Annotated in this window: 176 protein-coding genes and 2 tRNA genes (1 of these 178 cut by a window edge); 100 read left to right on the top strand and 78 right to left on the bottom strand. The window is 56.8% G+C overall.

Translation table 11 applies throughout. From position 1 onward, the window contains the following. Window positions 1-38: 38 nt before the first annotated feature. Window positions 39-112: transfer RNA gene (locus tag FAES_RS11720), tRNA-Asp, on the bottom strand. A 274-nt stretch (window positions 113-386) separates the two neighbouring features. Here FAES_RS11720 and FAES_RS11725 point away from each other — a divergent pair. The 4 genes from FAES_RS11725 (at window position 387) to FAES_RS11740 (ending at window position 4,756) form a co-directional block, all read left to right on the top strand. Then, window positions 387-929, top strand: coding sequence for a PAS domain-containing protein (locus FAES_RS11725; protein ID WP_015331423.1), 543 nt, complete (start codon window positions 387-389; stop codon window positions 927-929). A gap of 102 nt (window positions 930-1,031) precedes the next feature. Further along, window positions 1,032-1,307: a 30S ribosomal protein S15 gene (rpsO, locus tag FAES_RS11730; RefSeq protein WP_015331424.1), complete on the top strand. Its 276-nt coding sequence runs from the start codon at window positions 1,032-1,034 to the stop codon at window positions 1,305-1,307. Window positions 1,308-1,689: 382 nt separating this feature from the next. Next, window positions 1,690-3,825 carry a polyribonucleotide nucleotidyltransferase gene (pnp, locus tag FAES_RS11735; protein WP_015331425.1) on the top strand — a complete coding sequence of 712 codons (2,136 nt, stop codon included), beginning with the start codon at window positions 1,690-1,692 and terminating at the stop codon, window positions 3,823-3,825. 67 nt (window positions 3,826-3,892) lie between these two features. Beyond that, on the top strand, window positions 3,893-4,756 hold the full coding sequence (locus FAES_RS11740) for a sigma-70 family RNA polymerase sigma factor (protein ID WP_015331426.1): 864 nt from the start codon (window positions 3,893-3,895) through the stop codon (window positions 4,754-4,756). A gap of 104 nt (window positions 4,757-4,860) precedes the next feature. Here the strand turns inward: FAES_RS11740 and FAES_RS11745 are convergent, their stop codons facing one another. From FAES_RS11745 to FAES_RS11940, 40 genes are all read right to left on the bottom strand, one after another. After that, window positions 4,861-5,439: a hypothetical protein gene (locus FAES_RS11745; protein ID WP_015331427.1), complete on the bottom strand. Its 579-nt coding sequence runs from the start codon at window positions 5,437-5,439 to the stop codon at window positions 4,861-4,863. Window positions 5,440-5,464: 25 nt separating this feature from the next. Then, on the bottom strand, window positions 5,465-6,973 hold the full coding sequence (locus tag FAES_RS11750; protein WP_148289348.1) for a zinc-dependent metalloprotease family protein: 1,509 nt from the start codon (window positions 6,971-6,973) through the stop codon (window positions 5,465-5,467). A 259-nt stretch (window positions 6,974-7,232) separates the two neighbouring features. Continuing rightward, window positions 7,233-10,229, bottom strand: coding sequence for a TonB-dependent receptor domain-containing protein (locus tag FAES_RS11755; protein ID WP_015331429.1), 2,997 nt, complete (start codon window positions 10,227-10,229; stop codon window positions 7,233-7,235). 53 nt (window positions 10,230-10,282) lie between these two features. Further along, window positions 10,283-10,669: a hypothetical protein gene (locus FAES_RS11760; protein ID WP_015331430.1), complete on the bottom strand. Its 387-nt coding sequence runs from the start codon at window positions 10,667-10,669 to the stop codon at window positions 10,283-10,285. A gap of 77 nt (window positions 10,670-10,746) precedes the next feature. Continuing rightward, the gene (locus FAES_RS11765; RefSeq protein ID WP_148289349.1) at window positions 10,747-11,211 is read right to left on the bottom strand and encodes a Spy/CpxP family protein refolding chaperone; all 465 of its coding nucleotides are present in this window, start codon (window positions 11,209-11,211) and stop codon (window positions 10,747-10,749) included. After that, on the bottom strand, window positions 11,204-11,560 hold the full coding sequence (locus FAES_RS30605) for a hypothetical protein (RefSeq protein ID WP_229364466.1): 357 nt from the start codon (window positions 11,558-11,560) through the stop codon (window positions 11,204-11,206). The genes FAES_RS11765 and FAES_RS30605 overlap by 8 nt, the downstream gene beginning before the upstream one ends. Continuing rightward, a complete protein-coding gene (locus tag FAES_RS11775) occupies window positions 11,557-12,132 on the bottom strand; it encodes an RNA polymerase sigma factor (RefSeq protein WP_015331432.1) in 576 nt (191 codons plus the stop codon). Before FAES_RS11775 ends, FAES_RS30605 begins: the two co-directional genes overlap by 4 nt. Window positions 12,133-12,354: 222 nt before the next feature. Then, on the bottom strand, window positions 12,355-14,280 hold the full coding sequence (locus tag FAES_RS11780; RefSeq protein WP_015331434.1) for a sialate O-acetylesterase: 1,926 nt from the start codon (window positions 14,278-14,280) through the stop codon (window positions 12,355-12,357). Window positions 14,281-14,377: 97 nt separating this feature from the next. Continuing rightward, complete coding sequence (locus FAES_RS11785) at window positions 14,378-15,478, bottom strand: endo-1,4-beta-xylanase (RefSeq protein ID WP_015331435.1); 1,101 nt, start codon at window positions 15,476-15,478, stop codon at window positions 14,378-14,380. Window positions 15,479-15,641: 163 nt separating this feature from the next. Further along, a complete protein-coding gene (locus FAES_RS11790; protein WP_041257801.1) occupies window positions 15,642-15,977 on the bottom strand; it encodes a hypothetical protein in 336 nt (111 codons plus the stop codon). Window positions 15,978-16,006: 29 nt separating this feature from the next. After that, window positions 16,007-17,929 carry an alpha/beta hydrolase-fold protein gene (locus FAES_RS11795; protein WP_041257802.1) on the bottom strand — a complete coding sequence of 641 codons (1,923 nt, stop codon included), beginning with the start codon at window positions 17,927-17,929 and terminating at the stop codon, window positions 16,007-16,009. Window positions 17,930-18,087: 158 nt separating this feature from the next. Beyond that, window positions 18,088-19,227 carry an alpha/beta hydrolase-fold protein gene (locus FAES_RS11800; RefSeq protein WP_041257804.1) on the bottom strand — a complete coding sequence of 380 codons (1,140 nt, stop codon included), beginning with the start codon at window positions 19,225-19,227 and terminating at the stop codon, window positions 18,088-18,090. 153 nt (window positions 19,228-19,380) lie between these two features. Next, entirely contained in the window at window positions 19,381-20,640 is a 1,260-nt protein-coding gene (locus tag FAES_RS11805) for a family 8 glycosyl hydrolase (protein WP_015331438.1), read from the bottom strand. A gap of 156 nt (window positions 20,641-20,796) precedes the next feature. Then, the gene (locus FAES_RS11810) at window positions 20,797-21,915 is read right to left on the bottom strand and encodes an alpha/beta hydrolase-fold protein (protein ID WP_015331439.1); all 1,119 of its coding nucleotides are present in this window, start codon (window positions 21,913-21,915) and stop codon (window positions 20,797-20,799) included. Window positions 21,916-22,103: 188 nt separating this feature from the next. Continuing rightward, the gene (locus FAES_RS11815) at window positions 22,104-23,177 is read right to left on the bottom strand and encodes an alpha/beta hydrolase (RefSeq protein WP_015331440.1); all 1,074 of its coding nucleotides are present in this window, start codon (window positions 23,175-23,177) and stop codon (window positions 22,104-22,106) included. Window positions 23,178-23,189: 12 nt separating this feature from the next. Beyond that, on the bottom strand, window positions 23,190-24,353 hold the full coding sequence (locus FAES_RS11820; protein WP_015331441.1) for an esterase: 1,164 nt from the start codon (window positions 24,351-24,353) through the stop codon (window positions 23,190-23,192). A gap of 74 nt (window positions 24,354-24,427) precedes the next feature. Next, window positions 24,428-26,515 (bottom strand): discoidin domain-containing protein, encoded by a 2,088-nt coding sequence (locus FAES_RS11825; RefSeq protein WP_015331442.1) that lies wholly within the window; start codon window positions 26,513-26,515, stop codon window positions 24,428-24,430. 19 nt (window positions 26,516-26,534) lie between these two features. Next, a complete protein-coding gene (locus FAES_RS11830; protein WP_015331443.1) occupies window positions 26,535-28,208 on the bottom strand; it encodes a GH39 family glycosyl hydrolase in 1,674 nt (557 codons plus the stop codon). A gap of 51 nt (window positions 28,209-28,259) precedes the next feature. Continuing rightward, the gene (locus tag FAES_RS11835; protein ID WP_041257806.1) at window positions 28,260-29,180 is read right to left on the bottom strand and encodes an alpha/beta hydrolase; all 921 of its coding nucleotides are present in this window, start codon (window positions 29,178-29,180) and stop codon (window positions 28,260-28,262) included. 111 nt (window positions 29,181-29,291) lie between these two features. After that, a complete protein-coding gene (locus FAES_RS11840) occupies window positions 29,292-30,146 on the bottom strand; it encodes a sialate O-acetylesterase (RefSeq protein ID WP_015331445.1) in 855 nt (284 codons plus the stop codon). Window positions 30,147-30,203: 57 nt separating this feature from the next. Continuing rightward, window positions 30,204-32,171 (bottom strand): family 43 glycosylhydrolase, encoded by a 1,968-nt coding sequence (locus tag FAES_RS11845; protein ID WP_015331446.1) that lies wholly within the window; start codon window positions 32,169-32,171, stop codon window positions 30,204-30,206. Between the two features lie 68 nt (window positions 32,172-32,239). After that, on the bottom strand, window positions 32,240-34,192 hold the full coding sequence (locus tag FAES_RS11850) for a glycoside hydrolase family 97 protein (protein ID WP_015331447.1): 1,953 nt from the start codon (window positions 34,190-34,192) through the stop codon (window positions 32,240-32,242). Window positions 34,193-34,203: 11 nt separating this feature from the next. After that, window positions 34,204-36,741, bottom strand: a complete 2,538-nt coding sequence (locus FAES_RS11855; protein WP_015331448.1) for a glycoside hydrolase family 9 protein — start codon at window positions 36,739-36,741, stop codon at window positions 34,204-34,206. Window positions 36,742-36,783: 42 nt separating this feature from the next. Further along, window positions 36,784-38,358: a glycoside hydrolase family 43 protein gene (locus FAES_RS11860; protein ID WP_015331449.1), complete on the bottom strand. Its 1,575-nt coding sequence runs from the start codon at window positions 38,356-38,358 to the stop codon at window positions 36,784-36,786. A 22-nt stretch (window positions 38,359-38,380) separates the two neighbouring features. Next, window positions 38,381-38,902, bottom strand: coding sequence for a VOC family protein (locus FAES_RS11865; protein ID WP_015331450.1), 522 nt, complete (start codon window positions 38,900-38,902; stop codon window positions 38,381-38,383). Between the two features lie 276 nt (window positions 38,903-39,178). Then, window positions 39,179-41,398 (bottom strand): glycoside hydrolase family 127 protein, encoded by a 2,220-nt coding sequence (locus FAES_RS11870; RefSeq protein ID WP_374755362.1) that lies wholly within the window; start codon window positions 41,396-41,398, stop codon window positions 39,179-39,181. 165 nt (window positions 41,399-41,563) lie between these two features. Beyond that, the gene (locus tag FAES_RS11875) at window positions 41,564-43,240 is read right to left on the bottom strand and encodes a glycoside hydrolase family 43 protein (protein WP_041257807.1); all 1,677 of its coding nucleotides are present in this window, start codon (window positions 43,238-43,240) and stop codon (window positions 41,564-41,566) included. Between the two features lie 46 nt (window positions 43,241-43,286). Beyond that, window positions 43,287-45,752, bottom strand: a complete 2,466-nt coding sequence (locus FAES_RS11880; protein WP_015331453.1) for a glycosyl hydrolase family 95 catalytic domain-containing protein — start codon at window positions 45,750-45,752, stop codon at window positions 43,287-43,289. A 195-nt stretch (window positions 45,753-45,947) separates the two neighbouring features. Further along, the gene (locus FAES_RS11885) at window positions 45,948-49,988 is read right to left on the bottom strand and encodes a hybrid sensor histidine kinase/response regulator transcription factor (protein ID WP_015331454.1); all 4,041 of its coding nucleotides are present in this window, start codon (window positions 49,986-49,988) and stop codon (window positions 45,948-45,950) included. Between the two features lie 234 nt (window positions 49,989-50,222). Further along, the gene (locus FAES_RS11890; RefSeq protein WP_015331455.1) at window positions 50,223-51,899 is read right to left on the bottom strand and encodes an endo-1,4-beta-xylanase; all 1,677 of its coding nucleotides are present in this window, start codon (window positions 51,897-51,899) and stop codon (window positions 50,223-50,225) included. 25 nt (window positions 51,900-51,924) lie between these two features. Next, entirely contained in the window at window positions 51,925-52,956 is a 1,032-nt protein-coding gene (locus tag FAES_RS11895; protein WP_015331456.1) for a DUF5627 domain-containing protein, read from the bottom strand. A 28-nt stretch (window positions 52,957-52,984) separates the two neighbouring features. Then, window positions 52,985-54,730: a RagB/SusD family nutrient uptake outer membrane protein gene (locus tag FAES_RS11900; protein ID WP_015331457.1), complete on the bottom strand. Its 1,746-nt coding sequence runs from the start codon at window positions 54,728-54,730 to the stop codon at window positions 52,985-52,987. Window positions 54,731-54,763: 33 nt separating this feature from the next. Further along, window positions 54,764-57,793: a SusC/RagA family TonB-linked outer membrane protein gene (locus tag FAES_RS11905; RefSeq protein WP_015331458.1), complete on the bottom strand. Its 3,030-nt coding sequence runs from the start codon at window positions 57,791-57,793 to the stop codon at window positions 54,764-54,766. Window positions 57,794-57,962: 169 nt separating this feature from the next. After that, window positions 57,963-59,816 carry a RagB/SusD family nutrient uptake outer membrane protein gene (locus FAES_RS11910; protein WP_015331459.1) on the bottom strand — a complete coding sequence of 618 codons (1,854 nt, stop codon included), beginning with the start codon at window positions 59,814-59,816 and terminating at the stop codon, window positions 57,963-57,965. A gap of 14 nt (window positions 59,817-59,830) precedes the next feature. Further along, window positions 59,831-62,992, bottom strand: a complete 3,162-nt coding sequence (locus FAES_RS11915) for a SusC/RagA family TonB-linked outer membrane protein (protein WP_015331460.1) — start codon at window positions 62,990-62,992, stop codon at window positions 59,831-59,833. 1,503 nt (window positions 62,993-64,495) lie between these two features. Then, entirely contained in the window at window positions 64,496-66,310 is a 1,815-nt protein-coding gene (locus FAES_RS11920; RefSeq protein WP_015331461.1) for a RagB/SusD family nutrient uptake outer membrane protein, read from the bottom strand. Between the two features lie 13 nt (window positions 66,311-66,323). Beyond that, on the bottom strand, window positions 66,324-69,836 hold the full coding sequence (locus tag FAES_RS11925; protein ID WP_015331462.1) for a TonB-dependent receptor: 3,513 nt from the start codon (window positions 69,834-69,836) through the stop codon (window positions 66,324-66,326). Window positions 69,837-70,039: 203 nt separating this feature from the next. Next, entirely contained in the window at window positions 70,040-71,104 is a 1,065-nt protein-coding gene (locus tag FAES_RS11930) for a FecR family protein (RefSeq protein ID WP_015331463.1), read from the bottom strand. 72 nt (window positions 71,105-71,176) lie between these two features. After that, complete coding sequence (locus FAES_RS11935; RefSeq protein WP_015331464.1) at window positions 71,177-71,755, bottom strand: RNA polymerase sigma factor; 579 nt, start codon at window positions 71,753-71,755, stop codon at window positions 71,177-71,179. 291 nt (window positions 71,756-72,046) lie between these two features. Then, a complete protein-coding gene (locus FAES_RS11940; protein WP_015331465.1) occupies window positions 72,047-72,757 on the bottom strand; it encodes an NUDIX hydrolase in 711 nt (236 codons plus the stop codon). Window positions 72,758-73,099: 342 nt separating this feature from the next. Between FAES_RS11940 and FAES_RS11945 the strand changes: the two genes are divergently transcribed. The 7 genes from FAES_RS11945 (at window position 73,100) to FAES_RS11975 (ending at window position 85,657) form a co-directional block, all read left to right on the top strand. Beyond that, window positions 73,100-73,690: an RNA polymerase sigma factor gene (locus FAES_RS11945; RefSeq protein WP_015331466.1), complete on the top strand. Its 591-nt coding sequence runs from the start codon at window positions 73,100-73,102 to the stop codon at window positions 73,688-73,690. 105 nt (window positions 73,691-73,795) lie between these two features. Continuing rightward, on the top strand, window positions 73,796-74,833 hold the full coding sequence (locus tag FAES_RS28980) for a FecR family protein (RefSeq protein WP_015331467.1): 1,038 nt from the start codon (window positions 73,796-73,798) through the stop codon (window positions 74,831-74,833). Window positions 74,834-74,978: 145 nt separating this feature from the next. Next, window positions 74,979-78,446, top strand: a complete 3,468-nt coding sequence (locus tag FAES_RS11955; protein WP_015331468.1) for a SusC/RagA family TonB-linked outer membrane protein — start codon at window positions 74,979-74,981, stop codon at window positions 78,444-78,446. 18 nt (window positions 78,447-78,464) lie between these two features. After that, a complete protein-coding gene (locus FAES_RS11960) occupies window positions 78,465-79,898 on the top strand; it encodes a SusD/RagB family nutrient-binding outer membrane lipoprotein (protein WP_051054091.1) in 1,434 nt (477 codons plus the stop codon). Window positions 79,899-79,905: 7 nt separating this feature from the next. After that, window positions 79,906-81,387, top strand: a complete 1,482-nt coding sequence (locus FAES_RS11965) for a calcineurin-like phosphoesterase C-terminal domain-containing protein (protein WP_015331470.1) — start codon at window positions 79,906-79,908, stop codon at window positions 81,385-81,387. Window positions 81,388-81,684: 297 nt separating this feature from the next. Next, window positions 81,685-82,266, top strand: a complete 582-nt coding sequence (locus FAES_RS11970) for a Crp/Fnr family transcriptional regulator (protein WP_015331471.1) — start codon at window positions 81,685-81,687, stop codon at window positions 82,264-82,266. A gap of 151 nt (window positions 82,267-82,417) precedes the next feature. Then, window positions 82,418-85,657: a TonB-dependent receptor gene (locus FAES_RS11975; RefSeq protein ID WP_015331473.1), complete on the top strand. Its 3,240-nt coding sequence runs from the start codon at window positions 82,418-82,420 to the stop codon at window positions 85,655-85,657. Between the two features lie 235 nt (window positions 85,658-85,892). Here FAES_RS11975 and FAES_RS11980 read toward each other — a convergent pair whose 3' ends face one another. Continuing rightward, complete coding sequence (locus FAES_RS11980; RefSeq protein ID WP_158408774.1) at window positions 85,893-87,068, bottom strand: TlpA disulfide reductase family protein; 1,176 nt, start codon at window positions 87,066-87,068, stop codon at window positions 85,893-85,895. A 751-nt stretch (window positions 87,069-87,819) separates the two neighbouring features. Here FAES_RS11980 and FAES_RS11985 point away from each other — a divergent pair. The 4 genes from FAES_RS11985 to FAES_RS12000 are packed head-to-tail and all read left to right on the top strand — an operon-like array spanning window position 87,820 to window position 93,311. Further along, on the top strand, window positions 87,820-90,486 hold the full coding sequence (locus FAES_RS11985; protein WP_015331475.1) for a glycosyl hydrolase-related protein: 2,667 nt from the start codon (window positions 87,820-87,822) through the stop codon (window positions 90,484-90,486). Between the two features lie 7 nt (window positions 90,487-90,493). Then, a complete protein-coding gene (locus FAES_RS11990; protein ID WP_015331476.1) occupies window positions 90,494-91,444 on the top strand; it encodes an ROK family protein in 951 nt (316 codons plus the stop codon). Continuing rightward, window positions 91,434-92,381: a DMT family transporter gene (locus tag FAES_RS11995; RefSeq protein ID WP_015331477.1), complete on the top strand. Its 948-nt coding sequence runs from the start codon at window positions 91,434-91,436 to the stop codon at window positions 92,379-92,381. The genes FAES_RS11990 and FAES_RS11995 overlap by 11 nt, the downstream gene beginning before the upstream one ends. 12 nt (window positions 92,382-92,393) lie before the next feature. Further along, window positions 92,394-93,311 carry an SIS domain-containing protein gene (locus FAES_RS12000; RefSeq protein ID WP_015331478.1) on the top strand — a complete coding sequence of 306 codons (918 nt, stop codon included), beginning with the start codon at window positions 92,394-92,396 and terminating at the stop codon, window positions 93,309-93,311. Window positions 93,312-93,314: 3 nt separating this feature from the next. On the opposite strand, the gene FAES_RS12005 is transcribed toward FAES_RS12000, so the two are convergent. Continuing rightward, window positions 93,315-94,064 carry a GntR family transcriptional regulator gene (locus FAES_RS12005; protein ID WP_015331479.1) on the bottom strand — a complete coding sequence of 250 codons (750 nt, stop codon included), beginning with the start codon at window positions 94,062-94,064 and terminating at the stop codon, window positions 93,315-93,317. A 182-nt stretch (window positions 94,065-94,246) separates the two neighbouring features. On the opposite strand from FAES_RS12005, the gene FAES_RS12010 reads away from it, so the two are divergent. The 11 genes from FAES_RS12010 to FAES_RS12060 all read left to right on the top strand — a co-directional run bounded on the left by FAES_RS12010 (window position 94,247) and on the right by FAES_RS12060 (window position 106,864). Further along, on the top strand, window positions 94,247-95,035 hold the full coding sequence (locus tag FAES_RS12010) for an SDR family NAD(P)-dependent oxidoreductase (RefSeq protein ID WP_015331480.1): 789 nt from the start codon (window positions 94,247-94,249) through the stop codon (window positions 95,033-95,035). A 58-nt stretch (window positions 95,036-95,093) separates the two neighbouring features. Beyond that, window positions 95,094-95,990 carry an ROK family protein gene (locus FAES_RS12015; protein WP_015331481.1) on the top strand — a complete coding sequence of 299 codons (897 nt, stop codon included), beginning with the start codon at window positions 95,094-95,096 and terminating at the stop codon, window positions 95,988-95,990. Then, window positions 95,987-96,814 carry a sugar isomerase domain-containing protein gene (locus tag FAES_RS12020; protein WP_015331482.1) on the top strand — a complete coding sequence of 276 codons (828 nt, stop codon included), beginning with the start codon at window positions 95,987-95,989 and terminating at the stop codon, window positions 96,812-96,814. Before FAES_RS12015 ends, FAES_RS12020 begins: the two co-directional genes overlap by 4 nt. Beyond that, complete coding sequence (locus tag FAES_RS12025; protein ID WP_148289527.1) at window positions 96,814-97,707, top strand: sugar phosphate isomerase/epimerase family protein; 894 nt, start codon at window positions 96,814-96,816, stop codon at window positions 97,705-97,707. Before FAES_RS12020 ends, FAES_RS12025 begins: the two co-directional genes overlap by 1 nt. A 1-nt stretch (window position 97,708) precedes the next feature. After that, window positions 97,709-99,106 carry an FAD-dependent oxidoreductase gene (locus FAES_RS12030; RefSeq protein WP_015331484.1) on the top strand — a complete coding sequence of 466 codons (1,398 nt, stop codon included), beginning with the start codon at window positions 97,709-97,711 and terminating at the stop codon, window positions 99,104-99,106. A gap of 11 nt (window positions 99,107-99,117) precedes the next feature. Continuing rightward, window positions 99,118-100,074: a phosphotriesterase family protein gene (locus FAES_RS12035; protein WP_015331485.1), complete on the top strand. Its 957-nt coding sequence runs from the start codon at window positions 99,118-99,120 to the stop codon at window positions 100,072-100,074. Window positions 100,075-100,102: 28 nt separating this feature from the next. Next, on the top strand, window positions 100,103-101,521 hold the full coding sequence (locus tag FAES_RS12040) for a Gfo/Idh/MocA family protein (protein WP_015331486.1): 1,419 nt from the start codon (window positions 100,103-100,105) through the stop codon (window positions 101,519-101,521). A 1-nt stretch (window position 101,522) separates the two neighbouring features. After that, a complete protein-coding gene (locus FAES_RS12045) occupies window positions 101,523-102,722 on the top strand; it encodes a Gfo/Idh/MocA family protein (RefSeq protein ID WP_015331487.1) in 1,200 nt (399 codons plus the stop codon). Window positions 102,723-102,808: 86 nt separating this feature from the next. Then, window positions 102,809-104,278 carry an endo-1,4-beta-xylanase gene (locus tag FAES_RS12050; RefSeq protein WP_015331488.1) on the top strand — a complete coding sequence of 490 codons (1,470 nt, stop codon included), beginning with the start codon at window positions 102,809-102,811 and terminating at the stop codon, window positions 104,276-104,278. A 66-nt stretch (window positions 104,279-104,344) separates the two neighbouring features. After that, window positions 104,345-106,051 carry a GMC oxidoreductase gene (locus FAES_RS12055; protein ID WP_015331489.1) on the top strand — a complete coding sequence of 569 codons (1,707 nt, stop codon included), beginning with the start codon at window positions 104,345-104,347 and terminating at the stop codon, window positions 106,049-106,051. A 6-nt stretch (window positions 106,052-106,057) separates the two neighbouring features. Further along, on the top strand, window positions 106,058-106,864 hold the full coding sequence (locus FAES_RS12060) for a sugar phosphate isomerase/epimerase family protein (RefSeq protein ID WP_015331490.1): 807 nt from the start codon (window positions 106,058-106,060) through the stop codon (window positions 106,862-106,864). Window positions 106,865-106,870: 6 nt separating this feature from the next. Here the strand turns inward: FAES_RS12060 and FAES_RS12065 are convergent, their stop codons facing one another. Continuing rightward, window positions 106,871-107,779 (bottom strand): AraC family transcriptional regulator, encoded by a 909-nt coding sequence (locus FAES_RS12065; RefSeq protein WP_015331491.1) that lies wholly within the window; start codon window positions 107,777-107,779, stop codon window positions 106,871-106,873. A gap of 158 nt (window positions 107,780-107,937) precedes the next feature. Between FAES_RS12065 and FAES_RS12070 the strand changes: the two genes are divergently transcribed. From FAES_RS12070 to FAES_RS12105, 8 genes are all read left to right on the top strand, one after another. After that, window positions 107,938-110,091, top strand: coding sequence for an alpha-galactosidase (locus FAES_RS12070; RefSeq protein ID WP_015331492.1), 2,154 nt, complete (start codon window positions 107,938-107,940; stop codon window positions 110,089-110,091). A gap of 35 nt (window positions 110,092-110,126) precedes the next feature. Then, on the top strand, window positions 110,127-110,975 hold the full coding sequence (locus FAES_RS12075) for a phytanoyl-CoA dioxygenase family protein (protein WP_015331493.1): 849 nt from the start codon (window positions 110,127-110,129) through the stop codon (window positions 110,973-110,975). Between the two features lie 8 nt (window positions 110,976-110,983). Next, window positions 110,984-111,601: an RNA polymerase sigma factor gene (locus FAES_RS12080; protein WP_015331494.1), complete on the top strand. Its 618-nt coding sequence runs from the start codon at window positions 110,984-110,986 to the stop codon at window positions 111,599-111,601. Between the two features lie 116 nt (window positions 111,602-111,717). Continuing rightward, window positions 111,718-113,172 (top strand): glycoside hydrolase family 28 protein, encoded by a 1,455-nt coding sequence (locus FAES_RS12085; protein WP_158408775.1) that lies wholly within the window; start codon window positions 111,718-111,720, stop codon window positions 113,170-113,172. A gap of 83 nt (window positions 113,173-113,255) precedes the next feature. Next, a complete protein-coding gene (locus FAES_RS12090) occupies window positions 113,256-114,557 on the top strand; it encodes a polysaccharide pyruvyl transferase family protein (RefSeq protein ID WP_015331496.1) in 1,302 nt (433 codons plus the stop codon). Window positions 114,558-114,648: 91 nt separating this feature from the next. Then, window positions 114,649-116,016, top strand: coding sequence for a right-handed parallel beta-helix repeat-containing protein (locus tag FAES_RS30610; RefSeq protein WP_015331497.1), 1,368 nt, complete (start codon window positions 114,649-114,651; stop codon window positions 116,014-116,016). 267 nt (window positions 116,017-116,283) lie between these two features. Then, window positions 116,284-117,066, top strand: a complete 783-nt coding sequence (locus tag FAES_RS28985) for a helix-turn-helix transcriptional regulator (protein ID WP_229364468.1) — start codon at window positions 116,284-116,286, stop codon at window positions 117,064-117,066. 41 nt (window positions 117,067-117,107) lie between these two features. Continuing rightward, window positions 117,108-118,136, top strand: coding sequence for an N-acyl homoserine lactonase family protein (locus FAES_RS12105; protein ID WP_015331499.1), 1,029 nt, complete (start codon window positions 117,108-117,110; stop codon window positions 118,134-118,136). A 150-nt stretch (window positions 118,137-118,286) separates the two neighbouring features. Here the strand turns inward: FAES_RS12105 and FAES_RS12110 are convergent, their stop codons facing one another. Continuing rightward, the gene (locus FAES_RS12110) at window positions 118,287-119,822 is read right to left on the bottom strand and encodes a hypothetical protein (RefSeq protein ID WP_015331500.1); all 1,536 of its coding nucleotides are present in this window, start codon (window positions 119,820-119,822) and stop codon (window positions 118,287-118,289) included. Between the two features lie 162 nt (window positions 119,823-119,984). Here FAES_RS12110 and rbsK point away from each other — a divergent pair, with 162 nt between their 5' ends. From rbsK to FAES_RS12185, 15 genes are all read left to right on the top strand, one after another. Further along, window positions 119,985-120,959 carry a ribokinase gene (rbsK, locus tag FAES_RS12115; RefSeq protein ID WP_015331501.1) on the top strand — a complete coding sequence of 325 codons (975 nt, stop codon included), beginning with the start codon at window positions 119,985-119,987 and terminating at the stop codon, window positions 120,957-120,959. A gap of 23 nt (window positions 120,960-120,982) precedes the next feature. Next, on the top strand, window positions 120,983-122,614 hold the full coding sequence (locus tag FAES_RS12120) for an ADP-ribosylglycohydrolase family protein (protein ID WP_015331502.1): 1,632 nt from the start codon (window positions 120,983-120,985) through the stop codon (window positions 122,612-122,614). 247 nt (window positions 122,615-122,861) lie between these two features. Next, a complete protein-coding gene (locus FAES_RS12125) occupies window positions 122,862-123,872 on the top strand; it encodes a GRP family sugar transporter (protein ID WP_015331503.1) in 1,011 nt (336 codons plus the stop codon). Between the two features lie 74 nt (window positions 123,873-123,946). Beyond that, window positions 123,947-124,573, top strand: a complete 627-nt coding sequence (locus tag FAES_RS12130) for an RNA polymerase sigma factor (protein ID WP_015331504.1) — start codon at window positions 123,947-123,949, stop codon at window positions 124,571-124,573. Between the two features lie 66 nt (window positions 124,574-124,639). Then, window positions 124,640-125,611 (top strand): FecR family protein, encoded by a 972-nt coding sequence (locus FAES_RS12135; protein ID WP_015331505.1) that lies wholly within the window; start codon window positions 124,640-124,642, stop codon window positions 125,609-125,611. Window positions 125,612-125,739: 128 nt separating this feature from the next. Next, entirely contained in the window at window positions 125,740-129,228 is a 3,489-nt protein-coding gene (locus FAES_RS12140) for a SusC/RagA family TonB-linked outer membrane protein (protein ID WP_015331506.1), read from the top strand. A 6-nt stretch (window positions 129,229-129,234) separates the two neighbouring features. After that, window positions 129,235-130,983 (top strand): RagB/SusD family nutrient uptake outer membrane protein, encoded by a 1,749-nt coding sequence (locus FAES_RS12145; protein ID WP_015331507.1) that lies wholly within the window; start codon window positions 129,235-129,237, stop codon window positions 130,981-130,983. Between the two features lie 20 nt (window positions 130,984-131,003). After that, entirely contained in the window at window positions 131,004-133,850 is a 2,847-nt protein-coding gene (locus FAES_RS12150) for a SusC/RagA family TonB-linked outer membrane protein (RefSeq protein ID WP_015331508.1), read from the top strand. A gap of 26 nt (window positions 133,851-133,876) precedes the next feature. Beyond that, window positions 133,877-135,595, top strand: a complete 1,719-nt coding sequence (locus tag FAES_RS12155) for a RagB/SusD family nutrient uptake outer membrane protein (RefSeq protein ID WP_041257808.1) — start codon at window positions 133,877-133,879, stop codon at window positions 135,593-135,595. Between the two features lie 47 nt (window positions 135,596-135,642). Beyond that, window positions 135,643-136,437: a PKD domain-containing protein gene (locus FAES_RS12160; protein WP_015331510.1), complete on the top strand. Its 795-nt coding sequence runs from the start codon at window positions 135,643-135,645 to the stop codon at window positions 136,435-136,437. 95 nt (window positions 136,438-136,532) lie between these two features. Continuing rightward, window positions 136,533-136,943 (top strand): sugar 3,4-ketoisomerase, encoded by a 411-nt coding sequence (locus FAES_RS12165; RefSeq protein WP_015331511.1) that lies wholly within the window; start codon window positions 136,533-136,535, stop codon window positions 136,941-136,943. Window positions 136,944-136,953: 10 nt separating this feature from the next. After that, complete coding sequence (locus FAES_RS12170; protein WP_015331512.1) at window positions 136,954-138,867, top strand: heparinase II/III domain-containing protein; 1,914 nt, start codon at window positions 136,954-136,956, stop codon at window positions 138,865-138,867. A 5-nt stretch (window positions 138,868-138,872) separates the two neighbouring features. Further along, on the top strand, window positions 138,873-140,417 hold the full coding sequence (locus FAES_RS12175; protein WP_015331513.1) for a beta-galactosidase: 1,545 nt from the start codon (window positions 138,873-138,875) through the stop codon (window positions 140,415-140,417). A gap of 39 nt (window positions 140,418-140,456) precedes the next feature. Next, window positions 140,457-141,737, top strand: coding sequence for a polysaccharide pyruvyl transferase family protein (locus FAES_RS12180; protein ID WP_015331514.1), 1,281 nt, complete (start codon window positions 140,457-140,459; stop codon window positions 141,735-141,737). A 164-nt stretch (window positions 141,738-141,901) separates the two neighbouring features. Then, on the top strand, window positions 141,902-143,506 hold the full coding sequence (locus tag FAES_RS12185) for a choice-of-anchor Q domain-containing protein (protein WP_158408776.1): 1,605 nt from the start codon (window positions 141,902-141,904) through the stop codon (window positions 143,504-143,506). A 5-nt stretch (window positions 143,507-143,511) separates the two neighbouring features. Here the strand turns inward: FAES_RS12185 and FAES_RS12190 are convergent, their stop codons facing one another. The 3 genes from FAES_RS12190 to FAES_RS12200 form a co-directional block, all read right to left on the bottom strand. Beyond that, window positions 143,512-144,093, bottom strand: coding sequence for an RNA polymerase sigma factor (locus FAES_RS12190; protein WP_015331516.1), 582 nt, complete (start codon window positions 144,091-144,093; stop codon window positions 143,512-143,514). Window positions 144,094-144,631: 538 nt separating this feature from the next. Beyond that, on the bottom strand, window positions 144,632-145,375 hold the full coding sequence (locus FAES_RS12195; RefSeq protein ID WP_041257809.1) for an IclR family transcriptional regulator: 744 nt from the start codon (window positions 145,373-145,375) through the stop codon (window positions 144,632-144,634). Window positions 145,376-145,478: 103 nt separating this feature from the next. Then, window positions 145,479-146,249: an SDR family oxidoreductase gene (locus FAES_RS12200; RefSeq protein WP_041257810.1), complete on the bottom strand. Its 771-nt coding sequence runs from the start codon at window positions 146,247-146,249 to the stop codon at window positions 145,479-145,481. 280 nt (window positions 146,250-146,529) lie between these two features. On the opposite strand from FAES_RS12200, the gene FAES_RS12205 reads away from it, so the two are divergent. The 10 genes from FAES_RS12205 to FAES_RS12250 all read left to right on the top strand — a co-directional run bounded on the left by FAES_RS12205 (window position 146,530) and on the right by FAES_RS12250 (window position 162,123). Next, a complete protein-coding gene (locus tag FAES_RS12205; protein ID WP_015331519.1) occupies window positions 146,530-149,601 on the top strand; it encodes a SusC/RagA family TonB-linked outer membrane protein in 3,072 nt (1,023 codons plus the stop codon). A 14-nt stretch (window positions 149,602-149,615) separates the two neighbouring features. Beyond that, window positions 149,616-151,322, top strand: a complete 1,707-nt coding sequence (locus FAES_RS12210; RefSeq protein ID WP_015331520.1) for a RagB/SusD family nutrient uptake outer membrane protein — start codon at window positions 149,616-149,618, stop codon at window positions 151,320-151,322. 231 nt (window positions 151,323-151,553) lie between these two features. Beyond that, window positions 151,554-153,035 (top strand): GH39 family glycosyl hydrolase, encoded by a 1,482-nt coding sequence (locus FAES_RS12215; RefSeq protein WP_015331521.1) that lies wholly within the window; start codon window positions 151,554-151,556, stop codon window positions 153,033-153,035. A 7-nt stretch (window positions 153,036-153,042) separates the two neighbouring features. Further along, on the top strand, window positions 153,043-155,304 hold the full coding sequence (locus FAES_RS12220) for a GH36-type glycosyl hydrolase domain-containing protein (protein ID WP_041257811.1): 2,262 nt from the start codon (window positions 153,043-153,045) through the stop codon (window positions 155,302-155,304). 74 nt (window positions 155,305-155,378) lie between these two features. Next, on the top strand, window positions 155,379-157,073 hold the full coding sequence (locus FAES_RS12225; protein ID WP_015331523.1) for a sodium:solute symporter family protein: 1,695 nt from the start codon (window positions 155,379-155,381) through the stop codon (window positions 157,071-157,073). 21 nt (window positions 157,074-157,094) lie between these two features. After that, a complete protein-coding gene (locus tag FAES_RS12230; protein ID WP_015331524.1) occupies window positions 157,095-157,826 on the top strand; it encodes an SDR family oxidoreductase in 732 nt (243 codons plus the stop codon). A gap of 17 nt (window positions 157,827-157,843) precedes the next feature. Further along, window positions 157,844-158,536, top strand: coding sequence for an RraA family protein (locus tag FAES_RS12235; protein ID WP_041257812.1), 693 nt, complete (start codon window positions 157,844-157,846; stop codon window positions 158,534-158,536). Window positions 158,537-158,538: 2 nt separating this feature from the next. Then, complete coding sequence (locus FAES_RS12240; protein WP_015331526.1) at window positions 158,539-160,644, top strand: heparinase II/III domain-containing protein; 2,106 nt, start codon at window positions 158,539-158,541, stop codon at window positions 160,642-160,644. After that, complete coding sequence (locus FAES_RS12245) at window positions 160,637-161,029, top strand: VOC family protein (RefSeq protein WP_015331527.1); 393 nt, start codon at window positions 160,637-160,639, stop codon at window positions 161,027-161,029. The genes FAES_RS12240 and FAES_RS12245 overlap by 8 nt, the downstream gene beginning before the upstream one ends. 80 nt (window positions 161,030-161,109) lie before the next feature. After that, window positions 161,110-162,123, top strand: coding sequence for a zinc-dependent alcohol dehydrogenase (locus FAES_RS12250; protein WP_015331528.1), 1,014 nt, complete (start codon window positions 161,110-161,112; stop codon window positions 162,121-162,123). Window positions 162,124-162,436: 313 nt separating this feature from the next. On the opposite strand, the gene FAES_RS12255 is transcribed toward FAES_RS12250, so the two are convergent. The 3 genes from FAES_RS12255 to FAES_RS12265 all read right to left on the bottom strand — a co-directional run bounded on the left by FAES_RS12255 (window position 162,437) and on the right by FAES_RS12265 (window position 164,630). After that, window positions 162,437-162,510, bottom strand: a tRNA-Arg gene (locus FAES_RS12255). Between the two features lie 67 nt (window positions 162,511-162,577). Continuing rightward, window positions 162,578-163,375, bottom strand: a complete 798-nt coding sequence (locus FAES_RS12260; protein WP_015331529.1) for an enoyl-CoA hydratase/isomerase family protein — start codon at window positions 163,373-163,375, stop codon at window positions 162,578-162,580. Window positions 163,376-163,625: 250 nt separating this feature from the next. Next, window positions 163,626-164,630, bottom strand: a complete 1,005-nt coding sequence (locus tag FAES_RS12265; RefSeq protein WP_015331530.1) for a glycosyltransferase family 2 protein — start codon at window positions 164,628-164,630, stop codon at window positions 163,626-163,628. A 227-nt stretch (window positions 164,631-164,857) separates the two neighbouring features. Here FAES_RS12265 and FAES_RS12270 point away from each other — a divergent pair, with 227 nt between their 5' ends. From FAES_RS12270 to FAES_RS12315, 10 genes are all read left to right on the top strand, one after another. Next, the gene (locus FAES_RS12270) at window positions 164,858-166,069 is read left to right on the top strand and encodes an ATP-grasp domain-containing protein (RefSeq protein ID WP_015331531.1); all 1,212 of its coding nucleotides are present in this window, start codon (window positions 164,858-164,860) and stop codon (window positions 166,067-166,069) included. Window positions 166,070-166,752: 683 nt separating this feature from the next. After that, a complete protein-coding gene (locus FAES_RS28990; RefSeq protein ID WP_015331532.1) occupies window positions 166,753-170,016 on the top strand; it encodes an Ig-like domain-containing protein in 3,264 nt (1,087 codons plus the stop codon). Window positions 170,017-170,228: 212 nt separating this feature from the next. Then, window positions 170,229-170,987 (top strand): Fe-S cluster assembly ATPase SufC, encoded by a 759-nt coding sequence (gene sufC / locus FAES_RS12280; RefSeq protein ID WP_015331533.1) that lies wholly within the window; start codon window positions 170,229-170,231, stop codon window positions 170,985-170,987. Window positions 170,988-171,101: 114 nt separating this feature from the next. Continuing rightward, window positions 171,102-172,421, top strand: a complete 1,320-nt coding sequence (sufD, locus tag FAES_RS12285) for a Fe-S cluster assembly protein SufD (protein ID WP_015331534.1) — start codon at window positions 171,102-171,104, stop codon at window positions 172,419-172,421. A 14-nt stretch (window positions 172,422-172,435) separates the two neighbouring features. Next, window positions 172,436-172,792, top strand: coding sequence for a hypothetical protein (locus FAES_RS12290; protein ID WP_015331535.1), 357 nt, complete (start codon window positions 172,436-172,438; stop codon window positions 172,790-172,792). 347 nt (window positions 172,793-173,139) lie between these two features. Next, window positions 173,140-173,511: a hypothetical protein gene (locus tag FAES_RS12295; protein ID WP_015331536.1), complete on the top strand. Its 372-nt coding sequence runs from the start codon at window positions 173,140-173,142 to the stop codon at window positions 173,509-173,511. Window positions 173,512-173,574: 63 nt separating this feature from the next. Further along, on the top strand, window positions 173,575-174,105 hold the full coding sequence (locus FAES_RS28995; RefSeq protein ID WP_015331537.1) for a hypothetical protein: 531 nt from the start codon (window positions 173,575-173,577) through the stop codon (window positions 174,103-174,105). A 138-nt stretch (window positions 174,106-174,243) separates the two neighbouring features. After that, window positions 174,244-174,606, top strand: coding sequence for a hypothetical protein (locus tag FAES_RS12305; protein ID WP_015331538.1), 363 nt, complete (start codon window positions 174,244-174,246; stop codon window positions 174,604-174,606). A 126-nt stretch (window positions 174,607-174,732) separates the two neighbouring features. After that, window positions 174,733-175,080, top strand: coding sequence for a hypothetical protein (locus FAES_RS30040; protein WP_041257813.1), 348 nt, complete (start codon window positions 174,733-174,735; stop codon window positions 175,078-175,080). A 7-nt stretch (window positions 175,081-175,087) separates the two neighbouring features. Then, window positions 175,088-175,438 (top strand): hypothetical protein, encoded by a 351-nt coding sequence (locus tag FAES_RS12315; RefSeq protein WP_041257814.1) that lies wholly within the window; start codon window positions 175,088-175,090, stop codon window positions 175,436-175,438. A 96-nt stretch (window positions 175,439-175,534) separates the two neighbouring features. Here FAES_RS12315 and FAES_RS12320 read toward each other — a convergent pair whose 3' ends face one another. The 3 genes from FAES_RS12320 to FAES_RS12330 are packed head-to-tail and all read right to left on the bottom strand — an operon-like array spanning window position 175,535 to window position 177,920. Then, complete coding sequence (locus tag FAES_RS12320; protein ID WP_015331540.1) at window positions 175,535-176,371, bottom strand: MBL fold metallo-hydrolase; 837 nt, start codon at window positions 176,369-176,371, stop codon at window positions 175,535-175,537. Between the two features lie 17 nt (window positions 176,372-176,388). Beyond that, window positions 176,389-177,639 carry an aminotransferase class V-fold PLP-dependent enzyme gene (locus tag FAES_RS12325; RefSeq protein WP_015331541.1) on the bottom strand — a complete coding sequence of 417 codons (1,251 nt, stop codon included), beginning with the start codon at window positions 177,637-177,639 and terminating at the stop codon, window positions 176,389-176,391. Continuing rightward, a complete protein-coding gene (locus tag FAES_RS12330; protein ID WP_015331542.1) occupies window positions 177,636-177,920 on the bottom strand; it encodes a putative quinol monooxygenase in 285 nt (94 codons plus the stop codon). Before FAES_RS12330 ends, FAES_RS12325 begins: the two co-directional genes overlap by 4 nt. Window positions 177,921-178,032: 112 nt before the next feature. Between FAES_RS12330 and FAES_RS12335 the strand changes: the two genes are divergently transcribed. Continuing rightward, window positions 178,033-179,004: an aldo/keto reductase gene (locus FAES_RS12335; RefSeq protein WP_015331543.1), complete on the top strand. Its 972-nt coding sequence runs from the start codon at window positions 178,033-178,035 to the stop codon at window positions 179,002-179,004. Window positions 179,005-179,330: 326 nt separating this feature from the next. Here the strand turns inward: FAES_RS12335 and FAES_RS12340 are convergent, their stop codons facing one another. The 3 genes from FAES_RS12340 to FAES_RS12350 form a co-directional block, all read right to left on the bottom strand. Continuing rightward, window positions 179,331-179,867, bottom strand: coding sequence for a DUF4199 domain-containing protein (locus FAES_RS12340; protein ID WP_015331544.1), 537 nt, complete (start codon window positions 179,865-179,867; stop codon window positions 179,331-179,333). A gap of 135 nt (window positions 179,868-180,002) precedes the next feature. Then, window positions 180,003-180,395, bottom strand: a complete 393-nt coding sequence (locus FAES_RS12345; RefSeq protein WP_015331545.1) for a helix-turn-helix transcriptional regulator — start codon at window positions 180,393-180,395, stop codon at window positions 180,003-180,005. A gap of 15 nt (window positions 180,396-180,410) precedes the next feature. Further along, window positions 180,411-181,130, bottom strand: a complete 720-nt coding sequence (locus FAES_RS12350; RefSeq protein ID WP_015331546.1) for an SDR family oxidoreductase — start codon at window positions 181,128-181,130, stop codon at window positions 180,411-180,413. A 93-nt stretch (window positions 181,131-181,223) separates the two neighbouring features. On the opposite strand from FAES_RS12350, the gene FAES_RS12355 reads away from it, so the two are divergent. Both FAES_RS12355 and FAES_RS12360 read left to right on the top strand, forming a co-directional pair. After that, entirely contained in the window at window positions 181,224-182,033 is an 810-nt protein-coding gene (locus FAES_RS12355) for a hypothetical protein (protein ID WP_015331547.1), read from the top strand. A gap of 29 nt (window positions 182,034-182,062) precedes the next feature. Further along, window positions 182,063-182,995, top strand: coding sequence for a hypothetical protein (locus tag FAES_RS12360; protein WP_015331548.1), 933 nt, complete (start codon window positions 182,063-182,065; stop codon window positions 182,993-182,995). 110 nt (window positions 182,996-183,105) lie between these two features. On the opposite strand, the gene FAES_RS12365 is transcribed toward FAES_RS12360, so the two are convergent. Continuing rightward, a complete protein-coding gene (locus FAES_RS12365; protein WP_015331549.1) occupies window positions 183,106-183,705 on the bottom strand; it encodes a hypothetical protein in 600 nt (199 codons plus the stop codon). 274 nt (window positions 183,706-183,979) lie between these two features. On the opposite strand from FAES_RS12365, the gene FAES_RS12370 reads away from it, so the two are divergent. Further along, entirely contained in the window at window positions 183,980-185,080 is a 1,101-nt protein-coding gene (locus FAES_RS12370) for a hypothetical protein (RefSeq protein WP_015331550.1), read from the top strand. 75 nt (window positions 185,081-185,155) lie between these two features. Here the strand turns inward: FAES_RS12370 and FAES_RS12375 are convergent, their stop codons facing one another. Beyond that, window positions 185,156-185,845: a TetR/AcrR family transcriptional regulator gene (locus FAES_RS12375; protein WP_041257816.1), complete on the bottom strand. Its 690-nt coding sequence runs from the start codon at window positions 185,843-185,845 to the stop codon at window positions 185,156-185,158. 238 nt (window positions 185,846-186,083) lie between these two features. Here FAES_RS12375 and FAES_RS12380 point away from each other — a divergent pair, with 238 nt between their 5' ends. The 3 genes from FAES_RS12380 (at window position 186,084) to FAES_RS12390 (ending at window position 190,089) form a co-directional block, all read left to right on the top strand. After that, window positions 186,084-187,103, top strand: a complete 1,020-nt coding sequence (locus FAES_RS12380) for an ABC transporter transmembrane domain-containing protein (protein ID WP_041258881.1) — start codon at window positions 186,084-186,086, stop codon at window positions 187,101-187,103. A 26-nt stretch (window positions 187,104-187,129) separates the two neighbouring features. Continuing rightward, entirely contained in the window at window positions 187,130-188,491 is a 1,362-nt protein-coding gene (locus FAES_RS12385) for an HlyD family secretion protein (protein WP_041257818.1), read from the top strand. 125 nt (window positions 188,492-188,616) lie between these two features. Further along, on the top strand, window positions 188,617-190,089 hold the full coding sequence (locus FAES_RS12390) for a TolC family protein (protein WP_015331554.1): 1,473 nt from the start codon (window positions 188,617-188,619) through the stop codon (window positions 190,087-190,089). Between the two features lie 14 nt (window positions 190,090-190,103). On the opposite strand, the gene FAES_RS12395 is transcribed toward FAES_RS12390, so the two are convergent. Both FAES_RS12395 and FAES_RS12400 read right to left on the bottom strand, forming a co-directional pair. Further along, a complete protein-coding gene (locus FAES_RS12395) occupies window positions 190,104-192,854 on the bottom strand; it encodes a non-ribosomal peptide synthetase (RefSeq protein WP_310589921.1) in 2,751 nt (916 codons plus the stop codon). Between the two features lie 433 nt (window positions 192,855-193,287). Continuing rightward, on the bottom strand, window positions 193,288-193,770 hold the full coding sequence (locus FAES_RS12400; RefSeq protein ID WP_015331556.1) for a GNAT family N-acetyltransferase: 483 nt from the start codon (window positions 193,768-193,770) through the stop codon (window positions 193,288-193,290). Window positions 193,771-194,086: 316 nt separating this feature from the next. Here FAES_RS12400 and FAES_RS12405 point away from each other — a divergent pair, with 316 nt between their 5' ends. From FAES_RS12405 to FAES_RS12430, 6 genes are all read left to right on the top strand, one after another. Continuing rightward, a complete protein-coding gene (locus FAES_RS12405; protein ID WP_015331557.1) occupies window positions 194,087-195,325 on the top strand; it encodes a cysteine desulfurase in 1,239 nt (412 codons plus the stop codon). 23 nt (window positions 195,326-195,348) lie between these two features. Continuing rightward, window positions 195,349-195,582: a hypothetical protein gene (locus FAES_RS12410; RefSeq protein ID WP_015331558.1), complete on the top strand. Its 234-nt coding sequence runs from the start codon at window positions 195,349-195,351 to the stop codon at window positions 195,580-195,582. Further along, on the top strand, window positions 195,579-195,863 hold the full coding sequence (locus FAES_RS12415) for a type II toxin-antitoxin system RelE/ParE family toxin (protein ID WP_015331559.1): 285 nt from the start codon (window positions 195,579-195,581) through the stop codon (window positions 195,861-195,863). The genes FAES_RS12410 and FAES_RS12415 overlap by 4 nt, the downstream gene beginning before the upstream one ends. 2 nt (window positions 195,864-195,865) lie before the next feature. Further along, window positions 195,866-196,294 carry a SufE family protein gene (locus FAES_RS12420; protein ID WP_015331560.1) on the top strand — a complete coding sequence of 143 codons (429 nt, stop codon included), beginning with the start codon at window positions 195,866-195,868 and terminating at the stop codon, window positions 196,292-196,294. Between the two features lie 76 nt (window positions 196,295-196,370). Continuing rightward, window positions 196,371-196,682 (top strand): SUF system Fe-S cluster assembly protein, encoded by a 312-nt coding sequence (locus FAES_RS12425; protein WP_041258884.1) that lies wholly within the window; start codon window positions 196,371-196,373, stop codon window positions 196,680-196,682. 138 nt (window positions 196,683-196,820) lie between these two features. After that, on the top strand, window positions 196,821-197,246 hold the full coding sequence (locus FAES_RS12430) for a BrxA/BrxB family bacilliredoxin (RefSeq protein WP_015331562.1): 426 nt from the start codon (window positions 196,821-196,823) through the stop codon (window positions 197,244-197,246). Window positions 197,247-197,358: 112 nt separating this feature from the next. Here the strand turns inward: FAES_RS12430 and FAES_RS12435 are convergent, their stop codons facing one another. Beyond that, on the bottom strand, window positions 197,359-198,279 hold the full coding sequence (locus tag FAES_RS12435) for a TIM barrel protein (protein ID WP_041257819.1): 921 nt from the start codon (window positions 198,277-198,279) through the stop codon (window positions 197,359-197,361). Between the two features lie 407 nt (window positions 198,280-198,686). Then, on the bottom strand, window positions 198,687-199,679 hold the full coding sequence (locus FAES_RS12440) for a cation diffusion facilitator family transporter (RefSeq protein WP_015331564.1): 993 nt from the start codon (window positions 199,677-199,679) through the stop codon (window positions 198,687-198,689). Between the two features lie 131 nt (window positions 199,680-199,810). Between FAES_RS12440 and FAES_RS12445 the strand changes: the two genes are divergently transcribed. Continuing rightward, window positions 199,811-200,359: an NUDIX domain-containing protein gene (locus FAES_RS12445; RefSeq protein ID WP_015331565.1), complete on the top strand. Its 549-nt coding sequence runs from the start codon at window positions 199,811-199,813 to the stop codon at window positions 200,357-200,359. 84 nt (window positions 200,360-200,443) lie between these two features. Further along, window positions 200,444-201,058: a LysE family translocator gene (locus FAES_RS12450; RefSeq protein ID WP_015331566.1), complete on the top strand. Its 615-nt coding sequence runs from the start codon at window positions 200,444-200,446 to the stop codon at window positions 201,056-201,058. Between the two features lie 108 nt (window positions 201,059-201,166). On the opposite strand, the gene FAES_RS30385 is transcribed toward FAES_RS12450, so the two are convergent. Both FAES_RS30385 and FAES_RS12455 read right to left on the bottom strand, forming a co-directional pair. Beyond that, a complete protein-coding gene (locus FAES_RS30385) occupies window positions 201,167-201,337 on the bottom strand; it encodes a hypothetical protein (protein ID WP_015331567.1) in 171 nt (56 codons plus the stop codon). Window positions 201,338-201,462: 125 nt separating this feature from the next. After that, the gene (locus FAES_RS12455; protein ID WP_041257820.1) at window positions 201,463-201,684 is read right to left on the bottom strand and encodes a hypothetical protein; all 222 of its coding nucleotides are present in this window, start codon (window positions 201,682-201,684) and stop codon (window positions 201,463-201,465) included. Between the two features lie 97 nt (window positions 201,685-201,781). On the opposite strand from FAES_RS12455, the gene FAES_RS12460 reads away from it, so the two are divergent. Then, the gene (locus tag FAES_RS12460) at window positions 201,782-202,804 is read left to right on the top strand and encodes a glycoside hydrolase family 130 protein (protein WP_015331569.1); all 1,023 of its coding nucleotides are present in this window, start codon (window positions 201,782-201,784) and stop codon (window positions 202,802-202,804) included. A gap of 8 nt (window positions 202,805-202,812) precedes the next feature. On the opposite strand, the gene FAES_RS12465 is transcribed toward FAES_RS12460, so the two are convergent. Beyond that, a complete protein-coding gene (locus FAES_RS12465; protein ID WP_041257821.1) occupies window positions 202,813-203,190 on the bottom strand; it encodes a hypothetical protein in 378 nt (125 codons plus the stop codon). A 49-nt stretch (window positions 203,191-203,239) separates the two neighbouring features. Next, window positions 203,240-203,749, bottom strand: a complete 510-nt coding sequence (locus FAES_RS12470; RefSeq protein ID WP_051054108.1) for a nuclear transport factor 2 family protein — start codon at window positions 203,747-203,749, stop codon at window positions 203,240-203,242. A gap of 116 nt (window positions 203,750-203,865) precedes the next feature. Here FAES_RS12470 and FAES_RS12475 point away from each other — a divergent pair, with 116 nt between their 5' ends. Continuing rightward, window positions 203,866-204,870: an AraC family transcriptional regulator gene (locus FAES_RS12475; RefSeq protein WP_041257822.1), complete on the top strand. Its 1,005-nt coding sequence runs from the start codon at window positions 203,866-203,868 to the stop codon at window positions 204,868-204,870. A 21-nt stretch (window positions 204,871-204,891) separates the two neighbouring features. Here the strand turns inward: FAES_RS12475 and FAES_RS12480 are convergent, their stop codons facing one another. Further along, window positions 204,892-205,986, bottom strand: a complete 1,095-nt coding sequence (locus FAES_RS12480) for a hypothetical protein (RefSeq protein ID WP_015331572.1) — start codon at window positions 205,984-205,986, stop codon at window positions 204,892-204,894. Window positions 205,987-206,261: 275 nt separating this feature from the next. On the opposite strand from FAES_RS12480, the gene FAES_RS12485 reads away from it, so the two are divergent. Next, window positions 206,262-207,089, top strand: a complete 828-nt coding sequence (locus tag FAES_RS12485; RefSeq protein ID WP_051054114.1) for an OmpA family protein — start codon at window positions 206,262-206,264, stop codon at window positions 207,087-207,089. A gap of 22 nt (window positions 207,090-207,111) precedes the next feature. Here the strand turns inward: FAES_RS12485 and FAES_RS12490 are convergent, their stop codons facing one another. From FAES_RS12490 to nadE, 3 genes are all read right to left on the bottom strand, one after another. Next, window positions 207,112-207,930 carry a DMT family transporter gene (locus FAES_RS12490; protein ID WP_015331574.1) on the bottom strand — a complete coding sequence of 273 codons (819 nt, stop codon included), beginning with the start codon at window positions 207,928-207,930 and terminating at the stop codon, window positions 207,112-207,114. A 198-nt stretch (window positions 207,931-208,128) separates the two neighbouring features. Continuing rightward, window positions 208,129-208,419: a hypothetical protein gene (locus tag FAES_RS12495; RefSeq protein WP_229364469.1), complete on the bottom strand. Its 291-nt coding sequence runs from the start codon at window positions 208,417-208,419 to the stop codon at window positions 208,129-208,131. A 68-nt stretch (window positions 208,420-208,487) separates the two neighbouring features. Next, window positions 208,488-210,551: an NAD(+) synthase gene (gene nadE / locus FAES_RS12500; protein ID WP_015331577.1), complete on the bottom strand. Its 2,064-nt coding sequence runs from the start codon at window positions 210,549-210,551 to the stop codon at window positions 208,488-208,490. 315 nt (window positions 210,552-210,866) lie between these two features. Between nadE and FAES_RS12505 the strand changes: the two genes are divergently transcribed. The 8 genes from FAES_RS12505 (at window position 210,867) to FAES_RS12540 (ending at window position 218,264) form a co-directional block, all read left to right on the top strand. Continuing rightward, complete coding sequence (locus FAES_RS12505; RefSeq protein ID WP_015331578.1) at window positions 210,867-212,960, top strand: TonB-dependent receptor plug domain-containing protein; 2,094 nt, start codon at window positions 210,867-210,869, stop codon at window positions 212,958-212,960. A 17-nt stretch (window positions 212,961-212,977) separates the two neighbouring features. Next, complete coding sequence (locus tag FAES_RS12510) at window positions 212,978-213,613, top strand: HmuY family protein (protein WP_015331579.1); 636 nt, start codon at window positions 212,978-212,980, stop codon at window positions 213,611-213,613. A 124-nt stretch (window positions 213,614-213,737) separates the two neighbouring features. Continuing rightward, on the top strand, window positions 213,738-214,076 hold the full coding sequence (locus FAES_RS12515) for a DUF6686 family protein (RefSeq protein ID WP_015331580.1): 339 nt from the start codon (window positions 213,738-213,740) through the stop codon (window positions 214,074-214,076). Window positions 214,077-214,085: 9 nt separating this feature from the next. Further along, a complete protein-coding gene (locus FAES_RS12520; RefSeq protein WP_015331581.1) occupies window positions 214,086-214,436 on the top strand; it encodes a hypothetical protein in 351 nt (116 codons plus the stop codon). 25 nt (window positions 214,437-214,461) lie between these two features. Then, window positions 214,462-215,322 carry a heme/hemin ABC transporter substrate-binding protein gene (locus FAES_RS12525; protein WP_015331582.1) on the top strand — a complete coding sequence of 287 codons (861 nt, stop codon included), beginning with the start codon at window positions 214,462-214,464 and terminating at the stop codon, window positions 215,320-215,322. A gap of 2 nt (window positions 215,323-215,324) precedes the next feature. After that, window positions 215,325-216,413 (top strand): FecCD family ABC transporter permease, encoded by a 1,089-nt coding sequence (locus FAES_RS12530; protein ID WP_015331583.1) that lies wholly within the window; start codon window positions 215,325-215,327, stop codon window positions 216,411-216,413. A 3-nt stretch (window positions 216,414-216,416) separates the two neighbouring features. Further along, window positions 216,417-217,214 (top strand): heme ABC transporter ATP-binding protein, encoded by a 798-nt coding sequence (locus FAES_RS12535; RefSeq protein WP_015331584.1) that lies wholly within the window; start codon window positions 216,417-216,419, stop codon window positions 217,212-217,214. A 15-nt stretch (window positions 217,215-217,229) separates the two neighbouring features. Continuing rightward, window positions 217,230-218,264 (top strand): hemin-degrading factor, encoded by a 1,035-nt coding sequence (locus FAES_RS12540; protein WP_015331585.1) that lies wholly within the window; start codon window positions 217,230-217,232, stop codon window positions 218,262-218,264. A 281-nt stretch (window positions 218,265-218,545) separates the two neighbouring features. Here FAES_RS12540 and FAES_RS12545 read toward each other — a convergent pair whose 3' ends face one another. From FAES_RS12545 to FAES_RS30390, 5 genes are all read right to left on the bottom strand, one after another. Continuing rightward, window positions 218,546-219,148, bottom strand: coding sequence for a type II toxin-antitoxin system VapC family toxin (locus FAES_RS12545; RefSeq protein ID WP_041257823.1), 603 nt, complete (start codon window positions 219,146-219,148; stop codon window positions 218,546-218,548). Continuing rightward, entirely contained in the window at window positions 219,148-219,486 is a 339-nt protein-coding gene (locus tag FAES_RS12550; protein WP_015331587.1) for an STAS-like domain-containing protein, read from the bottom strand. The genes FAES_RS12545 and FAES_RS12550 overlap by 1 nt, the downstream gene beginning before the upstream one ends. A gap of 104 nt (window positions 219,487-219,590) precedes the next feature. After that, window positions 219,591-220,475, bottom strand: coding sequence for a hypothetical protein (locus FAES_RS12555; RefSeq protein ID WP_148289352.1), 885 nt, complete (start codon window positions 220,473-220,475; stop codon window positions 219,591-219,593). 295 nt (window positions 220,476-220,770) lie between these two features. Beyond that, a complete protein-coding gene (locus FAES_RS12560) occupies window positions 220,771-221,487 on the bottom strand; it encodes an HAD family hydrolase (protein WP_015331589.1) in 717 nt (238 codons plus the stop codon). After that, complete coding sequence (locus FAES_RS30390; RefSeq protein ID WP_015331590.1) at window positions 221,488-221,655, bottom strand: hypothetical protein; 168 nt, start codon at window positions 221,653-221,655, stop codon at window positions 221,488-221,490. It abuts the gene before it with no gap. A gap of 186 nt (window positions 221,656-221,841) precedes the next feature. On the opposite strand from FAES_RS30390, the gene FAES_RS12565 reads away from it, so the two are divergent. Beyond that, window positions 221,842-222,747 carry an alpha/beta fold hydrolase gene (locus FAES_RS12565; RefSeq protein ID WP_015331592.1) on the top strand — a complete coding sequence of 302 codons (906 nt, stop codon included), beginning with the start codon at window positions 221,842-221,844 and terminating at the stop codon, window positions 222,745-222,747. A 5-nt stretch (window positions 222,748-222,752) separates the two neighbouring features. Here FAES_RS12565 and FAES_RS12570 read toward each other — a convergent pair whose 3' ends face one another. Beyond that, window positions 222,753-224,669: a PAS domain-containing protein gene (locus FAES_RS12570; protein WP_015331593.1), complete on the bottom strand. Its 1,917-nt coding sequence runs from the start codon at window positions 224,667-224,669 to the stop codon at window positions 222,753-222,755. A 135-nt stretch (window positions 224,670-224,804) separates the two neighbouring features. On the opposite strand from FAES_RS12570, the gene FAES_RS12575 reads away from it, so the two are divergent. The 3 genes from FAES_RS12575 (at window position 224,805) to FAES_RS12585 (ending at window position 229,468) form a co-directional block, all read left to right on the top strand. After that, the gene (locus FAES_RS12575; protein ID WP_015331594.1) at window positions 224,805-225,377 is read left to right on the top strand and encodes a YcxB family protein; all 573 of its coding nucleotides are present in this window, start codon (window positions 224,805-224,807) and stop codon (window positions 225,375-225,377) included. Window positions 225,378-225,497: 120 nt separating this feature from the next. Further along, window positions 225,498-227,483, top strand: a complete 1,986-nt coding sequence (locus FAES_RS12580; protein WP_015331595.1) for an acetoacetate--CoA ligase — start codon at window positions 225,498-225,500, stop codon at window positions 227,481-227,483. Window positions 227,484-227,749: 266 nt separating this feature from the next. Then, complete coding sequence (locus FAES_RS12585; protein ID WP_015331596.1) at window positions 227,750-229,468, top strand: S41 family peptidase; 1,719 nt, start codon at window positions 227,750-227,752, stop codon at window positions 229,466-229,468. Window positions 229,469-229,557: 89 nt separating this feature from the next. Here the strand turns inward: FAES_RS12585 and FAES_RS12590 are convergent, their stop codons facing one another. After that, complete coding sequence (locus tag FAES_RS12590; RefSeq protein WP_148289353.1) at window positions 229,558-229,869, bottom strand: hypothetical protein; 312 nt, start codon at window positions 229,867-229,869, stop codon at window positions 229,558-229,560. 219 nt (window positions 229,870-230,088) lie between these two features. Here FAES_RS12590 and ffh point away from each other — a divergent pair, with 219 nt between their 5' ends. After that, a protein-coding gene (gene ffh / locus FAES_RS12595; protein WP_015331598.1) for a signal recognition particle protein crosses the window boundary here: on the top strand, window positions 230,089-230,686 show its start. It continues 722 nt past the right edge of the window; 598 of the gene's 1,320 nt are visible here — the first part of the coding sequence; its start codon is at window positions 230,089-230,091; its stop codon lies beyond the right edge, outside the window.

Consider the following 230,686-nt stretch of genomic DNA (forward strand, 5'->3'; position numbering starts at 1 on the left):
CCTCAGCGCGTTGCTGAGGGCGTTTTTGGGAACTTCTGCGGACTGGACGGGACTCGAACCCGCGACCTCCGCCGTGACAGGGCGGCATTCTAACCAACTGAACTACCAATCCTTTTACTCTTGACTTCGTCTCTTCGCTGCTGCGTTGTTCCGTTATCGTGGTGCAAAAGTAGAGCGTTAAAACACGTTGCGCAAGCCCTTGCCCGAAAAAAATGTGGCTTCTACTGCGATTAGATCGCTTTTGGCTTGGTTCTCAATCGACTAGCTCGTAAAATTTTTTTTGCGTTGGCGGCTGTCCCGTAGCCTCATTATCGACGAATAGATTTGATGATGACGCGGGCCTTTAGTATCTTTCAAGTTGATTTTCACCTTTCTCTTCTTTAATCATGGTTTTTTCACAAGCTTATACCGAAATGATTAACCGGGCCAACAGTCGATGCAACCTCGACGGGCAGCGGTCCTATCCGCTTCCCTGCCTGGAGATTTTTCTGCTGGATCAGGCCGAGAAAAAAGCGAAGGTTAAAGAAGCCACGGTGTTTGGCCAACTTATCGACATCTTCGACTGGAAGCTAACCCGGAAGCAGCGGAAGACGTACCTGAAGGCCCTTAGCCTGGGGATGACCCTGGTGCTGACTGACCTGTCGAAAACCATTCTGTGGGCCAGTCACAGCTTTCTAAGCATGACTGGCTATACTACCGCTGAGGCTGTGGGCCGGACGCCTAAGTTCTTGCAGGGTGCCGACACCAGCCACTCAGAACTCTCGCGGATTCGGAAACACCTGCGGCAGGCGACCTCTATCGAGGCCAGTCTGGTCAATTACCGGAAAGGCGGTGAGCCCTACCAGTGCCAGGTGTCTATCGATCCGCTGCGCAATAGTCAGGGCGAACTGACCCACTTCATTGCCATCGAGTCAGAGGTGATGATGTAGGCGGGTGCGTAGCAGCTAGGGACAAGCTATGACTTCCCACTTTTATTCCCTACCTTTGCAGCCTGTTAAAAAAATCAAGTGTAAACAAAAAGCTGTCTGACGATGTATTTATCATCTGAAAAGAAACAGGAAATTTTCGCTTCGCACGGTGTTCAGAAGGCTTCGGCTGATACCGGCTCGGCAGAATCTCAGATTGCGTTGTTTACGTACCGGATCAATCACCTGACTGAGCACCTCAAGGCTCACAAGCATGATTATAGCACCCGTCAGGGACTGCTTAAACTGGTAGGTAAGCGTCGCCACATGCTGGACTACCTCCAGCGTAAAGATATCAGCCGCTACCGGGCCATTATTGCGGAACTCGGTATCCGTAAGTAATCGGATCGGTTGCGTCGAACAGGGAACTCTCTAGCGGGTTCCCTGTTTGCATATATGGACATTTCTAAGTAATCATTAGGTGCTGAAAAAAGGACGTTATATGCCATTCATCGGTATTTTCGTGCGCCTCATCTAATAGTTGCCTTCTTTTTCTGAATAATCCGTAGCCCGAAAAGTGACTTTTCGGCTAGGCTTGATTCATAAAGCGAAGTTCCCAAATCCCGGTTATCGCAGGCGGCGTTTGGCCGCATGAGGACCCCGATTCCTCCGATTCAACAGACCGGCGTTGAGCGACCTTCTATTTTGTGGTGCAAGCGGTAGGGTAGAGTCTCTAATTTTTGATGTTTTTAAAGCTGTTGTAGCGCGAAGTAAAACTGTCTGTATGTTTCAAGTCACCACACAAACGGTCGCCCTCCCCGATGGACGGGAGATCACGATTGAAACCGGTAAGCTGGCCCGTCAGGCCGACGGAGCCGTTGTCGTTCGATTGGGCGATACGATGTTGTTAGCCACCGTCGTGGCCAGTAAGGAAGCCCGCGAAGGGATCGACTTCCTGCCGCTGTCGGTCGATTACCAGGAAAAATTTGCGTCTGCCGGTCGGATTCCCGGTAGCTTCCAGCGCCGCGAAGGTCGGCTGTCGGATTACGAAATCCTGATCAGCCGCCTCGTTGACCGGGCGCTGCGCCCCACCTTCCCCGAAAATTACCACGCCGACGTGCAGGTGATGATCACCATGATCTCGGCCGACCCCGAAGTACAGCCCGATCAGCTGGCCGCCTTGGCTGCTTCATCGGCCCTGGCCGTATCCGACATTCCGTTTGGTGGCCCGATTTCGGAAGTACGCGTTGCCAAAATCAACGGCGAATACAAAATCAATCCCTTGACGTCTGAGTTGCAGAACGCCACCCTCGACCTGATTGTCGCTGCCAACGAGCGCGACATCAACATGGTGGAAGGCGAACTGGACGAGGCGCAGGAAAATGAGGTGGTTGAAGCGCTGAAAGTGGCTCACGATGCCATCAAAGCGCAGATTGCCGCCCAGAAAGAACTCGAGGCAAAGGTTGGCAAAACCGAAAAGCGCGAGTACAACCACGAAACGCACGATGAGGAGTTGCGCGCTGCCGTTCGGGCGTTCTGTTACGACAAGATTTACGAGGTAGCGAAGAAAGGGCAGGCCAGCAAGAAGGCCCGCTCGGAAGGCTTCAAAGCCGTTCGCGACGAATATATGGCATCGCTGCCTGAAGGGGCCGAGGTTAACGAAAGCCTGATCAAGACGTATTTCCACGACTTGGTTTGGGAAGCCTCGCGTAACCTGGTACTGAACGAGCGCTACCGCCTCGACAGCCGCAAACTCGACGAGATCCGGCCCATTCAGTGCGAAGTCGATTACCTGCCCCGTGCGCACGGTTCAGCCATCTTCACCCGTGGCGAGACCCAGTCGATGACCACCGTAACGCTCGGCACTAAGCTGGACGAGCAGATCGTTGATCAGCCGCTGACGCAGGGCTACAACAAATTCATGTTGCACTACAACTTCCCTGGCTTCTCAACGGGCGAAGTAAAACCCAACCGGGGTGCCAGCCGCCGCGAAGTTGGCCACGGTAACCTGGCCCACCGCGCCCTCAAAGGCATGCTGCCCGAAGGTCAGGATAACCCGTACACCATCCGTATCGTATCCGACATTCTGGAGTCGAACGGATCGTCGTCGATGGCGACGGTGTGTGCCGGTACGTTGGCGCTGATGGACGCCGGTATCAAAATCAAAGCGCCCATTGCCGGGATCGCGATGGGGTTGATCACCGACGAAGCCACCGGTAAATACGCCGTACTGTCAGACATTCTGGGTGATGAAGATCACCTGGGTGATATGGACTTCAAAGTGACGGGTTCGGAGAAAGGCATCACCGCGGTTCAGATGGACATGAAGGTGAACGGCCTGTCGTACGAAATCCTGACCGAAGCACTGATGCAGGCCCGCGCTGGTCGGCTGCACATTCTGGGCGAGATGAAGAAAGCGCTCGACGCCGTGAAGCCTGACCTGAAATCGTTTGCGCCGCGTGCCTACGTGATCAAGATCGCGCAGGATCAGATCGGTGCCGTGATCGGGCCCGGTGGTAAAGTGGTACAGGAGATTCAGCGTGAATCTGGGGCCACTGTCAACATCGAAGAGCGGGAAGGCGCTGGTTTCGTCAGCATTTTCGCGACCAATAAAGAAAGCATGGACAAAGCCGTTGGCCGCGTTAAAGGCATCACGGCAACGGCTGAAGTAGGCGAAATCTACGACGGTAAGGTGAAAACCATCCAGCCGTTTGGGGCCTTCGTTGAGTTCCTGCCGGGTAAAGACGGGCTTCTCCACATTTCAGAGGTTAAATGGGAGCGCCTGGAAACTATGGACGGCGTCTTTAAAGTAGGGGATGAGGTTCGGGTAAAATTGGTTGAGATTGACAAGAAAACGGGTAAATACCGTTTATCTCGTAAAGCTCTGCTACCGCGCCCGGAGAACAATACGAAAGCCTGAATTGTTGATTAAAAAGGGTAGTAGCGTCTTTTTGAGGGTGTTACTGCCCTACCTACCTCAATAAGCCATGAGACAGCTAAAAATTTCAAAACAGATTACCAACCGCGAGAGCCAATCCCTGGATAAATACCTTCAGGAAATTGGTAAAGTGGACCTGCTCACGCCCGACGAAGAGGTGACCCTCGCCCAGAAGATTCGGGAAGGGGACCAGCTCTCGCTCGAACGCCTGACCAAGGCCAACCTGCGTTTCGTGGTGTCGGTAGCCAAGCAATACCAGAACCAGGGGTTGTCGCTGGGTGACCTGATCAACGAGGGGAACCTCGGCCTGATCAAAGCCGCTCAACGCTTCGACGAAACCCGTGGTTTTAAGTTTATTTCATACGCCGTTTGGTGGATTCGTCAGTCTATTCTGCAGGCCCTGGCCGAGCAGTCGCGGATTGTGCGCCTTCCGCTGAACCGGGTGGGTTCGCTGAACAAAATTTCGAAGACGTTCTCGGATCTGGAGCAGAAATTCGAGCGCGAGCCATCGCCCGAAGAACTGGCTGCGGTACTCGATATCTCGCCGGCTGAAGTGGTTGATACCCTGAAAATTTCGGGTCGTCACGTGTCGATGGATGCGCCGTTTGTGCAGGGTGAAGAAAACAGCCTGCTCGACGTGCTCGAAAACGATGGCGAAGACAAGCCCGATTCAGGCCTGATCAACGATTCGCTCCGTAAAGAAGTGCAACGCGCCCTGTCGACGCTGACCCAGCGCGAAGCCGACGTAATCACGCTCTACTTCGGGCTGAACGGCGAACACGCCATGACGCTGGAAGAGATCGGTGAGAAATTCAACCTCACCCGCGAGCGCGTTCGGCAGATCAAAGAGAAAGCCATCCGCCGCCTGCGCCACACGTCACGCTCGAAAGCGCTGAAGACGTACCTGGGTTAGGCTATACAGCGAACTGGAATGCCCCAAAGATATTTCCGGTTCAGCTAAATTCATTGAAAAACCCCGGCCAGTACTGGCCGGGGTTTTTTGCTGGTAACGCGTGATCACGACCTCGTCTTTGCCGGGCGGTCTGCCTTAGGGGCGGTTGGTGACGTGCGTTTGGGCTGCTCCTGGGTCAGTTGCTGGCGAAGGGACTGATTCTTCTTAAGTGATAAAACCTGTTGCGCCAGGGCCCGTTCGTCGGCCTGCTCCGATGCACTCAGGAGCCGGAGAATGAACGGTGCCAGCATCGAGGGACCGTTGGCCAGGAGGTTCTGCATGACGATCAGGCCAACGGCCGGGGCCAGGCGATGCGTGGCCTGGATGGCTTCCAGCCGGATCGTTTCCTCTTCGTGCGTGGCGTTGGCCAGCCGCACCAGTTCATCGAGCGCATCGACGTGTCTCTGGTAGCCCAACGCCCGAACAGCCTGCTTGCGCAGGTGGGTATGGTGCGTAAACCGTTCGGTCGCGATCACGCGCAGCACCTGCTGTTCGTCGTCGGTGAAGGAAAGGGCAATGGGTTTATCAAATCCGCAGGAACCGGCCAGTAACTGCTGGTTCAACTGGATTCGGAGTTGAATCGCCTTGGTCGGTAGGGTATCGAGCAGGCGTGAGGGGCGACTGAATGAATCGGGAGTTTCCATGATTCGGGATAACGAGTGTGGGTGGTTAGATGAAGACCATGTAGCCGTGGGGGAGCATGGTGCGGTACTGGTTATAGTCGAGGTTGGGTCCACGAACGCCCGTGTTCGAGCGCATCAGGTTGTTGGTATCTTCCAGATGCTGAAGGCCCAGATAATGGCCCACTTCATGCCCAATCAGTTGGCTCAGGACGGCGGTGTTTAGCCGACGTACCCCCGAGGCATCCGTGAAGCCGGTTTTGTCGACGGCGATGCCATCCTTATTGCCCGTTTTGCTGGTCGGTCCGGGAATATCGCCCGCGTAGCCGTTGAACGTACTCCAGTTGAAGGCCTGACACACATACACATCGACGAAATCGTTTTGTACCGACCAGCCAGACAGCAGGTTCCGAAATTCGGTTTCGCTATCCAGCACCGTAAAGCCGCCCGCCTGCGCGTTGTTGATGATGTACCGCTGTACGCCCCGGAGCGTAATGTCGCGCCGTTCGTAGATCTGCCGCATCTGGTCGACCGCCGTGTAGAGATCGTTGTGCTCCTGCGCGCCGAAATCGCCCACTTTGATGATGTTAACGCCATAGGCCAGCATCACCCGCGCGGTAATCTGGCCACTCACAACCCGGCCTGCGGCTGATTCCATGCGGATCTCGATGGCCAGGTCTTCCTTGGCTTTGTATTTATTGTGAATACCGCTCCCGGCCGGTGAACTGAACCAGAAAGACGCCTGCCAGGTCGAAAAAGCCGGGACGACGGGCGCGCTGCCCAGGTCGAAGCCGCCCGACTCGACAAGCGTACCACTCCCGACGGGACCATCCCAAAAACTCCAGTTGACCCGCCGTTTCATGGTGACGGGCACAGCATCGCCGTTGGCTACGGTCACCAGGCACTCGGTCAGGAATGTGTTGGTGGCGGGTTGAAAGGCCCCCCGAACGCTCCACGTACCGGTGACGGTGGCCCCGGCCGGCGCTACCTGTAGAGAAAGCGGATTGGCGGGCAACACATAAAACGACTTGACGAAAGAAGCCTGGCTGCCATCGCCCCGGAACAGATCGACGGTAAATTCGGCCAGGCCAACCGGCAATGTGCGGGTTGAATCAAAGGCCACGGCCACCTGCCCTTTGCGTTGCTCGCCGGGCTGAATCACCTGCTGCACCGTGAAGGGTTCACCCGCCCAGGCAACGTTGATCGACAGGAATTCGACGGGCGGTTCGCCCTGATTGAGGAAGTGAATCAGCAGCGTAAACGTGCGGTTACTCAGCAGGTACGTTGGTTCGGCCGTTACGTTGGTAACGATGAACTTGGGCAGTGCCCTGAAGGCAATATGACGACTGAGCAGCTCAGCTGTGGCACGTTTAAGACCCGTTGGTTTAAGGGCCTTACTGGCATCGTAGCGTCGTAGCCAGGGTTGTAGCTTCTTGGCTTCGGACATGGACAGGCCCAGCGTCTGGCTGATTTCGTCCGGTGAGGCCTTCGCAAAATCGAGTTCGACGTAAGGCGTTGTGTCGGTTTTAGAAAAGGCGTTCCCGGGGGCAGTTCGCAAAAAAGCGTTCCGGGTGGTTGTTTGTGGCGACTCCATTGGCGTTGCGTGGATTAAATGAATACCAATGGCAAGGTAGGCGGGATTTAAGGGGGCTGCTAGCGCTAATCTACTGAGCTTATAGAGGTATAAGTACCTGATTGACAAAGCGGTCGTGTTGCGGTAGTTTACCTGGAAGCCAAGTAAGTTTCCTGTGCTTCATTAACGTCAGGCAATCCTATACGCGGCGACAAGCTCTGGGTGGTTGGCCACCTGCTGGTTGCTACGACCGGAACTGACGCAGGTTGTAGGTGAAGGTCAGCATGAAATACTGGCGCAGCACGAGCGAACGGTTGTCCTCGACGTAGGTCTCCGAGATGGAGCGCCCCACGCTGGTGTTCTGATTCAGCAGGTCGAATACCGATAGCTTCAACTCGCCGTTCTGGTTGCGGAGAAACCGTTGCGCAAGGCTGGCGTTCCAGAGCGTAAACTGCTGATTGAATCCGTCGGACAGCCCACCATAACGCTGGTGGCTGACGTCGGAGCGTACCACCAACCCTTTCCAGACATTCCAGACCACGCTACCCCCGGCCGACTGGGTCGTGAAGGCCGTGTTTAACTGGGGTTGAAGCGTGTTGACCACCCGGTTGAAGCCGTAGTTGTACGAGAGCGTGAAGTCCAGTTTTTCGCCCATGTTGCTGCTCAGTACCACGCCCTGGCTCAGGCCGTAAGTGTTGGCCCGGTTGACCAGCCCGTTGATGACACTCGGCGTTTTGTTGTAGATGAGCGAGGTGTTCAGGTTGAGGTTGCTCTTGATGAACGTCAGCGGGGTGCCGTAGGAGAAAAAGCCGCGCGTGCTTAGCGCTGATTCGGTGTTGATGGGGCGGGTCAGTTGTGTGCCCGGTTGAAGAAACACGCCTTCGCCCGTTGAGGAGACGACACCCGGCACAAACCCGGCGCTGTCGGCGATAAACAATGATGAGCCAATGGGGTCCTGCGTGTAGTTGAGGCTCAGGAGCGCCACCAGACTGCTGGCTTTCTGCACCGACGTTTTAGTGAAACGGGTCGAGAGAGCGTGGGTGTAGCTCTGTTTCAGGTCGGGGTTACCGATAGTCTGTAGGAGCGGGTTGGTGTTGTTGAGTACATTCTGCAACTGCGTGATGCTGGGGGCGTCGGTGCTGGTGCGGTACGTGAACCGGAACCGCAGGTCATCGGCAAAGCGGTAATCGACGGTGGCGGTGGGCAGCAGGTTGGTAAACGCGCGGTTGACCTGCCCCACGCGCGGAAACAACTGATCGCTTTGCAGGTCGGCATATTGCAGGTTCAGGGCGGTCGAGAGGCGCAGCTTGCGGGTGTTCAGGTTGTAGCCGACGCCCGCCCGCTGGGTCAGGTAGTCGTTGTCGAAACGGTTGCTGAGCAGCGAATCGAGCTGATCGAACTGATCCGACAACGGGTTGAAGCGGTACGTGAATCGGTCGGAATTGCTGGTGTTGAGCCCGGCATTGTACGAAAACTGCATAATGCCCTTGCCCACCGGCTCGGTGTAGGTGAGGTTGGCCGACAGCTGATAGCCAGCCGAGGCGGTCTGGGTACGTTGCTGGATAAGCTGGCGGGTGGTATCGCCCTCGAAAAAGTCGTTCAGCGATGAGAGGTTGCTCAAACCGGTTCGGTTGGTAAACGTCGTGCCGATGTTGAGCGACAGGGTACGTCCCCGCAGGGCAAAGCGGTGCCGGTACAGCAGGTTATTCCCGAACGTATAGCCATTGTTAGTAGCCGAATAGGTATTGTTGGCCTGATTGAGCAGTGCGTCGCCCAGCCGGGTATCGCTGTTGGCGAATGAATTCGACTGGTTGGTTTGCAGGCTCAGCCGGGGCGTCATCAGCAGCGAGTTGTTGGGGTCGAAGGTGTATTCCAGCCGGAAATTAAGCCGGTGGTTCAGGTTCGAGCCGTTGTCGGTCGATTGCTCGCGGTAGGTACGTGCCGAGTCGTTGGTGTCCTGAAAATAGGTACGTTGCAGGGCGCTTTCGTTGCGGTTCTGGCTCTGGTTGAGGAAGTAGCTACCCCGAACGGTCAGCTTCTCGCCCCAGTTGTCGGAGTAATTGACACCCAGTGAGTTGGTGGTGTTGATGCCGCTTTGCTGACCCACCAGGAAGTTGTCGGTGTTGGTGGCGCCACCGCCCCCATTACCACCACCGCCTGCGCCGCCGCCCCGGCCCCCGCGTCCGCCACCTGCCCGGCCGCCGGTTCGCCGGCCATTGCCGCCGTTGCTACCGCCCAGCACGCCGAGCAGATCCTGGCTCGAGAAGTTCTGCTGATTAACGTTGTTGCTCTGGCCGATGATGGAGATGCGCCGGTCGCCTTTGAAGAGGTTGACGCTGCCGCCCGCCGCGTAGGTGCCTTCTGTGCCGATACCGCCATACACCTTGCCGAACTGCCCGTTGCGCTTGTCGGGCCGGGTAATGATGTTGATGGTCTTGGTGGTGTTGCCGTCGTCGACGCCCGTGAAACGGGATTGGTCGCTTTGCCGGTCGAACACCTCAATTTTGTCGATCACTTCGGCAGGCAGGTTGCGCAGCGCAATGGCCGGGTCGTCGCCGAAGAACGGCTTGCCATCGACCAGAATTTCGCGCACGTCTTCGCCCTGCACTTTTATGCCATTACTCAAGTCAACGCCCGGCATCTTCTTGAGCAAATCTTCGGCCTGGGCATCGCGGTTGACCTTGAAGGCGTTGGCGTTGAACTGAAGCGTATCGCCTAACTGCTGGGCCGTCGACGTCTTCCCCCGAACAATCACCTCGTTGAGCTGCCGGGCCGTTTCGCCCATCCGAATCGATACCGGTTGCTGCCCGCTCGAATCCAGCCGCACGATGTCGGTCACGTTCATGTACCCCACATACGACGCCTGGAGCCGGTACTGCCCAAGAGGTAATTTATCGAAGGCAAACTGGCCGGCTACATCGGTCACCATACCGCGCCGGAGGCTACTGTCGGGCAGGCTGGTGAGCCGGACGGTAACGCCAATGAGCGTGTCGCCTTTGATGTCGGTCACGGTGCCCCGCAACGCAGCCGTGGTGGGGGTGTTGACAGCGGCAATAGTAGACACGACTGGCGCACTGACCAGCGCCGTATCAGGCCGGGTCGTGTCCCGAACGATACCCGGCAGGGTGTCGGCGGGTGGGGTGGGCACACGCAGCGTATCGGGTTGCTGGGCAAGGCCAACAGTGGTGGTGAGACCCAGCAGCAGGCCGCTCAGGAGGCAGAGGGTGGATAGGCGCTTCATGACGTTGAGAGAAAAAGGGGCGGAGCCAACAGGCCCCGCCCGGTTACGCTACACTAGTTGGTTTCGGGCTGGCTGTTGCCGCCCTGACCCCGTCCCCGGCGGCCCATGTTGGCGGGCATGTCGCGGGTCTGGAGGATATCGCCGGTGCTGCTGGTAACGAGCACCTTACGCGCTTTGTTGGCATCGACCAGCACAACGTAAAACTTGCCCTCTTTGTCTTTGGCCACGCGCCGCACCTCGGCGTTTGGGTACGTTGCCTTGATGTAGGGCAGCACGCTGGTGGGCAGGTCGGTTTGGGCCACCTGCTCCATCTGCCTGAACCGAGGCCCCGCCTGCGCCGTCGTGTCGGTTTGGGCGCGGTTGCCCCGCCGATTCTGCGCGTTGGCGTTGGTGACGAACAGGGCAAACAGGAGTGCAGTGGCAATGAGTGTCTTTTGCATGGGTATTATTTGTTTTGTTGTTTACTGACTTAGGTCCCACGTGGCGCGCTGCCTTGCGGTCGACCGGTACTTTTTTTTCACCGACTGGCCCGGCGGAAAGTACGGCGGGGCATGTCGGTGAGGAGTTTACCCAGCAACTGGCGCTGCGGTGGGGTGCAAAGGGCCGCCACGTTGTCGAAATGGGCCAATGTAATGGAGTCCAACTCGGCCGATTTCTGGTAGAACGCCAGCCGCTGGGTACGTCGTTGTTCGGCGCTGAACGTGGCGTCGACCAGCCGGAAGTAGGCCTTACGGTCGTTGCGTAGCTGCCGGAACCGGGGGCGGATTTCGCCGAAGTAGCGTTTTTGCAGGCTATCCAGTTGCTGCCGCTGACCGGCATCGAATTTCAGCGTATCGGCCAGAAACGTGGGGTTAGTGAGCCGGTTTCGCCCAAACGCAGCCCGACCCGGTTTGAGCCACAGCCAGCTTAAGAGGCCGATGTTGAGGGCGGCCAACGCAATGACCAGCCCAATGAGCAGACGGAGACGGCGGGGGTTATTCATAAGCGAGGGTGAAATCGTCGATGGGGTCATCGACGGGGTCATTGACGAGGTAATTATCCTGTAAGGTGGTGATGGCGGGAGCCGCGTCGTTAGTAGGCGCATCGGAGCCCGTCAGGCCCACGACAGCGCCCAGATTCAGCAGCACCAGCAGCCCAAGGGCGGCATAAGCGTAGGCAGGCCGGCGTAGCCACCAGGGCAGCCAGGTCGCCGCCTCGACCGACTGGTTGAGGCGGGCTTGCAGACGGGTGTAAAAAAACGGACGGAGCTCGGGTTGCGGGCGTTTTCCCCACCGCCGGAATTCGTTTTCCCACCGGTCCGATTCGTTGGGTACGTTGCTTGAGTCGTTCATAGGTGTACTGGGCTTACTTTTTTGCGTAACGATTGGCGAGCGCGAAACAGCAGCGATTCGACTGCTGCTACTGAGGTTTCCAGAATGGAGGCTACCTCGGCGTACGAAAGTTCTTCCTGATAATGCAGCGTAAAAGCGATCCGCTGGGTTTCGGGCAGCGTCGCTACGGCCCGGTGGATAAGCTGGGTACGTTCATCGCGTTCCAGCGTGGTCTGAGGCGTCTGATGATCGGGTGGGTCATGGCGGAGCGTGTCGGTGTCATCGAAGAGGGTCGTCAGAAAAGCGAAGCGTTTTTTACGTTTTCGGTCGCGTTCTTTTTTCAGCGCCCGCGACGTCGTAATCCGGTATAGCCACGTGGCCAGACTGGCGTCGCCGCGAAAGGCCCCGACGGTTTTGAATACCTCCTCAAACACCTCCTGTGCCACATCTTCGGCGTCTTCGGCCGAGTCGACAATAGCCAAGGCGGTTCGGAACACGCGCTGCTGATACGTCTCGACCAGCCAGCGAAACGTGGGTTCGTGGCCTTGCCGGAGGCGTTCCAGGTACGTTATGTCATCAGCGGGTATGTCCATACCGGGTAGCTCCCGTGTGGGTTAGTTAATGAGTTAGGTCCCTATTGGCGGGCAAACTTGCGGTGTCCGCTTCTTTTTTTTCGGCCAGTGCAAACTGGTGCTTTAACAACCGCAAAACGCGCAGGCTGCTCGGGGAGGGGCAATAAAAAACCACTTACGGGTTGATTCGTAAGTGGTTTGTGGGTACGTGTACAACTGCACGACACGGCTGGAGCACTGGGCTTATTTATCCGTTCGGAAGGGCGAGGCGGGCAGGCCTTCTTTGTTGTACAGGTTGGCATGAACGGGGTTGTCGGCCCAGGCATAGCGCACGTATTGCGGCGACGGCACTTCATCGCTGCTCACCACGACGGTGTTGCCGACGATGCTTGCTTTGGCCCAGACGAATTTCTTGTCGGCGCCTGCAATGGCGAAATCGCCCAGTTCCTCGCCGTCGTTGGCCATTAACCCGCCCCCAACGTTCGTAAAGCTGACCACGACTTTGTTGCCCTCGACCGTCGCTGACTGGTACAACGGCCCCGAATACACCAGATTCTCGTTGTAGGCCAGTTTCTGAGCCGCCAGCGCCAGCCGTTCGCCCACGCTTTTTTTATTGTCGGGGTGGATGTCGTTCCATTCGCCCAGGTCAATGGCGACGGCCATGGCCGTGTTAGGCGTGGATAAGGCGTTGAGCTGGGCTTCCCGCAACAGCGCCCAGCCACTTTCGGAAGGCTGATAGTTGTAGTCCATGAAGCCCGGCAGTTGCACGTATAGAAACGGCAATGGTCCCTGGTTCCAGCGGTTGCGCCAGTCGTTGATCAGCGCGGTTTGCAGCGTTTGATACTCCTGTGGCCGCCCCGCGTTGCTTTCGCCCTGATACCAGCAGAACCCTTTGATGGCATACTGGATTTCGGGGGCGACCATGGCGTTGTAGAGCGCCGTTGGCTGGTTTTGGGCGTTAATGCCCCCGCCAAAACCACCACCCGCGAAGGGCCGATAGGCGGTGCCTACTTTATACTGCCAGGTGCCTTTGAGGTCAACGGTATCGGCACCGGCGAAGATGCAGTAGGGTTTATCGGGCACGAAACCGCCTTTTCCCGCTGTGTTGGTCACCCGCACGACGAACGTGTTCTTGCCCGCTTTCAGCAAGTCGGCAGGTACGTTGTAGCGGCGCTGGGGGTACATGTAGGTGGTTCGGCCCACCGGCTTGCCGTTGATGTAGAGTTCATCGGCATCGACGATCCGGCCCAGAAAGACTTTGGCGGCTTTGCCCGTCATACTGGCCGGTAAGTCGATCTCGCGCCGGTACCAGACTACGCCATTGAGGTCTTTGATACCCTGATCTTCCCAATAGCCCGGCATGTTGATCGGGCGCCAGCCTTTCTGGGTGTAGCTGGTTTCATACCATTTGGCGGGCCCGTTCATACCCAGATCGACGGGTGGCGCGGGCCGGGTGGCGGGGGCGCGGCGGGTCAGGCTGTTGATGTATGTGGTGTCCTTATTTTTTTCGATGGTTGCTTTCTGCGTCGGCAGTTCGCTGAAGCCGGCTTCGCTGATCCAAGCTTCGATGGGGGTGCCGCCCACGCTGGCGTTGATGATGCCGATGGGGACTTTGTAGTACTGGTGCAGCTTTTTGGCCATGAAATACGCCACAGCCGAAAAGGGCCGTACGTCGTCGCCCACGGCTTTTTTCCATTGTCCGTTGGGTACGTCGGTTTGGGGGCCTTGCAGGTTGGTGAGCGTAGGCACCCAGAACTGCCGTATCTGCGGGTAGTTGGCCTGTGCGATTTCGCTGGCGTAGGTTACGTCGTGGATATTAAGCTGGTGCACCATGTTGCTTTGCCCACTGCAAAACCACACATCACCCAGTAGGATATCCTTGACCGTTAGTTGCGTATTGCCGATAACATCCATCGTGAACGGCCCACCCGCTGGCATCGCTGGCAGGGTCACCCGCCATGTGCCGCCCGCATCCGTGGTGGCTTTGTAGCTTTTCCGGTTGAAGCGCACGCTGATTTTCTCCCCGGCTTTGGCCCATCCCCAGATGGTCAGGGGCTTGTCGCGTTGCAGGACCATGCCATCGCTGATCAGGCTGGGTAACCGAAGCTGCGCCTGCGCACCGACACTGAGCAGAAAAAAGAACCAAACGAATCCGATCGTTTTCATCATTGAGGTTGTCGTAGGCGGTTCGCCTGTCTAAAAAACGGGCGTCACAAAAACACCGCTGACACGTGGACAGCGGTGTTTTTGTGACGTTGGTAAAAGGCTATTTCTTTAGCGCAATTACTTTGTCGAAAGCGGGTTTTGGCTGGTTTTTTCGGTCGAAGAGGAGCGGGTAGTTGGTCCGGCCCCGGATGGGCCAGCCATTCAGCCAGCTATCGCCATCGTTGACGCCCCAGAACGTGACGCGGGTGACCTTGTCTTTGTGCTTGAGGAACAGCTTGAACAGATTCTCGTAATCAGAAGCCAGTTGTTGTTGCACACTGTCGGGCAAGGCATCGGGGTAGGGGTTCGACTGGGCGTTGGCCGTCATGCGCTGCCCTACGTCGGCACCCTGAAAATTGCGGGGCAACACCTCAATGTCCAGCTCGGTAAACATCACTTTCACGCCTAACGCGGCGTATTGCAGGATGCTTTCTTCGATGTCTTTGAACGGTACTTTGCCCACGTGCCAGTGCCCCTGAATACCCACACCGTCGATACGAACGCCAGCGGCTTTGATCTTTTTCACAAGCTCAATACAGCCCGCCCGCTTTTTGGGTTGTTCGTTGTTGTAGTCGTTGTAGTACAGTTCCGTTTTAGGCGAAGCCTGCTGCGCCAGCCGGAACGCTTCCGTCACGAAATCATCGCCCAGGTATTGCAGGAACACGGACTTCCGCATGGTCCCGTCTTCGTTCAGCGCTTCATTGACCACATCCCACGAGTAAACCTTACCGCTGTAATGACCCGCCACCGTTTTGATGTGATCGGTAAAGAACGTCCGGATCGAATCGGCACTTTTAATACCCCGAATGAACGACGGCAGTTGACTATGCCAGATCAAGGTATGGCCGTTGATCTTGATGTTGTGCTTCTTGCCGAATTCAATCAGTTTGTCGCCCATCGTAAAATCGTAGGTGTCCCACTTCGGATGCAGCAGCGCCGATTTCATGATGTTTTCGGGCGTGGCCATGTTGAACTGGCTTGCAATGAAGGCCGTCGTGGCCGGGTCGCGTTCCTCGATCTGCGCGTTGTTGAGGCAGGTGCCGATGCCGAAATCCTTTTTGTACGCGTCTTTTAAGGATGGAATGGATTGAGAAAATCCAGCCACCGTCCCCATCATGAACATGGCCGTACTTACAGCCACGTAGTTTCTTTTTAAAATCATTGAGATATACTTTTTTGATGGACTACTTAACTTATAACGACGAAGCCTCAAACAAGTCGTGACGCCAAATTGGGCTACGGGCGCCTGCTAAAAAAAAGTATGTAAAAACAGAATTGTGTCATTCAATCGAAAAAATAAAGGTTCGATTGAATGACACAATTTTTTATTGCTTGGCGAGTTTCATTTCGCCGCGCTCACTTTTTACAACTAGTTCTTTGTCAGAGACTAATTCGCCAGTATACGTCATTTTTCGGTCGTTAAATGAGATGGTGTACGAAATCTTTTTGCCATCAACAGTGCCTTCCTGTAGTGGAGACTCTCCGAATTGAGTCTTCCAGGTTCCGGTTAATTTGTTTCCCTCTACCTTGAAAGTATAGTTTACCTCAAAGGTACCGTTTGGGGTTTCGCGGCTGCCTTTCCAGCTGCCGTCAATTGGGTTCTGTGCGAATGCCACAATAGTGACAAGCGATAAGAATAAAGAAAAAAACAACGTTTTCATGGTAAAAAACTGGGGTTTTGGTTAACTAATTAGTTGAAAAGCACTTGTGAAAATTGAAACAGATCGTGCCGCCAGACGGGCCAGGTGTGGCCACCGGCGTATTCGCTGTAGCTGTATTTGACGCCCAGCTCATCGAACTTCTTCATCATGAGCTGGCAATTCTGGTAGGCGATGTCTTCTTTGCCACCCATCGAAATCCACAGGTGCTGAAGGTTGCTGTTGATGGTGCTGGCGTTGTCTTTCATGAAGGCATACTGCGGATCGGTCAGCTTGGGGTTGTTGGCAAACCAGCCCGAACTGAACACGCCCAGATTCGAGAACAGGTTGGTGTTCTTGATGCCCGCATACAACGTCTGTAATCCACCCATCGACAAGCCCGCGAGTGCCCGGTTCTTGGCGTCGGTCTCGACCCGGAAGTTGCTTTCCACGAAGGGAATAGCGGCCAGCTTTAATTCGTTTTCAAACGCCTTCAGCACGTTCTCGTTGAAACCGGCCAGGCCACCCGCGCTCACGTTGCCGTCGAGCATGGCGATGATCATCGGTTTGGCTTTGCCTTCAGCGATCAGGTTGTCGAGGATCATATCCGTTTTGCCCTGTGTCGCCCAACCGCGCTGATCTTCGCCACCGCCGTGGAGCAGGTACAGCACCGGATATTTGTTGGTCGATTTGTCATAGCCTGGTGGCGTGTAGACGTACATTTCGCGCCAACTGTTGGCGGCTTTGGAGAGGTACCGCTTGATACGGATGTCGCCGTGGGGTACGTCTTTCATGGCATAAAAGGCCCCGTCTTTGTCGGGTATCTCGATACCACTCGCCTGCCGACCCATACCGTAAAACGTTTCGCTGGCCGGGTCGACCACGGCAACTCCGTCGATCAGAACGGAATAGTAATGAAAGCCCCGGCTGATCGAATCGGTGGTGGCAGTCCAGAACCCGGCGGTGTCTTTCACCATGTCGTACTTCTTACCCAGATCGACCTGCACCTTTTGGGCATCGGGTGCTTTCACGCGGAACACAACGCGGTTGTCGGGCAGAATTTGCGGGTATTTGGCGTTACGAATGTTGGTCGCAGCGGGTGTGCCCAACACGCTGTATTTGGTCAGCGATGAGTTGTCTACCGGCTTGAACAGGAACTGGGAGAACATGTACAGGCCGTTTTTCCAGACTTTGAAATCGTGCCCGCCTGCTTCGACATAGTAGATGTGCGGTACGCTGTTCTGGTACAGGTAGTCGTGGGTACGTTTGCTGAACGTGATCAGCCCATCGGCGTCTCCGCACGAAATCCAGAGGAGCTTGAGTTTCTGTTTGGCGTCGACAGGATTCGGCACGAGCTCCTGCGGGGTTTTTGTGTTGGGGGCCGACGAAAAGCCACCCACCCAGGCAAACTTGTCCAGGTTACCCAGCCCGAAATTCAGCGACTGCCCGCCCCCCATCGAGAGGCCCGCAATGGCGCGGTGTTCGCGGTCGGTCAGGGTCGGGTACTTCTTCTCGACAAACGGAATGAGGTCGGTCAGCAGGTCTTTCTCGAACGTGGCGAAGGCTTCGACCTTGTCTTTATCGAAGACGTTTCCAACGGCCCGGTCGTCTTTCATGGCGCGGCCGTTGGGCATCACCACGATCATGGGCTGGAGCTTGTTCTCGGCGTAGAGATTGTCCAGAATGACCTGTGGATTACCACCTTTCAGCCATTCTTTTTCATCGCCCCCAATGCCGTGCAGCAGGTACAGCACGGGGTATTTCGTCTTTTTGGAATAGCCCGGTGGCGTGTACACCAGCGCCTTACGGGTGGTGCCTACGGTTTTCGACGGGTAACTGATCGAATCCAGTTTACCCGTGGCGATGCCCGAACGTACCTGATCGAAGCCTTTCGGCATTTCCTTGTCGGCGGGTTGGGCGTGACTGGTACCACCGAGCACGCAGATTGCTGTCGCTAGTAAGAGGAGTCGTTTCATTGATAGCATATTAAGTGATTGCAATTGGTTTTTTTGTCATCCCGACGACAGGAGGGATCTTCGGGTAAGGCTAAAAACCTCCGGCTACCGAAGATCCCTCGTGCCTCGGGATGACAAAGACCCAGGATGACAAAAGGCAGAAGGATGACAAAAAAGGCTTACTTCTTAAAAATTAAGCTGGCATACTGCCGTAGCGACCGGCGCCAGGTTTGCCACTCGTGCAACGTACCCGGCGACTCGTAATACACGTGTTTGATACCCGCTTTGTCGAGCGCCTCATGGAAGCCTTTGACGCCCGCGTACATGCGCTCCGGCTCCTTCGTGCCGATGCTCACATACACCAGCTTCATCTTCTTGTTGAAGGCATCGGCATCGGCCCAGGCACCGTCATACAACTGTTTGATATCAGCTCCCGGCTGCAAACGCCCCGCTCCGCTGAAACCGCCGATGTAGGCAAACTTGTCGAGGTTGGTCATGGTAGTCTGGAACGTCTGGAAACCGCCCATCGACAGGCCTGCCATGGCCCGGTTCTCACGGTCGGTCAGCGTGCGGAACGACTTGTCAATCATCGGGATCACCTCTTTTACCAGTAGCTCAGGAAAGACATTGGCGTTCATACCACCAGGTCCGGTTGTGCTAACGGGGCGCGTTGGATCGGTGGCGTAACCGCGCTCCATCACCACGATCATCGGTGTGGCTTTTCCTTCGGCGATCAGGTTGTCGAGAATCATGTCCATCTTACCCTGCGTTGGCCAGCCGGTTTCGTCTTCGCCTGAGCCGTGTTGCAGGTACAGCACGGGGTAGCGCTTCTTCGGATTTTCGTCGTACCCGGCAGGCGTGTACACATTGGCCCGGCGCCAGGCCTTGGTCATGTCGGAGTAGTAATTGACCGAACGTACCTGACCATGCGGCACATTTTTGGGCTGGTAATAGGCCATGTCCTTATCGGGAATATCGATGCCGCTGGCCATGCGCCCCATGCCGTAAAACGTCTGGCTCGCCGGATCGCAGATGGCGATCCCGTCGGCGATGAGCGAGTAGTAGTGAAAGCCTTCGCCGACGGGTTCCGTCGTTACGGTCCAGAAGCCGCTGGTGTCTTTCACCATGTCGTACTTCTTCATCAGGTCAATTTGCAGTTTGCGGGCGTCGGGCGCTTTCACGCGGAACACCACCCGATTATCGGGCAGTATTTGCGGGTACTTCTGCCCCGGGATATTGGTCGAGGCCGGTACGCCAGCCGTTTGGGCCTGTACCGTCAGGGTCATAACCCCGATGAGTAGTGTAAGTAACGTTTTCATTGTAAAGGGTTTAGGAAGATTAATTGTCGTTGAGTGGTCATTGTGCTTCGCGGTCATTAAATGGTCATTCGTAGTCAGGCGCTCAGCTGATTCCGCGCTACAATGAATGACCACCTGATGACGCCGGAGGCTAATGACAGCGAAGCATTATGACTATTTCCCCCGTGGCGTGATCATCTGGTACTTACCGCTCAAATGCATGAGGCTGAACACGTAGAGCAGCCCATCATAATACGGGTCGAAATAGCCATCCTCGAATGGCTCCAGTTTGGCATTCCAGAGGGCATCCACAAAATCGCGGCTGTTCTTTTCTTTGTTGATCAGCGACAGCGTAGCGGCCGTGGACACCAGCCCAAGCGAGTGCCGGAGCTTTTTCACCGGTCCGGCCTGAAGAATTGTCTCGGGTCTCGACCCATCCAGGTTAAACTGGTCTTCGTAGGAGTCCATGCCCTTCGAGCGCAGAAAGTTCTGGAAGCGTTTGGCATAATCTTCCTGCCAGGCTTTGTCTTTGCCCGACCAGGTGTAATCCATCGCAATGTTCATGGGCACCCGCCACGAATCGTACCGGAAGGCCGAAACTGACCAACGGGTGTCGTGCGGTTTGCCACTAAACTCCGTGTAGTCGGCGTTCAGACCCGTTACGGGGTGGCAGGCACGGTGCAGAAATACCCGCGACGTGTCAGCACATTCCTTATAAAAGGCTTCATGGCCGTCTTTGGCGTACAGTACCCAGGCGTCGTAAAACGCGGGCAGGTGGTACGACGGGTCGGTCCATTTGTAGTTGCTGCCTTCGGGCACGAACGAAATCTGCTTGGCGTCGGTGTTGATCAAGTTGTAGATGTTGCCGGTGCCGTCTTTCTTCCACATCGCATCCAAAATCCGCCGGGCTTCGCCGTAGTAGTTGATGCCCGTGTTATTGCCCCATTTGTTGGCCGCAAACAGCAGACTGGTGATGTAGTACAACTCGCCGTCAGACGCTGACCCTTCCGAGTTTTTCTTCATCGTCTGCGGGTTGATGCTCCACGCAAAATAGGCTTCGCGTGGGCCGCTCTGGTGTTGCAGGTACTTCTTCGACCACCGCCAGATTCGGTCGAACACGTCTTTTTTGTCCAGCTGAACGGCCACCATCATGCCATACGATAGCCCTTCGGTTCGCGCATCTTTGTTCTTCACGTCCGACACATACGCCATCGTATCACCGACTTCAAAGTAAACCTTGTTTGGGCCTTCGAAGACGTCGTAATACGCCTTCGCCAGTTTCGCGTCGATGTCCGCCTGTTTGTAGCCCGCTTCCCGAAACAGGTTTCGGTAGTTCGGCTTGCCTGTGTTTTTGCTTTGCCCCAGGACGACACCCTGGCCGCTGCATAACACCGCCAAGATCAGCCAAAAACTGACCTTGTAAATCCCGTTCATTCGTATTGGTTGAAACACAGAGGAGGTTGAGTAGTATGCTGACTATAAGTTTATTCTGGATTTTTGTCATCCCGAAGAATGAGGGATCTTCGGGTGAGGCTGAAAACCTCCGACGACCGAAGATCCCTCATTCTTCGGGATGACAAAAAATGCCCGTTACTTAAACAGCAACGGAGCCATCTCGTGCAGGCTCCGGCGCCAGGTCAGGAATTCGTGGGCTGTCTTGTCCGACACGTACGAAACCGCATTGTAACCAGCCGCTTTCAGGTCGGTGGCGGATTTGTTCACGCCATCGGGTCGCTCTTTACTGCCGCAGCTGATGAACACGAGCTTCGGTTTTGCCTTGTCCTTGAGATCTTCGGGCGCGTAGACGCCACCGCTCAGCAGGCCGTAGTAGCCAAATACCTCCGGCTTGTTCAGCGTAATCGCTTTGGTTTCCATACCGCCCATCGACAAGCCCGCCATCGCCCGGTTATCCCGGTTGGCCATCGTGCGGAAATTAGCATCGACGTAAGGAATCAGTTCGTCGACGAGCACCGTCTGGAAGCCATCAATCTTGAAATCGCGGATTTTGCCCCACTTCACTTCGTTGGTCATGCCGTAGGTCATCACGATGATGAACGGTTTGGTTTTACCTTCAGCGATCAGGTTGTCCATGATCAGGTTGGCGTGTCCCTGATTGCTCCAGGCCGTTTCGTCTTCGCCCCAGCCATGTTGAAGGTACAGCACCGGATACTTCTTCGACTTCTCTTTCTCATAGCCCGGTGGGGTGTACACAAACGCCCGGCGGGGGGTACCGGTGCTTTTCGAGGGGAACAGAATCTGCTGGACATTGCCGTGGGGTACGTCTTTCAGCGCGTAAAAATCCTGATCGTGGGCTGTGATCTCGATACCACTTTCCCAACGCACGGAGCCGTAGTAGTTCTTGGCACCGGGATCGTTGAATTTTCCGCCGTCGATGGTCACGTTGTAGTAGTGAAAGCCTTCATCCATTGGTCCTTCCGTGGTGCCCGTCCAGTAGCCGTCGGCTCCCTTTTTCAGGATGGTGCCACCCCGCCCGCCGAGGCCCAGGCTTACCTTGACGCTGTCGGCTTTGGGCGCAAAGATGCGGAACCGGGCGTAGCCCTGCGAGTTCACCTGCGGGTATTCCTGCCCTGGCTGATTCAACGAGGAGGGTTTGAAATCCTCCGCTACAGCCGTGGGGCTGCTCTGCGAAAAACTGCTGATGCTGATCGTCGTGGCTACCACGAATGCAGCTATTGATTTGATAGTCATTTGGTTATTGGTTTGGGAAAATGAATTAGAACTTATGTGCAGTCACTTTAGAGTCGGTGTTTTTTGTCATTCCGAGGAACGAGGCATCTGCTGAAGCCGGAGGTATTCGTAACCTCACCCGAGGATCCCTCGTGCCTCGGGATGACAAGTTTTCGGAATGACAAAAAGGGGATGACAACAGCTAATCATCACCGAAACAGCTGTGGTAACGTATTCGCCAAATACAGTTTGCAGTTCATCCAGGTATGGCCACCCGGCACGATGAGGGGTTTGACGTTGATCTTCTTCTCGGTGAACATGGCGATGTTCTGCTTCACCGGTTCATACAGAAAGTCGTCCGTGCCGACGCTGATGGTGAACAGTTTCAACTGGCTGTTGAGCTTATTGGCGTCCGGTGTCCAGTTCGTAAAGTTTGCCTTAAACTCGTCGGTGGCCGTGTAAGGGGCGTATGAGCAGACGTAGGCGAAGGTGGAGGGATTGGTGAGGCCGATGTTGAGCGTCTGTCCGCCACCCACCGAAAAGCCTGCCACCGCCCGGCCGTTGCTTTCCTCGATAACGGGGTAATTGGCTTCCACAAACGGCACGATGTCGTTCACCATGTCTTTGGTAAAATCCGGCATTGGGGCCGGGCGCACGTTGCCGTAGGGCATCACGATCAGCATGGGCTTGGCTTTTCCCTGCGCGATCAGGTTATCGGCAATCAGGTTGGCGCGGCCCACTTTGGTCCAGGTTTCTTCGGTATCGGAGCCGCCGTGAATTAGGTACAGCACCGGGTATTTGGTCTTGCCGTTGGGGTTGAAGCCGGGCGGGGTGTAGACCAGCAGCTGACGAGTGGTGCCCAACGTACCTGACTTGTAATAGCGGTAGCTGATTTTGCCGTGGGGTACGTTCTGGAGCGAATGCACCAGCGGCTGATCGCCGGGTACGTCGACAATGCTGCGTTTGAAGCGCTCGTTGGCGAAAATGTACGTGTTGCTGGGATCGGCAATCTGGACACTGTCGACCGTGAAGCTATACGGATAAATATCGGGCTTCACCGGCGGTACCGTTACGCTCCAGATGCCCGACGTGTCTTTGGTCATGGCGACCGGTGCCGATAGAAACTCGCCGGAAACCATCACTTTTTTTGCATTCCGGGAAAAGAACCGGAACGTGATGCTATGGTCTTTGTGCACATCGGGCGAACTGATGGCGGGTGGGCGTTGCTGGGCTACGGCCGAAAGCCCTGAGACAACCAGCAGAATAGATAAAATGCGGTTCATGGTTGGTAGGGTTTAGGGTTGAAACAGCAGTGGTGTGGTGGCGGCAACGTACGTTTTTACATTCATCCACGTATGCCCGCCGTCGGTGATCAGGCTTTTGTAGTTCACCTTTTTCGCCTTCAGGTAGTCCATAAATTCGACTGTACCCTTATACAGGAAATCGTCGCTGCCGACACTCACCCACAGCAGCTTGAGTTGCTTATTGGTCTGCTCAGGTTTGTTCACGATAGGGCTGAAATTACCGTCCATCTCTTGGGGCGACAGGTACGAACTGTAGGCGCACACGTACGCAAACTTGTCCATGTTGCTGAAGGCCGCCCGGAGTGTTTGGCCGCCCCCGCGCGAGAAGCCGCCAATAGCCCGATTCTCGCGGTTGGCGATGGCCCGGTAGTTCTTCTCGATGTACGGAATGACATTACTCACCAGATCGGTCGTGAAATCGTTGGCCCGTTTTACCGCATCGGCTCCATCGCGAACGGTTGGGTCGGCGGGTTTGGAGCCGCCTTTTTGCTCGGCTACCCGAGCCGCGATGTTGCCGTAGGGCATCACGATGATCATCGGTTTCACTTTGCCTTCGGCCAGCAGATTATCCAGAATCAGGTTGGTTTTGCCGACTTTAAAAAAGGTTTCTTCCGTATCCGTCGTCCCGCTGATGAGGTAGTAGACCGGATACTTCTTCGACGGCGACTGATCGTAACCCGGTGGCGTATACACGACGACCGAGCCGGTTGTCCCTTCCATCGAGGGATAATACTCGTAGTTGATCGACCCGTGGGGTACGTCGCGCATGGCGTGGATCAGGGGCTGATCGCCGGGTACGTCGACGAGGCTGGCCTTGAATCGCTCATTGGGAAAGAACGCGACGTTGGCGGGGTCCATCACGGATACGCCATCCACCCGAAAGTTGTAGGGGTAAATGTCCGGTTTGACGGGGCCGACCGTTACGCTCCAGATACCCTGGGCATCTTTGGTCATGGCAACGGGTGCTTTCTCAAACTGCGCGCTCAGTTCCACCGCTTTAGCCTGCGGAGCCTGGTAGCGGAAGGTAACGGTCTTGTCGGCGTTTACCTGCGGCGACACCACCAGCGGGCCACGGGGCGGTTGGGCCAGTGCCCCGGCGTACAGGCTAATCAGGGCTACCAGCAGCCCTAATTGGCGGAGTAATCGGTTGTTCATAAGGAGCTAAGGTTTAGGATTTGTTTTTCATTAGGAGCTTCTGTCATCCCTCGTGCCTCGGGATGACAAAAAACTCACTGCGTAATCACATCCACGTCCGCGTAGCCCGACGCTGAGCCCTCCTGCGTGTTTTTCAGGGCGCGGAGTTTGATGTATCGGGCTTTGATTGGGTCAAACGATTTGGTTTGCCAGACCGGACTGTTTTTAATGTTCGAAAACTCGCCTTCACTAACTCGCTTCCAGGTCGCGTTATCGGTGGATACGTCAAACTGATAGTGGGTGATGATGCTGGCTTCTTCCCACCAGTTCTGGGCGGGCAGATACCGGAAACCGACCAAACGTTCTTCCTTACCTAGGTCAATGACCAAGTCCGCAGGCATCGCCTGACTCTTAGGCTGCTGCCACGACGTGCCGGGGTTGCCATCCAAAGCCTGATACGCCGATTTGGCATCGGTATTCAGCACTTTCCAGGCCGAGCGGGCGATGTCGAATTTTTCGTCGCTGGGTACGCTGCTCTGTTTTGTGAACCGGTTGTAGGCGATGGCCTTGACGTCCACTTTGCCGGTGCCGGTTTTGACGGGCGCCGTGTATTTACTGGATGAGGCCGTTGGCGTGCTGCCGTCGAGGGTGTAGTATACGTCCGATTCGGTGTCCCCCGGCTTTATGGCGATCTCGCCCGTCTGATTGCGGGTGATGACGGGGGGCGACAGGATCAGGGGGGCATTATATACGGCCAGATTCGAGATCAACGGGCTGCCTTTGGCGTCCAGAATGGTGAGGCGCAGTTGCGTAGCTTCAACGGTCGGAAAGCGGAGGATGCGTTTATAGCCAATGGTCGTTTGTTTGTCAATCTCTTTCCAGCTGCCATCAACCATAGCCTCGAGTTTGAATGATTTGACCCGTTGCCCCAGTCGGATGGGCTCCTGCACCAGAAACCGATTAAACGCCGTGGGTTTGTTGAAATTCAACGTCAGCGACGCCTTACGGGCGTTATCATCCGTGGCCCAATAGCTGTCCAGGTCGGCATCAATGGCTTTGCTGGCGTCGTAAGTTGCGCTTTTCCCGCGAACCTCGGAGGCCGTTGCTTTCGCGGTTTTCGCCAGATTCACCGCAAAGGCTTCTTTCCGGGCTTTGGCGAAGGCCTGCACGGCTTTTTCGTCCAACTCGTGAATCAGACCGTTGGGCATGATCGGAAAGTTGAGCAGTAGCGTTCCGTTTCGGCCGATGGAATTGTAATAGGTGTCCATTAACTGGGGCAGCGTTTTTACCTTCCGATCTTCGCGTTCGTGGTAAAACCATTCGGGGCGGATAGAGGTGTTGACTTCGCCTGGTACCCAGGCATTCCCGTTTTCGACACCATGCCGTAACATCTCTTCTGGTACGTCGCCGGTGGCATTCAACAGGCTCCAGTTAGTTTCGCCGACGTATCCAGCTTCGGTGCCTACCCAGCGCAGGTCGGCCCGGTCGCCCCCGTCATTCCAGATCACGATGTTGGGCTGAAGCTTCCGCACCAGTTTGTAGGTGTTCGGCCAGTCGTAGTACGTTTTCGCGTCGATCTTGCGCGTCTCGTTGGCCCCGCCATAGTAGCCCGACCCGCCGTTGGCGCCGTCGTACCAGACTTCGAAAATGTCGCCGTAGTTGGTCAGCAGTTCGGTTAGCTGGTTGCGGAAGTAGGTGATGTAGTCGGGCTTGCCATAGTCGGCGTGGTTCCGGTCCCAGGGCGACAGGTACACGCCGAACTTCAGGCCGTATTCTTTGCAGGCATCGGCCAGCTCGCGCACCACATCGCCTTTCCCATTCTTCCAGGGTGCTTTTTCAACTGAATAATCCGTGTATTTCGACGGCCACAGGCAGAAGCCGCTGTGGTGTTTGGCGGTAAAAATGATGCCTGTCATCCCGGCCTCTTTGCAGATCCGGGCCCATTGCCGACAATCGAGCTTGGTCGGGTTAAACAGCTTCGGGTCTTCGTTGCCGAGACCCCAGGCCATGTCGGTGTAGGTGTTGATCGAAAAATGGATGAAGGCATAGTACTCCATTTTCTGCCAGCGCAGCTGATTGGCGCTGGGCAGCGGGCCAACGGGCTTGGGTGCGGTTGGCTGAGCCAATCCGGCAAGACCCGTCAGCAAACAAAGCATCAGCAGCGTGAAAAAAGACTTAAGCATAGGAAGCAATAGCAAAGAATTACCAGGTCAATTGAACGAAGGATACACCCTGCCGGGGCAGGTCGAAGGTTAGCGTCGTCGTACCGTTAGCGATCGCTTTTGAGGTTGGGGGCGTCAGCTCCTGTAGCTGTCCGGCTTTTTCGAGCGCCTTATACTGATCGGCCGACACCTGCTGCGGACCACCCAGCGACTTCCAGGCCTCAAACGAATTGCTGTGCTGGTCATCGACCCGGTAATGGCGAACCTGCACCTTGTTTTTGCCCAGGCCGCTCACGGTCAGTTCGACCGGGGCCGCCGCGCCAGGTACGTTGTCGTCGTGGTAATTCCAGACCATCACACAGACCGAGTTCGGGCTTTTGCTGGCGATCGCGTTCACGTCGTTACCGGTCCTGACGCCGTTGGCAATGATGTCGGTCGCCTTCAGTCCGTTACCGGTTTGGACCGAAAGCCGTTGACCGTTCATCTTGCCGAACATCCGGAATACGTTCAGCACGGGTTTATCGACGCCGTGCGTGGCCAGGTCGCGGAAACCGGCGAACCACGGCTGATCCTCAAACTCGAACGACCAACTCACGGCCCCGCGTAGGTTTACCTTGTACTGATCCATCAGCTCGTAGATGCGGGCGAATGACGACGCCGTGTAACTTGAATACATCGTCCCGTTGCGGTAGCCGTATTTGGGGTCACGCGTGGCCGAGCAGGCGGCACAACCTTCAGGATCGCATTCGCCGATGATGATGGGTATGTTTTTGAGTTCGGAAAACGAATTGACCGCTTCAAACGCACGCTGTACATCCTTCAGTTGCACGCCCATGTTCATACGAATGTGGCCATCGACAATCTCGGGATTTCCTTTGGCGTGAAAGCCGATGTATTGCAGCGGTGTCCCGACTTTGCCCGTTGCGTAGTTCTGGCCCCGCAGGCAATGCTCAATGAACCGGGTTAGGTACGAGTACGCTTTGTCGCTGCGTGGGCTAGTGGTGTGCGGCCCGCCGATGGTGCATTCGGGGCAGGCGCGTTTCAGGCCGTCGGCGGCATAGTCGTAGGTTTTACAGTATTCGTCGAACGTACCTGACCAGTAGCCAATGTCCGGCTCGTTCCAGACTTCCCAAAGCCACGAGGTCACTTCCTTTTTTCCGTAGCGGTCAATGGAGTGCTTCGCCCATTGGTACACCAGTTCACGCCATTTGTCGTAGTCTTTCGGTGGGTACGTCCAGCCCGTCCAGATGGTACCGTTCTTGCTCCAGGTATGGGCGTACGGTTCGGGTTTCGACGATAGGTCTTTGGGCATAAACCCGATTTCCATCAGCGGCTTCATACCCCGTTTGATGTACGTATCCACAATGCTGTCGACCGTCACCCAGTTGTAAACGGGCTTGCCGTTGGCGTCTTCTTTGTAGGCATCGGTGAATCCCCATTTCAGATCAGGGCCGGGACTTTCACCTTTGGATGTCAGCAGATTGTGCGCCCGAACATAGACCGGCACGGGACTCAACTGCTGTAGTTCACTCAGCAGTTTCTGGCCGTCGTTCCGGGTGGTGTAATTGGGTTCGTCATAGCCGAAAAAGGCCCAGAACGGCTTCATCTCGCCCACGGGTTTGCCCGCATCCACCCGAATGGACACCGGCGTCTGTTGCGCAGGAGCAACCCGACAACACAGCAGCAAAAAAGAAAGGAGGATGATACGGTTCATGGGTAAGTGATCAAGGAATGAGCGTTTTTATTCAGTCCTATAAAGATAAAATCAATTGGCAGTCAGCCAGTTGTTGGCCTTCATCCAGGCAAATAGCGGCTCCATCCAGCCGGGGTGTCGGAAAATAAAACCGTGGTCGCCTTTGGGGTACACGTGCATTTCGACGGGCACTTTCTGGCGGCGCAGCGTTTCAAAGTAAGCGATGCTGTTATCGACATCGACCAGCTTATCGTCGGCCGCGTGGGTCAGGTACGTCGGGGGCGTGTTGGCACGTACCTGAAGTTCGTTCGAAAAGAGGTCGATGTCGGCCCGCGACGGGTTTTTACCCAACAGGGCGTCGTGCGAACCGCCGTGCGTCAGACTGTCGCGCATGCTAATCACGGGATAAACCAGGATCTGGAAATCGGGACGAAGGCTGGTGTTGCTGGCATTGTCGACATACGCTTTCTCGAAATGCGTGGCGGCTGTCGAGGCCAGATGCCCCCCCGCCGAAAAGCCCATGATGCCTATTTTGCCGGGGTCGAGGCCCCATTTGGCCGCATTCTCTCGAACCAGTTTGATGGCCTGTTGCGCATCCTGCAACGGACCGATTTTCTTATCGGCCATGATGGCGTCGCTGGGCAGGCGGTACTTCAGCACGAAGGCGGCAATGCCTTTTTCGGCCAGTGCTTTCGCCGTGCCGACGCCCTCGCCATTATACACCACCACGCTATAACCGCCACCGGGAATGATAATCACTGCCGCCCCCGATGCCTTGTCAGCCGCTGGTTTAAAGTATTCCAGCGTGGGCTTGGTAACCCCTCTGAACATACCCCTCTCCGCCGACTCCTGCACGTCCGACGCTTTTGAGTTAGGAACGGCTGCGGTATACAGCGGAATGATTTCCTGGGCGTTGGCAACTGGCGAGGCTAGTAGCAGTCCGCTTACCAGCGCGGACGTGATGTATGGATATTTAAAACTAAAGCGTTTCATAGTGTTAAGGTCCAGTATCATTTTGAGCTTTTGTCATCCCGTTGTTTTTTGTCATCCCTCCTGCGCCGGGATGACAAAAAACAACGGGATGACAAAAGCCCATATTCTTCCCTAATTCGTCGCCGTCGGTTTATAGCCTAGCAGCGACAGCATCTGCGCGGCATACCGTTTTCCCAGTTCCCGATAGCCGGCAGCATTGAAGTGCAGGTCGTCGGCCGAATCCGTGCAGCCTGCCGACGAAATCACGTGGGCATTTTTGATCGTTTGCGGCAGCGTGGCGATGATTCTGTTCATACTGGCACATTTGCCATTCTGATCAGCGTTGACCGTCTCACCGGCTAGCAGCGGCACTTTTCTGGGTTTCAGATCCAGGTCGTTCATCAGGTTATCATACACCACTTTCACTTTTTGGGTCCAGAGCGTATCGCCCGTGTTCGACTCGCCCTGATGCAGCAGAATGCCTTTGATCACCCCGTCTTTCTGCGCCAGCTTCGCCATTTCGACCAGTCGGCCGTACGGGTTTCCGCCGTATTCCCCGATGAAGTTTTTCATCCAGCCGGGTATGTTGGTCGTGTAGGAGGTGTATTGATCTTTGTCGAACAACTCGATCCTGCAGCCACCCACGGCTACGTTGATGACACCCACCCGGACCTTTTCGGGCAGGTTCGCCACCAGTTCCCGACCAAAATAATCGGCGGGTGTAAGCCCCGTGCGGCACCGGCAGAGGGGCGGTTTGGCGGTGTACCAATTCCCTTTGCTTCGGTTGATGGCCGGGCAGTCGACCGCTTCCATTACCTGAAAACGGGGGTTTACATCGACGGTATCCTGCGCTTCGATTCGGGCGTTCCCCTCCATGTTCGATTGCCCGAAACAGAGGAAGATGTAAAAGTTTTTGTCCTGTGCGACAGCGTTCAAGCTCAGCAGAACGAGCCCGATCAACAGGAAGTTACCAGTTCGCTTCTTCATGGGAGTTAGTCGGTTTAGGAGGTTTATCGTTTCTGCCAAGATGCTGATTAGGAACGACTATTTTTGAAACTGAAGGGCTTTAATGGTAGCCACGTTGGCCTGGCCGGCGGGAAATTTCACAAACACATCGTGATGGCCCGAGACACCTTTGATGGATTGACGTACCGTTTTCCAGTCTGTCTTACCACCGGTTGATTTGAACGGGATACTGGCCATCTTTTTCCCGCTGGTCAGATCGTCGAGCCACAGTTCCAACGTACCTGACGTGCTGGCTGATAGCTGGACCTGAATCTGTTTGGCTGCCTCGTTTCCGCTGCCCAGATCAACCCCCGACAGCATGAACCAGCCGCCCTGATCGGAGTCGTTGGTAACGCCCGCCTCCGCCGCCTCGCCCACCTTTTCGACACCGTAGTAGTTGCTGTAACCAACGGCTGGTAAGCTGGAGAAACCGTCTTTGCAGACGAAGAAGTCGAAGTCGGCGGGTTTACCCTCGGCAAACAGCCCCAGACTGGTGCCCACCCACGAGTTGAAGTTCGGCTGGGATTTGTCGAGGTTCTCCGCACTGATGGGCGCCCCGATGGATGACCACTTCCTACCGTCACCGCTGTAATAGCCGGATAACTGATGCTCATTCCGCTCCACTTTCAGCCAGACCACATTCCCGATCGAATTGGGTACCATGCGCACGGCCGTATCGAGTTTGAAGACGAGTGTCTTGCCGGTATCGAAGCCGCTGTAGAGTTGCACAAACACCCGCTGGTTCCCGTTGGTCAGGTACAGGCCAGCTTTCGTAGCGGCATCCCCGGCATTGAGGTCGACGCGGGTGACAGCGGAATAATAGTGGTCTGTTTCCTTCTGCATCAGGTGCACACGCGCCGTGTCGGGCGAGAGACGTACCCAGCCTTTCCGGGCCGACAGCGAATAGCGATTGGCGGCCCGTTTGGTCAAGAAATGCCAGTTCATCGACAGCGTTTCGCTATCGAACTGGTCAGACTGTGCGCTCCGCCACCGAATGCCTGATTTGGGCAGGTTGGGCTTTGGTACGGGTTTGGTAGTAGGTGCCAGCCCCCACGGCCGGTCACCTTCCCAGATCACCTGATACAGGCTGGTCTGCCGGCCCATGCCCGACCAGTCGGCCCCTTGTAGCGGCTTTTCGTAGCTCTGGCCAATCGTCCACCAGGTCCCATCCGCCAACTGAATCGGTGCCGAAATGTGGTTCGGCCGACGGAAGCCCGTTTTGGGATCGGTGATGGGTTTGAAGAAATCACCCAGGCGTTCCCACTGGGTCGAGTCGGCGGTGAGGGCTTTGCCGCGCATGGCGTACTGCCCCCCCGACACGTCGCCCGCTGGAAAATAATAGTAGTAGCCGTTGCGCTTGCACATCACCGGCCCTTCGGCCCAGCTGTACTGGAGTTTGGCGTTGACCCAGTCGAGATCAATGACCGACGAAGTGAGCTGCCCGTCCCGGCCCAGTTCCTGAATCCGGTTGGTCTTCTGGCCATTCTTGATGACCATATACGGCTTGCCATCATCGTCCACAAAGATCGAATTGTCGTAACCGAGTGGTCCCGTTTTGGGGTCGCCCTTCACCCGCACCGGCTCCGACCACGGTCCTTTGGGGTCGCTGGCTTTGGAGAACCACTGCCCGTTGGCCGAGAAGTAGATCCAGTACGAGCCGTAGAAGTAGGTGATCGCTCCCTGCCAGATACCCGCCGAGGGCCGGTCGGTGACGAAACTGGCCGTGGGTGGCACCACGCGGCTGATCACCTCCCAGTGTACCATGTCTTTAGAGTGGTAGATGGGCAGGTAGGGCGTGAAGTGGAAACTGGACCCGCAATGGTAAAAATCGTCGCCCACGCGCAGCATCGTCGGGTCGGGGTGGTCGCCGGGCAAAACGGGGTTGACGTACGTTTTTACCTCGTTATAAACCGATTTGTCGCCCGCGCTACGCTGGGCCAACAGGGTACCGTAGGTTAGGAAAAGGGCCAGGATGACCAGCCGTGTATCTATTTTTTTGGGTTTCATTCAACTACCATTTTTCGGTACGTAGTTCACATCGGGTCTCAAGGAACGAGAGCCGTACTCATTTTCCATCAGTTCACTAAAAGCGCGGCCCCGTTCGTCGGGATCACCCAGTTCACTTCCCCATTTTTGGGCAGTTTGGCCGTGGTCACCTTGCCCGTCAATTGCGCATCGTCGCTGTAGAGCTTGTACTCGGCACCGGCGGCGATCATGGGCAATTTCAATGTCAGCTTAACGGGTTCTTTTTGGGCATTCACCCCGGCTACGTACCATTTCGTGCCCTGCCGGCGCGCCAGCACCACGTATCGGCCCGGATAGCCGTCGATGTAGCGAACTTCGTCCCAGGTGGTGGGTACGGTTTTCATGAAGTCGATGGCCCAGGCTGGGGCGTCGGTGAGGTTGTTGGGCGCCAGGGCAAAGTGCTGAACGCCACTCTGAAACAGGACTGCCGTGGCCAAGGCGTACACGTCGGACGTAACGCGTTTTGAGCCCCGGTTCGGTGTGTTATTGGCGTTGTAAAATTTGTTCAGCGCGCTACCACCAAAGTCCATGCTGCCCACCGTGTTGCGGATGAACGGGTGGATGGTGGCGTTAAAGGCTTCCCTGTCATTACTTCCTTGCGAAAAAGCCAGGTTTTCGCTGGCCAGCACGGCTTCGCTGGCTGCGTAATTAGGGTACATCCGTTCCCAGCCGCGGGGAAGCGTCGAGCCGTGAAAAATGCACAGGATACCGAAGTCGTTGGCGTCGTACAGAATGTCTTCGTACAGCTTCATCGTCTCCTGCTTGTCGCCGCCAAAAAAGTCGACTTTGATGCCCTTTACGCCGATCTTCTTCATCCAGGCCATTTCCTTCCGGCGGGCAATGGTGTTATCCATAATGCCGCGTGGCCCTTGTGGGGCGTCGTTCCAGTAGCCGTTGGAGTTGTACCACAAATACAGGCTAACGCCCTTGCTGGCTCCGTATTTGGCCAGTTCGGCTATTTTTTCGCGGCCGATCTGCGTGTCCCACAGCGCATCGACCAACACGGTTTTGTAGCCCATGGCCGCGCTGAAATCGATGTAGCGAACCTGCTCGTCATACACTGTGCGGCCATCCATGCCGATGATCCAGCTCCAGCTTCCCTTGGTGTACTCGTATGGCTGAGACCCCTCATAACGCGGTTCAACGACATCGAACGGCACGGTGGTCTCAACGATGGGAGCCAGCGTTTCGCCGACGGTAATGGTACGCCAGGGCGTTTCGCCGGGTAGCGGAATGCCGGGTGCTGAGGTGCCGATGCCGTTGTTTTCGTCGGGCATCGGGAAGCCGATGGTATACAAGCCGTCGGTATGGCCAATCAGGCGGCTGCCGCAGTAGCGGCTGTCGACGCCCGTCTCGGAAACCAGTACCCAGCCGTTGGTATTGACTTTGAACAGGCAAGGAAAGGTGTAGCCATTGCCCCGGCCGTTTTTGCCCAGCGTGTCGTCGACCGTATACGGAATCTCGTAGCTGGGCATGGTTCGGGCAAAACCCACCATCGCTTTGCTTTGCGCCGACAGAAACGTGGTGGTACCGGCTGGAAACGCAAAGCCCGATGCTTCTTCGTTGATCACGCAGGAGCGCGACGCCTTTTGCGGGTACACTTTGTAGCGGAACGCCACGTCGTTATTACTCACCCGGAACGTAATGTCGATGGCGGGCCTGTTCTCTTTGGTGTAAGACAGTACGCCTTCGTTGGCCACATAATGCACCTTACGTTGCTTGATGTTCGGCAACTCGTAGGTGTTGTCAAGCTTGGTGATCGCCAGCGCTTTGCCCATCGCCAGCCCTTCGGTGAAATCGCCCACATTGGTTTTCAACCCCAGCGGTGATTTCATGACGAACGGTTTGCCATTCAGCGACACACTATAAGTTGGCTTCCCACTGTCCAGCGATAGCGTCACCAGCAATTTCCCGTCAGGGCTACTTATGACCGGATTTGTTGTCTGCGCTTGGCTCACATACGCGCTACAGCACAGGCACAGTGAGAGAATAAGGTATTTCATAAATCGTTGCGTTACTTTTTGACTAATTCATTGGCCGCGCCAGCCAGCATGATGTAAGCCGAGCAGATGTCGATGATGACTTCGTTCTCGCCCCACAGGAACGGCCAGTCTTCGCGGTTTTCGGGGAAGTCGGGCTTCAGGACCATGATGCCCGGCACCACCCCACCGGCGATGTAGCTGAAATCGGCGCGGTTGCTGCCGTAGGTGATCTTCTTGGAGCGCGTACCCACCGCCGACACAAACGAGAGGTTATGGTACGGGTGGCACCCGAAAAGGTAGTTCAGCCCTCTGAAGACGTACTCCGGGCTGATGATGTCCGGGAAATGCCTGTTGGCGTGGTAGTTCGTAATGGCCCAGCTGATCACCTGCTGGTTGCTGCCCCAGCCGCCCCGTGTACCCGCCGGCACGCCGTACGGATTCTGTTTGGTAAGCTCATCATTCGAGGCCTTGAACTTGACCACGTAGTCTTTCAGCTTCGTCTGGTAAGCCTTATTCATAAACGGGTACGCTTGCAGGGCAGCCGTCAGAACCTGGCCAACGTTCCGGTCAAGGGCGGGCCAGATGGCGTCGGTGAATTTTTTGGCGTAGCGGTCGTCTTTCGTTGTGATGTACAGTTGCAGGGCCGCGGCCATTTCGGTGTTCCGGCGGAACAGGGCAAAACGAGACGTATCGGTGTTGGGCTTGCCGTCGTTTTCGTCCCACAGCTTCTTGGCGTACGTCAGTGCCTGCGTCGATAAGGTATCGTTGAAACCGTTCAGCGCCCGGCTGGCGGCGGCCAAAGCGGCGGCTGTGTTGTAATCCAGAAACGCCGAACGGGTGGTGAAGGCCCAGCGGTCGTCCAGGGTGCCGCTCGATTTACCGTCCGATTCGTAGGGCTTCAGGTTCGGATTGTAGGGCAGGTTGTCGGTTTCGGTATTCGCGTCGCCTAGGTGGTGATACTGGTGCAGATTTGGCACGATAATGCCCCGCACCGGATGCCCGATGTTTTTAACCTGTGCCACCAGATTCAGCGTGCCGTGCTCAATCTGCTGCAACAGATCCGGTTTGCCATCGGGCCGGTGAATATCCACGTACTGCCGCCCCTGATCGATGCGCGTTTCGTCGCGGTTGAGTTTCAGCTTTTCCCAGGCATCCACGAAGTTCAGGATCGTGGTGTTATGCGAGCCAGTCTGAATGTCGAAATCACCCGCATCGAACCAGCCGCCCACGCCCAGACCCGGAATACGTTCCAGCGGCTTGTACTTCGTGTCGGTTTTGTCGCCCATTGAATACCCGTCGAAATGCTGCTGGTTGAGCGGCGCCTGCAAGGCATCGTCTTTGAACGGCGCCCCGTGCCATACGCGGTAGGCTTCGTTTACCGTCATGTGGTCCATCTGCACCGGAAACCAGACGTCGAGCGTTGGGTGCCAGGTCTTTTCGTACACATCGGCCGAGATGGGGAAAATATTGGTTTTCTGGTCGCCGTACTGGATGAAATAAATGCCCGGCTCTTTCACCGAACTGAAATCGAATTTGGCGTAGTTGTAGCGCAGGAATTTCCCCCAGTTTGTAACGGGCCCTTTCAGCTTCTCGATCTGTTTGCCATCGGCCATCACCTGAATCAGCGACGCCGTTTTCAGGGCCTGATCGGCCTGGTCCAACTCGATCACCGCTACTTTTTCCTGCCCCGGATTGTAACCCACTTGCGAGAATTCGAGTACGGGCGCGCGTTTCCAGTTGGGGATTACATTGGGTTCCAGGTACCAGGTGAGCACCTTGCCGGTTTTCCCGGCGGGCAGCAGACTCCGCACAATGAACCAGCCGTTCTGAGCCAGATTCCGCCCGTCGAATAGCATCAGCTCCGTTTCCGATTGAATCCTGACCATGTGTTCGGCATCGTCGGGGGCCAGCACCATGGTTTTGCCCGACGTCAGCGGGGCCGGTACGATAAACTCGGGTTTACCCCGCTCCTCGAAGGTGTTGTGGATGCCAAACTGCTGAATCTTCTCCGAGAGGGGCTCCGTTTTGGTGTTGCTGGCCGGATACAGCGGGAACGTACCTGGCTTGCCGTCAGCTAGATACGACTTCTCGAAATAAGCAGAGGGCACGAACTCCAGGTTGAAACCAGCTTTGCCAACCACTTTTGCGGGGAGTGGTTTGTCGAGGTAGACGTTGATTTCGAAGCCGTTGCCTTTGGCGCTGACGACCACCCGCGAGTCGAAATCGACTTCCTGATACCGGAGCCCAACCTCAATGCTGTTGGTCGCCTTGTCTACTTTGCGCGAGGTCATCTTCGGCACCAGGTCCCACTGTTCGGGCGTGTGCTGCAAGCGTACCGCACCGCCCGTCGAGGTACGTACCCCGTGGTGAATCAGCTCGATACCGGCCGTTTTTTCATCGAAGAACATGCCGTTGTACTGGCTGCTGAAAACCAGTACGTTGAGCCCCGGTATCTCGAAATACTCCGAGTCGTTCAGCTTAACTTTCTGGCAAAAGGCGGTTGTCGTGGCCAGGAGCAGCAGGAACAAACCCGTTGCCCGAGAACCCCGATACATCAATGTCGTTTTCATAAAAAGAGGAAGGGTTTAGTTCGGCAGGAGGGAGGCACCAGACTAGTTCGCCTGGGCTAGTTTGTCGCTGATTCGGAAGTAATCGAAATCGGCAAAACCACCCGTCTGTGAGGTGGCGTAAGTGAACAGGCCAAAGCGGTAGCCCATAAAGTGCGGGATGGTGTACGGCATTTTCAGCGGGTCGCCAATGGCGGTCCAGCTTTTACCGTCGAGGCTGTAGAAGAAATGGGCCGTGTCTTTGCGGTCGCGGAAATCGCACTCCGCTTTCAGGTAGACCGTTTTCTGGCTCAGCGGCACGCGCTGCACCTCCACCGGCTTGCCCGAACTGGCATTGACCATCACGATCGACGTCGCGCCGTTTTCCCTCTTTACACCCACCAGCCCGTAGTTTTTTTGCAGCAGGCTCAGCCCGGCAAAATCGCCGTCTTTCAGCTTCGACGCATCCAGCATCGTCGACCCGGCCGATTCGGAACCGATGGTCCGCTGGGTGAGCGTGTTGCGGGCCATCACGAACGAGGTATCCGTGCGGCCGGTTTTCAGGCGCAGAAACCCTTTCCGTTCCGACACCGACCAGAGGCTATTATCGGGATTGTGGTTCCACTGCCACACCAGCGGCAGGGCAGGGTCGCCTTTCTTGCGGGTAAACTCGTCGGAGTTCACGATGCCGGGAATCAGGCCTTTGCTGGCGGGGAGATTGAGCGTTTGGGGCACTTTGCCGTTTTCGCCCAGTACCGGCCAGCCATCTTTCCACTCGACGGGCACCAGATACGGGATGCGGCCCACCCCACCAAAATCGCGGAACAGGTACGAATACCACTTGCCGTCGGGCGTGTCGATCAATCCACCTTGGGCTACACCCAGATCCTGCAACGCCACGCGCCCTTCCCACGGCCCGGTGATCTTGTCGGCGCGGTGGATGACCACCGTCCGCATGCCCCCGCGCGGCCAGGTAATGTTGAACAGGTAATACTTGCCATTTACCTTGAACAACTGCGACCCTTCGGCGGGCAGGCCCCCACCCGTACCCGATGGCGTGCTGGCGTTCTCGATAATGACCTGCTCAGTCGTGCCGGGTTTCACGCCCGACGCATCGGCCGTCAGCTCGACCAGCCGGAGTTTGCCCGCGCCGTAGATCAGGTACGTTCGGCCGTCATCGTCGAAAAACAGGCTGTGGTCGTGGTACGACGGTTTGAACGATACTTCTTTCCAGGGCCCTTTTTCGATGTTTTTAGTGGTGTAGACGTGAGTCCGGCCGCTGGTCTGGGCGAAGGTGGTCGCGTAGTACAGCCCGTTGTGGTAGCGCAGGCTGCTGGCCCACGACCCGCGCCCGTAGGTGCTTTTGCCGTTATTCAGGCTCATCGCGTCGGCCGTCGTCAGCGTGTCGTAAGCGTAGCCCACCAGTTGCCAGTTGATCAGGTCGTTCGACTTCATAATGGGCAGTCCCGGACTTAGGTGCATGGTGGTGCTGCTCATGTAGTAGGTATTGCCCACCCGAATCATGGCCATGTCAGGTACGTCGGCAAAAATGACCGGATTCCGGGCCGTCTGGGCGTCGGCAACGTACCTGAACAGGAGTAGGCAGGCAAGAAAAAGAAGTCGGTAGCGGGTAGGTTTCATACAGAACGTCGGGATGCGATGATTACTGAAGTGGGCCGATTAGTTCGATGAAGTTGCCGTCGGGGTCCTGCACAAAAAGGAAATGGGCTTTGGCGTTTAGGGGAGTGGGGGTGCTGCCCAGAAACTTCACCTTCATCTGCGTCAGGCGGTCGATGATGGGTTGCAGGGCTTTCACCTGAAGGGTGATGTATTGCATGCCTGTATCGTCCTGAATGTAAGTGGGCTTCGGGTGCGACGCCTTTTTACCGAAGCTCATCAGCTTCCAGTCGGTGGCGTCGGGGCTGTTTTCGAGCTTCAGGATGGTGACGTTCGTGGCTACGCCATTGGTCAGACCGGAGCGTTTGCCGAAGTCTTCGTTGATGGTGAAGCTACCGGTTTTGATCATGCCGATGCCGTTGACGTAGAAGTCGACTGAGCGGTCGATGTCGGCCACCACGACGCCCACGCCGATGGTTTTACTCGTGAAATTGGATTGCGCCTGTACAACGCCGCTGATGAGCAGTGCGAACGACAGCAGAAAAGAACGTATACCTGAGTTTTTCATGTGGTTGGGGTAAAGGGTTGACTAAGAGGCTGTTGTCTGACTGGATAAACGCGCTTGTTCGGTTAGGGCTGCTCCGTAGAGCGTACCTTTCTGTAAGATCATAGCGGGGTGTCAGCGCACCTATTTTGAGTTGATAATGAGATTATTAATGGATTGAGCAAGCCCCTGGTTTGATGAGCCATATGCGACCGACCCAACCATCAGATTGAATTGTGTAATTTTGACACATTTACGGCCATAAGAAAGCAAACAGCCGATAGCGGCGACAATCATGCGTTAGTTCGTAACAAGTCTGACTTGATGGAATCGGGGCGTGCTTAGGCCAGGTGAAGCCGTAATCGTTAGAGAAATCACGGGCTGACCGTCTGCTCGTAGCCGGACCGTTTTCCCATCTGACGATAGAATCGCGGCTGGCTTGTCGTTAATTAGAAAGCGTACGTTGTCCAGTTTAATATCGTCTAAAGCCTTAATGGCAATAGACTTACCCGCCCCGTTTTTATTCTGTAACTGGTACGAGATAAACGAGCGTGTTCGTCGCCAGAACTGCTCGTCATCGTAGCCCGAATCGCTCTTTTCACCTTTATACTGATGATCGACTTCGGGCTGCTGTTCACCGCAATTGACCTTGTCGACCGTGATGGCTTCCAGCGCCAGCGCCGTTGCCTCCTGCTGCTTCAGGCGGGCCCGCTGTTCGGCAAAAGCCGCGTTGGAAAAGGTCTGGAAATACAGCTGGTAGCGGGCGTCGTGCACCTCGTAAAACGGCTGCAACGTCAGCGAGTCCAGCCGGAAACGCAGCCGGTCGGCGGGTTTGAGTCGGCTCAGGTACGTTGCCGGTTCACCCACAAGCGCGTAGGCATCGGTGAGTGGATACAATTTACCCTTCGTTTCGTGCCCCATCCGGCTATCATCGGCAAAAAGGCCCGTCAGATCAGCGGTTGAGGTTTTAGCAGCCAGCACGATGGGGCCATGTACGAAAGCCGACCAGTTGGAGCCATCGGGCAGTTGCTCCAGCCGCGTCGAGGTATTGAACCGAACGGTTACTTTATCGCCCGCTCTCCATTTTCGTGCAACGGCAACGTACCCAGCGGGGGCGTCGGCAACGGCCTGTGCCTTGCCGTTCACCAGAACGACCAGGTTCTCGGCCCATTTCGGGTAGCGGATATTCAGCGAAAATTCCTGTGGTTTTGTTGTCTCGATGACCAGATCGGACTCGTTCTTGTAGGGAAATTCCGTGCGTTGTGTCAGCTTGACGTTCTTGTCTGCCCAGTTAACCGTCGACGGGATAAACAGGTTGACAAACAGGTCGTTAGCCGAGTGGCTATAGATCAGTTCACCGTACTTGGTGTGGTTTTCGATGCCCGATCCTACGCAACACCACATGCTGGTTTCGGGCTGCGAATACACCCGGTAATGGTTAGGCCGAATGGGTGTGAAATAGACAAACCCGCCTTTCTCCGGGTGCTGGCTCGACAGGATGTGGTTGTAGAGCGCCCGTTCGTAGAAGTCAAGGTAGGTTACGTCGCTTTTATCGAGAAACAAGGCTTTGCTCAGGCGCAGCATGTTGAACGAGTTGCAGGTCTCCGGCCCCTGATTCGACCGCAGCACCTGGCTAAAATCCGTTGTCGGGTTGAAATGCTCGCGCACGCTGTTGCCGCCGAAGGCCACGCTGCGGTGTTGCGACACGTTTTGCCAGAAATACGTGGCGGCGTCCGACCAGTCTGGTTTGCCCGCCAGCATGGCAATTTTCTCAAACCCGATCACCTTTGGAATCTGCGTGTTGGCGTGCAGGCCGGTTAGTTTGTCCTGTTTCGCCAGCAGCGGTTCCAGAATGGCCCGGTGCGAAATCCGCTGCGCTGTTTCGAGGTATTTTTTGTCGTTCGTCAGGATATACAGATCGGCGAAAGTTTCGTTAATGCCCCCGTGTTCGGTGCGCAACACCTGCTGAATCTGCTCGTCGGATAAGGGCTTGATCAGCTCAACAAACCAGTCGCCCAAACCGATCAGTACCTGTTTGGCCTGCTGGTTGCCGGCGTACTCATACGCATCGCGCAGGCCCGCAAATAGTTTGTGGATGTTGTAGAGCGGCACCCAGGTGTTGTTCAGCCCAAAGCTGCTGCCGTCGATATCGCCTTTGTGGATGCGCTCCCAGAATACCTTGCCCTGCGGAATGCCACCCACGTACCCATTGCCATTTTTCGCCTGACACTGCGCCAACTGATCGACCATGTAATCGAGCCGTTTTTTCAGCTCGGCATCCCCGGTCGAAGCATATAGCATGGCCAGCGCCGACAGGTAATGCCCACCGATGTGCCCGTCAAGCCCCGAGCTTTCCCAGTTACCATAGCGTGGTGCTTTTACCGGCAGTCCGGCATCGATCAAATACGGAGCCAGCAGTTTATCCGGGTTCAGAGCCAGAATATATCGCTGGTCAACGTCCTGCGCATTCTTGAATGGTCCCCCCGTCAGCTTCACATCCTGCAAAGCAAACGGCTGCATCTGCGCCAGTGCTGAAACGCTAGTCAGAAAGAGGAGGGCGATAGGGAGTATGAGCTTTTTCAAGGGTAACGTTGTGTGTTTTTGTCACCCCGACGCAGGAGGGATCTTCGGTAGCCGGAGGTTTTTCGCCTCACCCGAAGATCCCTCACGCGTCGGGATGACAAACTACTTCTTATACATCGGGTCGTCGCCTTTGTATGTCAGGTATTTGAACGAGGCCGAATTTGCGGATTTTTCGCCCGATGACGTCGCATACAGGCCATACACGCAGCCTATGAAACTGTTAGCCGCTTTTGTGCTCAAAAACTTGCCGTCAACCTGGTCTTTTAACAAGGTCCAGTTTTTGCCATCAGTCGAATAATAGAAACTGTACAAGGGCCCTTCCGACTGTATTTTGAAATTTACTTTCGCAGCGGATGAATTCAGAGGGACTTCAGTTACCAGTTCCAGCATTTTGTCTTTGCTCTTGAACAATTGAATCACGTCTTTACCTTCTTTTTTCGATTTGGCCGCGAAGTAAAAATGGCGTTCGTCCTGAAAAATCACCAAGCCTGCTTTTTCATTATCCGATTTTGGTGAAAAGCTCAGTTCGGTTTCGGCCGTGCTGTACAAGTGTTGCTGCCGCTTACCCACAAACGACGGATTGCCGGCTTCTGAGATTGTTTCGGGTTTGAGTGTAAGCGTGAGCCCGTTAGCCTTTGACGTTTTAAACGAACTGCTATCCACCGTTCTCAAAAAAAGCATCGACAGATCAAGTCCTTTGTCGAACGTCATCGTATACCCGAAGTTGCCGCTTTGCGGTAAAGCGCCTTTCTGTTTTACTTCTTTGATGTTGGTCTTGTATTGGTATTCAATGGCTTTTTCGCCGTGTTCGATCATCGGCCAATCGTTTACCCACGTCATCGGCGCAATGAACATTTCGCGGCCTGTGTTATAATAATCGCCTTCGTAGGGACGTACCGCCAGGAAAATCGAATACCAGTTGCCATCGGGGCCTTCGATGAATTGAGCGTGCCCCGCCGACGTGATCGGGTTGGGGCGGTCGGCTGGTAAGTTTCGTTGTGTCAGCACCGGATTGCCTTCAAACGGAACATAAGGCCCCCAAACATCTTTGCTGCGTAGGGCCACCTGCGAGTGGTTGACGGAGGTGCCGCCTTCAGCCGCGTACAGAATGTACCAACCGTTGTGTTTTAAGATGTGGGGCCCTTCGATCCAAACCGGTTTTTTCGAGAGATCCACTCCACCATTCACTAACTGTTTTTCTTCGCCGACCACCGTCAACTTCTTATAATCGAATTCGTACATCTGGATGGTGCGGTGGCCCGAATACAGCGGTTTGCGGTCGGGTGCATCGCTGTTGTAAATGATGTAGGCTTTGTCGGTTTCTTCATCGAAATAAATGGAGGGGTCAATGCCTTTTACCTGCGGAATTTTTACCGGATTGCTGTAAGGGCCCGCCGGATTTTTGGCTGTTACGACAAAGTTTCCATCATGGTCAATATCCGTACACGTCACGTAGTATGTCCCTTTATAATACGCAATGGCCGGGGCAAACAGCCCGCGCGTCATTCGCTCACCCATGAACTCCATTTGCGAAGGGCGATTGATCACATTGCCGATTTGCTTCCAGTTTTTCAGGTCACGGCTGTGCATGATGGGCAATCCCGGGAAATACGAAAACGTAGAATGCACCGAATAATAATCAGGCCCCACCCGAACAATGCTCGGATCGGGATAAAAACCAGTCAGGACGGGGTTGGTTAGCGTGGTTTGCGCGAAACTTGTGTGAACCAGGAGCTGGCTAAGGGTTGCGAAAAGAGCCGTGAAAAGGCGGTTTCTCATGGGAGTTTTTGTTAGATACGTCAATTTGGTAGCGGTTTTTGGCCTGTTACTGCGCCAGCAGCGTGTATACTTTACCCGGCTGCGTGGCCAGGTCATACAGCTTGGTTTCTGTCAGCGCGGGCGCCGTCAGGCTGGCTTTGGCGGAGATAATCGGGGTGGGCGTGGTCTCGGTTGTGTAAAACGGGTTGGTGTTGGGGCCGGAGGCCACTGTCAGGGCGGGGCCTTTCAGGGCGGTGGCCGTTCGCAGCCGGAGGTTACCGCCGAGGTTCGATTTGATGGCGACCTTCGTCAGTTTGCCGTCTTTCCACGCCATATTCACCACCTCAAAGCCACCGATGGCCCGCAGGCCACCAATGCTACCGGCCGACCAGACATCGGGCAGGGCGGGCAGCAGGTGGATGGCCCCATCGGCGCTTTGCATGAGCATTTCGGTAATGCCCGACGTGCAGCCGAAGTTACCGTCGATCTGAAACGGCGGGTGAGCATCGAACAGGTTGTTATACGTGCCGCCGCCTTCCTTGGTGACGCCAAGTGGTGTCAACTGATTCTGAATCAGCGTGTAGGCGTGATTGCCGTCCTGTAGCCGCGCCCACCAGTTCACTTTCCAGCCCATGCTCCAGCCTGTCGATACATCGCCCCGATGCGTCAGGGTCGTGCGGGCCGCGTTGAACAGCTCCGGGGTTCGATAGGGGGATATCTGCACCGCCGGGAATAGGCCGTACAGATGCGACACGTGCCGGTGGTGATCGTTCGGATCGTCGACATCATCCAGCCACTCCTGCAACTGCCCGTATTGCCCCACGTGCATGGGCGGCAGTTTGCTGCGCAGTTGCTTCAGCGTATCGGCAAAGGCGGCGTCTGTCTTCAGGATGTCGGCGGCGCGGATGGTGGTGGTGAATACGTCGAACGCAATCTGATTGTCCATCGTCGTGCCGGCATCCAGCGAAGAGCCGCCGTGGGCTTTCGGGGCATTTTCGGGTGAGCTGCCGGGGTTGGCCACCAGCCAGTGGTAGGTGGGGTGCTCTACCAGAAAATCGGCGTAGAACAGGGCGGCTCCTTTCAGAATCGGGTACACCGAAGCCAGGTACGTCTTGTCGCCGCTGTAGAGGTAGTGCTCCCACAGGTGTTGGCTGGTCCAGCCGCCACCGGCAATCCACATACCCCAGAAAGCCCCGTCGATAGCGCCCGTGGCCCGCCAGATGTCGGTGTTGTGGTGCGCCATCCAGCCGCGGGCGCCGTACATGACCCGCGCCGTCTCCTGCCCCGTTTCCGACAGGTCGCGGACCATCTGCAAGAATGGTTCGTGTAGCTCAGCCAGATTCGTTTTTTCGGCGGGCCAGTAGTTCATCTGGGCGTTGATGTTGATGGTATACTTGCTGTCCCAGGGTGGCCGCATTTTGTTGTTCCAGATACCCTGCAAGTTGGCTGGCTGCCCCATCACGCCGTCGCGCCCCGGTTGCGACGATGAAATCAGCAGGTAGCGGCCATATTGGTAATAGAGCGTAACCAACTGCGGATCGTTGGCCGTCCGGAAATTCTTCAGCCGTTCGTCGGTCGGCAGGTTGGCGGCTTCAGTCGACCCTAGATCGAACGAAACCCGCTTGAAATAGCGCTGGTAAGCCGCTACGTGTGGGGTCAGGATCGCCGCGTAGGTTTTCGGAAAGGCGTTGTTCAGGTACGTGGCTGCCCGCGCGTTTTCGTCGCCGCTGACGTCGTTGTACTTGATGAAATTCGTGGCGACAGACAGGTAAATCGTGGCTGTGGTGGCGCCCTTCACTGTGAGCGTCGAATCGTCGGCCGACACGCTACCGCCCTGGGTTTTGATCCGGGCAATGCCTTTGTATCGCACCAGACCTTTCACCCCGTCATGATCCGAGGCTGTGCCGGCAATCGTCAGTTCGTTGGTCGAATTGGTTTTGATCACCGGTTTGGCCTGCGGCGTTGCGTACGACGCCCGAAACGCCAGCCTGCCGGGCTTACTGGCCGTTAGCTGCATTACCAGCACCTGATCGGGCAACGACGCCAGAATTTCGCGGGTGTAGGTCACGCCGTCGACCGTGTAGGTTGTTTTCGCCACGGCGCGCTCGATGTCCAGTTCCCGGTAATAGTTGGTGTAGTTCTCGTGGCCGTCGAAGGTCAGGTGCAGACTGCCAACTGGCTGGAACATCTGCCCGTGCGATTTTTTGGTGATGATCGTTTTATTGGCCAGGGCTTCGGCTTCTTTCTGTTTGTTGGTGAAGATCAGCTGCCGGATTTCGGGCAACGACGCCAGCGCCTCGGGGTTATCGTTGCGGTTGGGCCCGCCCGACCAGAGCGTGTGTTCGTTCAGCTGAATCGTCTCTCTGGGTACGTTGCCATACACCATGGCCCCCAGCCGCCCATTACCGATCGGCAGGGCGTTTTCCCAGGTTTGTCCGGACGGCGTGTTGTACCAGAGTTTCAGGGATGGTTTGCTTTGCGAGAAGCCGACCGTTGTGATGGCGAGAAGAGAAAGGAAGAGGAGTTGTCTCATGGACTGTTCCCGGCTGTGCGGAATAAGAAAAATCAGTTGTCTGTGCTGAATGGGGCCTCACTAAAAGCCGATCCCCGGCAGGGCATGCATGACCGAAGGTCGCCACGCCCGTACCGGGTAGATAAGCCATTTGCCAGCGAGTTCTAACCTGCCTGTTTCGTATTGTTCATACTGAGGGCCTGGCTAACGTAGAGGTCAGTGCTTGATCAGCTGCTGTTCAGCATAATGGGCCGGTGATACGCCGTATAATTCTTTAAACGAAACGGAAAAATTGTTGACATTGGCGAAGCCGGTAGCGAAGGCAACTTCCGACACCGTCAGGCCTTTCGCCGCCAGGAGTTCGGCTGCCTGCCGCAGTCGGATTGTTCGAATCAAATCCCTCGTGGTCGAATTGGTCAATTCTTTCAGTTTTCGGTGCAGGTGAACGCGGCTGATACCAATTTCATTGGCGATCATTTCAACACTTAATTCTGGGTTGGCTATGTTTTTATTGATTAGTAAGTGTACTTTTTCCAGTAGTTTCGTGTCCGACGATTTGATATTTATTTTCTGAATAAACTCCTCCTGATAGTGTTGTTCGTGTTCATTATTTCGAATAATCTGCCGATTCCGAATCAGGCTTTTGATCGTCCTGGACAGGATGTCTATATTGAATGGTTTGGTGATGTATGCATCGGCACCTAATTCAAGGCCCAGTGCGTTGCTCGACTCTTCTGTTTTGGCCGTCAGCAGAATAATGGGGATGTGGTTGACCAGCGGATTGGCCCGCAGCCGCCGGCACAGGGTCATGCCATCCATCACCGGCATCATCACGTCACTAACCACCAGGTCGGGCTTTTCTTTCAGAATGCCTTTGTAGGCATCTTCTCCGTTGGCGTAGGCGAACACCGTATACTCATCCGACAACTCTTCGGTGAGGTAAGTACAGATTTCGCTGTCATCGTCGGCCACGACGACCCGCCGGGCCTTCCGCCGGGGTTTGGTGCCCGTCGGCTCGTCGTCGGCGGGGGCAAGCCGTTGAGGCTGACCGGTGGGTAGCTCAGGTAGTGGGGTAAGCGACTCATACACAACGGATTCTATCGGCAGCGTGATCAGGAAACGGCACCCGATCGGGTCCATGTTTTCGGCCCTGATGCGGCCACCGTGTAGCTCGACCAACTGCTTGACCAGGTGCAGGCCAATCCCCGTGCCCTGCGGATTGTAGCCCCGGTGGTCTTCCGACTGGTAGAAGCAATCGAAGATCCGCTCGGTCTCCTGCTCATTGATGCACTGCCCCGAATCGTCGATGGCGATGAGCAACTCGGCTTGGTCGTCTGTCCGTTTTACCTCCAGAACAACCCGGATCTGTCCACCGGCCGGGGTGAATTTGAAGGCGTTGGACAGCACGTTGATCAACACTTTATCGAAATTATGGGGATCGACGCGGGCATAAATTGGCTCGGCCGGTACGTCGAGCCGAAACTGAATTTGTTTGGCCTGAATCTGCTCGTCAAAAAGCTGACAAATTTCGTTGGTAAACCCGCTCATTTCTACACGACTGAGCTGTAAGGTCATTTGCCCTTTTTCAATTTTACGAATATCCATCAACTGATTGACCAGATCCAGAATTCGCTTTGTGTTACGCCCCATGATGGTGTAGAGGTGGCTGCGTTCTTCATGCTGATCACTGTTGATGAGTTTTTGCAGCGGACTAACCACCAAGGTCAATGGGGTGCGTATTTCGTGGGCAATATTGATGAAAAACTGGAGTTTGGCTTCGTTGATTTCTTCCTGCCGCAGGTGCGCCATAAGCTCGGCTTTTACCCGCCGTCGGTGCCTGCTGGTTCGGGCCATATAAAGGCCAAATAAACCAATTAGCAGGGCGTAAAAAAGTAAAGACCAATCGGATAAATACCATACGGGATGAACAATAACCGTTGCCTGGCGGATTTCAGATAGATCGTTGTTGAATTTTGCCCGTAACCGAAATTTATACTGGCCCGGCGACAGGTTGTCGAAGGTTAAGCGGTTTGATCCCGGCCGTAATGCTTCCCACACGTTTCCGTTGATGGAATACTGGTAGGCCACCCGCTCGGCATCGATGAAATCCAGCGTCGAAAACTCGAGCGTAAACGAATTGTCGTGGTGCGCCAGATTGAATTCGGTGGCGTCCGTAACGGTTGTATCGACGACCTGAAACCGGCCCGACTGCGTGCCTTTTTTGACGGGTTTGTCACGAATAAACAGATCGACAATCTGCACCGTCAGGCGTTTGTTGGCCACGCGGATCTCGTCGGGCTTGAAGTAGGAAATACCATTGACGCCCCCAAAGTATAACTCGCCGCTGCTACTGATCAGCGACGCCCCCCGGCTGAATTCGTTGCCCTGGAGGCCATCCGACGAATAGAAGTTGGTGAAGGTGTTGGTCTTCCCATCCATCTTCGACAGCCCCCGGTTGGTGCTGAGCCAGAGGTCGCCCATTTTATCCCCCCGGATGGCCCAGATTCGGTTGCTGGGCAGCCCATGATCGGTGTCGAACGACGTCATGGCCTTCGTGGCGCGGTTCATCTTTTTCAGACCCTGCGACGTCCCGATCCACAGGTTGCCCTTGTTGTCTTCGAAGAGCGAGTACACGACGATACCCGCCAGCAGTCGGTTGGTGCCGAGTGTCGATACGAAGTTCTCTGTGTCGAGGTCGAGGCAACCGAGCCCGTCGAAGGTGCCGATAAACAGTTTGTGGTCTTTGGTAACCAGCAGGCAATTGACCCAGCTGTTGGGAATGTAATTGTATTCGGGCCGGTAGAGGTTGCCCGGCAGGGCGTCGTAGTTTTTGACGGCACCCGACCGCAGGTCCATCCGGAAAATGCCGGAGCCCATCGTGCCGATCCACAACCGCTGCCGGGTATCTTCCTGAATGCTGAACACGCGCTGCACGTTGTCGCCGCGTTTGTCGACCAGTTTAGTGATGTAGGTGCTTTGGCCGGTGTTCCGATCAAACCGCGAAAGGCCGCTGAGGTAGGATCCCAGCCAGAGCGTTTGCTGGGAGTCTTCGTGAATCGCCAGGATGTTGGACGGCGCCGTGCCGCCCTCCTTGTCGGTGCGGTAATGCACGCTGGCGCTCCCGGCGGGAGGGAGGGCATACAGGCCGTCGCTGTCGGTACCAACCCACACGGTGCCCCGGCTGTCCTGGGTGAGGGCCATGACGGCGCTCGACCCGATGGCTTTCCGGCTGACGGATTTGTAGCCGATGTAGCCAAACCGGTTGGTGTTGCCGGCCAGCAGCAGCAACCCTTTCTGGTAGATGCCGATCCAGATGTTGCCGGCCCGATCTTCGAGCATGGTGTTGACCTTGGAGCGCGAAAAATCAAAGCTGGTGACACCTGCCTCGAGGTCCAGAATGGTGTTGGAAACCGGATCGAAATACTTCATCCCTTTACCGCTGGTGGCCACCACGATCTGGTTGTTCTGATTGACGAGCAGATCCACGACCGGCAGGTCGGTGTGGCCGTTGTAGGGGATCGCCACGAACGTCTGGCGGGCCGGGTCGTAGCGGTACAGGCCACTGCTCATATTCCCCACAAACAGCCGTCCGTAGCTGTCCTGGCAGATGCTGCTGATGACGTTGTTCTGCGACTTTTTCGAGACGAAGTAAGAGCTGACCGACTGCTTGCTGAATCGGTATAGCCCTTTGTCTTCGGTAGACACCCAGAGGTTCTGCTCGTTGTCTTCCAGTAGCTTGAGAATCAGTTCACTGGGGGCGTTGGTCTGGATTTTCTGACCCGCCAGCCGGTTGCCCGTGCGGCTGAGGCGGAACGTGCCGTGGCCCGACGTACCCACCAGCACATCCCCATTCTTGCGCTGGCAGATCGTCGATACGTTGGCACTGACGGCCCGGCCATTGGGCAGAATGAGCGGTATGTTGTGAAAGCGGTCGGTGGCCGGGTCGTAGTACTGTAGCCCTTCGATTGAGCCGACGTACATACGGCCACTTCTGTCGGCAAAGAGCGCGTGTATCTGATTGTTCAACAGACTGGACGTGTCTTTCTTATCGTGCCGGTAGACGGTGAACTTGATGCCGTCGAAGCGGTTAAGGCCATCTTCGGTGGCTACCCAGATGAACCCGTGCTGATCCTGATGGATGTCGGTGACGAGGCTGCCCGACAAGCCCGTCTCGACCGTGAAAAGCTTGCCCGACTGGCTCAAGGCGAGACCCGGCCACCACAGGCAAAGAAGAAGGAACAAGCGTTTACCAATCATGTACGTTACGTCGAGTGTCTTCGGCTGGGGTGCCGCCTGAGCGGATTGCCTGGCCCGCCTGCCAGTCTACCCAAAGGGTGCCCGCCTGTATATGCCATTTAGTCGATTTTATACCTTACCCCAACCGGATAAATCGGTCGTGATGGGGTAAAACGACGTTTTTCGTCACCCCGCCAACAAGGCAGAATGACGAAAAACGGCAAGCATTTGCCTGTACGCCAGGTACGTTGGCGCTTATTTGAACTCAACGCTGACATCGCGGCCCGCCAGCCCATTGGCGAAACCACCGTAGGCCTGTTTGCGGCTGTAGTCGCGTCTCCAGAGGCCAATGGGCTCACCCGCCCGCCACGCAGCCCCGTCGGCGCTGTCCATCGGGCTCCACATCGTGATGCCGTAGCGCTGTTTGGCCGGTACCAGCTCCATGTATTTTTTGATCACGTACTCATACAGGTCGGCCTGTGCCTTGTACTGAGCCGGGGTAGTAGCCGCCGTTTTGATGCCGTTGCCGATGCTGATGTCCATTTCGGAAATCTTGATCAGCTTGCCGGTGGCCGCCAGCAGCTTGAACATCTGGTCGATGTTTTCCCGTTTGGTGTCCAGGCTCATGTGCAGCTGCGTGCCGATCCCGTCGACGGTGGCGCCCTTGCTTTCGATGTAGTTCACGTACTCGATCAGGCCCCGGCACTTGTCGAGGTCATATTCGAGGTTGTAGTCGTTGATGAACAGCACATCATTGGGGTTGCCCGACTGCCGCGCCTGCTTGAAAGCGCGTACGGCGTAGTCTTTGCCCAAATAATCCTGCCAGAAAAACTCATCGGTGGCGATTTTGGCGCGGCCCGCTGCGGTTTTCAGCGTGTTGGGTTTGGCGTCGTCCATCGGCTCGTTGACGACGTTCCAGGCTTTCACGTACGATTTGGTCTGGGTGACCATCTCCGAAATCCACTTGTCGAGCGCGCCCCCGATAATGCGGGCTTTTTCATCCGCGTTCAACTGGAGAATGACGGGTTTTTTGTAGAGCGTCGACTTGGGGTTCAGCCGCACTTCGTCGAGGTAATACGTACCGGGCGTGGTGCCCATATCGTAGCGAAGCGCCGAAAGGGTACCGGCTGATTTGATGTCCCATTCAACATACTGCCAGGTCGTCGAGGTGATCACGTCGGGCTGATACTGCACGTCGGAGCCCGTACCCACCGTTGAGCAGCGGAATTTACCCGGCGCATCGGACCGGACAAAAAACGACAGCGTGTAGTCGCCTACGGGGATGGGAGCGGGGCTGAAATCCAGGGCAATCTGCGCGTCCCAGGCGTTGGCCTTCGACGTGTGCGTGAACCGGAGGCTCTTGGTGCCGACCAGCCCCGTGTTGATGACGTCGCGGGTGCTGTTGCCGCCCCACGAGTTCCAGCCGGTCTGATTCTGCTCAAACGAGCCGTTAGCGTAGTTGACACGCTTGTCAGTCGGGTCAAAGTCGACGCCGGTCAGCAGCAGGCTGTTGAGGTAAGCCGCGTTCTGGTTGGCGTGCCAGGCGAGCGTATGCCCATACACGCTGACGCCCGCCGCCTGCGCCGCCTTCAGCAGGTTGGTCACGTTGGTCAGGTCGAGCTTACCGTCGGCCTTTACAACGGCCCCGTGCTTCATCTCATACCCGAGCGTGATGTCGTTGAAATTGCTGTTGATCATGCGGTACGCCACGCCCTGCGCCAGGTAGTCAGAAAGAGCCACGCCCGCGCCCAGCTTGAAGTTGGGGGTGTTGGCCGGGTTCAGGTACGTCTTCAGGGCCGCGTACTTGTTGACCACCTCCTGGGTGGCTACGCTTTCGGGCTTTGCCAGCACAAACTCGCTTGTATCGGGCCGACAGGCTGCCGACAGCGCGGTGAGGAGCGTCAGCAGGGTGATCGTTTTCAAGGATGTCATTCGGTTTAACGAGGTTGAGGGTGGTTTACTGGTAGACCGGAATAAACGTTTCGGCAACGACGCCCCGGTTGCGCACCACCAGGGTGTCGGTGGTGGTGAGGTGGGCGTTGTTGAAGTCGACCTCGTAGTTGAGGTACAGCACGTCGCGGTCCTGATTGCCCCAGCTTTTGAGGTCGCCCCGCTTCACAAACTGCCCGGTTCCCTTGACGGTATAGTTGGTGGCATCGGTCGTGATGGTGCAATGGTTGACCTCGTCGAACTTCATGATGAGCCGAAAGGGCATGTCTGTTCCATCGGTGCCTTTGATGGCATTCGTAAAGACCACCTGTTGCAGCGAGCGGGTGGTCAGGTTGCAGACTTCCCCGTTTTCGATGTAAGCCCCGCGGCGCACCAGCGTCTTGTTGATGGCCGTGTTGCCGCCTTTCCCGGTGATCACATCCTTACCCCGGCGCAGGTACGTGGCATGCCAGGGGTTCACATACTTCACCGCGTAGAGGATGTAGTCTTTGGGGGTAATGTCCCAGTCGCTGCCCACCGTGCGGCGGGGTGAGGCCAGCGTGGTTTTTCCGCGCAGCAGCGAGTCGGCGTTCTGCACCTTGCTCATTACCACCGGGATCACGTAGGTGTTTTTGATGGCGGCCGGGTCGGCGAAAAAGGCGTCGGTCAGCTGCACTTCCACCCCGCCGGTGATGCTGCCTTTGGGGATGACGATCTGGTTGGCCGCCAGGCTGTAGTAGTTGGCGGGCATGGGCAACACCTTCTGGCCATTAGCCCCAAACGACAGCCGGTCGCACAGGGAATTATCGACGTTGATATCGACGGTGATGTCGGTTTTGTTGGTGTAGGCCCCGCCTTTGGTAGCCATGATTTTGCACTTGCGGGCGTTGTCGAGTGAGGTATCGTAGAGGTCTTCGCCCAGCGTGATCGTGCGCACGGGTGACTGATACGCGAAATAGACCGTGGTATACTCGAAGTCTGGGAAAACCCATTCATCGTTCTTGCAGGACCCCAGAAATGCCGTGGCTGCCAGTAATAAGAGCGTATGTAGTTTCTTCACCTTCTTGATTGATTAGTTGTTGGGTACGTTACCAGCCTTTGTTCTGAACGAGGGCTTTCCATTTCAGCATCTCGCCGTAGGGAATCGGGCCGTGGTTCATGTGCGCGGCAAACGCTCGGGTTTCGACCGGCACGACCACGTAGTTGCCCGTGGTGATCTGGATGCCGTTGGCTGGCTCGGTCAGCTTTTCGCTCCAGCGGCGCAGGTCCCAGAACCGGAACCCCTCGAAACACAGCTCCAGCCGACGTTCGTTGCGGATCAGCTGCCGCATATCGGCCTGGCTCTGGATGGTGTTCAGGTACGTGTCGCCGTTGGTGGCGCCGATACCCGCCCGTTGGCGGATCGCCTTGATCACGTCGCGCGCGGAAAACCCAAACGATCCCTGCCCGTCGGGGCCCCAGGCTTCGTTGGCCGCTTCGGCGTAGATCAGGAAGAGCTCCGTGTACCGGATGCGGGCGGTGTAGTGCCGCTGTTCGTTAATGCCGATGGGGTTGAGGTTCACGTCTGCCCGGAGCAATTTGCGCAGGTAATAGCCGGTGCGGGTCGAGGTTTCGATCTGGTTGACGGCGTCGTTGCCGCTACCCGTTTCGGTCCGGACCACCGAATTGGATGGCCCCATGGTGCTGCCGTTGGTGATGATGTAGCGTTGCAGGCGCGGGTCGCGACCCGTGTAAGGTGCCTGCGGATTGTAGCCGCTCATCGACGACGTAATGGGGTAGCCGTTGGCCATCGGAAAGGCGTCGACCAAGTTCTGCGTGGGGTTGATCCGCCCCCGGCCAAAGAGCGAAGGCGGGTAGTTGTCTTCCTCGAGGTTGCGGCTGTTGGCGGCGTCGCCCCGCCACAGAATCTCGGGTGGGTTGATACCCGCGCCCAGGCCGTTGATCTCGGTGCGGTTGTCGTACCAGGTGCCGCCGTTGGCCGCCAGCCGGGACGGGCCGCCCATCAGTTTCAGCACTTCGCCCGCGTAATTGGCGGCATCGGTCCAGGTCGTCGTCGTGCCGCCCTTGTAGGCAGGGCTCGCGGCCAGCAGGGCGGCCTGCGCCCGGATGGCTTTGGCAATGCGGGCCGTCATCCGAAGTCGCGAATACTGCCCGAAGACCCGGGTGTATTCTTCGGCCGTGATGCCCGTGTATTTGGTCGGCACCTGCGCCTGGGTCGACACGTCTTCGTAGTCGAGTGGCAGCAGGTCTTCGGCCTGTTTGATGTCGCTGTAAAACTGCTTCATGCAGGCTTCAAACGTGGCCCGGGGCTGGTTGAAGTCGGAGTTCATATCCTGGGGTTGGGTCAGGATGGGCACCCCCAGCAATTCGCCCCCGTTGGACCAGCCGCCGTGGGCACGCAGCAACTGGAACATGTAGAACGCCCGCAGGCCGTAGGCTTCACCCTTGATACGATCCCGGAACATCTGGGCGGCCTTGGGGTCGGTGGCCCAGGTCACTTTGTCGACCTCGGCCAGCATGGTGTTGAGGTACTGGATGGCCGCCTGGCTGTTAACCCACTGGTCGGTTGGGTTGTAGTTGGCCGTCCACTGGCCGGTGGCGATTTTGAGGTAGGCGTTGTTTTTGTCGTTGCTGACGGCGTCGTCGGTGGCCACGTCGTTGAACGACAGGCCCGGCAGGCGAGTGTACCCGTTGAGCAGGAAGCCCTGGGCAAACGTCACCTCTTTATACATGGCCTCTTTACCGGGCAGGTTCTCCACCTCAGGCTCCAGCAGATCGGCGCAGCCCATCAGCGACAGGCTCGCGGCGATCAGGGCAGGTAAGTATCGTTTCATAAATATTGAGCTAGCCAGGTGGCTGAAAGCTGGTTAGAACGCTGCGTTTAGGCCCAGGTTGATGAATCGGGTCTGGGGTGCCCCGCCGATGTTAGTTTCCATGATCTGCCGCTCTTTGGCGATGGTAAGCAGGTCGGACCCGCTCGCGTAGACACTCAGGTCGCGAATGAACTTGCCCGTCAGGATGCGGCTGGGCAGCGTGTAGGTAAGCTGCACTTTCGCCAGATTGAGCCGGTTGTTGCGGTACAGCCAGAAGTCAGACGTGCGGATGTTGTTGTCGTTGTTCAGGCTGGTGAGCCGTGGGTACGTTGCCGTAGCGGCGGTTTCGGGCGTCCAGCGGTTGCGGACGGCCGCCGAGTACTTGTCGTCGCCCCGAATCCAGAAATAGGCGCTGTTTTTCTGGGAGTAGGCCCCTTCGTTGCCTGTGGCGATGGTGAAGAACGTCCAGTTTTTCCACCGGGCCGTTACGTGTACGCCAAACGTAAACGGCGAGCCATTCCAGCCAGCCCGGCCCAGGTAGACCTCATCCCGGCTGTCGATGAGCTTATCGCCATTCTGGTCGACGTATTTGATATCGCCGGGCTTCACCTGCCCATACGACTGGGTGGCGCTGGCGGCGATGTCGCTTTCATTGGCAAACAGGCCATTGCTTTGCAGACCGAAAATGGCGTCTATGGGCTTGCCCACGCGGTTCTGGTAAGCGTTTTCGTAGTTCTCGGCGCGCTGGATGACTTTCGAATTATACACCGTGCCCGTCACGCCGACCGTCCAGGCCACCTGCCCGATCTGCTTGTTGAGGCTCAGGTTGAAATCCAGGCCGCTCCGCTGATCGTTGTTGTAGTTGATATACGGAATGAACGAACTCTGGGGAAACCCGGTCACGAAGTAGCTGGGGTAGATGGTAGCGGCCTGCGTGATGATGCCGTCCATCCGGCTGATGAAATAATTGGCATCCAGTGAAATCAGGCGCTGGAAGAACGAGGCCTCGACACCCACGTTGATGTCTTTCCGCTGGGCGAAGAAGAGGTTGTTGTTCTCGCCCCGCCGCGAGTCGGTAGTGCGTGTCAGGCTGCCGTCGCGCCAGCTATACCAGGTGCCGTCGGCGTGCGTGAAGATGCCCTTGTAGAGGTAGTAGCCAGGGATGTCGAGGTCGGTATGCAGGATGCCCGCCGAGGCCGTCAGCTTCAGGTTGCTGACCACGGACGAGCCCGCCAGAAACGCTTCTTCGCTGATGCGCCAGCCCGCCGACAGGGTAGGGGAGAACGCCTGCCGGTTGCCCGGTGGCAGTTTGGCCGAATGCAGCAACGCGCCGCTGAAATCCAGGTAATACTTCTGCCGGTAGTTGTAGGCGAGTTGCAGCCCCAGGTTGACGTGGCTTTGGGTGGCGTGGTATACGCCGGTTTCGGACCGCTGATGCCCCGTACCGATCAGCATCGCGTGGATGTTGTGCACGTTGTTGATCCGGTTGACGTAGTTGAACTGACCCGAGAAGAACAGGGTCTGCTGACGCCAGCTGTTACTCACATTCTGGGCGCCGTTTTTGCGGTCTTCGCCAAACTTTTGCAGGCTGCTGACCAGGTCGGTGCCCGCGTAGTTGTTCCAGGTCGGGGCGTAGATCGCGTACTGATTGTTGAACGCCAGGTTATACGACGTCGAGTAGTCAACACCGATGCGGGTACCGAACGACAACCCCGGCAACGTCTTGCGCAGGTCTACGTTGATCGTGTTGGTGAACTGAAACTGCCGGGTCGTGCTCTTGTTGTAGCCCGCCGCGTAGATGTCGGCAAACGGGTTGGTCAGGTCTTGCTGGGTGCCGCCGAGCAGGTACTTGCCGTCGATGAGGTAGTTGCTGTTCTGCACCTGCAACTGCGAGGCCTGGTCGGTTTCCTCGATCATGCTGATCGGGATCAGCGGCGAGAAACGGTAGGGGCGCAGCGTGGCGGCATTGCTCCAGTAATTACCGTGCGCAAAGCGGTTGTCGCTGAAGATGGCCGTTGCATCAACCGACGTCGTGATGTAATCGTTGAGCCGCACATCCACGTTGCCCCGCACGTTCAGCCGGGTGTTGTTGTCGTTTTTGGCTTCGCCGAAGTTCAGCAGCGAGTTGGCATGCGCGAAGCCGATGTTGGTGTAAAACCGGGCTCTGGAGTTACCCCCCGAGATTTCGGCGATACCATCGGTTCGGTTCGACACCTTCCGCAGGTAGTCGGGCGAGTAGTAATCAACGTTGGGGTACCGATACGGATCGGTGCCGGCGTGGTGGTTCCAGATGGTTTCCTGGCTATAGAGCGGGGCAAGGCCATCGTTGCGGCGGGCTTCGTTGTACAGCGTCATGTACTCGGCCGAGCCCAGGTAGTCTGGGTACCCCTTGGGCAGGTGCACCCCCGTATTGACCCGGACGTTGATCCGCTTTTCGTTGGCGACGCCCCGTTTGGTCGTAATCTGGATGACCCCTTTGGCGGCCCGGCTTCCGTACAGTACCAGCGCGGCGGCGCCTTTCAGCACCGTAATCTGCTCGATCTCGGTGGGATGGATGTCGGCGGTCGCGCTGCGGGGCACCCCATCGATCAGGACCAGGTAGTCGCCCATGCCCCAGATGTTGCCGTTGAAGCCACCCACGAACGCACTGAGGTTATCCAGCGCGCCGGTCGTGTAGTTCTTCTGCAACAGGCCCGGTACGTTAACGACGGATACCCCGCCGAGCAGGTCTTTTCGGGGCACGGTCCGGAAGGCCACATTCACCAGATCCGCCGTATTGTCGAGTTCGGCCAGCACGATCTCCGGCATGGTGGTGTCGGCCAGCGTGACGTGAGCTTGGTAGCCATCGGCGGATACCTGCACGACCGACCGGGGGGCAACGGCCAGCGAGAAGGCTCCCAGGCTGTCGGTAGTGGTTTGTACTTGTCCGGCATCGGCGCTGACAAGGGCGTTGGGCAGCGGTTTCCCCTCTGCATTCCGAACAATCGACCTGACCTCGACTTTCGGACTGGTCTGCGCTTTCAACCCCAGCGAGGCCAGGGTCAGGAGGCTGCATACCGTTGTGGTCACTATAAATTGGTTCATGATTCTGATTGGCTAACCCGACCGAAAAGTCCGGCTGGTTGGGCTGTGCGGCCCTGTTTGGGGCATGGCACGGCCCGGGATGCACCCGTTGGCGGGGCATGCAGCAGACAGTCGGCGGTTCAGTACGGCTTGGAAAAGTGTTGCGTCAAGCAGGCGTTGGGCCTGCGGTTTACCAGCCTGGGTTTTGCGGAAACGCCAGATACATGCTTACGTCAACGACCTTCAGGGGCAGCCAGTAGTGCTTGCTGTTGAAGCGCCGTTCCAGAATGACCCGCTCTTTCAGGTTGGCTACCTTGCCGTTGGGCGCCCGATCGAAATCGTGGGCCGTTTTCAGCGTGTAGGGGCGCTCGGTCAGCAGGAGCCAGCGGCGCAGGTCGTTGAAGCGGTGCCCCTCGAAGGCCAGCTCGACGGCCCGCTCCCGGATCAGCTCACCCATGAAAGCTTCTTTCGAGCCCAGAAACTTGGCGTGAACGTCGGCTACCCCGGCCCGGCGGCGGATTTTATTGACCGCTTCTTCGGCCGTGATGTAGCCCGGATGGCTGCCCGACGGCGACCCGTAGCCGTGCAGGGCGGCTTCGGCATACATCAGGTAGACATCGGCGAGGCGCATGAAACTCAGGTGAATGAAATGCGACTGGTTGTGGCCGTTATCGTCGTAGTTGGTCGTGCGGGGAATGAACTTGCCATTGAGGTATCCTGTGCGGCTGCCGTTGTTTTCGTCGCGGTAGCTGCCTTTGGTGTACAGGTTGGCGTAGCGGTGCGCTTCGCGGGTGGCCGAAATCCCCTGGATCATCTTTACGCCGTCATAAATGATGTCTTTGTAAAAACGGGGGTCGCGCCCTTTCCAGGGGTTGGTGGGGTCGTAGCCCGAGGCGGCGTCGGGCTTTTCGGCATCCGGGATGGGCAAGCCGTTGGCCATCCCGTAGTAGTTCACGTAGTTGGCCGTGGGCGAAAAACAGGTGCTGCCACCGTTGAACAGCACACCCGCAACGTATTGCTCGTTGAGGCCCCAGCGCGTGGCACCGCCATCGTAGGCGGGCGACTGCATGATCGCTTCGGGATAGCCGGGGATTTTATAGCCCTGGTTCAGCGTGTAGTAGACGCTCGACATCTCCGAGAAGTTGGCCAGCTTATGCCAGGTTTTGCCGCTCTCGCTCATCTGGAGCAGGGTGGCGAATGCTTCGGCTGCTTTTTTGCTCAACTCGACGTCATACGTTTTGCTGCCCGTCGACGACCAGTTCATCAGTGGGCTGGCCGCGTAGAGGTAGTTTTTACCCAGGAAGCCATAGGCCATTGCCTTGTTGGCACGCAGCTGATTCTTGCCCAGCGTCCGTTTGCCCGCGTCGGTATCGTCCCAGTTGGCGGGCAGCAGGTCGGCGGCGGCTTTGAAATCCTCGGCGGCCCGCAGCGCGGCCTGCTGGTAGGTGAGGCGGGGGAGATCCAGCTTCTGATCGGCCGGCAGGACCTTGTCGATGTAGGGAAGGCCACCAAAGTAGGTCATGAGCTGGAAGTGAAACCAGGCCCGGAAATACAGCAGTTGCCCTTTGATCAGGTTCTTCTCTTCGGGGGTTGCGTCGGTGAGCCGGTCGAGGTTTTCGAGGCCCATGTTGGCTTTCCGGATGCCATACCAGGCCAGGGGCCAGAACCGTTTGTTGAAGCGGTTGGTGCGGTCGAGGGTGTTGCCGGGGCCGTCCATCCAGCCCGAGCCCCAGCCGTCGTTTTCGCGCTGCCAGCCCCAGAAATCGCCGTTGTCGATCTTGTAGCCGTAAAACCAGGTAGCACCCGCGACGATGATCTCATCTTCGCCCCAGTTGAACGACCCCTGCCAGTAGAACTTCGAGTTTTCGGGAATGCAGTAGTACAGTTCCTCCACGAAGCCCTGAAAATTGACAAAGTTTTTGAAGGCGTCGGTCGGCGACACCGTCGATTGGTTCTCCCTATCCAGGTAGTCTTTACAGGAAGGCAACACAAACAGCATGGCCAGCATCCCAAACCAGCCAATCGTTCTTGTAAATCGTTTCATGTCTCAGCGGAGTGTTACAGGGTAATGTTTAGTCCGAAGTTGTACCGTTTGACGGTGGGGTAGGCGCCCTGCGCTGCCCAGCCGGTACCCGCGAAGTTTGATTCACGGTCGTCGGGCATTTTGGTCCAGAGCCACAGGTTGTTGCCGTTGGCGTAGATGCGCAGCGTGCGGATGCCAAACCGCTCGACCCAGCCCCGGTTGAAGGTGTAGGCCACTTCGGCGTTTTTCAGGCGCACGTAGGAGCCGTCGTACATATAGAAATTGCCGTACGTCGAGGGGTCGGTGGCCGTCATCAGGCGGGGTAGGGGCGAGTTGGCTGTCGGGTTGTCTTTGCTCCAGTAGGTACCCTGGTTGTAGACGGTGTTCATCCGGGAGCCGAAGCTGGTAAACACTACTTGGCGCGTTACGTTGTTGACGCCGTAGAACTGCGCAAAGGCGCTGAACCCTTTCCACTCGAACCCGACCGTACCGTTGTAGGTGTTCTGCGGCCGCTCGGGGAAGCCATACGGGATGTTGTCGTAGGTGTCAATACGGCCATCGCCGTTGTAATCGACGATCTGGAAGTTGCCGGGTAGCTTCTGCCGGTCGTTGGTGTTCTGCTCCGTGCTGGCATAGAGCTCGTCCCAGTTGTTGTAGTAGCCGTGGCTGACGTACGAATAGGTCTGCCCGATCTGCTTGCCCTCGCTCTTGCGGTAGTCGGGCAGCAGGCTGGGGTTATCCGCTTCGATGATCCGGTCTTTGGCGTGGGTCATGTTGGCGTTGGCCCAGAGGCGCAGGCCGTTGGGCAACTGATGGTTCACTTTAAGCTCCACTTCGTAGCCTTTCACCCGTACTTTGCCCAGGTTGGCCACGGGGGCATTTGTGCCGTAGTACGACGGGATGGCCCGTGAGCCACCAGCGATGAGGATGTCGGTGCGGTAGTCGTTGAAGTAATCGACGCTGCCCGACACCGCCCCGTTGAAGAACGAGAAGTCGGCCCCCAGGTTGGTTTTCGTGACCGACTCCCAGTGCACTGACGGGTTCCCCACCGACGATTCCCGGTACCAGACATAGGGGCTAAGGTCCGAGTTGTTCTCCCCGATTTTGGCCTGACCGGTGTAGGCCCACTGAGTCATGTAGAGCCAGCGCTGGTTGATGTTATCGTCCCCGATTTTGCCGTACGATACTCGCAGTTTGAGCAGATCCAGGAATTTGGCCCGCTTGAAGAAGGCCTCTTCCGACAAGAGCCAGCCTACGGCTCCCGATGAGAAAAAGTGGAAGCGATTGTCGGCCCCAAACTTCTCGGAGCCGTTGTAAGCCCCGTTTACCTCGGCAAAGTATTTACCGGCGTAATCGTAGGTGGTCCGGAATACCCAGTCTTCCCGGTAGTTGGCAATCTCGCTGCCCGCTGCCCGGTCTTCGCGGCTGAACAGGCCCATCGCCGAGCCATTGTGCTTACCCCAGGTCTTGTTGTAGTTCAGTTTGAGTTGGTAAAACAACCGCCGGTACGTAGCCCCGTTGTCCATGATACCGGGCTGAGGCGCCCAGCGAATCGCCTCCTGAAAGTCGAACATGTTGGCGGCATCATAGGTGAACCGGTAGCGCGACTCGCCCGAGGCGGGGTCGATCCACTTCGTCTGCGGATCGTTGTAGAGGTCGTTGATGCCCCGTTGGCTTTCCACGAAGCTGTTGTCCCACGAGACCGTGCCCGCCGTGCTCAGGCCGGGCAGCACCATTTTCAGGTCCTGATTCAGCGTGAAATCCGTGGTGATGCGGCTGGTTGTCCGCTTCATAATGCCGCTGCGGGCCAGATTCAGAATGGAGTTGGTCGCCGCCACGGGGTCCTGGGCGTAGTAGCCCCAGGTACCGTCTGAGTAGCGGGGCAGCATCGCGTCGGGGGCAACGCCATAGGCGCCCTGCCACATGTCGTATTCGCCGCCCGTAGCGCCCCAGGGGCTTTTCTTCACCCCGTTCGAGCTCGACAGGTTCGTAACCAGCAGGGTAGTGGGCGTGAGCTGGAAATCCAGGTTTGTCCGCACGTTGACGCGGTTGAACCCGTATCCGGCCTGATACCCCCGGTTGTTGTCCCATTCCTTGAAAATGTCGCCATCCATCAGGAAATCCGCCGACGCGAAGTACTTCACGAACGACGTACCCCCCGATACGTTGAGGTTGGCGCTGTAGGACCGGGTAACCGGCTTGAACATCTCTTTGGCCCAGTCTACGTTGGGGTAGCGCTCCGCCTCGGCCAGGCTCGCCGGGTTGCGGTATTTCGTCAGAATATCGTAGGGGGTGTAGGTCGCCCAGCCCGCCGATTCGAGGCCCAACTCGTTTTCGATCACCCGGTTACGGATGCTTCTGGCGTCGTAGGAATCATACTTATTCGGCAACGTCGACGGGGCTTTCAGTGTGTAGTCGGCCCGCACGTTGATGTTGGCTTTGCCTTCCTTGCCCCGTTTGGTCGTGATCAGGATCACGCCGTTAGCCCCTTTCACCCCGAACACCGCCGTGGCCGACGCGTCTTTCAACACCGAAATGGTCTCGATTGACGAGATGTCCACGCTGTTCATGGGCCGTTCGATGCCGTCGACCAGAATCAGCGGCGAGCTGTTGTTCCAGGAGCTCAACCCCCGGATCAGGATGCGGGGATCTTCTTCGCCGGGCATCCCCGTACTCGACGTTGTGATCACGCCAGGTACGTTGCCGGTCAGTGCTGACCCGACGCTATACACGCCGCCCGCCCGTTCGAGGACCTTTCCGGTAGTCTGTGAGATCGCCCCAACCACGCTTTGTTTCTTCTGCTGCGCGTACCCCACAACGACCGTTTCGGCCAGGGTAATGTCGCTTCCGGAAAGCACCACTTTGATGCTGCCCCCCTGTTCGACGATCACCTCCTGCGGCTTCGAGCCGAGGTAAGAGACCGTCAGCGTTTGCTTGCCAGTCGGAATCCGGAGCGTAAACTCTCCATTGACATCCGACGTGGTCCCGACGGTCGTGTTCTTGAGGATGACATACGCCCCAAACAGGGGCTTTTGGTTCTCATCCAGCACGACCCCTTTTACCGTTTGTTTGTCCTGTGCAAAAAGGAATTGGGCGCTTAACAACAGGCATACCCACGCCAGGCAAAATCCCCTGGTTCGGGAAAAACGTAGTCTGCTTTTTATAAACTGGCCTAAGCCGGGTATAATTTTAGTCATTTCACTTATGTTGAGTTACAGGTGCATTAAAAACTCACAAAGTTGATCGGCCTATTCGCCAGGCCTGCGATTTGTATTACGATTACAGAGTAATTGATTGGTTCTTTTCATGCAGTAGTTTGGGTTTAGAAATGAGCGAGGAGACGGATTAGGATTGCTGTTGTTATTGCTAAAAAATGCTATTGACTAACGACATTATTAGAAGGTAATTAAGAAGATTAGGCAGGCGAAACGGCAAAAATAATGTTGACGTTAACGAGCTATTTTATCGGATTTAGATCTGGGTTGACTTGTAGAAATCAACATGAATTAGCTGGTTTTCCTACGTAGGTTGTAGCCGGTTTTCCAGGCGGTGTACAAACTTTTTTGCTGCTATATTGGCTGGGTACGTTCGGGGATTGTTACTACAGCGAATGGATAAGGTAATGGGTACGAAACGCCCCAGGTTTGGCCCAGGGGCGAATGAATGTGAAGTGCTTTTGTTTAATAAAATCTTACTATTAGCTTATCTGACATAGAACTGATTCTGCCGCTTAGCTACAGAGGTCAAAAGTATATTAGTATAGTGCAAAAAGGCCCCGTAGCGTGTTACAGATACAATTGGCTATGTTACATGATCATAAAATGCATCGTATGGGGCGCATTTTCCGGGGGATTTGGCAGGTCTTTGTGCCGCATGTTCGGTTTGATCGTGCGTCAGTCTTGTTACAAGCCTAAACTGGTTTAACAAATCGGCCTTTTGCTTACCTGTTAGTCAGTCAGACGTTTGTTTAAGAATATCGGTGGTCTGCTTAGACAAAGCATCGCATTGGCGCTGCGGATGCGTGCCTATTATGCGGGCTATTAACGACGATAGGAGGCCGTGCTTTTTTACTTCGGTTGCTGTAATTGAGAATAGTTAAAAGCTAGTTAAGCCTGCTTAACGTGTATTTGCTGCTTAATTTATTGGGCAGCGAGTCACTTAAATTAAGGCAAACTATACTTTGTGGGAAGCGCTGAAAAAGCTACTAGTATCCTCTGTAAAGCGGCTGAAAACGGGTATGCTTTTTGTCATGGTGTGCATTTTAATCGTTTGCGGCTCGCGCTAATAGAATCGTATTTTGGATGTATGTTATGTTATAGCTATAATGATTAGGGTGCTTTGTGAAGCGCCCTTTTTTAGTAGGTAATGTCTGTCTAAGCGCTTATCCTGTTTGGCTATTGATAAGCAGTTATTAACAGGGACGATGCCTGGCTATTGCCTGATATAATTGGTTCGTCGTAGAGTGCGGTGCGGGACTAGCTACCAGCCGGAATTGAGTTCAGGTACGTTGCCGTTTTTACGGTGGACCATGTGATGCCTCATTAACGTGCCAGCCGGTAGTTACCGCCTCAGGTACGTTCCTAAAGCTGGATGATGAAGAAAAGAGGTGGGTTATTTTCGCTCTCCTTTAAGCAAAAAAAATCGGGGTGAGCACGTCAATGATTCTGACGTGCTCACCCCGATTGTACGTACGAAGTTGGTTAGTACCCTGGGTTCTGCGGGAACTTAGGCCCGTCCACTACCCGGTCGATCTGGGTTTGAGGAATGGGGCGCAGCATGTGGTAGTCCTTGACATAGGGGGCTGCCTCCGGGTTCCAGGCCTGCACACGACGCACAAGCGAACGGGTACGAACCAGGTCATGCCAACGCTGCCACTCACCGAACAACTCGCGGCTCCGCTCGTCCAGAATGAAGTCGACTGTAACGTCGGCCGGGGTGATGGTCATGGCTGTTACCGCAGCGGCGTTCTGAGCAGCCGTGTTGGTCTTTTTGAAGGCTGCCCGTTGCCGGATGACGTTTAGCAGCGCGGCGGCCCGGGTCGGATCGCCCGCTTTCAGGTATGCTTCGGCGCCAGTCAGGTATACGTCCGCAAACCGGTATAGCACAACAGGCCGGGTCGACGGGTCGTTGAAGTTGGCACCACGGCTCGGGTCCATAAACTTCTTCAGCGACGGGAAGATCCCGTTGTTCCACAGGCTGGGCGGTACGACGATGCCTTTGAAGGGCCGTGTTCCGACAAACTGCGGTGCACCAGCTACCTCAAAATCGGGCAGCCAGACGGCGGTATCGGCCCCAACGACGGTAGTGTAACCAATGCCCCGCTTGTTATTGGCCGCCGTAGCGGTGTTGGTCACAGACGTATTGGCGATGTACACCGTCGTGAACGAGTTGGCATAGCGCGAGTCGACGTTCCGGTTGGTAAAGGCCTGATCGAGGAAATAGCTCTTGCCCGCGTTGGGACCCGTTTTCTGCTTGTCGCTGTTGGGACGCATCCGGACGTAGGGGCGGCCATACTGCGAATCCCGGATCATACCTGACGTACCGCTGTTAACCAGCGTGCCCGACGCATTGACAAACGAGTTGACACCGCTGTTGTTGGGGTAGTTCCAGGTCGTAAACCAGGGCGTCAGGTTCTGGGCCGCACCGCCACTGGCGCCGCCACCCACCGTGTAGTAACCAAATTTGGGGTCGTTTACGTGATCGCTCACAAACATGGTCTCTTTGCCGTAGTCGTTGGCCGGCAAGAACGCATCGCCGTAATCGGCCCACAGGTCGAGGCCATAGGTGCCTTTGTTGGCAATGATATCGGCACAGATAGCGGCCGCCTGCGTGAAGTCGGCGGCGGTGTTGTTGAGCCAGCCGCGGGTCAGGTACGCCTTGGCCAGCAGCAGTTGCGCTACGGGTTTGGTGGCGGCTTTACCCAGGAACGGAGCCGTTGGCGTATTGGGCAGGTCGGCGGCTGCCTCGGTCAGGTCTTTGATAACCTGGGCATACACGTCGGCGGCTGGCTGGCGCGAGGCCGCCTGCGAAGGAACGGTGATGAACGAGGTGCTCAGCGGTACGTCGCCCCAGGTTTGCACCAGATAGAAATACCAGAACCCCCGCAGAAACTTGGCCTGCGCCAGGTATTGCTTCCGGGTCGCTTCGGGCAAATCGATGGTAGCGCCATACTGCAGTACGCCATTCAGGGTGTTGATATCCTGGAAAGCGGTGCCCCATGCCGAACCGAAGTTGCTGCCGTTGAGCCCGTTGTAGGTGTAGGCAGGCCCACCGCCTGAACTGGCACCCTGCACGAAATCATCGGTACCGGCCTGCATTTCGACGGTGAAGCCCTCGGTGCCCCACTGAGATCGAATATCGTTGTAGACACCGGCGATACCCCCCAATACGCCCGCCGGGCTATTGAAGTAGGAAGGCACAATCTGAGATTGTGGTTTTTCTTCCAGGATATTCTCGCAGCCTGACCCCAAAAAAGCCGCAAGGCTAATGGTCAACCAAACTTTTATCGTCTTCATGTTGTGTCGAAAATTAGAATTTGAGATTAACGCCGAACGTGAATTGCCGAACTGGCGGGTTGTTCAGGTTGACGGCGATCTGGCGCTCGGGAGTTCCCCGTTCGCTGGCACCCTGCGGGTTCAGCGTGGCCGAACCGGAGGCGTAACCGTTGCCCTCTGGGTCGATAGCCAGGTTCTGGCTCACCAGCGGTGAATACAGGATAAGCGGGTTTGTGGCGTTGAAATACACCCGGGCCGAACTGGCACCGATCTTTCTGACCAGTTCATTGCTGAACGTGTAGCCCAGGTTGATACTTCTGATCTTAACGAACGAGCCATCATAATAGCCCAGGGTTGAGCCAAACCACTGCACCGCGCCACCCGCATCAGGTGCCGGGAAGGCATTGGTTGGGTTGGTTTCGGTCCAGTAGTCGGTTTTTACCTGGTTCACCCGACCCTGGTTGTAGAAGGCAAACCCGCCCGATCCGGTCGAGTTACCCGTGAGGTAAGGCACCACCACTTTCATACCCATCCGGGCGAAGGTGACGATCGACGCGTCGAAGTTCTTAAAGGTGAATCGGTTGGTGAGGCCACCTTCCCACTTCGGCTGGAAATTGCCCAGGATCTGCCGATCGGCGGGGTCAATTTTACCGTCGCCATTCACGTCCTGCACGCGGATCTGGCCGGGGTACTGCAAGGGTGCAGTTTGTCGGGCGATGTCGGCCTGATCGGATGTCTGCCAGATGCCGATTTTGTTGTAGTCGTAGATGACCGATAGCGGTTGGCCAACAAACCAGCCGGCGCCGATGTTCGACTTCTCTTCGGGGGTGGTGAGCTGCGTGATTTTTTCCCGGTTAAAGAAGTAGATCACGTCGGCACTCCAGTTGAAGCCACCAGGCTTTCTGAAGATATCGAACGTCAGCGAGGTTTCCAGACCTCGACCTTCCGTCCGGCCCAGGTTCTTCAGCGTCGACCCGGCACCGTTGCTCGGCGGCAGCGGCACCGACAGCAGGATGTCTTTGGTTTGTTGCAGGTACCAATCGACCGTACCCGTAATCCGGTTGTTCAGGAAGCCAAAGTCGACACCGATGTCAACCTGCGACGTCGACTGCCAGCCCAGATTGGAAGCGGGCAGGCTGGTTACCGTGTAGGCCAGCTGTTGCCCGGCCGTACCGAGCCCGAAGTTGTAATAACCCGCCGATAAGGCACCCAGGGTGGCGTAGGCGCCTACGTTCCGGTTGCCCGAGATCCCCCAGCCACCGCGCAGTTTCAAGTTAGACACCACCGGAATGCTCTTCATGAACGGCTCGTCGATGACGTTCCAGCCAGCACCCACGGCGGGGTAGTTGAAGTAGCGATTGGCCGGCGACAGCGTCGATGAGCCATCCCGGCGCAGGGTGAGGGTCAGCAGGTAGCGGTCGTTGAAGCTATAGTTGACGCGGCCCATGTACGACAGCAAACCCGTTTCGGCGAAGGAGTTACCGAAGTCGGAGTTGGCCACGGGCTGCCCCGACGCCAGCGAGAAATTCGACGTCTTGATGTAATCGGCCGGCACCCCCGTCACCGTAAAGCGGCTTTCCAGACGATGGTTCTGGGTGACTTCATATAGCCCCGTAAAGCCCAGTTTGTGCTTACCAAACGTTTTGTCGTAATACAACAGGTGCTGGAGGTTGATATCCCAGAATTCGGCGTTGCTGATTTCGGCATTCGACGACGACTGAACGGTTGCGTTGTTGAAATACGTGAGCGGACCGCCGTAGCCATTGTAGTTCGACTGGCTGAAGTTCAGACCGGCATTGAACCGGTAGCGCAGGCCGGGCAGAATGGTGAGTTCGCCATACAGGCTGTTGAACGTTCGTATCGACCGGGTACGTCCCAGATACGCGTCTTTCTTCGTGATGATGGTCAGTGGGCTGATACCGGCGGCGTCGATCGATCCTTCCGAGGGGAACAGGTTCACCGAGCCATCGGCGTTGTAGGGTGCTGCCAGCGGCGTCAGCCGTACCAAACCACCCGGGACCCCGCCACCACCGGGCGTATTCGTGTAGGTAAGCGTGTTGAGGGTGTTCAACCCCACGCGGATGCTTTTGCCGATGCGCTGGTCGATGGTAGCCCGGATGGTATACCGCTCGAATTTCTGGCTGGGGATGATACCCGTTTCGTTGAAGTAACCAAGGCCCATCGAGTACTGCGTGTTTTCAGTACCGCCCTGCATGCCCAACTGATGGTTGGTGTTGAAGCCGGGTTTGTAGATCAAGCCCTGCCAGTCGGTTGAGACGCCATTAGTCAAGGCTTCCTGCTCTTTGATCGTCAGCGGGTAGGCGGTGGTGCCGGGCGCCGTCCGGTTATACTTGGCGGCGTCCAGCTTGAACTGCGCATACTCGGGACCATTCATGACATTGTATTTGCCCATGATGGACGTGATGCCGTGGTAGCCGTCGTAGGTAAAGACGGGTTTGCCCACTTTGCCGCGCTTGGTCGTGATCAGGATAACCCCGCCCGCCCCGCGCGACCCGTAGATCGCCGTGGCCGACGCATCTTTCAGGATTTCCAGGTTGGCAATGTCGTCCGGGTTGATGTCATTCAGGCCGCCGTAGGGGATACCATCTACCACGACCAGGGGACCATCCGCGCCATCGCTCGCCGATCCCTGACCGCTGGTAAGCGTACGGTTACCACGGATACGAATCTGGCCCTGCGAACCCGGCGTCGAGCCGTTACTCACGATCGTTACCCCGGCCGCCCGGCCTTTCAGCTGGTTGATCAGGTTGGGAGCGGGTACTTCTTTCAGGGTCGCTTCGTTCACCGACACCACCGAACCGGTAACGTCCCGCTTGCGCTGAACGCCATAACCAACCACCACGACCTCATTGAGGGTTTTGTTGTCGGCCGCCAGGGTGATGTTGATGGTTGTCTGGTTACCAACCGCCACTTCCTGCGACACGTAGCCGATAAACGAGAACACCAGCACGGTGCCGGGTTGCTCCGGTACCGTCAGGCGGTAGTTGCCGTTGGCGTCGGTGGTTGTCCCGCGCACAGTCGATTTGATCTGGATACTCACGCCCGGCAGGCCTTCGCCGTTTTCGCCCACGACCCGGCCTGTCAGTTGAATGTCGCGTGCCTGATCGATGCCAGCCCCGGTCTCGACAGACGTCGTCGGCTGGGGTGCTACCGGGAGCGCGGTCACGTTCCGTTTCAGCACGATCTGCTGCCCAACTACTTCGTAGCTTAGGTTCAGCGGGGTCAGCAGCTGAGTCAGCACGACGTGCAACTGTTCGTTTTTGGCCTGATAGCTTACTTTCCGTTTCGACTGGATGATCTCCCGGCTGAAAAGAAACTGCACGTTGGCCTGCTCCTGCAGTCGTTTGATGATTCGTTCAATGTCCTGGTTCTGGACCGAGATCGTCACCCGCCGGTCGAGCAATTCCTGGGCCTTGCCATCAAAGGCGAGGCCGATATTTACGATACAGAGGGCAAATACGAGCAACAGGCTGGAAATCTTGAGGATCCTGGCCCAGGAGCTGCCTGCTAATAGAGGGGAATGCATATGTTTGTACGTTTTGTTGTTTTTCTTGAGAAGAAAATGACAAAAGAATCCCGCTCCCTGTCTGGCAGGGAATGTGTTGTGAGAGGCACAGTCGTCGGGAGATTTACGGGCGATGGTGTTGGTAGCACTGTTGCCCGTTTTTTGTAGTCTTAGATAGAGATCAAGTCATCGCATCGTGTCGTGGTTACAGGTTAACAAAACGATTAATTACAACCCTGGCTCTGAATGACCACCTGATGATCGGTCACGTCAAATGTTGACTCAATCGTTAAGCAGATTAATCGAATTTTTTCCCGAAAAGGCACGTCGTCAAGTTGGCCGGTGAACGTGCAGTTTTTCAGCAAGTCGCGATCGTATTCAATGGGAATGTGATAGCTCGTTTCCAGTTGATCGAATACTGTCGAAACAGGTACGTAGTCGTACGAAAACTGGCGCGTCGTTATTGTAGAAATTTCTTCGTCAGATGAACGGTTTTTTTGGGTGATAGCGGGTTTGTTGGTGGGTTTAAGCGTAAGTTCTTGGTTTACGGTTAACGAGACTGGTTTGTCGGGGGCGGCTACGGACGCTACCATAACTTTGCCTGTTTTTACTTTCACAAACGCGGTAGATTCTTTCTCGAAGGAACGTACCTGAAAACTGGTGCCGACAACTTTCGTGACGACGTTGCTGGTGTAAACAATGAAGGGTTTCGACGGATTTTTGGCTACTTCGAAAAAGCCGTCGCCCTGAAAGTAGACCTCCCGAACGGCGGCGTTTGGCCGCTTTCGGTAACGCAACGTGCTGCCTTCTGCCAGCAGCACCGACGACCCGTCTGGAAGCAGGCTGACCAACGGCTCGCTCGTTTCGTTCGTAACGATCAGCCATTCGTCGTCGGGTGCCTGTAGGCCTTGCCGCATGGTTCGGGTCGCCAGCGACCTAAGGTCTGGTAACTGCCACCACGCCAGACAACCTGCCAGCGCTGCCACCGCCGCCCAGCGGGCCCATTGCCGGTGCCATAGCGGGCGGATGACCGTGGGCGTATCGAACCGGTTGACGATGGCGTCGGCCTTGGCCTTTACGTCGCTATCGGTTAAGGTAACGGGCTGTCCCTGAAGTACTAAGAACGTGGCGACAGCCTGCTCATAAACGTCTCGTTTATCGGGGTGGCGTGTCAGCCAGCTGAGCCATCGTTCCCGGTCGTCGGGCCTACGTTCGAGCATCCAGACCCGGAAGGCTTCGTCACGTAAAAAATCCTCAACGGTGGAAAGCTCTTCGGATGGGAAGCTCATTGAACTTTGCTACTATTTTCCTAGATAGTATGAAGATAGTAGCCGGGCATACCCTCTCGGGCGCAACTTTTTTCAAAAAAAGTGCAAATCCTCGGTATTCTGGACCGACCAGCTCTTACGGAGCTTGCCCAGCGCTTTCTGTAAGAAATTGGAGACCGATTGCCGGTTGATATTCATGACCTCGGCAATCTCAGGGATCGACAGATTATCATAGAAACGCAGGTATAGCGCTTCGCGCTCCCGGGTGGGTAGCGAAGCCAGTTGGGTCCTGATCGTGCGCGTCACCGAGACCAGCGATTCGTGCCGGATCAACAAGGTTTCTGAGTCGGTTACTTCATCGACAGCGTTGTCCCAATCGATCGCTTCGTTGGTGAATCGTTTCTGCTGCCGTAAATGCTGTAGTATATGATGCCTGAGGGCCTTTAATAAATAATGTTTAACCGATTCGGTCGGGTTGATATGGAAGCGATTTTGCCAGAGTTGCAGGAACAATTCCTGTATACAATCGTCGATAACGGCTTCGTCGACCATGAATTTAGTACCATAGTGCCTTAGCATGCGATAATAGCGTTCGGCCAACGAGCCCAATGCCTGTTTATCGCCCGCCCGATATGCTTGCCATAACGTTTGGTCCTGTGGTTGAAAATTCATGACTATTCGTAGAAATAATAGCAGCGAAAATAACTGAAATTCTTGATTTTAACGGCTATAGCGTCGGGTTTGCCTGCACTGTAGCTGCATAGCCGAACCGGGTGGTTTTACGTAGTGTGATTTGTCGCATTTCAACGCAAAAAAAGTACTAGGGTGTCGTCACTTTTTTGCATTATGACGCTGCCTTTATGCAGCGCTATACAAGGCTGAACCTGAGGCGTCAGCGGGGGAGGCTGAATGCGTTCAGGGGTACGTTGCAACGTACCTGAGTCGTGGGCGTTGTTTAGGCAGCTAGGAGAGGGTGAGTTCAGTGAATTCGGGCAGGAAAGACTGGTAGCCGGTCAGGTAATCGTGGTACTTCTGTTCATTCAGGCGATAGAGCTGCCCCTTTTTGGTAACGGACGACGGGTCCTTCTCCCCTGTACCCAGTAAGAGTTCAGTCGATAGGATACGCCGACTGAAATTGCGCCGGTCGAGCTTTACGTTGTAGATGGCTTCGTAGAGCTTCTGCAACTGAGGAACCGTGAACTTCTCGGGTAGCAACTCGAACCCGACCGGATACAACGCCGCCTTGTAGCGCAGTTGCCGCAGGGCCGCCTCAACCATCTGATCGTGGTCAAAAATGAGTTCGGGCCGGTTAGCCAGGTCAATCCAGGAGGCATTGTGGGCTCTGAGGGCGGCCGGATCCTGATCGTCGATATTGACCAGTGAGTAATAAACAACAGACAAGGTGCGCTCGACCGGGTCGCGGTTAACGGCGCCAAAGGCCTGAAGCTGCTCCAGGTAGTTGGTGTGCAGCCCGGTCAGGGTAAACAGGATGCGGGTAGCGGCATCGTGGAGGTCTTCGTTCTTGTTGAGGAACCCACCCATCAGCGACCACCGACCAAATTCGGGTTCAAAATTCCGCTTGATGAGCAGCAACTTCAGGGTCTCACCATCAAAACCGAAGATAATACAGTCCAAAGCAACCAGGATGCGACTACTGTGGTAATAAGCTTCCATAAGCCTTCTAAGCGTTCACTACCGCCTCAACGAGCAGAAATATGTGTCAAACATACACAATTAAAAAGATATGGCAAAACCAGCAATAAATTTCATTTTTTAGGGCGATGGCTTGCGTTGGCAACAACTGGTAAAGTCTTGCTAGTGAGGATAGAAGGTGCCCGTTTGCCCACGCAGGCCCGGCTGGCGGAGCCGCTGGCTGACAATGGGTTTACCGCTGCCTTAACCGGTTGCGTTGACGTCTGCCGATGGCCAAAGACTTAATCGTAAGGTAACAACACGGTAATCTTGACGTGATACTGCCCCGCTAGTTTTGCCGCTCCATTAGGTTACCCAGCGGTTATGAAAAGGGAATTTCTTCCGACAGACGTCAACCTGATCGTTGCTATTCAGTCGGGCGACACGGCGGCTTTTCAGACGCTCTACCGAACATACTGGCGTCCGCTGTTCAACTTTGCCTGCCAGGCCACACGCGATGTCGACGAGGCCAAAGACCTGCTTCAGGACCTTTTTGCTGACATCTGGCAGAATCGGGCCACCATCCGGGCCGATACATTCTCGTCGGCTTATCTCTACGCGACCCTGCGCCACAAACTGCTTGATCGAATCCGGAGAGGGTCGGTGCGCTTCGAGTACGCGCAGCACATTGCCGCCACCACCAACGACGCAGACCATTCGACCGAGGCCACCATACTGGCCAGCGATTTTTCGGAGCGTCTTCAGCACGAACTGAACGAACTACCCGACCGGTGCCGACTCATTTTCCAGTTGAGCCGGTTCGACGATCAATCGGTTGACGAGATTGCCAGCCACCTTAGCCTGTCTCCGCAGACCGTCAAAAACCAACTGACCACCGCACTACGTCGGTTGCGCACCGGCCTTTACGAATACGCTACGTTTGTGAGCCTGTTGATAGTCAGCGCGTTGGCTTGAATGTTTCTTTTTTTTGAAAAAGTTTTGTGTTCGGCATAGTACCAATCGGTCGTTGGTGCGAATACCAGTCAGACAAGGCCCGGAAGGTCTGGTCGTGACGAACGAATGAACCAACAGGAGCGAGAGGCGCACCTCCGCGCGTACTTGAGTGGAAAAGAGACTGCCGACGGCAAAGCCCTGTTCGACAAATGGGCCGATCGGCTCATGCAGGATCAGCTCTTTCTCGATTCACTGAGTCCTGAACAGCTCAGTCGGTTCGAGGCCGAGATCTGGTCGGGGATCACCCAACGGACCGGCATCAGCAACGAGCCGCTGGCAGCCCCTGCTCCGTTCAGCCGTCAGCCTGCCGACGACCAGCCACTGCGCGCCCTCGGCCCGCGCTTTTCGTACCGTTACGGCATGGCGGCAGCGGTTGTCTTGCTGCTACTGGCTGGGTACGTGCTGTGGTGGATGGCAGGGGCCGAGAACCATCGGTCAGACATCGCTTACCGAACTGTATCGGTTCCTGTTGGTGGGCGAATGATGGTCACCCTGGCCGATGGCTCGCGGATTACGCTCAACGCTAAAAGTACGCTGCGGTACCCTGAACGGCTGACGGGCTCAACCCGGCAGGTGTTCCTGACAGGTGAGGGTTTCTTTGAGGTAACGCCCGATCCCGCTCATCCCTTCATCGTAACAACCCGCACACTCACGACGACGGTAAAGGGCACTTCGTTTAACGTGAATGCCTACGCCGACGACCCCACCGCCGAAGTGACGGTGGTCACCGGGAAAGTAGCCGTGGCGCCGAGCAAAGGCAGGCACAGAGCCCGGCTGCTGACACCGGGGCAGGCGGTGGCTTACCGGGCCGATATCGATGTATTCACACCGACTGTGCCGATCCGCCCAACTGATGCAACCGCCTGGCAACGGGGCACCCTGCTTTTCCAACGTACCCCGCTCAGCGCTGTTGTTCGACAGTTGGAGCGGCAGTTCGACGTGCATATACGGCTGGAAAACAACCAATTGGCCCGTTGTACGCTTGTCGGTGAGTTTGGCCGCCTGCCGCTCGCCGATATACTGACCGCCTTGTGTCAATCAATCGGAGCAACCTACAACATGAACGGAACGGAGATCCGGATTCGCGGCAACGGGTGCCGATGAGCGCTCCGCCATAAAAAAGGCCAGATGTGGTACCAGCACACCTGACCCCAAAGAAAACAATCCTCAGACAAAGCATACCCCGGCGATGTGAAGCCCGGCGGGGTACGTAGTTGACCATTTTCTTCTTTTTACTCCTCGCAAACCTATGCAAAATTTCGTGCGTACTAGCGGCCGGCCCCAACGAATCCGGCACGGTGCGTCTCTCGTTCTGCTCTGCCTGCTCGCCACCCTGACGTTGGCAGGCCACTGCTTCGGCCAGCAAACGCTGCAAACCCGCGTATCACTATCCGCGCAAAACAGCCGCCTTGACGACGTGCTGACGCAACTCGGCACGCAAGCGCAACTCCGCTTTGTGTATTCAGGCAACACGATTGCGGCCGACGACCGGGTGTCGCTTTCGGTTCAGAACCAGCCGCTGAACCAGGTGCTCGATCGCCTGCTGAGCCCCCGCAAACTGGCCTATGCGCTCGTCGGGCAAAATCAAGTTGTCATCCGGCAGGCTGAGGAACGTACCCAACGCCCGGCCGCTACCGTGACCGGCCGGGTCACCGACGCCAAAACCGGCGACGGGATTCCGGGGGTGAACGTGCTGGTGCGGGGTACCCAGCAAGGGACAACGACCGACGTGGACGGCCGGTATTCGCTCAACGTACCCAGCGACCGCAGCGAACTCAGTTTCTCGTTTGTGGGCTACCTCCCGCAGACCATCCCGATTGGCAACCGCTCGACGATCAACGTGCTGCTGGCCGAAGATGCGCGCAGCCTGAACGAAGTGGTCGTAACGGCCCTGGGCATCAAACGGGAAGAAAAAGCGTTGGGCTATGCCACGCAGAAACTCGACGGCAATGCTGTGACCGACGCGCCCGCTAACAGCGTGGTCAATGCGCTATCGGGGAAAGTGGCGGGCCTGAACCTGACTAAAACCGACGGGCCGATGGGCAGCAGCCGCGTGACGCTGCGGGGCGAAAGTATTCTGGACCTAAACTCGCCGGGTGCCCTGATCGTGGTGGATGGCGAGCCCATCAGCACGGGGTTTCAGGGGGTAGGCCACGGCGCGTATCTGGGCGGCGACTCGCCCGTTGACTTTGGCAGCGCCCTGACCGACATCGACCCGAACAACATCGAATCGATCAACGTGCTGAAGGGACCGGCCGCCTCGGCCCTCTATGGCTCGCGGGCGGGTAGCGGGGCCATCATCATCACCACCAAAAGCGGCAAACGCGACCAGAAAGGCATCGGCGTGACGCTGAATTCGTACATCAGCGTCGACGATGTGAACCGCTGGCCTGATTACCAGTATGAATATGGACAAGGAACCGCCGGGCAGAACTACTATTCGTACGGGACGACCGCCGATGGCCCCGGCACGCATAACACCAGCTCGGCCTGGGGACCACGCTTCGACGGGCAGTCGTTTTTCCAATACGACTCACCCCGCGATGCCAACGGACTACCCACGGCCCGCACACCCTGGGTGCCCTACAAGGACAACCGCAAAGACTTTTTCCGGAAAGGTATCACGCTGAACAACAACATCTCGATCAGCAACAACGGCGACAAAGGCACGACCCGCCTTAGCCTGTCGCACCTGAAAAACGACTGGATTCTGCCGAATACGGGCTATCAGCGCATCAGCGTTGGCTTCTCCAACCAGTCGCAGATTTCGACGAACCTGTCGACCAACGTCAAGCTGAATTACTACAACAAGTTCAGCGACAACCTGCCCACGACCGGCTACAACAACCAGTCGATCATGTACTTCCTGGCCTTCCAGAATCCGAACATCAATCTGGACTGGTACAAGCCTTACTGGGTGCCGGGTCGTGAGGGGATCGAGCAGAGCCACCCGTTCAGTTCACTCATCGACAACCCGTACCTGATCGTGAACGAGATGCTGAACAAATCGAATCGGCACAACATCACGGGCAATGTATCGGCTACGTATACCCTTCTGAAAGGACTGGATCTGACCCTGCACGGCGGCCTCGACGCGGGCTACGAGTTCCGCTCGCAACAGCGGCCCATGAACACCCAGAAGTTTCAGGCGGGGATGTACCGGCAGCAGAACGTATTTAACGTCGAGACGAACACCGATTTCCTGCTGCGCTACCAGCTAAAACCTAGCGCCGATTTTCAGGTAACGGCCAACGCGGGCGGCAACGTGCTGATTCAGTCGCAGAAATTCACGAACCAACTGGCCGACCGGCTGGTGATTCCGGGCGTGTATAACCTGGCCAACAGTGAGCAACTGCCCCTTACCCGTAGCGACCGGGCCGACAAGCAGATCAACAGCCTGTATGGCTTCGTCAACCTGGCCTATAAGAACGTGGCCTTCTTCGACATCACGGGCCGGAACGACTGGAGCAGCACGCTACCCCGCCAGAACAATTCATTTTTCTACCCGTCTACCACGCTCAGCCTGATCGTGTCGGATATCGTGAAGCTGCCAAGTTGGGTGAGTTATGCCAAGGTACGTGGGGCCTACGCCAGCGTGGGCTACGATGCCCGGCTGGGTACGTATAACCTCGAAAAAGTGTACGAACCGGGCGTGTTTCCGGGCGAACTGGAAAATCCGAACATCATCGCCAACCCCAACCTGCGCCCGCAACGCAACAACTCGTGGGAGGCCGGGACCGAGTGGCGGCTGTTCAAGAACCGACTCTCTTTCGATCTGACGGTGTATCGCCAGCTCACCATCGACCAGATTCTGTATGCCCCCGTCGAATACGCCTCGGGCTACAACTCATCGCTTATCAACATGGGCCGGGTCGTGAACCGGGGGATCGAGCTGACCCTGACCGGAAGCCCCATCAAGAACGCGCGGGGGTTCAACTGGGACGCCACGCTGAACTGGGCCATGAACCGCAACATGGTTGAAGAACTGAACAACGGTACCGGCAGTGTGGTGCTGGCCCGCTACGTCGGCAGCCGTGTCACGCTGGAAGCCCGCGAAGGGCGACCCCTGGGTGAACTCTACGGGTTGGGTTTCAAGCGGTCGCCGGATGGGCAGATTGTCTATGACAAAACCGGCTACCCCTTGCTGACCGACCAGTTCATCAACCTGGGCACTGCCACGCCCAAATGGCGCGGTGGCCTGGCCAATACGTTCCGGTATCGGGGCCTGAGCCTGTCGGTGCTGATCGATCATCAGCAGGGTGGTCGGGTGTATTCGCTGACCAATTCAGTACTGGGCGAGCAGGGTAAAATCACCGCCACGCTACCGGGCCGCTACGATGGGCTAATCGGGCCGGGCGTGACCCAGAACGCCGACGGCACCTACGTACCCAACACCACAAAAGCCGCCAACATCGTTACGTACTACAGCCGCCTCTATGGCCGCGACAACGTAGAGGCCAACACCTTCGACGCCACCTTCACCAAACTGCGCGAAGTGCGGCTTGCCTATACGCTGCCCCCGTCGGTGCTGGGCAAAACGTTCCTGCGCGGCGCCACCATCGGTATCTACGGCCGTGACCTCTACAACTGGACCAAATTCCCCGGCTTCGATCCCGAAACCTCGACACTCGACAACTCAACCATTACGCCCGGTCTGGAAATCGCGCAGTTCCCGTCGACTCGTACCATGGGTGCCAATCTGACCGTATCGTTCTAGGCTATTTCGCCATTGATCATGAAAATAAACAAACTACTGGTAGTGAGCGCCTGCCTGCTGATGGCACTCGGGTGCACCCAATCGATGGATGACCTGCTGCACGACCCGGAAGCCGTAACGACGGCCACCTCGGGCAGCTTTCTGAACACGGCCATCCTTAACGGCGTCAACGTAGGGCTGAGCCGCAGCCACCGCCTCAACCACGAACTGATGCAGGTGACGGTCTCACTGACCGATGGACAGTTTCACCGCTACGTGCTGATTCCCAGCGAGTCGGATTACCTCTGGAACAACTACTACCTCACGCTCACCAACGTGCAGGATATGTACGACCGTGCCCGGGCGACAAACAACCGCAACCACATGGCGGTGGCCATGACGGTGCGGGCCTGGCTCTTTCAAAACCTGACCGACACCTACGGCGATGTGCCTTATTTCCAGGCCCTAAAAGGCTACCCCGAGTACCAGATCACGCCGAAGTTCGATCCGCAGGCGCAGATTTACGCCGATCTGGTGGCGAAGCTCGACACGGCCAACGCGCTCTACGACATCACGAAACCGTTTTCGCCCGGCACCGACGCCCTCTTTGCGGCCGAGCAGAGCACGACCAACATGGCCAAGTGGAAGCGGTTCACCAACTCACTGCGGCTGCGGCTGCTGATGCGAGGTGAGGCCAAATCGCCCGAGTTTCAGCAACAGATCCGGACCATGCTGGCCGACCCGACCCGGTATCCGCTGATGACGGCTGTCGACCAGAGTGCCGCTCTGAAATTTACGGCCGTTACGCCCCTGCTCAATCCCTTCGCCGACGACCGTGACTATGACTTCAACGGCTCAAATGCCTTCGCTGAGTATTTCATCAATACCCTCAACAGCTGGCAGGACCCGCGCCTGGCCGTCTGGGCAACGAGCGTGAGCGGCAAGTTTGTGGGCGTACCGAGTGGCTATTCGCTGGGTGATTCGCCGAAGGTGAGTGCCATCGCGTCGTCGCGGCTCAACAAGACGCTGAAAACGTCGCCGCTGCTGGGCACCATCATGCAATACGCCGAAACCGAGTTTCTGCTGGCCGAAGCCGCCCTGAAAGGCTACTCGTCGGATTCACCGAAAGACCACTACGAAAAAGGCATCCGGGCGTCGATGGCCTACTGGGGTGCGACCATGCCGACCGATTTCCTGACGCGTAAGGGTGTCGCCTACAGCGGCACGCTGGAACAGCTCATCACGCAGAAGTACATCAGCCTGTTTTTTACCGAAATGCAACAGTGGGCCGAATACCGCCGGACGGGCTTCCCGGTGCTTCCCAAGGGCCCCGGCCTCGAGAACAACGGCCAGCTACCAATGCGCCTGACGTACCCGCTGTCGGTACAATCGCTCAACAAACAAAGCTACGACGAGGCCACTGCCCGGATCGGGGGCGACAACATCAACGCCAAAATCTGGTGGGCCAAGTAATAAAACCATGCTCAATCGACGTACTTTCTTAAAGCAGATCGGCTGGTCCGGGGCGGCACTCTCGTCGGCCCCGGTCGCCATCGCCCAACCCAACGTACCGGCCGAAGCCGGCACCCGCCTGACCGGTCGGGTGGTATCGGCCGGTAAAGGCCTCGCCAACGTCGCCGTGACGGATGGCTACACCGTGACGAAAACCGACAAGAACGGGGCGTATCAACTGACCGCCGCGACCGGTGCCGAGTTTGTCTACATCAGCCTGCCCTCGGGCTACGCATTCCCGCACGACAACGGCACGGCGCGTTTTTTTCAGCCCATCACGGCCAAAACCGGAACTGTCACCGCCAATTTTACGCTGGACAAACTCCCGGTCGACGATACCCGGCATCAGTTTGTGGTCTGGGCTGACACCCAGATGATTTCCAAAAAAGACGCCGAACAGCTCAAGGCGGAGTCGGCCCCCGATCTGCACGAACTGGTGGCAACGTACCCAGCGGGATCGCTCTTTCACGGCATTGGCTGCGGCGACCTCGTCTGGGATCATTTTGACCTGTATGCCGACTACAAGGAAGCCATCGGCTCGACCGGGATTCCATTTTTCAACGTCATTGGGAACCACGATCTTGATCTAGACGCCCGCACCGACGACTACTCAGCCCGGACCTTCAAGCAGCAGTTTGGCCCGACGTATTATTCCTTCAACCGGGGGCAGGTGCACTATGTGATGCTCGACGACGTGTTCTTCATCGGCACGGCGAAAAAGTACATTGGCTACCTCACCGAAAACCAACTGCACTGGCTCGAACAGGACCTGGCTCTGGTAAAACCCGGCTCGACGGTGGTCGTTAGCCTGCACATTCCGACGCAGACGGGTCATGCCCGGCGCAATAAGTTGAAAGATGATGAACTGGGCGGGTCGGTGTCGAATCGGAACCAGCTGTATCAGTTGCTGAAGCCGTTTAAGACGCACATCATGTCGGGCCACACCCACGTCAACGAGAAGTGGGAGGCCGACAACGTCATCGAGCACGTGCACGGTACGGTTTGCGGCGCCTGGTGGACGGGCCCCATTTGCAGCGATGGCACGCCCAGCGGCTACGGCGTCTATGAAGTAGATGGGGGCGACATTCGCTGGTATTACAAATCGACGGGGAAGCCGCGTACGCATCAGGTACGTATCTACGAAAAAGGGCGAGTGAAAGAAGCGCCCGATCAACTGGCCGTGAACGTTTGGAACTGGGATCCCAAATGGAAAATTGAATGGCTGGAAGATGGCGTACTCAAAGGCCAGTTGGCGCCGCAGGTGGCGCTCGACCCCTGGGCCGTGGAGTTGTACGCCGGGCCGCAACTACCCAAAAAACACAAGTTTGTCGATCCGACGCTGACCGATCACCTGTTCTTCATCAGCCCGTCGGCCAACGCCCGGGAAATCACCGTTCGGGCGACCGACCGCTTCGGTACAGTGTACACGGAACGGATGCCACTGGTGTAAGAGCCGTACTGTACTGACGCACAACCCAGGGTCAGCCGAGGTGATGATATCTATCGCCCTGGCTGACCCTGTTTCCGTTTCATAGGGATGCCACTTGACCCCATGGTATGGCTCTCGGTGGTGCCGCGACCCTGCGCGCCATGAACTGCCGACGCCGGAGCCGCAGCGGTAGGGCCGCTTCACGATTTGATAACAACGCATCGTTGCCGGATCGCCCCGGTAGAACGAATTTTGGTGGTTACCCGGTGCCTTCAACGGGAATTCACGACTCAACAGATACAGTTCGTTCCTCAACGTATGCACGCTATCATTGACCACCTGATCGAACTGTGTCCACAGGCCTGGACCCGCCAACTGCTCGACATGGGGAGCTACGTGTACCAGCCCGCTGACGCCGACGCGCGCCTCTACCTGATCGAGAAAGGCCTGGTTAAGATCGGTAGCCTGGGGGCGTCGGGTGAACGAATCCTCTACGACCTGCTGCAACCGGGCGAGCTGTTCGGCGATCTGGATTACATCGACGATGCCGAGTTTTTTGAGTTTGCCCAGGCCGCTACGCCGCTGTCGGTGCTGGCGATCGACCGCACCGCGTTCCGGCGGGCCGTTCGCCTGGACCCCGTGCTGGCCGACTGGTTTCAGCAAACGCTCGTCCGGCGCTGGCATCGGGCCGAAACGAGGCTGCTGCATCGAAGCAGCGTACCCGTCGATGGGCGCATTCGTTTCCTGGAAGAGCAGTACTCGGCCCGAGTTACCGATGCCCACTATCACCTGCACCGCCCCTTCGATCTGCTCTCGTTGCAGGAGGTGGGTGATCTTGTTGGGGCCACGCGGCAAACCGTTTCGCGCAAGCTGAAGCACCGACTGGTGCTGGCGATGTGACGAAAATCGTGGCGGTGCTGTTACCCCAAGTTTACCAACAGGCCGCCCTTTTTTACTGCTTTATTAAGAATGGCCGGGGTGTTAAAATGTAACAGCTGCGGCGAGGAGGGCAGGGGGAGATTTGTGGCTTCAGTACATCCGATTCCATGTCATGAACCAACAGTCTCCTTTCTTTTTTACCTCCGTCAGGTACGTTGCCGCCCTGTTTGCGCTGCTGCTGACAAGCATCGCCTGGGGGCAGGCAACCGACGCCACCGTGACGGGTACCGTCCGCGATAAGGCCGGCCAAGTACTACCGGGCGTTACGGTGCAGCTTCGCAACGAAGCGACCGGGTTTAAAACCGGCACAGCGACGGGTGCCGACGGCCGGTTCTCGATGCAGCAGCTGCCGCTGGGCGGGCCGTATACGATCACGTTTTCGTACGTCGGCTACACGCCCCAGAGTCAGACCGGTTACCAGCTCAATCAAGCCGACCGCGTCACCGTCAACGCGACGATGAGCGAAACCGACCAGCAATTGCAGGAAGTGGTCGTGGCAGCCAGCAGCCTGAAAAACCGGACCGACCGGCTGGGGGCTTCGACCGCCATTACCGCCGACAACATCGCCAAGCTGCCCGTATTCAACCGCAGCTTCACCAACCTGCTGGCTCTGTCGCCGCTGAGCAACGGCACCAGCATTGGCGGGCAACTCGCCTCCTCCACCAACTTCCTTATCGACGGAGCCAGTGCGCGGAATAACCTGACGAGCGGGGCGCTGGGCAGCGGGCCTTTTTCGCTCTCGCTCGAAGCCATCCGCGAGTTTGAGATCGTCGCCAATGAGTACGACGTTACGAAAGGGCGGCAAGGCGGCGGTACGGTCAGCGCGGTGACCAAATCGGGCACCAACACCGTGACCGGCACCGCTTTTACGTATTATAATGCCGACGGCCTGTCGAGCCCGCGCGATATTCGGGGCAATGTCCGTACGGCCAATTTTACCCGCTTTCAGTACGGGTTTTCGTTGGGCGGACCGATCATCAAAGACAAACTGCACTACTTCGTGGCGCTCGACCGGCAAACCGAATCGGCTCCGTTTTACATCGCCGATATCCGCACCGACGCTGATGCCAACGCGCTGGGTATCAGCAAGGCGGTGCTCGACAGTGTGATTACGATTGGTCGCCAAAAATACGGCCTGAGCAACACGCAGCAGGTGGGCGAATTCAGCCGCGAGACGGTGGCCAATACGCTGTTTACTCGCCTCGACTGGCAGTTGAATGCCAAGCACACGCTGACGCTGCGCAACAATTTCAGCAACTGGAACAACCCCAACAGCAACAACGACAACTCGTCGATCAACCTGTTTGAGGTGTATGGCGGGTTCAAATCGCTGGAAAACAGCACGCTGCTCTCGCTTCGGTCCACGTTTAAGCCAACGCTGATCAACGAACTGAAGGTGCAGTATCAGACCGCGACGCGCAACTACGAGGCCAACAGCCAGCTTCCCTCGGCCAACATTCCCCGGGCTATTGTCACGGTCAACTCGATACTGCCAAACGGGCGCAACTCGAGTACGTCGGTGCAGTTGGGCGGGCAGCGGTTCACGCCGGAGCGCAACCTCGAAAACCAGCTTCAACTGGTCAACACACTATATCTGAACAAGGACCGCTACAACGTTACGTTTGGTACCGATAACACGCTAACGTACCTGGATACGTACATTTCCAACGAGCAGAACGGTCGGTTTATCTTCAACAACATGCGCGATTTTGCCAACCTGAACCCCTCGCGCTACGCCCGCGAAGTGCCCATCAACGGCATTCCGTCGGTGCAGCAGTACGTGCTGAACGCGTCGCTGTTTGGGCAGGTCCAGTTTAAACCTCGGGCCGACATGGACCTACAGGCGGGTCTGCGCTGGGACCTGACGAGCTACCTGACCAAAGGCGACTACAACTCGGTTGTTGAGCGCGAGCTTGGCCTGCGTACCGACGCCAACCCGACCGACTGGAACAACATTCAGCCTCGCGTGCAATTGACCTGGAACCCCGGCAACAAAAACCGCGACATCATCCGGGTAGGGGCGGGGGCATTCTCGGCCTATGTCATCAACTACGCGCAGGTGAACAACATCCAGAACAGCGGCACCAAAGTAGCGTCGATCGACGTGACGCGCCCGACTAACGCCAGCCAGCCGAATCTGGTGCCGCGGCCGGATTTTGTGTCGTACCGCAACGACCCCAGCACGGCACCGGGTATTCCCGCCGGAGCCAGCTATGTGTCGACGATCAACCTGAACGATCCGAACTTCCAGGTGCCGACGATCTACAAAGCCAACGTGTCGTACAACCACTTCTTCAGCGACAACGTGCGGATCGGGGCCAACCTGCTCTACGCGAAAACGGTCAACAACTACGTCTATCTTGATCGGAATCTGGTCGATCAGCCGTATTTCACGCTGGCCAACGAAGCCAACCGGGGCGTATTCGTACCGGCCAATACGATTGCCACCAACAGCGGGCAGACCAACAACGTGCTGGGCCGTAAGACGCAGGCCGTGGGCCGGACGCTGATGCTCACCAACGGCGCGAAACTACAAACGCTGACGTTTGTGCTCGACGGGGAAATTCGCCTGCCGCGCAATGGGTCGCTGGCCTTCAGCTATACCTGGAACGACGCCCGCGATAATACGTCGTACAACGGCAACGTGGCCAATACGTCGACGTTCCGGCCCATCAAGAGCGACCCGCGCGACCTGTCTGACATCAACTATTCTGACAATCAGTTCCGGCATAAGCTGGTCGCCTTCGGGTCGTCACCGTCGGTAGCGGGGATCGTGCTGAGCGTGCGGTTTACGGGTATGGGTGGTTCGCGCTACTCGCTGGTGGTTGACGGCGATATCAACGGCGATTTTGTGGGTGGCCCCGGTACCGACAACGACCTCGCCTTTGTATTCGACCCCAACAACCCCGAAGTGCCGCAAAGCATCCGGACGTCGATGCAGAAGGTGCTCGACAACCCCGACAACCTGGCTGCTGGCGCGATCCGCAACAGCATCGGCAAAATCTTCGACCGGAACGGCGGCGAAAACGGCTTCTACGGCACCTTCGATGTGCGGCTGGCCAAGACGTTCCGTACGTTCAACAAACAGCAACTGGCCCTCAGTGTCGACGTGTTCAATTTCGCCAACCTGCTCGGTCAGGTACTCGACGGGGTTACCACCCGCGGTGCCGAAGCGACCTCACGGCGCAACTGGGGCGGCAACTTTAACCTGGTCAACCAGACGCTGCTGACGCCCACGGGCTTCAACGCCACCACGCGGCAGTACACTTACCGCGTCAACGAAAACGTGGGTACTACCCAGAAACAGGGCACGCCCTATTCGGTACAGCTAGGGGCCCGGTATTCGTTCTAGTGAATACGTAAAGGTATGGCCCAACGGCCGCTACGGAATAAGCTTATTCCGTAGCGGCCGTTTGTGTTTGTTGCTAAGAAGTAGACGAAGGGCATTGCATAACCCACACAAGTGGTCTGGTGATGACCAACAGAGGGGGGCGATGGTAAAGACCCTCTTAAAGAGTTATAGTAGAAAGGTTGGTCCGGAACAAGCTAAAGTTGACGGCCTGATAAGCTCAATTAAATCACAGCGATCAGTTGCCTAAAACGTCTTTGAGCTTCTCATCCAACTGACTGTCGTTTCCACCATTGTACCGACCAACGATAACTCCTTTGGGGTCGATTAAGACCTTAGTCGGAAACGAATCGACGGCATACTTTCTGGCAATGCTCTTCTGACTACCAACCACCCTGTCTCCTTTCATCTCTGTATCCAGAATGTGTTTCCAAACGCCAATGCTATCTTTTTCAATGGCTGTTCGCCAGGCTACAGGCTTATCCTCGCAGGCAATACCAATAAACTCGATTCCTTTCTGGCGATAGGCCTGATACAGCTTCCGCAAATGCGGGTTGCCAGCCCGGCAGGGAGCGCACCAGCTACCCCAAAAATCCAGTAATACGTAGCGGCCTTTGTAATCAGCTAGCCGGATTGGGTGTCCACTTGCGTCGATGGCCGAAAAATCAGCCGCTATGGTTCCAACGGCCGTATTGGCTTGGTCAAGCATGGTGATTTTTTCCGCGATACGCTGTCCAATAAGGCTCTCCTGAATGTTGGGATTCAAACGACCATAGAGCCGACGAACGGAATCAACGGGCCAGGTCGATTTAAAAAAGTCCAGTTCATAAGCGCTGGCCCAGGAATTAGGATTATCCTCTATAAAACGATAACTGACCAACCGCTTGGCCACAGCGTTGGCTACAATTGCCTGATTGATCGAATCTTGCTGGCTCTGTCGGCTATCGCCATCGCCGGTTTGGGGACTCTGCTTGGCCAGTTGGGCTGAACGTTCCCGAAGCGAAAAGTACTGTTTCAGGTATGGCGCGTGAAGTGCAGTTAACCGATTGAACTCATCGTGGGTTTTCGACCCCTTCAGGGTGAGGCTTCTAAATTGATTGTGGACTGCCTTTACCTGCATGGTGGTCGGCTCCAGGAAAATCAGGGCAATATTCAGATTCTCTTCATCAGGAATGATCGTCCGATTGGTCTTGATAAGAGCTTTGGTGGGTTGGCTCAGTTGTCCTGTGAATATAAAGGCGCCTTGGGTGATCTGAGCGCTATCGAGCTTTTCTTCACCAGTACGGTCGACGTACTTCAGATAGATCCATTTAGCCGGTGACTGATCGAGCCGCCCGTGAAGGACAAATGGGGTCGTTTGCGCTGAGGCACTTAGCGTCAAGAGAAGCAACCCAACTCCAATACTCTTTTTCATCATGGCAGGTAGTAAGGTTGATCAGGGAGTTTGAGCCGAGCGTGCCGAAAAGATGCCCCCCCCCCAATATGTAAGTCGTCTATTTTGTTTTAAAAGCAAACAGACTTGTTTATTTAACTTGTATCGACATGGCTTTGCGGTGCGAGGTCAACCAAGTTATTCTTATGCACGGCAGTTGCTCCATGATTAAATTAGAACCCCGTCGTTGTATTGCATAGCTATATAGGCTAAAGGTGACAACAAAAACCCTTGCTGAGTAAGTGGTTTGAGCCCAGTAGCAGATGGGTATTGCGTTGGAGAAGTATATAGATCGGGCGGAAAAGGAATTTACGTGAAAGTAGCCGCCCACTTCGTTTTCATCACGTTCTATTTTGTGGCGTGATGCCACTTACGATTTGCTCCTCAAGCGAACAGCAGGCAGCCGTCAACGCAGCCGGAGGTGCCCAGTAAGCCGCGGGGGCGTACAAGAATGCAACAGACTGAGCTAAGCCAGCTGTAGCGCCCCGCTCAGCTGCAAACTGTTATCACGGCAACAATGACCGATATGTGCCGAGGCTACCTTGGTCCCCAGTTGCAGGATATCAAGCAGTCGAGCGAAAACGGAATTACTCTGATACATACAAGAAGTTAAGCTTGCCAAACAGGGAAAAAGTAGAAACTGCCCTGTTTTACAAACGCATACCTAGGGCGGGTAACGCTGAGATAGTATTCGATCCGAAATCTGCAAACAGCTACAGCTCCAGTGAACTTCATGAAAAAAAGGTACCTGTTTCTTCTGTTAATGGTGGCTTGTTCAGCATTAGAGGCTCAGCCTGTCAACCGTCTATACATCGCCAACGACGACCATACCGATTACATGTGGACGGCGAATGAAGCCACGTATGACTCGGCGTTTGTGCACATGCTCGACTTCTACCTGCACCAGATCGACTCGACCCGCAATAGCCCCGCCGACTTTCAGGCGCGCTTCAACTGCGACGGGAGCTACTGGCTGCGGGCATACCAGAAGTTCCGCTCGCCAGCCCAGTTCGGTCGGCTGATCGCTGCCATCAAATCAGGGCATATCAGCAGCCCGCTCAATACGCTGGTAAACACCTACGGCGCACAACCGACGGAAGCCGTACTGCGCGGGATGTATTACGCCGGTAGTCTGGAACGTACCCATAGCCTTCGGTTCAGACTGGCGCAGACGATGGAAAACAACACCATCCCGCTGGGTCTGAGCGCACTCTGGGCAGGGTCGGGCGCTAAATACAGCTATAAGGGCATTGGTGGTTACGGCAGTCAGATGACCTACGAATACCGCGACAACCGCCGCCACCAACTCTACCGCTACGCCGGTCTCGACGGGTCGGGCGTGCTGATGAAATGGTATACGTACAACGAAAAAACAGCCGCCCCGCTCGGGGGCTATGCCGAATGCCGACTGTTTCCGAAAAAGAGGCCTGCGGGTGTCAGTCAGACCGAAGAAATCAGCCGGGTTATTGCCAAACTGGATGCCTTGTGCGACACGGTCTCCCCCACATCAACGTACCCGTTCAGGGTAGCGGGGGCGTTTGGCTACGGCTGGGACGATCTGGAAACGTACGTCTCAAACCCGTTTATCCAGGCCGCCCGCAACGCCACCAACGCCACTCGAAAAGTACGGGTATCGAACGAAGAAGATTTCTTTGACGACGTAGCCCGCAGCTACCCCAACCTCGCGGCCGAATCGGTAAGCTACGGCAACGAATGGGACCTGTACTGTGCGTCGATGAACGAAACCACCGCGCGGGTACGTCGGTCGACCGAGAAGCTGCGGGCGGCAGAGGCGCTTGCCTCACTGGTGGCGCTAAAGAACCCCGGTTTCGCCCGTCAGCTTACCCCCGCCCGAGACCTGGCCTGGGAGTCATTTGGGATGTACTGGGAACACAACTGGACCGCCGACGGGCCCGTGAAACAGCCGGTCCGGGCCACCTGGCAAAACAAGATTCAGCGACAGATCACCAGCTACGTCGATTCACTGTTCAGGCGCTCCGTCGACGCGTTGGGTGCTCAACTCAAACGAGCAGCGAATCCACGATTCTTCGTCTTCAACCCCCTTGGCTGGACCCGTACCGACGTTGCCGATCTGGCTTACACAGGTACGTACCCGGTTCGGATCATCGATGCGTCGACGAAGCAGGAAGTAGCCAGTCAGCTAATCACCAAAGGCGGGCGTCGGTTTTTGCGCATCTGGGCCGAAAACATCCCGTCGGTTGGCTACAAAGTGTTTGAGCTAACGCCCGGAACGCCCGCCACCCGGCCTGTCGCCGCGACGGTTTCGGGCGAGTACATCACCAACAGCGATTACCGACTGCGGCTCAGCCCATCGGGCGCTATTACGGACATTCAGGATCGTAAGGCCAACGGGCGACAACTGGTAAAGCCCCTCGACGGCAAATACGCGAACGATCTGGGCGTGGGGGACGTCAACGCGGGCAGTCCCGTCGTTGCCGAAAACGTGGGGCCGGTGTCGGTCACGCTGAAAGCGGTTTCGCCGCTTCCCATACCCCACACGGTGCGGGTAACCCTGTTTGTCAGCGGCCGCAACGCCGGAGCGGGTCCGTCCCGCATCGAGATCGAAGACAGCCTTCAGGCCAATTTCAAAGACGTAAAAACGTGGACCTTTTCGTTCAGCCTGACCAACCCGACAACGCACCACGAAGAGCTGGGCGCTATTCTGACGGCCAAAAAGGAGACGCAGGGGGGGCACTACGCCGCCCAGAACGCCCGACTCGACTGGCAAACGTTCAACCACTTTGCTGACCTGAGCGAACCTACGTACGGTCGGGCCGCGTACGGTCGGGCCGCGTACGGGATTACGCTCTCCAACGTCGATTGCAGCTTCTTCAAGCTTGGCCAGAGCACTATCGATTCCCTGTGGGGTAGCTCGCCACAACTTCATGCACTGGCCGGGGGGCAGGTCGATACCAAGCGCGAAGACAAAGGCGCGTTGGGTATTCGGGGACAAAACGGCGAAACGGGCTTTCTGTACCAATTCGCACTCACTACCCATGCAAGCAGTTTTGACCCGGTCAACGCGTTGAGATTTTCGCTCGAACATCAGAACCCACTCGTGACCGGGCTCGTCACCGGCACGGCAGACACGTACCCAGCCCTAACGTTTTCGCTGTTAAAAATCAGCGACCCCAAAGTGCTACTCTGGGGCGTAAAACCCAGCGAAGACGGCATCGGGCAGGGGCTGATTACCCGCCTCTGGAACGTACCCGGACAGGCCACCACCGCCCGGCTGACGGCATCCAGCCCGATCGGTAAGGCCTGGCAAACGTCGCATATCGAAACCAATGAACGCCTGTTAACACCAACAGGCAGGCAGTTGCAGCTCCGGTTCAGGCCAACGCAACTCAATACGTATCGTCTCCTGCTCACAAACTGATTGACTCTTGAAAACACTGGCGATCGGTATAGACATTGGGGGCACCCGGACAAAAATCGGGCTGGTCGACCTGGCCAGCGGTGTGGTCGACGCCATGCTCGTTACGCCCACCGAAACCAAAAACGGGGAGCAGTTTCTGCAACGGATCGGTACTGCCATCAGCCAGCTCAAAGACAAAGCCATTGCCGAACTTACCCAACTGGCGGGGGTGGGCATCGGTGTGCCGGGCTTTGTGTTTGCCAACGGTGTCGTAGACTCCACGTACGGCTTTCTCGAATTCATGGAGGATTATCCGCTAGCCAGCTATATTCAGGAGCGACACGGGCTGCCCTGTTTGCTCGACAACGACGCCCGCGTGGTTGCACTGGGCGAGGCGACATTTGGCCAGGGGGAGAGGTTTAGCCGTGTTTTGGTCTTAACGCTGGGCACGGGCCTTGGGCTGGGTCTTACGGTCGATGGCAGGCTCGATGGTCCGCTGCCCTATGCTCACATGGGCGGCCACCTGACCATCACCACCAACGATACGGTTTGCTACTGTGGCAAAACGGGCTGTCTGGAGTCGCTGGTATCATCGGCCGGTCTGCTGCGTATCGCGAACCGGCTGGGCTGGTCGCCGGAGCAGGCGGGTTTGCCACCAACGGCCGAGACGATTTTCAACCAGAAAAAAGCGGGCAATCCTCTCGCTGGGGCCATTGTGGACGAGTACATCGGCTACCTGCAAACGGGGATCGACAACTACGTAAACCTATATGCCCCCGACATCATAGTGCTGGGAGGCGGCATGGCCAAGGGCCTTACGGGCGAAACCGACAGGCTGCACAACGCCCGTTTACTGAGCCCATACAAAGCGTATAAAACCCGCGTGACCATTTCTGACCTGGAAGAGAAGGCGGGCATTGTGGGCAGTGCCCTGCTGTTTAAACCCGAACGACTAGCCCCCTTACCCAATGAAAGCTAAACCTGACAACTGGATTGTCTATTCAATAGCGGCAGCGTTTTTCTGGGGAACCTGGGGCGTGGTGGCCAAGCTTATTTCCGATCAGGTCAGCCCGTTTACCAATCACCTGCTGTTTAGCATCGGTATGCTGTTTACGCTGCCACTGATTCTTAACAAGGTCAAACGTACCCAGCCCAACCGGAAAGGGATCATTTGGGGACTGGTGGCAGGTGTGCTCGCTGTGATTGGCAATGTGGCGGTTTACCAGTCGTTTACGGCGGGCGGTTTAGCTGCCATTGTCATCCCCGTTACAAACCTCTACCCCCTGGTCACGATCGGCATCGCCCTGCTGGTGTTCAAGGAAAAACTGAACTGGATCAACGCAATCGGTATCCTGCTGGCCATTCCTGCGGTGCTGTTGCTATCGGGCGAATCGCTGCTGTTCGATGACCCGGCGGCCTTCTTCCAAACCATCGGCCTCAATGCCGGAGCCGACCGTCGGTGGCTGCTCTATGCACTCGTTGCCCTATTTTTCTGGGGCGTGTTCAGCGCCGCCCAGAAAGAAACGACCAATCATATCTCGGCCGAATGGTCGTACGTCAGCTTCATCGTCTCGTCGGTGGGTATTGCGCTGCTGTTCATGGCGTTTGGCCTCGTCGATCTCGGGCTGTCGGCTAAAACGCTGGGCCTCGGTTCGCTGGCGGGTATGCTCAATGGGCTGGGCGTTTTGGCTAGTTTTGCCGCCTACAGCGCTGAAGGAAAAGCCTCGAAAGTAACCACTATTGCCGGTACCCTTCAGCCCGTTTTTACCATTGGACTGGCCCTTGTTTTTCTGAATGAGCACCTGTCGCTCATCGAGTCGCTGGGCATTGGGCTGGCCATAGTGGGTGCCCTGACGCTATCGTACGAGACGCCTAAACCACAGCCCGAACCCCTTGAAAACGCATCAATGCAATAGCTTTGTTTGGAGATGAACCCTGTACTGAACGAAATTTTAGAGATACCCGCCCGCGCCATCGACGCGTTGAACACGCCGGTTGACGCCTTGCCGCTGCACGTAACGTACCTGGGCATGGGCTCGTCGTACTTCGCGCCGCTGGCCTTCAAGTACATAGGCGTGCCCATCAACCCGGAGCTAGCCTCGGAGTACTATTATTATCTGGCGAAGGGTAAAAAAGTGCCGCTGGCCGTGCTGCTGTCGCAGTCGGGGCGCAGCAGTGAGGTGCTGTGGTGCCGCGAGCTGTTCGAGCAGTATGTGGCAGTGTCCAACTACACTGACAGCGACCTGTGTACAGCCCCCAACGTAGCGCGTGTCGTGCCTATTGGGGCGGGCGACGAGCATTATTCCTCCTCAAAAACCTACGTAAACACGCTCTTGACCCTGTTTAAAGGGTTTGGTTTTGACCCCCAATCAGCGGTGGCGTTGCTGGCCGACCGGTTTGAGCAGTACCGGCAGCAGGGCCAACAGCTCGCCGATCAGCTACTGGCCGTGCGCAATCAGTACCCCATTCACGGCATGTACGTGACGGGCAGCGGGCCCAACATCGGTACGGCCTACGAGGCGGCGCTGATCTTGAGCGAAAGCACGAAGCTGAATTTTCACGGCCTGCCCATGGCGCAGTACGACCACGGCCCCAAAGAAACCGCCCAGAACAGTATCGTCATCCAGATCCTGACGAAAGGACCGGCTTACGAACGTACCCGGCGCCTGTCGGAGACGATCGCGAAAGCGGGGGCGCATGTATTTACGGTCGAGACCGACGTTGAGGAGCCCTTTTCGGTCCTGCATACCATCGTGCCGTTCAACTTCGCGGCTTACTACATGGCCGAAAAACTGGGCATCGGCGAAACATTTGTGGTCGGCGGTAAAGTCACGGAAGCCGACTAACCGTCAAAAGCGCCCCTGCAACAGAAATTGGTCGGTACGGGCGAAGAGGAGCGAGAAAAAGCTGAAATCGCTCTTGTTGGTATCGACCCGTTTTTCGAGCCGTAGGACCGGGCTACCGGGGGCCACCTGTAGTCGCTCGGCTATAGCCAGGCTGGCAGGAAGCGCCTGAATTTTCTGCTCGCCGCCCGTAACGACGAGTCCGTATTTTGTCCGCAGCAGGTCAAAAAACGAACGGTTCTCCATCCGTTGACGGGCCAGATTGGGTACGTACCGATTCGGCAGGATCAGCTTTTCAGAAAAGACTGGCGTGCCATCAACCGACCGCAACCGTTCCAGACAATAGTAGGTTGTGTCGGGCTGTTCACCGGCAGGAAAAAACAGCATATCGTCTGGAAACGGACAAAGCGTGGGTTTGGCCAGGATCGTCGTTGTGATCAGGTCGGCTGGCAGGTCATCGGGTGCTGCGGATTTGTCATCGGCCTGCACCGTATGCGTTTTCAACGACATGACGCCCAGCCCAATCGGAATCGACTGCACTATGCTTCCTTTCCCCTGATGTTTTTTGATGTAGCCCTCCTGCACCAGCAGCGACAGCGCCTGCCGAATCGTCGGTTGCGTCAGTCGGTACTGTTGCTGAAGCACACTTTCGGAAGGCAATAAATCTCCCGCTTTGAACACGCCCCGGATAATATCCTGCCGGAGCGCTTCATACAGATGCTGGTATTGGGGAATGCGATTCGGTTGGTCAGCCATAGTGTCGGTAAAGATACACGCTGGCTAATAGTGCTGTAAACTTATAAGACTATGTAGTAAAACTTGATATTTATCCTTCTCACAATCAAATTTTTAATTAATTTTTCTACAACTTATTATAATAAGTTTTGTGTTTATTCATGGCTGTCTAGTACATTCGATTTCAGAATTGAAGAGAGCGTATGAGTCAGTGGTTAACGGATAAACGGATCGTCGTTATTGGCGGCACAACGGGCCTGGGGCTTTCGGCGGCCAAAGCGTTTGTAAACGAAGGGGCGCAGGTAGTGGTAGTGGGGCGTAATCCCGAACACTGTGCTGAGGCCGAACGGCTGCTCAATGGGAAGGGGCTGGCCATTACCGGAGACGCCACCGACCCCCAAACGGCGGTAAAAGCCATCAACCTCTGCCAGTCAATTTTCGGCGGTTTCGATGGGCTTTACCACGTAGCGGGCGGCAGTGGGCGGCGCTTCGGCGACGGGCCGTTGCACGAGCTGACGCTCGACGGATGGAACTATACGTTCTCCCTGAACCTGACCTCGCTCATGCTGTCGAATCAGGCGGCAATTCAGGCGTTTATGGCGCAGGGAACCGGCGGGAGCATTCTGAATATGGGCTCGGTGCTGGGTTACTCGCCATCGCCGGCTTATTTCGCCACACACGCCTACGCCGCCACCAAATCGGCCGTGATCGGCTTTACAAAGTCGATAGCCGCCTATTACGCCAAAGACAACATCCGCGTAAACGTGCTCGCCCCGGCGCTGGTGGAAACACCCATGGCGCAGCGGGCCGCTCAGGACGATACCATCCTGTCGTTTATCCAGACCAAACAACCGCTGGCAGGCGGGCGCATTGGCCAACCCGCCGACCTCGACGGCGCGGCGGTCTACTTTCTCTCCGACGCCTCAGCCTTTGCCACCGGTCAGATCCTGTCGGTCGACGGAGGCTGGAGCGTCAGCGAAGGGCAGTTGTAAGTGCTAGCCCTAACCGATTCGTGTCCCGCAATCAATCACTGATAAACCCACAACCAACTTGAGTCAGGCAATAGGCATCGATTTAGGCGGAACCCGGATCAAAGGTGTCCTGATCGACCCGGCTACGGGCGCGGTCATCCATCAATTGGTTACCCCAACCGGTGACGAAAATGGGGCAAACTGGCAGTCGGCCGTCGCCGAAACCGCACAGGCGCTGACCCGCCAGGCAACCGAGCCTATTCAGGGCATTGGCCTGTCGGCACCGGGCCTGCCCACGCCCGACAACCGGGCCATTGCCTGCATGCCGGGTCGCCTTCAGGGGCTGGAAGGGCTCGACTGGTCGGCCTATCTGGGTAGGCCCGTCCGGGTACTCAACGATGCCCACGCCGCCCTGATGGCCGAAGCCCGCTTTGGGGCACTGGCAGGCAGTCAGCACGGGCTGATGCTGACCCTCGGAACGGGCGTCGGGGGCGGGCTACTACTCAACGGACAGCTCTACCAGGGTTTCTACCAGATGGCGGGGCATCTGGGCCACATCACCGTCAACGCCGATAGCAGCCAACCCGACATTACCAACGTACCCGGCAGTCTGGAAGATGCCATCGGCAACGTGACGGTTGGCAGACGCTCGTTTGGCCGCTACCACAGCACCCACGAGCTGGTGGCCGGGTATCAGCAGGGCGAACCGCTGGCAGCACTCGTCTGGCTGACGTCCATTCGCCATCTGGCCGTAGCAATTGCCTCACTGGCCAATGCGTTTTCGCCCGAAGTGGTGGTACTGGGCGGCGGCATCATGCAGGCCGACACGGCCCTGCTGACACCGCTCGAAACCTTTATAGACTTATTTGAATGGCGACCCGCCGGTAAAAAAACGATCATCCGAAAAGCCCACTTCGACGATTGGTCCGGTGCCATCGGTGCGGCTGCTTTTCTACCCCACGAACAAACCATATGAACCCTACAATCGAGTACATTAACCGCTCCCGCGCCCTGCTGACGACCATCGAACAGCAGGCCGACGCCATTCAGCAAGCCGCTCAGTGGTTCAGTCAGACCATCCTGGCCGGGCGCATGGTGCACCTCTTCGGCAGCGGCCACAGCCGGATCATGGTGGAAGAAATGTGGCCGCGCTATGGCTCGTTCCCCGGTTTCAACCCCATCGTCGAGCTGTCGCTTTCGTTCCATAACCTCGTGGTCGGGGCCAACGGACAGCGGCAGGCCATGTTCCTGGAGAACGTACCTGGCCTCGCCGACCGCATTCTGCGCAACTTCGATCTCTCAGAACAGGACAGCGCGCTGGTCATCTCGTCGAGCGGCTGCAACGTGGTGCCGATCGAAATGGCTGAGCTGTTTCAGCAGCGCGGCATTCGGGTGGTAGCGCTCATCACCAAAGAACATGCCGAAGCCAGCACCAGCAAACGGCAGGACGGCAAAAAACTGAGCGACTTCGCCGACCTCATCCTCGATACGGGCGCTCCCGTTGGCGACGCCATGCTGACGATTCCGGGGCTGGATACGCCCGTGGCACCTGGTTCGACGGTTGGCGGTGCCGTGCTGGTCAACTGCATCAAGGCCGAAGTAGCCCGACTGTTGACCGAAGCCGGACATCCTCCTACCGTACTGTCGGCGGGGAATGTCGTTGGCACGGAACGGGCCGTATCCCTCTTCGAGAGCGCCTACGATGAACACGCCCACCGGCTGGCCAAACTGTATGAACGCGTGGGTGTGCCCTCGTATGTAAGTGAGTCAACCGAGAGCGTCAGTCAGCAGCAACCATGATGGATCGCCGTCAATTTCTGGGAACGGCGGCGGGTTCGCTGGCCCTTGCTCAGCACGCGTCGTTTGCCGACGTACCCGCGCCGACTCGCAAACCGGTGCTGGGTGCGCATGTGTGGGTATTCTCTTCCGAACTGCCGAATTACGACTGCTTCCCGGTCATCGATCAGGTGTTTGCCGACATCAGCTACGCTGGTTTCGAGGCCGTTGAACTGATGCACGTAGCCCTGGAACATCCTGATTCTGTTGCCAAAATCGGCGACCTGATTGGGCGAACGGGCGTATCGCTGATGGGTGCCTCGCTTGGGCAGCCCATGTGGGACAAAAGCAAACAGGCCGAAAACGTCGACAAAGCGGGCAGGGTCATCGAACGCATTGCTCAGTTGAAAGGCCGGGTGCTCGGTCTATCCTTGGGCGATGCCCGCCGCAAAAAGACGCCCGACGAGTTCGACGTACAGGCCGATACGCTGCAAAAAATTCAGGCTATTTGTGCCCAGTACAAGGTGGTGCCTAACCTGCACAACCACACTTACGAAGTTGCCGATGGCCTGTTCGACCTTCAGAATACGCTGCAACGTGTGCCCGATAGCAAGCTGGGGCCGGACCTCGACTGGCTGTTTCAGGCCAAAGTCGACGTACCTACGTTCCTGAAAACCTACGCCGATAAACTGGTCTACATGCACCTCCGCGACCACCGCTGGACGGGCGTCTGGTCGGAAGCTCTGGGCGAGGGCATCATGGATTGGGGCGGCATTGCCCGTCAGCTCAAACAGCTTGGCTACGCGGGTGACCTCACCGTTGAGCTGGCTTTTCCGGCCGGTTTCAAACCGACCCGACCCATTCGTGAGAGTCTGAAGATGAGCCGGGCCGTGATAAAAAAGAACTTCGGCATTTAGTATGGCTTCGCTACTCAATCATCAATTGGTGCCGCTGCTGGCCGAGGTCGATATACTGGTTATCGGCGCGGGGTCGGCGGGTTGCGTGGCGGCGCTCGCGGCAGCCGGGCAAGGCACAGGGTTGTCGGTGATGCTGGTGGAACGTTACGGCTTTCCGGGCGGCACCTCCACCCAGATGCTCGACACGTTCTACGGCTTTTTTACCCCCGGCAACGTACCCCGAAAAATCGTGGGCGGCTGGCCTGATCGGGTCGTCGATGCACTCGACCGGACCGGCGATATCTTCCTGCGCCCGAACACCTACGGGGCCGGTACCGGTGTGAACTACAACCCCGAACGCCTGAAACTCGTCTGGGACCAACTCATTCAGCAGCAGGGTATTCGGTACCTGCTCCACACGACGCTCATCGACGTGGCCCTCGAAAGCGACCGGTATATCTGTGTCTTCTGGAATAAAGGCGGTATGCATAAAGTACTGGCCCGCCGGGTGATCGACGCCTCGGGCGATGCTGATTTCTGCCATCTGGCGGGCTTTGCCTATGAACTGGCCGGTGAACACGAACCCGCCCAGAGTATGACGACCACCTTCCGAATGAGCAATGTCGAGCTGGACGAGTACGAACAGGCGGGCGGGAAGAAGATGCTGGCGCGCCGGATGCAGGAGGCCGTGACGACCGGGCGGCATCCGCTCCCCCGGAAAGAAGGGTCGGCCCACGAGATGAACGCCCAAAAGTGTATCTCGACGGTGGCCGTGAAAGTGGCGGGGCTGTCGGCGCTCAACGCCGAGGAGCTGACCAAAGCCGAAGTCGAAGGACGGCGGCAGGCGTTTGTTTACGAAGCGTTCTTTCGGAGTGAAGTGCCTGGTTTTGCGCAGTCGAACATCATCGGGCTATCGCACCAGATCGGCGTTCGCGAAACCCGGCGCGTCTATGGCGAGCATCGCCTGACCAAAGACGAATGCCTGGCGGGACGGCTCCCCGACGACCGTATTTTTCTGTGCGGCGCCCCAATCGAAGACCACCGGCAGGGGGCCGACGGGCAGGATGAAACCTACTGGGAATACATTCCGGGGCCGGGCGTGTACGGTGTTCCCTACGGCACCATCGTACCCAAAGGAAGCCAGACGGTCTGGGTCGTTGGACGCTGTTTTTCGGCCACCCACGATGCCCACGCGTCGTGCCGGTCGATGGCGCAAACCATGTCGATGGGGCAGGCGGCCGGGCTGGCAGCGGTGCAATCCATTCAGCAAGACGAAGCAGCCAACACATTAACTGTTAGTCAGTTGCAGCAGACGCTTCGCACGCTTGGGGCGGTGCTGGACGTACCTGATGCCGTAGCCGATAACTCGCGGCATGGCTGGAAAAACAACGTACCTGAGTGGCTGAAAAGCCACTCGTAAACCGCCTGCCTATGTCGTTTATCCGAACCGTTTTGGGTGATATTCCCCCCGCTCAGGCAGGCATCACCTACGCGCACGAGCATATCGTCATTGAGGAGAGCTTTCCCACGCTGGCGAACCCGGATTTCCGGCTCAACAACGTCGATAAGATTGCGGCGGAACTGACCGAGGTCTATCAGGCGGGCGGGCGAACGATGGTCGATACTATGCCCGCCAATTGCGGACGAAACGTGCTGAAACTGGCCGAGGTGTCGCGCCGGTCGGGCATTCAGATCGTGGTGCCCACGGGTATTCACCTGGAGCAGTATTACCCGGCGAGCCACTGGCGCTATCAGTACTCGGAAGATCAGTTGACCCGGCTGTTTATCGCCGACGTGGAAGAAGGTATCGACCGCTACGACTACAATGGCCCTTTGGTTGACCGGACCGGGCACAAAGCGGGTATGATCAAACTGGCCACCGGCGATGACCCGATCACGGCGCATCAGGCGCTGATCTTCCGGGCCGTCGTAAACACCCATCGGGCCACGGGCGTACCCATTCTCACGCACACCAATGCAGGCCTGCACGCGCTGGCTCAGGCCGAACGGTTCGCCGAGCTCGGGGCCGACCTCCGCCACGTGGTCATCTCGCACGTCGACCGGCACAAAGACATTGGCTATCACCGCGCGGTATTGCAAACCGGCGTTCGGGTCGAGTTCGATAGTGCGTTCCGCTGGAAAGCGGGCGAACCAAACTGGACCTACACGCTGCTGGAAACGCTGCTCCCCAACTTTCCCGATCAGATCACCGCCGGGATGGATGCCGCCCGAAATACCTACTGGCGTTCGTACGGCGGCGCACCCGGACTAACGTACCTGATGACCACCTTCCGCGACGAACTTACCCGCCGTGGACTGGAAAGCTACTGGCATCGCCTGATGGTCGACAACCCAACGGCGCTGTACACCTTCTGCCAACCGCACTGATTTTTTGCCCTCATCTCTTACCTAAACCATGCAATCAAGACGACAATTTCTTCGCCAATTGGGCGGTACGACGGCGTTGCTGGCAGGCAGCGAAACGCTGGCCAATGCCGCATCGCGGGGGCTGTACGCTGGCTCCACTCACCTGCTGACGCCCCTTGCCCCGCGTTCGGCTGCCGACACGATCAACATCGGCCTCATCGGTGCGGGTATCATCGGGCACTACGACCTGAACTGCATCCTGAAAGTGCCGGGTACGAAGGTGGTGGCCGTGGCCGATCTCTACCAGCCGCGTCTTGTCCGGGCCAAAGAGGTATGGGGCAACGACCTATTTACGACCCGCGATTACCGGGAAGTGCTGGCCCGCAAAGACGTCGATGCCGTACTGATCTGTGTACCCGACCATTGGCACGACCGGATCTCGATCGACGCACTCCGGGCCGGTAAGCACGTTTACTGCGAAAAGCCGATGGTTCACCATATCGACGAAGGAAAGGCGGTGATCGATGCGCACAAAAAATCGGGAAAGGTCTTCCAGGTAGGCAGTCAACGGGCGAGTAGTGCGGCTGTTCTGGAAGCGAAGAAGCGCTACGAAGCCGGTGATATTGGCGAACTGACGTCGGTAGAGACGTTTCTGGACCGGACCGATGCGCTGGGTGCCTGGCAATATACGATGCCGCCCAACCTCGACCCGAAGGATGTAGATTGGGACCGGTTTCTGGGCGATGCGCCGAAGCGCCCCTTTCAGGCCGAACGGTTCTTCCGCTGGCGCAACTATACCGACTATGGCACCGGCGTGGCGGGCGACCTCTTCGTCCACCTCATCACCGGCCTGCACACCATTACGGGCTCGCAGGGGCCAACCCGCATTTTCGCGCTGGGCGACCTGAACTTCTGGAAAGACGGCCGCGACGCCTACGATCTGGTCACGGCCATCATGGACTACCCCAAGACCGACAAAAATCCGTCGTTCCAGTTTACCACGCGGGTCAATCTGGCCACCGGGGCGGGGGGCGACATTCATACGCGGCTGGTGGGCACAGAGGGCGTGATCGACATTGGCTGGAACTCGTTCGTGATGAACCGGCTCAAGCGGCCCAACGCGCCCATGTACAGCACCGGCTACGATGCGCTCTTCACGTACCCAAAGGCGATGCAGGAGGAGTTCATCCGGCAATACGAGCAGAAATATCCGGCCGACCAGTTTTCCCGCACCATTAAAAACGAACCGGCCGTTGCTTTCAACACACCTGCCGGCTACGATGACCGGCTCGATCACATGATTGTTTTCGTCAACGCCATTCGCGCAAACGACCCGTCGATGATTACCGAAGACGCTGAGTTTGGGCTACGGGCGGCGGCACCTTCGCTGGCGGCCAATATGAGCGCCAAACAGCGAAACGTAATAAACTGGGACCCAGTCGCCATGAAACTGATCAAAACCACTTGATATGCAACAGATTGCCATGCTAGGCGGCGGCTTCATCGGCCGCTTCTACGCCGAATCGCTCCACGGTCAGCGCAGCCGCGACCGCGTCATTGCCATCTACGCCCGCCGCGAGGAAACCGCGCAGAAATTTGCCACTGACTACGGCTGCACCATCTGGTCGACCGATATGGAGGCGGTCATCGCCCATCCCGACGTGACGATGGTGTGCGTGGCCCTACCCAACAACCTGCACGCCATTGCCGTTGAACTGTGTGCCAAACACAAAAAGAACGTGGTTTGCACCAAACCGTTGGGCCGCACTGCCGAGGAAGCCCTGCACATGATGCAACTGGTAGAAGAGGCCGGAATTTTTGGTGGGTATCTGGAAGATCTGTGTTACTCGCCCAAGTTCCTGAAAGCCCTGGAAACCGTCAAGAATGGGGCACTGGGCCGAATCCTGTGGGCCAAATCCCGCGAGGCGCACCCTGGGCCGCACTCCAACTGGTTCTGGGACAAAGAGCAGGCGGGCGGCGGCTGCATGCTTGACCTAGGTTGCCACTGCGTGGAAATTGCCCGCAGCTTTATCGGTAAAGATGTTCGACCGGTCGAGGTCATGTGCTGGGCCGCCACGCAGGTGAAGCCCATCGATGCCGAAGACCACGCCATTGCGCTGGTCAAATACGAAAACGGCGCCATCGGTCAGTTCGAGGTGAGCTGGGTATTCCGGGGAGGCATGGACCTGCGCGACGAGGTCATGGGCACCGAAGGCACCATCTGGATCAACAACTTTCTGCGCACCGGCTTCGAAATGTACTCTTCGGGTAAAGGTGCAGACTATGTGGCCGAAAAAGCCGAAGCGAATTCGGGCTGGCTATTCCCGGTTGGTGATGAAGTGAACGACCTGGGCTACAACCACATGTTTACCGACATGTTCAGCGCCTGCGAGGAAGGCCGCGAACCCGCCGAAACGTTCTACGATGGGTACGTCGTCAACGCCATCCTCGACGCGGCCTATAAGTCGGCCGAAACGAAGCAGTGGGAGCCGGTGCAACTGCCCGTCTGGCGCGGACAGGAAGGCCTCACCCAGGAGAAAACCCTGACCGACTACGACGCCGACCATTACCTGATCAAGGAGGAAATTACGCACGATGGCCGTCATAAGCTGATTCTGAAGGAAAAAGCAGGCGGTAAGATCGTGGAAAGAGACCTGCCGGTCAGTTGAGACGCCCCCACAAATCGACGCCACAAAGCCGGGAAAAAAGCGGGCTGCGTCCGTTTGTCAGCTAAACCTCTTTACAACCGTACCTGATGCACCCCATCGCTCTACATGACCCGGCACCTGGCCTTACTGTCAGGCTGCGCTTACAGCTGACCGCCACCTGCGTTTTGCTTACTTCGTTGACTACCAGCTTATTGGCGCAGCCGACTGGTAAGCGCATCGACGAACAGGCTGCGGCGGCCAGGGTTGGGCATGATTCGTTGGGGGCCGAACGTACCCGCATCGAGGCCGAGTACCTGGCAAAGGCTACGGCCAACATCGAAAAATACCGGAAAGGCGACGCCCGTTTGTCGTTTGTCGATGCGACGGGTAAGCCCGTTCGGAATGTGCTGGTCACGGTGAATCAGGTATCGCAGGATTTCCTATTCGGCAATCTGGTCTTTGAACTGGGTGGTTTTGCGCCTAAAGAGCCCTACAAAGTCGACCTGTTCAAAGAGCGGTTCAAAGCCCTGTTTAATATGGCTGTTTTGCCGTTCTACTGGGGGCGCTACGAACCGACACCGGGTATGCCCGAGTGGCAGCGCAATCAGGACGCCCTCGACTGGTGCCTGGCCAATGGCATTACGACCAAAGGCCATACGCTGGGCTGGACATCTCCGTCCGGTACCCCAACATGGCTGTTGCAGCTTTCGCCCGAGGTAGCCACGGATGTGTATAAAGCCCGGATCATGAACAACGTGCTGGGTTTCAAAGGGAAGATCAATATCTGGGACGTAGTGAACGAGCCGGTCAACACCGTGCCCTGGGAAGTTGCCCTGAAAGACACCGCCAACACCAACGACTTCCGGTACAATGTCAACAACGTACCCGTCGAGGCCATTACACCCTGGGTCGAGCAGTCGTTTAAGTGGGCCTACGCAGCAAACCCCGACGGCAACTACATTCTGAACGAGTACTTTACGCTAGCCATTCCGAAGGTCAGGGAGCGCTTTTACCAGTTGCTGAAGGCCCTGAAGAGCCGAAATGCCCCCATCAGTGGCATTGGCATTCAGGGCCACGAACCGCGCGAAATGTGGTTCTCGCCGGTGGAAGTGTACAAGACCTTTGATCTCTATCAGGAATTTGGTCTGCCGATCCACATCACCGAGCTGATTCCGCAATCGTCGGGGAAGCCGATCAAAGGCTGGCGCACCGGCACCTGGACGGAAGAGGCCCAAGCCGAATTTGCCCGTCAGTTTTATACCCTGGCCTACGGTCACCCGGCCATTGCGTCGATCAACTGGTGGGGGTTGTCTGACCGGAGTATCTGGCTGAAGGGCGGCGGGTTGCTCGATGAGGCGTACAACCCCAAGCCCGTGTACAACGTGCTGATGAAGCTCATCAAAGACGAGTGGATGACAAAAAATGTCAAGCTGGTTTCGTCCAAAAAAGGCGAAACAACGTTTCGGGGTTTCTTTGGGAAGTACCAGTTACTCGTCACCAAACCCGACGGCAGTCAGCAAACGATTGACGTTCACCTGCGCGAAAAACCGGATAATCAGTGGACGTTCACCCTTTAACCTGCCCAACACCAATCAGCCTGCAACGTGCTGGGTGAAGGGGCGATCACTAAACCAACAGAAAGCATGGCAAAGTTGACGACGTACGACGCGATTGTGATTGGCTCGGGTATCAGCGGTGGCTGGGCGGCCAAAGAGTTGACCCAAAAGGGTTTACGCACGCTGGTGCTGGAGCGCGGCCGACCGGTCGAGCACGTCAAAGACTATCCAACTACGCTGTCGAGCCCCTGGGAGATGACCCACCGGGGCCGTTATCCGCTCGATGTGCTGGCTCAAAGTCCCACGCAGGCCAAAGTCAGCTACGCCTTCAACGAATATTCGGGACGGTTTTTTGTAAAAGATACCGACCACCCATACCAGCAAACCAAGCCTTTCGACTGGATTCGGGGGTATCAGGTGGGCGGTAAATCGCTGAGCTGGGCGCGGTGGACTCAGCGCTGGGCACCGTTCAACTTTGAAGATAACCTGAAAGACGGACACGGCGTCGACTGGCCCATTCGCTACGACGATCTGGCCCCCTGGTATAGCTACGTCGAAAAGTTTGCGGGTATCAGCGGGAATAAAGACGGGCTGTCGACGCTGCCCGATGGTGAGTTTCTGCCGCCCTTCGAGATGAATTGCATCGAGAAAAGCGTGCGCGACGCCTGGAAAAAGCAGTACGCCGCCCGCCACCTGATCATCAGCCGAACGGCCAACCTCAGCAAAGCCCAGCCCGTTCATCTGGCGCTGGGCCGGGCCGACTGCCAGTCGCGCAACTGGTGCGGACGCGGGTGTTTGTACGGCGCTTATTTCAGCAGTAACTCGGCGACCCTGCCCGCTGCCGCTAAAACCGGGAAGCTTACCATCCGCCCGTTCTCGATCGTTCACTCGATTATCTACGACGAGACAAAGGGCAAAGCAACGGGCGTCCGGGTGATCGATACCAACACGAAGGAGATGACCGAGTACTATGCCAAGGTTATTTTCGTCAATGCCGCTACGCTCAACTCCACGCTGATTCTGCTCAACTCCACCTCAAGCCGGTTTCCAAACGGGCTGGGCAACGATAGCGGCGCACTCGGCCACTACCTGATGGACCACAATTACCGGGGCCGGGTCAGTGGTGTTTACGAAGGCACCGACCTGAACGACAGCTATTATTACGGGCGACGCCCCACAGGTACGTATGTGCCCCGCTTTCGGAACGTACTGGCCGATACGCAGCGTGATTTCGTCAGGGGCTACGCCTATGCCTGCGGTGGCGGCCGAGCCGGTTGGGAACGGGGTGGTTGGACCGATGGCTTCGGTGCCGATTTCAAAGAGAAGCTGACGCAGCCGGGCGGCTGGTCATTTAGTATGACGGCGATGGGCGAAATGCTGCCCCGGTACGAAAACCACGTCAAGCTGAATACCGACAAAAAAGATCAGTGGGGCATGCCGACCCTCGACATCGACTGCGCCTGGGGCGAAAACGAAGACCGAATGACGCGCGATGCCATTGAGCAGGCCAAAGCGATGATGGAAGCGGCGGGCATCCGGGTTACGGTGGCTATCGACAACAAACAGCCGCCCGGCCTGGCGATCCACGAAATGGGCACCGCCCGCATGGGGCGCGACCCCAAAACGTCGGTGCTGAACAAGTGGAATCAGGTTCACGCGGTCAAGAATGTATTCGTTACCGACGGGGCGAGTATGGCGTCGTCGGCTTGCCAGAACCCCTCGCTGACCTATATGGCCCTGACGGCCCGCGCCGCCAATTATGCCGTTCGGCAACTCAAAGCAGGTACGTTGTAAGCGCTTATGACGATCAAATTTTTCGCGCCCGAGTGGGGCAACACCTTACCCTTTGCTACGTTCTGCCAAAACGTGAAAGCCGCTGGCTATGACGGGGTCGAGATGGCGCTGCCACTCGATCCGGCCAAAAAGCAGGCCGTGCTGGGTACGTTGCACGAGTACGGCCTCGAACTGATCGGACAGTACTGGCAATCGTTCGAGACGGATTTGGCCGAACACATGCGCAACTATGAAACATACCTGCGCAACCTGATCGAGGCCCGGCCCGTGCTGGTGAATTGCCAAACAGGCAAAGACTTTTTCAGCCCGGAACAGAACCGGCAATTGTTCGCGCTGGCCGCCCAAATCTCGGCCGAAACCGGCGTGAAGATCATCCACGAAACGCATCGAGGCAAATCACTCTTTGCCGCTCATGTCACACAGCACTTCCTGACCAGCCTCCCCGACCTGCGGCTCTGTCTGGATATATCGCACTGGTGTACGGTGCATGAATCGCTGCTCGCCGATCAGCCCGAAGCCGTGGCGCTGGCCATTGCCCATACCGACCACATTCACAGCCGGGTGGGGCATCCCGAAGGGCCACAGGTGAACGACCCGCGTGCCCCGGAATGGGAAACAACGCTCAACACGTACCTCGCCTGGTGGGATCGGGTCGTCGAACAGCATCGAGCGGCGGGCACGCAGTTGACGATCAACACCGAGTTTGGCCCCACGCCCTACATGCCCACGCAGCCCTATTCGCAGGAGCCGCTGGCCAGTCAGTGGGAGGTCAACGTCTTCATGCTGAACCTGTTGAAAGCCCGCTATGCCTGAGCCCGTTCAGCCGCGCTGAATGCCTTCGCTCTTTCGGTAGTCGACCGGCGAGACGCCCATCTGCTTTTTGAATAACCGCGAAAAGTAAAACGGATCGTCGATGCCTAGCTGCGAGGCCACTTCGTTGATGCGCAGGTTGCTGAAGTGGAGCAGTTGGCAGGCCTTCTGAATGCGCAGGTGGTTGAAGTATTCAATGGGTGCGTAGCCGGTATCCTGCTTGAATTTCCGGCAAAAAAACGAGGTCGATAAATGGACCGACTGGGCAATATTATCCAGTGTAACCGACCTCGACAGATTTTGCTGCATAAAAATAATGGCCTGGCTTGTGGGACTCGTGGGTACGTTGCTCGGTAACGCTTTCTGAAAATCGTCGGGCCGGATAAACGACGCCAAGAAAAAAGGCAGCGTCAGGTTGGCATACAGCAGGTTCGAGGTGCCGTAGCCCGACAGAAACGTATCAAAAATGCGGTCGAACAACCGGATGCGCTCGTCGGAATACGGCACCCGAATGGTGGGCTGCCCTTCGTTCCGGTGATCCAGCAGGGCGCTTATTGACTCCTGACACCGGCTCCCGCTAAAATGAAACCAGTAAATCGTCCACGGATTGGCCGCATCGGCCCCATACGAGTGGGCTACACCCGGTGCGATCAGCACCACTTCACCCGCCTGCACGATACGCCGCCCGGTGGGCAGTTGTAGCCACCCCTGCCCGTCGGTGCAATACAGCAGAATCACCTGCGAGATACCCACCGGCCGCTGGTAGTAGTGATGTAACGCTTTCGGATAAAAGCCCATGCGGGTGATAAACAGGCTGTTGACCAACGGCATGGTGCGGCATTTATCCACGGTCTGCTTCGGAACCTCGATAATTCGCTCACCGGCAAAACCCCGGCTTTTTCGCGCTAACGTACCCATTTGATGTGAGCTGTCTGTCAGAAGTATCAAAGATAAGATAGTCTATGCTTTGGCCAATATACTTCATCTGCTCAGCCTTGGAATAAGTGAGTTTTGTAAAACTAAAATGCAATTGACGGATACGTTCTTCCGGCCGTCGGTTACCAGCAGTTCCAGCCATGCAGACCCGTTTCCGCTTCGTATTTCTGCCTTGTCTAGTTTTCCTGTTGATGTTGGCGACAACGGGCTGGTCGCACCCGCCGGGCCACTCGACCAACCCGCCGTTTGCCACCTGGACGGCTACGGAACTGCGGCTGAGCAACGGGCTTGTGGAGCGAATCATCAAACTCCCTACGGCATCGTCAGGTACGTTCCTGACCACCACCTACAAGCCGGTAGCGGGCGAGTTCAGGTACTTCACCAAAACGAACGCCGATTTCCGGTTTGAACTCAACGACCGAGTCTACACGGGTTCCGACAACTGGAAACTGATCACCATTCGGCCGAGCACCGATGCCCGGCAGGGCGACGGGGCCGCCGTAACGCTACGAAGCCAGGACGGTAGCGCTGAGGTCACGCTCCAGTTTTTGCTTTACCCGGACCAGCCCGTCATTCGTAAAAGCCTGACGGTGAAGAACCTGAGCAGCGAGCCGGTTCGCCTCGAATCCGTTGACGTAGAGAAGTTTACGGTAACGCCCTATTACGCCACCACGTTTAGCTGGATCTGTCACGATTACGGCCGCCGCCGGTCGATTGGCCCGTACGATGGTAACTTCCAGGACGCCCTGCTGACGGTGCATAACAGCGATTGGGCGCAGGGCATCGTGGTGGGCAACGAGGCCGCCGGGGTGGTCAAACATACGTCGGTGTTCTGGGATGAACCCGCCATTATCAGTGGCCTGACGCACAAAACAGCCCGCTTCCCGTTTCGGAAATACCTCAAACAAGGCGAGTCATTCACTACGCCGCAGGTCTTCACGATCGTCTACAACAACCACAAAGACCCGGACGAGGTGCTGAATACGGCCGTGCCCGATTTTGTGCGCAAACACATGGGCATTCGGCTGTCGGAGCTGGCGCAGAAGCCCACCTTTGTCTACAATACCTGGGTGCCGTTCCGCAAGGACATCAACGAGAAACTGGTGATGGAGCTGGCCAAAGCCGCCGCCGACGCCGGGATGAAGGAGTTCATCATCGATGATGGGTGGGCCGACAATTACGGCGACTGGATCATCGACAAAAAGAAGTTTCCCAACGGCCTGAAACCCGTTTTCGACTACATCAAATCGCTGGGGATGAAGCCCGGCCTCTGGGTCAGCGTGGGCAGCGCGTCGCCCGACAGCAAGGTGTATCAGGCGCACCCGGAGTGGTTTGTGCTCGACGACAAGCAGCAACCGGCCAACCTGCACGAAGACGACCTGAAGATGCGCACCGCCTGCTTTGGCACCGAATGGCGCAATTACATCAAAGACGTGCTGCTGAAACTAGCCCTCGACTACGGCCTGGAATACCTCAAGCTTGATTTTACGGTCGTGACGAGTACGTACCGATTTGGCAATAAAGTAACCGGCTGCTACGCGACCAACCACAAAGGACACGCCGACCACCACGAGTCGTTGTCGAGCAATTACGAGGCTGTCTGGCAACTGTTCGACGAACTGCACGCCGCCAAGCCTTCCCTGTTTATCGACTGCACGTTTGAGACGATGGGCGGCCTGCAACTGATCGACTACGCCTTACTCAAACATGCCGAGGGCGACTGGCTCTCGAATTTCTACGGCCCGCCCGACGCCAACGTAGACCTGCGCGTGCGGAACATGGCCTGGTGGCGCTCGCCCGCCATACCCGCCACGGCCCTGGTGATCGGTAACCCCGAGATGCAGGATGCCGGCTGGGAAATGCACATCAAATCGCTGGCCGGTGCGCTGCCGATCATGCTGGGTGACCCCCGAAAACTGTCGCCCGCTGACCTGAAAAAATACCGCGCCTACGCCGACTGGCTACAGGCGATGGAAAACAGGCATCAGATCATGACCTACCGGCAGGATCTGCCCGGTTTCGGCGAGCCGAAAGAGGGTCTGTGGGACGGCTTTCAGCGCATCAACACTGACACGAAAAAAGGCGGCATCGTCGGCGTTTTCCGGCACAACGCCCCGGAGGCCAACCGCCTGGTGACGGTGCAGCAACTCGACCCGGCCAAACGCTATCAGGTCAGGGATATGGCTGGCCGCGTCGTGACGACGATGACCGGTCAGGCCCTTCACGAAACCGGTTTCCCCGTTACGTTGCCCGGCCCATACGGCGGAGCCCTTTATGAGATCATTGCCCAATAAACAATCTGTCTTTCAACCGATTAACGCTAACCACAATGACAAACGCAGCCCTTACTCCCGAGCAAATCAAGCATTTCAACGAAGACGGCTACCTGATCATCAAGGGCTTTCTGAATGCCGACGAAGTGGAGAAACTCTACACGGTAGCCATCGAAGACAGCGCCGTAAGCCAGCATGCTATCAACGTAAACGACAGCAGCGGCAAACGGAGCAAGCTGTCGCTCTGGTACAAACCCGGCAACGATGTGTTTGGCCTGCTCACCCGCAGTCAGCAACTGGTCGATTCGGTGGATAAACTGCTGGACCGCAATGCCGATGGAAGTCAGGCTGGCGTGTGTCATTTTCACTCGAAACTGATGCAGAAAGAGCCGCGTGTGGGCGGAGCCTGGGAGTGGCATCAGGACTACGGCTACTGGTATAAAAACGAGTTTCTGCTGCCCGATCAGATGATGTCGGTGATGGTGGCAATTACCGATGCCAATCAGGAAAATGGCTGTTTGCAGGTGATCAAAGGCTCGCACAAAATGGGCCGGGTGGAGCATGGTTTTGCCGGCGAGCAGGTAGGTGCCTCGCAACGGTACGTCGATCTGGCGCTGAAAACGATGGAACTCGTTTACGTGGAGTTGAAGGCGGGCGATGTGCTGTTTTTCCACAGCAATATTCTCCACCGCTCCGAAGCCAACCTGTCCGACAAAGCCCGCTGGTCGATCATTTCGTGCTACAACCGCCAGTCGAACATAGGCTACAACGAATCGTCGTCGTCATCGTCGAGCATAACGCCCATCGACGTGGTGCCCAATGACGCCCTGCTGACCTGGGAGGCGGCAAGCCTGGCCGATGAAGCCGATTTTCTGCTCAAAGAGGCCGACGTAGCCCTCAAATAGGCCAGCCGATGAAAGCCCACCTGACCCAGTCCGAACACATCGCCCTCTGGAATACCTTCCGGAGTGGCCAACCCGACGCCTTTTCAACGTTGTATTCGCTGTTCTCGGCCGACCTGTACCGCTACGGCTACAACCTGGTTCGGAACCGGCAGGTGGTGGAAGATTGTCTGCACGAACTGTTTCTGCACCTGCACGAAAACCGCAGCCGACTTGGACCGACCGACAATATCCGGTTTTACCTGTACCGCTCACTCCGTCGCCGGTTGCTCGACACCGTGGGCCGATTGGCACGGCATGGTTCCGATGAATACCTCTTTACTGATGCGGCGTTTACGATTCAGCCTCACGAGCACGTACTTATTGAAAGCGAACTGGCCGAACGGCAGAAAGCACTGGTCACCCTGGCCTTGAATCAACTTCCCAGGCGGCAGAAAGAGATTCTCTACCTCGTGTACATGAAGGGGCTAACGTACCCACAGGCCGCTGAGGTAATGGCGATCTCCCTGAAAAGCGTGTATAACACGATCAACATCGCGCTGATGGCTATGCGTAGGTACGTTCGGCAGTCGGTCGAAACGAGTGGGGCGCTGCTGAGTTTAATCGGCTGGTTGGTAGCCATCAGTTGAGAACTAGCAGCGAGGAAACCGGGAAAACGGAGACGCCGGTCTGTTTCACAGGCATGATGTGCCCGCTGCTGACTCTAAACCGGAAACCCCTGCTCGTCTTTGTCTGTCTCTCACTGATGGCTACCTCTGTTTTGGGTCAGTCGTATTCCATACGCGACTTTGGGGCCAAAACGGATAGCACGTTTCTGAACACAAAAGCGATTCAGAAAGCCATTGATAAATGCCACGCCAACGGCGGGGGCGAAGTGGTGGTACCGGCGGGTACGTTCTACACGGGGACTATTTTCCTGAAATCGAACGTCTATTTGCACCTGATGCCCGGCGCGGTGTTGCAGGGCAGCTATAACCCCGCCGATTACCCTGAACACGACATTCTGGCGGCGAAGAAATTTGGCACCATTACGCACAATGGCCTGTACCTGACCTACATGAAGGCGCTGGTCATTGCCGACAAGGCCACGCATACCGGCATCATCGGGCTGGGTACGTTGCGCGGGCCGGGTGAGGGCAAGGCGTTTCAACTGGGGCTGAACAAAGACGGCAAGCCCAAAAACATCTTCTTTATCGGCTGTCAGGATGTGCTGCTGGAAGGCATCCGCATCCTGAACTCGGCACAAATTACGGTCTCGATCTCGGGTTGTGAACGCGTGACGATCAACCGAATCTACCTGCATAGCTGGGTGAACTGGAACTGCGACGGGCTGGACATCGACGGGAAGGATGTCATCATTGCCAACTCCATCATCGACTCGGAAGACGACGCGCTTTGCTTCAAAAGTGAGTACCTGGCGAAGTTCTGTGAAAACATAACGGTCACCAACTGCGTGCTGTCGAGCATCTGCAACGGCATCAAATTCGGCACCGGCTCACGCTCGGGTTTTCGGAATATCACCGTCACCAACTGCATCATCAAGAAAAGCGATGTGAACGCATTTCGCCATTGGGACATGCCGCCGAGCGTGGTGTACAAGCCCGAAGAGACGAGTGTCAACTGCGGCATCGTGATTCTGGGTGTCGATGGCGGCCTCGTGGAGAACATCAACATCTCCGACATTGTGATGACCGATGTGCTGAGTCCAATCTTTATCCGGGTAGGCAAACGCTTCGTGAATCCGGAGCAGAAACCGTCGGTGATGCGGCACATCAACATCCAGAATATCCGGGCCGAAACGCGCAGTATCATCCCAAGCATCATTGCCGGCCTGGAAGAAAGCCCCGCCGAAGACATCCGGCTGTCGAACATTCGGATTGCCATCCCGATACGCGTTTCAGCCGATTCGCTCCAAACGATCCCCGCCGTCATTCCTGAAAGCATAAAAGGCTATCCCGAAAACCGGGTGACGTTTGGGACTAAGCTGCCCGCCAGCGCTTTTTATATCAAGCACGCGAAAAATCTGACCCTCAGCGACATAACAATTACCCAGAGTCAGCCCGATGCCCGCTCCGCCTTTTACCTGGATGATGTGGTTGGGATGAAACTCCGAACCGTAACGATCGACAACAAGAAGCTGGTGAAAAGCGAGGCCATGCTGGTGCACAAGAAAAGTGAGCAGATTGAACTGATCGACTAATTAGTTCTAAACCAACCACGGCATTGCGCACCTGTAAGGCTGATGCTCAGGCTACAAATCGAACCGCGACAATCCATCAACACATGCCTTTACCTTCACAAACCCGTCGGGATTTTCTGCAACAGGCAGGGCTGCTGAGTGCGTCAATGCTGGCCGCCCGCATGGGGCTGGCTGTAGGCCGGAAAACAAATCCGGTGATTCTGCTGCGCTCGGGCTGGCAAATCGAGAACATTGGCGACGTGGCGCACACGCCGGGCTTTCTGGCTTTGATGGAGACGTACCTGCCCGGCGCACGCGCCATTTTCTGGCCCCACTATGCCGTGCTGCCGCAGTCGGAAATTGACATGCTCAGGCTCCGTTTTCCGCGTTTGCAGATCGTGCGCGGAAAGATCGTCGACGGGAAACCCGACAACCCGGAGTTAGAAAAAGCCTTTGCCGAGGCCGATCTGTTTGTCCACAATTCCGGGCCTGCTATGATCGGCTGGGCCGAAGCCGAAGCGTTTAAAAAACTGACCGGCAAGCCGTTTGGCGTGTTCGGCGTTACCTACGGACTCTACGGCAAACAGGAACGCGCCACCCTGCCCAAAGCTGATTTCATCTACTTCCGCGATTCGGTATCGCTGGCATTGGCCAAACAGGACGGCATCACCGCGCCCATCATGGCGTTCGGGCCCGATGCGGCTTTCGCTACCGATGTCGTCAACCGGGAAGCAGCCGCCCGCTATCTGAAAGCCAATAACCTGAAGCCGGGTAAATTCGTCGTGTGCATTCCCAAACAGCGCCACACCCCGTCCTGGCTGCACAAAGCCAAAAACCGGCCCATCGACCCCGACCGGCAGGCCCGCAACGAAGCGATGAAAGAGCACGATCATGCGCCGATGCGGGAGGCCATCATCGCCATTGTCCGGCAAACGGATTGCAAAGTCCTGATCGGGCATGAAGACGAAACCGAATTGCCCATCGGCAAGGAATGGCTGCTCGACAAGCTACCCGACGACGTTAAGAAGGGCGTCGTCTGGCGCAGCGAGCCCTGGCTGCTGGAGGAAGCGCTGGGCATTTACCGGCAGTCGGCGGGCTATTTTGGCCATGAGCAACACACACCGATTATGTGCATCGGCAGCGGTATTCCCGCCATTCTGGGCCGCTGGGAAGAGCAAAGCAGCAAAGGGTTTATGTGGAAGGACATCGGCCTGTCCGACTGGCTCTTCGACTTCGACCGCGAGGAAGACATCAGGCGATACGTACCCACGGTGCTGGCGATGGTTCAAAAACCGCAGGAGGCCAAAGCATACGCCCGGCAGGCACAGACGTTGGTTCAGCGCAACCAGAAGGACGGCTTTCAGACCGTTATCAATACCCTGAACAAAGCTCCAAAACAAGGGTAAGCACAGGTACCGCCACCCCACTGCCCCCCTCAGTCAACACGTACGTTAATCCCTCTCCTGCTCCGTAAAAGGTAGCCAAACCGACTACTTTATGAATCGATTATTCTTCGCCTTCCTGCTACTCCTCCCGCTCCTGACCTCAGCGACCACCTGGCACGTATCGGGTAAGGGCAACGACACCAACGATGGAAAAACCCCCGCCACAGCCTTTCGTAGTTTGCAAAAAGCCGCCGACCTGGTACAGCCCGGCGACGTGGTGCTGGTGGGTGATGGCCACTACACAAATACTGATAAAAGCAATGGCAGCGCTGTTCTCAACATCACCCGCTCAGGTACGTCGGCCGCCTGGATTACCTGGAAAGCCCGGCCCGGCGAGCACCCCGAAGTGCATCCGGTGGGCTGGTGCGGCATCCAGATTTCGGGCTCTTACCACATCATCGACGGCCTGACCGTGATCGGCAATAACGATTCGATTGTGCTGCTGAAAGCGCAGGAAGACGCCAAAAAAACTACGCCCGACCCGTACTTCAACACCAACGGCATTTTCTTCAACGGCCGCAACAACAAGCCCGATCAGAAGCCCCATCACCTCATCGTTCGCAACTGCGTGGTGGCCAAGTGTGCAGGGGGTGGCATTGTCGGCATCGAGATGGACTACCTGACGGTCGAAGATTGCAAGGTGTACGAAAACGCCTGGTTTATGCGCTACGGCGGCTCGGGCATTACCACGCTCAACAACTGGGCCTACGACGATGCACCGGGCTACCACATTATCATTCAGCGCAATTTTGTCTGGAACAACAAAACGCTGGTGCCCTGGGAGAAAATCGGCAAGCTGAGCGACGGCAACGGTATTATTCTCGACGTAACGGATCAAGAAACGCAGGGCGGCGCAACCAACCCCAATGCCGACGCCGTGGTTGCGCCAGCGGGAAGCCAGACCGCTACGCAAGCTGCCGCCCCGCCTAAGCCCAAACGGCCGGAATGGAAAGGCCGCGCCCTGATCGCCAACAATGTAAGCTGCTACAACGGCGGGTCGGGCATCCACACCTTCCGCACCAAGCACGTCGATATCATCAACAACACGACCTACTGGAACGGGGGCATTGTGGGCTATCAGGAATTGTTTCCCAACCGGTCGGAAGACGTGGTGATTATGAACAATATCATTGTGCCGCGCCCCGGTGGACAGGTCACCTCCAACAACCGGAACACCAACATTCGCTGGGATTACAACGTGTACCCAGCCGCGCAAACCGTTTTTGTCGGGCCAAACGACATTGTGGCCGATCCCGCGTTCGTCGATGCACAGTTCGACCCGACGAAGGGCAATTTCCGGCTGGCGAAGGGGAGCCGCGCCCTCAACTCCGGTACCGCCGACGTAGCCCAGCCTACCGATATCCTCGGCAAGAACCGCCCGAAAGGGGGTGGTCGCGACCGGGGTGCTTTTGAGCAATAAGTCGCGCTTGCTGTTTGGGCCAATCGTGCAGTAGCTGGTAGCTGACGGGGCCAAATTTGATGGCGTCGGCTTCCGGGGGCATTGCCGGTATAGGATGGCTCCCGACGATACGATTACCTTCAGCACCCCGCTTTCAACGGCTTCAACAGGTGGGGTCAATGGGAGGGTGTCTACTACGCATCAAGCGCCTTGTTGGTTGATGAGGTCCGGAACATGGAACCAGAGGAAAAACCTTTTATCGGTTTGGCAAATGCCCTACTTTCGATGATGCAAGAGCTTCCAGCCGCTTATTTATACATATGGCCCGGTCAGTTTTTGTTTGTGGGCCGGGCATTGGATACGCACATCCACGATCACCACGCCGTTCAGATGGTGATTAGTTTGGATACGCCTTTTCGGATGCGGTTAGCCGATGGGGCCTGGCAAACACAAATGGCGGTGCTTATTGACTCCGACCAGCCCCATGAATGTCTGGCCGACGACAGCACGATCCTGTTTCTTAATCTGGACCCTGAATCCAAAACGGCCAGACAACTACGTACCCAGTATTTGGCAGCGGCTGGCCATTTTGTGTTGCCCGATGCGCTCGTGACTTCTTTAGTTCAATCAGTTATACCTCTACTGGCCCACGAGAAAGGATGCCAGGGGGTTGCAGCCGTACTTCAATCGTTCTACGAGTTGTTGATAGATACCGACGAACCCGTCGGCATCGACGAGCGGATTCGGGTGGTGCAGCAGCGGCTGGCGCAATCGTTGCAGGCGGCTATATCGCTGGCCGAATTGGCCGATGAAGCTTGCCTGTCAGAAGGTCGACTCGTGCATTTGTTCAAGGAGCAGGTCGGCATTCCGATTCGCAAATACCTGCTCTGGCAACGATTGTTACAGGCCATTGGTCAAATCACGCAGGGCCGCAACCTGACGCAGGCGGCCCATGAAGCAGGCTTTGCCGACTCCGCCCATTTCAGCCGGAATTTTACCCGCATGTTTGGCCTGAGTCCATCCCTAATCACTAAAAACAGCCAGTTCGTTCAAGCCCGGATTTGCCGCTGAACTGACCTTTGTCCTGGTCTTCAACATAAACAGACAAGGCAATGGAACGTCGTGAATTCATTCAGCAAAGTGGCCGCCTCATGGCCGCAGGGGCAATTATCAATCATCTGGCAACGCCCGCACTAGCGCGGACCTCTCCCGTTACCGATTCGGCAGCACCGCACCGCAACACTATCCCCGACTTTTCGGGTGCCCTGGTCTACACGACCACCGTACAGAAAAACGGACAATCCGTGCGTATTCACGCCATCAGTACAGGAACCGTGGCCGTTACGCGCGCCTTTCGCCGGGAGAGAGGCGGCGATTTATTACGTAAAGTCAATATTCTGATCGACAGCCACTTCACGGAGTTTATGCCCGTGTGGGTGTGGGTCATTGAGCACCCGGAAGGGGTTATTGTGGTGGATACAGGCGAAAATGCCGATGTCCTGAACCCAGATTATTTCGATCAGGTAGGCATGCTTGATCGGTACATCAACCACAAAACCATCCGGTTCGGCATCACCCGCGAGCAGGAAATCGACCGCCAGCTGGCTAGCCTAGGTATCGAACCCAACCGCATCCGGTCGGTGGTCATGACACACCTGCACCTGGACCATACCGATGGAATTCGGCATTTCCCTAAAACCGAAATTGTAGTAGCTCGGCCGGAATTTTTGCATCCCTACAACAACCTGCCCGAGCTTTACCCCAGTTGGTTCAAGCCCCGTCTGGTCGATTATAAAACCGATAGCGTAGACAGTTTCGGGAAGGCGGTGGCCCTGACCGATGCGGGCGACATACTGCTGGTGGCTACGCCGGGGCACACACACCACCATAGCTCAGTGTTGTTTCAGGCCGATGATGCGCATTACCTGTTTGCCGGCGACACCTCTTACGACCAGTCGCAGCTACTCAGGGGCGAGTTGGCGGGGGTCAATGCCAACCAGAAGCAGACGCGCCAGACCTACGAAGTCATTCAGGACTATGCCACCCGGCATCCGCTGGTGTACTTACCTTCGCACGATGCTGACGCAGCCAATCGACTCGTCAATCGACACGTTCTTTTACAGCCGGGTATCAGCTCATAGCTGGGTAATCCGCGTAAAAGGCCCGGCATCGGTGGATCGGACAATTCGTCACGTAGCTCGTTTTATCAATTAAATTGACGAGACAAAGGCCGAATGGCTCAAGATTCAGCTCTCGACTGTCTGGGTACGTCCCTGAAGTAGCCTAACCAGCTACCCCACTACTGCTTTCGCCCAGAGCGCCAAATCCAGATTACGCAGCAGTTGATAATCAGCCGGGTTACCCCTGAACGTGCTGATTTGGACGAGCGCGCCGGGGGGTAGTTTTCCTTTCAGCCATTGTCTGATCAGCGTCAGCACGAGCTGTTCGCCAGCCGGTATTGCGCCGCTGGTGGTCAGTTTTCGCGCTACCGAACGGAGCGCATAGCTGAGGTAGTCGGCGTTGCCAAGACGGGCGTGGAGTAGTAGATTCATGAGTCGGCTCTGCGTGTACAACGTACGGGTGAGCGACCGGGCGGGGCGGGCCAAGACCCGGTTCAGGTGTTGCAGCGCCGCCGACAACCGACCCAGGCCTAGATCGAGCCGCACCAGCAGCAGATCAAACTCGGTTCGGGTTGGCAGGGCCAGTTGGGTCAGCCCGCGCTCGAACGACGCAGCATCGGTCAGGTACGTACCCAGCAGAGTGGCCGCTTCGGCAAACCGCCGCTGATCGACCAAAAGCAGCAGCGAATGGTACAACACCAGAGAGGGCACTGTGCGGTTCAGGCCCTGCACCGGCGTGTCGATGAGCCGGAGCCGGTCGATGAAGAATGGCATATCGTCGTAGCGTTCCAGCACCCGAAGATCGGCCAGAATACCTTCCAGGAGCTGGACATAATAGAGCGGCTGCTCGGCCCAAAGGGCGGTGTTGCTTTGAAAAAGCTGGTCCAGCTCCCGGTAAACGCGCAGGCTACCCGCTACGTCGCCAATCATGCGAAAGTAGGCCGACTGGAAATGCAGGTGCTGCTGCTGCATGGCGAACGACCGGGTCGCGCCAGACCGGGTCGCGTTAGACCGGGTCGCGTTAGACCGGGTCGGGACCGACGTACCCGTACGGTCGGTTCTGTTCTGGCGGTTCAGCAACTGATATTCCTCCAGCAGCAGGTCGTTTAGCCGAAGGGTGTCGGCCGGGTTACCTACCATACCTTGGGTTCGATAACGCATCAGCAGCGTTTCGTAGAGGGCGGCATGGTTCATGGCCGTCTGGGTACGTTCCGTTTGCTGGCGAATCAGCGCATGTTGCTTCGCCAGCGTGGCTTCGTCGACGCCGTCGAACTGCCAGCGTACCCACTGTTCCACCTGCTGGCGGGCAGCCAGCACCGCATAAAGCCCCCGTTCGTGTTGCTCAGCCAGGGTGCGTACTTTTTCCAGTTGCTCCTGACTGAACTGAACCAGCCCCCGCTCGTACAGGATCTGACTATCGTGCAGCAACTGACCAATGCGCACGTCGATGCGTTTGTCCTGCTCAAACTGCCGCAGGCTTTGCATCACCACCCGATAGAGGTATTTCCGGGCCGGTTCGAGCGTGACGCCGGGAAACGCCAGGGCCAGATCGGCCGTCAGGGCGTCGCCGGGCGTATCGTGCCGCAGCAGACAGTAGAAGAGGCGCAGGAAACCCCTGGTCGCGTCTGAACTGGCCTCCATCCGAACGTAACGTTTCTCGGATTTGGTCAGGGAATGAACCAGTTGATGCAGTATGTCGATCGTCATTTAGAAATAGCTATAACCGTACAATATATAGCCAGTTTAAACGCAATAAAGGCATTTTTAAGTCATACCTCCTTGACAAGGAATAGCTGTAATCGAAAAAATAGGACTTTGCTAGGTGCAAGTTTTCCATAGGTTTGTTCAACTACGTTGTATTCGCGATCTATGCCTGCTTCTGTTTGTGTAATCGGTAGTTCAAACACCGATATGGTCATCAAGGCCGAAAAACTACCTGCTCCCGGCGAAACGGTTATTGGGGGTACATTCCTAATGAACCCCGGCGGGAAAGGGGCCAATCAGGCCGTTGCCGCCGCCCGTCTGGCAACGGCGGGGGTATCGGCCGGTACGTTCACGCCGCCTACGTCCGTCACGTTTGTCGCCAATGTGGGCAACGACGTGTTTGGTCGGCAGGCGCTTCAACAGTTTGAGCGGGAAGGTATTCAGGGTGACTTCATCACGACCGATGCCGACGAGCCGTCGGGCGTGGCGCTGATCGGCGTCGATAGCCGGGGCGAAAACTGCATCATGGTCGCATCGGGGGCCAACGCCCGACTGGGCCGGGAGCAGGTATCGGTGGCGCTAACTTCGATCACGGATACGGATAACACTGTCGTTTTGCTTCAGCTCGAAACGCCCATCGCAACTGTCGATCACGCGGTGCGCGAGAGTCACGCACGGGGTATGCGCGTGGTGCTCAATCCCGCTCCGGCACAGGGGCTCGACCCTGCCATGCTGGCCTGTGTGTATGTGATCACGCCCAACGAAACCGAAGCCGAGCTGCTTACCGGTATCCGCGTCACCGACGAAGTAACCGCCCAACAGGCCGCCCAGCACCTGCACGAAGCGGGCGTGCCGAAGGTGGTGATCACACTCGGCTCACGCGGTGCTTACATCTCCGATTCGACGGGCGACCTGGCCCCGGTGCTGGTGGCTGCCCCACCCGTGACGGCCGTGGATACAACGGCGGCTGGCGACTGCTTCAACGGGGCGCTGGCCGTAGCCCTGGCCGAAGGGCGCAGCCTGGTCGACGCCGTATCGTTTGCCTGCAAAGCCGCGTCGATCTCCGTCACCCGCATGGGGGCTCAGGCCTCACTACCGCACCGACACGAAGTTGATACTCTGCCTTTACTGACCGTTTAATCCGTCAATAACCCCTTACGACCATGAAAACGCTTAACTACGTGCTGGTTCCACTCCTTGCCCTGATGGCGTTTGGACCAGCCCCAAAGCCCAAAAAACCGGCCACCGGGATGCCGGCCACTGGACTGTCGGCCACCGGATTGCCTGCCACCGTCACCATGACGAAAGCGGCCTTGCAGGACAAAATCAAAGGAGGCTGGGCGGGGCAGGTGATCGGCTGCACCTTTGGCGGGCCAACCGAGTTCAAATTCAACGGGACCATGATGAACGACTATCAGCCCATTCCCTGGTACGATGGCTACATCAAGAAGACGATGGTTGAGAACGTGGGCCTCTACGACGACCTGTACATGGACCTGACGTTTGTGGATGTGTTCGAGAAAAAAGGCCTCGACGCACCCGTCAGCGAACATGCCAACGCCTTTGCCAACGCAGGCTACATGCTCTGGCACGCTAACCAGGTCGGCCGGTACAATATCCTGAACGGCATGAAAGCCCCCGAATCGGGCCACTGGCTCAACAATCCTCACGCCGACGACATTGATTTTCAGATCGAAGCGGACTTTTCGGGCCTGATGGCTCCCGGAATGCCCAACACGGCCGTTCAGATTGGCGACCCGATTGGCCATATCATGAACTCGGGCGATGGCTGGTACGGGGGCGTCTACGTGGGGGCTATGTATTCGCTGGCGTTCGTGTCCAACGATGTCAACTACGTGGTGCGCGAGGGCTTGAAGGCCATTCCGGCGCAGAGTACCTTCTACCAGTGTATTGCCGACGTGATCAAGTGGCACGACCTCTACCCGACCGACTGGAAACGTACCTGGCTGGAGATTCAGCGCAAATGGGCCGATGAGGTCGGTTGCCCCGACGGTGTGTTTGCCCCTTACAACATCGACGCTAAAATCAATTCGGCCTACATCGTGCTCGGCCTGCTCTACGGACAGGGCGATTACACCAAAACGATGCAGATCAGCACCCGCGCCGGGCAGGATTCCGACTGCAACCCCTCGTCGGCAGGGGGTATTCTGGGCACCATGCTGGGCTATGACAAGATACCAGCCTACTGGAAGCAGGGCCTGGCTGAAGCTGAAGATATCGACTTCAAATACACGACCATGTCGCTCAACGATGTGTACGGCATTGGTATGAAGCACGCGCTACAGGTAGTTGAGCGCAACGGCGGCAAGGTGAGCGGCAACAACGTGACCATTGCCGTGCAAACGCCCAAAGCCGTACGGCTGGAACAGAATTTCACCGGCCATTACCCAACCGAAAAACGGGCGGTGAATAAAGACCTGGTTGGGCCGCATCAGGCTGGGCCGCATCCGGCCGGAGACGAGTATACGGCTACGTTTGAGGGGATCGGTTTCATTCTCAGCGGCGAGGCTCGGCCCAAAGCGCAGGGCAATCAGTACGATTACGAGAGCAACTACACGGGTCAGCTAGAGGTGTATGTCGACGACAAAAAGATCGAAACGGCCAACCTACCGGCCAGTTTCACCCGCCGCCGCTACGATATGACCTGGAAATACCAACTGGCACCGGGGAAGCATACGCTCCGGGTGAAATTGCTGAATCCGGATCCGGATTATCCCGTTCGCATCCGTACCCTGTTCGTCTTCGGCGATAAGCCCATCTTGGCCAAATATTAACCGTTGAAAATGGGAACCGCAGCGTTCCGCGTCCGGCGGCGGACCGTGCGGATTGAAGAAATTTAAGGGATGCTCGCGGATTTTTAGATTAACGGGATTAGCTCTGCGTTGCTCTTCGTCCGCTTCAATCAAAAAGCTGTGAGCATCCGTTCGATCCGCCTAATCCGCGTGCTATCATCTCCGTGACCATCCCTTAAATCCGCTCAATCCGCGTTTCATTATCTCCGCTAAAATCCCCTTCACCTTTATGTTTATCATCGAGTCATACACGACCGCCGTGCTTTTTTGTATCGTCACGATGCTCTGCTGGGGGTCGTGGGCCAACACTCAGAAGTTGGCCGCGGGCAGCTGGCGTTTCGAATTGTTCTACTGGGATTATGTGCTGGGTATCGTGGCGCTGGCATTACTATCAGCGTTCACGCTGGGCAGCATCGGCGAGGGGGGGCGCTCGTTTATCGCCGATGTGCAACAGGCCAGTACGGCCAATATTGGTTCGGCCATTTGGGGTGGTGTGCTGTTCAACGCGGCTAATATCCTGCTGGGGGCCGCTATTGCTATTGCCGGTATGTCGGTTGCGTTTCCGGTCGGTATCGGGCTGGCGCTGGTCATTGGCGTGGTGGTCAACTACCTCAACGCACCCGTCGGAAACGCGGGTCTGCTGTTTGGCGGTATGGCCTTGATCGTCGTGGCCATTCTGCTCAACGCGTTTGCCTACCGCCGAACGGCAACCGGCGGCACGGGGCTGTCGACCAAAGGTTTGCTGCTGTCGGTGGTGGCGGGTTGTCTGATGGGTTTGTTCTACGGGTACGTTGCCCAGGCGATGTTTCCGAATTTCGACGTACCTGAGCCGGGTAAACTCAGCCCCTACACGGCGGTGGTCTTTTTCGCGTTGGGTATTCTGGTCAGCAACCTGCTGTTCAACAGCCTGTTGATGTGGCGTCCCTTCATAGGTACGTCGGTGAGTTATGCCGACTATTTCCGGGGCAGCGGCCGCGATCACCTGACGGGCGTGCTGGGCGGTATGATCTGGTGCCTGGGCATGTCGTTCAGCATTCTGGCCTCCGACAAAGCCGGGCCAGCCATTAGCTACGGCCTGGGGCAGGGCGCTACGGTCGTGGCCGCCATCTGGGGTATTTATGTCTGGAAAGAGTTCGGCGGAGCGGCCCGTGCCGCGGCGCCCAAAGGCGTAGGTACGTTGCTGAACGGCATGTTGCTCTGTTACATCATCGGAATCGGTCTTCTGATTGTAGCGCGCTGATAACCAATCGGTAATTGTCCGGTAAATGCCCGAAACAGCTCCGTTTCCTTAATCTCGTTCAGACCAGTCCGTGCATGGCTCCTCAACTCACTGCCGCTCAACATACACAGCTCTGGAACGCCTTTCGGGAGGGCGATCGGGCCGCGTTTGCCCGGTTATACGACCTGTTTGCGGCCGACCTGTACCGCTACGGCTATAACCTGGTGCGCAACCGGCAGGTGGTGGAAGATTGCCTGCACGAACTGTTCCTGCACCTGCACGAAAACCGCAGTCGACTTGGACCGACCGATAACATCCGCTTTTACCTGTTCCGTGCCCTGCGTCGGCGGCTGCTGGATACGGTGGGTCGGTTCAATAAGCTCGACTCGGCCGACTACCTGTTTGATGAGGCCCAGTTTTTGATTCAGCCCCACGAGACAGCCCTGATTGCGGAAGAGTTGATGGATCATCAAAAACGAATCCTGATCGATGAATTGAACCGACTCCCTAAACGCCAGAAAGAGATTTTGTACCTGGTGTACATGAAGGAGATGAGCTACCCGCAGGCGGCCGAGGTGATGGGCATTACCCTGAAGAGCGTGTACAATACCCTCAACGTTTCCCTGGCGGCGTTGCGGGCTACGATGCAGCAGGCGTTGCAACTAAAAGGGGCATTGGTGAGCCTGGCGAGCCTGCTTACGGGTTACTTCGCAAATAATTAATTGGCCCGAAGACGGGAAAAACTAAGTTAAGTCCTGTTTAACGAGTACCACCCTGATGCCTGTGCAATGCCATACGCCACATTTACTGTCGACGACTTCTGCAACGATCCTTACTTCATCCAATGGGTAGTACACCCAACCGATGAATCGAATCAGTTCTGGCAGGCGTTTATGGTGGACTATCCGCACAAGAGGGAGACGGTTCAACAGGCAATCGACTTCGTCAAAACGATTCAGTTTCAGGAAATCGAGCCGTCTGAACTCGATCTGGCGCGGTTGAAGCAGCGTATCTGGGCCGACATCGACCAACCCGTGCGCGTGGTGCAGTGGTATCGGCGGCCGGGCTGGCTGGCAGCGGCCATGGTGCTGATTACGCTGGCCAGCCTTGGCTGGTGGACCTACCAGGCGACGCCAACCCACCAGACGGCCTACGGAGAAACAAAGGAGCTTAAACTGGCCGATGGCTCGACGGTCACGCTCAATGCCAACTCCTCGCTCAAAGAAGGGGATAACCTCGCCGATGCGGCCGTTCGGGAAGTGTGGCTCAGCGGCGAAGCCTATTTCAGCATCGCTAAACGCAAGGGAGCCAAGTTTATCGTCCACACGGCTGACGCGGCCGTGGAAGTGCTGGGCACGGAATTCAACGTAAACACCCGGCGGAAGCAGACCAATGTTGTCTTGCTCGAAGGCAAGGTGCAGCTCACCACCGCCGATCAGCCCGCCGTGGTGATGAAACCCGGCGACATGGCGACCGTGTTGCCCCAGCGCCGACAGATTCAGCTTAAAAAAGTGGTACCCGAAGCCTATGAGGCCTGGCGAGAAGCCTACCTCGTGCTGGATGGAAAAAGCCTGCCGGAGATCATCAGCACCCTGGAAGATACCTTCGGCGTCACCATCACGCTGAACAATGAGCGGTTGGCTGGCAAGACGCTCAGCGGCAAACTGCGCACCAAAGTGGCCGACGATTGCATCGAGGATCTGGCCATCATTCTGGAGGCCGACGTTAAAAAAACGGGGGATACGTACCTGTTCGAGTAACCAGCGTCAGACAGTCGAAAGATTTAAAAATTAACCGGAAATAATCATAGAAAAAACGGGAAAAGGGCCAACCCCGTCTGTTTGACTACCAATTACAGCCTAGTCAATCACACGTTTCCCGTTTAACTATGAAACGACATATCCTTTTTTACACGCTGGTACTCGGGTTAGTCTGGTTCAGCGGAATGCCGGATGCCGCCGCTCAGGTAACACTGGCCTCAATCAGGCAGGCAACAGACGGTGTAAAAGGGCAGGGAACCGGTACGAGCCTGCTGGTGCTGCTCAAAAAGCTGGAACTGATTCACAAAACCAGTTTCGTCTACCAGAAAGAGCTACTGGAGCATAAAACGTTTTCGGGGCCGTTCAACGAAACCGACAAACTAGAGCAGGTGCTGGAGCGGATACTGACGCCGGCCAACCTTCGGTTCAAAAAACTCAAAGGGGGCGATTATACCATCCTGCCCCGCAAGAGTCCTAAGGTTTCGTTTGACGCCGACGACCTGAAACCCGCCGACAGCAGCCCCCGGCTTAGCCCCGAGATGCCCCTGCCGTCGGGGCCAATGGCAGGGGCACGGGCCGACTTCTCACCCGTCGCGCAGCCAAACCGGGTGGTCGATATGGTGGTGAAAGGCAAGGTGATCGATTCGGAGAAAGGCGAGCCGGTACCCGGCGTGAGCATTGTGTTGAAAGGGGCCGTGAAAGGCACGAGCACCGATGCCAAAGGCGAGTATGCCATTACGGTGCCCGATGCAGGTGCCGTACTCGTGTTTAGCTTCGTCGGCTTTGAAAAACAGGAGGTTGCCGTTGGGAATCGCTCGCAGCTGAACATCACGCTGAAGGCCGACATGAATCAGCTCAACGAGGTGGTCGTGGTGGGCTTCGGCACGCAGAAAAAAGCCACCGTGACGGGCGCTATTTCGTCGGTCAACACCAAAGAGTTGCTGCAGTCGCCGGTGGCCAACATCAGTAACTCACTGGTGGGGCGTATGCCGGGGCTTTTCGCCGTTCAGGGTAGTGGTGAGCCAGGCAACGACCAGTCGACATTGCGTATCCGGGGCGTCAGCACGTTTTCCGGCGCGGCCGACCCGCTTATTCTGGTCAACGGGGTACAGGTCAGCAATTATAACAACATCGACCCCAACGAAATCGAGAACCTGACCATCCTGAAAGATGCGTCGGCTACGGCCATTTACGGCATACGCGGAGCCAACGGCGTGCTGCTAATTACCACCAAGCGGGGCAAAGTGGGTAAGCCGCAGTTTAGTTACACGGGTAACCTGGCCGTAACCAGCTTTACGAACCTGCGGAAAGGCATGAACAGCTACGATTACGCCAGTTCATACAACGCCGGCCTGAAAGCAGATAGCTACGTGTCGGGCGGCTACACGCCCAAATTCACCGACGACGACCTGGCCAAGTACAAATCGGGCGAGGATCCGATCTTTCACCCGAACTCAGATTGGTACGCGCTGGCCCTGAAGCCACAGGCGCTGCAAACCCAGCATAACGTGACCATCAATGGCGGCACCGAGAAAGTGCGCTACTTCGTGTCGGCGGGTTTTTTCAGCCAGGGCGGGCAGTTCAACAACTCCGATGTCATCAAGGATTTCGACGCCAACCGCACCTACAAGCGCTACAACTTCCGGTCGAACTTCGATTTCGAGGTTACCAAACGCCTGAAAGCATCGATCGACCTGTCGTCACAAACCGAAAACCTGACGGGCTCCAACTGGCCGACCGTGCGCATCATCGAGAGCATCGCTCGCTCAAACCCCATTACATCCCCCGGTATCATCGACGGCAAAATTGTGAATCTGGTTGGCGTTGCCGCCGTGAACAACCCCATTGCCGATATGTTCTCCAACGGCTACAACCGGCAGTACCGCAACTTTCTGCAAGGGTCGATCCGGCTCGATTACATGCTCGACTTCATCACCGAAGGGCTGACCATGCACGGGCTGACAAACTACCAGAACAACAACACCGAAACGCTGATTAACCTGCGGCCGCTGGTGACGTATAATGCCATCCGTTTGGCCGACGGAACCATCAATTACATTCCCCAGAACGTCGACCAGCCCTTTAGTTTTCAACAGCAGATCGGGAAAAATCGCCGCGCTTACGCCGAGTTCGGGTTCGATTACAAACGGGCCTTCGGGGAGCATTACGTAACGGCGCTGGTCAACTACAACCAGACCAAATACTTCGATCCGACGCTGGCGTTTCTGGTGCCAAACGGCTATCAGGGCGTTGTGGGCAGGACAACCTACGGCTACAAAAGCCGGTACCTGGCGGAGTTCACCTTTGGCTACAACGGCACCGAGAACTTCGACGTGGGCAAGCGGTTCGGGTTCTTTCCCGCCTTTTCGCTGGGCTGGGTCGCGTCTGACGAAGCCTTCTTTCCCAAAAATGACGTGCTAACGTACCTGAAATTCAGGGGGTCATACGGCGAAACGGGCAATGACCAGATCGGTAGTGATCGTTTCCTATACCGGCCATCGGCTTACACGACGGCCACAAACGCATACTTCTTCGGCGAAGTAGGGAGCACGCAGACCGCCTACACCCGCTCGATCGAAGGCAAGCTGGGCAACCCCAACGTGACCTGGGAACGGGCCATTGAGCGCAATTTCGGCGTAGAACTGGCCTTGTGGAAGAATAAAATCCGCGTAACGGCCGATTACTTCAACAAACAACGCGACAACATTCTGGCTAACCTGGGTACGGTGCCCATCACGGTTGGCGCCACGCTGCCCGCCTACAACCTGGGCAAGATGAACAACCGGGGTATCGACGGCGACATTACCTACAACGATCAGCTTGGCAAGCTCGCTTTCTGGGTGAGAGCCAACTACACCTTTGCCCGTAACAAAATCGAATTCCAGGACGAAACCGTCCGGCCGTTCAGCTACCAGTATCGGACGGGGCAGCGCTACGGCCAGTTGTTTGGCCTGGTTGCCGATGGCCTCTACAACACCTGGGCGGAAGTGAACGACGCTAACCGGCCCATTTCGATTTACAATAGCAACAAAATCCAGCCCGGCGACATCCGCTACAAAGACATCAACGGCGATGGCGTCATCAACGCCGACGACGAGGTGCCCATTGGTTATTCCAACTTTCCCGAGAAAATCTTCGGTATCTCGTTTGGCGGCAACTACAAAGGATTCGACTTCTCGGTGCTGTTTCAGGGCGCCAGCAACGTGTCCATCGCCTACAACCGAACCCAGAACCGGGGCTTCTTTGAAGACCGCGCCGCACCCGCTTACCTCATAAACAGCTGGACCGCCGAGCGGTACGAGCAGGGCCTGCCGATTGATTTTCCCCGGTTTTCGCAGAACGGCACCTACAACCACAACTACGTCAACTCGTCGTACTGGATTCGTGACGCCAGCTACGTGCGGCTGAAAAACGTGGAAATCGGCTACAACCTGCCCAAAGCGTTTCTGAGCCGGATTGGCCTGAGCGGTACGCGGCTCTACGTAAACTCGAACAACCTCTACACCTGGAGTTCGGTGTTTCCCGGCGTTGACCCGGAGCTGCCAACCGGCGTGACCAACGAAGAGCCATACCCACTCACCCGCACCCTTAACCTGGGGCTCAATCTCAAATTTTAAACCAGTATGAAAACGATAATCAGGGCTGTTTTTTGTGGCATCCTGTGCCTGGTGGCCGCCGCCTGCGACAAAAATCTGAGCGAGTTTCTGGATAAAGCCCCCGGCGTCGACGTCAACGAGAATACCATTTTCTCGTCGAGAGTGCAGCTGGAAACGTTCATCACAGGTACGTATCGCATCGGCATTCACTCCATTTTTACGTACAACGACGCGGCACTGATCCCCGCGCCAGCCAGCCGCACGTTTACCATCAACGCCGCCGCCACCGATGAAGCCGAAGCCGAGGTGACGTTCTTCCATACCGAAAACTGGAACGACGCCAACATCACGGCCAACGACAACCCGGTGGGGCGGGAAGACTACCGCTACTGGATCCGCTGGACGGCCATACGAAACTGCAACATCATTCTGGAACGCCTCAACGACGTACCTGGCCTGGACGAAACCTACAAGAATCAGGTGATCGGCGAGGCGAAGTTTATCCGGGCGTTGAATTACTCGGAGATGCTGAAACGCTACGGTGGTGTACCCATCATCGACAAGCGGCAGCAGCTGACCGATGACCTGAAAGTGAAGCGCAATACCGTGGAAGAGGTCGTCAATTTCATTGTGAAAGACTGCGACGATGCCGTTTCGCTGTTGCCCGCTACCTACCCGGCGACCTTCCGGGGGCGGGCGACCAAAACAGTAGCCCAGATGCTTAAGGCTCGTACGCTGCTGTATGCCGCCAGCCCCCTGTTCAACACGGCCACGCCCTACCTGAGCCTGGGTGACAACAACAAGCTCATCTGCTACGGTAATCAGGATAATGCACGCTGGCAAAAAGCAGCCGACGCGGCCAAAGCGGCCATCGAACTGGCTCCCGGCGGTGGCTTCGCGCTCATCACCGACAAAGGCACCGACAAGAACTACAAATTCATGTGGGAGCAGAACGACAACACCGAAATCGTGCTGGCCGAAAAAGCCTACGGGGCGCGGGGTCGCCAGCAGTTTCCGTGGTATGGCACCCAGCCGGCCGTTATTGCCCTTGGTTCGTGGGGTGGGGTGTCGGTGATGCACAATTTTATCCGGAAGTACGAAAAGAAAGACGGCACGCCCCAGACCTGGGATCTGGACAATGGCGGCACCGACCTGATGAAGAAATACGCGGAGCTGGACCCCCGCTTCGCCCAGACAGTCGGGTACAACGGCTCGTACTGGAACAAGGATTACCCGGTGCTGGAAACGTTTCAGGGCGGGCGCAATGCGGCGTCCTGCTGGGGTGGGGCCTGGATGAAAAAACTGATTCCTGATTTGCTGTCGAGCACAGCCAACGCGGTGCCCAACTCCATTGTGTTCCGCCTGGCCGAGGCGTACCTGAACTACGCCGAAGCGCTCAACGAAGCCCAGGGCCCCGTGCCGGCGGCCTACGATGCCGTGAATACCATCCGGGCGCGGTCGGGGATGCCCAAGTTGCCAGCGGGGCTCACGCAGGAGCAATTTCGGGCGCGGGTTCGCAACGAGCGGGACATCGAACTGGCGTTTGAGGACCACCGCCTCTGGGATATCCGCCGCTGGATGATCGCCGAAAACGAGGGCGTAATGAAGGGGAAGCTGTATGGCATGCGCATTTACAAGCTCGCCAACAGCACCACCGAATTCCGCTATGAGCCCTACGTGAAAGAGGTGCGCACGTTCCTGCCCCGCATGTACCTCCACCCATTCCTGAATTCCGAAGTTTACAAGGGTTACCTCGTCCAGAATCCGGGCTGGTAAGCACTCTCCTCCTGCGCTGTATGAACGCCAAAAACTACTCTACTATAGGGCTGCTTTCGTTGCTGTACCTTGGCCTTTGTCAGGTTACGGAAGGCCAGGTGGCCACCAAGGATACAGTCACAACGGCCCGCCCGTTATCTTTTTCGGATCGGAACACCGACCGGCCCATCGCGTATGGGGTGCAGCCCGCCTGGAAGGTGACTAGCGCCATCTCGTCTGTTTCGGGCAACGACCTGCGTAAAAACCTGACGACCAACCTGGGTAACACGCTCTTTGGCCGCCTACCCGGCCTCACGGTTGGCCAGAGCGGTGGCGAACCCGGCAACGACTCGCCCTCGCTTCGGGCGCGGGGTACCAACACCTACGGCACGGGCCGTAACGTACTGGTGCTGGTCGATGGCTACGAGAGTTCCTACGAGCAACTGGTACCCGACGAAATTGAAACCGTCTCGTTGTTGAAAGACGCGTCGGCCACGGCCATTTACGGCCTGCGCGGGGCCAACGGCGTGCTGCTGATCACCACCAAACGGGGCGCCGACAGTCCGCTGGTGGTTAATTTCAGCACGCAGCAGGGGTTTCACACGGCCACCCGGCTCCCCCAGTTTCTGGGCTCGTATGACTACGCCCGCCTGTACAACGAAGGGCTGAAAAATGATGGTAAAGCCCCGCTGTATACCGACACCGACTTAGATGCCTACCGCACGGGCAGCGACCCGTATTTCCACCCCAACGTAAACTGGTATGATCAGGTGCTGCGGAAAACGGCCCCGATTTCGACCTATAACCTGAATTTTAAGGGAGGCAACAGCAGCGTTCGCTACTTCGTACTGCTGAACGCGGTGATGAGCAATGGCCTGTATAAGAACACCGGCGATATGGTTGCTGAAAGTGTCAACTCGCAGTATTCACGGGTCAATTTCCGCTCGAACGTCGACATCAACCTCACCAAGCGCCTGTCGGCCTCGCTTACCCTGGGTGGGTCGGTGGAAGACAAAAGCAATCCGGGCGGCACCACCACGGGGGGCATTTTCAATTCATTGGCCACCCTGCCGCCCAACGCCTTCCCCGTCTACAATGCCAACGGTACGTTTGGCGGCACCAGTGCGTTGAGCAACCCACTGGCCAACCTCCTGCAAACCGGGTCGTACACCTCCAACGGCCGCACCATTCAGACGAACCTGCGCTTTACCGAGCAACTCGACATGCTGGCCCCCGGCCTGAGTGTGTCGGCGGCTGTGTCGTTCAACAATTTCTTCCGGAGTTACTCGGATAAAACGAAGCAGTATGAGCGCTACTTCGCCACCAAAGGCGTGGCCGGCGATACCCTCTACACGCGCTTCGGGCAAAATACGTCGCTGGTCGGTAACGAAGCCAACTCAGATCAATACCGGAACATCATCTTCCAGGGCTTCCTGAACTACGACAGAACGATTGGTCGGCACAGCATCTCGGCCCTGTTGATGTACAATTCGGATAGCTACACCAATACCACGCAGGGCAGCAATGCCATCGAGAGCCTGCCGTTCAAGCACCTGGGTGGCGGCGGACGGCTGACTTATACCAACAGCGACAAGTACATCGGGGAGGTGTCGGTCGGCTACATGGGCTCGGAAGCCTTTCCGAAGGGTGGGCGATTCGGGTTTTTTCCGGCGGCATCGGTTGGCTGGATCGCCTCAAATGAGGCTTTTCTGAAGAATAACGCGCTGGTAACGTACCTGAAGCTGCGCGCCTCGTATGGCCTGACGGGGAACGACCAGATCGGCAGCCCCAACCGGTATTTCTACGAACAGCCTTATCGATACACGGCCGCCTACTACCTGGGAACGGGCAACACGCAGGTGAATGGCCTGGTTGAAGGAGTCGCCAATCCGAATGTAAGCTGGGAGAAAGAAAAGAAACTGAACGTGGGCGTTGAGCTGACTCTGGCCAAACGGCTGGACATTGGCCTCGACATCTTCCGGCAGGATCGCTACGACATTCTGGCGGCACCCAACAGCACCGTGCCCCAATACATTGGCACTACGCTGCCCCAGCTCAACCAGGGTAAGGTGACCAACAGCGGCTTTGAGGCTACCGTTCGGTACAGCAGCGGGCCAACCACAGGTACGTCTGCCAGCCAGCTGCAGTACATGGTGGAAGCCAGCGGCTGGTACGCGCAGAACAAAATCGTGTATAACTCGGAAGCGATCCGGCTGTATGACTACCAGTATACGACGGGCCAGCCAATCGGGCAGCCGTTTGGGTTGCAGGCGCTGGGCCTGTTCCGGGATCAGGCCGATATCGCGGCGAGTCCCCGGCAGATTTTTGCCCCGGTGCAGCCCGGCGACATCAAGTACAAAGACCAGAACGGCGACGGCATCATCGACCAGAACGACACCCGCCCGATCGGCAACACCTCGATACCAACCCTCACGCTGAGTCTGCATTCGCGGCTTCAGTACAAAGGCTTCGATCTGGAATTCCTGTTTCAGGGGGTAACCGGCCGAACCACGTATTTCGGCGGTACGCTCTTCCAGGCGTTCCAGAACAACGGGCAGGTGGGCCCCATTGCGCTGAACCGCTGGACGCCCGAAACGGCCGCCACGGCAACGTACCCACGGCTGTCGGCCTCCAATAACCTGAACAACTTCCAGTTTTCCGATTACTGGCAGCGCGATGGTAGCTTCATCAAGCTACGTAGTCTGGAGCTGGGCTACACCGTTGCTAGTCAGCTTATTAGCCGTGTAAAGCTGAGCAACGCCCGCCTGTTCGTGAATGGGACGAACCTGTTCTCGCTCGATCGCATGGACGGGTATGCCGACCCCGAGGTGATTGGTGGCTATCCACCGTTGCGCACCGTCAGTATAGGCATCCGGCTTCAATTCTAAGACAGCAGTTAATCAAGACAAACCCAATGAGACGATTTGTATCCATAGGCTGGGTGGCCGTCATGGTCTGGCTGAGTGGCTGTGTGAACCTGGACCGCGAGCTCAATACCGAGATCACGCCCCAGCAGGCGACAACCTCCTACGACTACACGTTAAACCGCGTAAGTTCCATTTATTCGGATCTGCCCGCGGGCTACCTGCAAATTGATGGTGCCATGACGGCGTCGGCAACCGACGAGGCGGAACATACGCTGGAAACATCCAATGTGCAGAAGTTCAACACCGGGTCGTGGAATGCCATCGACAACCCCGACAACCTGTGGGCGACCTTCTACCGGGGTATTCGCAAAACGAACCAGTTCCTGGCGGCGTCAGACAGCGTGAACCTGAACCAGTACAAACTGGACCCCACACCGTCGGCACAAACCGTGTATCAGAACCGGCTGGCCGAGATTAAACGGTGGAAATACGAAGCCCGCTTCCTGCGCGCGTTTTTCTACTTCGAACTGGTAAAGCGCTACGGTGGCGTACCGATTATCAATCAGGTGCTAACGGTAGAATCTGATTTTCAGAGCATAAAGCGCAACTCATTGGCCGACTGCATTCAGTTCATTACCGCTGAGTGCGATTCGGCGGCCAGAAACCTGCCCGTTGTCTATTCGGCGCCGGCGTCTGATCTGGGCCGCGCCACGCGGGGAGCGGCGCTGGCGCTCAAGAGCCGGGTGCTGCTGTATGCGGCCAGTGATCTGTTCAATACGCCGACCTGGGCGGGCGGCTATGCCAATCCGGAGCTGATCTCGCTGACCGGCGACCGGCAGGCACGCTGGAAAGCCGCCGCCGATGCCGCCAAAGCCGTGATTGATCTGGCCGGTACGGGCTATGTGCTGAACACCAACTACCGAAACCTGTTCATTACCAACAGCTACACCCTGCCCGAAATCATCTTCGCGCGCCGGAACGCGTCGAACCTGAACGACTTCGAGAAGGCCAATTACCCCATCGGCTACGACCTGGGCAACAGCGGCACCACGCCCTCGCAGAACCTGGTCGACGCTTACGAAATGACCAACGGGACCAAGTTTGACTGGAACAACCCGGTGCATGCGGCCAACCCCTACGCCAACCGCGACCCCCGGCTGGGGCTGAACGTTATTCTGAACAACACCCCCTATAAAGGGCGAAATGTTGAGATCTGGCCGGGTGGTCGGGACGGTAAGGGCATCGTCAACGCTACGAAGACCGGGTATTACCTGAAAAAGTACGTCAACGAGAATCTGAACCTGCTGCTAAACAATACCACTGCCTATTCCTGGAATCTGTTCCGACTGCCCGAAATCTTCCTGAATTACGCCGAAGCCCTGAACGAGGCATCGCCCGGCCACGTCGACATCAAAACCTATGTTGATCGGGTACGTGCCAGGGCGGGCGTAGGCATGCCCGCGTTACCGGCTGGTCTGTCGCAGACCGAGATGCGGGAACGAATCCGAAATGAGCGGCGGGTTGAGTTGGCGTTTGAAGACCACCGCGGCTGGGATGTGCGCCGCTGGATGCAGGGGCCACAGTACCTGGGCGCACCGCTAATGGGGGTTGAGATCAACCGGGTGGTCAATGGCACCACTACCACCTTCACTTACAAACCGGTTGTGGTCGAAAACCGGGTTTTTGAGCCTAAAATGTACTTATATCCCATTCCACAGGGCGAGTTGAACACGTCGAGAGGATTGATTCAGAATCCACTCTGGTAACCCGTGCCAGGTACGTACCTACTCTGCTTTCCTAACGCCACCACTGTATGGTCTCTCTCCTAACTACCACTCGGTTCATGCTGATCGGCCTCGGATTCGGTCTGCTGCTGGGTTCCTGTACATACGAAGAAATTGCCAAAGCCGACTATCCGCAGCAGATCCTGTACATGCCTGCGGCTAAAAACGGCGTGTTTGCCATCGCCAGTATCGCCACATCAGGAGCGTACCGGTTTACGGTCGACGGGGCCAACAAGAAAATTGTCATTCCCCTGAGCGTGTACCGGGGCGGCGTGTCAAACGAGGGCGATGTCGCCGTGACGGTGGCGGCCAATGCCGATACGGTCAGTCGCCTGATCAGCGCCAGCGCACTGGTGGGTACAACTTTGCTGCCCGCGGATAAAGTGGTGCTGCCAACGACCGTAACCATCGGGAGCGGCAGCTACGTGATCCCGTTCGACCTGAAAATCGACCTCGATTACCTCCGGACGGCTCCTGTTGGGCAAAAATTGGCGATGGCGGTGACCATAGCCAGCCCGCAAGCGCCGGTAAACCCCACCCTGAAAACGACGGTTATTTCGTTTGATCCGGCTATTCTGAAGCCGGTGCCCAATTTTACGTCGAAAGCAGACGCGGCTTCAGCTCGAAAAATCGCCTTTACCAATGCATCCCTGAATGCGGTCAGCTATTCCTGGGATTTTGGTGATGGATCGGCCCCGGTCACCGACGCTTCGCCAACGTACACCTATAGCAAGGCTGGTACCTATACGGTTACGCTTACCGCCACCGGAATCACGGGCAGTGCTGACGCTGCCCAAAAGACAGTCACTCTCTCCATACCATAAAACCGGGGCCAGCTTAGGCTGGCCCTCCCTCCGTATGCCGTCGATGGCATAGCCGGGTTGCCGGAGCAAGAGTCCGTTCTTTTTCTGAAACACGTATGGCGCATCTACTGACACTGACGCAACACAGCTGCGAGCGGGGCGATCTGACGGTCCTGGAACGGGTGCTTCCGGGTACGTTAAAACGTGTTTTCTACATCACCAATGCCGACGGTGCTGTCCGGGGTGGGCATCGGCATAAGAAAGCCTGGCTGGCGCTGACCTGCCTACAAGGAAGTGTCGATGTGTTAGTCGACAACGGGCAGCAAGCTACCGGCTTCACCCTCGATAAGCCAGATCAGTGTCTGGTTCTGGAGCCCGAAGACTGGCATCTTCTGACTGCTTTCCGCAATACGGCTATTGTACTCGTCGTGTCGAATGAAGGCTATGATGCGGCTGATTACATTGATCAAAAGCCTGGCTCAACCCATAACGAGCGAGCGTCGGCTTCAGTAGTATACTTCTGTTAATCAATAATATATGCGAAACGTTGGTCAACATGGGTTCGTCGGTATTGCGCTGGTTATCCTACTGGCCTGTTCGGGCCTGAGTTGGGCGCAAACGGGCGGGGGCAACGTACCTGAGGCTTACCTAAAAACCCTGCCGGCGCACCCCCGTCTCTTCGCCAGCGCCGACCGGTTCGCCGCTCTGGCAAAGCAATCCGACTCGGTTTCGCTGCACCTGAAAGCGTATATCCTGCACCAGGCGGAAACGCTGTTGACTGCTGAGCGGATCAACTACCCGACAACGGGCTTTAAGTTCGGGCCGATGCGGGCGGTGCAGGGCCGGATACTGACCCTGGCCATGACCTACCGGCTCACCCGCGACAACCGATTCCTCAGCCGGGCCCGTGATGAACTGCTCCAACTGGCTGCGCTGCCCGACTGGGCACCCAACCATTTTCTGGATGTGGGCGAAGGAGCCCTGGCCGCTGGCGTTGGCCTCGACTGGTTGTACGATGACTTAGCCCCCGCCGACCGCGAGCAGATTACCCAGGCGATCGTAAAAAACGCGCTGCTGCCGTCGCTCAACGTACCGGAAGGCAACGGCAGTTGGGTTGATGGCGATTTCAACTGGAATCAGGTGTGCCACGGTGGGCTGTCGATAGGGGCATTGGCCATTGCCGAACGCGAACCGGAATTGAGTCGGCAGATTATCAACCGGGCCATTAAAAACCTACCCCATGCCGGTGCCGTCTACGCCCCCGACGGCGCTTATCCAGAAGGACCGAGCTATTGGTCGTACGGCACCACGTTTCATGTGCTCTTGATCGATGCACTTCGGTCGGCGTTGGGCAGCAGTTACAGTCTCGAACAGTTTCCCGGCTTCCTGAAAACCGCCGACTTTAACTTGCAGGTGGTGGGCCCGAGCGGGCTTGATTTCAACTACTCCGATTACCACGTTGAGACGCAAAACGAGCCGATCATGCTGTGGTTCGCGCGGGAAAATCACCAGCCCGACCTGGCCCGGCAGGAAATCGCGGATATCCAAACGCTGTATCGCTCGGCCATGACCGGCGTGAAAAGCCCGGTGCATGAAAACCGCCACACCTCGCTCGAACTGATTTGGTGGAATCCGGCCTTGGGCACCAAAGCAACCGGTACGTCGCCGCTGCACTGGACCTCGACGGGTGTGCTGCCCATCGCCGTGATGCGCTCGTCCTGGACCGATCCGCTGGGTACGTTCGTAGCCATTAAAGGCGGCACGCCCAACCACTCGCACGCGCACATGGACGTGGGTAGTTTTGTGATGGAAGCCGATGGGGTTCGCTGGGCGCTCGATCTGGGCACCGAGAGCTACGACAAGATGCGCGCGGCCAAACTCGATCTCTGGAACTACGCCCAAACCAGCACCCGCTGGACGACCTTCCGCGTTGGTCCCGATGGCCATAACATCCTCCGTTTCAACGGTGCGCAACAACTGATAGGCGCAAGAGCCACCGTTGATGAGTTACCTGTTCGCACCGGCGCCGTCGGTAATTCGCTTGATCTGACGCCGTTGTACGCCGATCAGGTCGCGACGGCGCAGCGCACGGTTCGGTTGCAGCCAGATCGGTCGGTAACGCTGGACGATGCATGGACAACCGGCGATAAACCCGTATCGGTGGCCTGGCAATGGCTGACCAAAGCCAAGGTGAGCCGAATTCCGAAGGGCCTCTTACTGCAACAGGATGGTCAAACGCTGGAACTGCTGTTTAGCAGTTCAGGTACGTATCAGATCGATATTGACGACGTTTCGCAAGCCAGAAACCCGCAGGATTCGCCAAATCCGGGGGTGAGCCGACTGGTGGTTCGGATGGAAACACCCGCCCGGTCGGCTGCCAACCTTCACGTACAACTAGTGCCGGGCAGCGTTGCCCGGCAGCAACTCAACCAAACGTTACCTCATCGGTAAAGCCTATGCCTATTAATGCGTTTCCCTATCACGGCCTGTCGAAACGACTCTCCTTTTTGGGTTTAACCAGTTGCCTGCTGTCAGGTACGTTCGCCCCAACGGTGGCCCAGAAAATCGACACGTCACCCGACCGGGTCAAGACCGATCTGGCCGTTTCAATGCCACGTCTGGGCACCGTAAAGCCACGGTCAACCGACGAAATTCCGTCGTCGAACTGGCTGATCGGTTGCGAAACCCTCGACCGCGACTTTACCGATTACGACCAATACAAGGAATACCTGGTGCCGCTCGGGATTAAGCGGTTGCGCATGCAGGCCGGCTGGGATAAGACCGAAAAAATAAAAGGGCAATACGACTGGGCCTGGCTCGATCATATTGTCGACGATGCGCACAAGCGGGGACTCAAACCCTGGCTGCAAACGTCGTACGGGAATCATAATTACCCGCAGGGTGGTGGGTCGAACCTGGGGGCGGGGGTACCTACCTCAAACGAAGCACTCGCCGCCTGGGACAGGTGGGTAGAAGCGCTGGTGAAACGCTACAAAAACAAGGTGGTTGACTGGGAAATCTGGAACGAGCCCAACTTTGGCGACAACCTGGAAAATACGCCCGACAAAGCCGCTGCGATGAACATCCGCACCATCGATATTATCAAGCGCATTCAACCCGAAGCGAAGGTGTCGGGGCTGGGGCTGGGGCATATCGGCCTTGCGTATGCCGAGCGGTTTTTTAAGGTGCTGGCCGAGAAAAAGAAGATCAACCTTTTCAACAACTTCACCTACCACGATTACGTCTATAATCCCGATTCGCACTACCCGAAAGTGATGCAACTGCGGGCGGCGCTCGATCGATACGCACCCACTATTCCGCTGCGGCAGGGCGAGAACGGCGCGCCATCGAGTCCGGGTTTTGGACGCGGCGCGCTGGGCGATTACGACTGGTCGGAGCTGACGCAGGCCAAATGGTATACCCGGCGCATGCTGGGCGATCTGGGCCACGACATCGAAACCAGCGTGTTCGGCATCATCGAAATGGCCTACACGAATGGTCCTATTCACCGGCTGAATTACAAAGGCCTCATCCAGTCTGACTCGACGAAGCGGGCGATCCGGCCCAAAATGGCCTACTACGCGGTTCAGCACGTAACGTCCATCTTCGATCACACGCTGGAGCGGATCCCGAAGGTAGAGCACACGCACAACCGTAGCTACGTGCCCGCCAATGCCGATGAGGTTAGCTACACGCCGGGTACCGACCGGAGCCTGGCGGTCTATGGCTATCGGCACAAAACGTCTGGCAAGCAGCTTTTTACGATCTGGAGCGATGAGGCGATTCCCGTCGAATCGAACAAGACGCGTACACTGACCTTCACGTTTACCAATGCCCGCTTCGACCAGCCGGTTTACGTTGATATTATCACGGGTGGCGTCTATACGATTCCGGCGAACCAGTGGAAAAAAACGGGGATGACCTACACCTTTACCGACATTCCGGTCTATGATGCGCCGATTCTGATTGCGGATAAAAGCCTCATAAAAACCCAAAATTGAGGTCGTATACGCGTATCCAACGAATTCTCTACTAAACGTATGGACAGCACATTGCCCCAAAACCGCAGGGCGTTTCTCCGGCAGGTGAGCCTGATGAGCGCCGCCTTGCTGGCCTCCCGCATCGCGCTGGCGAGTGGAAAAGACGATCCGGTCATTCTGTTTACGTCGGGCTGGCAGGATGTCAACATCGGCGACATTGCCCATACGCCGGGGCTGATTGCCCTGCTGAAGCAGCGCCTGCCGAAAGCCCGGCTAATCCTGTGGAAACGAAGCCGAAGCGAGAAAGTGGAGACGATGCTGCACCACTATTACCCCGACGTGCTCATCATCCACGGCAATGTGGTCGATAACGTACCGGCGTCGGAAGCGGTCAAACAGGCGTTTCGGGAAGCCGACTTTTTCCTGCACGGTTCCGGGCCGATGGTCGTCGCCCTCGATTACCTGGAGGCCTGGCATGCGCAGACCAACAAGCCCTTTGGCCTGTTTGGCGTCACGATCCAGAACAGCTACCCCCGCCTGAAAACCCTGCTGTCGCAGGCGTCGCTGATATTCACGCGCGAAACGGCCTCGATCGAAGCATTGCGCAAAGCGGGCCTGTCGGGCAGTCACATCGCGTTTGCGCCCGATGCTACCTTCGCGCTGACCATCCGCGACGATACCAACGCCAACGCGTTTCTGGCGGCCAACGACCTGAAGCTCCGTCAGTTCATTTGCGCCATTCCCCGGCTTCGGGTCACGCCTTATTACCGGATCAGCGCCAACTCAGGCTGGAGCGAGGCCAAAATAAAGGAGGTCAACGCGCTGAACGATACCTGGAAAGAAGCCGACCATGCCAAACTCCGCGAGGCGATGATTGCCTGGGTACGGGCCACCGGCCACAAGGTGCTGGTTTGCCCCGAAATGACCTACCAGGCCGACCTTCTCGACGAACTGCTGATCGACCCGCTACCCGCTGACGTGAAGGCGAAGGTGGTCAAGCACGGCTACTGGCTACCCGACGAGGCCGCTGCTGTGTATGCACAGGCGCATACGGTGCTGAGTTTCGAATGCCATTCGCCCATTATGGCCGCCGTAAACGGAACGCCCTGTTTCTACCTGCGTCAGCCGCAGGACACGATCAAAGGCCAGATGTATTACGACCTTGGCTTGGGCGACTGGACGTTCGAGATCGAACAAACTACGGGCAGGCAGATCACCGACCGGCTGATGGAGGTGACGACGAACTACAAAGCAGCCCAGAAAAACGTGCAGAAGGCGCTGGCCAACGTGAACAGCCGCTACGACAAAACCTTCAGGATCCTGCGCGAAACCTGGTTGTAGGGGTTTCGCTGCCTGAGAGCAGGCTTGGTACACCGATGTGGGGGCGTGGCTACCGCCACCAATGATGCCCATCTCTGTGTGTGGGTCGAGCCACGAATTCGCGCCTGATTTTCCGGGAAAAAAGGCGTCGCCGCCCTTTTACAACCTATACCGACGTCAACTGGATGAAAACGCTATTCCTGTTCCTGCTGCTCGCCCTGAGCGTATCGCCTACGCCAACGTATGCCACCGATTACTATGTGTCGGCATCGGCGGGTAGCAACACCAACGATGGAAAATCGACGGCCAAGCCATTCCTGACCATTCAACGCGCTGCCGACCTGACAAATCCCGGCGACACGGTCTTTGTGATGAATGGCGTGTACAGGTCAACGTCGGGCCCCGTGCTGAACATCACCCGGTCGGGCTCGGCAACGGCCTGGATCACGTTTAAAGCGCTGAAAGGCCACTCGCCAACGATGATCGGCTCGGGCAACGTTTGGAACACCGTCTCGATCAATGGCTCCTACATCCAGTTCGACGGCTTCGAACTGATCGGCAACAACGCGAACCTGACCTACGCCGGGGCGCTGGCGATCTACAACGAAGCCAAGGCAGGCGGCACCAACTGGGCTGCGTACGCCAACTACAACACCAATGGCATCTCGATCGGCGGGCCCAGGGATGAAACCAAATTTCCGCATCACGTAACGGTTCGGAACTGTAAGGTGCATGATTTCCCGGGTGGCGGTATCAGCTCGATTCAGGCCGATTACACCACGATCGAAAACAACCTGGTCTATAACAACGGCTGGTATATGATGTATGCCGGCAGCGGCATCAGCATCCTGACTCCGTTCAACGTCGATAAGCTGACGACCTACAAAAACATCGTGCGGAACAACGTTTGCCACACCAACAAAACCACCATTCCGTGGCTCAGTCTGGGGCGGTTAAGCGACGGAAACGGGATCATCATCGACGTAAACCGACACAGCTACAGCGAGCAGGATGCGACCACGCCCAGCGCGAATGCCTACACGGGTCGAACATTGGTGGCCAACAACCTGTGCATCAACAACGGCGGGTCGGGTATTCACGCCTTCAAAGCCGATCATGTCGATATCATCAACAACACAGCCTGTAACAACGGCACCGTGGTGGGCTACGCCGAAATCTTTGCCAATACCTGCGATGACGTGAGTATCCTGAACAACATTATGTATGGTCGCGACGGCGGCGAGTGTAATTCGACCAACAAGAACACCAACGTTGTGTATGATTATAATGTGTATGCCAACGGGAAAGTGGCCGTGAAAGGGCCCAATGATATTGTAGCCGATCCGCAGTTTGTCGATCGAAACCTCGACCTCGCTACCGGCAATTTTACGCTGCAAGCCACCAGCCCCGCCGTCGACAAAGGCACCAACGTACCTGGAAAATTCAGCTCGGCTGATTTGCTGGGCGTACCCCGCCCGCAGGGAAGCAAACCGGATATTGGCGCCTATGAGTACCGGGAACAGATCAGCGTCATTACGGCGCTTGCCGAGGTAGCTGAGGTTGTGCGGATATCACCCAACCCGGTCGATAAGGTGTTGACGGTGACCAACGTACCTGGCACGACTGGTCGGGCTGAGTTGGTCAATTGCCTGGGACAGCCAATGATGCAGGCCCCACTGACTGGCAGCAGCACGCAACTGGACCTACAGAAACTCCCCGGCGGCTTGTACCTGCTGCTCGTTTATAGCGAGGGTAAATTGATCACTATCAGCAAGGTAATGAAGCAGTGAGCGGTTTAGTAGCTATCCTGGCCAACAGCGACGCCGACCAGGCACCGTAACCGTTTCAGCGCCACGTTGATGGTGTTGTAGACACTCTTCAGGCTGATGTCCATGACCGTGGCCGCCTGCTGGTAGCTGAGCCCTTTCATGTAGACCAGATACAGAATTTCCTTTTGCCGTTTGGGAAGCTGATTGACCTCATGAAGCACCCTTTGCTGTTGCTGTTCGAGCCCTTCTGACTCAATCAGACTGGTTTCGTAGGGCTGAATCAGAAATTGGGCATCAGTAAACAGGTACGTATCCGAGTCATACCTGTTGAGGCGGGTAATCGTGTCCAGAAGCCGCCGCCGTAGGGCCCGGTACAGGTAAAACCGGATGTTGTCTACGGGACCAAGCCGCTGTCGACGGTCGTGAATGTGCAGAAAGAGCTCGTGCAGGCAATCTTCCACCACCTGTCGGTTTCGGACCAGGTTATAGCCGTAGCGGTACAGATCAGGAGCAAACAGGGTGTATAGCTTATCGAAAGCGTCGCGGCTCCCGGTTCGGAAGTCGTTCCATAACTGAATGTGCTCGGCGGTGGTCAGGGAGGGCGTCATGGGGCGTCTGTCAATACGCTGATTCGATTATGTCTGCAGGTTGATCGGTGTCCAGGGGCCGGGTGCGCTACCGGCTACCTCCTGAAAGCGCTCGTTGGCGCTTACCTGATTACACGTTGATGAATACAGGATAGGGCAGGGGTAGAGCTTCTCAGGCTTGCAGTGCCTTATGCTGGCAACTTAATCAGTCTTACTCAATTTATTAATATCAAATAATAATTTAATAATGCAATAATATAAAATCTATTTGATTTTGGTAAATCGTCCAGCAAAAGTTTTCAGAGGCCAACGGTCCGCTATGGTCTTTTGGGCCGGCTTGCTCCATTTTTATGGCCAGTACGGCCCTGTATCCGGGTCTACGGATGGCGCAACAGGCAGGAATTGACTTGTGAGTATACGAACGGCCAGCAATTGCCGGGCTGGAAGGCCCGGCTCCGTCGACGTTTGTTGAACCATGTAGGCATACGCCTACACGGCAGTGAGTAGGGTCAGCGGCTAACCGACGGAAGCAACCAAACTGGTAACGTACCTGAACGGCTCAGCGGGCCGCATCTAACTGTTGATCGATTTGGGTGGAGGCTTGTCGCAGGGCGTCAATGAGTGCTTCCCGCTTTTGGGGCGTACAGCGGATTTCGGGCAAAAAAATGCTCAGGCTGGCAACCACCTGCTTTTGTTTTCTGATGGGCACCGCCAGCCCGATAATATGCGTCGGCGAGACCGTTACGCAGAGTTCAGCCGTACGAATTTTGAGCAATTCGGCTTCCAGCCCTTCCGGCGTCGCTGCTTCGGGCCAGACGATCGGCGAGGGCAGGCCAATTGTGTTGAGGAGGCTATCCCGTTCTTTAGGCGGCAGGTAAGCCAGTAGTAGTCTGCCCGTTGCGGTTTCGTGCAGGCTGCGTTCGCTGCGGCTACGTACCTGCAAGTCCTGATCGCTGTTGACCAGGTGAACGATAAACCGTTTCTGATTGCGGATCACGCCCAGAATGGTCGTCTCGTTGAATTGAGCCGTCAACTGCTCCATCACGTCTTTGGCGGCGGCCACCAGATGCTGACTATAAGCCAGATTATTGGTCAGGTTGTAGGCCATTGGGCCCAGCCGATACCCCTTTTTGCGTCCCAGATGCTCCAGGTAGTTCTTGTCGACCAGCGTCTGCATGATGTTGACGCAGGTTGCCTGGTGCATGCTTAACCCCTCGGCAATCTCGGTCAGTGAGTATGCCCGGTCAGGATCGCGGGCAATAAACTCCAGAATATCCAACGCCTTAACAACAACTAGTACCATAACTGCTTGTGAATAATGTATGATGGAAAATGAATAATGTATAATGGAGCATGCGCAAAAACAGAGCATTATGCATCATTCACTATACATTATTCATTCTTGCCTACCGTCCCATCCAGCCGCCGTCTACGGTGACAATGGTGCCGTGAACATAGTCGGCCGCTGGTGAGGCCAGGAAAACCGTGACGCCTTTGAAATCGTCTGGCTGTCCCCAACGGCCCGCCGGAATACGGGCTAGAATGCTTTTACTCCGTTCAGCATCGTCCCGCAGGGCTTCGGTATTGTCGGTTGCAATATAACCCGGCGCAATCGCATTTACGTTGACGCCGCTGCCCGCCCACTCATTGGCAAAGGCTTTCACCAGACTGCCAATGGCCCCTTTGCTGGCGGCATAACCCGGTACGGTGATTCCTCCCTGGAAGCTGAGCAGCGAAGCCGTAAAGATGACTTTCCCCGAGCCACGGGCTACCATATCACGCCCAAGTTCGCGGGTCAGGATAAAAGGGGCGTTCAGGTTGGTATCGATCACCGTATCCCAGTAGGCATCGGGGTGCTCGGCGGCAGGTTTGCGCAGAATGGTACCGGCATTATTGACCAGAATATCGATCACAGGTACGTCCCGCCGGAGCGCTTCCAGGAACGTATAAACGGCCGACCGCTGACTGAGATCGCACTGATAGGCCTTGAACGAGCGGCCCAGCGCTTTTACGTCTTGCTCGACATCGCTTCCTGCTGATTCAAGCGACGCCGATATACCAACGATGTCGGCACCCGCTTCGGCCAGCGCCACGGCCATCGCCCGGCCAATTCCCCGCTTGCACCCCGTAACCAGGGCAACTTTACCAGATAGGTCAAATTGTGTAAGTGTGTGCATAATTTATCATTGTAATAGTAAGTGCAATCATACTATGTATAGGTTGAAATAGAAAATGGAATATGAGCAGGCATCTGCCCAAATTGAACTTTTTATAGGCAGGATGCTGGCCAGACGCTGGAAATAAATTGTCGCGTATGATTTTTAGAATATGTCTTTAGCTGAGAAAAATACTATAAAAAATAAATATGTGAAAAGTTTTGGCAAATCTGAACCGTAGTTATACTATTGTATTATTGAATTTAAATTTATCATTGATGAATTTTGGTCTAACGATCCTATGAAGAATCGCTCACATTCGCTATACCGGTCTGGGCTGCTGGGGCTGATCTGGTTGCTGGCGATAAGCCCGGTTATGGCTCAAACGCCCCTGTTGGTTACGGGGCGCATCACCGACGAAACCGGGCAGGGCCTGCCGGGAGTAACGGTGCTCATCAAGAACACTACCAACGGCACCACCACCTCGGCCGAGGGTACCTACAAGCTTACTGTTTCGGCAACCAACGCCATTTTGGTCGCCTCATACGTGGGGTATATCACCCAGGAGATTCCTATCACTACCAAGTCGGTCATTGATATTACGCTGGCTCCCGACAACAAAACCCTGAACGAAGTGGTAGTGGTGGGTTATGGCACCCAGCAGCGCAAAGACCTCACCGGCTCCATTGCCTCGGCCGATCTGGTCGCGTTTAAAGAGTCGCCCAACGTGAGCATCCTACAGTCGCTGAAAGGATCGCTGCCGGGCCTGACCATCAGCCAGACCAACCGCGCCGGCGATGAACCCGCCATCAACATCCGGGGTACGTCTACGCTCAACGGCAACACGGCTCCCCTGATTATCGTGGACGGCATTATTTTCAATGGCCGCTTGTCGGATATCAACCCCGCCGACGTGGCGAGTGTCGACGTGTTGAAAGACCCAAGCAGCAAGGCGATATATGGGTCGCAGGCGGCCAATGGGGTGGTTTTGGTTACGACCAAAACGGGCCGGGCGGCTTCTAAGCCAACGATCACGTATTCGGGTAGTTACGCCATTTCGTCGCCAACCATCAAGGCCACGTTGCTGCGCCGGGATGCGTTTCTGGAGAAAATCCGGGACATTAATTACCTCACCGCTTTCACCAAAGAATCGGGCTACACGCAACCTAACCCCGCCTGGACGTTTGCCAACTCGGAGCTGTTCCCGATCTCGCTGGCGGGCGTAAACGCAGGCACCGATTATGACTGGTATGGCGAACTGACGCAAGATGCCTCCATTCAAAGCCATAACCTGAGCCTTTCGGGCGGGTCCGATAAGACCAATTATTTTATGTCGGGAGGCTACACGAAAGAGAAGGGCCTCATCAAAAACGACGATTACGCCCGCTACACCGTCCGGATCAACCTGGATACCGAAGTGACGAAGTGGCTCACGCTGGGGGCTAACACGTCGGGGGCGTTCACCAACTTCTTCAAAGACGCACCCGATATGAACGCCATCGTGGGCACAAACCCACTGGTGCAGCCGCGCGATGCCAGCGGAAACTACATCGTTAACCCCATCGGCGACTTCAACGTCAACCCGTTTTTGTCGGCTGAAAATGACCGCTACGAAGTGCAGAGTCGATTGGTGGGTAATTTCTACGGCATCGTGCGTGTGCCGTCGGTACCCGGTTTCAGCTACCGCCTGAATTTCGGTAACAACCTGAAGTTCTTCAAAAATTACACGTCGAGTATCTACGGTGCCGGGCAAACGGGTTCGGCGGCCAAGAACGATGCCACGCAGTACGACCAAACGCTCGACAATATTTTTAATTACACGCGCAGCTTTGGCAAGCACAACATTAACGCCACGGCGGTCTACGGCTACAACACGTCGAAATTCGATCGGACAGTCGCTTCTGGAACGGGCTTTTCGGATTTGAATCTATCGTACAATAGCCTGCAACAGGCTGAAATTCAAAAGATTTCGTCAGAGGCCTGGGAAGAGGTACTACTCTATCAGCTCGGCAGTGTGTCGTACAACTACGGTAGTAAGTACCTGATCAAAGCCACCGTTCGGCGGGATGGCTTCAGCGGGTTTTCGAAGAATAACAAAACCGGTATTTTTCCGTCGATTGGCGTGGGCTGGGTACTCTCGGAAGAACCGTTCTTTAAAGTACCCGGTATCGACTACCTGAAAGTCAGAGGCAGCTACGGCGAAAATGGCAACAAAGTGGGCCGCTACAGCTCACTGGCGCGGGTATCGGCCACCGACGACTCCAAGTACGTATTCGGCGACGGCGGGCTAACGGCCATTGGACGGACGGTATCATCGCTGGCCAACGCAGACCTGCGCTGGGAACGTACCCGGGGTATTAACGTTGGTCTCGATTTTGCCATTCTGAACAACCGCATCGACGGCAACATCGAGTATTACAACTCGAACACCAACGACCTGCTCTGGCAACAAACGCTCCCCCAAACGTCGGGCTTCTCGAACGTATTTACCAACCTGGGGCAGATCAATAACACCGGTTTCGAGTTCATGCTGCACGCGAAACCGGTACAGACCAAAAACCTGAGCTGGGACGTCACGGTCAACTTCACCCGAAACCGGAACAAAGTGGTCACCATTCTGGGTGAGGACAAAAACAACGATGGCGTAGAAGACGACCTCGTGGCGAGCAGCCTGTTTATCGGTCGGCCCATCGGCACCATCTACGACTACCGCACCCAGGGGATCTACCAACTGACCGACGAAAAGCTGGCTGGTTTTCAGGCTGGTACGTACCGGATCGAGGACGTAAACAAAGATGGTAAAATTACCCCCGCCGACGACCGGCAGATCCTGGGTAATACCGAACCGGCCTATCAGTTTGGGATTCAGAATACGGTATCCTACCGGCAGTTTACGCTGCGGGCGTTTATCAACTCCATTCAGGGAGGAAGCAACAGCTACCTGAGCCCCAACTTTCCGTATGGCTACAATGGTACGCCGGGGCAGGCCACTAACTCAAACTGGTTTGATTTTACGGACTTCTGGTCGCCCCGCAACCCCGGCGGTATTCACCCCAATCCGTGGCTGCCTACTCCCGCCGGTGGCCGCGAGTACGTGCAGCGCAACTTTGTGCGGCTGCAGGATATCTCGCTCTCGTATAGCCTGACCGATGCCATCGCCAGGAAGATTGGCGCGGCCAACTGCAAAGTGTTTGTGAGTGGCAAAAACCTGCTGACGTTCACCAACTGGAAAGGCTGGGACCCGGAAACCAATACCACCCTGTTTCCGGTGGGCGGCCCTGCCAATGGGGTCAATACCGCCCTCGGCGTTACGTCGATCAACGCGTTTCCCGTATTGAAGTCTTATTCATTAGGGGTCGACATTACCTTTTAACTCCTGCTATCACGATGAAAAAGAACCTATTGACAATCGCGCTCCTGGCTGGTGTGATGCTGTTTCAGGCAGGTTGTAAAGAAGACGAGTTTTTGAACGAAGTGCCGCTGGATTTTTATAGTCCCGAAAACTCGTTCATCACGGAAGGTAACTTCAATGCGGCCCTCACCGATTTATACGCCCGCGTCCGGGCCATTCAGAGCGTCGATGGCGGAGCCAATCTCTATTCGGAGGTATTAGGCACCGATGTTGCCTACAACGCCCGCCTGGATCAGGCTCGTCTGGGAAGCTACCCCGTATCGCTTACGCCCCAGGGCGATATTCCCCGGCAGCACTGGATTCGGTGGTACAAGATTATCGCCAACGCTAATACCATCATTGCGCGGGTGGGTACGTCGGCCCTCACCGACGCCCAGAAGAAAGTGATCGGTGCCGAGGCTAAGCTGTTCCGGGCCTACGCTTACCACAAACTGGTGCACCTGTACGGAGGGGTGCCGCTCATTCTGAATGAGGTAAATACGCCTACCAGCAATTTTACCCGCGCCACCAAAGAGCAGGTGCTCCAGCAGATTATTGCCGATGCCACCGATGCCGCCACTAATCTGCCCGCTATCGACGCCGTGCGCGATGGTAAAGTGAGCAAGCCGGTGGCCAACCACCTGCTGGCCGAAACCTACATTGTCCTGAAAGATTACGACAAGGCGATTGCGGCTGCTACGGAAGTCATTGAGAAATCGAACCTGCGCCTGATGACTGAACGATTTGGCAGTTTACGGAACCAGCCCGGCGACGTGTTCTACGACCTCTTCCGGGTAGGCAACCAAAATCGGAAAGCGGGCAATATGGAAGCCATCTGGGTCATTCAGTACGAGCTGGATGTGATTGGCGGGGCGCTGACGTCATCGGGTAGCCCCCTGAACAACCTCGAACGGTGTGTAGCCCCGGCCGTTTTCTCGATCTCTGACCCCAGCGGGCGAGCGTCTCTGCTAGATAATGCCTCGGCATCGACGCTGAACAGTGGGGGGCGCGGGGTTTCGTTCGTGCGCCCGTCCGACTACTGGACGTACGACGTGTGGGGCCTGGACCCGAAAAAAGACAACCGCAAACTGGACGCGACCGTTACCGACATCCGCACCTCGCCGTTCAACATCGTTCGTGACTTTATCTACACTAATCCAGCGTCGCCCAACTTCGTGGGAAAAAGCCTGATCGACTTCCCGGCTCCGAACTGGATAGCGGCAAACTGGCGGTGGTACCCGTACCCGTCGAAGGTGACCACGCCCGGTCAGCACCCGGCGGGCATTGTGCAGGATGCCACCAAACTGACGCTGAAGACAACGGCGGGTCCCACGTTCCGGGATATGTACCAGATCCGACTGCCCGAAACCATCCTGCTCCGGGCCGAAGCCTACTTGCTCAAGGGCAACACGACGCAGGCCGCAGCCGACATCAATCTGATACGGAACCGGGCCAAAGCGAAGCCCGTCACGCCCGGCGAAGTCACGCTCGACTACATTCTGGACGAACGCGCCCGTGAGCTGATTTTTGAAGAGGACCGGCGCGTTACGCTCTCGCGCATGGGTAAGCTGGTGGAGCGGGTGCGGAAATACAATCCGCTCAACGCACCAAACATTCAGGATCATCATGCCCTGTTCCCGATTCCATTCTCGGAAATCGAAGCGAACAAAGACGCCAAACTGGAACAAAATCCGGGGTATTAACCAGCGAATTAGCAATAGGTTAGAATTGAAAGGCCGCCGGGCCGCCGACGCGGTAGACTCCTGGCGGTCTTTTTTGTACATCCTTGTTGGCCCATCAGGCGCCCGATACAGATTGCGGAAAAATTGACCTTACTGTAGAGCCGCAAAGGCTTGCGGCTCGCCGCATTTACGACGCACCGATTCTGATTGCTGACAAAAGCCTGATAGGACTTACTAATTCACCAACTGACTATGCACCGAAACCCATCATATCGGCCCTGCCTTCTGGTTATTCTCGCCCTTGTCTGGCTGGGAGTTACCACCGTGTCAGCCCAATTTATCGACCCGTCGGCCGAGCGGGTGAAAACGCCCCTGGTGGTCGACATGAAACGGATAGGTACGTTGAAGCCGCGCTCGACCAACGACATCGCTTCGTCGCGCATTACGGTTGGCTGCGAAACGCTCGATCGCGATTTTACCGATTTCAACGGGTATAAAGCCTATCTGCCTCCGCTGGGTGTCAAGAAAATCCGGTTGCAGGCGGGTTGGGCCAAGTGCGAGAAAGTGAAAGGGGTTTACGACTGGAAATGGCTCGATGAGATCATCGACTTTGCGGTGGCCAACAAGATTGAACCCTGGCTCGAAACCTCGTATGGCAACCCGATTTATGAAGGCGGTGGCGGGCGTGGCCTGCTCAACAGTATGCCCACCTCGCCCGAAGGCTTCGCGGCCTACGACCGCTGGGTTACAGCGCTGGTCACCCGCTACAAAGACCGGGTGAAGGAGTGGGAAATCTGGAACGAGCCCGACCATCCGATGCAGAATAATTCGCCCGAAACAACTGCCGAGCTAAATATCCGAACGGGTGAAATCATCAAACGCATTCAGCCGGAGGCCAAAATTGCAGCCTTGGCCCTCGCAACCCATACCGACACAACGTACCTGAGCCGGGCCCTGACCGTCTTTGCCGACCGGAAAAAGCTGGATTTGTTTACCTGGGTGTCGTACCACAGCTACGCCTTCCGGCCCGAACAATCGTATAAAGGCGTCGCGTCGTTCAAACGACAACTGGCCCGTTACGCGCCCAACCTTCTCCTCCGGCAGGGCGAAAACGGAGCGCCGTCGGGCTATATTCCCAGCTACGCTCTCGACAAGTATTACTGGACCGAATACTCGCAGGCTAAGTACGACATGCGCCGGTTGCTCGGCGATCTGGGGCGCGACATTGAAACGTCGGTGTTCACCATCATCGATATCCGGTATGCAGGCGACACGCCGGTGCTGAACATGAAGGGCCTGATCCAGTCGGACCTTGACAAGACTGTCATCCGCCCGAAAGTTGCTTACTACGCGGTGCAGAATCTGGCTTCGGTTTTTGACAATACACTGGAGTTGATTCCCAACGTCAACGCGACAACAACCGCTACCGAGTCGATTTCTTTATTCGGCTTCCGGCAAAAAGCGGGAAAAAAGCAGTTGGTCGCCGTTTGGTTAGACAGCAAAACGCCCACGAACCTGTTTAGCACCACGCCCATCGATATCACCATCAACGACGGCAATTTCGATACCCCCGTCTGGGTCGATCTGCTAACGGGGCACATCTACGAAATTCCGAAAAATAGGTGGCGCAAAACCGAAAGCCGGAACGCCGGACCAACCTACACGTTTAGCGGTATCCCGGTCTATGATTCGCCGGTGTTGATTGCTGAAAAAAGCCTGATTGTTCAGAAATAACGCACTGATGAAACGTACACTGGTTCTCTTTTTTGTCGTGCTCGTTCATGTTGCTCAGGCTCAGCCCGGAGCCTGGAACATGACCGCTTTGGGCTTGCCTGCCTATACGTACACAGGCAAATTGCCCTTTACGGCGGTCGACAAAAACGGAAAAGATGCCAACCTGCCCGAAGACCCTTACTTTCTGTTGGGCAACTACCGCATGGCGCTCCTGACCCACGCCAGCGGAGTCTACCAGTTTTTAACCGCCGAACGGGCATGGGCCAGAGTGAACGCATCCACGCAAACCAATTACGGCTGGAACGATGCCAGTATTGTCGTTAACAACAACGGCGCGACCCAAAAAACTGCCTTAGTCGGGGTTAATTCACTGGCGGCTAATCCGGCAGCAGTGCAGAAATCGTTTGGCGTGGGCGTTGCCCGGTACACCTATCAGTTGGCCAATGGGATTGGCTGCACCCGGATCATTTCCGTTAAGCCATCCCCCCAAATCAACATGGGCAACCCGGCCTTTGTGGTGACGGTGACGCTGAAAAACAACGGTACCGCCCCGCAGAAACTCACTTATTCGGAACGGATGCTGGTGAATTTTGTGCTGAACGGCACTCAGTATACCGAGAGGGCCAAACGCCCGCTGTTGTACACGCCCAACATCGCCGTCGATGCCGGGAAGCAACTCGCCGTGGCCGATATCGGCTATAAAGCCAATGAATTTCTGGTGGTGCCAACTCCGACGGAACGCTCCAGTTTCGACGTCCATCCACCCTCGGTGTTTATGCAGGCGAAAAACACGAATGGAGCCACCCGCACTACCGTGACGGCTACGAACGACACGCTGGCAACTGTGGTGACTGCTTTGCTCAAACCCGGCCAAACGGTCCAGTTCAACGTCGTCATCGGCTTGACCAACCGAAATTGGAAGGCTGCGGACGTGGAAAAACAGGTGGCCGACTTGCTGATGGGCGCGAACCTGACCGACCCCTCGGAAGGCTTATTTGCCCGGCAGTGGAGAGCCAAGCTGCCCGATTTTTCGGCTGAGAAAAACGAAATCCTGAAGCGGGAGATGCTGTGGAACGCCCATTTCGTTGAAGCGTCGGCCAAATACAGCGCGTACTACAAGGAAACGTTCATCCCGCAGGGAACGGTTTACAGCTACTATTTCGGCGACAATATCTCGAATCGGGATCATTTGCAGGCTGCATTGGCTGCGTGTTACACCAATCCCGCGCTGGCCAAATCGACGCTCAGGTACGTGCTCAAGCACTCGGAGGTTGACGGCGAAATCAAGCGGGGAAACAATGGCTTTGGTTACACGGCTCCGTCGATCTATAAAGAAAGTGACGAGCAGCTATTCTTCTTCTACGCCCTGGCCGAGTACCTGTTGATTACAAAAGAGTATGCCTTTCTGAACGAGCAGGTGGCGCACTACCCGGCGGAATCGGGTCAAAAAGAGACGGTGCTGACGATGCTGAAAAGGCAGTTCATCTACCTGCGCGACGAGATTGGCGTTGGCCCGAACGGGCTGGTGAAGATGCTGAACTCCGACTGGAGCGACAGTTTTTTCCACGACCATTCACCCAATGTCTACGCCGGTTCTGCCGAATCGCACCTGAACTCGGTGATCGTTTTGGCCGTGTTCCCTAAGCTGATTGAGGCTCTGCAACACGCAAAAAATCAGCAGGCCACCGACTTCATCAGCGCCCTGAGCGACTACCGGGCCAACATGGAACAGGCGTACATGCGCGACCTGGGCGACCGGACGTTTTCGGCGCGGGCCTATCTGAACAGCAAACTGAAGTTTGGCCTCGACAACGTTTGCCTGGAGCCGCAGGGCTATCTGTTGCAGGTGCCGGGCCTGTCGGTCGTGCGGAAACGGGAGATCTACGAGTACGTAAAAAGCAAATTGCTGACGCCCGAAAAGATTGGGATACGAAGCCGGGAACGATCGCTTTGGGGCCGGAATCCCGATGGGGAAGATGGCGGTATCTGGTTTTCGCTGGAATACCCTGTGCTGCTCGGCGTGGCCACGTTCGATAAGGAAGAAGCCTGGTCACTGCTGCTGAAATTCTCCTTTCACACCTACGCCCAGCAGTATCCCGACTATTGGGTAGGGCAATGGACCGCCGCCGACGAAGTGAACTCGACCCTGTACCGCGAAGGGCTGTACGCATTCTGGGTACCGTCGCCCGACCGGAAACGGGCCTTCCAAGGCTACTGCTCGCATCCTCACACCTGGCCATTATTCTGCTATTTTAAATTGAAGGAATGACATGAAGGAAGTTGACCCGACCACATCGCTTTCGACAACCTGACTTCACTCCCTACCTAGCTCCTTACGTTTGTATGAACCAGCTCAAAACCCTCGATTACACGGCCATTGTCCTGTATATGCTCATGATGTCGGGCATCGGAATTTTCCTGGGTCGCTTTGTGAAAAACATCAACGACTATTTCAAAGGGGGGAGTGGCGTTTCCTGGATTGCGGGTGGCATCAGCAACTTCATGACCAAGTTCAGCACCTTCATTTTCGTCGCCTACGCGGGTATTGCCTACTCCGATGGGCTGGTGGCCATTACGGTGCTATGGAGCACCATTTTTCCGTCGCTGATCGCGGTTTTCTTCTTCGCCAAACGCTGGAAACGAGCGGGCATTCTCAGTCCGGTCGAGTTTCTGGAAACCCGCTACAACGCACCCATCCGGCAGATTTTCTCGTGGAGTGGCGTGGCTTTCAAACTGCTCGACGACATGATCAAGCTGTATTCAATCGGCTTATTTGTGACGGCAGCGTCGGGTATTCCGTTCGAAACGGCCGTAATCGTGTGCGGTATCGTGGTTACGCTCTACACCGTAGTCGGTGGTTTCTGGGCGGTGATCGTGACCGACGTGGTTCAGTTTGTGATTCTGTTTTTTGCTACGCTGATCCTGGTGCCGCTGGCCTACAACGCGGCGGGTGGCTTTGCCCACATGCAGGTGGTCATCCCGCAAAACATGACCTGGTTTAATGGTAAAAAAGGCATGCCGCTTTTCCTGATTGCCTATTACGTGCTGATCATCATTCGGTACAGCGGCAACTGGACGTTTATTCAGCGGTTCTACAGTGCTAAAAACGAAACCGACGGCCAAAAATTAGCCCTCCTGTCGGCGGTACTCTTCTTCATTTTTCCGGTCATTTTCCTTTTCCCACCGCTGGCTGCCAAAGTCATACTGCCGAAGTTGGAAAATCCCGAAATGGCCTACGTAAGCCTTTGTCTCAAACTCCTGCCCGAAGGCATCATGGGCCTGATGATTGCCGCCATGTTTGCGGCCACTATGTCGGTGCTGAGTGCCGAATACAACGTAACAGCCAGCGTGCTGACTCGCGATATTTATCAGCGCGTGTTTCGCCCCAACGCCAGCGGTAAAGAATCGTTGCTTGTCGGTCGGCTCATGACCCTGCTCGTCGGGTTTCTGGTCACGGTGGGCGCTCTGTTCGTGGGCGGATTTGGCGGTGCGTTTGAAGCCAACAAACTACTGGCCGGCGTTTTCGCCGTGCCCATGATCGTGCCGGTCATTTTCGGCATTCTGATGCGGAAGCCGCAACCCTGGGGTGCGCTGGCCACTTTGTTCTTAGGGACCATTCTTGGCTTTGTACTGAACATGAACAAGGCGATCAGCTGGGAAGCGGCCACGCTCATCGAGATTGCGTTCTGTACGGTCATCTTCATGGCGTCGGGCTTCTTTCCTTCCAGAAATGTAGCTTACAACCAAAAGGTTAACGCCTTTTTTCATAAGCTGACTGTGCCCTTTATGCCCGAGGCCGACAGCGCCGATCAGAACGTTTTCAAAGATGCCATCAAGCTAATGTACGGCATCGCTTTCGGCGTAACGGGGCTGATGTTCGTCATCATGGGCTTTCCGTCGAGGGGCCTGTTGAGCGGACAACTGGCCCTGGTGGCCGGTGTGTTGTGCCTGGTGCTCGCCGCTTTTCTGTGGTATCAGGCCAGAACAGTAGCCGCTATGATCAAAGAGGATGCCCCCACGGAAACAACCGTACACTAATTGAATCACAACCTTACACACATGAATTCCCCTACTTCCATCCGGGACGCCGGCCGCCGGATAGCCGGTCGAGTCATTTTCATCACCGGCGCGTCGGGCGGCATTGGCAAGGCCACGGCCCTGCAACTGCTCGAAAACGGTGCGAAAGTTTTTGACTTCAGCCGCACCCGTCAGCTTACCGACGAGGTCACGCACGACAACCTGCGCTCGTTCAGGGGCGACGTCAGCATCGAAGCCGACGTACAAGCTGGGTTTGCCGCCTGCCTCGACGCTTTCGGCACCGTCGACGTGCTGCTCAACAATGCGGGCATGGGCGTGCTGACGACCGACTTATCCATAACCGAACTGGATGCCTACGAACAGATGATGAACGTGAACATGCGGGGCGTGTTTCTCTGCAACCGCGAAGCGCTGAAGGTGATGAAGCCGAAAAAATCGGGCCACATCCTGACCGTGATCTCGATGGCCGGGCAGCGCACCAACCCCAATGCTCCCGTCTACGCCGCCTCGAAGTTCGGTGCCCGTGGCCTCAGCAGCGGCCTCGCCGATCAGGTAATCAAAGAAGGCATCAAAGTGACCGACATAAACCCCGGCCCAACGGACAGCGATTACTGGGGCGACCGCAAGGTACCCCGCGAAAAGTTTTTGACAGTGGACGACGTCGCCAACGTGATCACGTTTGTGCTCAACCAACCGGATTATGTGGTGATCCGTGAAATCAATTTCGACAATATGAATTTTCTGGCAGGATGATAACAAATACGCTCCCTATGAACGGCAACGGCCAAGCGGTTGCTTCATCGCCTTTTCCGATTGCTGTCGCCGAGATGCGCGAACGCTATTTACGGCTCTACACAGGGGCTGTCAACGATGTGCTCCGGTTCAACTACAACATGCACGCCACCAGTTTGCCGCCCGACTTTGCGCCCCTGCGCGAATCGATGAAAATGGCCGGGCTAGCCTTTACCGTGAAAGGTGGCCCCGACATCACGACCGACGGGGAGTTTGAAATGCGTGCCCAGATGCTCGAAGACCTGCACGCCGACTCGGTCGTTGTCTGGGATTGTACGGGCGACTGCGTCACCTCCCAATGGGGCGAGGTGATGACCATGGCCGCACAAAAGGCCGGTTGCCAGGGCGCGGTCGTCAACGGCATCCGCGACACGCAGGCCATTCTGGAACTTGGCTTTCCGGTCTTTCACAAGTACAAAGCCAACACGGGCATGCTCGGCCGTTTCCGGATGCACCACTACCAGAAACCTGTGCTGATGGGTGAGGTGACCGTGAAGCCCGGCGACTGGGTCTTCGGCGATATCGACGGGGTCATCTCGATTCCGCAACACATCGCGTATGACGTGCTGCTGGCGGCCGAGAAAATTCTGCACAAGGAAGACGAAATTCGGGAGATGGTCGAAAGCGGTATGAAACCGACAGACGTGGTTAAAAACGGCGGGTATTTCTGAGCATGGCCGTTTTTTTATCCGATATCGAACGTACCCAGATCCTGGACGGACTACAAAGCAGCCATCCGTTGCTTGGCCGCTTCCATGCGGCGCTGCGCAAACGCGTTTATGAGCGGGTGGCCACTAAAGGGTTACTCGGGCCGGCGTCAACGGTGGCCTGGTATTACCCGGCGGCTGAATACCTGTCGGACGCGGCCATGTTGTACGCCCTGGAGCCCGATGACAAGCTGGCGAACTGGCTACGGACCGTTACGCTCGACATTGCCCGTACACCCGCTTACGATTGGGCCGGTCCCGCCTTCCGCGACCATAGCGAACCGCTGACGGGCCACCTCGAAACAGCCCATTTATGCTGGGCGCTGAGTGCCGTCTATGATCTGGCCCGCCATGCTTTTCCGGAAACAGAACAGGCCGAAATCCGGCAGGCCCTGACCGAAAAAGGCATTGTGCTTTGTCGGCGGTGGATCGACAAAAATGCCCATCTGGCCAACTGGCGGGGCATCCTGCTATCGGGCGTATTGGTGTCGGCAGTGGTGCTTGACGAGCAGGAGTTGATCAATCAATACGTGTCGGAATGGCAACGGTGCGCGCTGGCGTTCCAGCCCGACGGCTCGTATGGCGAGTCATTGCAGTACGGCAATTACCTGGCGTTTGCCCTCATGCTGGCCTACGAATCGCTGAGCCGAACGTACCCGGAGAAAGCCGCCCTGCTCGATGTGGGTACGTATGGAAAAGGTATTCGCTGGGTGGCCAGCAGCATGTTCTACGCTAAACCCCTCGCCGATAACGGAAGCGGTTTCTGGGGTACCGAACCCCGCGCCCGCGCCGCCAATTTCAACGATAGCGCAGCCCTGTTCCGCCCCTCCGGCGATCTGTTGTTGCACCTGGCCGTTCGGGGGCAAAACGAGGAAGAAAAGCAGCTGGCACGTGGCCTGTTCGCCACCTATTACGAACCCGGCGAGCGTCGCCCCGGTCCTACGCAGGGACCGCACGAACTGGCTACGTTTGGGATGAACAACGATTGGGGCTTCTTAACCCTGCCGCTGTTGACCCACGAAACAAGATCAACTACTCCGCAGGAAGCCGGATTGCCGCTAACAACTGCGTTCAGCAACGGCCACACGTTTATGCGCGATGCCTGGGATGGCCGAACTATTGTAGCCATTAACGGTGGGGGAGAGGAGCTGCACGGCCCTGGTCATCTGCATGGTGATCTGAACAGTTTCATCCTCGTACATAACCGCGAACGACTGCTGGTTGACCCCGGCCATAGCTGCTACCGCAACCTGATTCACGGGCTGGAAAGCAGCACGCAAACGCACAATACGTGTACATTTCTCGTAGAAGCCGAAACACTGGGCTTGCAGGAAGATAAGGCCAAAGCCACTATGCTGGAACAGAAAAGCGTGCTGCCTCGCCGGATGCTGGTCAACGGCGTCCCCGCTCCGGCTGTCGACAGGAAAAACCGTCGATTGCTTGTCGACCGCGACGAGGTGGTCTCGGTTGTCGGCTCAGAGATTGGCGGGGCGTGTGGCGCGCCTATCCAGCGCTTTTCGCGTTTCTGGCTCATGGCGGGTGCCCACGTCTTATTTGTCGTTGACCGAATTGAAGCAAGCCAACCCGTTACAACAGTCTGGAATTGGCTCGTCAATAATCGCGACGGTCAGGCAAGGGTCGACACGCAACCCACATGCCTGGCCGTCCGGCGAAGCGAAGCAGGGATGAAGTTGTTTCATGGCGGACAGGGTACAATAGGGCATCCGGTGTATGCGTACGTTCATGATGCTTATCACGTTGAACCCAATCAGTATGGTGAAGGAAAACCCGGCAGTGGCTTGCTCTATCGCTGGACGGAATCGACATCAGCAACCGCCCGGACGGTCGTTCACGCCATTGCCCTCGACGACGCCATCACCTTGGAGCGTTGGTCGTTAACCGTGGCAGAAAAAGCGTTTACGCTGTCGAACGGGCAGAAAAAATGGACGCTGATCGTGCAAGATGAAGCGGGCAATCATCTGTCGATGGTGTCGGGGCATGGTCGGCGGTGGGACGTAGTTCGACAAGAAAATGATCTGTACACCCTGAACCGAGTCTTACCCAATGAATAATCCACTCAAAATAAAGGGTATCGACCACTCTGGCGTAGCGGCTAACGACGTCGAACAACTCGCCGATTGGTACTGCGAGGTGTTCGGCTACGAAAAGTGGTTCAAACACGAGAAACCCGTCTGGATGCTGAAAGCCCCCGACGGCACCCTGCTCGAAGTGATGCCCAAAGACCACACCGCCCGGCCCGAACGCACTACCTGGACACCCGGTTGGTCGCACTTGGCTCTACGCGTGGAAAACATCGACGAAGCCATCGCTTTCCTGGATACAAAAGGGGTTCGCTGGGGTGGTTCCGTCATTAACGCCATCGGTGGCGGCAAAGTCCGCAACCTGTTTGATCCCGACGGGAATATGTTACAAATCATTCAAAGAGCGAAAGAATGAATGAGTGAAAGAGCGGTTCTCCCTTCTGTCACTCTATCGTTTCACTCTTTCACTCATTCATTCTTTCGCTCTTTATCTTTATGAAAGCTCTCCAGTTTACCGGTAACAAATCATTTGATCTGCAGGACGTTGACGTGCAGCCGCCATTGCCCGGTGAGGTCCGCCTGAAAGTGGCCTACTGTGGCGTATGCGGCACCGACGTGCATATTTACCACGGCGCTATGGCCCAGCGGCTCAGCCTGCCGCAAGTCATTGGCCACGAAGTATCGGCCGAGATCGATGCGGTTGGCGAAGGGGTTACCGGCTGGCAACCCGGCGACCGCGTGACGGTTCGGCCGCTGAAACCAGGTAAGGAAATGCCCATTGACAACGGCGTTCAACATATCGGACAGAACCTGAAATTCATCGGTATCGACGCCCCTGGCGGTATGCAACAATACTGGAACGTACCTGCGTATACATTACACCGGTTGCCCGACAACCTGCCCCTGACGATTGGTGCTATGGTTGAGCCGCTGGCGGTGGCCTGTCACGATGTACGGCTGGGCGAGGTAAAAACGGGCGAGAACGTCGTCATTATCGGTGGAGGGCCAATCGGGATGCTTATTGCGCTGGTGACTAAACAGAAAGGGGCCAACGTCCTGATCTCGGAAGTTAACGAAGCGCGGCTCCAACTCGCTAAGTCGATGGGGCTGGCGACAGTCAACCCCAAAGAGACCGATCTGCTCGCCCATGTAGAGGATTTTACCAACGGGGCCATGGCTGATGTCGTCTTTGAGGTATCGGGTGTGCAAGCCGGGGTTGCCGTAATGACCCAGTTACCCCGAGTACGTGGCCGAATTGTAATGGTCGCCATCCATGCCGAACCTAAAGCCGTCGACCTGTTCCGCTTTTTCTGGCGCGAGTTAAAATTGATTGGTGCTCGGGTTTACGAACCAGAAGATTTTGAGGAAGCCATTTCGCTGGCTGCGTCAAATACGTTGCCACTCGATAAGCTTATTACGCAGGTGGTCCCGCTAACCGATGCCCAAAACGTGTTCGAGGCTATTGACCAGAACCCGGCGGGCATGAAATACTTGTTAGACATTCAATAAACGCAGATAGGAGATTTATCTATGATATACTTCATAGCCATAATTAAAATTTTGCTTTGACGGAGTTATAGACTGCTAAAGCTTTGAATTTTGATGTAGACGTATGAAATCACGATTCTAGCTGAGCGATGGCTGAAGAAGCACTATAGCTTTGGTTTATGACTAAAGTATAATTTTAGTAGACTAGTTGTACTATGTATGCTTTTAAGAATAAAAGCGTCAACTTATTAACTCCTTATGATGTATTGCAGGTTGTATTGTAACAAAAACGAAAAAGCCACTCACGTTTTGTCGTAAGTGGCTAATCACCAAGTGCACTCGTAGGGATTCGAACCCCAAACCTCCTGATCCGTAGTCAGGTGCTCTATCCAATTGAGCTACGAATGCGTTCCGCTGTTAGGCGTTTCCCGTGTGTTGGGACTGCAAAAGTAAGGCAAAAAAGACGTTTGTCAACTCATTGGCCCTGAAATTTTGCAGGACGTTTCATCAGAAACGCGCCGATGCCTTCCATTGCGTCGGTCGATTGCCCCAAAGCATTCTGGTTTTCAGCTTCTTGTTCCAGTTGATGCGCCAGGTCCGAATAGAGCGATTGATTCAAAACTTTTTTCATCGCCCCAATCGCAGCCGTAGGTGCCGTAGCGTAATAGCCCACCGTTTCCTCCACGGCGCGGTCAAGATCGGCCGTCGGTACCGAGCGGGTGACCAACCCCAACTGAGCCGCTTCTGGGCCATAAACACGTCGGCCAGTGCTGCACAGCTCAAACGCCTTGAGCGAGCCAACGAGCCGGGGCAAAAAGAAGGTCGAGCCAGCGTCGGGCATGAGGCCGATGTTCACGAAAATCTGGCTGAAATAGGCCTCGTCGGCACAGAGCAACACGTCGCAGGCCAGGGCCAGCGAACAGCCTGCCCCCGCCGCCACACCATTGACCCGCCCGACGATGGGCTTCGGCAACGCACGCATCGCCAGAATCATGGGGTGATAGGTCTCCCGTAGCGACGTACCCAACGATAACCCGCCGCCGTTGCCCGCCGTTGCCGCAAAGCCCGCTTTAAGGTCGGCCCCCGAGCAGAAGGCTTTGTCGCCCGCGCCGGTCAGCACCACCACCCGGACGGCCGGATCGGCGCCGGCGTCGGTCATGGCGGCTGTGATGTCGGCAATGAGGCCGGGACTCAGTGCATTGTAGACGGCCGGTCGGTTGAGGGTAATGCGGCAGACGCCGTTTTCGACGCTATAAAGCAGGTTTTCGTACATATGGCCAGCAAACGAATTGGTTTGAGCCCACTAAGGTAGATAAAAGCCGTATGCATGCATACGGCTTTTATCTACCTTAGTGGGCTCAGTAGTTGTGGGTGGTCAGGCACCATACATTGAAGGTAGTGCTGCTAACTGGGATGCGCCGATCGGCCAGCGATAGAGCGGTATCGGCACAGGTACGTTACCAACGCAACAAGGACAGCCCAACACCGTGAACCGCCCTTGGCGTAACCTGATGAGCCGTTGATTACCAGTATAGAACCCGGTATTTGACCGCGCCGTATAGGCGCCAGTAGGCCGAGATAAACGGAATGGCGAGCGCCGTCAGGATGGCGACTTTGGCGTCGCGCCACGAAGTAGCCCCCGATGGCCATCTCTCCAGGGCCAGCCAGGTCGTGAGGGCGATAAACCCGAGCAGCGAAAACAAGGACACAGGTACGTTGCCCAGCAGCGCGGCCACCAGGCCAACCAGCACACTCATAACTGTGATGTAATAGCGCAGGGCGAGTTTCTCGTCGCGCGGGACCCGCTGCCGGAACAGGTCGGGGTGGCGTTTGTAAAGCAGCGCGTCGTAACGGGTTTGCCGTTCGTTGGTCAGGGTGGTATACCAGTTGGCGGGCTGGTAGGGGCGAACCACCACCGCCTCGGGGCACTTCAGGATCGGAACGCCGATTTCGAGCAACTTAAACTGAAGATCGGCGTCGACGCGCCAGGCCAGATCAAAGGATTCCTCAAACCCCCCGGCGCGTTGCAGAATGGGCTTCTGAATAAAACAGTTGGCTGCTACAAAGTCGCTGCTGTCGTGGGGCGTGGCGGCTGAGCGGTACACACCGGCCCGCTGCCCCGAGCGGACCACGGGAGCGCCCGGCGTGCGCAACGTACCTGTGATGACCTGCGCCCCCCGCTGAAACATGACCGCCGCCGCCGATAACCAGTTGGGCTGCGGCAGGCAGTCGGCATCGGTAAAGGCCAGATACCGGCCCCGTGCGGCATGCCAGCCCCGGTTGCGGGCGGCGGCCAGCCCGGCCCGTTTGGGTTGAGCCAGATAACGCGCTTCAATCTGGGCGTGGCGCGCAAAGGCGGCTACCAGCGCAGCCGTATCCTCGTTGGCCGCATCATCCACAACCACCACTTCAAACTGATGGGCAGGCAGGGTTTGTCGGGCAAGCGCATGCAGGCAATCGGCGAGTTGGGTAGGGGCGTTGGCAGGACTCGACGTAGTTGGAATGACGATCGTAAAGTAGGGTTCCATAACGGTTGCAGTGTACTATGGCGGACGTAGTCAAGCTTTATGCCAGAATAGGTCATATTACCAAAAAGGTGAACCAGTAACGATTTTTTGCCCCTACAAAGACGATGCGGCAACTAATTCTGAGCGTACGGAGCAAAAGACGCAGCGGTTTATGCATTTGTTTGTAGCTCGCTGTATCTTGACAACAGGTCTAACGGATTACACACCCTACAGAAGCAACCAACACCATGGCCAATCTCTCGTTTCTCTGCATCGCCACATTCTTCAAGGGAGAGCCGTTTATGCGGGCCTGCAAGGAGATGGGCCATACGGTTTATCTGGTCACCGATCAGAAACTAGCCAACAAACCCTGGCCTCACGAGGCGATCGAAGAGGTTTTTTACCTGCCATCAGAAAGCAACGATAGCCAGAACCTGGATCAGTTGGTGCTGGGCATGGCTCACCTGATGCGTTCCCGCCGCATCGACCGGGTGGTGGCGCTGGATGACTTCGACGTGGAGAAGGGAGCGCTGCTGCGCGAAACGTTTCGTATTCCCGGAATGGGCCAAACAACGGCCCGCTTCTTCCGCGACAAACTGGCCATGCGGATGCGGGCCGCGGCGGAGGGCATCCGGGTGCCAACATTCAGTGCCCTGTTCACGGACGAGGTGATTACCACGTACCTGCAAACCAGCGAAGCCCCCTGGCTGATCAAACCCCGTGCCGAGGCGTCGACTACGGGCATCCGGAAAGTGCACTCGCTGGAAGAAGCCTGGGCGGTCATCCACGAACTGGGCGACATTCGGCATCAGTACCTGATCGAGGAGTTTAAACCGGGTCGGGTGTACCACGTCGATTCGCTTTCGTACGACCAGAAAGCCGTCTTCAGTCGGGCTAGTCAGTACCTGGCTACCCCCATGGAAGTAGCCCATGGCGGTGGGGTATTCCGCACGCAGACGCTACCGCTCGACAGCACCGAAACGGCCGACCTGATGGCTATGAATAATGCCGTGATGGCAGCTTTCGGCATGCGGCACAGCGCCTCGCATTCTGAATTCATCCGGGGCGACCACGACGGCGAACTGTACTTTCTGGAAACGGCCTCACGGGTGGGCGGGGCTCACATTGCCGAAATGGTCGAAGCGGCTTCAGGAGTGGGCTTGTGGGCGGAGTGGGCCCGGCTTGAGACCGCCGCTGCGCTGGGACAGCCGTATACACCCCCAGTTGACAGCGGGCAACATGCTGGTCTTATCGCGTCACTAGCCAACGAAGTGGCCCCCGATACATCGGCATTCAACGATCCAGAGGTTGTCTGGCGCATGAACAAAGATCACCACATTGGCCTGATCATGCAGGCCGATAACCCCGAGCGGGTACGACGCTTGCTGGACGATTACTTAGTACGTATTAAGGGGAGTGTACATGCATCTTTGCCGGTGGCATCTAAACCTACTCATTAGTGAGTATTCGTCAGGGTCATTTGGCACGGTATTTTTAGCTAAGGGAAATCTGTTTTTGACTGAGTATAATTGGGTATTTTGCAGATAGCGTATTATTTTTCAAATAAAACGTATGAAAAAAGTGTAATGCATTAAGTTTTGTACACTTCTTGCAGGTATAAGCGCAGATGGAGCCACAGTAGGCCTTGTCTGCGCTTTTTGTTTGTCCGGCCACGCGGTCATACAGGCGAAGGCGTCTACCTCTTTTAGCAGATTACCTAGATTTAATTGCCTCACCGTATGATCATCAACGCACGCCTTTTTCGTGCGGCTAGTTATCTGTTTTTGGTAGACGGATTCGTACCCTATACGCTTCTGTCAGTTGCCGATCAGCTTGCCGGTACGATTTGTATCCTGTCTAACGGGAACCCAGCGCCTCAGCCCCTCGGCCGCGCCATAGCGGGAAAAAGCCCCCGCCTGTATACACCCCCTTTCACCGATCACCGTCTGCGCCAGACATCAGTGGCACTCCACTTCAGGCGCCTGTTTGGCTGCCCCTTGTTCAATTCCTTCACAACTAGTCGCCCAGCGCTTCAGGCTGCCTGCTAATCAATTGGTAAACAGCTGATTGGTTGTGAGTCGTGACCTTATGCTTGCCCCCTAACTACCTAATTATAATTAATCACCATCTATTATCTCAACACATGCAGACATACGTTTATCTGCTCAAACCACGCTGGCTCCATCTATTCATCTTATGGGTCAGTTTTGCGCTGGGGGCAACAACCCTGGCTTATTCGTCACCAACTGGTGGCCGCTCTGCTCCACCGGCGACGCCGGGAAACTACGTTTTCCAGGACAAGAACCAGAACGGTATTTTCGACGGTACTGATGTCGGGATTGCAGGAACTCGCGTGTACTTGTACCAGAGTAATGGGGTGTTTGTCGAAACGGCCACCACGACCAGTACGGGTCAATTCTCGTTTACTAGTACGCTGCAAGCTTCGACCAGTTACGACATCCGTATTCGCCCTGTTGATGCACCAGCGGGGCTGAAACTATCGGCCGCTAATCAGGGCAGCGATGACGCCATCGACAGCGACGCCAGCCTGGTAGGGAGCACGGCCGTTATCACGGCCACAACGAACGGCAGCGGACAGTTTGCCTCGTTTTTTGGCTTTGGTTATCAGGCCGGTGATCCTGATCTGATCATTACGAAAACCAGCAATAGCTTCAGCGTAGCACGCGGGGCTACGTCGTCGTTTGCGATCAGCGTGTCGAACGTCGGTGGAAGTGATGCCGCCGGGGTAACTGTGAAAGATACGCTTGATCCGGGCATGGGGTACGTTTCGTCGTCGCCAGCCGCCACTACAGCGCTACTGGGTAATGGCCAGGTTGAAGTGACCTGGGGTGGTGCCAGCACGACGCTGGGCGCCGGAGTCACGCTGAACTACACACTGACGGTTACGGCCAACACCGATGGGGTGCTGACCAACATCGCGGCCGTTACGGCAACGACGCCCGATGCTACGCCGCGCAACAACGTAGCCCGGGCCTGCTTCACGGTGCCCGTCAAGATTTGCGCGGGTGAGGCCTACGTGACCAGCCTGTCGGCCAACCTGACCAATGTGGAGTGGTTCCGCGATGGCGTGTCGGTTGGGACAGGAAGTAGCCTGACCATCGTCACGGCCGGTTCCTACAGCTATACTTCATTGAGTGGCGGGAGCGATTGCGGTACCAGCAGCTGCTGCCCACTGCTTATTTACGATGGTTCAGTGGCACCGCCAACGCTGGTGGCTTCGGCCTCGGCGATCTGTAACGGGCAAACCGCCAGCCTCACCGCCAGCAACTGCGTAGGTACGTTGGCGTGGAGTACGGGCGCTGCTGACAACGGCTTGTCGTCGATCACGGTGGCACCAACGGTTACCACTACGTATAGTGTGACCTGTACGCCGACGGCCGCTGATGCTTGTCCGGCTTCGTCGTCAATCACCATTACGGTCAACCCATCCGTAACGGCTACGGTAGCCAGCGCTACGATCTGTGACGGCACCAGCACGACCTTGACGGCCAACGCCGCTGGTGGCTCGGGCTTCAGCTACGCCTGGACCCCGACAGGCTCGATTACCGGCGGGCAGGGCACAGCCTCAATCGCGGTAGCCCCCAACACGACGACTTCGTATTCAGTAGTAGTGACCAACAGCAACGGCTGTTCGACCACGGCTACGGCCACAGTGACGGTCAACCCGGCGGTGACAGCCGTGATCGGGGTGAGCCCCAGCAACACCATCTGTGACGGCACGACGGTCACGCTGACCGCTTCAGGCGGGGCGGCCTACCGCTGGTCGACGGGTGAAGTGGGCAGCACCATCACTGTACAGCCTGGCACCACCACGGTTTACTCGGTGACGGCTACCAGCGCCGATCAGTGCGCGGGTGTGGCCTCGACGACCATCACGGTCAACCCGGCGGTAACAGCCACAGTAGCCAGTGCCACGATTTGTGATGGCTTAAGCACCACGCTGACGGCCAACGCCGCTGGTGGCTCAGGCTTCAGCTATGCTTGGGCACCGACAGGCTCGATCACGGGTAGCAGCACGGCATCGGCTGTGACAGTGAGCCCCACGGTAACGACAACCTACTCGGTGACGGTGACGAATAGCAATGGCTGCTCGACGACGGCTACCGCCACGGTGACAGTCAATCCGGCGGTAACGGCCACGGTGGCCAGTGCCACCATCTGCGATGGCTTGAGCACCACGCTGGCCGCGAACGCGGCTGGCGGCACAGGCTTCACGTATGCCTGGACACCAGCCGGCTCAATCACGGGCGGTCAGGGTACGGCCTCAATTGCCGTAGCACCGACCACGACGACTACCTACTCAGTAGTCGTGACCAACAGCGACGGCTGCTCAACGACGGCCACGGCTACAGTAACGGTTAACCCGGCGGTAACGGCTACGGTAGCTAGTGCGACGATTTGCGACGGCACCAGCACGACCTTGACGGCCAACGCCGCTGGTGGCTCAGGCTTCAGCTATGCCTGGACCCCGACGGGGTCAATCACCGGCGGTCAGGGCACAGCTTCAATCGCCGTAGCCCCGTCTGCCACGACGACCTACTCAGTAGTCGTAACGAATAGCGACGGTTGCTCGACCACGACGACGGCGACGGTGACAGTGAACCCAGCGGTGACGGCCGTGATCGGCGTAAGCCCAAGCAATACGATTTGCGAAGGCACAACGGTCACGCTGACGGCCACGGGTGGCACTACATATCGCTGGTCGACCACCGAGGTGGGCAGCGTCATCAACGTGCAGCCGACAACAACGACGGTATACACCGTGACGGCTACCAGCGCCGATCAGTGTGTAGGCGTAGCGTCAACGACGATCACCGTGAACCCGACGCCGGTACTGACGGTGAACAGCCTGACGATCTGCCAGGATCAGGAAGCGGTGTTGAGCCTGACGGGCTGCGCCGGTACGGTAACGTGGTCGACGGGCACGACGGGGGCAACCCTGACGGTATCGCCGCTGCAAACGACGGCTTACTCGGCTACCTGCGTACTCAGCACCGGCTGCTCGGCCAGCATCGCCACGCAAGTGACGGTGAACCTGGCACCGACGGTACAGCGCGCCGATGTAGTGGCAACGCGGGCTACCTGCAACGGGGCTACGGCCAACAACAACGCCAGCATCAGCCTGTCGAATCTGCAAAACACGACCCGGGCCGCCATCTCGACGGCTGACGGCACTACCGTGGCTGACTTCAGCGGTGCCACAGTCGTTAGCGGAAACGCCATCACGTTCAGCAACCTGCCGAACCCGGCACAGCGCGTAACGTACCTGGTGCGTCTGTACAACGCCAACGGTTGTTTCACCGACGTGACCGTCACGCTTGATCCGGCCGAATGCGTTTGCCCGACACCGAAATGCGTACCGGTTAGCATTCGTAAGATCCGGTAGCCGCGGTAGTGAGCGTGCCCAAGAAGGCGCCTCACCACCCGAAAACCGCTAGTGCTAAAAAGCTCGCTACCGATTGGTAGCGAGCTTTTTAGGTTTAAAAGAGGTCGGTAGGCGGCTCAACTTTTAGCGGGAATAGTTTGTTAGCCATACAGAGACATCAGGTGTAAGAGTTATCTTTGCACCTTCATTTTAGCCGGTACGTATTTCGTAACATGTTATCCATCAGTGATTTACAGGCCTCGATCGGGGACAAGCAGATATTAAAAGGCATCAACCTGGAGGTGAAGCCGGGTGAGGTTCACGCCATTATGGGGCCAAACGGGTCGGGGAAGAGTACGCTGGCATCCGTGCTGGCGGGCCGCGAAGACTACGAAGTGACCGCCGGGAGCGTTGACTTTGATGGCCAAGACCTCCTCGAATTGTCGGCTGAAGAGCGGGCGGCCGAGGGGATTTTCTTGGCGTTTCAGTATCCCATCGAAATCCCTGGCGTCAGCACGACCAACTTCCTGAAGACGGCAATGAACGAAATCCGCAAGTACCGGGGGCAGGACCCGCTGGACGCGGTGCAGTTCCTGAAGCTGATGAAAGAGAAGATGAAGCTCGTCAACATCGATCAGTCGCTGCTCAGCCGGTCGCTGAACGAAGGCTTCTCGGGTGGTGAAAAGAAACGCAACGAGATCTTCCAGATGGCCATGCTCGAACCGAAACTGGCAATTCTGGACGAAACCGACTCGGGCCTCGACATCGACGCCCTGCGGATCGTAGCCGAAGGGGTCAACAAACTCCGCTCACCCGAACGCTCCGCCATCGTCGTGACCCACTATCAGCGCCTGCTCGACTACATCGTTCCTGATTTCGTTCACGTCCTCTACAAAGGCCGCATCGTGAAGTCAGGCCCGAAAGAACTGGCCTACGAACTGGAAGAAAAAGGGTACGACTGGATCAAAGCCGAAGTCGAAGCAGCGGCGTAGCCGCTAGTCGAAAAGTCCTGAGTTTATAGTCTGGAAAGTCGCCTGGCCAGTGTAAAGGATCGACGGCTCAGCCTATGGACTTCTGCTAAACTGACTTTCGAGACTGTATAAGACATGAATTCACAACAATATACTTCGTTCAAAGACCAACTCGTTGCGGCGTTTCGCGAGGGGGAGGAGCGCATGAACGGTGCGAGCAAATCGGCGTTTCATCAGATCCGGCGGTCGGCGTTGCAGACTTTTGAAACCCTGGGCTTCCCGACGATCCGGCACGAAGAGTGGAAATACTCGAACGTGAAAGCGATGGTTGGACAGGCCTACGCCTTTGATAACGGCACCGCGCTGACGGCCGACGAGCTGGGTACGTTGCAGATTCCTAACCTGGAAGGCAACATTCTCTACTTCGTGAATGGCCATTACCGGGCCGACCTCTCGCAGATCGTGAGCCCGGCTACACACCTGCAAATCCGCAGCTTTGCCGAGGCGCTTCAAACCGACGCCGAGACCATTGGGCTGCATTTCAGCCGCTACGCTGATTTTCAGGATAGTGCCTTTACGGCCCTGAACACGGCCTTTGCTTACGACGGGGTGTTTATCCGAGTGCCCGACAACAAGGTGGTCGAGGAGCCGGTCATTCTGCGCTTCATCACCGACGTGCGGACGCAGAACGTGGCGGCTCAGCCCCGCAACCTGATCGTGATTGGGCGTAACGCCGACGTGAAAATTGCCGAGTCGTACCGCACAATCGGCGATAAGGCTGCCTTTACGAATATCGTGACGGAAGTGGTGGTGGCAGCCGACGCCCGCGTGGAGCATTACCGGGTGCAGAACGATTCTCAGCAGACCAACCACATCTGCCGCACGCAGGTCAGTCAGGCCGATAACAGCCATTATTACAACGCGACGATCACCCTCAATGGTGGGTTTGTGCGCAACGACCTGAACATCGTATTGAACGGTGAACACTGCGAGGCCTTTATGTATGGGCTGTACATGCCCAACGGCACGCAGCACATCGACAACCATACGCTGGTGGATCACGCCATGCCGAATTCGTACAGCAACGAACTCTACAAAGGCATTCTGAACGATAAAGGCACGGGGGTATTCAACGGAAAAATCTACGTGCGGCCCGACGCCCAAAAGACCAACGCCTACCAGTCGTGCAAAAACGTGGTGCTCTCGCCCGAAGCGAGCATGAACACCAAACCGCAGCTGGAGATCTACGCCGACGACGTGAAGTGTTCGCACGGAACGACAACCGGCAAACTCAACGAAGAGGCGCTGTTCTACCTGCAATCGCGGGGTATTCCGAAAGAGGCGGCGCGTACGCTGCTATTGTACGCCTTTGCCGAAGAGGTTGTGCGTAACATCAAAATCAAGCCGATCCGCGAGTATCTGGAAGGCGTGGTCGCTGAAAAACTAGCTTTATAAACCTATCCTGGCTTATGGTCCCTCAGTCAACTCAAACGCTGCTCGATACGACGGTTCAGGCCCTCGAAAATGGCGAACACACCACCGAATCTGGCCCCGCGCTGGTTGATGACTGGCTGAACGAGTTAAGCCATTACGACGGCATGGAAGCCGTGCGAGAGGCGCTCAGCAACCTTCAACGAACGCTACTCAACACCCCCAATCCGGCTCAGGTACGTGTACTGTTGCTGGAACTGGCCGAGTATACCAACTTTTTTGCCCGGCAGGATGCTACGTATGCAAGCAGCCCCACGGCCCCCGAAAAGTTGGCTCAGCTCGCCAAGACTCTACAAAATCTGTTGGATAGCACGGCCGAAGTCGGTCATTCATAAGGTATAGCAGGTTCTACCTGCCCATTGCAAACGGAACCGGGAGCATCAGTGATTGCCACGCCAGAGCGGGCAGCCACTGATGCTCCCGGTTCCGTTTGTCATTTTCTACAAACAATACAGGTAAGCAGGGGTTTTAATCTTGCGCTTCGGTATACTAACCCGCCGGGCGTAGGAGCGTGCGCGCTTTACGGTGTAATCAAGATCCACGGATACCCGAAAAGCCGGCATGCTGCCTCACCTGGCCAATACCTTAACGGCCTGGTTAACAAACTGAACGAACTACCCGGAGGCGGTTTGGGCCACTTGTGCACCTGACCACCTGCGACCTACGGATTTACAACGAACTCATGGCACTTACTTCACAAGACCCCCAGACAACAGGCCTGATCGAACGCACGATTTCGACGTTTGACAGCGGTATTCAAAGCACAACGCCGCAAGATGGGCTGGCGTTGATCGACCAGTGGATTGACCTACTCGACCAGAACGGCGACGACGAAACCGACGAGATTGCCGACGTGCTCGAAGACCTGAAGACGGAACTGAACCCGAACCGGACGGACGGTTCGCCCGAGCCTTCGGTGATTCAGGCTTACCTCGAAGACCTCATCGACATTACGCAGAGCGTGATGGATACGCCCGAATCGGCTCCCTACGAAACGGAGTTGTCGCGGCTCGTGTCGACGCTTGAAAACATTCTTGAACAAGTAGCAAAATAAGCCCGTTGGTTGGCGGTGTGGTTTACACTGACCACACCGCTAACCCGTAAAGCCTTTACCCTAATGGCGCAACCTTCACAATTCGCCACGGCACTCATCGAGGAGACCGTGCAGACGTTCAACGGCGACGTAAAGACCGTATCGCCAACCGATGGCATTAACCTGATTGATCACTGGATCAGTGCGTTGCACTCGGGTGATGAGTCAACCAACCCGGTAGCCCACACGCTGAGCGAGCTCAGAATACAGTTGCAGGAGGGTACGCCCAACGGCGGTACAATCCAGTCGCTGATTCAGGAACTCGCCGAGCAGACGCATCAGGCGGCGCAGCACGTAGACGGCAGCGAGCAGCAGGCGCTTGCCCAGCTGGCCTCGGCCATGCGTGGGTTTGGTCAGCACTTGTCGGGTGGCGGCCGGGTAAGTGATCAGTCGCGGCAAGGCGATATGGACGATCCGACCGGCAGCAACGGTGGCCAGTCGAGTACTGTAAGCGATACCGACACGACCGGGGCCTACAGTTCAGACAATTCGGATATGGGTGGCGCGCCCACGACCGGCTCTCAGTCGGTGGGCGGTGACCGCTACGGTCAATAAACGACATTAGTCGGTGGCCGCACCGGACAGGCTAGTCAGACGTCGCGAGGTGCTGCTTACCAAGTGGTTATTCGCAATCAACACCTGCCAGTACCCGTGCTGTAGCTGGCTATATTTTCAATTAATCAATTAACAAAAATGGCAAATCAACATTCACAAACCAGTGGCTCATCGGCCACTACGCTGATCGACGCTACCATTGAAGCCTTCGACCAGGGCAAAGCAGCTTCACCCCAGGAAGGTCTTTCACTCATCACCGACTGGTATTCATCGCTGAAAAGCGACCACAACGCCAGCAATCTGGTGAAACCGTTGAAGGAACTGGAAGACGAACTGAAAGGTGGTAGCCCAAGCAACGAAAAACTGCGCGACCTGCTGACCGAACTGGCCGATCAGACCGAAGTATTGGGTCAGGATGCAGCTGGTGACCTGCCGTCGCGGTTGAGCACCCTCACGGTAGCCCTGCGCAACTTCGCCAGCCAGCTGTCGACGTCAGTATAGAAATGCTGAATGTCTGAATTAGGACCCATGGAGTTGGCCGACGTACGGCAACGGCCGCTGCGTTGGCCAACTCCATGGGTCTTGACTACACCACGCTGAATCCAATCGTAACAAACCAATCGTCTTGTGGGAGGAACGAACGCCAACGAGCAGCATATGCTCGACGAAACCCTGGGTACGTTCCGGGGCGATCTTAGTACAGTGCCCGACGCTCAAACGGGCCAGAATCTAATCCAGGGCTGGCTCGATGCGCTATCGGGCGACGCCAATGTGGAGGCTGTATCAACCGGGCTGACCCAGTTGCAGGCGTTGCTCCGGAGCGACGAACCAGATCCGGCGATGATCAAGGATGTGTTGGCCGATCTGGCTGCGGAAGCGGCCCGGCATGCCGAAGCACCGTCGGCCGAGGGCACCTGGACGGGCAAACTCGAAAGCTTATCAAAGATTTTGCAGAACCTTTCCGCTATACTCTAGTACACATATGGAATCACACGAAGAAGCGACCGACCTGCTCGACAACACGATGGGTACGTTAACCCAGGATGTTGCCGAATTAACGCCCCAAAGTGGCAAGGGCATGATCGATCAATGGATTAAAACCCTGACCGGCCCTGAGAACACGAAAGAGATCGTAGCCTCGCTGGAACACCTGAAAACGCAGCTTGAAGCGGGACAGCCTAATGCCGGTGAGGTACAAAAAATATTGACGGAATTAGCCAATCAGACGCGGGAGATGAGCGTCATGGCTGGGCCAGAAGGTGATATCGTCACGCGGCTCGAAGCCCTTGCTGCCGCCCTTCAAACCGCCAGCGGCCAGATTGGTAACGCGTAAAGAATAGGCCAATAGGCCGGAATAGGAACGGGAGAAGGGAGAATGGATCGCTGGCTTGCGAGGTGTCCATTCTCCCTTCTCCCGTTCCTATTCCGGCTACATCGTTATTCGCTCACCCAGTTGCATGACCCGATGCTGGGTTTGTTCGCGTTCGCAGGCCCTGACGAAATCGACCGGATCGGCGGTGTTGAACGCGAACAGATCATAGTGGTGCGGCACTGTTAGTTTAGCCCCGATGCGGCGGCCCAGTTGGGCGGCCTCGTCGGGGTTTAGGTTACCGGCTACGCGCCGTTCGGGTTTATTTCCGTTGATGGGCAAAAACGCCAGATCGATCTGATAAGGCGCGAGCGTTTCCACAAGGCCCTCATACCAGAGCGTGTCGCCCGAGTGGTAGATGCGGTAAGGCCCCAGTTCGGCCACAAAACCCATGTATAGGTTCCGCCCCTCGGCATCGACAGCCAACTCGTTATGGGCAGCCGGTACACCATGCAGGGTGACCGCGCCGATGGTGGTTTGCTCACCTGCGCTGAGCCCGATCGGCCAGGCTGGGTCGCCGCCAAGCCGATTAGCGACAAACGCCCGGTTGGCTTCGGGAATAACGAGTCGAGCCGTTGGCGACGCCGCCAATATGGGTAGCAGCGTGTCGGCGTCGAGGTGATCGGTGTGGTTGTGGCTCGAGGTCAGCACGTCGATCATCGTCAGCCGGGCCGGGTCGATCACCCGCTCCGATATGCGTGTGTGTGGCTTGTCGGTTTGAGCGTATTTGAGGGTCAGCGAGTCCGAGAGGTAGGGGTCGAAGAGCAGGTGCGTGCCGTTGTACTGGAGCAGGAAACCACTCTGCCCCAGCCACCAGACGTGCAGGTGTTCAGGTACGTGTCGGGCGGCGGCAATGTCGGCCAGTAGGGCGTCGTCTTGTTGATGGGGCTTGATCATACAACAGGAGGTAAAGGTTAAGCGGCCAGTTCCTTAAGCGCCGATACCAGCGAATTCAACTCCGCCGGGGACGTGTAGAGGCAGGGGGTAATCCGGACACCCTGCACGGCGTCGTTGTCGATGGCGACGGTCCAGATGCGATACCGGTCGAGCAGGGTTTTGGCCAGGGCGGCGGGGGAGAGGCGGGCAATTCCCACGTTGGCGATTCCACAGGCCCGTTCGGGTTGGGCGGGCGTGTGGACCCGGATGCCAGGTACGTTGCGAACGCGGCTGGTCCAGTACTGTTGCAGGTAGCGGAGGCGGGCTTCTTTGCGTTCACCACCAATCTGTTCGTGGAAATTGATCGCGTCCATAATCGTCAGGTCGGTATGGACGGGGTGCGTGCCGGTATGGTTGAGTTTGCGGATGTCGTCGTCGGCAAAGCCAAAATCAGCGAAGGTGGGCCACAGCTTCGAGATATGGGCTTTTTTCACGTAAAGCAGCCCCGCGCCGATGGGTACGTTCAGCCATTTGTGCAGGCTGGTGGCGTAATAATCACAGCCTAGGTCGGCGATTGAAAAGGTAAGGTGCGCAAAGGCATGCGCTCCATCGACCAGTACCTCCACGCCGTGCCGGTGCGCCATGTCGACAATCTTTTTGACGGGCAGCACCTGACCCGTGATATTCACCAGATGGCAGATCATCAGCAGTTTGGTGCGGGGCGTGATGGCCCGTTCGTAGAGCGCCACCAACTCGTCGTCGGAGGTGGGGTGCAGCGGTACCGACAAAATTTTGTTGACGATGCCGTAGCGCTTTGCCTGCAACCGGAACATATCGAGCATGGCGCCGTAATCGTGCGTAGCCATGATGGCTTCGTCGCCTGCCTGCCAGGTCAGACCCGCAATCACGGTGTCGATCGATTCGGTGGTGTTGCGCGTGATGATCAGTTCGTCGGGGGAGCAGCCCGCCAGTTGGGCAAGCCGGTTCCGGGCGGCGGCTTTGTCGTCAAACTGGCGGGTGCGCAGGTAGTAGGAGCCCTCGCGGTTCACGTCGCGCACGTGTTGCAGAAACGCGTCGAGCACTGGCTTGGGCTGGATGCAGTAGTAGCCGTTTTCGAGGTTTATGTAGTCAGGTTTGAGCTGATACAGTTGCCGAATTGTGCCCCAGAAAGCTTCGTCGGTCGCCGTATCGCCCGCCGATTGCCGGGCTACGCCAGCCAGCAGCGTGTTCAGGTCGGCCGAGAGCAGCGGCACGCCCGCCATGGTTTGAAGAAAAGCCCGTTTGGTCATAGTGGCTCGGTAGAAAAGGCGACGGGTTTATCGGCGAACAGCACTTTCGTGATGGCCCAGGTGCTGCGAAACAGCTCGCTTTGCCGGTAGGTTTCGAGGGCCTCGGCCGATTCCCAATGGCTCAGCGTAAGGCGCACGTCGGGGTGGTCGAGATCGCGCAGTAGCTCCAGGTGCTGGCAACCCGGAAACGCCCTTATCTTTGCCCGTGAGCCGTCGAAAATGGCTTTAAAGGCGTCAAGTTCGTCGGGCCGGAACGTCATTCTTACAATACGAATCAGCATAAATCGGGTTTACAGGTTTGGGTTTATAGTGTTCCGTTGCACAGCTGAGTTCTTGGTTGAAGCACTGGTGAAGAACCGAAACCTGTGAACCCAAGACTATAAATTAACTCTTATGAATTACCGAACCTTTGGCCGGACAGGCTGGCAAATTAGTGAAATTGGGTATGGAATGTGGGGCCTGGCCGGCTGGACAGGCTCTGATAAAGCCGAAGTGCTCCGGGCGCTCCAACGCTCGGTTGAGTTGGGCTGTAATTTCTTCGATACCGCCTGGGGCTATGCCGAGGGGGTCAGCGAGCAGATTCTGGGCCAGTTATTGGCCAACAATGCCGATACGAAACTGTATGCCGCCACGAAGATTCCACCCAAAAACCGCATCTGGCCGTCGAAATCGCACTTTTCTATCGACGACGTTTTTCCCGCTGACTACATTGTCGAGTATACCGATAAGAGCCTCAAAAACCTGGGCGTCGAGACCATCGACCTGCTCCAGTTTCACGTGTGGGAAGATGCCTGGGCCAACCGCGACGAGTGGAAACGGACCGTCGAAGACTTGACGCAGCAGGGCAAAGTGCAGGCGTGGGGCGTATCGGTCAACCGCTGGGAGCCTAACAACTGCCTCGATACGCTGCGTACCGGCCTGATCGACGCCGTGCAGGTGATTTACAATATCTTCGACCAGAACCCCGAAGACGAACTGTTTCCGCTGTGCCGGGCGCTAAAAATCGGTGTGATTGCGCGGGTGCCGTTTGATGAAGGCACGCTGACGGGCACCATGACCAAAGAAACGACCTTCCCCGCCGACGACTGGCGGTCGACGTATTTCGTGCCGGAAAACCTGAACAGCAGCGTCGACCATGCCGATGCGCTGAAACCGCTGGTACCCGAGGGCATGACGATGGCCGAAATGGCATTGCGCTTTATCCTGGCTAACCCCGATGTGTCGACGACCATTCCCGGCATGCGTCGCATCGCCAACGTAGAAGCCAACTGCGGTGCCAGCGACGGCAAAACGCTGCCCGACGCCCTGCTAAACGAACTCAAAGGCCACCGCTGGGACCGCACCCCGACCGAGTGGAGTCAATAGCCCATAAGGCAACGTACCTGATAAGTAAGAAGCCGAACTCCTACCAGGGGTTCGGCTTCTTGCATTTGACCGTGAACAGCATGAAGGGTGATGGGTTAACTACCAATGGTTGATAGTGGGGTTTTGTCATCCCGACGAGAGGAGGTATCCTGATGGTTTTTAGCTCTCAGGAAAGGACAACTCAAGATTCCTCCTGTCGTCGGACTGACAAGAAGCCCAAGCTTCTTTCCCAAAATAGATCCATTAACTCATCGTACAGTGTACGATGAGTTTGTCGTACGATAAAACCATCTTGTAACCGAGTCCTCCAAACCCGGTATGGCGGACTACACGCGGGCGAAGCGGGCATTCGTTTTCTTGAGCACCAGCGCGCTGATGAGGGCGACGAGCAGACCAATCGGGAATATTTCCATGAACGTGATGCCGATTAGGCCGGGCCAGGTGTCGTAGTAGACAAACATCGACTGCATGCTTTGCTTGGCCTCGGCGATCTGGGCGAGTGTTTTTCCTTCGCTTTGCAGGCGATTGAGCATGAACTGCGTGTAATCACTGACAAAATTGGGGTAGACCGTTTTGAAGATGACGATCCACGTAAGCACGTATAGCACCGAGGCAATCGTGGCTACGCCAAGGCCCAGCCCAAACGCCTGTTTGAACGAAATCTGGCCCGCCTGCTGCTGATCGCGGTAGCGTTTGATGGCAATGGGAATGAAGGAAGCCGAGAGCAACATGGCAACGTACCCAACCAGCTCGCCCTGATTGAAGCTGTCGGGGTTTTGGCGGTGAATGAGCATGGTCACCAACAGCACGGTCGATACCAGCAGGCCGGATAGCGTGCCGAAGATGAGTATGGTCTTTTGCATGGACGAGGTTGGTTTATGAGCTAAAGGTGGCTGTTGAGCGGCCAATCCCGTTCATCCGTTCGGGTGATTTGGCCAAAATCACCCGAACGGATGAGGCTAATCGAGCAGGCCCAGCAACCGCGCTTTACCCACCGCCTAGGTACGTCGTTTCACGTCCAGCTTGACATACAGGTTGGCCAGGTGCGTCTTGACGGTATTGGGCGACACAAACAGCCGATCCGCGATTTCGTCGTTGCTGAGGCCCTGCGCCAGTTGAACGAGCACGTCGAGTTCCCGGCTGCTGATGCCGAGTTGGCTAATTACCTGCGGGTCGGGTTGGGGCGCGGGATGGTACGACGGCGGGGCTGGGTACGTTGGCGATGACCAGCGCAGGCCAAGCCAGATGCCCACCAGCGCGAAGACAACGGCAACCAGCAGTAGATACAATTCCACCACGTGGCCAATCACCAGCAGCCGGTATTCCGACCAGACCATCAGGCTAACCAGACTGCCCAGCGCCAGGCCATAAACAAGTACGTGCCGGATCATGTTGGTAAACCGTGTTTAATACTCCTGCGTCAGTGGGTGAACCATAAATTCGTCGATGACAACGTGGGGTGGGCGGCTCACGATAAACAACATCGACTCGGCCATATCCTCTACCTGAAGATAGTGTTTCGAGGTTTCGTGGCCATGCCCTTTCGCGTGAAAATGCGAATCGACCAGCCCCGAGTAAACGCCGGTTACTTTGATGCCATGCGGCCGGACCTCCTTCCGAAGTGCGCCCATGAAGGCTTCCTGCGCGTATTTGCTGGCCGTATAGAGTGCGCCACCCGCGAAGGTGCGCTTGGCCACGTCAGACGCCACCACCACCACATGCCCGCTCCCTTGCGCTTTGAGCGTGGGCAGGGCGGCTTTGGTCAGCACAAACGTGCCTTTTACGTTGGTGGCCATCACGGCGTCCCACTCGTCGACGGTCAGCTCATCGACCGGCTTGAAAATGCCGAAACCCGCGTTGTTGATCACGACGTCGATGCGGCCAAACCGATCGAGCGCCGTCTGTACCACGGCTCCCATGTCGGCTTCGCTGGCGACGTCACCCGCCAGGCCGATCAGGCTGCCTGTACCCAGCGTGGCGGCTTCGGTTTCCAGCGAGGCCAGTTCGTCGGCGTTGCGGGCGGTAGCCACTACATGGGCGCCGTTTTGAGCAAGCAATAAGGCCGTCGCCCGACCGATACCGCGCGACGCCCCCGAGATCAGAATAACTTTTTGTGCGATGTTCATGCGGTAAAAATAAGCGGGACCAGCGCGGAAGTGGATGACCTACGAATCCGTTTTGTCGGCTATCTTGAGCAGACAAGGCCTGTTGTACACCCAATGCCCCATTCGTCCCAATCCCCGTCGACTGCCCAGCCTACCCCCCTGGCGGCGATGAGTAACAGTATCGTCGTGGCGCTGATCGCCAACCTGAGTATGGTGATGCTCCATGAACTGGGGCACTTTCTGGTTGCCTATTCCCTGGGCCTAAACCCGCAGCTTCATCATAATTTCGTGTACATCGACCCCCACAACGTAGCTGACGCGCAATTGCTGTGGATTGCGGCGGCGGGGCCGCTGGGGTCGTTGCTCGTCGGGGGCGCTTGCCTGTCAGCTGAACGGCAGATTCGGCAGAAAAGACCCGGTACGTTGCTGTTGCTGTGGATGGGACTACACGGTGTGCTGCTTTTTCTGGGCTACCTATTCATCGCGCCTTTTTTCCGGGAAGGTGATACGGGCAAGGTGTTCGCCCTGCTCGGCCTACCCGAGTGGCTCATCATCCTGTTGTCGGTGGGTAGTGTGGGGGTCTTGACGCGACTGTTTATACAACTCTCGGCCCGGTTTAGCCCGTATGGTAATTTAGGTCTGTTGGCGGGGTCGCGCGCCAACCTGCTGATTCTGTGGCCGGTCATGGCCAATGTGCTCGCTGGCCTGTTGCATCTGCCCGTGTCGCATCCGGTCAGCCTGCTGTCGCCGTTGTGCATGCCGCTGGCGTTCATGGCTATGTACCGGCCGTTTAAACGATCGGCAGCGGCGGCATCCGTGCGCGAGCCCACTGTGCCACTAACCCCGCTGTCGGGTTGGGCCATTGGCTTGTTGCTTATCGTAATCGGTTTGTTTCGCTGGCTGAACTACCCGGTTCATCCGTAGGGCCGTAGCTTTGTCAAAATTTACCCTGTATGGTCTACCTCATTGCCAGCGTGGTGCTGTCGGTACTGCTGCTACTGAACTTTCGGCTTTTCCCTCGTTATCAGGTCGATACGTTTCAGGCGATTGTCTTCAATTACCCCATTTGTTTTGTCACAGGCTACCTGCTACTGCCCGCCGGGGTTGAGTTCCGGGTCGATCTGACCCAAACCTGGACCTGGATGGCACTGGGTATTGGCGTGGCGTTTGTGCTGACGTTTCTACTATCGGGCGCCAGTACGCAGCGCAACGGCATGACGGCCACCTCACTAGCCAACAACCTGTCGCTGGTGATACCGGTGAGCGTGAGCCTGTTTGTGCTGGCGACGCCGGGCACGGCGGGGCGGGCGTTCGATACCTGGAATTACGTGGGGTTACTGCTGGCCGTAGTGGCCGTGGGGCTGAGCACCTACCGCAAACCCGATCCCGCCGAGGCGGCTCCGACCGGGTCAGGTACGTTGGGCCAGTCGGCGCTGTTGCTGTTGAGCGTCTTTCTGATGTATGGCCTCACCAACACCATGATCAACTACATGAACGTGCGCTACATCGCCGCCGATGCCTCCGCGACGGGGCACCACCCGGTGGTGGTGACGCTTACGATGGTGGTGGGGGCTATTGCCGCCGGCTTTTTCCTACTGCTGATCCGATACGCGCGCGGGGGCGAACGCCTCGCCGGCCGTAACGTGGTGGGGGCCATTACGCTGGGCATCCCCAATTTTCTGAGTTTCTACACGCTGGTGCTGGCGCTGTCGGCCTACGGCGGCAATGGGGCCTTCGTATACCCGCTCTACAACATCGGCGTTATTTTGCTGGCGGCCGCTACGGCTACGCTCTTTTTTCGCGAAAGCCTGCTGACCATCAATAAGATCGGCCTCGCCCTGGCGATTCTGGCCATTGCCCTGCTATCCTGGCAGGAGTTTGTTTAAATGAATAATGTATAATGCACGATGTACAGTGTACAATGATGTTGCATAGCGAGCTTTCTCTTCTGCCCGGTCTCATTGTGCATTGTACATCGTACATTATCCATTAATCATCATTTGATGGCTACCCGCTCGGTGAATTGCTTCTGCGAGGGGCCGTAAACGAATGTGTAATCACCGGCAGGCAGGCTGCTCAGGTCGAAACGGTGGGTGGTGCCCTGACCAAACGATTTGCTGAAGACCAGGTCATTCATACGGTCGTAGATCGATACCGTCAGTTCCTTTACGCCCGGCGTTACCAGTTCATACTTGTTTTGCGCATAGGTGTTCAGAACGGGCTTCGTCAGCTCGGTCATGTTTTGCGCATCCACGCTGACCACGTCATTCCGAATGGTCAGGCCCTGCGACATCCAGAAGCCGTCGTTGGTGGCCGTAACAAAATAACGCCCATCGGGCAGGTTCACCAGGTTCAGCAGGGCGCCCCGCTTGTCCAGGCTACGAAGGGTGCCCTGATACAGCAGGTTCCCGGTGAGGTCGATAACGGCTACGTCAACAGGCGTGTTAACGGGTGAGAACAGGCGAACCTTCTTAACGCCTGATTTCAGGACATTTACGGTAGAAGGTTTGTCGGCAGTTTGGGCAACGGCCATCTCGGCGGTCCCCAGTGTCCAGGCTGCGAGCAGCGTGGCGATTGTCAAACGAACATGGTTCATAATCGTACAGTGTATTTGGTTTTACCGTGACAAAGGTGGGGGTATTCCGATTTCACTTACAAGCGTTTTGGACCTCGTTAACAATGGCTTAATCAAATCTCTTGATTTCGTACAAGCCTGTGAATGAATAGTTTATCGAAACACTTTAGAGTGCAATAGATTCCTCAATTTGCACTGCTAATTGTATTTTTCTAATAATGCGAACGAATTGCACTATACCATTTTTCGACCCAACTGCGTATGCCACTCAATACAATTTGGGTATATTGTAACCATGAGACTGTTAACTTACTTGCTGGTTAGCCTATGCCTTTCATTCGTATTTCAGCGTTGCCGAACGGCCCAATCCACGACCCGAACTACCCCAACCGCGCTGATCTCAGCCGAAGGTTTTCTGACTTGCTTTGAGCCGGGCCTGGCCGAAGGAAAGCTTTGGTGCGAGGCGTCGGCGGTGCTGAATCAGCAGCGTCGCATTTATCTGGCCAACGACAAAGACATGCCTGCGCCCCGTTCGTCGGTCTTCTTTTACCCCGATTTCGAGCAACTCAACACCGTGGCGGCGGGCAATCAGCTGCCAACGTACCTGGAGCAGCCGCTGCTGCGGCAAGCCCATAAGTTTGAGGAGTTTGCCCAAAGCCCCGACGGGCGGTGGACGTTTCTGACCACAGCCTTCGATCGCATCAAGCCCGATACGTCGTCGTTCGATGGCTACAATATGCTGTTGGCCTGGCGGCCGGGGCAGGAGGGAGCCATGCGGGTGGTGAGTGCCGATAAACCCGGTGGCGCGTCGCTTGGGCTTCGCAGACAGATACAGGCTGCCCTGGGCGGTTCGCCCTACTTTAAGATAGAAGGACTAGCCGCCACCAATACACAACTGTGGTTTGGCGTGCGCGAACAGGGCGAGCGCTACGATAAATTCGATTACCGCATCACGATCCTGACGGCTACGTACCGGGCCACGCCGGACGAGCAGGGCGGCGAGAAGTTGGTACTGGGCCCGGTTTCGCTCGTCCGTGAATTCAAGGTCGACGACGTCGATCCGGTGCTGCCCAAACCTCTGGCCGTTTCGAGCCTGGAGTATGACCCGGCCCGGCGGTGCTTCTGGCTTATGACGTCCTATGAGCAAGCCGGGCAGATTGGCGCTTATCTGTGGACGATCACCGAGCTGGCGATGCGGAAGGATGGCGACCTGCAACTGGTCCGTATGGCCGACAAAAAACCGCTGGCGTTCAGCCACAAAGCCGAGGATATGACCTTCATTGATCCCAACACGCTGCTGGTCATTCACGACGACGATCACGTCAAAACGCGCATCGGGAACCAGGAGCGCCAGCCCAATCAGACGGCCTATAGCATCGTCAGGCTTGGGTTTTAGGTAGAACTAGCAAACTCCAACGGCGTGCCGGCCGAGCGTCAGGTCTCCTGGCCGGCGCTCGGCCGGCACGCCGTTTTAGGGTTGTGGGCTGGCGTTCAGACTCGAAAACAACAAGTGCCGCAGGAATTCGAGCAGGGGTGACGGGCTCTCACTGTGGCCGAAGTCGGTCAGTGAGGGCAGGTAACGCATAAAAAACGATTGCGAATGCGCCGTTTCGATCAGCGAACTGGCCATCGAATGCGCGAAGCGATACGTCGGGTTGTAGTCGAGGATCAGCTTCCCCAGGTTGGCCGTCAGGTCTTTATAGGGTTTGAAGAGATGCTGCCGGTTGTCTTCCGATACGTGGTGAGTCAGGTAGGCTTTGCTGGCTTCGCAGATAACGATGCTGTGCAGCGCCGGCAGGGCAATCTCTTCGGGCGTGGCGGCGTTGGTCATGCTGTAGTGCAACAAAATACGCAGTACGCGTTCCAGCTTCTCGCGGGTGTCGGTCAGGTTGTTGGTTTCGAAAATCACCTGAAAGTCGAGCCATTGCCAGTACCAGGCAACCAGGTAAACCAGCAGGCGGTGTTTGTTTTCGAAATAGCGGTAGATACTGGCTTCTTTGGTGCCAATGCGATCGGCCAGCTTACGAAAGGTGGTTTCTTCGAAGCCCACTTCATGAATGAGCAGAATACCCTGACGGATGATGCGGCGACCTAATTCAGACTGTTCGGGATCACGAAGAAATAGCTTCTCGTTCATCCGTACCTGAACGGAATAATGCATGTACTAAACGTTGAATCGAAGATGAGGCTGTTAATAGAACTGCTCAAAGTTAAGCCAAACTGTACTGCGTTGAGCATTTATGCATAGAAAGGTTAGCACTACTATCGATTCTGCGGTCATTAGAGTCGCATTAGAAACCCTTACTATCGAAACTTAGCGGCCCCAACCGGGTTTATTTCCTCGGCTTCCTGGGTAGTTGCCTATGGGAATTACTCTATCTGGACAGATCTATTTTTTTATGTCAACCGTAAACAACTGGTCATCTTCACATTCCTTCGAACCCGTTCCTACTCCGCTGCAACGCCTGATTCGGCTACTGGGTACCGAACGCCGCGACATTGGGTACGTTTATTTATACGCGATCGTCGCCGGGTTAATTAGCCTGTCGTTGCCGCTGGGGATTCAGGCGGTGTTTAACCTGGTGTCGGGCGGCATGGTCTTCAGTTCGGTGTATGTGCTGATTGGGCTGATCATCATCGGCGTTGTCATCAGCGGGCTGATCCTGGTGGGGCAGCAGGTGCTGGTCGAAGTATTGCAGCAGCGCGTCTTCGTAAAAGCCGCTTTCGAGTTTACTTACCGCCTGCCCCGCATTGAACCCGACGCGCTCCAGGGGGCGTACCCCCCCGAACTGATGAACCGCTTTTTTGATGTGCTGACCATTCAGAAAGGCCTGCCCAAACTGCTGATCGACCTCACGGCGGCCGTAGTGCAGATTATCTTCGGGATTATCCTGCTGTCGTTTTACCACCCCGTTTTCATTGGGTTTGGGCTCGTAACCATTCTGGTGGTGGTGGGGTTGGTGCTTGTTCTGAACAGCAGCGCCCTGAAAACCAGCCTGAAAGAATCGACCTACAAATACAAACTGGTGGCCTGGCTCGAAAACATGGCCGGTCGGCTCGACGAGATTCGGGAGGGAAAAGACAGCCGGGGCAACATGGCCCGCACCGACGAATACGTGGCGCAATACATTCTGTACCGCAATCAACACTTCAGTGTGCTCAAACGCTTCTTCTACAGTGCGGTGGCGTTCAAGACGCTCGTGGTTGGGGGGCTGCTCATTCTGGGTACGACGCTGGTGGTAGGCCGGGAAATGACGCTGGGGCAATTTGTGGCTGCGGAGTTGGTCATCGTCCTGATCACAAGTTCCGTCGATAAGCTCATCATGAGTATCGACGTCGTCTATGACATGATGACTGCCGTTGAAAAGATCGGGCACGTAACCGACCTGCCGCTGGAAAACAGCGAGATTGCTGCGTAAGCATGTCCCAAACTGATTCTCCCACTATGCTCAATTTATCAAACAGTCGGGTTCAGGCCGACATTATAGATCAATTTCCGTTAAAGACCCTCCACGCTCTGCCCGACCTGAGAGCGGGGCGGACCATCGGGCGCTGGATGCTCGTGATTCTGTTTGTGCTGCTGGGTACGTTGTTTCTGCCCTGGCAGCAGAACATCAACGGCGAAGGCGAGGTAACCGCGCTGACGCCCCAGGATCGCCCCCAGACGGTACAGAACGCCATTGCGGGCCGGATCGAGCGCTGGAACGTGCGCGACGGGCAGTTTGTGCGCCGGGGCGATACGCTGCTGGTAATTTCGGAGGTGAAAGACGAGTATTTCGACCCCAACCTGCCCGAGCGGCTGCGCGAACAACTCGACGCTAAAGAAGGCAGCCTGGAGGCTACCCAAGCCAAGATCAAGGCACTCGATGGGCAAATTGCGGCGCTTGAGACCGGCTTGCAGGCCAAACTCGAGTCGGCCCGGAACAAGGTGAAGCAGGCCCGCTTCAAGCTAACCATGGACAGCACCGACCTGGTGGCCCAACGCACCAACTACAAGATTGCCATCGACCGGCTGGCCCGCTCCGAGAAGATGTACAAAGATGGCCTGATCTCGCTCACCGATCTAGAGAGCCGCCGCCTGAAACTGCAGGAAGATTACGCCAAACTGATTTCGCAGGAAGCCAAGGTGAACGTGGCGCGGCAGGAGCTGATCAACGCCCGTATCGACCTGACCAACATTGAGGCCGATTACCGGGAGAAAACGGCCAAGGCGCAGTCGGACCGAAGCTCGGCGGTGTCGTATCTGGCCGAAGCCGGGGGCGAGATTTCGAAGATCGTCAATAAAATCAGTAGCGTCGACGTGCGGCGGGGGTTGTACGTGATCCGGGCCCCGCAGGATGGCTTCGTCGTTAACTCGTTCAAAGCGGGTATTGGCGAAAACATCAAGGAGGGCGAGTCGATCGTGACCCTGCAACCCGACAACCCGTCGATTGCGGTCGAGTTATTTGTTCGCCCCAACGACGTACCGCTGATTCAGCGGGGCCGAACCGTGCGGCTCGAATTTGATGGCTGGCCGGCCGTGCAGTTTTCGGGTTGGCCCACGGTCGCCGTGGGTACGTTCGGCGGTGAGGTCGCCGTGATCGACGCCGTAGCCAGCAAGGGCGGGAAATACCGCCTGCTGGTGCGCCCCAAAGTAAGTGGGCACGACCCCAAATGGCCCGAGCAACTCCGCGTGGGGTCGGGTGTATATGGCTGGGTGATGCTCGACGACGTGCCGATCTGGTACGAAATCTGGCGGCAATTGAATGGCTTCCCGCCCAGCTTGCAGAGTGAGCCAACAAACGAAAAAGCAACCGTCAAAAAATGAGTAGAGACTGGTCCGCCGCTGTGGCAACCCCTTGCGTCCTGACCGACGTGAGCTGTCAGTCATCTGTCAACGGACACAAGCACAGACAACCTCGTACCGCTCATCCAGCTAGGGCGCACCGCCGGATGGCCTTTTACAAGGTGATTGGCCTACTGATTGGTTTATGGAGCCACGTACCCAGCCAGGCACAGACACCTGCCCCGCCGCGACCTGATACGGCTGTCTTCACGGCCGCTGAGTTCTTCGAGGCGGTGATGCAATACCACCCGCTGGTGCGGCAGGCGGCGCTACTGCCCGAGGAAGCCCGCGCCGACATTATGCAGGCCAGGGGGGCGTTTGACCCCAAGCTGTCGGCTACCTACGACCGCAAGGAGTTTGGCCCGCAAACCAACGGCGACCGGCTGTCGAGCGTGTATTACAACAAGTGGGGTTCCGAGCTGTCGGTGCCGGTGGCCCCGCTCGGCACCGATGTAAAAGTGACCTACGACCGGGCGTTTGGGGCCAAGCTGAACCCCGAAGCCACCACACCCGCCACGGGGCTGGTCGGCGTGGGCGTGAACGTACCCATCGGGCAGACGTTGCTCATCGATGCCCGGCGCAACGCGCTGCGCCAGGCCCGGCTGGGCGTGAATCTGGCGGATGCCGACCGGCTGAAAAACATCAACAAAACGCTTTTCGACGCCGCCAAGGCGTACTGGGAGTGGTATTTGTCGTACCGCAGCTACCGCCTGATCGACGAAGGCCTGCAACTGGCCGACGTTCGTTTTCAGGGCACCCGGCAGCGGGCATTGGTTGGCGAAGTGGCGACGATCGACACCACCGAAGCGCTCATCACGTTGCAGGACCGGCTGGTGCAGCGGCAGCAGGCCGAGGTCGATCTGCAAAACGCCCGCCTGCGGCTGTCGGCCTATTTGTGGGCGGCCAATGAACAGCCCATCGATCTGCCTGGCAACGTGGTGCCGCAGTTGGCTCCCAGCAGCGAAATCGCCAACGCGACGGTGCAGGCCTTGATCAATCAGGCGATGCAGCAGCACCCTGAATTGCTCAAACTGACGGCCAAAACCGAGCAGTTGCGGGTTGAAGAGCGGTTTCGGCGGGCGCTGTTACAGCCGCAGATCAACCTGAGCGCTGCCCTGCTGAGCCAGACGCCCCCGCTGCTGAGTGCGGCGGTGGATCAGCTGCCAACGTATTACTCGTTCCGGGGCGACAATTATAAAATTGGTCTGGATGTGGTGTTTCCGCTGTTTCTACGGAAAGAACGGGGTAAGCTCAAGCAGGTACAGATCAAAGGCCAGCAACTGGTACTGGAACGCCAGCAAACCGAGCGCGGCATTCAGAACGACATTCTGGCTGCACGCAACGAATTGCAGAATCTGGCCCGGCAGATCGTCGTGCAGGAGCAGACGTTTATCAACCAGCGCCGCCTCGTGCAGGCCGAGCAGCAGAAGTTTGGTCTGGGCGAAAGCTCGCTGTTTCTGGTCAACTCCCGCGAGAGTAAACTCATCGATCTGGGGGTGAAGCTGGAAGAACTGCGTACCAAATACCAGAAAGCCCTGGCAAACCTCTGGTACGTGGCTGGTACCAACCAGATGCAGTAAGGACAACTGGCGCGCTATTGATGCCGGGTGTCGAGCACCGCCTGCAATTTGACCGCAAACGCCTTGTCGTTGGGTGGCGCAAAGATGTAGCTATGCTCGCCGGGTACGTCGTGGACGTGCACACCCCCCAGCGCGTAGTTGGTCCAGCCGTAATGGGCGTAGTCGTCGAGGTAAAACGTCTGGATCGTGGCCCGGAACAGGTGCACCGTCAGGTTGGCGGGCATGAGCACAAACTGCTTCAGCGCGGCCGCGTTGATGGCTTCAATCCGAAACGTGGTATCGAAGAGGGCTTCCTGCTGTTGAGCGCCGCCGAAGCGCAGGTTCCAGTAGGAGCGGATGAGCCGTCGCCGGAGCCAGTGATCGGGTCGGCGACTGTCTTTTACGCGCCAGTATTGGCGGATAAACCGCTGATCAACGGCCTCCATCTTGTAGCGCGCGGCCTGCCGAACGCCCTGGTCGGCAACCAACTGCAAGGTATGGCGCAGCTTCATGAAGTTGAGCCCCACGGCCTGGCCCCGCACCCGCAGGCCTGAGTGGGTACCACCCGCATCGTGGGCATACGTATCAAATAAGGCGATCAGGCTCACGTTTCGGCCCTGCTCCTGTAGCTGCCGCGCCATTTCGTAGGCGACAATACCCCCAAACGAAAACCCGCTGAGCGAGTAAGGGCCGCTGGGGTTGTGCTGCACAATTTCGTCGATGTAGGCGCTGGCCATTTCGGTGATGGTGCGAAACGGTTTATCGATGCCATTGAGGCCCCGCGCCTGCAAACCAAATACGGGCTGATCGGGGTGGAGGTGCTGCGCTACTGCATTGAACAGCAACACGTTCAAGCCTGCGCCGTGCACAATATAAAGCGGTTCCCGACTGCCCGCCGACCGGATGGGTACCAGCGATTTCCACGAAATTACGTCGGCATCGGCCTGCAAGAGGCCCGCCAGCGCGCGAATGGTCGGAAACTGAAACAGGCTGGCCAGGGGGAGTCGTCGGCCGGTCTGCTTTTCCAGCCGGGCCATCACCTGCACGGCAATCATTGAGTTGCCACCCAGCTCGAAAAAGTTGTCGTCGAGGCTCAGTAGTTCCGTAGGCAGCACCTGTGCCCAGATGTTGGCCACCAGGGCTTCGTCGGGTGTGAGGGTGTGGTGGTTGGCCAGCCGGTGGGTACGTTGCCCGGTGGTGGGGGCAGGCAGGGCCTTGCGGTCAATTTTGCCGTTGGGCGTGAGCGGCAGCTCCGGCAGGACCACAAACGCGCCCGGAACCATGTAGTCAGGTACGTGCTGACCCAACTGTTGCCGCCACGTTCGCACCAGTTCGGGCGCTACGGCGGTCGTTTGTTCGGTACCTGCTGGCTGGCGATAGGCCAGTTCGGGCACGACATAGGCGACCAATTGTTTCTCACCGAGGGTATCTTCGTGAGCCACCACCGCCGCCGCCCGGATCGACGCCAACTGCGTAAGCTGATGCTCGATCTCGCCCAGTTCGATGCGGTAGCCCCGCATTTTCACCTGATGATCGAGGCGGCCCATGTAATAGACCTCGCTGGTTTTGGGCGAGTTGCCGTTCAGATAGCGCCCCAGATCACCGGTTCGGTACAGCCGGTCGGGCTCATCGCTGAACGGGTTGTCGATGAATTTTTCGGCGGTCAGTTCGGGGCGGTTGTAATAGCCATCGGCCACCCCGGCGCCGGCAATGCAGATTTCGCCGGCCTGCCCGTCGGTGGCCAACTGCCCCGCCTCGTCGATGATGTAAATGCGCGTGTTGGCAATGGGAAAACCGATGGTGATGCGGTCGTCGGTGGGCAGAATCTGTTTGCCCGTCACATACACAGTGGCTTCCGTAGGGCCATAGTAGTTCCAGAGGTCGCGGCACCGGGCCGTCAGTTGCCGGGCCAGGTCGAGTGGCAGCGCTTCGCCCGCCGTAATGATGCGCAGGTTTTTATTGCCAGGCCAGCCCACCGCCAGCAGCATCCGCAGCGTAGAGGGCGTGGTGTTGATGCAGGTGATGGTTTCGTCGGTCAGCAGGGTCGCCAGCTGTTCGGCATTCCGCATAGTAGCTGCGTCGACCATCACCGCTTCGGCACCCACCAGCAGCGGCAAAAAGATTTCGGCCATCGATACGTCGAAGGCGATAGTCGTGGTGAGGGCCACGCGATCGGTAGGTAGCAGACCTGGTTCCTGTTGCAGACTCAGCAGCAGGTTGACGAGGCTATGGTGCCGGATGGGTACACCCTTGGGCCTCCCCGTTGTGCCCGACGTGTAAAGGATATACGCCAGATCGTCGCCGCTGGGCGCCTGCGTTGGCGGCGTGGCTGGGTACGTTGCCAGCGTAGGCCAAAAGGCATCGATCACCACCTCGCGTGCGCCCGGAAGCGCAAACCGCCCCTGGTGCGCCGCCGACGTGAGCAGCACAACGCAACCGGCATCGGTGAGGCTGTAAGTGATGCGGTCGGTGGGGTGTTGCGGGTCGACGGGTACGTAGGCGGCCCCGGCTTTCAGAATACCCAGCATCGACGCGATCAGCGGCAACGAGCGGTCGATTGCCAACCCCACCCGATCGCCCCGTTGAATACCCATCGCCAGCAGGGCATGAGCTACCCGATTGGCCTGCTCCTGCAGGTCCTGATACGTGAGCGTGTCATCGGCAAACCGCAGAGCCATACGCGACGTAAACCGGCGAGCCGTTTCGGCCAGCACCGAACAAACACTTTGAGACGTATCGTATGACGGCGTGAATGTATTACAAGATTGGGCTGGCTGTGAATTCACAGAAATAGGTGCTGGATAGCGATAAGACTTCTATTAAATTTAGATTAAAGGCGATGTTGGAGGTCACTCTACCAACTAGAAAGATTTTGGTAAAAATCGCCTTTATTTCGCTCTATTAGCCCTTTTTGTATTAAAATATGAACTGATATAGTTTAATCAAGCTGTCTTTGGTGGTAAATACATAGGTATATATTGTGACCCTTTGCTAATGCGGTGTTCACAATTTGTTAGGCAAAAAAAGCTCTTGTAAAGGTATCGTAAGAGGGATCATTCCGTTTCCCGATTTAGCAAAGTACAAGAACCTGTCCTAGCTTCGGGCTTGATGTGGGCAATGCCGTATCAGCTGACTGCTTTCCTGCCGTCCCGCCCTGTCAGGAAGTGTAGTGCTGTGGTCGCGTCAGTTTCTGCCCTAACCGGGACAATTGGTTTGCTGTTAAGCCGACCGTTTGTAAATGAATTCCTCAATCTCGGCTTGCCGCGCGTTGGCAAACCCTTTGTCGGTGCCAATTTTCACAAAGCCGCATTTTTCCAGCACGTGCTGCGAGCCGTAATTATCAAAGGCAACGCGCCCGTATAGAGGTCGGCTTGGCTCGATGGTCAGGAATTCGTTGAGTGCAGCCGTAGCAATACCCTGTCCCCAGTAGGGTTTATCGATCCAGTACGTAAGTTCTGCGTCGCCCTCCATCATGAATTTGGCTATGCTGCCTACAATAACATCATTCACGCGTATGGTGCGCGTGTGGTTGGTTGGGTCGGCCAAGTGCTTCGTGTATTTTTCAATATAAACCGCCCTGTCGGTTGGGTCCTTGGGCGTGAAAGCAGCTAAATAGATCGCCTCTTTATCAAGTTGAAACGTAAAAAAGGCATGTAGGTCCTCTGCCGTTGTTTTAGTCAGAGTTATCGTACTGGTTGTCATGTCAACGCTAATGGTTCTGAATTCTACAGTAAATCATACTATCTATTGACCAAAAATTCTGCATTTAGCTCCTGCATGATTCGATAGTGTCAGTGAGTTGATCGGTAGGGTAGTCGGGCGTTGAGTTGCTGACGTGCCAGGTCTTTATCCGGGTTGATAAGTCAGGCTTCTTTATCCAACCTGTGCCTGCCGGGTACGTTCGACTGGTAATGGCAGTATACGAAAGTTGCCGGGAAAAGGCGAATGGATTGATTGCTAGGCATTAGATTCCTGCTTCTATGCCAACTTTTTGGGGCGGTTCCGGTGTTCTTCCTGTATGCAAGCCATTACGCAGACACCGCTCGACATTGCCCAGATTCGGGCCGATTTTCCGGTACTCAACCAACTCGTCAACGGTCGGCCGCTGGTTTATTTCGATAATGCCGCCACCACGCAGAAGCCCCGGGCCGTGCTCGATGCGCTCACTCGCTACTACGAACACGACAACGCCAACATCCACCGGGGTATCCACGCCCTCGCCGAACGGGCTACGGCCTCGTTTGAAGCGACGCGGCGGGCTGTGCAGTCGTTCCTGAATGCCCGCGAGGCCGAAGAAATCATCTTCACATACGGCACCACCGACGGCATCAACCTGGTCGCTAAAACCTACGGCCGGACGTACCTGGGCGTGGGCGACGAGGTGATCATCTCGACCCTCGAACACCATTCCAACATCGTGCCCTGGCAGATGCTGTGCGAAGAGCGCGGCTGTGTGCTGAAGGTAATCCCGATCGATGACAACGGTGATCTGCTGCTGGACGAGTACGAGAAGCTGCTCACCGAACGCACCAAACTGGTGTCGGTGGTGCACGTTTCCAACGCGCTCGGCACCATCAACCCGGTCAAAACGATCATCGACAAGGCCCACGCGGTCGGGGCGGTGGTGCTGATCGACGGGGCGCAGGCGACTTCGCACATCGACATCGACGTGCAGGCGCTGGATTGTGATTTCTATGTTTTCTCGGCCCACAAACTGTTTGGCCCCACGGGGATGGGCGTGCTCTATGGCAAGCGGGCGTTGCTCGAAGCCATGCCGCCATTCCGGGGTGGGGGCGAGATGATCAAGGAAGTGACCTTTGAGAAAACGACCTACAACGACATTCCCTATAAGTTTGAAGCCGGTACGCCCAACATCGCCGACGTGATCGCCGTCAAAAGCGCGCTTGATTACGTCGACTCGCTGGGGAAAGAGAACATTGCCGCTTACGAGCACGAGTTGTTGGCCTACGCAACCGAGGCGCTGCAGGGTATTGACGGACTACGTATCGTGGGGAACGCCAAAGAAAAAATAAGCGTGATCTCATTCGTGCTCGATGGTATCCACCACGAAGACACGGGCGTTATTCTGGATCAGCAGGGAATTGCGGTACGTACCGGACACCATTGTACGCAGCCGCTGATGCGCCGATTGGGTATTGCCGGAACCACGCGGGCCTCGTTCTCGGTTTACAACACGACCGACGAAATCGACCGGCTGGTGAAGGGCCTTGAGCGCGTAAAAACGATGATGGCCTAAGCTCACCCTAAACCTAAGCTCAGATGCTAAGCGACGACGTTCTGCTGGACAAAAAACAGGTGCTCGATAGCTTTCAGGACCTGCCCGACAAAGTCTCCTCTGAAGACTTGATTGAGCGAATTCTGTTTATTCGCCTCATCAACGAACGGGCAGAGAAAGCAAAGCACACGGAGGGTACTCCACACGATGTGTTTATGCTTGAATTCGCCGACTTTAAAAATCAGGTGAAGGCTCAGCGTGAACGCAGTGTGCAATGAATCTGATCTGGGAACCTGACGCTAAAGAGGATGTCAGACTAATATACGCACAACTCTACGATCATTCACCGGCGCTGGCCGATGACTGGTCGGATGAGTTGGAGAAAAAGGTGACCACATTGCTGAACTTTCCAGAAATGGGCCGGCTCGTTCCCGAACTTCAAATTCGGTTCATCAGGGAAGTCTTTGTTCGCCGATTTCGGCTGGTTTACCAATATCAGGATAACGTGGTTCGTGTACTGGCAATTCGGCCGATGGGTCGCCCGCTGGGCAAAATTTGAGTATGACAATTAACGAGACGCAAGACGAAATCATCGAGGAATTCGACCTCTTCGATGATCAACTCGACAAAACGCAGTACATCATCGACCTCGGCAAGAAACTGCCGCCCCGGCCCGAGTCGTTCCATACCGACGATAAGCTCATTCAGGGCTGCCAGTCGAAGGTGTGGCTGGATAGCGAGCTACAGGGCGATACGGTGCATTTCGAGGCCGACGCCGAGCCTACCGCCCAGATCAGCCGGGGCCTGGTGAGCCTGCTCATCCGGGTACTGTCGGACCAGAAAGCCGACGCCGTGGCCAACGCCGATCTGTATTTCATCGATCGTATCGGGCTCAGTAACCTCGTTACGTCGCGGCGGGCGGGTGGCATGGCGTCGATGATTCAGCGGATGAAAACCTTTGCTAAAAATAGTTTGCTGTCTGACGCCTGAGGCTATACGTCGAGCGCGAAACGGTAAATTTCCCAATTTTAACCCGCAGACATCAAACGATATGGTTGCTACGATTATGTCAGAAGAAGAGCTGAAAGAGCAGGTCGTGCTGGCCCTCAAAGGCGTATACGACCCCGAGATCCCGGTCGACGTTTACGAGCTTGGCCTGATCTACGACATCAAAATATTTCCGGTCAACAACGTCTACATCCTGATGACGCTGACCTCACCCTCCTGCCCATCGGCCGGTTCCATTCCGGGCGAGATCGAGCAGAAAGTGCGTGAGGTGGAAGGCGTCAACGACGTAAGCGTCGAGCTGACCTTTGATCCGCCCTATACCTCCGATATGATGTCGGAAGTGGCCAAACTCGAACTTGGTTTTATGTGATCTTTCTAGCCCGGAAAGTCGTTTTAACAGCAGTGCGGAGTCTGAAAAGTCGGTTTTGCGATTTTGCAGCGCTCACTCCTCCATAGACTATCCAGACTTCGTACTTTTACTAACAGACTGTCAAGACTTAATTCAGTTATGTATCCTCCTCATTTAGTTGCCCCCATGCGGGAAGACCTGACCAGTGTAGGGTTTCAGGAATTGACCACTGCCACCGACGTTGATACCGCTATGGCCAACGCACAGGGCACTACGCTCGTGGTCGTGAACTCAGTGTGTGGTTGTGCGGCCGGTGCGGCCCGCCCCGGCGTGAAAATGGCGCTGTCGGCGACCGACGTAAAGCCCGATCAGCTCGTGACGGTGTTTGCCGGTGCCGACCTCGACGCGACCGCCCGGATGCGCGAATACCTGCTGCCTTACCCGCCGTCATCGCCGGCAATCGGTATTTTCAAAGATGGTGAACTCGTGCATTTCATCGAGCGTCACCACATCGAGGGCCGCTCGGCTCAGATGATCGCCCAGCACCTCGAAATGGCGCTGGAAGAGTTCTGCGAGAAAGCGTAATTAATGTATAATGAATGATGGACAATGTATAATGGGCTGGCGCAAGAGTAAGGCGCCGCGCCGGCGGACCGGTCAGCCCATTATACATTGTCCATCATTCAGTATACATTAATCAACCCAGACGCTCGAGCAGGGCTTTCGTTTTGCGGATGCCTTCGTACTCGTCGACTTTATCGCCTTCGTATTCGATGCCGACGATGCCTTTGAACTTGGCGTCTTTCAGAATCTGCATGATGCGGGCGTAATCCGTTTCGACGCAGTTACCCTGCGCGTCGAAATCATACGTTTTGGCCGAAGCGCCCTTGGCAAACGCCATTAGCTGCTGCGTACCCAGGTAGCGGTCATACGACTCTTCACAGCCGTCTTTGCCCCGCTTAAGGCAGAAGTTGCCGAAATCGGGCAACGTACCCACATTCTTCATACCGACGGATTTCATCACGCCCGACAGCCACGCCCCGTTGGACGACAGACCGCCGTGGTTTTCGACGATGATGTTGATACCCGCCGCCTTGCCAATTTCGCCCAGTTTGCTTAGCCCCTCGACAGCGGCTTTGGCCACCTCGGCCGCTTCGCCACTACCCTGCGCATTGACGCGGATGGTTTTGCAACCGAGGTATTTGGCGCAATCGACCCACTTCTTGTGATTCTCAACTGCCTGATTGCGTTTGGTCGCGTCGAGTTCGGCCAAGGCTCCTTCGCCATCGATCATGATCAGGTTGTTCTTGATGCCGTTGTCTTTGCAGCGCATCAGCAGCTCATTCAGGTAGGCCGTATCGGTGGCTTTGTCTTTCATAAACTGATTGACGTACTCCACAATGCCAATCCCGAACTCCTTGCGGGCGATGCCAGGGAAATCGAGGTTGGTAATTTTTTTGGCGAACAGGGCCTTGTGCAACGACCATTCGGCCAGCGAAATATCGAAGAAAGTTTTCTGAGGCGCTGAAGTGGCTTCGGCCCAGGTGGGCAGGAACGCCATGGCGGAAAGCGAACCGGCGGCCTTCAGAAAGGTGCGACGTGTCGAGTAGTTAGTCATGATTTTGGAGTGAGTCGTTTTAGAGACCATGGGCAGCACAGCCACCACAATTAGTAAGGAGTAATGGGCTGTCTTCTAACGATGAAGGGGCTTGTGCCCCACTCGCTCAAAGACGCCTGGGCGAGACAAATGACCGACTTTTAGGGCATAAAAAAAGGCGGGCTGTAGCGCAACCCGCCTTTCCAGTTCAGAATACAACCTGAATATCATCTTGTTGGTGAACCGACTTCTGTGGCATCAGCAAATGATACAGTCGAAAGATACAATTTTTTCCGTGAATATGTCAAGAAAAAAGAGGATAATAATGGAGAATGGATGATGCATAATGGACAATGTGCTTTTGCTGACGGAGTTAGACCCCGGTAGCCATGCTTGTCCATCATCCATCAGCCATTATACATTGCTCCTCAGGCTGGCACAAAATGCTTCTGATTGAGGGGCAGGTTCTCGGCCGTCCAGACGACCTCCCGAACAAGCTCATGGGCCCGGACGGGGCAGTTAGCCACGTGGCAATAGTGGCAACACTCTTTGAGGCAGGGGTCGGCATGAACGAAGATTTCGACTTCACTGGTAAAGCCGTTCTGTAGCGTCTCTTCAAACCGGTGCACTTCTTCGTGCGTCTGAAGCAGATCCCAGTAGTAGGGGAGGGTCAGGTGGCAGTCGATGTGCAGATCGGCCCCGTATTTCTGTACGCGCAGATTATGCACGTCGATCCAGGCGGGGCGCCGGTTGGTGTTCAGCAGGGTAACCACGCGGTCGATGGTGGGGGCGTCGGTTTCATCGAGCAACCGCCCCACCGACTGCCGCACCAACGACCAGCCGTTGTAAATAATGAACAGCGAGAGCACCAGGGCCAGCGCCCGGTCGAGCCAGACCCAGCCGGTAAACCAGACCAGCCCCACACCAATCACCACCACGATACTACTGACGCTGTCGACCAGCAGATGGCGGCCATCGGCCAGCAGGGCGATCGAGTCTACCTTGCGCCCCTGCTGAACCAGCGCGTAGCCCAGCAAGGCGTTGGCGGCGGTGGTAAACGCCACCAGCCCCACACCCCAGCCCAGATCAGACAGAGCGTGGGGTTCCAGAAAGCTGACGACCGCCTCGTAGATGATCACCAGCCCGGCCGACAGAATCAGAGCCCCTTCAAAGCCCGACGACAGGTACTCGACTTTGCCGTGGCCGTAGGGGTGGTTCTGATCGCGGGGGAGGCCGGCGATGTACAAACTGTAAAGCGCGAAACCGCTGGCGATCACATTGACGATGGATTCCAGGGCGTCGGTCAGGATGGCGGTCGACTGCGTGAGGTAAAAGGCCGTGAACTTAAGGATCAGCAACACGACACTCACGCCCAGCGAGAGGGCCATCCAACGGTATTTGGTCTGTTTAATGGAAGTCATTCAACGGAAAAGACGTTGGGTACTGGAGAACGGATGACGAATCGTCGGAACTAGCTACTATCCAGAGGCCAACGTCGAGTAACTTGGTAAAGATAGCCATCACGGGCCGAAACGGTTGTATTTTCGCCCGTATGAACACAACAGAAAACCCCTGGAAAACACTCGATTCAACCGTTCGATACGAGAACAATTGGCTCACCCTCAGGCACGAAAACGTGTTGACGCCTGCCGGAACGCCGGGTATTTATGGGGTGGTTAGTTTTAAGAACAAAGCCGTTGGGGTGATTCCCATTGATGCCGACGGAAACACGTACCTGGTTGGCCAGTATCGGTACACGCTTGAGGAATACACCTGGGAACTCCCCGAAGGTGGCTCACCCGTCGGGACCGATCCGCTGGAGTCGGCCCAGCGTGAACTGCGCGAGGAAACGGGCCTGATCGCGGCCAAATGGACCAAACTGGCCCGTATTCATACCTCCAATTCGGCCACCGATGAAGAAGGCTTTATCTACATTGCCGAAGAGCTCACCCCCGGCCCCCACGCCCCCGAGGAAACCGAAGACCTGCAGGTGCAGAAGGTGCCGCTGACGGAGGCCATCAACATGGTGATGGACGGCCGCATCACCGACTCAATCAGCATGGCCGGGTTACTGATGGTAGCACGGTTGCGCGGCGTTTAAAACAAAAGCAGGCCGTTGTCAGTCAATAAGTACGCCATTTCCGCTGTGCCGTCTAAAAACAGATTGGCCAACGGCGTTTAATTCATGATTCTTCCTGTTCTTCTAGGCTTTCTGACGGGCGTTGCCCTGTGCCTCACCTTCGGTACGGTGTTCTTTGCTCTGATTCAGAACAGCGTCGATAACGGCTACAAAGCCGGACTGACCATCACGGCCGGCGTCGTGCTGGGCGATCTGATTTACGTTACGTTTGCGTTGCTGGGTACGTCGATGATTCCCCATTCGGAGGAATTGGAGCCGGTTCTGGCGTTCATCGGGGTCGTTTTTCTGATCGTGCTGGGGCTGTTCAACATCATCAAGGGCACCCCGCGCATTGCGTATCCCAAAACCAAACTGGGCAACTACGCCTATTATTTCACAACGGGTTTTCTGCTCAATGCGCTGAACCCCATCAACTTCGTGTCGTGGGTGACTATCGCGGCCTATCTCCGGCATTCGTTGCGCTATACGGCCAATCAGCAGGTGGTCTTCATGGCGTTTGCGCTGGTAGGCGTGGCCGTTGCCGAAGCCTCGCTGGCCATTTTCGCGCATAAACTGAAGCGCTTGTTTACCCCCAAGGTTGCCTTGGCCTTCAACCGCGTCACCGGTGTCGTATTCATCGTCGTGGCCCTGCGCCTGGCCTGGGTCAAATTGCTGAGTTAGGCGCTGTGAATTATACAATGAAGAGTAGGGATCACGAAATGGCTGACGCCCCTGTAGTGTGTGCGTCAGCCATTTCATGATCCCTACTCTTCATTGCGTAACCCATGCTTATCCTTCTGCGGGTTCGTTTTCCCGGGAGCCGGTTTTTTCTTCGTTCAGCTCGGGATTATTCCGGGCGCCCTGCGCGCTGCTGGCTGACGACTGGGTTTCACTATCGGGCGCCGTCGACTCGTCGGAAGCGCGCTCCGGCTGGCCGGGCTTGTCTGTTTGTGGTTGCATGATAGGCGGTTTGTACTATTGATATTCACAGTTCACTGTCTTCTGTTCACTGTTGGCTGGCGCTCAAGTAGGGTTGCGCCAGCCAACAGTGAACAGAAGACCGCAAACAGTAAACGGATAATCATTTATAGATCGTCGTCGTCGATGTCGTCGCCGCGCAGGTCGTCGTCCATGTCGGTCTCCAGCGAGTCTTCTTCGATCGCATCGTCGGCAAATTCGTCGTCATCCGCGTCGCCATAACCACTGGTTGCTCCAGAGCCTTCGTCACCAAATTCAGCCTTGCCGGGTGCAGGGTTCATCATCAGCACATCGTCCTGTTCGTCGAATTGGTTGAATGCAGTTGCCATGTTGTGTGTATTGATTAGGTTCGGACTACATAACTTCTGGCTGAGCCATTGGTTGTTTAGTAGATAAATCATTTGAGGGAATGGCCTCGCGCAACGCATGAAAAACTACACATTAACCCGGTATTCCGACCAACCGATCCTACAAACCGCCGACGTAAAACCCTCAGTAGATGGGTTCGACGTGCTGGGGGCGTTCAATCCGGCGGCTTGTCGCTTCGGCGACGAAATTCTGCTGCTGCTCCGGGTGGCCGAAGCACCCCGGCCCGAGCGCGGTTGGCTCCACGTACCCATCGTTGAACTGGTCAACGGAAAACCGGCCCTGAATGTGAAGCAGTTTCGCGAGCCTAAGGGCGACTATGACCCCCGCGTGGTGACCATCGACGGGCAAACGTACCTGACCTCACTCAGCCACCTGCGCCTGGCTCGCAGCCGCGACGGAGTGCATTTTAAGGTCGACGAAAAGCCGTTTCTGTTTCCTGCCCGCGCCGACGAAGCTTTCGGCATCGAAGACGCCCGCATCACACACGTCGACGGGATGTACTGGATCACCTACACCGCTGTATCGGCCAACGGGCCGGGCGTTGGGCTGGCCCGCACCACCGATTTTCAGCACGTCGAGCGCGTGGGCATGATCCTGCCGCCGCCCAACAAAGACGTGTGCCTCTTTCCGGAGCGGATCGGCGGTAAGCTGATGATGCTTCACCGCCCGATGGTCTCCGACATTGGTAAGCCCTCGATCTGGCTGACCGAGTCGATGGACGGCCTGCATTGGGGAAATCACCGGTTTATCTTCGGCGCTTCGGGGGCCGATTGGGAGTACCTGAAAATCGGTGCCGGTCCCGAACCCATGCGCGTCGATGATGGCTGGCTGGTGCTCTACCACGGGGCAAGCACTAACCACGAATACAGCTTAGCCCTCGCCCTGCTCGATGCGCACGACCCCGCCCATGTGCTCGACCGCTCAACGGCCCCGCTGCTCACCCCCGAACGTACCTGGGAGCGCGAAGGCTTCTTTCCGAATGTGGTCTTCAGCAACGGCTGGGTACGTAGGCCGGAAGGCGGCTGGTGGGTCTACTACGGTGCCGCCGACTCGGGCGTGGGGCTGGCCGTGCTGGAGTAACCGAGCCGCTAAGCGGTTAGCTTCTTGGCGTTGGTGGCTTGCAGGTAAGCCATCAGCGCCACCCAGATGGCCACCGCCAGTATGATAAGCTTACCCAGGCCACTCAGCCCCGTATTGGGTAGCAGCAGCACGATCCCGCTGGCAATGACCCACAGCCGGTCGAGCCAGATGACGAGTTGCACCGCCCGGAGCTGACTTGGCGTCTGGTAGCCAACGTACCCAACGTACCCGGCAAACAGCAGGAGGAAAAGGCCCACTTCGCGCAGGATGGCGGGCGATAACGTACCGAACAGCGGTGCAAGAGATGGGGCGGCAAAAGCCAGCAGCAGGCCAGTAGCTCCCGACGAAAGCGCATTGACGAATAGCACAGTTTGCAGCGATTTCATAGCATCGATTGGTTTATGGATGAATTGGTAACTGGTCGGAAAAAGCACGTTAGTTGCCCCAGAAGGCATTTTCATGGTACAGGTTGGCCGAGTGTACCCGCACCTCGGTGATGAGGCCATCCTGCACCTTGAATACGTCGATGTTGTCCACGTCGAGCACCATAACCGGGCTGGCGGCCGAGAAATGCAGCCGAACGGCAACGCTCGATCCGTTGGTGCTCAGCGCTGAGATGTCGGTAATCCGGTAGCTGCGGGCGGTGTGTTCGTGAATCCGGGCCGACATGGCAAACACGGCCTCACGCGATGGTTTCAGGCCCGACAGGGCGTTGCTGCCTGGCTGATACCAGCGCACGTTGGGGTGGAGCAGCGCTGCTACCTGTGCCCGGTCGCCGCGTTGCACGGCGGCCAGAAAGTTGCTGACGACGGTAGCATTGGCAATGGGCGCCGGAGCCGTTGGCGGCACAGTTGGCTGGGCGGGCGCTAAAGACGTACCTGCCAGGGTCAGGAGGGTGGTCAGGGCGAGGGCTGCCCCGGTTCGGTTGCGTTGTCGACGGGTCATTGGTCAGTTGGTGTTATGTCATTGACTGCGACAAAGGTCCGGGGCTGTGTGGGTGCCAGATTGATAGTTTACGCCAAATGATGGTTATTTTGCGCCAGCACTCCGCTCCATACGCTATGATGCTGTCGGCCTCCCACTTACTCAGTCTGTTTGACTTTGCCGCCTGCAAAGGCTTGTCTGTCGCGACGCTCCAACGCCTGCTCGACACGCCCGACACCGACCTGCACGACCCGCAGGGGCGGGTGACTGCGGCCGACTACATGCGTGTCTGGGAGGCGATGATCGCGCAGGGCAACGACCCGCACCTCGGCCTCCATTTTGGCTATTTTCTGAATCTGAAAGGATTGGGGCTGATCTACCAGATTTCGCTGGCAACGTCGAGCATCGAGCAGGCGATGGGGCTCCTGAGCGAGTACCTGGCCAGCTCGTTCCCGGTCGTATCGGTACAGACAGCGCAGAGCAACGCGCAGGTGGTAATCAGCCTCCACAGCCCCCTGCCCGCCACGCCTGCCACCCAACAATTGCTCGATTCGGTACTGATCCTGATGGCGCGCGAGATTGGGCTTATGATCGACGGTAACGTGGCCGACATGCAACTGCCCTACGAGCAACTCGACGCCTACCGGCGGCTCTGTGCCAGTCCCGTAACCTCGTCGGATGGTCACCGGCTCAGGCTCGATCCGGGGCAACTTGCCGGCCCGATCAACCGGCGCCGCCTGACGAACATCGAAGCCCTACTGCCGTTGTTTTTGCAACTGACAAGCCAGCCCCCCGCCCCCAATGCCCCATTTGCCGAGCAGGTACGTCGGATGACGCTCAGCCTGTGCGCGCCCGAATTGCCCCAACTGGATCAGGTAGTGGCGCAGTTTGCCCTAAGCCACCGCACCTTCCAGCGTCGACTGACGGACGAAGGAACCTCGTTTCGGACGATCGCCGACCAGCTGAAACGACAGATGGCGGGCCACCTGGAGCGGGGCAAAACGCTGGGTACGCAGGATATTGCTTATATCCTTGGTTACTCGGCATCGAGCGCGTACCTGCATGCGGCCCGGAAATGGCGCAACCAGTCGAACCACCGGGCAACAAAAAGCCCCTACCAAGAGGCAGGGGCCGGTCTATGAAGAGGGAGGTACTCCGAAAAGTTACTGAGTAATGGCGGCGGCAAGCATCGGCTCGATCACGGTGGTCAGCCGGTCGCGCACGAAGCTCTCCTGCAGGTACGTTGGCAACTTGGCCACCAACTGCCGGTAGGCATCGATACCGAGCGCTTTCGCCACGTAGGCCTCGTGTACCGTGTTCACATGCCCCACGATATTGACCAGGCTCTGGTGGAACAGCCGCACGTCGATCTCCGAATCAACGAACCGCTCGATTTCGCGCGGGGCACCGCCCGGATTGTTCGACGAAATGCGCAGGCGGCTGAGCATGTCGAAGTAGGTGGTATAGCCAATCTGCTTGGCCAGCACCTTGTATTGCTCAGGACCGAACTTCTGCAACACCTCACCCGTCCTGGCCGACCGCATCGCCGTCTTCGGGTTCTTTTGCACCATGTTGCGCAGGGCCTTGATCCGCTGATCGCGGGTCGTTTTCAGGAACTGCGCCAGTTCGATCTGCGCCGACGAGTGCCGCGAGGGCAACGTCAGATCGCGACCCGACTCGGCAATGCGCTTGGCCATAGGCAGACGCTGAATGCGGTAGCTGTTGATGGGGCCGAGCGCGTAATACCCAATAGAGGCCGGATAATGCCCGCGCACCACCATGTTGCCGATCCGTTTGCGGATCAGCTCTTCGTTGCTGACGTTGATGCCCTGAACGGCCAGAAAGGCCCGGGCACTAAACAAAATGCTGTAATAGGCCTGCGGAAACGTCCAGTGCAACGAGCTTTGCAGGTACTGTTCCGAGTCGGCCGACCGGTCGTTGACAACCGGCGTAATGCGGAGGGCGTATTCGGCGCTCCAGCTGTTGAGCAGTAGCTTCTCCAGCGCCTTGTTATCTGCCGCGCCTAAGCCCCCAAACTGCTGAAAGATCGGGAATTTGGCCAGGTCGAACAGATCGTTCTGATGCTGGATATGGTAATCCATCGCGAAGAAGTGATTCAAAAATACCTGCGCTGGAATAGACTTCCGCCAGGTCTCATCAGCCGGCGTAGCGGCGGCGTCACGCGGACCTTCCTGCGGAGGCGTAGCGGGCACCAGAGTGGGCATGGGAGCCATCGGCACGTGGGTTATTTCTCTCATACTCTACTAACAAAAAGAGCCCCTGCTCACGTTCCTTTTTAGTGGTTATTTGATGGTGTACATATCGCTGTAAATCAATGGGTTGTAATAAATTTTTTAGACTTCCTGAGCGCACTTTTTAATGCCAGATTTCGGTCCGTTTTTTAGGTTTCGGTCGGCCCATCAGGCACCATTAATCGGGCGGTAGGCCGTACCTTTGCGGGCCGTTGAGCCGTAACGTGTGTATTATGAGTCGAATCGTTTTTTGGAGTTTTTTGTGGGTATTGGGGTGTAGTGTGAGCCCAGTTTTTGGGCAAATCGAAAAGGCGTCGCTGGAAGGATTGGTGCTCGACGGTGCCACCCGGCAGCCTATAGTAGGAGCCAAAGTCGAGGCCTTCAGCATGGCCGGTAAAGTCGCCAGTTCGAAGACAACAGTGCAGGATGGTAGCTTCCGGCTGAGCTTGAGCGCCAAAGAACTGTACCAGATTATTGTGCAGGCCAAAGGCTATGTCAATAGCGTCGAACAGATCGACTTCTCAGACCCACGCGTCGTGTCGCGAGTGGGTAAAACGGTCTATCTGACCAAATCCATCCCCACCAACTCGACGCCGGCAACGGCCAGTATCCCGCCTCCTGCCCGGCCCACTACCGAGGCGCCCGCCGTACCGACGCGTCCCAGAGCTACCTCGGCCACCGCCAGCCGACCGAGCCCTCCCAAACCCGTCACCGCCGCCTCGCCGGTTGGCACACCGCCCGCACCAGCCCTAACGGCATCGGTGCTTCCTGCCGAGATCGAGTCTATTTTCTTTACGCAAAGCACCGCCGAGGTCTTACCTGAATCGCGCGGGGCGATGGATAAGCTGGTGCAGTTTTTAAACCAGAACCCTACGCTCACTGTCGAGTTGGCGGGCCACACCGATAACCAGGGCGATTTCGATCAGAATGTCCTGCTATCGCGTCAGCGGGCCGAAACGGTGAAAACCTACGTGTTGAGCAAGGGTATTGCGGCCAGCCGGATACGTACCCGTGGCTACGGCGGCACGCGCCCGGCCAAAACCAACAACTACGAAGAAACCCGCCCTATGAACCGGCGCGTCGAAGTGACCATTGTAGGAGAGAAATGAGTTTAAACTTCAAACTTTAAACTCATTTCCTCCCCATCCAGAGGCCGGCGATGACGAGCAACGTACCCGCCAGCGTGTAGAGGGTGATGGGCTCGCCCGTAAACAGGGCCGAGTAGATAAAGCCAAATACGGGGCAAAGAAATAGCCACAGCGACGCCCGGACGGCATCGACCCGCACCAGCCCGAACCAGAGTTGCAGCGCCACCACCGAGACGGGCCCGATGAGCCAGCCGACCGATGCCCAGAAGCGTACGTCGAACTGCGACGTCGAGAGGTCAGTGGTGAGCAGGGTGATGGGTAGCAGCATGAACCCGGCAAGCAGCACCTGCCAGCCGTTGATTACCAGCGTCGGCAGCGCCCATTCGTAGCGGGCGTAATAAACAGTTGCGGCGGAGACCGAAATCATGCTTCCCAGCAAGATCAGCAGGCCGTCGACGGTGGCGTAGGCCTGCTCCAGCAGCGGAATCGTGGCCACCACCACGCCGAGCAGGCCCAGCAGCAGGCCCGCGCCTTCCTGCCAACGCAGGGGTCGCCGCAGCCAGATCGCCGACAGCAGCGTGATAAACAGCGGATTGGTGGCCGTAGAGAGACTACCGATTCCCGCCGATACCTGCTTCAAGGCCAGTACAAACAGCCCCAGATACAGGGCCGTATTGAGGAAGGAAAAGATCGTCAGCCGCCGCCATTCAATGCCCTTAGGCAGTGGATTGCCGCGCTGAATCCCGTACGCAAACAGCAGCATCCCACTCCCGGCAATCAGAAAGCGAACGGTGGCCAGCACCAGTGGCGCCACCGACTGCACCCCGAACTTCGTGGCTACCGACGCAGAGGCCCATAACATGGCAAATAAAAAACCGGGAATAAACTGGGCGGTGCGGCTGGGCTGAGACACAGTCAGGGAATTCAGTCGAAGAAATCAGTAGGTACGTCGGTAACTGCTCGCATAAGCGAATGAATGGACATACCGATCGTCAACGCGGTAAGTTGTTTTGGCGAAGCGCAAGAAGCCGATAATTTTCTTTCGCTTCATCGGTCCATACTACCGTGTAATCCATTGTTTCGACTCGTTGGCTACGGTATCGTGTGGGGTAAGGTGTGCCGTCTTGGCAGCAACTAATGCTTCTTCCAGCTGATTGAGAAGCGCGGGTGTTTCAGCAAACATGTTTGTGCGCTGCCCCACAAATGCACTCACAGTCAAGAGTAAATCCTGAATGTCATGTGGGTCGTCGAGACGGTCAATCTGCTGGTGCAGCAAGGTTTTCATATCAGTCATAGCGGTAGCGACGCGGTTCAACATAAAGATATTGAAAATGGCGACAGGCTGGCGCACGTGTAGAGATACAACGGTGGACCGTAGACCGTACAAGATGTTCCGTCTCTACACGTGCTGGATGGTTTCTAGAACCCGATTTTGCCTTTCCGGTTGCCTTTGGCGTTGTGTTCATTGGCCCAGTCGCGGAGTTCGGCGAGTTCTTTCTCGAACCCACCCGACAGAATCGGGAAGCGCATCCAGGTACGTGGGTCGAGGCTGTGGTCGTCGAGGTGGAAGCTGGGTGCGTAGCGCTCGCGTTTCCACTGGTTGCGGCTCCATAGCTTGAAGAAGCGTTCGATCCAGATAATCAGCTTCTCGCGATCGTATGGCTGAGTGCCATCCTGTCCATTGTAGCGGGCTTCGAGCCATTTCAGCACCGCGATAGGGGCTTGTTTGTCGCGAATGGCTACGTTCTCGATCTCGTTCAGCACGTCGTAGGGCATCAGGTCGTCTTCGTCGGTCTGGTTGCGGTCGAGGGGGCGCAGTTCAGCGGTGGGCTGTAGGGTGTTGACCCGATGCAGGCCCGCCAGTTTGATGCGGGCGTCGGGCGATGGCGTATTCACCACATTCAGGCCTTCTTCTTCAAGCCAACGCAGCCAACTGCGCAGAAACTGTTTGTCGATGCCCGTAATCGGCGAGATGCTGCCCGCCGTGTCGCCATCCATCGTGGCGTAGCCTACGGCCGCTTCCGAGCGGTTGGACGTGCTCAGCAGCAGCGCGTTTTTGATGTTGGCCAGCATCCAGACGCCCGGCGCCCGCACCCGCGCCTGAATGTTTTGCAGGGCCAGATCGTCGGTGTCCCACGATAGCGCGCGGCCCAACTGCTCCTCGATCAGGCCCCGGTACGTACCCACAAGCCCGTCGATGTTGATGTTCATAAACGTAGCGCCCAGGCTCTCCGCTAGTTCTTTCGCCGACAGGTACGTATCGTCCGACGAGTTTTGCGTGCCCTGATAGATGGTCGTCAGTAGTTTACCCACCATCGCCTCGGCCGAGTCGCAATCCTGAATGGCTTTCAGGTTATTGAGTTTGCGCTTCACGCCATCCAGCCCGATGTTTTCCACGGCCATGCGCACCATCAGGTACACCGTAGCGGCAATCGCCGACGAATCGGCCCCGCCCGAGAGGCTCAGCACGTACCCCTGCGACCGGCTTTTGCGCAGGTAGTCGAACAGGCCGAGGGCGACGGCGCGGGCAAATTCTTCTTCCTTGATGCTGCCGAAGCGCTCCCAGGGCTCCAGTTCGGCTTTCTGAACGACCGGTGCGGTATCGGGCCAGTTAAAGCGGTCGGTGACGCGCAGATTGGGCAAGGCAAAGGCCAGATTCCCCCGATTCTGCGTCTGGTTGAGCCGCGTCAGGTCTACGTCGATCACCGCCGACACGATATGCATGTCTTCATAGCTGAGGCGCGGCCCTGACACCAGTAGTTCGCCATTCGACGCCACCATGGCATCGCCATCGTAGATAGCCCGTCCGGCTTCGTTGCCCAGCAGATTGGTATACACGTAGCTAACGCCAAATGACCGCGATGCATCGACCACCAGGCGCTCGCGGGTAACCGATTTGCCAAACGCGAAGTGGCTCGCCGACGGATTCAAGATGATATCGACGCCCCGTTCATACAGCGCCCGCCCCGGCCGGTTGGCAATCCAGGCGTCTTCACAGATTTCGAAGCCGATTCGAATGCCAGACAGGTCAAACACGAGATCGCCGAACGGATAGCTAAACTCGCCAATGTGGGTTTCGTCACGCACGCCCACCGTCCAGGGCTGGAACCAGCGCGGCTCGTAGTGAATGCCATTGCCAGGTAGATATTGTTTGGCTACGAAGCCCAGAATACGCTTGTTCACCATGAAGCAGGCCACGTTGAAGGTGCGGTTGTTGTGCCGCATGGGCAACCCTACCGATACGGCTATATCGGCCGTGTACCCCACAATATCGAGCAGTGACGCAATCGACTGATCGATCGTATTCTGCGCGTAGAACATGTCTTCGCAATTATAGCCCGAGATACAGAGTTCGGGCAGACACAACAGGCTGACGCCCTGCTGCCGGGCCGCCTCAATGGCGTCGATGATGTTTTGGCGGTTATGATCCCAGGCTAATGGTGTCTGATTCAACACCCCGGCGGCAACTTTGAGTAGGTTCATTCCAGGTATAGAGAGAGTCAACAGGACATGCAGAGCGGCGAATTGCCCTCGCGAAGGTATAACAACCGATCACAGAAAATGGGTTTACTGCGCTACTCAGCCGCCGATTTGGGTAAGCACCATACGTCAGATAGCCACCCAATCAGGCCAGCAACGTACCTGAAGGGAAGAATCAATGAGTGCCTTGCAATAGACAACAGTCGAGTTAACCAGTCAATTAAATTGTTTAGAAAAAATCTAAACAAAGAGAGTTTTTATTTGGATCAAATATAAACAAGGCCTACGTTTGCAGCGAACTCAAGCTCCCGCCAACGTATGTTTCTGACTTTACTTGCCTTATCTGTCTGTCAGCAGCCGGCCCCGTCGCCCGATTCGTCGGGGACAAAACAGCTTGACCCTGTGGTGGTTACGGCGACCCGTTCGGAGCGGAGCGTAGGGGCACTGCCTATGCCGGTGACGGTAATCGGGCAGCCGCAGATCCGGCAGTCGGGTAGCCTGCGTCTGAACGACATCCTGCGGGAGCAAACAGGGCTGGCCATCGTCAATGACCACGGGCAGGGGCTACAGGTGCAGGGGTTTGGCCCCGACTACACCTTGATCCTAGTCGATGGGGAGCCGTTGGTGGGGCGCACGGCAGGCACGCTCGACCTGAGCCGCCTAACGGTGGGTAACATCCGACAGATTGAGATCGTCAAAGGCCCGTCGTCGAGTCTGTACGGTTCCGAGGCGCTGGCCGGCGTTGTCAATATCATCACCGACAATCCGGCGCGGACGAGCGGTAGCCTCTCGGCGCGGTATGGAGCCAACCGAACGAGCGACTTCACGGGCGACGTAGCCTTGAAGCGCGGCAAAACGAGCCTCACGCTGTTTGGCAACCGCTATGGGTCGGGTGGGTATGACCTGAGTCCCGAAACCCCGGGCAATACCGTGTCGCCGTTTGTCAATCACACGCTCAGCGGGCGGTTGACGACGGCCTTCGGGAGTCGGCTAAAGCTGAGTATGTCGGGTCGTTACTTCGCTGAACGACAGGATAATGCCTTTAGCCTGACCGATCAGCGGGTGGTAGCGGGCGAGGGGACCGTTCGCGAATACACGATTAATCCGACGCTGACGCAGCAGGTGTCGGAATGCTGGAAGCTGACGTACCGCTACTACCGCACGGGCTATCAGACCACCACTGGCCTGGCGTACCAGGATACGGGCGAGGACTACGACGACAGCTATTTCCGGCAGACGTTCAACCGGGCCGAGATCGTTACGGAACACACCCTGCAAAAACGCCATTTCCTGACGGTGGGGGCTGGTTTTATCGGTGAAAGCGTGGAAGCGACCCGTTACCCCGGTCGGCAGCAGTTTACTACCCGCTACGGCTTTGCGCAGCTCGAATGGGTGCCCACGCAGCGGTTTACCCTCATTGCCGGGGGGCGTTTCGACGCGCACAGCCAATATGCAGCCCAATTCAGCCCCAAGCTTTCGGCCCGGTACGAACTGAGTCAGACGGTGGCGCTTCGGGGCAGTGCGGGTGTTGGCTTCAAAGCGCCCGATTTTCGGCAGCTCCACCTCAATTTCGACAATGCCGTGGCGGGTTACAGCGTCTTCGGCACGCAGGAGGTGGCCGCTGGCATTGCCCGGCTGCAACAGCAGGGGCAGATCGCCGAGATTTTGCTCGATCCGGCCCGCTTCGGGGCCATTAAGGCCGAAAGCTCGGTGGCCGTAAACCTGGGTGCCGTGGCCGACTTTCAGAAACAATACGACCGGCCGCTCCGACTGTCGATCAACTTGTTTCGGAACGATATCCGCGACCTGATCGAAACCCAGGTGGTGGCCCGCAAAACGAATGGGCAGAACGTCTTCAGCTACACTAACCTGAGCCGGGTATTTACGCAGGGGGCCGAAGTCGACGGGAGTTACCGGCTGGCGCTGGGCGCGGGCCAACTGACGGTCAGCACCGGCTATCAGTTCATGGAAGCCAAAGACAAGGCCGTTGTCGAGAGCATCCGCAACGGGCAACTCTTCCGGCGCAACCCGACCACGCTGCGCACCGAGCGCGTTCAACTGGCCGACTACGGGGGGCTGCTGAATCGCTCGCGGCACATGGCCAACCTGAAAGCGTTCTATGAACTACCCAAACACGGGCTGGCGGCATCGGTGCGGGGCGTGTTTGGGAGCCGGTACGGCTTTGCCGACGTGAACGGCAACCTCATTCTCGATGAGGCTGGCGAATACGTACCTGGGTACGTTACCTGGCACCTGACGGCCTCCAAAACCATCAACAGCCTCACCCTTCAGGTAGGCATCGATAACCTCACCGGCTACACCGATCCCCAATACATCCCGTCGCTGGCCGGGCGGCTCTGGTATGCCAGCCTGCGGTGGGCCTGGACGCGTAAAGTCAATACAACCAATTAATTAACACTCAAAAATCAATGAAAACTACGGTTCAATTACTCCTCGCCGCGACGCTGCTTGCCACCACCTTTGCTTGCAAAAAAGACGATACGACCCAGCCTGTCGTTCCCGTTCAGGCCCAAACCGTGAGCAACCTCCCCGCCGACCCCACGACAGGAGTCAACCCCACCACGGGCCAGCCAACGGGCACTACCGGAAAATACACGTTCTACAACCTGCGCGACAACAAAACCGTCGCCAACACCGACTCGGCTACCAATAAATGGGACGTTGGGTTTCGGGGAACGAGTGTCATCGTGAACGGCGGGCCCATCCGGAGCGGACAGGGCGGCGCTTACGTACACACCGGCACGTTCGATGAGTTGACCACCATCCCCACCTCGGCCACCTTCGCGCAGGATCAGACGCCGTCGTCGCTGGCCATTCCGGCGGTGTCGGGCAACGGCTGGTACAACTACAATTCATCCACAAACATCATCACGCCCATTCCGGGCCGGGTGCTGGTGATCCGGACGGGCGACGGTAAATACGCCAAGCTGGAAATCCTGAGCTACTACGAAAATGCCCCTGCCGCCCCAACGTCGGCCAGCCGGGCGCGCTTTTATACCTTCCGGTACGCCTACCAGCCCGATGGCTCCACGAAACTCAACTAGCCAATCCCGGCGCGTTGACCCAAGTCCTGGCGCGGCGACCGCTGTTGGCTGGTCGCCCGCTCAGGCACAACCTTTTAGCCAACTCGTTTCCAACTAACCGGGCCGCCGGCCAACCACGCTTGTCATGCAGCACAATCACACGTTTAGAACGTTTGCCGAAACCGGATTTGGGTACGTGGGCCTTTGTGCCGGGTGCCGGGTCATCAACGTAGCGTTTCAGAACTCCCTGTTCTGCCTCACGCTCGATCAGTTCGAGGCGTTTGCCGTGATGATGCACGACCGGCTGGCCATGCGCCCCGTCAGCACGAGCCACGGCAAATCGTTGATGTTGCCCACGCCCATGCCCAATTACTTTCTGCTGTTTTCCGACGAAGACCTGCGGAACCTGTGCGCTTTGCTGACGGAGGCGGCGCCCGTACTGGAAGCCGAGCGTATCCTGAGTCTGAGCCAACGCCTGAACTAACGCATCGATATGAAGGCTGACCTCAATGCATCGCACCGCGTCCTTGTCGACGAGCCCGGTTTGCTATTGGCCCAATGCCGCTGCTGTGGCGAAATCGAGCTGTATTTTCAGAACATCTCGATGGCTCTGAACCTGACCGATCTGTACGCCCTGATTCGTCGGCTCGATACGCTGTCGACGGCCAAGCGCTACCTCGTTGGCCTGCTCGACGTGCGCGACACGATGGTGCGGGCGGGTTTTCAGGCGATCGGGATGCACCTGACCGAAGGCGAGCGCGATCAGCTTCTACGCGGCCTGCACCTGGCCTGCCTGCGCCTCGACTTGGACCTGCTGATGCGCGGCCGACTGTCGCCCAACTAACCACATAACCCCTTCATAGAGCCTCATGCGCTACCTACATAACCGATCGTTCAGGCCCCTAAGCTTCCTGATCGGCCTGCTGTTTCTCGCTGGCTTTGCCCACGCGCAAACGTCCCCCCGCATTGTCTCGCTCGACGGCACCGTAAGCGAAATTCTCTGCGATCTGGGCCTACAGGCCCGCCTGGTGGGCGTCGACGTGACGAGCACGTACCCGGAAAGCCTGCAAAAACTGCCCAAGGTGGGCCACAACCGGACTATTTCTGCCGAAGGCGTACTGGCGCAGAAACCCACGCTCGTGCTGACCACCGAAAAGGCGGGTACCAAAGCCGACGTGCTCGACCAACTGCGTTCGGCGGGGGTGGAGGTCGTCAGCTTCAAACAGGAGTTTAGCGTCGAGGGCACCAAAAAACTGATTACCGACATCGCCACGGCCTGCCGCGTACCCAGCAAGGCGCGGGGCCTGATTCGGCAGGTCGACACCGAGGTCGCCGGTGTGAAGAAAGCGGCGGGTCGGCCGAAGGTGCTGTTTATCTACGCCCGTGGGGCCGGTACGATGTTCGTGGCGGGTCGCGGTACGCCCGTCGAGAAAATGATCGAACTGGCGGGCGGGCAAAACGCCACCAACCAGTTCGACGATTTCAAACCCCTGACGGCCGAAGCGCTCGTGGGCGCTAATCCCGATATCATTCTGCTGTTCGACAGTGGGCTGGAAAGCCTGGGCGGGGCCAACGGCTTGCTGAACGTACCGGGCATTGCGCAAACCAACGCGGGTAAAAACAAACGATTCGTAATGATGGACGGCCACCTGCTGACTGGCTTCACACCCCGGCTGGGCAAAGCCATCGGTGAACTGGCCCGCAAAATCGCTCCTGGCGGCACCCTGTAAGTATGAACGTGAATACGCTCACCGCCCCGCCCCGAAGCCGCCCGGCTGAGCCCGTGGTAACCCTCCACCGGCCCTGGCTTATGCCCGTGCTGACGGGCGGCCTGCTCCTCACCAGCCTGCTATCGGTGGGCGTGGGGGCGGTTGCTATTTCGCCCGCCGAGGTGCTGGCCATCCTCGGCCATTCGCTTGGGCTGACCGGGGCAGTTGATGAAACCAAAGCGGTGATCCTGACGGGCATTCGTTTGCCGCGCGTATGTCTGGGTCTGCTCATTGGTGCGGGGCTGGCCGTAGCGGGCGCGGCCATACAGGGGCTGTTTCGTAACCCCCTCGCCGACCCCGGCCTGATCGGGATTTCGTCGGGGGCTTCGCTGGCGGCCGTGGGCATGATCGTGCTGGAGGTGACGCTGTTTCAGAAACTGAGCGGCCTGTTGGGCTTCTACGCGCTGTCGCTGGTGGCGTTTGGTGGCGCCTGCGGAACCACCCTGCTGGTGTATCGGCTGGCGCGGGTGGCGGGGCGGTCGGTGGTCACCACGATGCTGCTGGCGGGTATTGCCATCAATGCGCTGGCCGGTGCCCTGACGGGCTTGCTCACGTACCTGGCCACCGACGATCAACTGCGCACCATCACGTTCTGGGCGTTGGGGAGCCTGGGCGGCGCCACCTGGACCACCGTGCTCACCATTCTGCCGTTCACGATCGTCGTGCTGCTGGGATTGCCCCGGCTGGCCAAATCGCTCAACCTGCTGGCCCTGGGCGAAAGTCAGGCCGCCATGCTGGGCGTACACATCACCGGCCTCAAACGCCGGGTTATCGTGCTGGCGACACTGGCCGTCGGGACGTCGGTGGCCGTGGCGGGGATCATCGGGTTCATCGGGCTGGTCATCCCGCACCTGATCCGGCTCGTAGCCGGGTCCGATCACCGGCGCGTGCTGACCGGATCGGCCCTGGGTGGCGCCATCGTGCTGACCGCTGCCGACGCGCTGGCCCGCACCATCGTCGCTCCCGCCGAATTGCCCATCGGGATTCTGACGGCCCTGCTCGGGACGCCCGTTTTTCTCTGGATGCTTATCAAGGAACGGTCAACCACCTAAGCTATGCTGCAAGCCAACCACCTGTCGTACAAAATCGGCCCGCGACCGCTCCTGAACGACGTATCGTTCGGCGTTCGGGCGGGCGAATTGCTGGCCATCGTCGGGCCGAATGGCGCGGGAAAATCCACGCTGCTCAAGCTCTGCGCCCGCGAAATGAACCCGGACACCGGCACCATCGACGTGCTGGGTACGTCGCTACGGGCCTACACCAGCGGTCAACTGGCTCGGTTTCGGGGTATGTTGCACCAGCAAAACCCGCTGACGTTTCCGTTTCGGGTGGGCGAACTGGTACTGATGGGTCGCTCTCCACATTACGGGGCGCACCCGACCGACGCCGACCATGCCATCGCCGAGGCCGCCCTCGAGCTGGTGGGGATGCGGGCGTTCAGCCAACGCATCGTGCCCACGCTCTCTGGGGGCGAGCAGCAACGCGTGCAATTGGCGCGGGTGCTGGCACAGGTGTGGGACGTACCCAACGGCCTGCTATTGCTCGACGAACCCACCACGGGCCTCGACCTGCTGCATCAGCACCAACTGCTCGACGTGGCCCGGCAAATGGCCCGCCGGGGCTACGCGGTGATCGCGGTGCTGCACGACCTGAACATGGCCGCCCAATACGCCGATCAACTGCTTATGCTGAAAGCGGGTCGGCGGGAAGCCTACGGGACACCGCGTGAGGTGCTCACCGAAGCCCTGATCGAACGGGTATTTGGCCTGCCCGTCCAACTGCTCGACAACCCCTGCCATCACTGTCCACTGATTGTTCCTATCCCCAACTTTCATTCAGCTTTTAGCCACTAATCTGCCGCATAAACGATGACGACCGACACAATTTCACTCAAAAACCGCTGGGCTGCGTTCCGCCAGCAAAACCCAAAAGCACGCATCCGCGATGCCGCCAACCAACTCGGTGTATCCGAAGCCGAACTGCTCGTTACGGGCGTGGGCGAAACTGTGGTCCGGCTGTCGGGCGACTTTCGCGAGTTGCTCAAACAGGTGACCTCGCTGGGCTATGTAATGGCGCTGACCCGCAACGACGCGCTGGTGCACGAACGCAAAGGCGTCTACGAAAAGGTCTCGTTTACCAACCACGTGGGGCTGGTGCTTGGTCCCGACATCGACCTTCGGTTGTTCATGCAAAGCTGGCGGTGGGGCTTTGCCGTCAACGAAAACGAGCGCCGGAGCCTGCAATTCTTCAACGCGCAGGGCGGGGCGATCCATAAAATTTACCTCACCGAACAATCCAATCTAGACGCCTACGAAACTCTCGTTGCTGCGTTCCGGACCGACGATCAGTCGGATAGCCTGCTGGTAGAAGCACCTCTGGAGAAACCGGTCGACCAAGCCGATGACGATATCGACGTGGCGGGTTTTCAGGCAAGCTGGCTGGCCATGCAGGATACGCACGAGTTCTTCGGGCTGCTGCGTCAGTATGGCGTTGGGCGGCAGCAGGGGCTGCGGCTGGCACCCGAGGGCCACGCGCAGTTGCTTTCGATGGAGTTGCTGAAGCAGGTGTTTGCCACAGCAGCCGAGCGGACCGTGCCGATCATGGTGTTTGTGTCAAACCCCGGCTGCATTCAGATTCATACCGGCCCGGTTAACAAGCTCGTGCAGATGGGGCCGTGGTACAACGTACTCGACCCGACGTTCAACCTGCACCTCAACGAAACCCTGGTCGATCAGGTGTGGCTCACCAAAAAGCCTACGGCCGACGGGATCGTCACGGCACTTGAATTATTCGACAAAGACGGCCAAAATCTGGCGCTGGTCTTCGGTGAACGCAAACCGGGTAAACCCGAGTTGGAAAGCTGGCGCGCGGTCGTGAACGACACCCTGGCGCAACCCGCCTGATGGGTTATAGACTGAAATAAATGGTTTGCCTTATGCTCTTGCAACGTACCCAGCTCGAGGGCTTCGGCACCGGCTATGTCGCGCTCGGGGCTGTCGCGGCTTCAGTCCAGCAAGGTCTGGTTGAGCAAACCAGCGGCAACTTTCAGTAGTTTCAAGGTCGAATGAGCGAATTGTATACTTGGCGAATAAATATGCGGCAGGAAAGGGTTTGCTGAGTTAGTAGCCAATAAAAAACCCGGCTTGCGACCGGGGCGTATTGGACTTGCTCCACAACTTATCAATTATGTTGCTTGCCATCTTAACATTGCCTGATTTCCTGTCACAACAGTGATATCTCTACCAGCCAGATCACCGTCGTCAGACACTACAATAAAATTGTTTCTCTTAGCTATGTCGACCAGCAAGTAATCATTAAAATCCAGCGTATTATCGGGCTTGGTAAATACGTTCCTGACACTCATTTCACCGAATCCATCGCTGACTAGTTCAAGGATATTATGGTAAGCCTTGATGTTATATAGTATTACCTCGTAATCAATCCTAAACTGATGATGTGGTCTGTAGACCTGTTTGTAGTTCTGACTATCACTACCCGATGTAATTAGCGTTTTGTGTTGTTCAACGAACAACGGAAAGTAGTAAGAGCGCAAAAGACGGTTGACAACCTCAGACAAAACAATAGCGGGTAGCACTACTTTTGGTTTAGGGCTACCCGCTTGATTGATTTTTCCAAGCAGGTCAATATATAAATCTGCTTTCGATGTAGTGCTTTGCTTTAGTTCCAGGTCTGCTTCCAAAACAAAAATCCAGGCGTTGGCGTCGAACAAATATTTCCGGCCAGGAAATGGATTGTGGTTCTTGATAGGAAGCGCACTGAAAGGCATTAGGCGTAGGCTAAGGTTTGTTCCATTAGCTCGGCGTAATGCTCGGGACGCAGGGCCTTGTCGATTGTCCGGCTAATCATTTCCGGCAGAATCGTATCCTGTGAATCGATGCCCGTGATCGTCATGTGGGCATTGATGTCCGCCTCCTCGAAGGTGCGGTAAAGTTTGCCAATACTGGCGTTGAGAAACTGGGTCGAACAGGTATCCAAACCTGCGAATGACAACGTAAACGGCTGTCTGGCTTGCATGGCCTTTTCCATGCGATTATACACTTCCTGACCCTCGTTCCGAAAAGCAGCAGTCTGGCTTTTGATGCAATCTGCAATGACCAGGTTCATAGCTATAATTCTGAGGTTAATAATTGCTCTGTGTGCAATACGCAGCAAAAAGCGTGCAAAGGTAGAACAATTTGCGTCATAGAATGGATCGTTTGTATAGAAAGTTAGGAAAGTAATGGCAAATTATCAAGCCCGTTAAACGTAATGCTAATAGCTGTTCCAAAGAAAGGATGTGAGAACGATTTGTACCCTTCGTAAGCGGTGGTAAGCAGTTGAGTGCTCCAAAAGGTATCGCCCGTAACTAACTGTAATTCACCCCCGTGTTGCTTGCAAAAGCTCAATATGCCGCTCAGCCCACAGCCACTTGTTTCGTCTTCGTACACTACCGTAGAGTTGCCTTTTAGTGCCCATCGGATTGCTTCTAAAGAGGTAGTAATTGCGCCTTTACTGAACGTTTGTATCGGTGGCAAAAAACCAACGCCCAAGTCAACCATTGTGAACACTACACGATGATCTCGTGGATAATATTGCCCACATACGAAGAACGGTGCCTCTGTCTGAGCGTGGGTTTTATAATTGTTAAACACCTCGAACAGGTCTGTTCGGATGCGGGTAGCTATGTTTCTATTCGTGTTACGTAGATCTGCCAACCCTCGATGCTCAAATAAGTCATTTTTTACGTATTGCTCGTAAGAAATGTGTTGATCGGCATAAAAATGAGTGCTCGTCACCGTACTTTGCCGCACATCCTGAATACGTTCTTCATTTGGCTGAAAGCAACCATTGCGGTGAAGTACGTCAAATTTGCCCGCAATGTGTTGATGATCAACAACAAACGTAAGTCTGTTCTCTGTCTGAAGCTTGTATTGTAAGGCGCACAGAACAGCAGCTAAATTGGCATCAAACCAATCTAATTCGCTGAAATCAAGGAACACTTCACGGTCATAAACATCTTTCAATGTGTCATAAAGTCGCCACAACTGACGAAACCCAGTAAAGTCTGTGCGTATTTGCCCCTCCAGCGGGTAACGAGTCATCTCAAGCTGCATACCGGTTAAGTACATCTACGTGACGGTAGACAATATTAACCATTTAAGACCGATTTGTAAGGAAACCAACTAATACGTTTACTTGATTCTACTGCTCCCCAAACGCCTGAGCCAGCAGGCTGGGCATGAGCTGCGACAGCATGGCGGCACTTTGTACGTTGGTAGCCTGCATTTGCATCAGCTTTTGCCGGAGGGCCAGAAACTCATCTTGCCGGGCTAGTGATGGAATAGGGATGAGCGTTTCGGCCAGCTTTTTCGTGTTCAGTGTTACTCGCTTAATAATGGCTCATCATCGCTAGCCCAATAAAGCACAAATATCTGTGACAGTCTTCCCCTTGTAGAGATTGTCTCGCACTCGCGAAGTTGCTTCCCGGGTACCAGTAACAAGCACGGCCTGCATACCTAAGCTTGCCGCGCCGACCACATCGCGCTCGACGCTGTCGCCGATGAACAGGGCCTGCTGCGGCGCTACGCCCAACGTACCCAGCACGAGCCGGAACAGGGTAGGGGCGGGTTTGATGCTGCTGTGGTCTGACGAAAAGACGAGGTGCTCAAACAAATCGTGGATGCCGCACTGCGTAAAGGCATCGACAAACAGGGTCTTCCCCGACCACAGGTTGCTTACCAGTCCCAGCCGATGCGTCTGCGCCAATTGTCGCAGCGCCTGACAATGCCCGTCGGGAACGTGACCCAGCTCGTGGCGGGCAAACACATCATGCAGCCGCGCCAGATCGGTCGGGGGGAGACCCATTGCTGCCAGCGTCTCGGCGATGTACTGGTCGGCGGGCCGGAAATTATCGTAATAAGCCGGGTCGCCGTAGTGGTCGCTCATGCGGCACCAGGTATCGTGAATAACCTGCTGCACCACCCGATCGCTCAGGTACGTGCCGCCCAGTTGCCGGTAGGTCCGGGCGTAGTCTTCGTCGGCGGAAAAGCGGTTTCCGCCAAACATCAGCGTGTCCATCAGATCGAAGAGCAGGACGTCGAACTGGTCGATAAAGCGGGGCGGCATCTAGTTGTCGTCGGGGCCGGGGGCGTTGTCGGGTGTCATCAGCTCGGCGGCACCGGCGGGCTTCTCGGCGTCCGGGTTTTCGTCCATACCTAAAGCTGATTCGTCGGGATTGGCCAGTTTCGACAGGTTAGGTAGATCCTGGTCGGTTTCGTTGGGTTGATTTTCCATGTTGTGTTGTGTACGGGTTTGCACCGATTGTTGCTCACGAACTAAACTACCTCGTCGTGGCTTGGTTTGATAAGTTGAGTTTGGCGGCTTTCCCGTTGGGTAAGCAAACGGCGCCAGACCCTGACCGGGCCAATCGCTACTGGCTCAATTTTAGTTAGTAGAGAAGGTACCACCCGTAATTACGCTATGAAACGAGTTACCCGTATTCTTGGCTGGAGTTTAACCGGAGTTGTCGCGCTGGCGCTGGTGCTGGTGGCGTTGGCCTGGGTATTTGACTTCCGCCAGACCGATGAGCAACTGCGTGCTGAATTTGCCGGACAGCGCGTCCAGCCTACGGTGCATCGCTATCAGATCGCCGACCGCACCATCCGCTACATGGAAACGCCCCACCTGCCGGGCAAACCCACGGTGGTGTTTGTGCACGGTGCGCCGAGTTCGCTCTCCTTTTTCAACGAATTTTTTCGGGATACCACGCTGCTCAACCGGGCGCAGTTGGTGGCGGTTGATCGCCCCGGCTACGGCTACTCGGATTTTGGCCGGGTCGAGCCGTCGGTGGTGCGGCAGGCTGAGTTACTGCAACCGCTCATCGACCGCTACAAATCGTCGCCGTACCTGATCATCGTGGGGTCCTCCTACGGTGGGTCGGTATCGGCGCGGCTGGCCATGAACAACCCCGGCGTCATCGATCAGGTGGTGTTTGTCTCGTCGGCGCTGGGGCCGGGACTCGAACGTACCTACGACATTAGTTACCTGGTCGACAAAGAGCCGATTAAGTCACTGACGCCGCCGCTACTGCGCTTGGCTAACGACGAAAAACTGGCACACCGCAAAGCCTTGGAGGCGATTCTGCCCGATTGGCCACGGATTACGGCGGGCATCACCATGTTGCACGGGCTGCGCGATAACCTGGTGTATCCGACCAACGTTGCCTTTGCCAAAAAACAACTGCGGAATGCTCGGTTCAAAGAGTTTATCCTGCCCGACAGCCGGCACGATATCGTGGTGAACAAGCGCGACTACATTGCCGATATTTTGCTCGATATTCTGCCGCCCGTGCCTCAGGCTTCCATCTCGTTGACCCGCCATCCGTAACGCCGTCAGGCCACGTCCGATTCGGGCAGGTACAGCCGGAACGTGCTTCCCTGATTCGTTTCGCTTTTGACGGTAATGGTGCCGCCGTGGTTTTCGGCTACTTTCCGGCAAATGGCCAGCCCGACGCCCGTGCCGGGGTATTTACTTCGCCCGTGTAGCCGCTGAAATACCTGAAAAATGCGGTCGGCAAATTTGCTGTCGAAACCGATGCCGTTGTCCTGAACGGTGATTTCCTGGAAATGGCTCGCCTGCGAGGTGATGGTTGCGTGAGTGGGCAACTGGGCGCGCGTAATCCGCTGCGTTCTAATCACAATATGCGGCGGCTGATCGGGCTTGTGAAACTTGAGCGCGTTGGACAGCAGGTTCTGCAACAGCTGTTTGATTTGCCGGTAGTCACCCGTTATAGTCGGCAACGAGGGGACGTCAATAACGGCCTTGGTCTCCTCAATAACCACATACAGATCGTCGAGTGCTTCCTGAACAAGCTTGTCCAACGACAGTTGGCCGAACGAATCTTTGTGCGTGGAGATGCGTGAGTAATCGAGCAAGTCTTTGATCAGGAGCGACATACGGTTAGCCGCCGCCTGCATGCGCAGCAGCAGGTCGAGGCCGTCGTGGCTAAGCTGATGGCCAAACTGGTTGTTCAGTACGTCGCCGAACGACTGAATTTTGCGCAGCGGCTCCTGCAAGTCGTGGCTGGCCACGTAGGCAAACTGCGCCAAATTATCGTTGGATCGGATCAACTCGGTGTTGGTAGCAGCCAATTTCTGCCGTTGCTGATGGTTCTGCGTCACGTCGATCGCCACCACCAGGCAGCCATCGCCCGATTTAGCCACCGAGAAATCGTACCAGATACCGTTGAGCAGGCGTTCGAAGCGTGTTGGTTCGCCAGTCTCGATTACCCGGCAGTAGCGCGTGAACACGCTGGTCTGCTGCACGCCCGGAAACCGGGCCGACAGCGGCGTATTCGTGAAGGCATCGGGGCTGCCGCCCAGCCAGTCGGCGGCCACCTGGTTGATCATCGTCATCCTGAAATCGATGATATTGCCCTGCTCGTCGCGGATGGCGTCGTGCTGTACAATGGCCGTGGGGGCCGTGTTCATTACCTGCCAGAGCGTGTCGGCCTGGTGCTGATTCAGCAGCTGAGCTTCCTTCAATTGGGTGATGTTCAGCGCCGATACCGACAGGCGTTCGGGCGACAGCAGCTTAATGCGGATGTCGAACCACTCGCGGCCTTTCGGGGTGTCGATCGGCACTTCCAATTGCTGCGGTTCGCCGGTGGTTACCGTATGCACGTAGCCTGCAAATACCCCATTGTGCTGATCGTAGGGGAATACTTCCGAGACGAGCTTGTTGATGAGTTGATCGGGTGTCCGGTTGAAGAGCGCCAACGCGGCCTGATTGGCACTCAGCACCCGGAAATCAATCACTCGCCCCTCCTCGTCGCGCACCGCTTCGGAGATGGCCAGCATGGAAGGCAGCGTGTCGATCAGTTGCTGCAACTGGTCTGTATCCTGCTGGCGGGACAATTCGGCTGCTTTGAGCGTGGTAATGTCGCTGAACGATTCGATCAGGCCATCCCCCTGCCGCACGGCCTGCGTGTCGTACCAGACGTCGGTTTGGCCTTCCCTGTAGTGTTCTTGAAACCGAATGGGCTCACCGGTTTCCACCACCCGCACCCAGCGGTCAAACAGGCCGCTTCGTTTGGTGCCGGGAAAGAGGGTCAACAGCCGCTGGCCTTCGATCTGGCTGGCGCTGAGGCCCGACCACTGCTCGACCTGCTGATTAACGATGGTGTAGCGGAAGTCGATGATCTGGCCCGATTCATCACGGACAGCTTCCAGGGCGGCAATGGCCGTAATTGCCTTGTCGAGCAGTTGCTGTGCGTCGCCAGAACGCAACGAAGACGTCGAGGTTGACATTGATATAAAAGAGGAGCAAGGTACCTGGGTACGCCCGTAAATATAGGCGTTGAAACCGACCTGCGAAGCGTTCTGGTCTAATCGCTCATTCCCTACGTTACAAACCCTATCTTTGCCTTTTCATTTTTTACGGGTATGACCATTAAAACCAAAAAGTACGCCTTAGACCAAAAGACATACATCAGCCTGGCGTTCCGTCGCTGGATTCGCGACAACTGGCTGTGGAGCGGAATACCGCTGGCCCTCATCCTCATCAATGCCATCCTGAACCTGACGGGCATCTACCCGAATTTCTGGATTTACATCGTCGTAATTCTACTTACTGTCTTGTACGTACTGTTTTGGGCGGTTCAGTTCACGGGCGTCTCGCAGTCGGAACAGTTTAAGCCGATGTTCGACAAATACATGTATGAAATCGACAGCCGCCACATTCTGATGAAGGTGAACGCCAAAGAAGGCGGCATGATCAAGTGGGACATGATCAAGGCGGCGGTGAAAGACAAGGAAGCCTACGTGCTGCAACTCGGCACGGGCGGCGACCCCGCCGCGCTCGGGCAGCTCAACCCGCTGATGAAGTACGTGGCCAACCAGATGGGGAAGGCGCAGTTTCTGTATCTGCCGTTTTCGATCTTCAACAGCGAGAGCGATCAGCGGTTTGTGGAGATGCTCCTGAAACGCAAAGGCCTGCTGCCTGAGGAGACCAAATAAAAAAAAAGGTACGCGAACAGGGGTACGTTCAACGTTCAAAGTCCAAGGCTCAACGTAGTATGACGAGTAAAGTCACGTTGAGTCTTGGACTTTGAACGTTGAACGTACCCCTGTTGCCCAATGACCCAACCTACCCAACCGCTCTGGACGCCCGATGGTCGGTTTCAGAACCAATCGCGGTTGAAACACTTCATCGACTACCTCTTTGTTAAGCAAGGCCTCTACCTCCGCCACTACGACGACCTCTGGAACTGGTCGGTGACCAACATCGACGACTTCTGGGAAACCATCGTTGAGTATTTCGACGTGCAGTTTCACACGCCCTACCGCGAGGTGATCGACCGGCCCCGGCAGGGGATGATCGGCACGCAGTGGTTCACCGGCGCCACGGTCAGCTACGCCGAGCATATTTTTCGCAACGCCAACAACCAGCATCCGGCGCTGCTCTATGCCTCTGAACAACACCGCCTGCGCGGCCTGTCGTGGGCCGAACTGACCCAGCAGGTGGCCGCCCTGGCCGAGTGGCTGCGGCGGCAGGGCGTGGGTGTGGGCGACCGCGTGGTGGCGCTGCTCCCCAACGTACCTGAGGCCGTCGTGGGCTTTCTGGCAACCCAGTCACTCGGGGCGGTCTGGGCGAGTTGCTCGCCGGATTTTGGGACGGCCAGCGTGCTCGACCGCTTCCGGCAGATCGAACCTGCCGTGCTGTTGATGGCCGATGGCTACACCTACAACGGCAAACCCATCGATAAAACGCCCGAACTGGACCTGATGCAGCAGGGGCTGCCTACGCTCAAACGCATCGCCTGGGTGCCGTTTCTAAACCCCAACGCCCCGGCACCCGCTGGCACAACGGCCTGGTCTGATGTGCTGGCAACCCCCCATACCGAGCTGACCTTCACGCCGGTGCCGTTCGATGCGCCCATGTGGGTGCTGTTCTCGTCGGGCACCACGGGCAAGCCCAAAGCCATCACGCACAGCGTGGGCGGTTGCCTGCTCGAACACCTCAAAACGCTGGCCCTGCATCAGGACGTGCACACGGGCGAGCGGTACTTCTGGTATTCGACCACCGGCTGGATGATGTGGAATTTCTCGCTGGCATCGCTGCTGCTGGGCGCCACGCTGGTGATCTACGAAGGCTCACCCGGCTACCCCGACCTCAACCGGCTCTGGCAACTGGCCGAGCAGGCGCAGATTACGCACTTTGGCGGGGGCGCGGCCTTTTACCTCGCCTGCATGCGGGCGGGCCTCAAACCTGGCAACGTGCAAAACGGACGGGCTGTCGGCCTGCGTTCGTTGCGGAGCATCGGCTCCACCGGCTCACCCCTGCCGCCCGAAGGCTTCCGCTGGATTTACGAGGCCGTCCGCCCCGACGTCTGGCTCATCTCGTTCAGTGGGGGCACCGACGTATGCAGCGGCTTCGTGGGTGGCAACCCCCTGCTACCGGTGGTGGCGGGCGAAATCCAGTGCCGGCTGCTGGGGTGCAAAGTCGAGGCGTTCGACGAGCAGGGCGAACCCGTGCGCGAAGCCCTCGGTGAAATGATGATTCTCGAACCGATGCCCTCCATGCCCATTTACTTCTGGAACGATCGGGGCAATGAGCGCTATCAGGCCAGCTATTTCGAGCAGAACCCCGACATCTGGCGGCACGGCGACTTCATCAAAATCACCGATCGGGGCAGTGTGATTATCTACGGCCGCTCCGACGCCACCCTTAACCGCGATGGCGTGCGCATCGGCACCGCCGAAATTTACAGTGCTGTCGAAAACCTGCCCGAAATCGCCGATAGCCTAGTGGTCGGCATCGAACGGGAAGGCGGCAGTTACCAGATGCCCCTGTTTGTGGTGCTGCGCGACGGCTACACCCTCACCGACGAACTGCGGCAGCGGATTCGGCAGGCGCTACGTACCCAGTACAGCCCCCGGCACGTACCTGACAGCATTTATCAGATCGCCGAAATTCCGTACACCATCAGCGGCAAGAAGATGGAAACGCCCGTGAAGAAAATTCTGATGGGCCAGCAGGCCGACCGCGTCGCCAGCCCCGATACCATGCGGAACCCCGGTGCCTTGAGGGCGTTCGAAGGGCAAACGTATCAGGTTTCGTAAGTACAGTTGACCCAAAAAAAGTGGCGCACTCCGTCACTTTTTTCGTCGCTGGAAACCGAAAAAAGAAGGGATGATGCGCAACGAAAGCCCCCGATTTAGTCACCTTAGTTCATCAGGCACGATACCCGGTTAAACCGACCGGCCCGATGGCGCCCAACTACCCCCCATACTCTCCACTAATTGCCAGGCTTTTCGCTTGATATAGAAAACAATATTCATCCATTTTGGTGTTACGCAGGTAAGACAGCAATCTGATTACCTCAACGATGAGAAACGAAGACCAATCTATTAACGGCGGACCGGAACATACCCCGGAGAAAAAGCCTATACAAAACGACCGGACCATCGTTCGGCTGCCTATGCTGCTTGGCCTGACGCTGGCCGGCGGCGTGCTGATTGGGGCCTCGTTTTTTGGCGGAACCAAAAACCTGAACAACATCGGCAAGGGGTATTCCAAATATAAAGAAATTCTGCAACTGATTGAAAATAACTACGTTGACTCGGTCAATACCGACGATCTGGTTGATTTTTCGATCAGCAAAATGCTCGAAAAACTCGATCCTCACACGGCCTACCTGAACCCTACTGATGCCGTTGCGGCCCGGTCGCAACTGGAGGGTGGTTTCGATGGCATCGGCGTCGAGTTCAACATCTATAAAGACACCGTTTACGTGGTGACGCCGCTGGCGGGTGGCCCGTCCGAAACGGCGGGTATCCAGAGTGGTGATAAGATTCTGCAAGTCGACGAAACGAAGCTCACCGGTAAAGCCATCGACAACACGGCGGTGTTCAAAGCCATGCGGGGCAAACGCGGCACCGAAGTGCGGCTGACGATCCTGTCGAAAGGGCAACAGCCCCGCGTCGTTACGCTGACCCGCGACCGCATTCCAACCTATGCCGTCGATGCCGCCTACATGGTCGATACCCAGACGGGTTACCTGAAGGTCAACCGCTTCTCTGATTCGGCCTATGAAGAGTTCAAGACTGCCCTGGCCAACCTCAAGCAGCAGGGGATGAAGCAACTGGTGCTCGACCTGCGCAACAACCCCGGCGGCTACCTGGACCGCGCCACCAACATGGCCGACGAGTTTATCGAAGGCAACAAACTGCTGGTGTACACTGACGGGAAGGAAGACCGCTACGACCGGAAATACTTCGCCAAGCTGCCTGGCCAATTTGAAGACGGCGCGCTCATCGTGCTCATCGACGAGGGTAGCGCGTCGGCCTCCGAGATTGTGGCGGGTGCGTTGCAGGATCACGACCGGGGCTATATCGTGGGGCGGCGGTCGTTTGGGAAAGGGCTGGTGCAGATGCCCGTGCAGCTTTCCGACGGCTCGGAACTCCGGCTGACGATCTCGCGCTACTACACGCCCACGGGCCGCAGCATCCAGAAACCCTACGTACCTGGGCAGGAGGGCGACTACGAAAAGGAACTCGACCTGCGCTCGAAACGGGGTGAGTATTACATCGCCGACAGTATCAAAAACGACCCTAAAAAGGTATTTAAAACCGACAAGGGCCGCACGGTTTATGGCGGCGGTGGTATCACGCCTGACTACTTCGTGCCCCGCGATTCGAGCTGGCAGACGGCCTACCTGGGCCAACTGTACGCCAAAAACATCATCCGCGAGTACGCGCTGACCTACGCTAATGCCAACCGCAAGCAGTTGGAAAAACTGCCCTTTGCCGAGTTCGACAAAGCCGTTAACCTGACCGACACCCAGTTGCAGCAACTAACGGCCGACGCGACAGCCGAGGGGGTGAAATTCAACGCGGCGGAGTTTAACCGGTCGAAAGAGTACATCCGTACGCAGGTGAAAGCCCTGATTGCCCGCTACGTGTATCAGCGCAACAACAAGGGCGGGCAGAACAACGAGTTCTACCGCATCGCCAACCAAAGCGACAACACCTACGTAAAAGCGCTGACCCTCTTCGACCGGGCTCGCCAACTGGAATTCGGCTCAAACGGCGTGTCGAAGAAGTAATAAATAGTGTATCGTGTAGAATGACTAATGGGCTGGCGCAGAAAGAAGACGCGCCAGCCCATTAGTCATTCTACACGATACACTATTTATTATTTCGGCTTTTTCTCGGCGGAATGAATATCCCGGAAGTGGTCCATGATGCGACCCCAGAATCGTTTGCCGGGGCGATCTTTCTTGGCGGTTGTCGTTGTGGCAGTGACCCCCGTTGTTGAGACGGGCTTCGTTGAGCTGGGTTTCGAATCGGCCGGTTTGGCCTTCGTCGACGTGGTGGTCCGTGAGCTGGTCGATGACGATACGCTCCGGTCAACGGTCTGACTGGCAGCGGCCTGGGTAGGTGTCGCTGTAAGCGTTACCACGAAGAGGCTGGCCGTGGTTGCCGTAGAAATCCAGAAAATTCTCATAGAAGGATACAAGGTCACAAGGTAGTTCGTCAGGCATTCCTGCGAATAGTTGAGCAATATATAACTATTACACGACGGTTTTGCATCTAAATTGTGGAAAAAACGAACTATTATTTTGTCTACTAACTTAATAGCCTTCCTGTGCCCGAATCGGAGCAGGCGGGTATATCCGTTAGGCCCTGTGAATCTGTTATCTTTGCCCCATTCGTTTACAACATCATGTTCGAGAACCTACAGAGTAAATTAGATAAAGCCTTTAAAACCCTGAAAGGGCAGGGGCGTATTACCGAAATCAACGTGGCCGCTACGGTGAAAGAAGTGCGCCGCGCCCTTACCGACGCCGACGTTAACTATAAAGTAGCTAAAGACGTGACGGATCGGGTGAAGGAAAAAGCCCTCGACCGGAAGGTATTGATTGCCGTAGAGCCGGGGCAACTGTTCGTGAAGATCGTGCAGGAAGAACTGACCGATCTGATGGGCGGTGAGGCCCAGCCGATCAACCTCAAGGGCGACCCGGCGGTGGTGCTGATCGCCGGTTTGCAGGGGTCGGGGAAGACTACGTTTTCGGGCAAGTTGGCCAGTTACATCAAAAAGCAGGGCCGGAATGTGCTGCTCGTTGCCTGCGACATCTACCGCCCGGCGGCCATCGATCAGTTGAAGGTGCTGGGTGAGCAGGTGGGTGTTGAGGTCTACAGCGAACCGGACAACAAGAACGCCGTTCAGATCGCACAGAACGCCATCAGCCACGCCAAAAAGACGAACAAAAAAATCGTGATCGTCGATACGGCCGGTCGGTTGGCCGTCGATGAGGCGATGA

The organism is Fibrella aestuarina BUZ 2, from assembly GCF_000331105.1.
GTDB classification, from domain to species: Bacteria; Bacteroidota; Bacteroidia; order Cytophagales; family Spirosomataceae; genus Fibrella; species Fibrella aestuarina.

Excerpts from the sequence above, each read along its gene's own strand:
- FAES_RS12355 (WP_015331547.1), top strand. The coding sequence starts at position 181,224 with ATGCCCCATTCGTCCCAATCCCCGTCGACTGCCCAGCCTACCCCCCTG.
- FAES_RS11805 (WP_015331438.1), bottom strand. The coding sequence starts at position 20,640 with ATGAACGGGATTTACAAGGTCAGTTTTTGGCTGATCTTGGCGGTGTTA.
- FAES_RS12515 (WP_015331580.1), top strand. The coding sequence starts at position 213,738 with ATGCAGCACAATCACACGTTTAGAACGTTTGCCGAAACCGGATTTGGG.
- FAES_RS12215 (WP_015331521.1), top strand. The coding sequence starts at position 151,554 with ATGCACCGAAACCCATCATATCGGCCCTGCCTTCTGGTTATTCTCGCC.
- FAES_RS11945 (WP_015331466.1), top strand. The coding sequence starts at position 73,100 with ATGAAAAGGGAATTTCTTCCGACAGACGTCAACCTGATCGTTGCTATT.
- FAES_RS12025 (WP_148289527.1), top strand. The coding sequence starts at position 96,814 with ATGGATCGCCGTCAATTTCTGGGAACGGCGGCGGGTTCGCTGGCCCTT.
- FAES_RS11860 (WP_015331449.1), bottom strand. The coding sequence starts at position 38,358 with ATGAAACCTACCCGCTACCGACTTCTTTTTCTTGCCTGCCTACTCCTG.
- FAES_RS12560 (WP_015331589.1), bottom strand. The coding sequence starts at position 221,487 with ATGCCGCCCCGCTTTATCGACCAGTTCGACGTCCTGCTCTTCGATCTG.
- FAES_RS30385 (WP_015331567.1), bottom strand. The coding sequence starts at position 201,337 with ATGCAACCACAAACAGACAAGCCCGGCCAGCCGGAGCGCGCTTCCGAC.
- FAES_RS12475 (WP_041257822.1), top strand. The coding sequence starts at position 203,866 with ATGATGCTGTCGGCCTCCCACTTACTCAGTCTGTTTGACTTTGCCGCC.
- FAES_RS12420 (WP_015331560.1), top strand. The coding sequence starts at position 195,866 with ATGACAATTAACGAGACGCAAGACGAAATCATCGAGGAATTCGACCTC.
- FAES_RS11940 (WP_015331465.1), bottom strand. The coding sequence starts at position 72,757 with ATGGAAGCTTATTACCACAGTAGTCGCATCCTGGTTGCTTTGGACTGT.
- FAES_RS28980 (WP_015331467.1), top strand. The coding sequence starts at position 73,796 with ATGAACCAACAGGAGCGAGAGGCGCACCTCCGCGCGTACTTGAGTGGA.
- FAES_RS30390 (WP_015331590.1), bottom strand. The coding sequence starts at position 221,655 with ATGGAAAATCAACCCAACGAAACCGACCAGGATCTACCTAACCTGTCG.
- FAES_RS11740 (WP_015331426.1), top strand. The coding sequence starts at position 3,893 with ATGAGACAGCTAAAAATTTCAAAACAGATTACCAACCGCGAGAGCCAA.
- FAES_RS11995 (WP_015331477.1), top strand. The coding sequence starts at position 91,434 with ATGAAAGCTAAACCTGACAACTGGATTGTCTATTCAATAGCGGCAGCG.
- FAES_RS12535 (WP_015331584.1), top strand. The coding sequence starts at position 216,417 with ATGCTGCAAGCCAACCACCTGTCGTACAAAATCGGCCCGCGACCGCTC.
- FAES_RS12350 (WP_015331546.1), bottom strand. The coding sequence starts at position 181,130 with ATGAACATCGCACAAAAAGTTATTCTGATCTCGGGGGCGTCGCGCGGT.
- FAES_RS12205 (WP_015331519.1), top strand. The coding sequence starts at position 146,530 with ATGAAGAATCGCTCACATTCGCTATACCGGTCTGGGCTGCTGGGGCTG.
- FAES_RS12175 (WP_015331513.1), top strand. The coding sequence starts at position 138,873 with ATGCCTATTAATGCGTTTCCCTATCACGGCCTGTCGAAACGACTCTCC.
- FAES_RS12490 (WP_015331574.1), bottom strand. The coding sequence starts at position 207,930 with ATGTTATGGGCCTCTGCGTCGGTAGCCACGAAGTTCGGGGTGCAGTCG.
- FAES_RS11980 (WP_158408774.1), bottom strand. The coding sequence starts at position 87,068 with ATGAAAAAGAGTATTGGAGTTGGGTTGCTTCTCTTGACGCTAAGTGCC.
- FAES_RS12130 (WP_015331504.1), top strand. The coding sequence starts at position 123,947 with ATGGCTCCTCAACTCACTGCCGCTCAACATACACAGCTCTGGAACGCC.
- FAES_RS11790 (WP_041257801.1), bottom strand. The coding sequence starts at position 15,977 with ATGAAAACGTTGTTTTTTTCTTTATTCTTATCGCTTGTCACTATTGTG.
- FAES_RS12165 (WP_015331511.1), top strand. The coding sequence starts at position 136,533 with ATGGCGCATCTACTGACACTGACGCAACACAGCTGCGAGCGGGGCGAT.
- FAES_RS11970 (WP_015331471.1), top strand. The coding sequence starts at position 81,685 with ATGCACGCTATCATTGACCACCTGATCGAACTGTGTCCACAGGCCTGG.
- FAES_RS11810 (WP_015331439.1), bottom strand. The coding sequence starts at position 21,915 with ATGACTATCAAATCAATAGCTGCATTCGTGGTAGCCACGACGATCAGC.
- FAES_RS12405 (WP_015331557.1), top strand. The coding sequence starts at position 194,087 with ATGCAAGCCATTACGCAGACACCGCTCGACATTGCCCAGATTCGGGCC.
- FAES_RS12050 (WP_015331488.1), top strand. The coding sequence starts at position 102,809 with ATGCACCCCATCGCTCTACATGACCCGGCACCTGGCCTTACTGTCAGG.
- FAES_RS12230 (WP_015331524.1), top strand. The coding sequence starts at position 157,095 with ATGAATTCCCCTACTTCCATCCGGGACGCCGGCCGCCGGATAGCCGGT.
- FAES_RS12065 (WP_015331491.1), bottom strand. The coding sequence starts at position 107,779 with ATGGGTACGTTAGCGCGAAAAAGCCGGGGTTTTGCCGGTGAGCGAATT.
- FAES_RS12415 (WP_015331559.1), top strand. The coding sequence starts at position 195,579 with ATGAATCTGATCTGGGAACCTGACGCTAAAGAGGATGTCAGACTAATA.
- FAES_RS12375 (WP_041257816.1), bottom strand. The coding sequence starts at position 185,845 with ATGCATTATTCCGTTCAGGTACGGATGAACGAGAAGCTATTTCTTCGT.
- FAES_RS11965 (WP_015331470.1), top strand. The coding sequence starts at position 79,906 with ATGCTCAATCGACGTACTTTCTTAAAGCAGATCGGCTGGTCCGGGGCG.
- FAES_RS11865 (WP_015331450.1), bottom strand. The coding sequence starts at position 38,902 with ATGAAAAACTCAGGTATACGTTCTTTTCTGCTGTCGTTCGCACTGCTC.
- FAES_RS12400 (WP_015331556.1), bottom strand. The coding sequence starts at position 193,770 with ATGACAACCAGTACGATAACTCTGACTAAAACAACGGCAGAGGACCTA.
- FAES_RS12005 (WP_015331479.1), bottom strand. The coding sequence starts at position 94,064 with ATGGCTGACCAACCGAATCGCATTCCCCAATACCAGCATCTGTATGAA.
- FAES_RS11835 (WP_041257806.1), bottom strand. The coding sequence starts at position 29,180 with ATGAAACGCTTTAGTTTTAAATATCCATACATCACGTCCGCGCTGGTA.
- FAES_RS12125 (WP_015331503.1), top strand. The coding sequence starts at position 122,862 with ATGTTTATCATCGAGTCATACACGACCGCCGTGCTTTTTTGTATCGTC.
- FAES_RS12450 (WP_015331566.1), top strand. The coding sequence starts at position 200,444 with ATGATTCTTCCTGTTCTTCTAGGCTTTCTGACGGGCGTTGCCCTGTGC.
- FAES_RS11925 (WP_015331462.1), bottom strand. The coding sequence starts at position 69,836 with ATGCATTCCCCTCTATTAGCAGGCAGCTCCTGGGCCAGGATCCTCAAG.
- FAES_RS11765 (WP_148289349.1), bottom strand. The coding sequence starts at position 11,211 with ATGAATAACCCCCGCCGTCTCCGTCTGCTCATTGGGCTGGTCATTGCG.
- FAES_RS12150 (WP_015331508.1), top strand. The coding sequence starts at position 131,004 with ATGAACGCCAAAAACTACTCTACTATAGGGCTGCTTTCGTTGCTGTAC.
- sufC (WP_015331533.1), top strand. The coding sequence starts at position 170,229 with ATGTTATCCATCAGTGATTTACAGGCCTCGATCGGGGACAAGCAGATA.
- FAES_RS12330 (WP_015331542.1), bottom strand. The coding sequence starts at position 177,920 with ATGCTGATTCGTATTGTAAGAATGACGTTCCGGCCCGACGAACTTGAC.
- FAES_RS12185 (WP_158408776.1), top strand. The coding sequence starts at position 141,902 with ATGAAAACGCTATTCCTGTTCCTGCTGCTCGCCCTGAGCGTATCGCCT.
- pnp (WP_015331425.1), top strand. The coding sequence starts at position 1,690 with ATGTTTCAAGTCACCACACAAACGGTCGCCCTCCCCGATGGACGGGAG.
- FAES_RS12325 (WP_015331541.1), bottom strand. The coding sequence starts at position 177,639 with ATGACCAAACGGGCTTTTCTTCAAACCATGGCGGGCGTGCCGCTGCTC.
- sufD (WP_015331534.1), top strand. The coding sequence starts at position 171,102 with ATGAATTCACAACAATATACTTCGTTCAAAGACCAACTCGTTGCGGCG.
- FAES_RS11960 (WP_051054091.1), top strand. The coding sequence starts at position 78,465 with ATGAAAATAAACAAACTACTGGTAGTGAGCGCCTGCCTGCTGATGGCA.
- FAES_RS12580 (WP_015331595.1), top strand. The coding sequence starts at position 225,498 with ATGACCCAACCTACCCAACCGCTCTGGACGCCCGATGGTCGGTTTCAG.
- FAES_RS12590 (WP_148289353.1), bottom strand. The coding sequence starts at position 229,869 with ATGAGAATTTTCTGGATTTCTACGGCAACCACGGCCAGCCTCTTCGTG.
- FAES_RS12360 (WP_015331548.1), top strand. The coding sequence starts at position 182,063 with ATGGTCTACCTCATTGCCAGCGTGGTGCTGTCGGTACTGCTGCTACTG.
- nadE (WP_015331577.1), bottom strand. The coding sequence starts at position 210,551 with ATGAACCTACTCAAAGTTGCCGCCGGGGTGTTGAATCAGACACCATTA.
- FAES_RS12380 (WP_041258881.1), top strand. The coding sequence starts at position 186,084 with ATGTCAACCGTAAACAACTGGTCATCTTCACATTCCTTCGAACCCGTT.
- FAES_RS12555 (WP_148289352.1), bottom strand. The coding sequence starts at position 220,475 with ATGCAGCTTGAGATGACTCGTTACCCGCTGGAGGGGCAAATACGCACA.
- FAES_RS12145 (WP_015331507.1), top strand. The coding sequence starts at position 129,235 with ATGAAAACGATAATCAGGGCTGTTTTTTGTGGCATCCTGTGCCTGGTG.
- FAES_RS11905 (WP_015331458.1), bottom strand. The coding sequence starts at position 57,793 with ATGAACCAATTTATAGTGACCACAACGGTATGCAGCCTCCTGACCCTG.
- rbsK (WP_015331501.1), top strand. The coding sequence starts at position 119,985 with ATGCCTGCTTCTGTTTGTGTAATCGGTAGTTCAAACACCGATATGGTC.
- FAES_RS12435 (WP_041257819.1), bottom strand. The coding sequence starts at position 198,279 with ATGACTAACTACTCGACACGTCGCACCTTTCTGAAGGCCGCCGGTTCG.
- FAES_RS11935 (WP_015331464.1), bottom strand. The coding sequence starts at position 71,755 with ATGAATTTTCAACCACAGGACCAAACGTTATGGCAAGCATATCGGGCG.
- FAES_RS12045 (WP_015331487.1), top strand. The coding sequence starts at position 101,523 with ATGCAACAGATTGCCATGCTAGGCGGCGGCTTCATCGGCCGCTTCTAC.
- FAES_RS11880 (WP_015331453.1), bottom strand. The coding sequence starts at position 45,752 with ATGAGACAACTCCTCTTCCTTTCTCTTCTCGCCATCACAACGGTCGGC.
- FAES_RS28990 (WP_015331532.1), top strand. The coding sequence starts at position 166,753 with ATGCAGACATACGTTTATCTGCTCAAACCACGCTGGCTCCATCTATTC.
- FAES_RS12365 (WP_015331549.1), bottom strand. The coding sequence starts at position 183,705 with ATGAACCATGTTCGTTTGACAATCGCCACGCTGCTCGCAGCCTGGACA.
- FAES_RS12565 (WP_015331592.1), top strand. The coding sequence starts at position 221,842 with ATGAAACGAGTTACCCGTATTCTTGGCTGGAGTTTAACCGGAGTTGTC.
- FAES_RS11910 (WP_015331459.1), bottom strand. The coding sequence starts at position 59,816 with ATGAAACGATTTACAAGAACGATTGGCTGGTTTGGGATGCTGGCCATG.
- FAES_RS12550 (WP_015331587.1), bottom strand. The coding sequence starts at position 219,486 with ATGAACCTGGTCATTGCAGATTGCATCAAAAGCCAGACTGCTGCTTTT.
- FAES_RS12060 (WP_015331490.1), top strand. The coding sequence starts at position 106,058 with ATGACGATCAAATTTTTCGCGCCCGAGTGGGGCAACACCTTACCCTTT.
- FAES_RS12180 (WP_015331514.1), top strand. The coding sequence starts at position 140,457 with ATGGACAGCACATTGCCCCAAAACCGCAGGGCGTTTCTCCGGCAGGTG.
- FAES_RS12240 (WP_015331526.1), top strand. The coding sequence starts at position 158,539 with ATGGCCGTTTTTTTATCCGATATCGAACGTACCCAGATCCTGGACGGA.
- FAES_RS12195 (WP_041257809.1), bottom strand. The coding sequence starts at position 145,375 with ATGGTACTAGTTGTTGTTAAGGCGTTGGATATTCTGGAGTTTATTGCC.
- FAES_RS11870 (WP_374755362.1), bottom strand. The coding sequence starts at position 41,398 with ATGCAGCCGTTTGCTTTGCAGGATGTGAAGCTGACGGGGGGACCATTC.
- FAES_RS12410 (WP_015331558.1), top strand. The coding sequence starts at position 195,349 with ATGCTAAGCGACGACGTTCTGCTGGACAAAAAACAGGTGCTCGATAGC.
- FAES_RS12390 (WP_015331554.1), top strand. The coding sequence starts at position 188,617 with ATGGCCTTTTACAAGGTGATTGGCCTACTGATTGGTTTATGGAGCCAC.
- FAES_RS12505 (WP_015331578.1), top strand. The coding sequence starts at position 210,867 with ATGTTTCTGACTTTACTTGCCTTATCTGTCTGTCAGCAGCCGGCCCCG.
- FAES_RS12190 (WP_015331516.1), bottom strand. The coding sequence starts at position 144,093 with ATGACGCCCTCCCTGACCACCGCCGAGCACATTCAGTTATGGAACGAC.
- FAES_RS12265 (WP_015331530.1), bottom strand. The coding sequence starts at position 164,630 with ATGGAACCCTACTTTACGATCGTCATTCCAACTACGTCGAGTCCTGCC.
- FAES_RS12135 (WP_015331505.1), top strand. The coding sequence starts at position 124,640 with ATGCCATACGCCACATTTACTGTCGACGACTTCTGCAACGATCCTTAC.
- FAES_RS12385 (WP_041257818.1), top strand. The coding sequence starts at position 187,130 with ATGCTCAATTTATCAAACAGTCGGGTTCAGGCCGACATTATAGATCAA.
- FAES_RS12155 (WP_041257808.1), top strand. The coding sequence starts at position 133,877 with ATGAGACGATTTGTATCCATAGGCTGGGTGGCCGTCATGGTCTGGCTG.
- FAES_RS12200 (WP_041257810.1), bottom strand. The coding sequence starts at position 146,249 with ATGCACACACTTACACAATTTGACCTATCTGGTAAAGTTGCCCTGGTT.
- FAES_RS12460 (WP_015331569.1), top strand. The coding sequence starts at position 201,782 with ATGAAAAACTACACATTAACCCGGTATTCCGACCAACCGATCCTACAA.
- FAES_RS11815 (WP_015331440.1), bottom strand. The coding sequence starts at position 23,177 with ATGAACCGCATTTTATCTATTCTGCTGGTTGTCTCAGGGCTTTCGGCC.
- FAES_RS11885 (WP_015331454.1), bottom strand. The coding sequence starts at position 49,988 with ATGATTGGTAAACGCTTGTTCCTTCTTCTTTGCCTGTGGTGGCCGGGT.
- FAES_RS11875 (WP_041257807.1), bottom strand. The coding sequence starts at position 43,240 with ATGAGAAACCGCCTTTTCACGGCTCTTTTCGCAACCCTTAGCCAGCTC.
- FAES_RS11845 (WP_015331446.1), bottom strand. The coding sequence starts at position 32,171 with ATGAAACCCAAAAAAATAGATACACGGCTGGTCATCCTGGCCCTTTTC.
- FAES_RS11850 (WP_015331447.1), bottom strand. The coding sequence starts at position 34,192 with ATGAAATACCTTATTCTCTCACTGTGCCTGTGCTGTAGCGCGTATGTG.
- rpsO (WP_015331424.1), top strand. The coding sequence starts at position 1,032 with ATGTATTTATCATCTGAAAAGAAACAGGAAATTTTCGCTTCGCACGGT.
- FAES_RS11800 (WP_041257804.1), bottom strand. The coding sequence starts at position 19,227 with ATGAAAACGTTACTTACACTACTCATCGGGGTTATGACCCTGACGGTA.
- FAES_RS12455 (WP_041257820.1), bottom strand. The coding sequence starts at position 201,684 with ATGGCAACTGCATTCAACCAATTCGACGAACAGGACGATGTGCTGATG.
- FAES_RS12250 (WP_015331528.1), top strand. The coding sequence starts at position 161,110 with ATGAAAGCTCTCCAGTTTACCGGTAACAAATCATTTGATCTGCAGGAC.
- FAES_RS12525 (WP_015331582.1), top strand. The coding sequence starts at position 214,462 with ATGCGCTACCTACATAACCGATCGTTCAGGCCCCTAAGCTTCCTGATC.
- FAES_RS11760 (WP_015331430.1), bottom strand. The coding sequence starts at position 10,669 with ATGCAAAAGACACTCATTGCCACTGCACTCCTGTTTGCCCTGTTCGTC.
- FAES_RS12440 (WP_015331564.1), bottom strand. The coding sequence starts at position 199,679 with ATGACTTCCATTAAACAGACCAAATACCGTTGGATGGCCCTCTCGCTG.
- FAES_RS11795 (WP_041257802.1), bottom strand. The coding sequence starts at position 17,929 with ATGAAACGACTCCTCTTACTAGCGACAGCAATCTGCGTGCTCGGTGGT.
- FAES_RS11915 (WP_015331460.1), bottom strand. The coding sequence starts at position 62,992 with ATGACTAAAATTATACCCGGCTTAGGCCAGTTTATAAAAAGCAGACTA.
- FAES_RS12010 (WP_015331480.1), top strand. The coding sequence starts at position 94,247 with ATGAGTCAGTGGTTAACGGATAAACGGATCGTCGTTATTGGCGGCACA.
- FAES_RS28995 (WP_015331537.1), top strand. The coding sequence starts at position 173,575 with ATGGCGCAACCTTCACAATTCGCCACGGCACTCATCGAGGAGACCGTG.
- FAES_RS12545 (WP_041257823.1), bottom strand. The coding sequence starts at position 219,148 with ATGCCTTTCAGTGCGCTTCCTATCAAGAACCACAATCCATTTCCTGGC.
- FAES_RS12345 (WP_015331545.1), bottom strand. The coding sequence starts at position 180,395 with ATGATCCGGCACGTACTTGTTTATGGCCTGGCGCTGGGCAGTCTGGTT.
- FAES_RS12315 (WP_041257814.1), top strand. The coding sequence starts at position 175,088 with ATGGAATCACACGAAGAAGCGACCGACCTGCTCGACAACACGATGGGT.
- FAES_RS12080 (WP_015331494.1), top strand. The coding sequence starts at position 110,984 with ATGAAAGCCCACCTGACCCAGTCCGAACACATCGCCCTCTGGAATACC.
- FAES_RS12105 (WP_015331499.1), top strand. The coding sequence starts at position 117,108 with ATGGAACGTCGTGAATTCATTCAGCAAAGTGGCCGCCTCATGGCCGCA.
- FAES_RS12170 (WP_015331512.1), top strand. The coding sequence starts at position 136,954 with ATGCGAAACGTTGGTCAACATGGGTTCGTCGGTATTGCGCTGGTTATC.
- FAES_RS12465 (WP_041257821.1), bottom strand. The coding sequence starts at position 203,190 with ATGAAATCGCTGCAAACTGTGCTATTCGTCAATGCGCTTTCGTCGGGA.
- FAES_RS12430 (WP_015331562.1), top strand. The coding sequence starts at position 196,821 with ATGTATCCTCCTCATTTAGTTGCCCCCATGCGGGAAGACCTGACCAGT.
- FAES_RS11900 (WP_015331457.1), bottom strand. The coding sequence starts at position 54,730 with ATGAAACGATACTTACCTGCCCTGATCGCCGCGAGCCTGTCGCTGATG.
- FAES_RS12425 (WP_041258884.1), top strand. The coding sequence starts at position 196,371 with ATGTCAGAAGAAGAGCTGAAAGAGCAGGTCGTGCTGGCCCTCAAAGGC.
- FAES_RS12260 (WP_015331529.1), bottom strand. The coding sequence starts at position 163,375 with ATGTACGAAAACCTGCTTTATAGCGTCGAAAACGGCGTCTGCCGCATT.
- FAES_RS12295 (WP_015331536.1), top strand. The coding sequence starts at position 173,140 with ATGGCACTTACTTCACAAGACCCCCAGACAACAGGCCTGATCGAACGC.
- FAES_RS11755 (WP_015331429.1), bottom strand. The coding sequence starts at position 10,229 with ATGAAGCGCCTATCCACCCTCTGCCTCCTGAGCGGCCTGCTGCTGGGT.
- FAES_RS11955 (WP_015331468.1), top strand. The coding sequence starts at position 74,979 with ATGCAAAATTTCGTGCGTACTAGCGGCCGGCCCCAACGAATCCGGCAC.
- FAES_RS12160 (WP_015331510.1), top strand. The coding sequence starts at position 135,643 with ATGGTCTCTCTCCTAACTACCACTCGGTTCATGCTGATCGGCCTCGGA.
- FAES_RS12335 (WP_015331543.1), top strand. The coding sequence starts at position 178,033 with ATGAATTACCGAACCTTTGGCCGGACAGGCTGGCAAATTAGTGAAATT.
- FAES_RS12470 (WP_051054108.1), bottom strand. The coding sequence starts at position 203,749 with ATGACCCGTCGACAACGCAACCGAACCGGGGCAGCCCTCGCCCTGACC.
- FAES_RS12090 (WP_015331496.1), top strand. The coding sequence starts at position 113,256 with ATGCCTTTACCTTCACAAACCCGTCGGGATTTTCTGCAACAGGCAGGG.
- FAES_RS11780 (WP_015331434.1), bottom strand. The coding sequence starts at position 14,280 with ATGATGAAAACGATCGGATTCGTTTGGTTCTTTTTTCTGCTCAGTGTC.
- FAES_RS12110 (WP_015331500.1), bottom strand. The coding sequence starts at position 119,822 with ATGACGATCGACATACTGCATCAACTGGTTCATTCCCTGACCAAATCC.
- FAES_RS12290 (WP_015331535.1), top strand. The coding sequence starts at position 172,436 with ATGGTCCCTCAGTCAACTCAAACGCTGCTCGATACGACGGTTCAGGCC.
- FAES_RS12210 (WP_015331520.1), top strand. The coding sequence starts at position 149,616 with ATGAAAAAGAACCTATTGACAATCGCGCTCCTGGCTGGTGTGATGCTG.
- FAES_RS11725 (WP_015331423.1), top strand. The coding sequence starts at position 387 with ATGGTTTTTTCACAAGCTTATACCGAAATGATTAACCGGGCCAACAGT.
- FAES_RS12520 (WP_015331581.1), top strand. The coding sequence starts at position 214,086 with ATGAAGGCTGACCTCAATGCATCGCACCGCGTCCTTGTCGACGAGCCC.
- FAES_RS11840 (WP_015331445.1), bottom strand. The coding sequence starts at position 30,146 with ATGAAGAAGCGAACTGGTAACTTCCTGTTGATCGGGCTCGTTCTGCTG.
- FAES_RS11890 (WP_015331455.1), bottom strand. The coding sequence starts at position 51,899 with ATGACATCCTTGAAAACGATCACCCTGCTGACGCTCCTCACCGCGCTG.
- FAES_RS12510 (WP_015331579.1), top strand. The coding sequence starts at position 212,978 with ATGAAAACTACGGTTCAATTACTCCTCGCCGCGACGCTGCTTGCCACC.
- FAES_RS12480 (WP_015331572.1), bottom strand. The coding sequence starts at position 205,986 with ATGAGAGAAATAACCCACGTGCCGATGGCTCCCATGCCCACTCTGGTG.
- FAES_RS12570 (WP_015331593.1), bottom strand. The coding sequence starts at position 224,669 with ATGTCAACCTCGACGTCTTCGTTGCGTTCTGGCGACGCACAGCAACTG.
- FAES_RS11785 (WP_015331435.1), bottom strand. The coding sequence starts at position 15,478 with ATGATTTTAAAAAGAAACTACGTGGCTGTAAGTACGGCCATGTTCATG.
- FAES_RS12305 (WP_015331538.1), top strand. The coding sequence starts at position 174,244 with ATGGCAAATCAACATTCACAAACCAGTGGCTCATCGGCCACTACGCTG.
- FAES_RS12530 (WP_015331583.1), top strand. The coding sequence starts at position 215,325 with ATGAACGTGAATACGCTCACCGCCCCGCCCCGAAGCCGCCCGGCTGAG.
- FAES_RS28985 (WP_229364468.1), top strand. The coding sequence starts at position 116,284 with ATGCAAGAGCTTCCAGCCGCTTATTTATACATATGGCCCGGTCAGTTT.
- FAES_RS12575 (WP_015331594.1), top strand. The coding sequence starts at position 224,805 with ATGACCATTAAAACCAAAAAGTACGCCTTAGACCAAAAGACATACATC.
- FAES_RS11855 (WP_015331448.1), bottom strand. The coding sequence starts at position 36,741 with ATGAAAACGACATTGATGTATCGGGGTTCTCGGGCAACGGGTTTGTTC.
- FAES_RS11985 (WP_015331475.1), top strand. The coding sequence starts at position 87,820 with ATGAAAAAAAGGTACCTGTTTCTTCTGTTAATGGTGGCTTGTTCAGCA.
- FAES_RS11930 (WP_015331463.1), bottom strand. The coding sequence starts at position 71,104 with ATGAGCTTCCCATCCGAAGAGCTTTCCACCGTTGAGGATTTTTTACGT.
- FAES_RS12235 (WP_041257812.1), top strand. The coding sequence starts at position 157,844 with ATGAACGGCAACGGCCAAGCGGTTGCTTCATCGCCTTTTCCGATTGCT.
- FAES_RS12270 (WP_015331531.1), top strand. The coding sequence starts at position 164,858 with ATGGCCAATCTCTCGTTTCTCTGCATCGCCACATTCTTCAAGGGAGAG.
- FAES_RS12070 (WP_015331492.1), top strand. The coding sequence starts at position 107,938 with ATGCAGACCCGTTTCCGCTTCGTATTTCTGCCTTGTCTAGTTTTCCTG.
- FAES_RS11975 (WP_015331473.1), top strand. The coding sequence starts at position 82,418 with ATGAACCAACAGTCTCCTTTCTTTTTTACCTCCGTCAGGTACGTTGCC.
- FAES_RS12320 (WP_015331540.1), bottom strand. The coding sequence starts at position 176,371 with ATGATCAAGCCCCATCAACAAGACGACGCCCTACTGGCCGACATTGCC.
- FAES_RS12030 (WP_015331484.1), top strand. The coding sequence starts at position 97,709 with ATGGCTTCGCTACTCAATCATCAATTGGTGCCGCTGCTGGCCGAGGTC.
- FAES_RS12020 (WP_015331482.1), top strand. The coding sequence starts at position 95,987 with ATGAACCCTACAATCGAGTACATTAACCGCTCCCGCGCCCTGCTGACG.
- FAES_RS11820 (WP_015331441.1), bottom strand. The coding sequence starts at position 24,353 with ATGAACAACCGATTACTCCGCCAATTAGGGCTGCTGGTAGCCCTGATT.
- FAES_RS12035 (WP_015331485.1), top strand. The coding sequence starts at position 99,118 with ATGTCGTTTATCCGAACCGTTTTGGGTGATATTCCCCCCGCTCAGGCA.
- FAES_RS12040 (WP_015331486.1), top strand. The coding sequence starts at position 100,103 with ATGCAATCAAGACGACAATTTCTTCGCCAATTGGGCGGTACGACGGCG.
- FAES_RS12075 (WP_015331493.1), top strand. The coding sequence starts at position 110,127 with ATGACAAACGCAGCCCTTACTCCCGAGCAAATCAAGCATTTCAACGAA.
- FAES_RS12445 (WP_015331565.1), top strand. The coding sequence starts at position 199,811 with ATGAACACAACAGAAAACCCCTGGAAAACACTCGATTCAACCGTTCGA.
- FAES_RS12055 (WP_015331489.1), top strand. The coding sequence starts at position 104,345 with ATGGCAAAGTTGACGACGTACGACGCGATTGTGATTGGCTCGGGTATC.
- FAES_RS12245 (WP_015331527.1), top strand. The coding sequence starts at position 160,637 with ATGAATAATCCACTCAAAATAAAGGGTATCGACCACTCTGGCGTAGCG.
- FAES_RS30605 (WP_229364466.1), bottom strand. The coding sequence starts at position 11,560 with ATGAACGACTCAAGCAACGTACCCAACGAATCGGACCGGTGGGAAAAC.
- FAES_RS11830 (WP_015331443.1), bottom strand. The coding sequence starts at position 28,208 with ATGAACCGTATCATCCTCCTTTCTTTTTTGCTGCTGTGTTGTCGGGTT.
- FAES_RS30610 (WP_015331497.1), top strand. The coding sequence starts at position 114,649 with ATGAATCGATTATTCTTCGCCTTCCTGCTACTCCTCCCGCTCCTGACC.
- FAES_RS12370 (WP_015331550.1), top strand. The coding sequence starts at position 183,980 with ATGAGACTGTTAACTTACTTGCTGGTTAGCCTATGCCTTTCATTCGTA.
- FAES_RS12340 (WP_015331544.1), bottom strand. The coding sequence starts at position 179,867 with ATGCAAAAGACCATACTCATCTTCGGCACGCTATCCGGCCTGCTGGTA.
- FAES_RS12540 (WP_015331585.1), top strand. The coding sequence starts at position 217,230 with ATGACGACCGACACAATTTCACTCAAAAACCGCTGGGCTGCGTTCCGC.
- FAES_RS12220 (WP_041257811.1), top strand. The coding sequence starts at position 153,043 with ATGAAACGTACACTGGTTCTCTTTTTTGTCGTGCTCGTTCATGTTGCT.
- FAES_RS12120 (WP_015331502.1), top strand. The coding sequence starts at position 120,983 with ATGAAAACGCTTAACTACGTGCTGGTTCCACTCCTTGCCCTGATGGCG.
- FAES_RS11920 (WP_015331461.1), bottom strand. The coding sequence starts at position 66,310 with ATGAAGACGATAAAAGTTTGGTTGACCATTAGCCTTGCGGCTTTTTTG.
- FAES_RS11825 (WP_015331442.1), bottom strand. The coding sequence starts at position 26,515 with ATGCTTAAGTCTTTTTTCACGCTGCTGATGCTTTGTTTGCTGACGGGT.
- FAES_RS11745 (WP_015331427.1), bottom strand. The coding sequence starts at position 5,439 with ATGGAAACTCCCGATTCATTCAGTCGCCCCTCACGCCTGCTCGATACC.
- FAES_RS12000 (WP_015331478.1), top strand. The coding sequence starts at position 92,394 with ATGAACCCTGTACTGAACGAAATTTTAGAGATACCCGCCCGCGCCATC.
- FAES_RS12585 (WP_015331596.1), top strand. The coding sequence starts at position 227,750 with ATGAGAAACGAAGACCAATCTATTAACGGCGGACCGGAACATACCCCG.
- FAES_RS12085 (WP_158408775.1), top strand. The coding sequence starts at position 111,718 with ATGGCTACCTCTGTTTTGGGTCAGTCGTATTCCATACGCGACTTTGGG.
- FAES_RS12140 (WP_015331506.1), top strand. The coding sequence starts at position 125,740 with ATGAAACGACATATCCTTTTTTACACGCTGGTACTCGGGTTAGTCTGG.
- FAES_RS11775 (WP_015331432.1), bottom strand. The coding sequence starts at position 12,132 with ATGGACATACCCGCTGATGACATAACGTACCTGGAACGCCTCCGGCAA.
- FAES_RS12225 (WP_015331523.1), top strand. The coding sequence starts at position 155,379 with ATGAACCAGCTCAAAACCCTCGATTACACGGCCATTGTCCTGTATATG.